Origin of the sequence: Paenibacillus woosongensis (genome assembly GCF_009725165.1) — a bacterium.
In the GTDB taxonomy this organism is placed as follows: Bacteria; Bacillota; Bacilli; order Paenibacillales; family Paenibacillaceae; genus Fontibacillus; species Fontibacillus woosongensis.
The window spans coordinates 113,959-344,644 of sequence record NZ_WNZW01000003.1; the positions used below are offsets into that span (position 1 = coordinate 113,959).

Genomic DNA, 230,686 nt, shown 5'->3' on the forward strand with positions numbered 1-230,686 from the left:
TGGTAAAGGTGCTTCGCAGCCGCCTCGCGAGAAAATTGACAACACACCGAAGAAAATTATTGTTCGCGGCAACATGACTGTTGGCGAAGCAGCCAAGCTTCTGCATAAGGACGCTTCCGAAGTGATCAAGAAGCTCATTATGCTCGGCGTCATGGCGACGATCAACCAAGAGCTGGACATTGATACGATTCTTCTGCTCGCCGGCGACTTCGGCGTAGAGGTTGAAGTGAAAATTCCAGTTGAGGAAGATCGTTTCGAGACCGTCGAAGAGAACGATGATGAAGCGGATTTGAGAGAACGTCCCCCGGTTGTAACGATTATGGGACACGTTGACCATGGTAAGACGACACTTCTCGACGCCATTCGTTCGACAAATGTCAGCAGCGGTGAGGCTGGAGGCATTACCCAGCATATTGGTGCATACCAGGTAGAGATTAATAATAAAAAAATAACGTTCCTGGATACTCCGGGCCACGAAGCGTTTACGGCGATGCGTGCCCGCGGCGCCCAATTAACGGATATTACCATTATTGTGGTCGCGGCAGACGACGGCGTTATGCCGCAAACGGTAGAAGCGGTCAACCACGCCAAAGCTGCTGGCCTGCCAATCATCGTGGCTGTCAACAAGATCGACAAGCCGACGGCCAATGCAGATAAGGTGAAGCAGGAGTTGACGGAGTATGGCCTTGTTCCAGAGGAATGGGGCGGAGATACGATCTTCGTCAACGTTTCCGCGAAGCAGAGAATGGGACTGGAAGATTTGCTGGAAATGATTCTGCTCGTAGCGGAAGTTAATGAATATAGAGCGAATCCAGAAAAACGCGCGCGCGGTGCGGTCATCGAGGCCGAGCTGGACAAGAGCCGCGGACCGGTTGCCCGCGTGCTCGTGCAGCACGGTACGCTGAAAGTCGGCGATGCGTTCGTAGCTGGAAACTGCTTCGGCCGTATCCGGGCTATGGTTAATGATAAAGGCCGCCGCATCAAAGAAGCCGGGCCGTCCACACCGGTTGAAATTACGGGCTTAACGGAAGTGCCGCTGGCTGGCGATCCGTTCATGGTATTCGAGGACGAGCGCAAAGCCCGTTCCATTGCCGAGAAGCGCGCCATTACCCATCGCCAATCCGAGCTGGGCGGCAATACGCGCGTTACGCTCGATGATTTGTTCCGCCATATCAAGGAAGGCGAGATCAAAGATCTTAACGTCATCATTAAGGCAGACGTGCAAGGCTCTGTAGAGGCGCTTAAAGGCTCCTTGGAGAAAATCGAAGTGGAAGGCGTACGCGTGAAAATCATTCACAGCGGTGCAGGCGCCATCACGGAATCTGACATCATCCTCGCGGCTGCTTCCAATGCGATCGTAATCGGCTTCAACGTTCGTCCGGATAACCAGACCAAGGCGACGGCCGAGCAGGAGAAGGTGGATATTCGTCTCCACCGCGTCATCTATAAAGCGATCGAGGAAATTGAGCAAGCGATGAAAGGGATGCTTGATCCCGAATATAAAGAAGTTGTCATTGGTCATGCCGAAATTCGCGATACGTTCAAGCTTAGCCGTGTAGGTACGATTGCGGGCTGTATGGTAACTTCCGGTAAAATTACGCGCAATGCCGAAACCCGCCTCATTCGCGACGGAATCGTCGTATATGAAGGCAAAATCGACTCGCTCAAACGCTTCAAGGACGATGCGAAGGAAGTCGCTCAAGGCTACGAGTGCGGTATTACCCTTGACAACTTTAATGACATTAAAGAGGGCGACGTTATCGAAGCATTTATTATGGAGGCCGTCGAACGGAAGTAAGGTGAGGTGACAACAATGGCTAAAAATCGTACTGGCCGCGTAGGCGAACAGATAAAGAAAGAGCTCAGCCTGCTCATTCAGAATGAGGTCAAGGATCCTCGGATCGGATTTGTCACGGTGACTGGTGTCGAGGTGACAAGCGATCTTTCGCAGGCGAAGGTATACATCAGTGTTTTCGGCGACGAGGAGAAGAAGTCGGAATCGCTGAAAGGGCTGGAGAAAGCAATCGGTTTTCTGCGGACCGAGCTTGGCAAACGGATGCGTTTGCGTCACACACCAGAATTGATCTTTAAAGTCGATGAGTCGATTGAGTATGGCAGCCGTATTGAAAAGCTGCTGGGCGAGATTACGCAAGACGAGGATAAATGAATTTAAAGGAGACGGCAATGCAGACCAATGAACAGGAGTTCCTACAGGTAGAGCACTTTCTGAAGGATCATGATGATTTCCTGGTAGTGTCGCATGTACAGCCGGACGGAGATGCAGTCAGTTCCACCCTTGTGGTGGGCTGGCTTCTCTCATGTCTGGGTAAGAATTACGTTATGGTCAACGAAGGGCCGATTCCTCAGCGTATGTCGTACCTGCTGCATTCGGATCGCATCATGGATCTGTCAGTGACCCCTTTAGGCAAAACTTATAAACATATTATCTGCGTCGATTGCGCTGATTTCCGCAGAGTCGGAAAAGCCAGCGAATATTTTGCGCCGGACGCAGAAATTTTGAACATTGATCATCATCCGACCAATGATGGCTTCGGTGGCATTAACCTTATCGTACCTGAAGCCGCAGCCACGGTTCAGGTGCTGTATGAGCTACTGAAACGGCTGAAATTCGGGCTCGATCGGGACGTGGCTACAGCGCTGTATACCGGTCTTTTAACTGATACAGGAGGGTTCCGTTATTCCAGCACTTCCCCCAAAGTGATGGCTATCGCATCTGATCTATTGACGTATGGGGTAGATGGCCCGGGATTGTCGCAACTGCTGCTGGAAGAAATGACTTTGGCGCAAATTCGGCTGCTGACTAGAGCCTTGAATGGACTTCAGATGACAGAGGACGGCAAGATCAGCTGGGTTACGATCGATGACGAGGACATGAAGTCGTGCGGCGCCATTCATGAGGATCTGGAGGGTATTGTGAATTATCCCCGCAATATTCAAGGCGTTGAGGTTGGCTTGCTGTTCAAGGTGATTGATGACAATGCCGTGAAGGTGAGTATGAGGTCGGCTGGCAAGGTTGACGTAGCTGCTGTTGCTCAAAGCTTTGGTGGAGGCGGTCATGTTCGTGCCGCAGGGGTACGGATGCAAGGGAGTCTAGACGAGATTGTCTCGCAGATTGTAGAGCAGGTGAAGACCCGATTATGAAGCAGAATTCTTATGAAGGAATACTTGCCGTCCATAAGCCGGCAGGATTCACCTCTCACGATGTTGTGGCCAAAACCCGCGGCATATTAAGAATGAAAAGGATCGGCCATACCGGAACGCTCGATCCGGCGGTTACCGGGGTGCTTCCGCTTTGCCTCGGACGGGCGACCCGAATGGTGGAGTACCTCCAGGAGCTGCCCAAGGAATACGAAGCTACGCTGTATCTCGGTATCGCAACCGATACGGAGGACATGTCAGGCTCAATTATTGAACGCAAGGAAGGGATCAGCCTTACGGAGGAAGAGGTTAGAGCGGCTTTAGGCCAGTTTGTCGGAACGATATCCCAAGTACCGCCGATGTATTCCGCCTTAAAACAGGACGGGAAACGTCTTTACGAATTAGCACGGGAAGGTAAGACGGTTGAGCGCAAAGCGAGGGAAGTTACGATTGAGGAGCTAGAGCTAATCTCTTATGAGCCAGGCGGTGAATATCCGTCCATTTCTTTTCGCGTGCTGTGCTCCAAAGGGACGTATATCCGTACGCTTTGCGTCGATATCGGCCGTACGCTAGGCGTACCAGCTGCAATGGCCGAACTGAAAAGGACGGTCTCGGCAGGGATTACGGAAGATCAGTGCTTGACGCTTGAAGAAATAACGGCTCTGGCGGCAGATGGGATACTGGAAGAACGGCTTATTCCTGTAGACAGGGCCGTGAGTCATCTTCCGGCACATCGCATCCCAGAAGAGAAGGTCAAGCAGGCTTTGCAGGGACAAAGACTATCTTCTCGGCTGCTTGATCCCCCTGTGCGCTGGGGAGAGAATATTCGATTGTACGGTGCAGAGGGACAGTTTTTAGGCATTTTTCGCGGGGAACCGTCTACCGGAGCGATTACGCCAGTCAAAGTTTTCCCGCCAGAGTGAAATAGCGTGCTAATCCGAGTGAAATTGCAGGTGAAATGACAGTGGAAATAATGAATCTGACTTATCCTCTTACCAAAGAGATTATAGACGATAACGCCAGACCCCAAGTGTTGGCCATCGGCCAGTTTGACGGCTTGCACCTTGGACATGCGAGCGTAATCGAATCAGCGGTGAGGATGGCGGCATCCTTAAACTTGCCGGCTGCGGTAATGACTTTTCATCCCCATCCAAAAGAAGTTATGAAAAAAGGCGATTATGACGGCTATTTGACACCCCCCCGGGAAAAGGAACGAATTCTAGAGAGCTTGGGCGTGGACTACGTATATATCGTGGAATTTAATGATGCTTTTTCGCGGGTGAGCCCGCAAAATTTCGTGGCGGGAGTGCTCGTTCCGCTCCAGATCCATACAGCAGTTGTCGGCTTTGATTTCCGTTACGGGTATCGCGGAGAAGGCGACGCCGGGATGCTGCGCGAGCTTAGCGACAACACCCTGGAGGTTCATACGGTTCCTCCGTTTCTCATAGAAGGAGAGAAGGTGAGCAGCTCCGGGATTCGCCGGGCGCTGGCGGAGGGAAAAGTTCAGCTTGCTGCGCGCTGGCTGGGCCGAAGATATTCGATTCATGGGACAGTGATGCACGGCGAGAAGCGCGGACGGCAAATCGGCTTCCCTACAGCGAATCTCAAGCCAGACGAACATTTCGTACTCCCCGCCAAGGGTGTATACGCTGTGCGGGTAAGCTATGAAGGACAGCGACTGGAGGGCGTCATGAACGTCGGGGTCAAGCCGACCTTCCATAACGATAAGTCAGCGCCTTCCTTGGAAATCCATCTCTTCGATTTTACCGGGGACTTATATGGCAAATCCCTGTCCGTAGAATTGGTTGAATTCATTCGCGAGGAGCGAAGATTCGGCTCGATCGACGAACTTGTAGCCCAGATCGGCAAAGATGCGGACACAGCTAAAAACATGCTCCTTGCCGCCGAGTAGAAGGGTCAACGAATTTATAACGAATTTATGGGCGAACGGGTGTTTAATAGCATTTACATTTGTCCATCATTTATGGTATACTGATCTACGTTGTTCGTGGTGAAGTTTGGTATTTTTCACATGACAACTATAACCTTAGCTTGGTTGACCGGACCTCACCGCCCGGCGACGAGGCTAACGGCGATTTAGATAAAGGAGGTGAACAGGATGGCATTGACTCAAGAACGCAAACAACAACTGATCGAAGAGCACAAAACTCATGAATCCGATACAGGATCCCCAGAGGTGCAAATTGCTATCCTTACGGAGAACATTGTTAATTTGACCGAACACTTGCGCTCGCACAAGAAAGATCATCATTCCCGTCGCGGTCTATTGAAAATGGTCGGCCAACGCCGTAAGTTGTTGGCATACCTGAAGAACAAAGACGTAAGACGTTACTCCGCTTTGATTGAGAAGCTTGGATTGCGTCGTTAATTTTTCGTGGTTAACTAAAGCAGCCTGGTTGCCGCCGGATGCGCTATTATAGCGAACGGTGGCGGCCGGGTTGCTTTTTAACAGTTACTAAATTGTATAGCTTCGCTTTTTACGCATCTATAGCTCCTTCAGGAGCTTTTGTTGTGAAAGGGGACGGACTTCAACTTCTTTTATGATTTGTGCAAAAGGAGGAAATAATGAAGTCTATAACGAATTTCTATCTGAACAAGGAGGGATTTCATGGAGAAACATGTGAAAATGCAGTTGGGAGGAAGACCTCTTATACTGGAAACCGGCCGTTTGGCAAAACAAGCAAATGCAGCCGTTATGGTCCGTTACGGCGATACAGCCGTATTGTGTACGGTAACAGCATCCTCCGAGCCGAAGGATCTCGATTTCTTTCCGCTCACTGTAAACTATGAGGAGAAGCTCTACGCCGTAGGTAAAATTCCGGGAGGCTTTATTAAACGCGAAGGCCGTCCCAGTGAGAAAGCGATTTTGGCGAGCCGTTTGACTGACCGTCCGATTCGTCCGCTGTTCCCAGAGGGATTCCGCAACGATGTGCAAATCGTAAACCTCGTTATGAGCGTTGATCAAGACTGCGAACCAGAAATTGCGGCGATGATCGGTACTTCGGCAGCGCTGAGTATTTCGGATGTTCCGTTTAATGGACCGATTGGCGGCGTAGCTGTCGGCCGCGTTGACGGACAGTTTATAATTAATCCGGATGTTGCCCAGCAGGAAGCAAGCGATATTTATGTCGTGGTGGCGGGTACGAAGGATGCCATTATGATGGTGGAAGCCGAAGCAAATGAAGTGCCGGAAGAAGTCATGCTTGAGGCGATCATGTTCGGCCATGAGGAAATTAAGAATATCGTGGCGGTTATTGAAGAACTCGTTGCCATTGCCGGCAAAGAGAAGATGGAAGTTAAGCTTCATTCCGTAGATGAAGAAGTCAATCGCGAGGTTCGTGAATTTGCGGCAGGCCGTCTAATCGAAGCGGTTAGAATTGCCGAGAAGCACGCTCGTCAGGATGCGATCGATGCTATCAACGAGGAGACTGTGGCTCATTTTGAGGAGAAGTACATAGAGTCTCCAGAGCTTCTTAAAGACGTAATGGAGGTACTTCACGATATCGTTAAGGAAGAAGTACGCCGTCTGATTACCCATGATAAAATCCGTCCGGATGGCCGGAAGCTGGAAGAAATCCGTCCGATCGAGTGCGACATCAACCTACTGCCGCGCACGCATGGATCAGGCCTGTTTACGCGTGGCCAAACGCAAGCACTCAGCGTATGTACGCTTGGTGCACTAGGCGACGTGCAAATTCTTGACGGAATCGATCTGGAAGAATCCAAGCGCTTTATGCATCACTACAACTTCCCGCCGTTTAGCGTGGGCGAAGCTCGTCCGCTGCGTGCGCCGGGACGCCGTGAAGTGGGGCACGGAGCTCTTGGCGAAAGAGCATTGTCCAAAGTCATTCCGCCAGAATCGGAGTTCCCGTACACCATTCGTCTTGTCTCCGAGGTATTGGAATCGAACGGTTCTACCTCACAAGCCAGCATTTGCGCAAGTACGCTTGCGATGATGGACGCTGGCGTACCGATTAAGGCGCCTGTAGCGGGTGTCGCGATGGGTCTGATCAAGGATGGCGATCAAGTATCGATTCTGAGTGATATTCAAGGCATGGAAGACCACTTGGGTGACATGGACTTTAAAGTAGCCGGAACTCCGGAAGGCGTAACTGCAATCCAGATGGATATTAAAATCGATGGCATCGACCGCCAAATTCTTACGGACGCGTTGACCCAGGCGAGAGAAGGCCGTATGCACATCCTCTCCAAAATGATGGAGCGCATCCAGAAGCCGAAGGAAAGCTTGTCTCCATATGCGCCTAAGATTCTCATCATGAACATCAACCCTGACAAAATTCGCGATGTGATCGGCGCAGGCGGCAAAATCATCAATAAGATTATTGAAGAAACCGGCGTGAAAATCGACATCGAGCAGGATGGCCGCGTATTCATTGCTTCTGCTAACGAAGAGATGAACAATAAGGCGCGTTCGATCATTGAAGGCATCGTAAAAGAAGTTGTCGTCGGTGAGATTTATGTGGGTATGGTAAAACGGATTGAGAAATTCGGTGCTTTCGTGGAGATTCTACCAGGCAAAGACGGTCTGGTTCATATTTCGCAGCTTTCTACAGAGCGTGTTGCTAAGGTGGAAGACGTTGTTGCTATCGGTGATACGATAACCGTCAAGGTTACGGAAATCGACCAGCAAGGTCGCGTGAATCTTTCCCGCAAAGCAGTGTTAACTGCAGAGGCAGCCAAATCAACAACCTAAGTTAACCCCATATTTCATTACAAAATGTGCGGGAAAAGAGACAGAATACAATATTCTGGCTCTTTTTTAATTTGTCCGTTTTTTCAGGGTTTCTCGCCCGGCCACCGGTTTGTTGCATATTACAGTACTTGTCTTCATATGATGAGGACAAAACCGGGGTGAAGGGATGAGCTATCATGTATCGGAATAAACTCATCGCGATATTGCTTGGCTTCGTCGTCGTGATTGTATTTTGGCAGTGGGGAGGAATAAGGGCATTCGTGGAAGAAAGCTCGGTTAGGCAAAGCGGTGATTTTGCATTCCGATTAATTGCAGAGGCGAGCGACGATGAACTGATGAAGATCATTCGGGAGGAAGCCGCGAAACGGCGTGAGGAGCCTGTAGATGCGGTTATAGACCGTGTATGGAAGGCGATCCCAGGCTATAACGGAATTGAAGTGGACATTGAGAAGACATTTCAAAAAGCCAAAGAGCTCCCGCGGGGGGCCGATATTCCCTACCAGTACCGTGAAGTGAAGCCGCATGTCAATTTGGAGGATTTGGCGCCGGAGCCGATTTACCGCGGAAATCCAAGCAAACCGATGGTGGCCTTAATGATTAATGTCGCCTGGGGGAACGAGTATATTGTCCCGATGCTGGATACGCTGGACGAAGCCAAAGTCAAAGCTACCTTTTTTCTGGATGGGAGCTGGCTGAAGAAAAACGTGGAAATCGCCAAGGAAATCCAGAAGAGGGGACATCAGCTGGAGAATCATGCCTATTCTCATCCGAACATGAGCCAGTTGGATGATTACCGGGCGAGATTGGAAATTTCCAAAACGAAGGATTTGCTCAAAAGCGAGCTGAACGTGGACAATCGCTGGTTTGCGCCGCCGTCCGGAGATTTTGATGCGCGTACCGTACGGCAGGCTGCCGATTATGGATTGAAAACAGTGCTGTGGACGCTGGATACCGTTGATTGGAAAAAACCGCTTCCGTCCAGCATCGTTCAGAAAATATCGGCAAAGGTAGCTCCCGGAACGCTTATTTTGATGCATCCGACCGAATCATCCAGCCGGGCGTTAAAGGATATGATTGCTGTAATTCGTGAGAAAGGATTAATACTTGGAACCGTAGAGGAGACGTTGTCAAGCGACCGCGTATTGAAACCGGGGAGTTGAGCAAACTTGCTTTTTTTGATAGGATAATGTTGGCTTTATGAAGTATGAGGGAATTAAAGTGTATGCTTACGAAGTAAGTTTTACTTCGTAAAACTAAGCTTATGCTTTCGAAGCGAGTTTTACTGCGTAGAATTTCATTGAAGCATAGCTTCGTAAAACTTTTAGGAGGGCCTTTCGTGCACAAAACACAACTTAAAAACGGCCTGCGGGTAGTTATGGAGAAAATTCCAACCTTCCGTTCAGTATCGTTTGGCATATGGGTGAAAACTGGATCACGGAACGAAAGTCCTGATTTAGGCGGTATTTCTCATTTTATAGAACACATGCTGTTCAAAGGGACCGAGCGGTATGATGCTAAAGAGATCGCCGAGCAGTTTGACGCAATTGGCGGCAACGTAAATGCTTTTACGTCAAAAGAATATACGTGTTATTATGCTAAAGTGCTGGATGAGCATTTGCCTATTGCGGTGGATGTGTTGTCCGATATGTTCTTTAGATCGTTGTTCGATGAGGAAGAACTGCGCAAAGAGAAAAACGTCATTTTGGAAGAAATCGCGATGTATGAAGATACGCCGGATGACATGGTCCATGACCTAATTTCCGAGGCGGCCTATGGAACTCATCCTCTTGCCCTGCCTATTCTGGGGACGGAGAAGCAGCTGCAGGCAATGGACTCCTCCCATTTGAAGGCGTTTATGAGGGAAAAATATACGGTCGACAATACGGTCATAAGCATTGCCGGGAACTATGACGATAACATTCTTGAGCTGCTAGAGAAGCACTTTGGCGATTTTGGCGCTAGGGGAGCGGAGAGCGCTTTGGCTGCGCCCGATTTTCTCGGGGGAATGAAGTTCCATCGTAAGAAGACAGAGCAAAACCATATTTGCTTATCTTTTCCAGGGTTGCAAATCGGCGATAAAAACCAGTATGCCATGGTGCTGTTGAACAATGCCCTGGGCGGCGGGATGAGCTCGAGGTTGTTCCAGGAAATCCGCGAGAAGCGGGGACTCGCCTATTCCGTATATTCTTACCACAGCTCACATGCGGATAGCGGTCTTTTTACCGTATATGCGGGGACAGCGCCTAAGCAAACCAAGGACGTTCTGGAGCTGACCAAGGAAATACTGCATGATGTCTCGCTCAAAGGGCTTACCGAGAGCGAACTAAGCAAAGGGAAAGAGCAGCTGAAAGGGAGCCTTATCCTAAGCTTGGAGAGTACGAGCAGCCGGATGAACCGGCTTGGCAAGAACGAGCTGATGCTCGGACGCCATTACACGCTGGATGAAATTATATCTCGAATCGAAGCAGTAACGATGGAGGATATCGGTGATGTGCTGCAAGGGATGTTTAAACAGCCCTATGCGCTGGCTATGGTCGGTTCCTCTGATCGCGTCTTATCAGGAATAAGGAGAGATGAACTTGTCGTATGAAGTAGAAATTAAACGTTTAGCAGGAACTGAAGATCTTGAGCTGCCGCAGAAGATGTCTTTGCAGGCTTCAGGATTCGATCTCTATGCCGCAATTACCGATGAAGTTGTGCTGCATCCAGGACAGCGCACCTTGATTCCGACCGGCTTTGCCCTCGCCATGCCGGCTGGCCTGGAAGCCCAAATCCGACCGCGCAGCGGACTAGCGTTCAAGCATGGCATTACCTGCCTCAATAGTCCTGGCACAATTGATGCCGACTACCGGGGAGAGGTACAAGTGCTGTTGATCAACCACGGGGACGAGCCCTTTACCTTCCGGAGGGGAGAGCGCATTGCGCAAATGGTATTCCAAATCGTTCCTGAGGTCAACCTCGTCCAGGTTGAGGAATTGTCTGAAACTGTGCGCGGCGCCGGAGGATTCGGTCATACCGGAAGAAATTGAAATTACGCTAAACTAGCGTACCCACAATGCTAGAACATGAAGGCTGCTGGCCTGTACTTATCGGTACAGGATCGGAGGCCTTTTTTGTTTGCGGCAAAAGCCTATGAACCGGGTATCACCACTTAATAGGCGTCGGCATAAGATGTTCTATAATGTGCTAGCTTGGAAGGAGGACGTCCACGATGCTTACCGGACTAACAATTGTATTTATTGGCGGAGATGCTCGGCAGATTCAAATTATTAACAAGTGTACGGAGCTTGACGCTACAGTGAAGGTAGTCGGCTTCGAACAATGGGAGCCTCCTCTATCCGGAGTATCGCATGAGAAGCTGTCTCCCGGCTTGTTGATGAGGGCCGACGCTATCGTGTTTCCAGTGATCGGCTGCAATGACCAAGGCGTTGTCGACTCGCCGTTTGCGAACGACGAGGTGGTGCTGACTAAAGATATGTTCGAGGAAATCCGGGAAGAGACAGTGGTTTATACAGGCATGGCCAAAAGTTTATTGAAACGCATGGCCGCCGAATTCAGTTTCAAGTTAATCGAGCTGCTTGAGCGGGATGATGTGGCGATATTCAACTCGATACCAACGGCTGAAGGAGCCATCATGATGGCGATTCAGCATACCGACATTACGATTCACGGTTCGACCTGTATCGTGCTGGGCATAGGAAGGACCGGGTTTACCTTGGCGCAAACCTTGCAGGGCCTAGGAGCAACCGTGAAGGTAGGGGTTCGCCGGGAAGATCAGGCAGCCAGAGCTGTCCAAATGGGATGGAAGCCTTTCGTAGCAACGGATTTGAAGGCTTATACGGGGGAAATCGACTTGATTTTTAACACGATTCCGACTATGATAGTCACAGCACAAATCATCTCGAAATTGCCCCGGAACGTCGTCATTATTGATCTTGCTTCGGCTCCAGGAGGAACTGATTTTCGCTTTGCGGAGAAGCGGGGAATCAAGGCGCTTCTGGCCCCTGGTTTGCCTGGAATTGTCGCTCCTAAGACAGCAGGGATCATAATGGCGAATACGATCTGTCAGTCGATATCGGAAGAGTTCCATTTACGGGGGGATGAAATGTGAATTGGCAGGGTAAAACGGTAGGCTATGCGATAACAGGTTCGCATTGTACGTTTGCTGAAGTAATGCCGCAAATCAAGCGCTTTGTCGACGACGGAGCCAAGGTGGTTCCAATAGTATCTCATACGGTATTAACGACGGATACCCGGTTTGGCAAGTCGGAAGATTGGCGCAGTCAGATGAAGGAGATAACGGGGAATGATATAATTTCCTCCATTGTCGACGCTGAGCCGCTTGGGCCTACAAAGCTGTTGGACGTTCTAGTTATTGCGCCCTGCACCGGTACGACGACAAGCAAGCTTGCTAACGCGGTGACCGACAGTCCGGTATTGATGGCGGCGAAGGCCCAATTGCGTAATGGGCGCCCTGTCGTGCTGGCTGTATCAACGAATGACGGTCTTGGCTTCAACCTGGCTAATATCGCAAAATTAATCGTTGCTAAGAATATTTATTTCGTTCCTTTCGGACAGGATAATCCGACGGGCAAACCGAACTCCCTCGTGGCCAGAATGGAGCTCGTCCCCGAAGCAGCCTATGCCGCGCTGGAAGGTAAGCAATACCAGCCGCTAATTATTGAACGATTCAGATAATGGATTCATGTAATTCACATATAGTTCTTCTGGGGAAAAGGAAGACGTGCCGGATGGCCAAACGAAATTCAATGTCGTTGTGGCAGGAGCAATAGGGGAAGGCTCGTGCATGATCCGGCGAGAGGTAGGTATTCGCGGACCGCTTGCGCCGTAATCCGGGTAATCAACGCGGTTTGAACATGGATCGTATCCTACAGCCTGATTTAAGGGAGTGTATGGAGCGCTGTTTAAAACGCGGAACGGGGCAGCACAAGCGTTACCGAGTTAAACAGCAGAGAGGCAATTTTAGAAAGACGGAATGAAGTACTGCTTTAATCCGCCATCATACTGGAGGAATATGCATGCACATTATGGTGCAGAAGTTCGGCGGCACATCCCTCTCCTCTGCAGAAGCGAGGGAGCATGTCATTTCACACATTCGCCGGGAACTGGATAACGGCTACCGGCTTGTTGTTGTAGTATCGGCTATGGGCCGGAAGGGAGATCCCTATGCAACGGATACGCTGCTTGATCTGATCGAGCAGGCGGGGGGATCTCTTTCCTCGCGAGAACAGGATTTACTGCTGTGCTGCGGTGAAATCATATCCGCCAGCTTGCTCAGCAGCCTGCTGCAGCGTGAAGGTATTCTATCCACCGTGCTGACAGGAGCTCAGGCAGGATTCAGAACGGACAGCCAATTCGGCAATGCCCGCATTCTTGATGTCGTTCCCACCCGCGTGCTTGAGGAGTTGAAGAACCGGAACGTCGTAATCGTGACGGGGTTCCAGGGACAGAACATGAACGGTGAATTTACGACGTTGGGACGGGGCGGCAGCGATACTTCGGCTACGGCGCTGGGTGCGGCGCTGCATGCAGAAATGGTTGATATTTATACAGATGTCAACGGCATACTGACAGCCGACCCGCGCATCGTCGAGGATGCCAGGGCTCTGACGCATGTCAGTTATACCGAAATCTGCAATATGGCCCATCAGGGAGCTAAGGTCATTCATCCCCGTGCAGTTGAGATCGCGATGCAGTCCGGCATACCCATTCGAGTCCGCTCTACGTTTTCGCAAAGCGAGGGGACACTGGTTGCCAATCCTGAAGGCTTTAGAGATGTACAGACAGGGGTTGTCGACAGATATGTTACCGGAATAGCGTACGTCGGAAATGTAACCCAAATTACGGTGCAATCTTCTGGACAATCTGAGGCGAATTTGCAGCTGCAGGTGTTCAAAGCAATGGCTGCAAACGCGATCAGCGTCGACTTTATTAATGTTACCCCTACGGGGGTCGTTTATACGGTGTTTGACAGCGATGCCGGGAAAGCGAAAGCGATCTTGGAATCGATGGGCTTCACTCCCCGCATATTAAACGGATGCGCTAAGGTATCTGTCATTGGCGGCGGAATTAACGGGGTGCCGGGAATTATGGCTCAGATCGTTGAAGCATTAACCGAGCAGGGCATTCAAATATTGCAGTCTGCGGACTCAAATACGACGATATGGGTGCTCGTGAACAAAGAGGACATGGTACAGGCACTAAGGGCGCTGCACACCAAGTTCGAGCTTGCCCATCAGTGAATTATTTTAGAGGGGGATACAACATGGATTTCGGAAGATTGATTACAGCCATGGTAACTCCTTTCGATGACCAAGGGGTTATCGACTGGGAGCAGACGGCTAGGCTAATTGACTATTTGATCGATGAGCAGAAATCAGATGCTCTGGTCATTTGCGGTACGACGGGGGAATCACCAACACTAAGCGAAGAAGAGAAACTTTCTCTTTTCGAATTTGCCTTAAAGCAAGCCAACGGACGCTGCAAAATCATTGCCGGCACCGGCAGCAACAATACAGCAGAGTCCATTCAATTGACGGTTAAGGCAGAGAAGTGCGGTGTCGATGGAGTGCTGCTCGTCGCTCCATATTACAATAAGCCCAACCAAGAAGGCTTGTACCGCCATTTTGAAGCGATTGCCCGGTCGACGGAGCTTCCGGTCATGCTGTACAATGTACCAAGCCGTACGGTGATCGGCCTCACGGCTGAAACAACACTGCGCCTGGCCCAACTTCCAAATGTGGTTGCGACTAAAGAATGCGCATCTTTAGAGCAGGTGACCCAAATCGTAGCCAAAGCTCCTGAAGGCTTCAAAGTGTATTCCGGGGACGATTCCGCTACCTTACCGGCCATGTCTGTCGGCGCCTATGGCATCGTCAGCGTAGCCAGCCATATTATTGGCCATCAAATGAAGGAAATGATCGGTGCATTCTTGGACGGCCGAGTGATCGAATCCGCCAAATTGCATCAGCGGCTGCTTCCGGTATTCAAAGGGCTGTTCGAATGTCCGCATCCGGTTCCAAACCCGGTTGCTGTTAAATATGCGTTAAACCTAACTGGTTTTGCCGTAGGCTCTGTACGTTTGCCGCTTGTACCGCCTACAGAAGCAGAGGCCGAGTTTATCCGCAATCTGCTCCCTTAAGTGAAAAAGTTAAAAATGTACTCATCTTCCAGAAACCGATGACCGCTTTGGGGCATCGGTTTTTTTGGTATTGCATAAGGTAACGTTAACTAGCTGTAAAGTGTTTGACTTGTTTTTTGCCATTTTAATCATGTATAATGATTTCAAGTGACTGGGTGCGGTGATTTAAAAAAATTTAATGTTATCAAAATATACAACGTCCAAATAACTAGGAGGGTTAGATTCACTTGTCCAAAAAAATGAATAATGATAAATTGACGATCTTTGCATTGGGCGGCGTAGCGGAAATCGGAAAGAACATGTACGTCGTTCAGTATGCCAATGACATCGTTGTAATTGATGCTGGCCTTAAATTTCCAGAAGAGGACATGCTTGGCATTGACATCGTCATTCCCGATATCACTTACTTGACGGAGAACCGTGACAAAGTAAGAGGCATCGTGCTTACGCACGGGCATGAAGACCATATCGGCGGCTTGCCTTATGTACTCAAAAACTTGAATGTTCCCGTTTACGGAACCAAATTAACGTTAGGTCTGGTCGAGAACAAGCTGAAGGAAGCCGGCTTGCTGGGCGATACAAAGCGCGTGCTTATTCATGCCGACTCGGAAGTGCAGCTGGGGTCGACGCTTAAAGCGACATTCTTCAAAACAAATCACAGTATTCCTGATTCGGTTGGGGTGTGCATTGAAACGCCGGAAGGCAACGTAGTTCACACGGGTGACTTCAAATTTGATCATACTCCAGTCAATGATCAATTTGCTGATTTGCACCGTATGGGGGAAATCGGCAAGAAAGGGGTACTAGCGCTTTTATCGGATAGTACGAATGCGGAGAAACCAGGTTTCACACCGTCGGAGAAAAATGTCGGCATCGTCCTGGATGATATCTTCCGCAAGGCTCAGCAGCGTGTCGTTGTTGCTACATTTGCTTCCAATGTCCACCGGATTCAACAGGTAATCGATGCGGCTTATTCGACGGACCGCAAGCTGACGATTATCGGACGCAGCATGGTCAACGTTGTGACGATTGCTTCCGAGCTCGGATATCTGAACGTTCCTGACGGCATTTTAATCGAGCCGGAAGAAGTAAACAAAATGGCTGCGGATCGCGTCGTCATTTTATGTACAGGCAGCCAAGGCGAGCCGATGTCGGCGTTAACACGCATGGCCCGTTCCACACATCGCAAGGTCGATATATTGCCTGGGGATACGGTGATTATCGCAGCGACTCCTGTACCGGGTAATGAAAAATACGTAGGACGGACGATCGATGAACTGTTCCGGTTAGGCGCCGAGGTGATATACAGCGGCTCGAATTCCGGTGTTCACGTATCCGGCCATGGCAGCCAAGAAGAATTGAAATTAATGCTGAATTTGATGCGACCTAAATATTTCATTCCCGTCCACGGGGAATATCGCATGCTGCGGAAGCATGCACTGCTCGGCGAATCCGTCGGCGTTGACCCGGATAATATTTTTCTTCTCGATATTGGCGAAATGGTGGAAATCCAGAACGGCGTTGCTCGCAAGGCCGGTAAAGTTCCAGCAGGCAACGTTCTAATTGATGGCCTCGGAGTTGGCGACGTAGGTAATATCGTGCTTCGCGATCGCAAGCTGCTGTCTCAGGACGGCATTCTGGTCGTCGTCGTTACGCTGAGCAAGCAGGATGGAACAATCGTATCCGGTCCAGATATCATTTCCAGAGGATTCGTATACGTAAGGGAGTCCGAAGGCTTGCTTGAAGAGGCGAACCGGATCGTTTCCAGCACCTTGGAGAAATTAATGAGCGAGAACGTTAACGAATGGGCTTCGCTCAAGACCAATGTCAAGGATGCGCTTGGACGTTTCCTCTATGAGCAAACCCGCCGCAGACCGATGATATTGCCGATCATTATGGAAGTGTAATGAACAACTGTAAAAATAAGAAAAATTCATATATCTGACCCTCCGGGTCGGGCACACAGTCGCCCCTTCTCCTGCCGGTAATATTGGACGGTTTCTTGTAGGAGAGGGGGCTTTCTTTTTTGTTGCCCCTTGCATGAAGGCTGCTGGCCTAGGCATACTAACGACACGATGGATAATTACTGGCCAGCGCCGAAAGGAAGTGTCGAGGATGAATGAGCAACATCATAAGCCAAGCTATACGGCGAACGACGCAGCGGAGCCTGCACCTGAAGTTCCAGGAGGGGAAAAGGCGGTAGCCGCGGTCACCGAAACGATCCAGCAGCTAGGTCAGACCGCAGTGCCTGCACCCGGGGAATCCAACGTGTATTGCATGACGATCATAGGACAAATCGAAGGGCATCTTGTGCTGCCTCCGCAGAATAAAACGACCAAATATGAGCATTTAATTCCTCAACTGGTAGCAGCCGAGCAGAACCCTCGCATTGAAGGGATATTAATTATTCTGAATACAGTAGGCGGTGATGTCGAAGCCGGGTTGGCGATCGCGGAAATGATATCTTCGCTATCCAAGCCGACAGTCACGGTGGTGATCGGCGGCGGACACAGCATCGGCGTGCCGATTGCCGTCGCTTCCGATTATTCGTTTATCGCCGAGAGTGCGACGATGACGATTCACCCCATCCGCATGACAGGGCTAGTGATCGGTGTGCCGCAAACGTTCGAGTATATCGAGAAAATGCAAGAGCGCGTCGTGCGATTTGTGACGGCCCATTCGCAAATTTCCGAGAATACGTTCAAGGAGCTCATGTTCAAGACCGGAGAGCTGAACCGTGATATCGGCACAGCTGTAGGAGGGAATGATGCGGTGAAGAACGGGCTGATTGATGGAATCGGCGGAATCGGCCAAGGACTAGCCAAGCTGAATGAACTGATCGAATCGCGGCGTGGGGGAGGAGGACTTACGCAATGACTCATTATACGATTTTGCCGCAAGATGTTTATTGGAACTGGGACGACCAGGAAACGAAAGACAGCTATACAGAAATTGAGCTCGGCGGCGTGTTGATGCAGGTCAGGATGGAGCAGGACAATCGGGCAACGATTATCCGGCTGCTGCGCTGCTCTCTGGACGATTATCTAAATCCGGCCTATGCGCCTGGGCAGCAGGTTACGTTTATCCCAATTTTGCGCAAATCATAAAGAGTCTATAGGTTGCCCCCAGTGATTATGGTATAATATTCATCTAGGGGGTGATCTTCGTTTGGCGCGAAAAAAGAAGAAAAAAAAGGCAGCACTGGGCAGTATGCTCAAGTATGAAATATATGGGATCATCCTGATTACGCTATCGATTATCGCCTTGTCCGGGGAGGCCGCAGTTGGCCGGACATTATCGAAGATGTCAGCACTTGTCCTCGGCAAGTTCTATTTCGTTATTCCATTGATCGGGATTTTCATTGGGCTCAGCGTGATGATAAGCCGCAAATGGCCGTCCCGCTGGAATACCCGCCGCAGCGGAGCGCTGCTCGCCGTGCTGTCGCTGGTTTTGATGAGCACGATTTTTTCCATGGAGAAGAAGCTTGCTCCTTCCGTGTCATTATCGGCGGGAAATATTATGTCGCAAATTCATCATGATCTTCAAACCGCATTGTTTGGTCCAACGTTTGAGGATACCGGTTTCAGCTTGCTTGGTCTCGATATCAGCGGGGGCTATGTCGGCGGGCTTGAATTTGCCCTGCTCTATTCTCTGTTCGGCATTGCAGGAGCGAAGCTGATCATGATCGTGATGATGGCGATCAGTTTCATGCTGATCACCGGTCTGTCTTATGTCGATTTATTCCGCTTGATTCGTAAAAATGTAAGCGGAGTGGGAGCCGATTTCGGCCGTAAGCTGAGAATGCTGCGTCCTGTTCCTGTCAAAAGAGAGAAGCGGCCATCTGCATCTGCGTCTCCGGATCGGGAAACCCAGTATGAGGATGAAACGGAGGAAGAGGAGGAGGAGCTTCCTGCGTCCCCTAAGCCGCAGAACAAGCCGGTATTTTTTCAGTTGTTTAACTTCAAGCCCCGTCCCAAGCAAACAGGCAGCCCCGGGGATTTCAGCGAGGAGTTGGAGGGGCAATTCACGGAGGACGAGCCGTTACATACTTCTGGAGTGAATTGGAATGAACTTGATTATGCAGGCGGCAATGCTTCCGTCCCCGAAGGAGCGAGATTCGATCCTTACACCGGGGAACCGATTCTGCAGCGGAACGACCAAGCAGATGTCGGTCCCATTATTCGCGATTTCTTCGACAATATACAGCATGAAGGACGCTCCGGGGAAAGTGAATATGCAGCGGAGGAGCAGCAGTCTGGCGAACCGGAAGTATGGCCGGATGCCTTGGATTCCACTGAAGATTACGGCCCGCCGGAGCTAAACACAGTTGAGGCGGACGCCGTTGAAATGAACCCAATCTCCCAAGAGATTTCTGAAGGGGAAAGTGCTGAAAGTTCTGGAGAGAGTATTCAAGAAGAAGGGGACAAGCCCGAAGAACCGGCACCTCCGCCGAAGCCGGCTCCCAAGCCGTATAAATTGCCGCCGTTCCGTCTGCTGTCCAAGCCGGCGGGCAGCGGCAAGTCCGGTGATCAGGCGGATTACAAGCAAACCGCTCGAAAACTGGAGGCCACACTGGAGAGCTTCGGGGTAAGGGCGCGCGTGCTGGAGGTTGTTCGCGGACCTGCCGTTACCCGGTATGAAATCCAGCCGGACATCGGGGTCAAGGTGAGCCGGATCGTCAATTTGACGGACGATATCGCCTTGGCGCTAGCAGCGAAGGATATCCGCATGGAGGCGCCGATTCCCGGCAAATCGGCGATCGGCATCGAGGTGCCGAACAACGAGGTATCTCTCGTAACGATGCGGGAAGTGATGGAAACCCCGGTTTTCCAAGATGCTGAATCCAAATTGTCCATCGCCTTTGGGCGGGATATCTCGGGACAGACGATTGTAGGGAATTTGGCTAAAATGCCACACTTGCTCGTTGCTGGGGCAACAGGTTCTGGGAAATCGGTATGTATCAACGGTATCATTACCAGTATTCTATATAAAGCAAAGCCGGATGAAGTAAAGTTCATGATGGTTGATCCCAAAATGGTTGAGCTAAATGTCTACAACGGGATTCCTCATTTGCTAGCTCCGGTCGTCACCGATCCGAAGCGGGCTTCACTGGCCCTGAAAAAGATCGTAGTGGAAATGGAAAAACGCTATGAGCTGTTCTCCAAATCGGGCGCCCGCAATGTAGAAGGCTACAATCTGATGATGAAGGACAATCCGGAGGCCATTCTCCCGTACATTGTCGTGATTGTCGATGAGCTTGCCGATTTGATGATGGTCGCGGCGAACGATGTAGAGGATGCAATTGCCCGCCTGGCGCAAATGGCCCGGGCTGCCGGCATCCACCTTATTATCGCGACGCAGCGTCCGTCGGTGGATGTAATCACAGGCGTAATCAAGGCCAATATTCCATCTAGAATCGCATTTGGCGTATCCTCCCAGGTAGATTCCCGTACCATTCTGGATATGGCAGGGGCGGAGAAACTGCTCGGCAGAGGCGATATGCTGTTTATGCCGATGGGAGCCTCGAAGCCGATTCGCGTGCAGGGCGCCTTCATGAGCGATCAGGAGGTCGAAGCGATCGTAGGTTACGTCCGCGATCAAGGGCAGGCTGAATATGACGAGAGCCTCGTTCCTGAGGTGGATGAAGAAATGCAGGAAATGGAGGAGGTCGTGGACGAACTGTTCGATCAGGCCGTACAGATCATCCTCGAAGCGAAGCAGGCCTCGGTTTCGCTGCTGCAAAGACGGATGCGCATCGGTTATACCCGTGCAGCGAGATTGATTGACTCGATGGAAGCGCGCGGCATCGTCGGTCCGTATGAAGGAAGCAAACCTAGGGAAGTACTGATCTCCCTGGAGCAGTTCAAGCTCGGGAAAGTATCTTCGTAATAGCTCCTACAGCTGATATATAGCGGCAGACCCTTGAGAAACAAGGGTCTGTCGTTTTAATTTTGCTCTGCGAGAAAGGATTCTTTTTTGGAGTGCATAGGAAAGGGCGGCAGTAGTCATAATAAGGTCATCCATCTATGTTAATCCACAAAAGAAAGGTAGAGCTAAACGTATGAAAAAATCGAGAATATGGTTTGCTACCGGTTTAGTGCTGCTTTTGTGCGGGGCATTGTTCGGAGCTTATCGGCTTTGGCATAGTACGCCCGCTATGGCGGAAAGAAGCGAGGAGCCGAAATCTTCCCTTCCCGTATTCAGCGAACAGGTGATCCAGTATGGCGCCTTTGGAACAGATGTTTACGAGCTTCAAGGCCGGCTGGGTTTTCTAGGATTTTATCATGGCAAGCTCGATAGTTATTTCGGTCCTAAGACACTGGAATCCCTCAAATGGTTCCAGTCGGAGTTTGGCATGCCGGTTGACGGTCTGGCCGGACCGAAAACGAAACTGAAGCTTTATAATGCCACGAAGGAATGGAAGCCGGGCATGGAGTATGCAACTGGCGAGACCGAAACAAATAAAGGGGCGGAGAGTGCACCCGAGCAGGCCGAAGGCAACACATCGGCAGATTTATCTTCCGGAAACGCGATGGGACTATCGGCCAATGACCTGAAAATCATGGCTAATGCCGTATACGGCGAAGCCCGCGGTGAGCCTTTTGAAGGACAAGTCGCCGTGGCAGCGGTAATTCTTAACCGCGTGAAGTCGCCGAGCTTCCCCAATACGGTATCGGGCGTCATTTTCGAGCCTCTCGCCTTTACTGCGGTCGCTGACGGCCAAATCTGGCTTGAACCGAACGAGAGTGCAAGGAAAGCGGTACAGCAGGCATTGAACGGCTGGGACCCGACCGGCGGCTGCCTGTATTACTTCAACCCGGAGACAGCAACGTCGAAATGGATCTGGACCCGTCCTCAGGTTAAAACGATTGGAAAGCATATTTTCTGTATGTAAATAACGTTTTGGCAGGAAGCAGCCGTTCATGGGAGCGGGTTGCTTCTTTACTTTGCCATAGTATAGAATGGAACTAAAATTATTGAGGTAAAATGTGACAAGACAGTCTCTTGTAAAGGAGTTTTCATTTTGAATAAAACTGTATTTGAGCGGGGTAAGGCCGGCAACATTAGAATTCATGTTCTGCCGACGACCAGATTCAAAACATTCGCGGTATCGCTCTATGCGGGAATTCCGCTGCATGAGGATACAGTAACGACTACAGCGCTGACTCCGTTCGTGCTGCGGCGGGGCACGGCATCGTACCCGGAAACCATTCAATTTCGCGAGCAGCTTGAGCATTTGTATGGCGCCGGATTTGGCTTCGATGTATACAAGCGGGGGAATTATCAAATCGTTCAGTTCCGCATGGATACTATCAATGATGAATTTGTATCCAGCGACGACTCCTTGCTGCGCAAAACCTTCTCTTTCCTGGGGGAGGCTGTAACGAAGCCTATTACGGAGAACGGCGCATTCCGGGAATCCTATGTGAGCTCGGAACGAGAGACGGTTCGCAAGAAGCTGGAGGCGATCATCAACGATAAAATACGATATGCCGCTGAGCGCTGTATGGAGGAAATGTTCCAGAACGATCCTTATCGTCTGCATCCGCTCGGTCAGCGTAAAGATTTGGACCAAATCACAGCAAAGTCGCTGTACGCGGCATTTCAGCAGTGGCTGCAGCAGGCGAACCTTGATCTTTACATTGTTGGCGATACGACCCTTGCCGAAGTGCAGGAGCTTGTAGAGCAGCATTTCAACTGGGGGCGCTTGGCCATTCCGGAATACGTTCCTGCACAGAGCTATTTGACCGGCGACGATGTTCGCGTCGTGGAAGAAGTGCTTGACGTGAATCAAGGCAAGCTCAATATGGGTCTGGGCATTCCTGTTACTTATGGCGACGACCGCTATGCGGCAGCTTTGGTGTATAACGGAATTTTAGGCAGCTATCCGCATTCCAAGCTGTTCATTAATGTCCGCGAGAAGGAAAGCTTGGCTTATTATGCAGCATCAAGATTCGATGGGCATAAAGGGATCGTTTCGATTCAATCTGGAATCGAAATCACGAATTACAATAAAGCGCTAGAAATTATTAAAGCACAGCTGGCAAGCCTGCGTGAAGGGCAGATCAGCGAGCTTGAAATGTCGCAGACGAAGGCGATGATTCGCAATAGCCTGCTGGAAATGCAGGATTCCGCATTTGATTTGATTGCATATGATTTTAACCGGGTGTTGTCCGGCAGGGAGCGACCGGCGGAGGAACTCCTCCGGCAGATCGAAGCGATTACGCCCGAGGATGTCGTTAGCGTAGCGAATTCGGTCAAGCTCGACACGATTTACTTTTTGACAGGGAAGAAGGAGGTGTAGCGGATGGAAGTCATCACGCATGAACGACTAAAAGAGACGGTGTACCGGGAGACGATGGACAATGGTTTGCAGGTGTATGTACTTCCGAAGCCGGGATTTCAGAAAACGTATGCCACCTTCTCTACCAAGTATGGCTCGATTGATAATCATTTCCGGGTGGAAGGAGAAGACGAGACGAAGGTGCCCGACGGAATCGCCCATTTCCTGGAGCATAAGATGTTCGAGGAACCGGAAGGCGATATATTTGCCAAATTCGCTTCTTTAGGCGCCTCCGCGAACGCCTTTACCAGCTTTGAACAGACCGTATATTTATTCTCCGCGACCGAGAACGTCATGGAGAATATTGAGACGCTTGTCAATTTTGTGCAAAATCCTTATTTCACGGATCAGAACGTGGAGAAGGAGAAGGGTATCATCGGCCAGGAAATCGGCATGTATCAGGACAATCCGGATTGGCGCGTGTATTTCGGCTTGATCGAGGCTATGTATGCCGTACATCCCGTGCATATCGATATCGCCGGGACGGTGGAATCCATCAGCACGATTACCAAAGAGACGCTTTATAAGTGCTATGACGCTTTTTATCATCCAAGCAATATGCTTCTGTTCGTGGTGGGCGGTGTCGATCCAGAGGAAGTGTTCTCGCTGGTACGGAGCAATCAGGCCAAGAAGAGCTATCCGCCGCAAGGAGAAATTCAGCGGTTGTTCGATACGGAACCGAACGAAGTTCACGAGAAGCGCAAGGTGATCAAACTTCCGGTTTCACTACCGAAATGTCTTTTTGGGTTTAAAGAGACGAATATTGGAATTTCGGGCGAGGCACTGCTTCGCCGGGATCTTGCGCTTAAGCTGGCCTTGGATCTGCTAATCGGCTCCAGCACGAAGCTGTACCAAAAGCTGTATGACATGGATCTGATTTCGGATAGCTTTGGCCACGAATTCAACAGCAACCCGAATTATGCTTTCTCCGCAATCGGCGGAGACACCAAGGACCCGGACCGTCTGCTGGAGATCTTTACGGAGGAAGCGAAGTTGATACTCGCTTCGGGATTCCAGAGCGACGATTTTGAGCGCGCACGCAAGAAAAAAATCGGCGGCTATTTGCGGATGTTGAACTCCCCAGAAAATATCGCCCACGAGTTTACACGTTACCGCTTCCGGGGCGGAGATCTATTCTCCGTATTGCCGATTTATGAATCCTTGACCTTGGAAGAGGTGAATAACCGGCTGCGCGAGCATATGGACTGGAACCAGCTGGCCGTATCGCTCGTCGTTAGCCCGTAAGACATGAACAGCTATCATGGGACAGATAAAAGCATTGGGGAAATGACGGTGCTGATAACGGGGGCGAGCCGTGGCATTGGTGCCCAGATCGCCCTTCGTTTTGCCGCGGTCGGAATGAATATCGTCATTCATTATAGGAAATCACATGAAGCCGCTAATGAAGTGGCCAGAAAATGCCTGGAAGCCGGTGCAAATGTATGTACGGTTTATGCGGATCTTGGAAGCCGCGAAGAGATTTACCGGATGAAGGAGAAGCTGGAGAGCCGGGGCATTAAGCCGGATATTCTGGTGAACAATGCAGGGATTTCTCACTATGCTCTGCTGTCCGATGTATCGGAAGAGCAGTGGGATGAAGTGATGAACATCAATTTGAAAAGCGTGTTCCTATGCAGTCAGGCATTTATGCCCTACATGATTAACCAACGGTTTGGGCGCATTATTAACGTTTCCTCTGTCTGGGGAATTTCCGGGGGAGCTTGCGAAGCCGTATATTCGGCGGCTAAGGGAGGCGTAAACGCCTTTACGAAGGCTCTTGCTAAAGAGCTGGCGCCTTCCGGCGTTACGGTCAATGCAGTAGCCCCAGGAGCCGTTAAAACGGACATGATGGAACGGTTTACTGCTGAGGAGATCCGTATGCTGGAAGAGGAGATTCCTGCAGGAAGACTGGCTTCGCCGGAGGAAATTGCTTCGCTGGTGTATTTTCTTGCGCTGCCTGAATCCGGCTATATTACGGGACAGATCATTAGCCCCAATGGCGGCTGGCTGACCTGATGCCGGGCTTCAAGCTAAATTCAACTATTAAGGCAAGGAATGGCGCAGCTGTTTCGCCTGATTACACGTATAAATAAGCCGAATAAATCGCATATTACGACTGTTGATTTTAAATCTCACGTTCAACCGAAGGAGGATTTAAACATGTCAACAGTACTCAAAAATTTCGATACCTGGAAACAATTTTTGGGTGAACGCGTCAAACATGCGGAAAGATCGGGCCTCAGCGAGGAAACGATCTCTCACCTTGCCTACGAGATCGGCAGCTTCCTGGATGAAAAGGTCGATCCGCAAAACGCTTCTAACCGGGCCCTGAAAGAGCTGTGGGATGTCGGAAATGAAGAAGAGCGCAAGACCATTGCCCGGCTGATGGTGAAATTGGCTAAGGAAAACGCATAGTTTGCGAAAGGCAAAGCTCCCTGTTATGGGGAGCTTTTCTACCATTTTATACAGGCGCTTGCCTTTCGAAAATATTTTATATATCATAAAACACGTATTGTTCTTGTTCGCTTTCATTCTGCAAACTTTTCACTTCTCTGTCAATGAACGCAGGAATAATGGCCTATATTGTCGAATTAGTGTTCAGTGAAGTGATTTTGACAATGAAGTACATATATTTGTAGGTCTTTTTGAGTACGACGATAAAAGATGGCGTTACTGGTCGTCTTTTTTTGGTGAAATAGTACTCATGAATAATGACCGGCCGTGAAGCGTAACAATTGTACCGGAAAATACGTTATTTAATCGGAAGGCTACTTTCATTTCAAATTGTATTTTTAAATTTAAAATATAATTCTATTTCAATTATTTGCAGGAGGTGATGGACGTGTCGAATTTGGGCCAGCAATTGAAGGAAGCCCGCCTTGCCAGAGGCTTGTCACTGGATGATGTGCAGGATATGACAAAAATTCGCAAAAGATACTTAGAAGCCATCGAGGCGGGAGATTATAAGGTGTTGCCGGGTAGTTTTTATGTGCGGGCCTTTATAAAGACATACGCTGAAACGGTTGGAGTAAATGCGGATGAACTTCTGAACGAGCATCGTCAGGACGTGCCTGCTCCTCAGGTTGAGCAGACGATGGAACCCGTGCTGCAGAAGCGCCGCAGCAGACAAACGTCCGAGCGCAATTCGAAATGGATGTCTACGGCGCTGATGTGGTCTTTTGCTATTCTGATTTTGATCGTCATTTATATGTATTTTGCAGTCTGGGGCAAGAATCCGGCTGCGGACAGGAACAATGAGACCGATCCGACAAAATTGACCCAATCGGAGAATCCCTCGAAGCAAGGCGACAAAGGCCAGAACGGAGCTTCTAACGGGGATTCGCAGGGAGCTAATGATGCTAACCAGCCGGATACGGATGGCGGCAATGCCCCTGCGGGTACGGATGGAAACCAGACGGATACTGGCTCGCCGGACGGTGCGGAGAACGGTAGCGGTTTGAATAGCGGCGCGGGTACAGATTCGAGTGGAGACATCGTGGTTCAGCCGGACGGCAAAAGCGGAAGCACGACGAATTTCAAAGTCATTAACCCTGGCGGGCAGCCGGTGCAGGTCGTGATCAATGCAACCGGCAAGAGCTGGGTCGAGGTGTACAAAGGCGGCAGAGATGGCGAGAAGCTGTATTTTGACAATACATCTGATGGGGATGTGCTCACTTATGAGTTAGGCCCTGAGGGAATGTATATCAAATCGGGAGCTTCCTCGTACACGGAAATAACCGTTGCAGGCCAGGTTGTGGAGGACGGCAAAAATACTTCCAAGATCCAGCTGAGCATGGACACGACCGGTAACGGAGCGGGGGCCGGCCTAGACAGTACCGATACAGACACGGAATAACCGCGTTATGCATCGGGCAGAATAGTCTTGCTGTGCCTGCTTTACCAGCGGGCACTTGCAAGCTATTTTCATGTGAGGTGCATTGGCATGGCTGGCTGGATCGTGCTGGGATTAGGCATTATCGTTTCGCTTATTGGCTATTATCTAATGCCGAGCGCATGGGGTTACGGTTTATTTGGCTTTGGAACCGCCCATATGCTGCTCGGCATTTTGGATATGTTCAGGGATCCTCATCGCCGATTGAAAACGAAGTGAATCGAGAGGACAAATATATTCACAAGCGTTCTTCGGGCTTTGATGTTCGAGGGGCGTTTTGGTGCGAAAACACATAAGTAAATGTGAGCAGCCAGCAGCTGGTGCAGCTATTCGCAAGGTTGGACTTTGCCCATGGGATTACATATAATTAATAGATATAAGCAAATTAGGAAAGGACGGAGAGTTATGGCTTCTGAAAGTTCATTTGATATCGTCTCCAAAATGGACATGCAGGAACTTACGAATGCGATCGATCAGACGGAGCGGGAAATTGCAAACCGTTTCGACTTCAAAGGGAGCAAGAGCGATCTTAAAGTCGAGAAGGATGAGCTGGTGATCGTGTCAGACGACGAGTACAAGCTTGGAGCTGTCATCGATATTTTGCAGTCAAAAATGATCAAGAGAGGATTGCCGATCAAGAACCTTGATTACGGCAAGGTGGAGCCGGCTTCGCTTGGAACCGTTCGTCAGCGCATAAAGCTGAAGCAGGGTATCGATTCGGAGAATGCGAAGAAAATCAATGTCATGATCCGCGACTCCAAACTGAAGGTGAAAAGCCAAATTCAAGGCGACCAAATCCGTGTTACCGGCAAAAGCAAAGATGATTTGCAGCAGGTGATGCAAATGCTTCGCAAGGGCGATCTTTCGGTGGATTTGCAATTTACCAACTTCAAATAGTAACGAAAAAGTCGGTCTTTTGCTGCGCGGGCTCGCGTGGTGAGAGACCTTTACACGTTTTTGACATGGTATGTTCGTAAAGCTTATACTTGTAGGGAAAAATGGGTATATCGGTTAATTTCAATGGGGGATACTGCATATGACTGAAAAAGTGAAAATCGTAACGCTCGGTTGTGAGAAAAATTTGGTTGATTCGGAAATTATGTCAGGCCTGATCGATCAACGGGGCTACCGACTCGTAGAGGACCGGGAAGAGGCCACGGTCATTATCGTAAATACCTGCGGGTTCATTGACGCTGCCAAGGAGGAATCCGTGAATACGATTCTCGATTTGGCGGATTTGAAGGAGACGGGGAAGCTGAAGGCGCTTATCGTGTCCGGGTGCTTGACGCAGCGCTATAAGCAGGCCTTAATGGAGGAAATGCCGGAGATCGATGGTATCGTCGGAACCGGGGATTTTTATAATATCAATCAGATTGTTGATGAAGCGCTCAAGGGCAAAAAACCGGTTCAAGTCGGGAATCCGGTGTTTAATTATGAAGAGGTACTTCCTCGCAAGGTATCGACGGCCAAGTATACTACATACGTAAAAATTGCCGAGGGCTGCGATAACAATTGCACGTTCTGCAGCATTCCAATCATGCGGGGGAACTTCCGCAGCCGTTCGATCGAATCGATCATCGCCGAGGTTGAGCTAATGGCTTCGCAAGGGGTGAAGGAGATCAGCTTGATCGCCCAGGATTCCACCAATTACGGAACCGACCTCTATGGGGAATATAAGCTGGCCGAGCTGATGAATAGGGTTACGGAGGTTGAAGGCATTGAGTGGGTACGGCTTCATTATGCATATCCAGGCTTCTTTACCGATGAGCTGATCGAAATGATTGCGACGAATCCTAAAATTTGCAAGTACATCGATATGCCGCTGCAGCATAGCGAGGATGCGGTGCTCAAGCGGATGCGCCGTCCGGGACGCAATCGCGACATTCGCGAGCTGGTCGCAAAAATTCGTTCCCGAATTCCGAATGTTTCGCTGCGCACTTCCCTGATCGTTGGGTTTCCGGGCGAAACGGAGGAGGATTTTGAAAGATTATGCGATTTTGTACGGGAAATCAAATTTGACCGGCTGGGCGTATTTACTTATTCCAAAGAGGAGGATACTCCTGCCTCAAGGCTCCCGGATCAGGTGGAGGAAGAGGTTAAAGAGTGGCGAGCCAACACGCTGATGGAGATTCAGCGCGAGGTTTCTAACCAAAATGCCGGCAAATTCGTTGGACAGGTTCTGGATGTGCTGGTTGAACGGTATGACGGCCGCAGTGACGTCTTTATCGGGCGTTCACAGTATGATGCGCCGGAAATCGACGGTGAAGTATACGTTACGAATTGTCCTGTTGGCATTGGAGAAATCGCCAAGGTACGAATTACGCATGCTTATGAATACGACATGTCCGGGGAGGGTGTCCTTTGAACTTACCCAATCGCATAACCATTGCCCGAATTTTTATGATCCCGGTCATGCTGGTCTTCTTGCTGGTTGACTTCGAGTGGTGGTCTTATGAACTGTCGCTTGGCGGTTATACGCTGCCGGTAAACCAGTTGATTGGGGCGATATTGTTTATCGTCGCTGCCAGTACGGACGGAATTGATGGATATATTGCCCGCAAGCATAATTTGGTGACTAACCTCGGCAAGCTGCTTGATCCACTGGCAGATAAGCTGCTGGTGGCCGCAGTGCTGGTAGCGCTGGTTGCGATGGGTGAAATCCAAGCCATCATTGCAATCGTCATTATCAGCCGCGAGTTTGCCGTAACAGGACTGCGGGAAATCGCATTGCTGGAAGGTTCGGTTATCGCCGCCAGCAAGTGGGGGAAAGCGAAGACCATCGCTCAGGTAATTGCGATATCTGTTCTTCTCCTGAATAATTTTCCGTTTGAGTGGATCCGCTTTCCCTTTGATGAAATTGCGATTTGGGTTGCTACGCTGATTACGATTTATTCGGGCATCGACTATTTTGTGAAGAACAAAAGTTTGCTTTCATTCTCTAAAAGCTGATTAATGGACGGATTGTATAAATGAAACAACATTCAGCTATTCAGCGATAACTATTATTATTGAAATGAAAGAGACTGGGAATGCCTTTATTTTGCTGGTGGGAGGAGACGTGGGAGAGATATGAGAGCAGAAATCATCGCTGTAGGTACCGAGCTTTTGCTTGGACAAATCGTGAACACAAATGCGCAATTTTTATCTCAGGAATTAGCGTCTCTTGGTATCGACGTGTATTTCCAAACGGTTGTCGGCGACAACATGGACCGTCTGCGTCAAGCGATTCAAACCGCCGAATCGAGGGCGGATGTGCTTATATTCTCAGGGGGCATCGGCCCTACACAGGACGATTTGACCAAGGAAGCATTAGCTTCTGTGCTAGGCAGAGGTCTGCATTACGATAGATTGGCGATGGATAATATCGACCGGTTCTTTCAGGGGCGCAATATTCCGATGACCGAGAATAATCGGCGCCAGGCGCATGCGATTGACGGCTCCACGCCGCTGCCCAATGAGACAGGACTGGCCGTAGGGAACGCCATTGCGCATAACGGGAAGTTTTATATCGTATTACCTGGTCCTCCGAAAGAATTAATGCCGATGTTCCGAAATCAGGCGGCCACGTGGATTTTACAGCATGTGCTGACCCATGAGCAGCCGATTTATTCAAAGATGCTGAAATTTGCCGGGATCGGCGAGTCGGCATTGGAGACCCGCGTTCTCGATCTAATCGAAGAGCAAAGCGATCCGACTGTAGCGCCTTACGCGAAGGAGAGCGAGGTTACGCTGCGTATTACTACAAAGGCGAATTCAGAAAGCGAAGCGATGGCCAAGCTGGAAGTGATGGAGAAGGAAATCAGCTCGCGGCTTGGCGACCATCTATATGCAACTGAAGATGTGCCGATTGAGAAGACGATCGTGGATATGCTTACAGAGCTGAATCTGACCGTGAGCTGCGCTGAGAGCTGCACTGGCGGATTGCTCATGGAGACCATCACCTCTATTCCAGGCAGCGCTGCTGTCTTCCACGGCGGCATCGTATGCTATTCTAATGAGATGAAGGAGAAGCTGCTCAACGTTCCGCATGATTTGCTGGAGGGAGAAAATGCTCCTGGCGCCGTGAGCGCCGAAACTGCAAAAGTGCTTGCCGAGCAGGTGCGCATGATTGTTGACACGGATTTCGGTCTGTCGATTACCGGTGTGGCCGGTCCGGGCTATTCGGAGCGCAAGCCGGTGGGACTCGTGTATATTGCCATCTCCCGCCGCGGACAAGATACTGCCGTTCTTGAGCTGAATCTTAAGGGGAATCGGGAGACGATCCGGATTCGCTCTGCCAAGACGGTACTCTATCATCTGTGGAAACAGCTTAAGGAAATTGCCGACCGCTGATCGTGCAAAGCTGTTCGCAATTACATTTGCAAAAGGAATAAGCTTCGGGGTATAATGGAATTACGGAAGAACCGTAGCCTAACTGATTTGTTTGCGCTGCGGTTCTTTTTTTCGTTAATTGCTATGGCTGTTTGATGTTTATACCAAGCTTCTTATATTTAATCATTGTTGTCTTTGCTGTCATCATGAGCGAATCCCGAAGGGAAAGCGGCTGCATGCAGAGGAGGAGAAGGTACCAGCGCAATCGAACCTCTCTATTTGGTTTGCACTCCTCTCAGGGGCACCCGCAAGAGAATGTTAAGCACCGCGCCAAGAGTAAGCGAATCCCGAAGGGAGAGCGCCTGCATGCAGGAAGTAGAAGGAAAACACACCACATCAACTCCTAGCACCATTAGCAGGAGCGCCAAGCCAGAAGCGGACCGAAGGGGAGCAAGCGGCTCATTCCAGCCAAAGCTACCCGGGTGCTCAACCGTACCTCCTTGAGCAGGGTGTTTCCAGGTAACTCAGGTGAACCAAAAGTAAGACGTACCCGAAGGGGGAAAAGCGATCCACGCGCCAAAAGTAGAGCGTATCCCCGAAGGGGACAGCGGGCAGGAGCTCCTCTGCAACTCCTACGTTACTCCAATTTGCGGGAGTCCCGAGGGCTGCAAGCCCTGCGGGGGCCCTCCCTTACGGTAAGGGAGGGTTTGGGAGGGTTGAGACTCGAATACCCGAATATATGTTCGAAAAAATGCTTGGCAAACGTTCCAAAACAAGGTACAATTATTAATGTAAAGTCCTACATTTAATCAATTTGATAAGGATGTGAGCTGATTGTCAGATCGTCGTGCAGCGCTGGATATGGCGCTTCGTCAAATAGAAAAGCAATTCGGTAAAGGTTCGATTATGAAGCTGGGAGAATCCACTCATATGCAGGTGGAAATTGTTCCCAGTGGTTCTATTGCATTAGATATAGCTCTTGGCACAGGCGGGCTGCCGCGTGGCCGGATTATCGAAGTATACGGTCCTGAGTCCTCAGGTAAGACGACAGTGGCGCTTCATGCCATTGCCGAAGTTCAAAAAATCGGTGGACAAGCCGCGTTCATCGATGCGGAGCATGCGCTGGATCCATCTTATGCCAGCAAGCTTGGCGTAAATATCGATGAGCTCCTTCTTTCCCAGCCGGATACCGGAGAGCAGGCGCTTGAAATTGCAGAGGCGCTCGTAAGAAGCGGCGCTGTCGATATTATCGTTATCGACTCCGTTGCGGCGCTTGTCCCGAAAGCGGAAATTGAAGGCGAAATGGGAGATTCTCATGTGGGCTTGCAGGCTCGATTGATGTCTCAAGCGCTCCGCAAGCTGTCAGGAGCGATCAGCAAGTCGAAGACGATTGCGATCTTTATCAACCAATTGCGCGAGAAGGTCGGCGTGATGTTCGGAAATCCGGAGACAACCCCTGGTGGACGGGCTCTCAAGTTCTACTCCACCATTCGTCTTGACGTGCGCCGCATAGAGACGATCAAGATGGGAAATGACATGGTTGGTAACCGTACCCGGGTCAAGGTCGTCAAGAACAAGGTGGCGCCTCCGTTTAAGCAGGCGGAGATCGACATTATGTATGGAGAGGGCATTTCAAGAGAGGGCAGCATTATCGACATCGGCGTAGAGCTTGATATTGTCGATAAGAGCGGAGCCTGGTATTCATATTCGGGCGAGCGCTTAGGCCAAGGCCGCGAAAACGCGAAGCAATTTTTGAAGGAGAATACCCAGATTGCTAATGCCATTGAATTGAAAATTCGCGAAGCCAGCCAGTTGTCGACGGTCGTGCCTTCGGCTTCCGCAAGCGAGCTCGAAGAAGAAGCGAAAGAAGAGCAGGCGCTTTTCGAAGAATAATAACTTAGCAATATTTAGGCGCTCTGTATTCTGGCGAAGCCAGAACAGAGCGCTTTTATTTTGGAAGTGACGACCGTGATATAATATGCAAGCAAGTATTAGCAGAATGCGGCAAGGGGGGCGGCTCGATGAATGGAAAATACGGTAATCGCGGGATACAGCCACCTTCAGGAAAGGGCGGAAGGCGGTTACAGGAACCGCAGGGAATAGTTGATATTTCTGAAGAGCGTTTTTGGGGGAATACTACAGAGGAATCCCTCGCCGTGGAGTCAAGCTTTGATGATTTCCCGGATGAGGGTGAACTGGAAATTACTATGGTGGAAGCCCTAAAGCGGCCGAAGTTCCGTTACCGGATCCATTTTGGCTCCTATTCGGTCGAAATTCATGAAGATGTGATGATTAAATATCGGATGATCAAAGGCGCGGCTTTTGCCAAGTCGGATTTGGAAGAGATTATCGCGGCGGACGAACGGCAGCGAAGTTACGGGGACGCGCTTGTATATTTGAGCCGCAAGCCGCGTACTGCCTACGAAATAGCGCTCCGCCTCGAAGAAAAGGGATGGAGCGAAGAGACGGTAAGCGACGTTCTTTACCGTCTTAAGCAGGAGCGGCTTATTGATGATGCCGCATACGCCCAGGAATGGGCCAAGCAGCGTGTTGGAAGCAGGGGCAAGGGAAAACTATGGGTTCGCCACGAACTTCGTCAGAAGGGCATTGCCAAGCCTTTGATTGAGGAGGCGCTTGGTGAAGTCAGCGAAGAGGATGAATATAATAGCGCTCTACAGCTGGGGGCGAAGAAATGGAGATCCACCACAGGCGAATTCATGGACAGAAAGCGAAAGACGGGCGCTTTTCTTATGCGCAGAGGCTATTCAGGAGGGCTTGTTTCCAAAGTTATCCGCGAGTTGGCCCAGCAGGAGGGCCAAGAAAATACGGAGGAATGGGAAGAGGAATAGGCCTGCGGCAGGAGCGGCTGTCATTTGCTTGACAATATCTTTCGTCAAATAATAAAATGTCTATATGCACAGAGTCCTTTTTTCCTTCCAAAATTATGACTCTGTACACATTCTATTCGCCAATCATGAAGGGTTACATTTTAGCTCATGAATTAAAGTGAGCAGCCTACCTGAATCGGCCTGTATTCGATTCTTAGAAATGATGATGAATTGAGGAAGTTAACTACAACTGCAAGTATCCCAAGGAATGCCTTGGAGGAATCAACGGGGAGGTGAACAGATGCACGATGGAGTCTGGGTCGCTCTCGTTGCAGCCGCTTTATTCTTTGGGTTCGTGATCGGATATTTTATTCGGAAATCTCTTGCAGAAGCTAAAATTTCCAGTGCGGAACACGCTGCAAGCCAAATCTTGGAAAATGCAAAGAAAGATGCAGAAGCACTGAAGAAAGAAACAGTCCTGGAAGCTAAGGACGAAGTCCATAAAATCCGGACTGAAGCTGATAAAGACATTCGTGAACGTCGGAACGAAATTCAACGGCAGGAAAGACGATTGTTGCAAAAAGAAGAGTCGCTGGATAAAAAATTAGAATCGCTTGAACGAAAAGAAGAGCAGGTGGCAGGCAAAGAGAAGCGAATTGAAGAAACTCAGCAGCAGATTGATCAGATTTATAAAACTCAGGTTCAGGAATTGGAACGTATCTCCAACTTGACGATGGAGGACGCCAGAATCATTATCCTAAACAATGTAGAGCAGGAAGTTCGCCATGAAACAGCGCAGCTGATCAAGGACATTGAACAGCAGGCGAAAGAGGAAGCCGATAAGAAATCGCGTGAAATCATTACGCTGGCTATTCAACGCTGCGCAGCCGATCATGTTGCGGAGACGACCGTATCTGTTGTAGCATTGCCGAACGAGGAGATGAAGGGACGGATCATTGGCCGCGAAGGACGCAACATCCGCGCGCTTGAGACGTTGACCGGGATCGATCTCATTATTGACGATACGCCGGAAGCCGTCATCTTGTCTGGCTTTGATCCGATTCGTCGGGAGATCGCTCGTACCGCATTAGAGAAACTTGTGGCGGACGGACGGATTCACCCGGCGCGAATCGAAGAAATGGTCGAGAAATCGCGTCGTGAAGTGGATGAACGGATTCGTGAATACGGTGAGCAAGCAACCTTCGAAGTGGGAGTTCATGCGCTTCATCCTGATCTGATCAAAATTTTGGGACGTCTTAAATTCCGGACAAGCTACGGCCAGAACGTGCTGAAGCACTCGATGGAGGTTGCTTACTTGGCCGGCCTGATGGCAGGCGAATTAGGCGAAGACATCGTTTTGGCCAAGCGGGCTGGACTGCTGCATGATATCGGTAAAGCGCTTGATCATGAAGTGGAAGGATCGCATGTCGAGATCGGCGTGGAATTGGCTAAGAAATACAAGGAGCACCCGGTGGTTATCAATAGTATCGCATCCCACCACGGTGACTGTGAGGCCACATCGGTGATCGCCATGCTGGTCGGTGCAGCTGATGCCTTGTCGGCAGCAAGGCCTGGCGCTCGCCGCGAAACGCTGGAAACATACATCCGGCGCCTCGAGAAGCTTGAAGAAATTTCGGAATCTTTCGAAGGCGTGGAGAAATCCTATGCCATCCAAGCTGGCCGTGAGGTTCGCGTTATGGTACAGCCCGACAAAATCGACGATGCAGAAGCATTCCGCCTGGCTAGGGACATCACGAAGACGATTGAGAATGAACTGGATTATCCAGGGCATATCAAGGTTACCGTCATACGCGAGACACGGGCGGTTGAATACGCAAAGTAAAGCCAATGCTGAGAAAGTGGCCCTTATGGGGCCGCTTTTTCTCATTGCTTATGAGAATACAACCATTGTTTGAGGAGGAACCTGCCATTAAGGTTTTATTTATCGGAGATATTGTTGGAAGCACGGGCCGGAAAGCGTTGAAGGAGACGCTCCCGCATTTGAAATCCAAATATAGCCCGCATGTCATTATTGCGAACGGAGAAAACGCAGCCGGAGGAAGAGGTATTACGGCGGCGATAGCCAAAGAGTTTTTCGAGCTAGGCATACACGGCCTTACGATGGGCAACCATACATGGGATAATAAAGAAATCTTTGAGTTTATCGACGATGAGCCGCGAATGATCCGTCCGGCCAACTTTCCCCCAGGAACGCCGGGACGGGGTTATACCGTCATTAAAGCTAATGGCAAAGAGCTCGCGATTGTCAATTTAATGGGCCGCACTTTTCTACCAGCTATTGATGATCCGTTTAGGGCAGCCGACGAAATTATCGGGAAACTGGCCAAAAAGCATAAATGCATTCTCGTCGATTTCCATGCCGAGGCCACTTCAGAGAAAATCGCGATGGGCTGGCATCTCGATGGGAGAGCCTCCCTTGTCGTAGGCACGCATACACACGTGCAAAGCAATGATGACATAATACTGCCTCAGGGAACAGCTTATTTGACGGATGCGGGCATGGTAGGCTCGCGGGAAGGCGTGTTAGGCATGGAGAGGGAAGCAGTGCTGCGTAAGTTTACAACACAGCTGCCGGTGCGCTTTCAAGTGTGCGAAGGGAAATGGCATTTTCATGCCTTAGTAGTGGACGTCGATGACTCTACGGGACGTGCGAAGAAAATTCAAAAAATTCGCTTGCTTGAAGACGAGTGGATTATGGAGTAAGAAAATGCAAAATTAGTGTAATGCCGGCTGCGGAATAGGGTATGGTAAAAAGCAGGAATTTTTTCACTTCTAACGAATATCTTCTAAGTAGTGGAATCAACCATTATTCCCAGGGAGGTACTTACCATGGAAGTATTAAAAGTTTCAGCAAAATCCAATCCCAACTCCGTTGCCGGTGCGCTTGCTGGAGTTCTTAGAGAACGTGGCGCTGCTGAACTTCAGGCTATAGGGGCCGGTGCTCTGAACCAAGCCATTAAAGCGGTAGCGATTGCCCGGGGATTCGTCGCACCTAGCGGTGTAGACTTGATTTGTATTCCGGCGTTTACGGACATTGTCATTGACGGCGAGGATCGCACAGCCATTAAACTGATCGTGGAGCCTAGATAAAATAATAGATAGCAACAATTAGATACCTGTTTACGAGCATGCGTAGACAGGTTTTTTGCATTTGAGGCAAACTATGACAAAGATCCAAAGTTTCATCTCTAGGCATAAACGTGTAATCAGCTAATGAAGGGCGGGGGGAGTTTGAAAATGAAAGTCGCCGATTTCCATTGCGATGCCTTAAGCAAAATGCGGCTTCATCCTGAAATGGACTTCACTGCAGACGACCGACTCGACGTATCCGCAAAGCGAATGGTCCAAGGCAACGTTAAACTGCAGTGCTTTGCCATATTCTTATCCAAGCAGCTGGGGACCCCGAATATGGGACATATTTTGGATCAGATTGATGTTTACAATACCCGTGTCATTCCAAACGGAATATTTCCCATTCGCTATGCCGAAGAGCTGGAGCAATGGGAGCAGGAGGGGAAGCAGGGAGGATTGCTGGCACTGGAAGGAGCTGACGGCCTGGAGGGAAACTTGCATTATCTGCAAGTTTGCTTTGATTTGGGGGTGCGCTTGCTGGGAATTACTTGGAATCATGCGAATTGGGCAGCTGATGGCATATTGGAACAACGTAACGGAGGGTTTACGTTTAAAGGCGTCCAGCTCGTCGATTTAAGCCATCAGTTAGAAATGATACTAGATGTATCCCATTTATCCCAGAAGGGCTTCTGGGAGCTTGTAGAGCTCTCTGAGGCAGCGCAGCGGCCATTCATAGCTTCCCATTCGAATGCCTACGCGGTCTGTGATCATGTCAGAAATTTGCATGATGAGCAAATTCAAGCTATCATACGAATGAACGGCAGAATCGGTGTGACATTTGTCCCTTGGTTCGTTCATAAAGGCGGCGTTCCGTCGAGCAAGCATTTGCTTCCTCACATTGAGCATATTTGCGCTTTGGGCGGTGAGGACCATATTATGTTTGGCTCTGACTTCGACGGAATCGAAGAGCATCTTAGTGATTTTGATCATTGCGGACGCTATTTGGATTGGGCAGAAATGCTGCTAAAGCATTATCCTGAACGGCTTGTACGGGGATGGTTGTACGATAATGCAGTCAGGTTTTTACGCATGTGGCTGCCAAAAAACAAGTAAGCGCTTTAATTAATCCAATCGTGAGATCGATATGATCGAAAACTACTATATGATAAAAGGCTCGAAAACGCTTGCTTTTTATTTGTTTGCGACATAAAATTGACATGACTCTGAAACAGAATGTTCACATTTATGGAAACGGTGAATACTGTTTCCAAGTCAACATTCTAGCTGCACTATAAATATACTGATAGTGCTATAGCGATACGATTAAAGGGGTGGGCGATCTTGATTAGTCAATTGTCTTGGAAGATCGGTGGACAGCAAGGTGAAGGCGTTGAAAGTACAGATCGAATTTTTTCGACGGCCTTGAACAGACTGGGATATTACTTGTACGGGTATCGGCATTTCTCCTCCCGTATTAAAGGCGGCCATACGAATAACAAAATTCGGATCAGTACAATGCCGATTCGTGCGATTTCCGACGATTTGGACATTTTAGTCGCTTTTGACCAAGAAAGTATCGATTTGAATGCACATGAGCTTCGCAGCGGGGGCGTCATCGTAGCCGATGCTAAATTCGATCCTACCGTTCCTGAAGGTGTTGACGCGACTCTCTTTGCGGTTCCGATTACGGCGATTGCGGAGGAGCTGGGTACTTCACTGATGAAGAATATGGTAGCGTCCGGAGCATCTTGGGCGTTGCTTGGTCTGCCGTTGGAAGTATTTAATAAAGCCGTAGAAGAAGAATTTGGACGTAAGGGTCCAGCGATTGTTGAGAAGAATATCGAAGCGGTGAAACGCGGTGCGGATTTCGTGCTTGAGCTTGCCGGAGGGCCGATTGACAGCTTCAAGCTGGGTCCTGCTGACGGTAAGCAGAAGCTGTTCATGATCGGCAACGATGCGATTGGCCTTGGCGCGGTTGCTGCCGGATGTCGGATCATGAGTGCCTATCCAATTACGCCGGCTTCTGAAATCATGGAATATTTAATCAAGAAATTGCCGAAATTCGGCGGAACGGTAATTCAAACCGAAGACGAAATCGCCGCTATTACGATGGCGATCGGCTCGAACTATGCCGGCGTCCGGACGATGACCGCATCGGCGGGTCCTGGCTTGGCCCTGATGATGGAAGCGATTGGCCTGGCAGGGATGACCGAGACTCCTGTCGTTATTGTGGATACACAGCGTGGTGGCCCAAGTACAGGGCTGCCGACGAAGCAGGAGCAAAGTGATATTAACGCGCTGATCTACGGTACTCATGGTGAAATTCCGAAAATCGTAATTGCGCCTAGTTCGATCGAAGAATGCTTCTACGATACAATTGAAGCCTTCAACCTTGCCGAGAAATATCAAGTTCCAGTCATTTTGGCGACGGATCTTCAGCTTTCGCTGGGCAAGCAGTCCTGTGAAATGCTGGATTATAACAAAATTGTCATCGACCGCGGATATGTGGTGAAGGATATTCCTGACCGTGAAGACGGCAGCATGTTCAATCGTTATGCATTCACCGAGAATGGCATCTCCCCACGGGTTCTGCCAGGCGAGAAGAACGGCATCCACCATGTTACCGGCGTAGAGCATGATGAGGCAGGACGTCCATCGGAAAGCCCGGTTAACCGGAAGAAAATGATGGATAAACGTCTGCGCAAGCTGAACAAACTGCAGATGACGAACCCGATCCATCTTCAGGCTCCGCATGCTGAGCCGGATATCCTTGTTATCGGCATGGGATCCACGGGCGGTACAATCGATCAGGCTCGCACGCGTCTGGACGGGGAAGGCATCAAAACGAATCACATGACCGTTCGTTTGCTGCATCCGTTCCCGGTCGAAGAAGTGCTTCCGGAAATTAAAAAAGCCAAGAAGGTACTTGTTCTCGAAAATAATGCGACAGGCCAGCTGGCCAACCTGATTAAGCAAAACATCGGTTATCACGACAAAATTGTCAATGTGTTGAAGTATGACGGCAATCCGTTCCTTCCTTCGGAAGTTTACAACGAATGCAAAAATGTAGCCGGAAATAAACCGCAGGAGGAGTTGGTCTAAATGGCAACTTTCAAAGAGTTTCGTAATAAAATCAAACCAAACTGGTGTCCAGGATGCGGAGATTTTTCCGTACAAGCTGCCATTCAACGCGCTGCGGCCAATGTAGGGCTGGAGCCAGAGGGGTTGGCAGTCATCTCCGGAATCGGTTGTTCCGGACGGATTTCAGGATATATTAACGCTTACGGTCTTCATGGAATTCATGGCCGTGCGCTGCCGATCGCTCAGGGCGTAAAGCTGGCAAACCGCGATTTGACCGTTATCGCTTCCGGCGGGGACGGCGACGGGTTTGCAATCGGTATGGGCCACACGGTTCATGCGATTCGTCGTAACATCAATATCACTTATATCGTTATGGATAACCAGATTTATGGATTGACGAAAGGCCAGACTTCTCCGCGGAGCGGCGAAGGCTTCAAAACGAAGAGTACGCCTGAAGGATCCATCGAATCTACGTTGTCGCCGCTAGAGGTAGCTCTTGCAGCAGGTGCTACTTTCGTAGCCCAATCCTTCTCCAGTGATTTGAAGCAGCTGACTTCGTTGATCGAACAAGGCATCCAGCACGAAGGCTTCTCGTTAATTAACGTATTCAGCCCGTGCGTAACATTCAACAAAGTGAATACGTACGACTGGTTTAAAGATAATATCATCAACTTGGATACAGTAGAAGGCTATGATCCTACGAACCGCCTTGCTGCAATGACGAAGCTGATGGAAACGGGCAGCATGATCACAGGTTTGATCTATCAAAACAAAGAGAAGAAAAGCTACGAGAACCTTGTTCACGGTTTCTCCCAGGAGCCGCTGGCGCATCAATCGCTGGCATTATCCCAGGCCGACTTTGACAATCTTGTTGCAGAATTCAGATAATACAGTGAAAGATGTCCTTTTTGAGAGGACATCTTTTTCTTTTTGTTTGAAATAGGTGTATAATGGGTAACGATGTAAAACGTCATCGACATAGAGAAAAAACTGAGGAGTGTTTGCAAATGAGCAAAACAGTGCCAGTCGGCGTATCAGCGCGTCATATCCATTTGACCCAGGAACATATCGAAGCTTTGTTTGGACAAGGCTACCAGCTTACGGAATTCAAGCCGTTGTCTCAGCCAGGACAATTTGCGGCTAACGAGACGGTAGCGGTCATCGGTCCGAAGGGTCAATTCGACAAAGTGCGTATACTAGGACCTGCACGTCCTGCTTCACAGCTTGAAATTTCCCGTACCGATTCGTTTGCGATCGGCGTAAAAGCGCCGGTAAGAGAATCTGGAAATATTGAAGGCACGCCGGGTATTACGATTAAAGGACCTGCTGGCGAGGTGGTGCTGCAAGAAGGAGTAATCGTAGCAGCCCGCCACATTCATTTTCATACTTCCGATGCCGAGAAATGGGGCATTAAAGATAAGCAAATGCTGAAGGTTCGTTTGGGCGGAGAGCGCGGTTTAGTGCTGGAGAACGTCATTGCTCGCGTTTCCGATTCCTTTGCACTGGATATGCATATCGACACGGATGAGGCAAATGCAGCAGGAGCGAGTAACGGCGATACCGCCGAAATTATTGACTAATTGGCAATGCAGATGAATAACGGGCTATCCTAGGGAGAAATGTCCCCTGGGATAGCCCGTTTACTCGTTATGCGAAGCTGGCGGTTTTACGTTGCTTGCGTATTTTCGATCGACACCGCATGGGCAATGCAAGGAATTGTCTCTCCCTGCTGAAAGGACAGAGGCGAAAGCAATGCGCCCGTAGCAACCACAAGAATCCGGTTTAGCTCGCCGCGCTCGAGCTGATTCAGCAGATGTCCATAGGTGACGACGGCCGAGCAGGCGCAGCCGCTGGCTCCCGCTTGAACCTGCTGTTTGCTGTAATCGTAAATCATCATGCCGCAATCTTTATAGATGGTTCCCTCCATCGGGATACGATGCTCTTTTAGTAAGGTCTTGGCGATATCATAGCCTACTCTCGATAAATCTCCGGTGACGATCAGATCGTAATACGAAGGGTCTATTCTCATATCTCTGAAATGGGCCTGAATCGTATCAACCGCGGCGGGAGCCATGGCTGCTCCCATGTTAAACGGGTCGCTAATCCCCATATCGATTACTCTGCCGATCGTCGCTGAAGTGACAGCAGGGCCTTCCCCTTCGAGTGATACGACGGCAGCGCCTGACCCGGTTACGGTGAATTGCGCTGTTGGCGGCTTCTGTGAGCCGTATTCCGTTGGATAGCGGAATTGCTTCTCCGCACTCGCATTATGGCTGCAGGTGCCAGCAAGAGCATACTTGGCACCGCCATGGTTAACGGTCAATGAAGCGAGCGCTAGACTCTCCATTGAAGTGGAGCATGCCCCGAAGAGACCGAGGAAGGGGATGTTTAGCGATCTGGCGGCAAAGCTGCTGCTGATGATCTGGTTCATCAAGTCCCCGCCGAAATAAAACTGGATTTGCTCTTTGGTCAGGCCTGCTTTTTTAACGGCTAGGTTGGCTGATTCTTCGATAAGCGTCTTCTCCGCCTTCTCCCAGCTCTCTTGTCCGAGATACAGGTCTGAATGTATGATATCAAAGTCTTTGGCCAGCGGCCCATCGCCTTCGAAGGGGCCCACGATCGTCGCCCTGCCGACGATCTTCGGTTTGTTCTCAAATATCCAGCTTTGGTGGCCTTTAAGCATGTCACGAACCTCCTCCTCCTGCATATCCAGGTACAAAAATGGCGTAAATAATCCCGATAATGAACGCGGCAACTGTTCCGAATACAACCACGGATCCAGCTAATTTAAACATTCCCGCTCCCACTCCCAATACTAATCCTTCGCTGCGATGCTCGATGGCGGAAGAGGCCATGGAATTCGCGAAGCCGGTGACGGGTACAGCGCTGCCTGCACCTGCCCACTGGGCGATTTTATCGTATACGCCTAGCGATGTAAGTATGACGGACAATAATATCAGCACGGCAACGGTTGGGTTGCCCGCTTCCTTATCCGTAAATCCGCCATATTTCATAAATGCCTGCCGAATAGCTTCCCCGATGAGGCATATGGTTCCTCCGATCAGAAAAGCACGAATGCAATTGCTCCATACGGGGCGTTTCGGTTCCTTGGACTGCGCTAGTTTTTGATATTTCTGTTGGACCGGCGTCATTTTTTTATTATTGTTTCCCATCAAATTACCTCCTATCTAGCCAAGAGCGGCTTGACGTCCTTAATGATTTGCTGCAGTTGCTCGGAGCAGTCAGTGTACATTTGTTTAGGCTCTGCTTCTTCTGTCGATAATGCATACATCTCCAGATCGGCCTCACATTTTTTCAAATTCGCCAGCAATGCTGCTCTTTCTTGAGGTTCGGGAACACTTATTTTATCGTCGTAGAGGTCGACATAAAGCTGACCGAAGCCGTCAACCTGTCCGACAAATACATTTTCGACGGTTACGCCGAGCTTCTCCAGTTCGGTGTGAAGCCAGGCCCTGTTCAAACCAATCGTAGAAAGCGGCTCGTCCATGATTTTCCCGTCGAGAATGACCGCCTGTGTCTCCGGTTGAGGAGAAACCTTAATGCCTAAATGAGCTGGTGTTATAGGCTGATATTCTCTTTTTAACAGCACATTGATCTCTCCGCTCGGCTCAATCAATGCAAATTCGACTTCGGCCGCCTTGAATATGTTTTTTTTCCTCAGCTGTTCCAGCAGCTCTTCGCTCGTGAGCTTTTCCTTTTTTAAATTGTCCTCAAGGATTTTGCCGTCCTTGATTAGGATTGTAGAGCTGTTGTCGGTAAAGTTTCTGGCTTTTTTGCTTTTGATTTGCAGGAGTTCTATTCCAAAAGAGACGAGAACCCAGGTGACTAATGCGGTAAAGCCGATATACCACCGCTCCTGATGATTCACCGAAATGTATGCAGCCAAATCCCCAATCGTGATCCCTGTAATGTACTCAAATAAGGAAAGCTGTGAGATTTGCCTTTTTCCAAGCAATTTGGTCAGAAGAAAGAGTACTGCAATTGAAACCAGGGTTCTTACGAAAACCTCTAACCAGATTTGCATTTTGACACTGACACTCCTTTCATTACGCCTAAAACACGGGTAACCCAATTATGCGCAGGAGCATTTTTTTTATTAACACAATATTTGGAAGAGCGAAGTCCAGTATGATTTGTGTAAAATGGGCCAAATTATGATGGCGCAAAGCACAGTTACAAGATTAAGGTGGTGAATCAGATGACAGTATCAGCACAAGTAAAAACAACGCTGGCGTCCTTAAAAAGCGCTCAAGCGAACCTGGAGCAATTCGCTTTGAATACGCAAAACAAGGATGCAAAAAACTTGTTTACTACTGCGGCTCAACAAACGCAGCAAATCGTTGACCAAGTGGAAACAAGAGTTTCGCAGCTGGAAAATGAAGAGCCGCAGTACAAAGGATTCTAGGACATTCCTTAATCGCAAAAAAAATAAAAGCAATAGCCGAGCCCGTTCAATTGGAACGGGCTTTTGTGCGTGCTGAAGAAGTCTTGTAGAATAATTGCCGCTGACCTCATCGCGTCTGGATATCAATTTAGAAGCATGTTATAATTTGGTGTAATGCATTTTTCAATAACTTAAGATGACGTGATAGTTTTAGCGATAGATTGACTAAAGGAGTGGGCCGACACCATGGCTAAGGAAACGAAGGATTACTCCAAGTATTTTGATTTCTCGGACGCCAAAGTCATTTCCGAGGACGAGAACGGCAAGAAAATCAGAATCCGCGGACGGGATATTCAAATTCTTTCGGAACCGAATCACCGCAAAGAGAAGCAGCGCGGGAAAGAGGATGTTCAAGTGCTGTACAACACTGCCGTGCCTGAAGAGCTAAAAGGCATCGGCAACGGCAAGAAATATATTATTTATACGTACGGCTGCCAGATGAACGAGCATGATACGGAGACAATGAAGGGTCTGCTTGAGGAAATGGGCTATACCCCTACGGAAGAGCGTAAGGATGCGAACATTATTCTGCTGAACACCTGTGCAATCCGTGAGAATGCCGAAGATAAAGTGTTCGGCGAGCTTGGGCACCTGAAGGGGCTTAAGACGGAAAATCCGAATCTTCTGCTTGGCGTATGCGGCTGCATGTCGCAGGAAGAAGGCGTTGTGAACCGGATTATGCAGAAGCATGGCTTCGTCGATATGATTTTTGGCACACATAATATTCACCGGCTGCCTCATTTGATCCGTGAAGCGTTGTTCAGCAAAGAAATGGTCGTCGAAGTATGGTCCAAAGAAGGGGACATCATCGAGAACCTGCCGAAGAAACGTGAAGGGATGCGAGCTTGGGTCAACATTATGTACGGCTGTGATAAATTTTGCACCTATTGTATCGTTCCATTTACGCGGGGCAAGGAGCGAAGCCGCCGTCCTGAGGATGTCATCGCCGAGGTGCGCGATTTGGCGCGTCAAGGCTTCAAGGAAATTACCTTGCTTGGACAGAATGTAAATGCTTATGGCAAGGATTTTACCGACATCGATTATACGTTTGCCAATTTGATGGACGACATCCGTCTAATTGATATTCCGCGCGTTCGCTTTACGACATCGCATCCCCGTGATTTTGATGACGATTTGATTGAAGTGCTGGCAAAGGGCGGCAATCTGGTTGAGCATATCCATCTGCCAGTTCAATCGGGCAATACCGAAGTGTTGAAGCGCATGAGCCGCAAATATTCGCGGGAGCATTATTTGGAGCTTGTCCGCAAAATCAAGAAAGCCATTCCAGACGTGGTGCTGACAACTGATATAATCGTTGGCTTCCCTGGGGAAACCGACGAGCAGTTCGAAGACACGCTATCCTTGGTTCGCGAGGTAGGATATGACTTTGCGTTTACGTTCATTTATTCCCCGCGTGAAGGAACGCCGGCCGCCGTTATGGAGGACAACGTTCCAATGGAAGTGAAGAAAGAGCGCCTGCAGCGGCTTAACGACGTGGTTAACGAGCATTGCCGCATTAGCAACGACCTGATGAAAGGTAAAATTGTCGAGGTGCTTGTCGAAGGGGAGAGCAAGAACAATGCCGAAGTGCTGTCCGGCCGGACACGCAGCAATAAGCTGGTCCATTTTGAGGGCGGCAAGGATTTGATCGGCAAGTTCGTACAAGTGGAAATTACCGATCCAATGACATGGTATATTAAAGGGAACATCGTATCAGAAGCGGTTACCTCCGCATAATTAATAGAATGAAATACATGGCATGAATTTTGTTGGGAGGAAAGAACATTGGGACAAGAGCATAACCACACGACTGATTGTGGGATTCCGAAATTCGATTCCCGCGATCTCGTCATTCGCGAAGATATTATGGCAAAAGCTAAAGAGCTCGCAGAGCTGATCGGGACAAGCGAGGAGGTTCAGCATTTCCAGAAGGCTGAGGAGCTGATCCGGAAGCATGAAAGAGTGCAAACGCTAATCAGTGCCATCAAGAAGAAGCAGAAGGAAATCGTTGCCTTCCAAAGCTTCCAGAATCAAGCGATGGTTGACAAAATAGAGCGGGAGATCGACGAGCTTCAGGACGAGCTGGATGAAATTCCACTCGTGACCGAATTCCAGCAAAGCCAGAGCGATATTAATTATTTGCTGCAGCTCGTCATTTCGGTAATCCGGGATACGGTATCCGAGAAGGTCAATGTTGAATCCGGAAGTGAATCTGCTCCGGCTTCAGGATATGGCGAGTAAGTCATCATGAAACCTGTGCGGAGGCTTACCCTTCGCACTTTTTTTGACGATACACCATCTATATTTTATTAATATCATGAAATGTCTGCGTAATGATTGTTTGAATAGAGGCATCTTAGGAATAATACATCAAGATAGGGTTGACCGCGTCAATCCATACAGAAGGAGGAACGATAATGGATTGGACGGATATCATGTCCCGCAGCGAGAAGTCGTTTTGGGGACTGCTTGGCCTCCGGCTGTTATCGGCAGACAGTCAGCGTGTGGAGATCGGCCTTACCGCTACCGAGTCGCATTTAAATTCCATGGGCATCGTCCATGGAGGCGTCCTGTCCGCGATGATGGACCAGGCGATGGGTACGCTTGTAACGGCTACAAAGGAAGGCCGGGAAGGTGTAACGACGCACTTGAACGTAAATTTTCTGAGTCCGATGCAAATGGGCGAATTGATCGTGACGGCTTATCCGCTGCATGAGACGTTCCGTACGATGACTTTGCGTGCTGAAGTCCGCAACAGTGAGGGCTTATTGGGAAGCATCGCAACAGCGACGTTCCGGCTGCCGAAGGATAAAGGGAACTCCGGCAAGGATCAAGGCTGATTCATAGTAATGCAAATTCAACGGAATGTTGCCCGGTGATTCGCTAGGTAACGTTATCATATGAGTAATGTGGTGATTCATGATGAGTATGGAACAAGAACAGGATCAGGGACAGCATCGCTACGATGCCAAGAAATACCGAACACCGGATGGAATTCCTGCGGACATAGTCATGTTTACACTAGCCAAGCAGGAGCGAAAGGCCGCTACCAAGTCGCTTCCTAGGTTCGATTTGAAGGTGATGCTGATCCGCCGCAGAAGCTGGCCGTTTGCTGGGGCCTGGGCGCTGCCGGGGGGATTTTCTCAAGAGGATGAGTCTTTGTATGAGACCGCGCGCAGAGAGTTGAAGGAGGAGACAGGGGTAGACGGTCACCACCTGGAGTATCTCGGGGTGTACAGCAAGCCCGGGCGCGACCCGCGCGGCTGGATTATTTCTCACGCTTTCTTCGCGCTAGTCGAGGAGTGGGTGCTGGAGAAGCGCCAATCCGCGGACGATGCCCAGGAAGTCGGATTGTTTACGGTAAAAGAGGCGCTGGAGGATTTACAGCTCGCGTTCGATCATCGTGAGATTTTAGAGGACGCTTATAAGAGAATTCAGCAGCAGATGCTTCATACGACGATCGCGAAGCAGTTTTTGCCGCCTCATTTTACGCTTGGCGAGCTTTATCAGGTTATTCAGACGGTTGTACCGGATTTCGCGGAGCTGAATTTCATTCGCAAAATCACGTCTACCCGCAGCAGACAAGGGATCTTGGAGGAAGTGCGCGATGAGAACGGGAATCCGATGCTGTCCAATCAATATTCGCAGCGCCCGGCGCAGTTATATCGTTTTACCGATTATACGCCAAGATTATCCATTTATACTTAAATGATAGCGATATCTTGATTATTTGCTCATGTAGTTAACTATTTGTCAGCTGCCGTTTCTTGTTCATTCCATGTTCATAATTTATTAAGAAGAAGGGCTGGGTGAAGCTGGATGAAAGCACTGCTTGTTGTTGATTATACGAAGGATTTCGTCGATGGAAAACTGCCCGTAGGCGAGCCGGCGATTTTGCTCGAATCGGCGATTTGCCAAATTACGGAGCAATATGTGCAGCAGGGCGATTTTGTCGTCATGGCGGTGGATCTGCACGAAGAGGGGGATACGCTCCATCCGGAATCCAAGCTATTCCCGCCGCATAATATCCGAGATACGGAAGGACGGGAGCTGTACGGCAAGTTAGCGGACGTGTACAAGCGGCACCAGGATCGGATCTACTGGATGGACAAAACGCGATACAGCGCTTTTTGCGGCACCGATCTCGAGCAGAAATTGCGGGAACGGGGAATTAACGAAGTGGCGATCATCGGCGTTTGCACGGATATTTGCGTATTGCATACCGCTGTAGATGCATATAATAAAGGTTATGGAATTACGATCTACGAGGATGGTGTAGCCAGCTTCAATCCGGAAGGCCATACATGGGCACTCGGGCATTTTCGTGCTACTTTGGGTGCAAATGTGACAAGCAGCAGATAAACTTACAGTAATAGCTGCGCATTTGTGCAGTTGCGACACCAGAGAGGATGAAAGACAGATGCAAAGCGCAAGTTTGGCGCTACATACGGATAAATATCAGATTAATATGATTTATGCCCACTGGGTAAACGGTACGCATGAACGCAAAGCGGTGTTCGAGGCGTATTTTCGCAAGCTGCCCTTCGGTAACGGATATGCCGTGTTTGCAGGTTTAGAGCGAATTGTGCAGTACATATCTCACCTGCAGTTTTCGGATAGCGATATCGAGTTTCTGGGCAGACAGGAAGAGAATTACGACCCTGCTTTTCTGGAGCTGCTCCGTAATTTCCGATTTAAGGGCAATCTTTACGCTGTTCCTGAAGGAGCTTTGGTATTTCCGAGCGAGCCGCTGATTCGCGTAGAGGGAACAATTATGGAGGCCCAGCTGATCGAAACCGCACTGCTTAATTTCATGAACTTTCAGACCTTGATTGCCACCAAAGCATCTCGGGTGAAGCGGGTGGCCGAAAATGATGTGCTGCTCGAATTCGGTTCAAGGCGGGCGCAGGAGGCCGACGCTGCCATTTGGGGAGCGCGAGCTGCCTATTTGTCGGGCTTCGACGCGACCTCGAATTTGCTTGCCGGAGAGATCTTTGGCATTCCAACCAAAGGAACGCATGCACACTCCTGGGTGCAGAGCTTCGACTCGGAGCTGGAGGCATTTGAACGATTTGCTGAGGCGCTTCCTGATCAGGTCTCGCTGCTCGTGGATACATTTGACACATTAAGCAGCGGCGTGCCGAACGCGATCAAGACTGCAAAGCTGCTGGAGAGCAAGGGTAAACGGTTAAGCAGCATTCGCCTGGATAGCGGAGATCTCGCTTACCTGTCGATGAAAGCCCGTAAAATGCTTGACGAAGCCGGTCTTCCATACGTTCAGATCGTTGCATCAAATGACCTGGACGAGAATACGATCTTTAACCTCAAGGCACAAGGGGCGAAAATCGATATATGGGGTGTTGGCACCCAGCTGATTACAGCTGCGGACCAGCCGGCTTTGGGCGGGGTGTATAAACTTGTTGAACGTGAACGGAACGGAGTAATGGAGCCGACGATCAAAATATCCGCCAATCCGGAAAAAGTAACGACCCCGGGCAGAAAGGATATTTTGCGTATTGTCGATGGGGAGAGCGGCAAGGCGATCGCCGATTACATCTGCTTCCCTCATGAGCAGCAGGCCAGATCCGGAGGTAAGCTTCGTTTGTTTGATCCGGTTCATCCCTATTTAAAAAAATCCGTTAAAAATTACAAGGCTATTTCGATGCAGCAGCAAATTTTCGTAGACGGGGAGCTTGTCTATGAACTGCCTACGCTTGATGCGATCCGAGCTTATCATAAAGAGCAGCTGCAAATGTTCTGGCCAGAATATTTGCGGAAGCTCAATCCAGAGAAGTATCGCGTCAACTTGAGCCAGGAGGCGTGGGAGCTTAAGCAGAAGCTGATCGAGGAATATATGGGCCAGCATGAAGATTGAAGCAATCCAAAATAGTTCAAGGCTGTTTTCTAAGCATATGCTTAGGAAGCAGCCTTTTTCATTTATTATTATTTCTCGGGAAAGCGCAAAAACCGCTATTTTCAGCGTCGTTGCTTGCTTCATTCGACACCCGCTTCAAAATTGTCTATATGACATTTGTTACATCCGTCACACTCCATATATGGTAAATTGAAAAATTAATCGAGGTATTTTAGACTCGAAGCATTTGCGAGGCTATTGAAGGGGCATTTTGTATAGTTTGGTTCTGTAATGATTTCCGTGTAGATGAATTCGCATAAGCGAGAAGGGAGTCCAGACGCATGATGCAATTACCAAAATTGAATGAGTTAGGTTTTTTTGAAATTCGGCTGGAATCGATAGGGGGCCTTGGCGCGAACCTAGCCGGCAAAATGCTGGCTGAAGCCGGGGTCGAGGGAGCCGGGCTGAATGGTGTCAGCTTCTCTTCGTACGGATCGGAGAAGAAAGGGTCGCCGGTTAAAGCACATATCCGTTTCTGCAATCTAGACACGCCGATCCGGGATACATCGCCCGTAGAGCGGCCGCATATCGTAGGTATTTTCCAGGAAGCGCTTGCGAAGACCGTCAATGTGATCAGCGGCATTTATGAGGACAGCACCGTTCTCGTGAACTCCCGGAAAACTCCGGCAGAGCTGAAAGAAGAATTGAAGCTGCTAGGAGGAACGATTGCCGTCGTTGATGCTACGGGCATCGCCTTGGAGGAGAAGAACCGGGTTAATATGGCCATGCTCGGCGCGATGTTTCGGTTATGTCCATTTTTGGACCCGCAAACGATGAAGGAGGTCATTCGAAAATCCCTGGAGAGCAAATATCCTCAAATGGTTGCTCCTGCCATAGCAACCTTTGAACGTGGATATCAGGAGGTGACGATTGAGACCTTCGCGCTGCCGGAGGGAATGAGCATGCCTGCCTTTACCCGGGCGGATACACCGGTCTTGGGATACGAAACCCAGCCGATTGGCGGGCTAGTAATCAATCCAGGCAACAGCATTTTGAAGGATCTCAGCATTTCGCGTTCGGGAATGATGCCGCATTTCAAGCTCGATGCCTGCATTCACTGCGCCCAGTGTGATAACGTCTGTCCAGATAATTGCTTTGTCTGGGAGGAGCTGCCGGATAAGAAGGGGCGTTTGCAGATGTTCCTGCAAGGCATTGATTATCAATACTGCAAAGGCTGCCTGAAATGCGTGCACGCCTGCCCGACGGATGCGTTATCCGGTGAACGGGAGGAAGACGGTGTCGCGGCGGCCAATCGCGTCCCGCACAGATTTGATTTTGCGATGCAGTAAGAGGGAAATGTCGGCTTACCAAGCTATCGTTGAAGTCCAATAAATAACAAGAAAGGCGGAAACGTCATGGCGATGGATATTGCAAAAGAGAAAGGCACAGCCAAGGTGGAGCAGCGGGTCGTTTATGAATCAGGTAATGAAATGGCGGCATACGCTGCCCATCAAATCAATTATCATATCATGGGATATTTTCCGATATCTCCATCCACGGAGATTGCCCAATTTCTCGATTTGATGAAGGCGAACGGACAGCATGACATCAAACTGATTCCTTCTGACGGGGAGCATAGCTCAGCGGGAATTTGCTATGGGGCTTCCACGGCGGGAGGCCGGGTCTTCAATGCCACGAGCGCGAACGGGTACATGTACATGCTGGAGCAGATGCCGGTTCAGTCCGGAACCCGCTTCCCGATGGTCATGAATCTGGTATGCCGGTCGGTGTCCGGACCGCTGGACATTCACGGCGACCATTCCGACTTGTATTTTGCGCTAAATACGGGTTGGCCGATCTTAATGTGCCGTGATCCACAGGCCGTATATGACATGAATATTATGGCGATCAAGCTGGCAGAGGATCCGGCAGTGAGGCTGCCTGTGCTTGTAGCTTCGGACGGATATTTTACCTCGCACCAGAAACGCCGGGTGCATACGTTCGCTAACAGTGAGGACGTGCAGCGGTTTATCGGCGAGCAGCCTGCCGGTTTCCCGCATACACTGGACCGCAACAACCCGATTACCGTCGGCCCATACATGAACGAGCCTGATTATATCAACAACTGTTATCAGCAGTCTCAGGCGATGTACCGTGCTGAAGAAGTGTTTGAACGTATTGCGGGAGAATATGAGCTGCTGACAGGCAGAAAATATGAGCTGCTTGATCTGTATCGGATGGAGGATGCCGAGGTAGCGGTATTTCTCATGAATTCGGCTTCGGAAATTATCAAGGACGTAGTTGACAGCTTGCGGAGCCAAGGCATCAAGGCGGGTTCGATTGCACCCAACATGATTCGACCGTTCCCGCAGCGGCAAATCGCTGAGGCGCTCAAAAACGTAAAGGCGGTTACGGTAGGCGACCGTGCTGATTCTTATGGAGCGCATGGCGGCAATATGACTAATGAAATCAAAGCGGCGCTATATACGTATGGCAATACGACAACCCAGGTGGTCAGCCGCGTATATGGTTTAGGAGGGAAGGAATTTTACGCGGAGGACGGCCATCATTTGTTCTCTTTGGCGATCGAGGCGGCGAAGAAGCAAAAGGTCGACATCCCGTTCGATTATTACGGACATACGCCGGGGGATCCTGATAAGGCGCCTAAACGGGTGTTGAACCCGCTTCGCTTCGAGGATTTGAAGACCGGCCTGATTCAGGTAACCAAAAATGAGGAGACCGGGAAGCTGGGCGTTCGCATACCGCCGCTGCGTGCTTTGACGAAGAAGCCGAAGCGCATTGCGCCAGGGCATGGGGCGTGTCCGGGCTGTGGCATTTTTTCCGGACTGGAGCTGTTTTTTAAAGGGATCGAGGGCGACATCGTCGCACTGTTCCATACCGGCTGTGCTATGGTTGTTACAACCGGGTATCCGTACTCCTCTCATAAGGCAACCTATATCCACAACCTGTTCCAAAACGGGGCCGCAACCTTATCCGGCGTAGTTGAGATGTTCTGGGAGCGCAAGCGCCGGGGAGAGCTAGATCATCTCGGCCTTCAGGATGACTTCACTTTCGTCATGGTAACCGGTGACGGCGGAATGGATATTGGCATGGGACCGGCCATCGGCGCTGCGCTTCGCAATCATCGGATGATTATTATCGAATACGATAATGAAGGATATATGAACACAGGGGCACAGCTGTCTTATTCAACGCCGCTAGGTCATCGGACTTCAACTTCGAATATCGGCTCAGTGCAAAAAGGGAAAGTGTTCCATCACAAAGATACGGCGCAGATTATGGCGGCAACGAACATCCCTTACGTATTCACCGGAAGCGAAGCCTACCCGCAGGATTTGGTCAAGAAAGCGGCCAAAGCTCAGTGGTATGCTCAGAACGAAGGGCTCGTATATGGTAAAATATTGATAGCGTGCCCGCTAAACTGGATCAGCCCTGATGATGAGGGCACGAACATCGTGGACGCCGCGGTGAATTCCTGCTTTTTCCCGCTCTATGAAGTGGAGCATGGAAGTACGACGATCACTTACAATCCGGAGGAAAAGGGCAAACGCGTTCCACTGGTGGATTGGCTCAAGACGATGGGCAAGACCCGCCATCTCACGAAGCCGGAGAACAGCGGAGCATTAGCCGAGTTCGAGCGTGAAGTGAACCGGAGATGGCAAGTTTTATTGGCTAAGCATGAGCATCCGTATTTGTAGTCGCAAAGAACAAGTATGAAGTATGATAGATGAAGCAAGAGTTATGAACCAGCGTAAAGAAAGGAGGCATCCCGTGGAAAAGAAAACTTCATTTCGCGCGTATCGGGTAAATCAGAATGAAGACGGCTTCTCCGCAGGCGTTGAGATGGTCCAGCTCTCCAATTTGCCAGAGAGCGACGTTGAGATTGAGGTGCACTACTCCAGCGTCAATTACAAGGATGGCCTGGCCAGCAGCCCAAAGGGCAAGGTGGTCAGCAGCTATCCGCGAATTCTTGGCATCGATTTGGCCGGCAAGGTGACCGCTTCGTCCAGCCCGGATTTTCAGCCGGGAGATGAGGTGTTGAGCACAGGCTACGGCCTAGGTGTATCTCATGACGGAGGATATGCCGAAATTGCCCGCGTTCCGGCGGATTGGCTCGTCAAGCTGCCCAAGGGACTAACCCTTAGGGAAAGCATGGCGCTGGGAACCGCAGGTTTTACCGCTGCCTTATCCGTGGACCGATTGCTCCATAACGGGCTTCAGCCAAACAGCGGGCCTGTTCTTGTTCGCGGGGCAACAGGCGGAGTTGGGAGTATTGCGGTGAACATTCTGGGTAAGCTCGGCTTTGAAGTCGTTGCGGCGACCGGAAAGCCTGAGACGGAAGCCTCCTTGCTTAACTGGGGTGCCTCGTCCGTTATTTCACGGGAGGCGGCTGCAGCGGAGGTTAAGGGCGCGCTCGGCAAGACCCGCTGGGCGGCTGTCGTTGATCCCGTTGGGGGAGAGGGCCTAGGCGAGATTATGAAAACTGTCAAATATGGCGGTTCGGTGGCGCTGTCTGGTTTGACGGGCGGTGGAACCTATGAAGCCTCGGTTTTTCCTTATATTCTGCGGGGCGTTAACTTGCTGGGCATCGATTCCGTGTACTGTCCGCAGGCGAAACGGCTGGAGTTATGGCAGAAGCTGGCGAGTGAATGGAAGCCAGAGCAACTGCTTCGGGAAGGTGTGACAACCTATAAACTGAACCAGGTGGAGGAAGCATTAGCAACCGTACTGAACGGCAGGGCGATAGGCCGTCAAATCGTAGCTTTGAAATCCGTCTAGCAATCGTGATTAGATTGATTCTCCGCGCGGAGAGTCAGGACGCAAGGGCAGCTGCTCAATTGAAGAGCAGCTGCCCTTTTTTTGATACAGCTGATTCAATGTGATGGTTCGTATGAAACCGTCTAGGATGAGACAACCTAATCGTAATTCTGAAGCTGTTAAAGCGTATGGAAAGAAGGGGTTACGATGAAAAGGCGGAAGACCGGCCTATATGTCGTTATGCTCATTCTGGGGACGGCGGTTGTATTGGCAGGATGCCGAAGCGGCTCGAACCGCATTGCCAAAGAAGAACTCGACCGCGTGCAGATGAGAACGTACCAGAAGGGGAACCAGAGGCAAGCCACACAGGGAAAAACGTTAAACAAAGCGCTGCTTCATCATTTAATCAGTGAGAGCGCCAAACACGGAATTAGGTTGACCAGAGAAACCTACGCCGAAACGCTGGACGGTACGATCACTTACAATTACTTAATTGATAGTGATCCTCGACATTTCGTGATTGTTTATGTTTATCCGTCCGAGGAGAAGCGAATCCGGGAAATGGCTGAAATCTATGGCACCGGAGAGATCCGAGCAAAAGCGGCCAATCAGCCCGCAGTCATTGCCACACGCGGCAAAACCGCATTCGTATACGCATCAAACGGGATGCCTGATCACAAATATACCGAAAATATGCGGGCCGTGTTCGACGACTTGCTGAACCGGATAGCCAATCCTTAATGCGGGTTTTACTTTTTATTGATTTCGCGCATGACATGTCCAAGCTCGGGCATAATGATTCGCTCCATGGCAAGCTTGACGGCAGCCTGTGAGCCGGGCATGGAAAAGACGGCCATATTGCTGATCGTGCCGGCAATCGCGCGGCTTAGTATAGCTGCCGAGCCGATATCCTCTGTAAAGCTTAAGTAACGGAAAATTTCACCGAACCCGGGCATTTCTTTATTTAGCAGGCTGCGTACCGCTTCATATGTGGTATCCCTGGGCGATATTCCCGTGCCTCCGCTAAGCAGGACCGCTTCGATGCTGCGGTCGGAAGCCGCTTCACGGAGAAGCTGGCGAATCTGGTCGTATTCGTCTTTGATAATGACGTACTTCACGACCTTGCAGCCGCCGGCTTCCAATAGCTGCCGTATCAAATTCCCGCTGGTGTCATTTTCAGGAGTCCGGGTATCGGACACGGTCACAATCATGCAGGAAACTTGCTGGGGCGCTTCCTGACGGTGTTGATCTACGGATTTCATGTTTATCGTTTCCTTTCGGGTCTTAAATGGTTGAAGGTTGATTCAATAACCTATTTTAACATATTTACCCGGAACTATTCGGTGAATCACAGGTTGCATCCGCAGATGGCTTGGTGTAAACTCGCTCTCATGGAATGTGAAATGCATATGGGGGTAAGGAGATGTCACAAACGAATTTGAATCAAGCCACGCCGGTTTACATATTGTCCGGGTTTCTCGGAAGCGGGAAAACGACGCTGCTGCAGCGGATGCTGTCATATTGGAAGGGGCAAGGCTTAAAACCGGCGATTATCATGAACGAAATTGGCGATATCAATTTGGACGGTTTGATTGTCGGAGATGAGGTGCCGATGGCGGAAATGCTTGGCGGATGCATCTGCTGTACCGTTCGGGGAGACCTCAGCGTGCAAATGTTCGAGCTCATTCGGGATGAGCAGCCGGATGTCATCGTGATCGAGGCTACAGGTGCAGCTAATCCGCTCGAAATATTGGATGCCGTAACGGAAGTTTCCTTAACTGCCAAAATTGATATCAAGCCGATGATTACAGTCGTGGATTCGGTTCATTTCCTGGAGCTGCATGCGGCGCAGAAAGGAAAGACCTACCGGCTGATGATGGAGCAGATTCGCTGCGGTTCTGTTCTGATCGTTAACAAAATCGACAGATTGCAGAGCGGGCAATTGCAGGAAATCGAGGATTTGCTGCGGCGGTTGAATCCATATGCGGAGCTTCTGCCCGCCGTTAAATGCGGCGTGAATATCGAACACCTTATGACATTGTATGATGATCTGCAAGGAATTCATGATCGCGAACATAAAGAGCATGCGTCATCCTGCAGTCACGGCGGCGATTGTCAGTGCGGAGAGCATGCTGACAGCAGCATTCATGGACACGGGGAAGCTTACGGGGGTGGGCATCTGCATCATACTCATGAACATGTCACCGTGTACAGCCATTATTTTCAAGGGCCTGTTAACAGCGAGCAATTCGAAAGCTTCATCGCCGAGCTTCCCCGGGAGGTCTACCGGGCCAAAGGCGTGTTGAGCTTCTCCGACACGTCCAGCCGTTTTTTGTTCCAATATGCTTACCGTGAACCGGATTATTTAAAAATATCGCCTCAAGGCAATGTGCCGGATGTCGTCGTATTCATTGGCGAGCATTTCGATAAAAACAAGCTGGCAGAGCGGCTTCGCGAGCTGGAGGCCTTGCCTCGATAAGTCCAGCCAATACTTAGCAGATCGTCCTTCTTCGTTTCATTTCACCGTCTTCCTGGTTAGTGTAATAAAGAGTTTGTTCGCGGATACTACATCTTACATCTTCAGGAGGGAATAGGACTATGATTCAGGAAAAATACAGGGAATGCATCGAAGCTTGCCTAGAGTGCATGAATGCATGCAATTACTGCTATGTCTCCAGCTTGAAGGAATACGATTTGGCGATGCTGCGGGAATGTATACGGCTTGACCGGGAATGCGCGGAGATCTGTTCTTTTGTTGCAGAAGCGCTATCGCGCAGCACACCTTTCGCAAAAGAGCTTTGTGAACTGTGCGCGAAAGCCTGCGACGCTTGCGCAGAGGAATGCGGGAAGCACGAACATCATCACTGCAAGCAATGCGAGCAGTCATGCCGAAGATGTGCGGAAATTTGCCGCAGTATGATTACGGCAGCCTAAAACTGGGGGATAAGGCGGGAATCCGTTCGGTTTATCGGTGAATTTTTCCTATAACGTTGAAACCTTCCGGATCCCCTTTGCGTCAGAGAGGGCAGAGGTGATGAATAATGATGAATCCAAAATTGAAGCTGGCAGCTGCGCTCCTGTTGTCCAGCTCGCTGCTCCTGGCTTCCTCGGCAGCTGCCTTCCAGGACGTGGAGGGAAGGGATGCGGCAATTACGAAGTCTCTGCATGAAAGGGGCATTATCCATGGCATGACCAAGGAGAAATTCGCGCCGAAAAGCCAGCTTACCGGGGCACAGGGCGTACGAATGATCGTACAGGCATTGGATTTGAAGGGCAAAAGCCAAGCCAGCCCTGGCGTAAAAGGCGGTGCGGCGTTCTGGTATTCCGAGTCGCTGCAGATTGCTAAAGACAACGGCATCCAATTGCCTGCGAATTTCAAGCCGAACGAGAAGCTGAGCCGCGAAGCTTTTGCCAATATGTTGATGCAGGGCGTAGCTGCGACCGGCGATTATCCGGTAATTATGATGTATGTGAATATCGCCGATTCGGATCAGGTAAACCCGGATTACATGAGCAACATCCAAACGCTGCTGCTGACGAAAATTGCGTCGCTGGATGATGACGGAAAGTTCCACCCCAAAACGCCGATTAGCCGAATTGAAGCAGCCCGCCTTGTATACCAAGCCGCTGAGTTTGTTCGGCAGCATAAGGACAACGTTATTCCGGGCAAAGACGACGACCAGCAGCTGAACCAGGTTTCTTACCAAACCGAGAAGGTGAATGACCAGGTGAATAAAGTCGTCCTAATCCGGGCGAATCAGCCTCATCCGGGTTATGGCATTGCCGTAGCCAAAATTGAGTTCAAGGCTAAGACCGCGGTTGTATATTACGAGCTGTTGTCGCCGGACCCTGGCAAGTTCTACCCGCAGGTCATTACGGATTCCAAGACGGAAACGTATGTATCCAGCCAATATGAAGTGGTGATCAAACCGCTGAAAAAATAAAAAAGGGGCAGCCCTAAGCCATTTCGATGGCTCGGGGCTGCCCTTATTTTTAGATTATTGATTTGGAGATAGCGCAACGTGTATAGATGTAACAGGGATGTAACATGGATCAAAACCTAGCGAACCTGAGGAAGCCTCGATTAACGTATCATCGGTGGCGTTAACGAATCTGAGAGGCGCTAACTGGCTTGAATCATAGAATCTGAAATTGTAACGAACCCTGGCAGCCCTATAGGCCTCATAACTACACAAAGTTAACGCATTTGAGCCAATAGCGGTATATAAATTCGTTACAACTGGTACTATGCCGAAAATGAGGGATTAGCGTGCTCAAGATTCGTTAGGCGAAGCCGCCGCACCTGCATGCTGTGGAAGCGGCTCTGATGCCGCTTCTTCCGCTGCGCCAAGCTGCAGGCGATACATTTGATAGTATCTGCCGCCTAGGGCGAGCAGTTCTTCATGGGTACCCCGTTCCACGATTTCGCCTCGATGCAGCACGAGAATTTGGTCGGCGCTGCGGATCGTCGAGAGGCGGTGGGCGATGATGAATGTCGTACGGCCGCGCTTAAGCACTTCTAACGCGGACTGAATCAGCGCCTCCGTCTCGGTATCGATATTGGCCGTCGCTTCATCCAGAATCAGGATTGCCGGATCGAAGGCCAGCGCTCTGGCAAAGGAAATCAGCTGCCGTTCTCCGGCGGATAGTGTGCTGCCTTTCTCCACCACGGGCTCATCGATGCCTTTAGGCAGATGCTGCAGAATATGCGCAGCGCCTACATCGGCCAAAGCCTTTTCAACGCTAGCCCGGCTGATCCGCTCGTCACCGAGGCTTACATTCGAAGCGATCGTACCCGTAAATAAGTACGGGTCCTGCAGGACGATTCCCATATGCTGGCGAATCCACTGCTTCGGCAGTTCGGTGACATTCTGGCCATCAATCGTAATCGTTCCCTTTTGAGGATCATAGAAGCGGAATAGCAGATTGATGATCGAGCTTTTGCCTGAGCCGGTATGCCCTACCAAGGCCACGGTCTGTCCTTGCTTTACCTCAAAGTTAATATTTTTGAGCACATAATCCTTCTTGTAGGCGAAGGAGACGTTTTTGAATTTGACGTCCCCCTTATAGCGCGGCATTCCGCCGTCAGTGACAGGCTCGCCGGGCTCATCCATCAGCTTGAATACGCGGCCGGCGGACACCATGGATGAGTCCAGCGCCGCAAGCTGATTGACCATGCCGGTAATCGGCTGAAACAATCGGCCGAGCACATCCACAAAGGCGTACAGCACGCCGAGGGAGATAATTCCTGCTCCAGTCAGCTGAGCCGAGCCGAAATACCATAGGACGATCGCAAATGACAAGCTGCGGATGACGTTGACGAGATTATGCGAGGTCAGGGCGTTCAGGTTGAGCATCTTGTTTTGGTGTTTCATGTAATCGTTGTTCAGGTCTTCGAATTCCTCTTTGGTTTGTTCTTCGCGCCGGAATATCCGAATGATCGACATGCCTTGAATCGATTCGTTGATTATTGCGTTGATCTCGCTCAGCCGGGAACGGATGATGGTATTGTATTTGGTCGCAAATTTTCGGTAGAGCACAACCCAAATCCAAATAACCGGCACGACGAAAAGGCAGATGAGTCCCAGCCTGACATCGAGCAGGAATAGGGCTACGTACACCCCCAGCATGTTTATCACGCCCGAGAAGAAATTGGAGAGAACGGCGATAAACAAATCTTTGACCGCCTCGGTATCGTTCGTTACCCGGGAAACGACCTTGCCAGCCGGGAGGTTATCAAAGTAGTGGACCGGCAGGCGCTGAATATGACTATACACATCAACGCGCAGCCTCTGAATGACCTTGTTTGCGGAAGATTGCAGCCAGTAGGTTTTGCCGAACTCCATGACGATGCCGACCGCCAGAAAGGCAAAATACCAGCCGACCAATGTGAGAATGCCGGGAATTTCCGGTTGATAGAACGCGAATAATTCCGTTTTTGTCAGCTTGACTGCCGGATACTCGGATTTGCTCCCGTTATAATCAATTGTCAGCATGCCATCCTGAAAACTGCGGTCCCCGCTTGGATTTGCCACCGGCTCGTCAATGAAGACGAAGATCTTGCCCGTCTGCAAAATGCGAACCTCCTGGCCTTTGGCTTCGTCAGCCGCAAAGCGGTCTCCGCGCTTGAAGTAACGTTCATCATAGGAAACAGTCTCCTTGCCGGGACCGGAAGTTTCGTAAAAAGGCCGCTCGATCGCCAGCATGTGATCATCTATCATGGAGCGGGCGATGAAGGGGCCGGCCAGATCGGCGGCAACGCCGATCGCCAGCATGACCAGGGCAAGGATAAATGTATTTTTTGCCGTCAAGGCGTATTTAAACAATGCTTTACCTGTATGCGTATGCATGAGGATTAGGACACCTCCCCGTCAAGGTTGGATTCAACCTGTTGACGCTCATATTGTTCGCGGTACCAGCCATTCGCCTGAAGCAGCTCCTGGTGCGTACCCTGCTCGATAATGCGTCCCTTCTCCAGCACGACGATCCAATCGGCATGCTCCACCGCGGATAGCCGGTGAGTGGAGATGAGCGTGGTTTTTCCGGAACGCTTGCTTCGGATATTGTCGACGATTCGGGCTTCCGTACGGGCGTCAACGGCCGAAAGCGCATCATCGAGAATTAGGATTTCCGGATTGGCGATAAATGCTCTTGCCAGGGATACCCGCTGCTTCTGTCCTCCAGAGAGGGCCACGCCTTTCTCGCCAACCAGCGTATCCAGCCCGTCGGACAAGGTTCCCAGATCCTGATCGAACGCAGCGGTACGTATTGCCTCCATAATTTTGTCATCCGAAGCGTCCTTGAGGCCAAATTGAATGTTCTGCCTAACGCTCCTTGAGAACAGAATCTGTTCCTGCGGCACGTAACCGACCCAGCCATGGAGCTGGGAAAGTGCGATATTTTGAAGCGGAATGCCGGAAATCGTCAGTTCGCCGGTTCCTAGCGGATATTCGTGCAGCAGCTGCTTCAGCAGTGTAGATTTGCCGCTGCCGGTACGCCCGACGACGCCAAGCGTCTCGCCGCGGCGAATCTTCAGATGAATGCTGTCGAGGTTAATCTGTGCCGAAGTCGGGTATTGGAAAGTAACATTTTTGAACTCAATGCTGTCGGGATGATCAACATGGACCGGATCGGCCGCGTCCTCGACGTCGGGCTTGACGTTCAGCGTCTCGTTCACCCGGTCGAGGGAAGCGCCGCCGCGCTGCATGATATTGATCAATTCGCCGATGGCGAACATTGGCCAGATCATCATCCCGAGATACATATTAAATGACACGAGGTCGCCTAAGGTCAGCTCGTTATGAAACACGAGGTATATGCCGTAGGTCAGTCCAATGGCGTAACTGAGCCCGACGCAGAGCCGTATCGTCGGCTCGAAATAGGCATCGACCCGTGCAACGGCCAGATTTTTACGGTACACGTCGTCGGTAACGTCCTGGAACCGCTTCTCGTCAAGCCGCTCCTGAACATAGGCGCGTATGACGCGCACGCCGGCGACCGATTCCAGCACCTGATCGTTCATATCGCCAAACGCATCCTGAGCCAGCGTATAGCGCTGATGGATGATGCGGCCGTAAATCATCATAGCCAGGGCAATGAAAGGGAGCGGAATAACCGCAGCCAGCGTCAGCTTCCAGCTGATGAGCGTGCCCATGGCGATAAAGATGACGGACAAATAAGCTGTAGAGTCGGTTAAGGTCAGCATGCCGAAGCCGGCCGTCTGGGCAACGGATCTCAAATCGTTCGTTGCCCTTGCCATGAGGTCCCCGGTACGGCTCCGTTCAAAGAACGGCGGCGTCATCCTCAGCAAATGGTTCATAAACCGCGTGCGGAGCAGCCTCTCAATCAGGTTGGATCCGCCAAACAGCTTATGCATCCATATGTAGGTCATGTAATATATGACGATGAGTACTCCGGCAATCATCAGAATATATTGCGCTAGCAAATTCCAGCTAATAGATCCATTAACGATGTCGTCGATCGCTGCGCCCAGCAGTCTCGGCGGAAGGAGTTCCATAATCCCGGTTATAATCAACAGGATCAATCCGATCGTGTATCGCCTTTTTTCCCGCCGGAAGAACCAGCCTAGCTTTTGAAGAACGGAAAACATGAAGATTTCCTCCTATCCCTTTTACAATGCAATATTTAAATTAATTCTTGAGGCAGCCCTACAGGCGACTCTATTGGAAACCGCAAAAAAGGCATATCGTCCGTAAACGATATGCCTTGAAGACCAATAACATATAACGCGTACGCTGCTATCACAAAGTGAAGCAACCGCAGCTGTATAGCATTGCCTATACCCGCTAGAAGACGACGGGGACAATTCGCGAATATAATCCAGTCCAGCCTGCAGGGATTGCTCCGGTATTCAGTTGTACCATGTGTCCGTTATGAAGTGCAGGAAAATGATTAACAATTAACACCGTGCTCACCCTTTCATAGTTTGGTAATTAATGCAAATGAGATCTCGTATGCTTGAGTTTAACACCGCTTTCTTGCCGCTGTCAATTTTTATTTTGGCAATTCCATCAGGATTGGTCTAAAATAAGGAGAAGATAGGAGGGGGATCGATATGATCAACGTTACAAAAGAAGCGGCCGGCTGGTTCAAAAACGAACTTGGCGTACAAGAGGGTCAGGCGATCCGCTTTTTTGCGAGATATAGTGCCGGAGGAACCATTCACCCGGGATTTGCGCTGGGCATCGGCATTGAAACCCCGGTCTCGCCGGGTGCTGTCTCTGAGGTGGAAGGGATTACGTTCTACATGGAAGACAAGGATTTGTGGTATTTGAAGGGATACAATTTGAACGTAACATATGACCAGAAGCATCATGATATCGAGTATGAGTACGAAACGGCCGAGGCATAAGATTAGCGGATTAGGATAGGCACGCAAATTGCCTTGGCGAGGAATCTAAAAGGATAAGAATAAGCCCTGAAGCGTGAGATAACGGCTTTTAGGGCACGAGCTGAAAGAGAATCAGCTGCTGGTTCCGACAAGAAAAGGCCCGTCTAACGGGCCTTCGCTTTGTATTACGGCTTATTATTCGTGAAAATGCTGTCTTCCATGGCGAATTCGAAATCCTGGATATCGAATACCTGAACGGGAACTTCCGCTTCGATGATGCGGCGAATCAGCTCCAGCTGATCCGTCAGGACTGGAGCGCCTTCACGCTGTGCAGTCAGCACGATTTCGGTCTCGATCGGATCGAGAAATTCCCCGTATTGCTCGTTATCGAGCGCGTTGACCACTGTCCATGAGACGTTCTCGCCAAGCAGGATGGAAGGGCTCTTGGCCCAGGGAATACTCAAGGCACGTTCAAGCTTTTTGCGGTTGAGCGGTTCTTCCAAATAAGCTATTAACTCATTGATTTTATTCTTAACATGCAAGTCATCGGCTGGATCATGCATGAGAGGTTCGGGACTACTCTGAAATTCGTACAGCTCCATGACGGTGGTGTAAGGTACAATATATTCTACTGGCGAGCCGGGCGCGAGTAACTCCCCATAAATGGCCACCATCACGGCTTCAATGACAAATCGACGTGACATGGTTATCCTCCTACAAACGGTTGCTGCTCTTGTCGACTGCCGCAAGCGATCGCCCATGGCAGGGACATATTACTAGGGAGTATATCACAACATGGATACAATTACAGCTTGATCGGCAAAAAATGAATGACGAATGGAGGAAGGTTATGCCTGAATCAGAGGAACTGCAGCGGAATGAAGGCTTATCTGAAAGCGCCCTTGCCTGGATTAGGGGGCAATGCGGAGGAAGCTGGAACATTCGTGCTATTCGCCCCCTGCTAGGGGGGATCTCGTCTGCCGTCTACGAGCTGGAATTGGAGAAGGACGGAGAGAGCGCTAAATGGGTGCTGCGCCAATATACGAACCGGGCCTGGCTTGAAGAAGAACCGGATCTCGTCGCGCATGAGTCGGCGGCGCTTCAAGCCGCATCAGAGTACGGGATTGCAGCGCCAAATGGGCTCGCCTCCGATTCTGATGGAAGGGGCTGCGGCATGCCTTCCGTCCTCATGTCGCACTTGCCGGGCGAGGTCGTACTTATGCCGGCAGACAGGGCAGGCTGGCTGCGCGGACTCGCCCAGGCGCTGGCCCATTTGCATCTTCAGGGAACGAGGACGTTTCCCTGGACTTATTTTTCATATATCGATCCGGCCCGCTTCAGCATTCCCGAATGGACGAGCAAACCTGACGTTTGGCGGGAAATCGCCCGAATCATTCAAGGACCGGAGCCAGCGTATACGCAACGGTTCATTCATCGCGATTATCATCCCGGCAACGTGCTGTGGGAGCATGGGCGGGTAACCGGCATCGTCGATTGGGTCAACGCCTGCTTGGGTCCGTCAGGAATCGACGTGGGGCATTGCCGGGTAAATTTGGCGCAGCTTCACGGGCCTGAGGCGGCAGACCAGTTCCTTGCAGCCTACCTAGAATACATGCGGGACGGGCAGGCAGCGGGATACGATCCATACTGGGATATGGTGACCTTGGCGTGTTACGTTTCAGATGGCCTGGAGGTTTACCGCGGTTGGATTGATCTTGGCATCACGCACCTGGACGAGGATTTGCTGGCCGAACGACTGGACGAATACGCGGAAGGTCTGCTGCAGAGACATTCGGCCAGCTTCACGGCTCGTGAATTAAGTAATATGGAATGACGGATCTCAAAATTCGTTTAGCATAACAGCAAAGAGGGATGTGCGCATCAGTTGAAACATTGGAAAGCTTATTTTACTTTTGTTAAACCGTATACGAAATGGATTCTGCTCACATTATTCATCGGCGTGCTGAAGTTCGGCATTCCGTCGATGCTGCCGCTGGTGCAGAAGTATGTCGTTGACGATATTTTGCTCAATAAATCGATGGAGCTTCAGGAGCAGGTCTCCCAGTTGATGGTCGTACTTGGAGCAACGCTGTTCCTCTTTGTCATCGTGCGCGGTCCGGTGGAGTATGCCCGGCAGTATTTCGCGCAAATGATCACGGCAAAAATTCTCTTCGATCTCCGCAATAGGCTGTACAGCCATTTGCAAAAACTCTCGCTCCGTTATTATCAGAACACGAAGGTGGGCGAGATCATCTCCCGGTTCATCAACGACGCGGAGCAAACCAAAAATATTGTTGAAGTCGGCATGATGAATGTGTGGCTGGACGCCTTCACGCTCGTCTTCGTCCTAGGGTTCATGTTCTATTTGGATCCGGTGCTGACCCTTGTATCTATCGCGATTTTTCCACTGTACGCGATCGCGGTCAAGGTGCTGTACAAGCAGCTGAAAAAATTGACCAAAGACCGCTCTGCAGCTCTCGCCGGCATCCAGGCGTATTTGCATGAGCGGATCCAAGGGATATCGGTCATTCGCAGTTTTGCTCTGGAACGGCATGATCAGGCCAAGCTGGAAGGCGTCAACGGGAATTATTTGAAAAAAGCGCTGGCCCACAGCCGCTGGAATGCCTGGACCTTCGCGATCATCAACACGATGACGGACATTGCTCCGCTGCTGGTCATCGGTTATGGAGGCTATCTGGTCATTCAGCAAAATTTGACGCTAGGTACATTTATCGCATTTTTCGGTTATCTTGATCGTCTTTATTCGCCATTGAAACGGCTGATTAACTCCTCGACTGTGCTGACCCAGGCTTCCGCATCCTGGGAACGGGTGCTGGAATTGCTCGAGGAGCCGTATGATATGGTTGATCAGCCGGATGCTCGTCCTCTCAAGGGAGGGAATCATGGCATAGCGTTCCGCAACGTCTGGTTCAAATATCATGAAAAGGACCCTTGGGTGCTTAGGGATATATCCCTCCGGATTCATCCGGGAGAGACGGTGGCGTTCGTTGGGATGAGCGGGGGAGGAAAATCGTCTCTTGTCGGTTTGATTCCAAGATTTTACGACATCCAAAAGGGAAGTTTGCTGGTAGGCGGCCGGGATGTGAAGGAGTGGACGATGGAGAGCCTGCGCAGCTCGATCGGCATGGTGCTGCAGGATAATTTTCTGTTTAGCGGCACCGTTCGCGAGAACATATTGTTTGGTAAGCCGGGCAGCAGTGAAGAGGAGGTTTACGAGGCGGCCAGGGCGGCGAATGCGCATGAATTTATTTTGGATTTGCCGAATGGCTACGACACGGAAGTCGGTGAGCGTGGCGTGAAGCTGTCCGGCGGGCAGAAGCAGCGTATTGCTATCGCGCGGGTGTTCTTGAAGGATCCGCCGATCTTAATTCTGGATGAAGCCACCTCGGCCCTGGATTTGGAATCAGAGCATCTCATCCAGCAGTCGCTTCAACAGCTCTCCAGAAGCCGGACGACCTTAATCGTTGCCCATCGCCTGTCCACGATCACTCATGCGGATCAAATTATCGTCATGAAGAACGGCAGTATCGCCGAACGGGGAACGCACGAAGAGCTGATGGACAAGGATGGGGTTTATACCCAGCTCTACAGTATTCAGAATTTGAATCCCTAGCGTGACTGGATAGGACTTATTCATTTTATTTATTTTGACTACAGAGTATTCGCAGTCAGTGTAAACATGCCAAAAGGCGTCCGTGAAGCAGAAGTAATGCTTCACGGGCGCCTTTTGCTACATGGGTTGGCTGAGCTGCTACAGCTTGCCGATAAAGAGCGATAAAATGCCAGCCGCGATCAGCGGGCCGACTGGAACCCCGCGAAAGAAGGCTACACCAAGCACCGTGCCGATGAGCAAGCCTGCAACGACTGTCGGCTGGCTGCCCATTAGCGCGGCTCCCCGTCCGCCTAGCCATGCGACAAGCATGCCTACGGCAATGGCCAGCAGGGACTTCCAATGGAAAAAGGAAGACCATATGACGGACAAGGGGATTTTGCCGCTCGCGACGGGGGTCATGACGCCGATTGTCAGAATGATGATGCCCACCGTCAAGCCGTATTTCTCCAGCCAGGGGAAGGTGGAATGCAGCTGCAGTACCCGGATCAGCAGCAGGAAAATCATCGCAACTGTAATCGGCAAGTTGCTGCTGAAAATACCTAGCGCGGCTAGAAATAGCAGAATAAGCGAGGTGACATCGACTTGGCTCATGGTCAAGCCTCTCCTGATCTGCCGGCTACGATGTGCTCGGCGATCAGCACGCCATGTTTGCGGCCGGTTTCGATGAATACCTCATTGGCGTTGCTTCCAGAGGCGATAACACCGGCAACATACAGTCCGGGCACGTTGCTCTCCATCGTTTCCGGGTCGAAGACCGGCTTATCCGCTTCGCCTGACATCTTAACGCCCGCCTGGAACAGCAGCTTTCGGTCCGGGTGAAAGCCGGTAAGGGCCAGCACGAAATCGTTCAAAATTTTCTCCCGGCCGAGCTCGGATTCGATAATGACATGATCTTGGGCAATATCGATAACCCGGGAAGATAGTCTTAGATCGATCTTTCCGCGGTTGACCATGCTTTCAAAAATCGGTCTTACCCATGGCTTGATCTGCTCTGAGATGCTATCCCGACGGTATACGATCGTTACCTGTGCTCCGACGCGAATCAATTCCAGCGCTGCATCGACTGCGGAATTGCTGCCACCGATGATCGCGACTTTCGTGCCCGTGTACGGATGCGCCTCCCGGAAATAGTGGGATACCTTATCCATTTCTTCGCCCGGGATGCCGAGCATGTTCGGATGATCAAAATAACCTGTGGATATAATGACGTTACGGGCTTGGTATTCCCACTTCTCGCCGCTCCGCGTGACTGAATGGACGGTAAAGCTGCCGTCCTCGTGACGGTGGATCGCCGTGGCTTCCTCGTAGGAAGCGATATGCAGATTATAGTGGCGGCTTACTCCGCGGTAATAGGCCAAAGCTTCATGGCGGAAGGGCTTATCGTTAGGCGTGCTGAAGGGAATATCCCCGATTTCCAGCAGTTCCGGCGTACTAAAAAATTGCATATGCGTCGGATAAGAATAAATGGAATGAACAAGAGAATGCTTCTCCAGTACGAGGACGTGAAGTCCCCGCCGCTGGCATTCTATGGCCGCCGAGAGTCCGCAAGGACCAGCACCGATGATAATTACGTCTTGCATGTGAGTCCTCCTAGTTCGTGAATGAAGTTTGCGTTGGCGCTAGCCGAAACAATACTATCCTACAGGAAATGCTCCTTAATATCCACCTGGAGTCAAGCCCTGTTTAGCGGCAGCCAGGCTAGAACATCCTGAATGCGCGCATCCCAGTAGGCCCAATCATGGTTTCCTGGACCTTCCTCGTAAGTTAAATCAAAGCCGGCATTCCTGCAAGCATCCCTGAAGCGAATGTTTTGCTCGTACAGGAAATCCTCGGTGCCACAGCATTGGTACAGCCGCGGGGCGGAAGCTGGGTCAACCGTTTTGAGCAGATATAATAAATCATTTTCTGTGCCTTTTGGGCCGGCAGGACCGAATACTTGCTCATAAAGCGACTGATTGTTATTCTCGATCGGGCGTCTCACTTCATCGATCCGGTTGACCGATACGTCCAAGGCGCCAGACAGGCTGGCGGCGGCTGAGAATGTGTCCGGCTTCCTCAAGGCTAGCTTGAAAGCGCCATAGCCGCCCATTGACAGACCGGCGACAAAGGTATCCTCGCGGCGCTGCGACAGGGGAAAAAAGGAACGGCATATATATGGAAGCTCTTCGCTGATGAAAGTCCAGTATCGTTTGCCGGCAGCCATATCTGTATAGAAGCTGACATCGACTTGAGGCATGATGACTGCAAGACCAAGCTCGGCAACATAACGTTCTATCGATGTCCGGCGCAGCCAGATCGAATCGTCATCCGATAGTCCATGCAGCAAATACAAAGCGGGAAAAGGACCGGATACTTCGCTGCCGCCCAATCCGATTTGCGCTTTGGCAGGCTGGGGTAAAATGACCGTCATGGAAGTGGAGAGGCCCAGTACCTCGGAGAAAAAACGGCATTGAATTAAAGCCATGGCATTAGCTCCTTTTACAATTGTTATCAGAGAAATTATAACATTACCCGGCAGAATTCAGGCAATCGAAATATGGGTAAAGTGGTACAATGGAGTTATTATGTTTACTGTACCAGGGAATTAGATATTTCAAGATGCAGAAGCAGAGGTGGTTACATGGAAGTCCCCTGGAGAAGAAATTTGGTTGTGCTTTGGCTCGGTGTGTTTTTTTGCAGTATGGCTTATTCCATGGTTATCCCCTTCATGTCCTTATTTATTGCCCATGATTTAGGCATTACCGATCACTTGACGATTTGGTCGGGCTTTACGTTTGGCATTACATTTCTGGCAAGCGCGTTAATCGCTCCCTTCTGGGGATCGCTATCTGACAAATATGGCCGGAAGCCGATGCTGCTGCGGGCGGGTTTTGCCCTCTGTCTAGTCTATGTACTGAATGCCTTCGTCAGAAATCCGTTCGAACTGGTCATCGTTCGTATTCTTACCGGTTTGCTCTCAGGTTATGTTCCGTCGGCGATCGCGCTGATTGCGACCAATACTCCGGAGAAGAAGGTAGGTTTTTGTCTTGGCATTATGTCAACAGCCGGCGCGGCGGGAGGGATTATCGGCCCGCTCGCGGGCGGAGCTCTAAGCAAATTCGTTGGCTATCGGGAATCCTTCCTTGCGGCTGGAGCCATCGTGCTTATTCCTACCTTGATCGCCTGGCTATTTGTCCGGGAATACAATTTTGACAAGAACAAAGCCCGCTCCCGTGTTATTGACGATTTGCGCTCTGCTGCCGAGAATCGTCCATTAATGCGGCATTTGACCGTCGTGCTCATCGTTACCGCCTCTGTAATGGTTCTTGAGCCGCTGCTATCGCTCTATGTGCTGCATTTGGGCTCTAGCGCTGCGGATGCTTCTTTCAGCTCGGGTATTATTTTCTCGGCGGTAGGGATCTCTACCGTAATCGCCGCTCCGGTATGGGCCAAAATCGGTGAACGGATCGGCTATCGGAATACGCTGATCATCGGCTTGGTTGGCGGAGGTCTCGGTAATGTTTTACAAGTGTTCTTTCACGATATTTTCGGGTTTGGAACGCTGCGTTTCATCTATGGATTGTTTTTCGCCGCCGTATTTCCCGCCCTCAATGCGCTGATCGTCCAAACGACGGAACCCGAATTCCGGGGCAGGGCGTTCAGTCTCAATCAATCCGCAGGGCAGCTCGGCAATATGATGGGGCCGATTGCTGGCGGAACGTTGGCGGGTTGGATAGCGATTCCCGCTGTGTTCGTGATGAATGGGATGCTGCTTGTCGCGACAGCAGTAGCGCTGAAGTTGAATATAGGGTCGAAGACTGGCCGCCCTGCAGGTACAAATTCATCCGTGGGCCATTATTAATTTGAGTTTAATCAGTTCTGATTGGGTTAAATAACCATTAAGGGCGGGTAAATATTTCCAAGATGCCGTATTGCCTGAATAAAGGGGAGGAGGATATGGCGATCGACCGGTTTATTCTGAAGAAACTGCAAAGCTGTACCTATCAGCCGATGAGGCAAAATTTGATTCGTTTGTTCCTGATACGCATAGAGAAAGCTTGGCATGAAGAAGAGGCCCAGAAGCCGGCGTGGTAACCGCCGCTGCTTCGGGCCTCTATTCTTCTATTCAACAAGAATCATAATTGGCTGTTGACGAAAATATTAATAGAGAGACAGCGCCAAGGAGTCATATTCGCTCTTGCTGTGCAATATGGCTTCCGAGCCTTCGATTTCAATACTGATCAGGGAATTCAGGCATTTCTTCAGCGCCCGTTTACCATGATTGAATTTGTTCTCCAGCGCGCTGGTCAGCAGCTTGAGAGTCCGCTGAATCGGCTGTTTGCTATCAACGTTGAAATATACTGGGATCTGATTATTCTGAAAGCTAATAAGTATTTTCATGTGAATCACCTCTTAATACAGTGGTTTCATAGTACATATTGTAAAGCAGAAAACTTAAAAACAGATTAAGAAAACATTATAATTCAATTAATCTTTGATGAGAAATATAGAAAAATGGAATGGCTGTTTTCTTTTTTTTCTATTTTAACTACGAAAAAGTGGCCGATAAAGTTTCAAAATAACGAAAAAGTTAAGCTGATTTTCCTATTTTTATGGGTATATTGCAATAGATTTCCAAATTATTCCGAGCATAAATGGTATAAATAGTGTTATGATAGGAATGAAGTTATTACAAAACTGTAAGGAGTGTTTCAAATTTTGGAAAAAAGGGTTAAATATATTGGCTAAAATTTTAGGTATGATCAAACCCTGAAAACATTCCTAGGTTAGTAGTACTGATTTCAATCGAGTTAGATAGAGAAAATAGGATTAACGAGTCATACCTGATATTGTTGAGGAGGTGGGCAGATGTTAATTGCGGATGCGTCCCAGAGTGAAATCGTAACACTGGAATCCAAAGAACTGATCTATTTAACCGATCTGCTCGGAGCAGACCGTCTGCTGGGGAAGGAAGGTCCATTTCGCGGCTTCTTGCTCAAGGAGATGGATGAGAATTGGGAGCATGTCCGGGAATCCTTAATTCAGAAAGGTTATCTAACGCCTCGGGGGAGCAAGGATATGCTGACCGTCCCGATGCATGTTATGTCAAGGCTGGTGGCGGCGTCCCTGGCTGATAAAGCTTGTTGGGTGAAATATCGCGCAGGAACCGAGACGTATGAACAATTTCTACATATTGCGGACGAATGCGTAGTCAAGGTGGAAAGATCAAAGGACAATCCGGCGCTGCATCAGCTGGATGAAATTAGCGAGGTCAGAAACGTATGCGGGAGCTTGGCCGGCAAAATGATGTGGAATGCGCATTGCCCGGGAGAGCTGCCTGCGCTTATGCTGTCCAGGCGGCAGTTTGCAGAAGTTATCCGGCAGCTCGATGATTTGGATATGGAGGATGTCATGGTAGAGCTGCTGAAGATCACAGATGATCAGGAGGGGGTCATTTCACTGGCCAATTGCCTGAAGACTCATGTGGCGCAAGGGGACATTCGTTTCTTTGCTTGGAATGGCGATCAGTGGGAATCGCAGCATGCGCAGTTTATCAACAATCATTCGATCAATTGGCTTTTCCGTTCCAGCACAAAGGCGGACGAAGACTGGCTTATTGCTACCCCGACGCAGAAGGACCAATTCCAGGAGATGCTGCTTCACTGGTTTAGGGAGCCCTGTGAGCAGGTTCAAGGAAGACAGTAGCCGACGTGAGGGAGGGAATTTGTGAGCAGGATCGATGATGAAATCATGGAACTCAGGGAGAGGGTCGCTCGTCTGGAGGAGCAGGTCAGGCAATATGAAGAAGCGCCTGCTCGAGGCAGTTATGTTCGGTGGTTTGTTACCGGCTTTCTCGTAGTGGTCGGACTGATGGCCGCAGGGCTCGTTTCCCTCGTCGTTATTCAATTTTTAGTTTGGTAAAAAATAAGTCGTTTTAAATCTATTTTGCTTGTCCAGTGGTTAAATCACCCCCTGTTTTGGGTAATCTTGAAACAGACGGCACGGCGGAACATACAGTGTAAGCCTGCCTCGACGAATGAATCCAAAATTCTGGTAGGAGTGTGACCTTTATGACGGAGAAGCAGGGTAATCGACTTCGTTTTCAAGGAAAAACCGCGATTGTTACGGGGGCCGGCTCCGGGATCGGCAAGGCAACCGCTATCAAGCTGGCGAAGGAAGGCGCAAAAGTCGCGCTGTTTGATTTAATAGATGACCGTACGCGCAGCACCGAGCACCAGATTAATGAAATCTATCGGGGGGTGTCGCGTTCGTTTGACGTCGACGTGTCGGATCCGGTGCGAATGGAGCAGGCCGTTAAGGAAGCGGCGGACCATTTCGGACGCATCGATATTGTATTTGCTAATGCCGGCATTAACGGCACACTGGCTCCCGTAGAAGAAATGACGTTCGAGGATTGGCAGCGTACGCTGGGAATCAATTTAAACGGGACGTTTCTAACCGTGAAGCATGCTGTTCCGTATTTAAAAAAGCAGGGCGGCGGCAGCATTATCATCACAAGCTCGATCAATGGGAACGACCGCTTCTCCGGATTCGGCATGTCGGCTTACAGCACGACGAAGGCTGGCCAGGTCGCCTTTGCCAAAATGCTTGCTTTAGAGCTTGCGAAGTTTAAAATCCGCGTCAATGTCATTTGTCCCGGCGCCATATCGACGAATATCGATTCTTCGTCAGAGGTCAGCGAAGAGCTGGAGGAGATTATTATTCCGGTGGAATACCCGGAAGGTTCGCAGCCGCTCGCGGACGGTCCGGGACAACCGGAGAACGTCGCGGACTTGGTGGCGTTTCTCGCCTCTGATGAATCCGTGCACATTACCGGCGCCCGCATCGTCATCGATGGGGCCGAATCCCTGCTGTAGTTTTAATTAATCCATATAGACATCGGCATTCACATGAACAAGGAAACCCCGTCCCGATTCGTACACCGACTCAGGCCGGGGTTTTGTGATGCTGTAGGACAAATGACGCCTGTATGGTAAAATGCTAACAGCACTTTGTACATGAAGGAGAAGAGAATGACAAGGCTTCCTATTGATGAGGTTATTCCGGAGCTTAAGGCCTGTTTGCAGTCCGCGGGGACGGCCATTCTGCTTGCGGAGCCGGGAGCAGGCAAGACGACCCGCACGCCGCTTGAACTGCTCCATGAGCCTTGGCTGGAGGATCAGGGCATCGTTATGCTGGAACCGCGGCGGCTTGCCGCCCGTTCGGCGGCGATTTATATGGCCGCGCAGCTTGGCGAGTCCGTTGGCCAGACGGTCGGTTACCGGACGAGAACTGACAGCAAAACATCGGGCCGGACAAGGATTACGGTTGTGACGGAAGGCATTCTGACGCGGATGCTGCAGCGCGACCCGGCCTTGATGGGGGTCGGGCTGATTATTTTTGATGAGTTCCATGAGCGGAATTTGCATGGCGACATCGGTCTCGCCTTAGCGCTGCAGAGCCGCGAACTGCTTCGGGACGATTTGCGGCTCTTGATTATGTCGGCAACGCTGGATCCCGGGCCGTTGGTCGGGCTGTTTGGCGGCGCGTCCGTCATCCGCAGCCAGGGGCGGGCGTACCCGGTGGAGACCAGGTACGCGGCAGGGCCATTAGGCCAAGCTCCCTTGGAGCAGACAGTGGCGCGAGCGGTGCGCAGCGCGCTTTGGCAGCACGATGGGAGCTTGCTCGTGTTTTTGCCCGGCGCACGGGAAATTCGCCGGGTGGAGCGGTCGCTGGCACCCGTCGTGCCAGGCGATGTGCTCTTGGCGCCGCTATACGGCGCGCTGCCTGCGGAGCAGCAGCAGCGGGCGATAGCGGCAGCGCCGCCGGGCAAGCGCAAGGTGGTGCTTGCCACATCGATCGCGGAGTCAAGCCTGACGATCGAGGGCGTGACGGTAGTCATTGACAGCGGCTTGCGGCGTACGGCGCTGTTCTCCCCGCGCACCGGCATGAGCCGGCTGGTCACCGTGCGCGCGGCCCGGGACTCCGCTGACCAGCGGCGGGGGCGGGCCGGGCGTATGGCGCCCGGCGTGTGCTACCGCCTCTGGAGCGAAGCGGAGGACCGGCTGCTGCCCGAGCGTACGGCGCCGGAGATGCTGGAGGCGGATCTGACGCCGCTCGCCTTGGAGCTGGCGGCCTGGGGGGCGGGCTCGCCGGAAGAGCTCGCCTGGCTTGATCCGCCGCCTGCGGCGCCTTACCGGCAGGCCGTGCGGCTGCTGCAGCAGCTCGGAGCGCTTGACGGCGAAGAGCGCATTACCGGGCATGGCCGCAGGATGGCCGAGCTTGGGCTGCATCCGCGTCTGGCTCATATGCTGCTGAAGGCGGCGGATTTGGGACTGGGCCGGCCGGCCTGCCGCCTGGCCGCGCTTCTGGAGGAGCGCGATTTGTTCAGAGGGGCGGCTGGAGCGGGTGAAGACAACGATATCCGCAGCCGACTGGCTCTGCTGATGGGGAAGGAAAGTTTGTCCCGGAGCACGGGGGTCCCGTTGCTTCAGGCGGAAGAACGCGATCTTCAGCGAGTGGCAGCCGTAAGCGTCCAATATGAGCGGAGGCTTGGGATCAAGGAATTAGCGCGAGCGGGAGAAGAACAATGGTTTGAGGCTTGCGGCCTGCTGGTGTCGTTTGCATATCCGGATCGGATCGCCAAACGCAGAGCTGACGGCAGATATTTGCTGCGCAGCGGCCGCGGCGCTGTCTTCGCCAGGAAGCAGCATCTTGGAGAATCTCCCTATCTAGCTGTTGCAGAAGTTGATGATGAAGGGACAGAGGGGCGGATTTTATTGGCTGCTCCCCTGGAACGGGATGACTTGACGCAGTATTACGGTGAGCATATCCAGGAAGAGAGACAGGCGGAATGGGATGAGGAAGCAGGGACCGTCCGCGTTCGTCTGCGGGAGACGCTAGGGGCGATTGTGCTTCGGGAACAGCCGGTTCAGCCTGTGGCCGAGGATTTTACGAAGGCGCTGCTGCATGCCGTATCAACGCATGGCGTGGAAATTCTGCCTTGGAACGACAAAGCTCGGCAGCTGCAGGCCCGCATCGGATTTCTTCGCAGGCTGAGCGAGCGCTGGCCGGATTTCTCCGACGAAGCTTTGGCGGAGTCTGCGGGAGTGTGGCTCGCGCCTTATATCGCCCATTTTCGCAAACGATCGGACTTGCAGTCCTTGTCCCTGGCGGCGATTTTTGATAATGAGCTGGGGTGGGAGCTGAAGCAGGAATTGAATGCACAGGCGCCAACGCATTTGACAGTACCCAGCGGCTCCCGAGTTCAGATCCATTATGACCAGGGAGAGCCATTTGCCGCAGTTCGTCTGCAGGAGCTATTCGGCATGATGGACACGCCTCGCATCGGCTACGGAAAGGTCGCGGTCATCATGCACCTGCTGTCACCAGCTAGGCGTCCCGTACAGGTTACGGCCGATTTGCGGAGTTTTTGGGACAACGCTTATTTCGAGGTGAAGAAGGATTTGAAGGGCCGCTACCCGAAGCATTATTGGCCGGATGACCCGCTTCAGGCGACGGCGACGAATCGAGTGCGCCCGAAATGAACCTCATGTATTTACGAAATATATGACTGGAAGCATGGAGCCTTGGGCAGCCATCCGCATGACGAACCGGATGCTCTCGGGCTCTATTTTTGTACCTTGTATTTTTGCCTCCTATTGGTTAATGGAATGTGCAGAATTTGGCTCATATCCACCCCCTCGACTCGGACCTGTTCGGAAATGGAATGAGGAACCCTGGTATTTGCCTTGCCGCAAAGCTTGCCAGGCTCAAGCCTATGGCGTATATTCGGTGAAGTACGCCAGCCAGCTTGAAAGCAAGCACAAGCAACATTATTTATGAAGGAGACTGGGCCATGAAGGTAAGAGTGTTAGTCGTTGACGATCACCCCCATGCCCGCGAGGCCATCGGTGAAATATTGTCGGACGACGACAGCTTTGAAATTATCGGGTATGCCGAGAATGGAGACGAAGCCCTGCTGCAGACAGAGCTGTGGATGCCCGATCTTATATTGATGGATATCCATATGCCGGGCAAAGACGGTTTGGAAACGACGAGGGAAATTAAGCTGAAATATCCTTACGTCAAAATTGTGCTGATCACCGTCTCCGATGATGCAGCTCACCTGTTTGAAGCGCTGAAGCAAGGAGCACAGGGCTATTTGCTGAAAAACCTGGAGCCGGGCACCTGGCTGCAATATTTGCGGGCGGTCGCCAGTGACGAAGCCCCGCTGTCCAGCGAGCTGGCTTTCCGGATTCTTCAGGAATTTCCGCTGTCGAAGAAAAATAACAGCGCCGATCATCCGCTTACGAGCCGGGAACGCGAGATTTTGGACTGGGTCGCCAAAGGGATGACCAACCGGGAAATCGCCAAGGAACTGCAAATTTCCGATCAGACTGTCAAAAACCATCTGAAAAACATTTTGCAAAAGCTGCATTTGGAAAATCGCGTGCAATTGACAAGATATGCTTTGGAGCAAGGATGGATCGAAAGTTAGCTCCTAATTATCAGATTTCACTATATGAAAAATTCACAATAGAAAATTCAAAAAAGCTATTTTGCTCCTATTTGCCAATCCTGCTTCTTTCTACGCTCTTAGTAACTAATCTATCGTAATAAAAGAGCTGTTAGACGGCTGTTGTGAATAATTCACAGCTGTTCTATACTTTGAAGAAAGAGCAGGAGGTGGAACGATGGCCTTTATGATTGCACAGCGGGCATATATCAAGCTCTATTTGATTTCGATGGTAGAGCAGCGAAGGGGCTACGGTTACCAGATGCTTGAAGAGTTGAAGGAAGAGTTCAAGCCGTTTGGCTATGTTCCTCAGCAGAGCGAAATATACCGGGCCCTTCATGAGCTCGTGCAGGAAGGGGTACTGTATCGCACGAAGCATCTGAAAGGGAATGATCCCAGCGTGGATTTCCAAGAAATCGTGCTCTATCATTTTACCGATGACGGACATGAGAAGGCCGAGCTGTACAAGAAGCAGGTTAAAGTCGATTTGGACCGCTGCATTGGTATGCTGAACAAGGCCGTTGCCGATAATTATTGAGTTATGTGCATAAATACTGCATATTTATTCTAGGACTAATCCGATTTGTATTGTATTATTTGTCAACATGAAGTAACATAAATTTTATATTCATAACCGAATATTGTGGGAACAGGTGCTTCAATCGCCGTCGATTGAAGCTTAAAAGGGAAGTCCGGTGCAATGCCGGCGCGGTCCCGCCACTGTAACAGAGGAGCTGGAAGCATGGATGCCACTGATGATGCGTCATTGGGAAGGCAGCTATCCAGTTATGATTCTGAAGCCAGGAGACCTGCCTGTTCTGTCAGCACTGCTGTACCTACGGGAGATAGGGAGGTGTTAAAGATTTGAGCCAGCGCGCAGTATGACGAGGGTCCTCTTTAGCCATTCCAGCTATAGGGGACCCTTTTTGTTATTGGAAGAACATACAATGGGGAGGAATTGTGAATGAGTCATACAGTAAAAAGCGGAAATTTAGGTTATCCGAGAATCGGCGGGCAACGGGAATGGAAAAAAGCGATTGAAGCCTATTGGGCTGGCAAACTGGACGAAAAGCAGCTGCACGGGCAATTGACGGAAATACGGCTTCATAATTTACGGCAGCAGCGGGATCAGGGGATCGAAATCATCCCTGTAGGCGATTTTACGTATTACGATCATGTCCTCGATATGGCTGCTATGTTCGGCCTTGTCCCGGAGCGGTTCTCCTATAGCGGCGGCGAAGTACCTCTGGACACGTATTATGCCATCGCCCGGGGAAATAAAGAAGCGCCGGCCAGTGAAATGACGAAATGGTTCAACACGAACTATCATTATATTGTCCCGGAGCTAGTCGGCAGAAAACCGCAGCTAACGATAAACCGTCCGCTGGTTGCCTACCGCGAAGCCAAGGAGAAACTGGGGATCGATGGAAGACCTGTGCTTATCGGGCTTTACTCCTTCCTCAAGCTATCGAAAGGGTTTAACGAAGCGACGGAGTGGGACCATTGGGTCGGGCAGCTGCTGCCGCTATACGTTCAAGTGCTTCAAGAGCTCTCCGCAGAAGGTGTAGCCTGGGTTCAAGTAGACGAGCCGTCTTTGGTGACCTCTGTGTCGGCCGAGGATATAACGCGGGTAAGAGCCATTTACGAAACAATTCAGCGCAAGGCCCCGCAAGTTTCCATTCTGCTGCAAACGTATTTCGAAGCAGTTGACCGTTATGAGGAGATCGTGTCTTTGCCTGTTGCCGGTATCGGACTTGACTTCATACACGGGTTAGACGGCAACCTGGCTGCGCTGCATAAATATGGATTCCCGGCGGGCAAGACGCTTGGAGCGGGCATTGTCGATGGACGCAATATTTGGCGCACGGACTTGTACCGCCAGAAGCAGCTGTTACTTGAAATCCTGGAAGCGGCTGCGGATTCCGAGATTATCGTGCAGCCGTCCTGCAGCCTTCTGCATGTGCCCGTGTCGGCTAAGCAGGAGCAGACGCTGGTACCAGTGCTTCGCGACGCTTTGTCCTTTGCCGAAGAGAAGCTGGATGAAGTCGCCGCATTGAGCGCTGCGGTGAGTACAGGCATTGACAGTGTGAAGGGGATATTCGAAAGCAATCGCATTGCTCTCGATAATCTGGCCAAGGACCCGGCCCGCAACCGGGCAAACGTAGCAGCCGCAGTAGAGAAAATCGCCTCTGAACCAGCTGCGAGGGGAAGCGAGTTCAACATTCGCCGCAAGAAACAGAAAGAGAAATGGCATTTGCCGCTGCTTCCCACGACGACGATCGGCAGCTTTCCGCAGACGGCAGAGGTTCGCTCAGCCCGTCAGAAATGGCGCAAAGGGGAATGGAGCCAGGAGCAATACGATTCCTTTATTAAGGAGCATATTCAACAGTGGATTTCCCTCCAGGAGGAAATTGGCATCGATGTGCTCGTACATGGTGAATTCGAACGTACGGATATGGTAGAATTCTTCGGCGAGAAGCTGCCGGGATTTGCCTTTACGAAGGGCGGCTGGGTTCAATCCTACGGAACGCGCTGCGTGAAGCCGCCGGTCATCTACGGGGATGTTGATTTCGACCAGCCGATGACCGTGAAGGAGACGGAATACGCGCAATCCCTGACGAACAAGCCGGTCAAGGGAATGCTGACCGGGCCGATTACGATTCTGAACTGGTCCTTCGTACGCAGTGATTTATCGCGTGAACAGGTCGCTTATCAAATCGCGCTGGCGTTGCGTAAAGAGGTAGAGGCATTGGAACGGGCAGGCATCGAGATGATTCAGGTCGACGAGCCTGCGCTGCGTGAAGGGCTGCCGTTGAAACGCGAAGACTGGGCGGAGTATTTGGACTGGTCCGTCAAGGCGTTCCGAGTCACGACGTCGACTGTGCGCGATACGACCCAAATCCATACCCATATGTGCTATTGCGAGTTCCACGACATTATCGATTCCATTCGTGCACTGGATGCGGATGTCATCTCTATTGAAACCTCGCGCAGCCATGGCGAGCTCGTTCATAGCTTCGAAGAGCATACGTACGATCTCGGCATCGGTTTAGGCGTATATGACATTCACAGTCCGCGAGTTCCGTCGGTTGAGGAGATGACCTCCATGATCGATCGCGCGCTGCAGGTGCTGGATCCCGAATTGTTCTGGATCAACCCGGACTGTGGCCTGAAGACGCGGGGAGTGGACGAGACCGTGAAATCATTGAAGAATATGGTGCTGGCCGCCAATCAATACCGCGCTAAGGAATCGCTGGTCGGCACCAAGTAATCCGCTGACTTTTATGTAAATATGGTAAATCATAAGACTGCCCTGAATAGGTTATAAAAGTAACCTGAGGGGTAGTCTTTTTGATTGCCTAAACATAGCAGTTACACTTATACTCTCTCTATACGCAGGAGGAGATTACGAATGTTACTCGAATGGGAAATTATTATGAAGCTGTTTATCGCGCTGCTGTTCGGTTTGTTTATCGGCATCGACCGCCAGCTGAAGCAGAAGCCGCTGGGCATTAAGACGAGCATGGTCATTTGTATCGCCAGCTGTCTGGTGACCATCGTCTCCATACAATCGTTTCACAAATTCGCCGGACCGGATCATCCGAATATGGATCCTATGCGCCTGGCAGCGCAAATTGTCAGCGGTATTGGTTTTCTTGGCGCCGGGGTTATTTTGCGAAGAAGCAATGAAGGCATTTCCGGACTTACGTCGGCAGCGATGATCTGGGCAGCGTCGGGCATCGGGATTGCAATTGGCGCCGGATTTTATTTAGAAGCGGCGCTGGCGGTTGTCCTGCTCATTTTGGCGGTGAATTTCATTCCTTATATGATCAAATGGCTTGGACCCTATAAACTGAATCAACGCGACGTCTCCGTCAAAATCGTGATGGAGGATCGAGGCAACGTTACGGATCTGATCCGGATCATTGAGCGGAAGGAAGAGAAGGGGCCAGCCGCGAAATGGAACCGTCATCGGATACGCCGTTTGAAAATTAAGGATTTGGAGGAGGGGCGTCAGCGTATTGATATGGTCATCTCAGCCTCGGAGCGGGAATACACGACGGAAATATACCATTTCGTGCGCCAAATCGATCATGTCATCAGTGTTGAAGTAGAAAATTTGTAGTGCTTGTAACTTTCCAATGGATCCGCCCGTTTGTAAGATAATCAGAAAGTTATTCATAATTAGGCGGTTCGGTCATGGTATGATAGAACTAACTTGGTTTATTCGAACAATCACCAAAGGATGGATTATTGGATGAGCAAACAAATTTTAATCGTAGACGATGATGAGAAGATTGCAAAGCTGATCGAGATATATTTGCTGAATGAAGGCTACTCCGTATTTAAGGCCGACAATGGACTGGATGCTCTTGACATTGTGGAGCGTGATCCGATAGATCTGGTTATCCTCGATATTATGATGCCGGGCATGGACGGAATTACCGTGTGCATGAAAATCAGGGAGACGCGAACCACGCCGATATTGATGCTGAGCGCCAAAGACGGGGACATGGACAAAATAACAGGCCTTATGACCGGGGCTGACGATTATATGGTTAAACCGTTCAATCCCCTAGAGCTCATAGCACGGGTCAAATCGCTGCTGCGCCGCTCCTCTTACAGCATGCAGCCTGCGCAGCCATCGCAAGATCATATAATCAATCTGGGCTCCCTGCAAATCGACAAGGAGACGCATACGGCGACGGTTGATGGCCGGGCAGTCAAGCTGACGCCAATTGAATTTAATATCCTGTTTCTGCTGGCCAGTCACCCGGGACGGGTGTTCGGCTCGGAGGAGATATTCGAGCTGATTTGGAAAGACAAGTACTTCGAGAGCAACAACTCGGTAACCGTTCATATCAGCCGGCTGCGGGATAAGCTGGAGAAAGAAATGGACGGCGAAAAGCTGATTCGCACCGTATGGGGGGTTGGCTACAAAATTGAAAGCTAGCCTCAGATTTCTAACGTGGCTGTTATGGACTGTAGTCACTTCCATCGTTGCCCTGCTTATTCTGGTATTGATAGCGAAGCTGTTCTACGCCTTATTCCCATGGGTTACGCTCGGTTATGTGCTTAGCTGGGTGAACCGGAATATCGGATATCCTGATGCCTATTATATTACGGGCGTCCCCATCCTGCTGCTGTTTGCGCTCTATTTCTACCGGCGCAGCATTCGCCGTCATGAGGAGAAGTATTTGGCGCTTCTGATCGAAGAAGTGCACCGGATCGAGGAGGGAACGACGCACAAAATTCCAATTGAGAATGTCGGGAAATTGGGCCAGCTGGCGACGGACATCAACCGCATGGTCGATCGCCTGCGCACCTCTATGGAAGAGGAGAGACGGGCGGAGCAAACGAAAAATGAGCTCATTACGAACGTTTCCCATGATCTGCGCACGCCGCTGACCTCAATTACCGGATATTTGGGATTGATAGAGCAGGACCGGTACAAGGACGAGGTGGAGCTTCGTTATTACGTCGGCATGGCCTATGAAGAATCTCTTCGCCTCAAGCAGCTGCTTCAGGATTTGTTTGAGTTTACAAGATTGCAGAACAAGGAAATGAAGTTATATAAGAGCCGGATCAATCTGGTTGAAATGCTTCATCAAATTACGGCGCACTTCGGCTGGCAGCTGCAGGAGAGCGATATGGAGTGCCGGCTCTGTTTCGCAGAGCAGCAGCTCTATGTCATTGCTGATGGGGACAAGCTGCGCAGAGTATACGAGAATTTGATCGTCAATGCTATCCGTTATGGCAGCGACGGAAAATATATCGATATTCGCGGCCGCGTGGAAGGAGATCAGGTCATAACCGAGGTAATCAACTACGGCGAGCCGATTCCGGAATCGGATCTTCCCCATTTGTTCGACCGGTTCTATCGCGTTGAGAAATCGCGCGCTACGAATACAGGAGGCTCCGGCATCGGTCTGGCAATTGCGAAGCATATTGTCGATCTTCACCAAGGTGAAATCTTTGCGGACAGCGACGAAGACCGGACCGCATTTACCGTCAAGTTATCAAGGAAATCGAAGCCTTAGCAATGTTGTTGAAGGAGCATAATTACGATGAAGGTAATCTTGGTAGATGATGAAAGGCTGGCCTTGGATTATTTGGAGCGTCAGCTGATGAAGCTTGATGAAGTAATGATTCTGGGGAAATATACCAATCCGTTCATGGGCAAAGAGCAAATATTGCAGCAGGATGTAGACGTTATTTTCCTCGATATCAGCCTGCCTGAAATTAACGGGATCGAGCTGGCGGAGCAAATTTTGGAGAAAAAGCCGGACATTCATATCGTATTCGTGACGGCCTATAACGAACATGCAGTAAAAGCATTCGAGCTGAATGCCTTGGATTATATTGTAAAACCCATTATTGCCGAACGTTTAGCCATTACGATGAAACGCGTCAGGTCCCGAAGGGTACTGGCCTCCAAACAGCAGGAGGTGCCGCGGAAAGAAGAGCATATTCGGCTGAATGTTCTAAAGCAGGTTACGATTGAGACCTCTCCTGGGCAATTTTCTCTTATGCAGTGGCGAACCTCCAAGGCGCAGGAGCTGTTTCTGTACCTGCTTCAGCATCGCGGGCAGCTGGTGCGAAAGTCGGCCTTGATCGATTTACTCTGGCCCGAATACGAGATGGATAAAGTGTACTCCCAGTTATACACAGCGGTTTATCATATTCGTAAAACACTGGAGCCGTTCGGGGAACGTTTTCAAATTGTCAATGCAACCGAAGGCTATATACTTAAAATTCAAAATGTCGTTCTTGATGTGGAACAGTGGGAGTCAGAGCTTGCATCGCTCTTTCCCCCGACCTTGGAACGTGTAGATCGCTGCTCTGAAGCTATAAGGCAGTACACAGGACATTATTTGCAGGAACATGATTACTGGTGGGCGGAGAGCGAGCGCCAGCGCCTCAAGGAACTTTGGCTTGAGGCTTCATATGCAGTCGCTGCTCTGTATGAGCGCGCGGGGCATCTTGATCAAGCGATAAACAGCTATAGCGCTATTTGCAGGCAGCATGCTCTAGAGGAAGAAGCTTATTTTGCCCTGATGAAAATCCATCATTCCATGAACCATCCCCATCTGGTCGAGCGGGAGTATGAAATGCTTACCTTGCTCTACCAGGAAGAGCTGAATGAGGAGCCAAGCCCTCACATAATCAAATGGTTTACGCAGAATATGATTGAGCAATAGCCAATTCTACAGTCGCCGGTGTGCGGCTTTTTTTGTATGTGCGGAATCTTTTGTTCAATTGTTTAGAAATTGTATAGGCCAGTTTTCTATGATGGAGACAAGAATACTTGACATACAAAAATTGGGGGAAGAGCTGCACATGAAATTGATTCGTAACTTTAGACATCGTTCAACTATTGTTTCCAAAGGCTTGGATCTCCTTGCTATGAAGGAAGTCGAAATTGCTAGGGATAAGCATGCCAACTACGGAAGAGGCTACTACATTAATTTTGAAGGGCAGATGCTTGGCATCGTCGCCACGCCGAAAGGGCCTTTGTTCTTCTGTAACGAGGACACTTACCTGCTAAAGGATAATTTTAAAATTCAATTGCTGCACCATGGCCAAGAGAATACATTCTTGTTCACCTGGAAAGGGGAAACCAAGCTGCGCATCGCATACTCCCGCAAGTTGTACCGAAAAGGAGACGAGTGGGTAGATGATATGGTGCAGGATTTCTTTACTTGGCTCGCCATGGCTGTCAAACGGAAGAAATTTTACAGTTTCTATACTTTAAAAGAAGATGAGCTTCAGGAAAATGATGTAATCTTGCTGAAAATGGCTCAATAAAGCTTTTGCGACCACGATCATCCTGTTTGTTGAGAATTTGTCTAGTCTGATTTTGTAATATAGGCTTGCCACTGAATAAACCGATGAAGGGGGGGATAATTCAGTAGATTCCTTGACAAGGAAGACAAGTTCTAAATAGGAGACGGGTTAAAGTATGAGAAAAAAAGGTTTTGTACTACTGGTCGCCGCCATGCTGTTTCTACACAGCATCATAGGTCCCGGACTTGCATCGGCGAACACGCCCCTGGGCAGCTCCAGTAACAGTAAGAGCATTCTGACCAAGGTCACGCTGAAGGATGGGGCAGGCAGCGTTATTGACGCCGTCTATAATCCGAATGCCGATCCGGTTGTCATGGGAGCGCCGGTGACCCTGGAATATGAATGGGAGCTTGAGAACGGTCATGATTACGTAGCCGGGAGCACGTTTGAGTTCGATATTCCACAGGAATTCGAGCTGTACAACAGCGTAAATGGCATTCTCGAAATTAGCGGTTTAGAAATCGGCAGGTTCGCTGCCTCCAAAAACGGCCATGTGATTGTTACCTTCGATGAAGATGTTAGCGGGTACTCTGACGTGGGCGGGACGATTATTTTCAACACCAATTTTAGCAAGACTTCAATAACGGGCAGTACCGAAGTGGCTATTCCGTTTCCGATCCGCGGGGGGCAGCAGGTAGCGATTGTTCATTTCAAGCCGGAAAAAGGGTCGCTGCTAGACAAGAGCGGTTCGGCTGCGGGGGACAAACAGATTCACTGGTCGATCGATGTCAACACTTTGCTTGAACGGATCGATCAGGCTGTAATCACGGATGAGACACCCCCGGGCCTATCCCTGGATGTCTCCTCGATCCAAGTTAATAAGTTGATTGTTAACGTGGACGGCAGCTCGCAGCTTGGGGCTCCCGTTCTATCAGGCTACACGCTCGACACACAGTCCTTGGACGGCTTCAGAATCGAATTTGACAGTACGCTCGATTCGGCATATCGGATAACGTATACGACAAATGTCGGCAACGGCGATGAAACGAGCTTCACCAATACGGCGAAGCTGACGGGAAGCAAGTCTGCTGATGCCTCAAAAACTGTGCCGATTCAGCGCCCCGAGGTATTGAGCAAGAGATTTGAGAGCTATGACGAGCAGACTCGAACAATGACCTGGGTGATCGAATATAACTTCAGAGGCAAGCATATTCCGCAGGGGATTTTAGAAGACCGCTTTAATGACACTCAGCATTTGGTCGCGGGAACGCTTGAAGTTGTCGATCGGGAAACGGGCACGCTTCTAAGCGAAGGAACGGGTAATGATTATACGCTCACCCTTGTTCCGGCAGCGAACGGCAAAACCGGCTTCGATCTGACATTTAATGCTCCTATTGATTCCGGTTATATCATTAAATATGATACTAAGGCCAACGGGAGAGTCCTGAAAGATGAATTGGTCGAAAATACGGTAACTACGGATGTCTACGGTTATAAAACAGCCTCTGGGATACATAAGAACCTGGTTATCCAGAAAGCCCATGTTGCGACGGATTACAGTGCTAAAGAGGCATCCTGGAGCATCGAGATCAATAAAGACAACTACACGATGAAGGATGTTGTGATCACCGATAAATTTGTGAATAGCGGCCAGCAATTCAAGCCGGGGTCGCTAATGGTTAAAGATCAACACGGCACGGTCTTGTCCGCTCCAGCGGATTACGAGTTTGCCGCTGCTTCGCCGGATATGAAGCAAGGGTTCACGATTGACTTTAAACAGCCGATCAGCGGCGCGCATACGGTAACGTATGTGACGTATTTCAATCCGGAATGGAAGGATAACGGTGATGTCACAAGGTTCCTTAACCGGGCGACGATTACAGGAGAAGAAGCGGGCGGTACGCTTGTAAACGTTACTGCGGAAGCTACGCTTTGGCCGGACGGTTTGACCCAGACCAACGGTTCCAAATCAGGAGAATACGATCCGAGAACTAAAGAGATTACTTGGACGATTCGCGCAAACTATAATAAGAAGTCCCTGACTGGCGCGGTCATCACAGATGTGCTGAAACAGGGGCAAAAGTATGTAGACGGTTCTTTGGAAGTGTATGAAATGACCTTGACCGGAGGCTGGAATGGAACGTCCAGGGGCAATCCAGTTGACCTGGCGAAGTACACCTTGACGCCACCGACCGAAGCCAACGGTAATGAGCTGCAAATTTCATTCAGCACGATGGACGATAAGACACCTTACTGGATCGAATTCAAAACGAGCCTTCAGGATAGTGTCATTATCGATAAAGGCGCAGTGGAGAATGAAGCAATGTTCCAAGAGGGAAATAGCACCCTGGCAACCTGGAAAGGCAGTGCATCCATACCGCAAGGCGGAGAGTTTGTATCCAAAGGCGGCGAGCAAAACGACGATAGAATTGATTGGACGATCTATATCAATCGCGGACAATCCTATGTCGAGGATGCCAAAATCATTGACGAGCCGACACCGAATCAGGTGCTGGTCGAGGATTCGTTCCGTTTGTATAAAGCAAAGGTTGACGCCAATGGAGTTAGCCCCGATATAACGGGCCTGACGCCGCTTCAGGAAGGTGTTGATTATACGCTGGTCATCGCTCCGGACGATTCAGGGAACTTTGAATTGTTGTTCAACGATCCGATATCCGAAGCGTACATTTTAAAATACCAATCGTTAATTGATGCAGGAAACGGCGATGCTATCGGCAATAAGGTTCATTTTGAGGGAACCGGTATCAAGACAGATAAGATGGTTTCCAACAAAGAGATTATCGTGATGACTTCAGGAGGGTCGGGTACAGGCTCTGGAATTCGAGGCAATCTGGAAATAACAAAGGTCGATCAGGACGATGCGGCCCAAGTGCTGGAAGGCGCTGTTTTCGTATTGCAGGATGCCAAGGGTAAAAGACCGGCGATCACGAAAACGACGGATGTTGATGGCAAAGCGTTATTTACCGATTTGCTGTATGGTGACTATGTACTGGAAGAGCTGCAGGCTCCTGCAGGCTACGAGCTGCTTGACGCTCCGATCAGTGTCACAATAGACTCCAGCATTAAGGCCAACGGCAATGTTAAGAGAGTGGCTGTTGCCAATGAAAAAGAGGCGGAACCTCCGGTAACACCACCTGTAACACCTCCGGTAGAGCCTCCGGTAGAACCACCAGTAGAGCCTCCGGTAGAACCACCAGTAGAACCTCCGGTAGAGCCGCCAGTAACACCACCGGTAGAGCCGCCGGTAACACCACCGGTAGAGCCGCCGGTAACACCACCGGTGAAACCACCGGTAAAACCGCCAGTGACTCTGCCGGTAACACCGCCAGTAGCGCCGCCGGTTACCACGCCAGAAGAGCCGGAAAACCCGGTAGAACCTCAGGAGCCCGTGGAGAACGGCGAGGATGGCGAATCCGCCGAAAATGCCTCGACTGGCGAGGGCAATCCGCCTCAATCCGGGGCAGGCGGTCAAAACCAGGAAGAACAGACGAATGCCAATGATGGTAAAAATGTGTCAGGAGCTGGCCAAGGAGCCCAGGATCATCCGAGTAAATCGGACAAGGGCGTGACCCAGCTGCCGAAAACGGGAGAAAGCTCTGATCTGCCTTACTATGCAGCAGGATTGGCGATCATAGCCGCCGGAATCTATTTGCGGCGAAAAACTACCAAACAAGCTTAGATGAAGGATCCTTTCTCGGCAATTGCCGGGAAAGGATTTTTTTTATTCATAAAAGTTGAGAAATTGTATAGAAACAGATTATATACTGGGCAAATCAAACAAGAAACAAGAATGGATAGACAGGAGTACAGGATATGCGTAAGTTAGCGTACGTTTTGATTGTTGCTGGAGTATGCATCGTTTTATATCCCAAATTGAGCGTATTGTACAGCGAGTATAAACAGGAAATGCTTCTGCAAGATATTGAAAACGCTGAGCAAAGCCGCAGGCAAGCAGACAACGTTGATCTAAACGACCTGCAATCAAGTTATGCGCAGGTATCCCAGTGGCTTGAAGAAATGAATACGGAGTCTGAGCCGGCGATTGCCCATACGAAGCTTAATAATTTTGAGGAGGAAGAGGGATTGGGGACGATCCTCATCGATGTTATTGATTTGAAGCTGCCGATATTGGAAGGCGCTACTAAGCAGAATTTGCAGCATGCGGCCGCGCATATGACGGAGACCGCTCCCCTTGGACAGGTAGGTAATGCAGCCATAGCTGCGCATCGTTCCCGGACAGCCGGAAGGTTGTTCAATCGGCTGGATGAGGTTAAAGTAGGAGATGAAATAACCGTTCGTTCCAAGGGAGAGCAGTTCGTATACACAGTGTACGAAATTTCAGTTGTCGAACCAACCGATGTTTCCGTGCTGGAGAATCGCGGCAGCGAGAGGACGCTCACCTTGATTACTTGCGATCCGCTGGTTAACCCTACCCATCGATTGATTGTCCATGCCAAGCAGGACGTTAGGGAAGGCGAACAAGCAGCGGGAAATGAGTAGACTACCCTTCTTAATTTTGTTGTGAGGCATGGTCTACAATCTTACCGTAAAGGAATTGTTGAGCCTTGTCCATTTCAAAAAAACAGATGACAACGAAAAAAGTATTCATTTATCTCGGTATATTTTTACTTGTGCTGGTCAGCCTGAGGATGCTCTGGTACTCTTTTCGCATCATGCCCGAGCATCCTCAGGCAGAACGCGGAGAACTGGACCTTAGACATTGGCAGTTCAGCGATCGGCAGGTTATTACACTGAATGGAGAGTGGGAATTTTACCCCGGGCAATTTATAAGTCCAGCAGCAAGCGGAGAGCAGCGGGATGAACTCGATAGACTCTACATGCAGGTGCCGGGAAAATGGAGCTCTTCCATAAATCAAAAATTCGGCTATGGAACGTACCGCCTTCGGGTTTTGATTCAGGATACGGACGGCGTATATTCGATTCAGCTTCCGAATGTCCAGTCAGCATCACGATTGTACATAAACGGTCAAATGTATGGTGAAATGGGACACCCTGCAGAGACAAAGGAACACAACAAAGCAAGAAACGTTCCATATTCCGTTAATTTTCACACTGCTAAAACTGAAGTTGAGGTTCTTCTCCATGTCTCGAATTTCCATATCTACGGCATGGGCGGTATAGTACAGTCCGTAAAATTTGGAACTGCTACGGCCATGATGAATGAGAGGCTGCTGTCCGAAATGCTGCAGATCGTCGTATGCGTCGTATTGCTGCTGCATGGCATATATGCCGGAATTTTGTTTGGGCTTGGTCACCGCGGCAAAGAATTGCTTTACTTTGCGCTTATGATTTTTTTTGCCGTCCTCTCCGTGTTGACGGACGACGACAAGCTGCTTCTGGTATGGATGCCTATCCCAATGGCATGGGTCTTTAAGCTGAAGATTATCATCTACATTTGCTTGGCTATTTTTCTAATGATGTGCACGAAATCTCTTCTAGGCCGACAGGAGAATCGAAGAACCGTTCGCGCGCTTCTCGTGTTTAGCGCTGCAGGCATGCTGCTTATGATCGGTTTGCCGGACCGCTATTTGAGAGTGGGTAATCATCTACTGCTTATCATTATGCTTGCTGTCATTATTCTTGTTCCATACTTCGCATTCCGCTCTATTCGGGAAGGGGAGAAGTCGGCCGTATTCATTCTTATGGCAGCTGCTGCCGTTTCCATAAATATATTTATTGGCGGAATCATCAAGAGTAGATTTTGGGCGGATATGCCTTACTACCCGCTGGATTTGATCATTGCATTTGTCAGTTTTGCGGCCTTCTGGTTCATCCGGTTTGCACAGACGACATTTCATGCGAAAAGGCTTGCTGAACGGCTGCAAGAGGAAGACAAGCGAAAAGACGAATTCCTCGCCAATACTTCACACGAGCTGCGTAATCCGCTGCACGGCATGATCAACATGGCGCAGGCAGTGCTTGATAACGGACAGAATCGTCTGATAGACAGGCATCGCAGCGACCTGAAGCTCTTGATCCAGATCGGTCAGCGCCTGTCGCTTCAGCTCAATGATTTGCTGGACGTTTCATTGCTCCGAGAGGGGCAAATCCGCCTGGATAAGCAGAGCGTGAGTGTGCAGGCGACGGCTTCCGGCGTAGTCGAGATGCTTCGTTATTTAAGCGATGCGAAAAAGCTGGAAATCGTGCTGGATGTGCCTGATGCGTTTCCGCGCGTGCTTGCCGACGAGAACAGGCTGGTGCAAATCCTGTTCAATTTGCTGCATAACGCAATTAAATATACGAACGAAGGCTTCATCGTACTGTCGGCGGAAGTGCATGAGAACCAGGCTCGTATTTACGTTAGAGATACTGGCATCGGCATGGACGAAGAGAATAAGCGCAGAGTATTTCTACCGTATCATCAGGGGACTTCTAATGCACCGGCCATACAAGGCGGACTGGGACTAGGGCTCAGCATTTGCAAGCAATTTGTCGAGCTGCATGGAAGCAGCTTGGAGCTGCAATCCGAGCCCGGTCAAGGCTCCGTATTCAGTTTTTCGCTGCCTCTGGCCGTGGCCGATCAAAATAAAGCGGCACCAGAACCAGGGGGATCCGGGAAGAACGATGCAGCCTATATATTTTTAACTTCTACTGACAGGTTAGCCGAGTTGGCCGTTGCGGAGGAATCCGCTCCAGAGCAGGAGACGGCCCAGTGGGACAGCCAGCCCAAAATAATCGCTGTGGATGACGATCCGGTAAATCTAAAAATACTGCAGCATATCCTTTCTCGAGAGCATTATCATATTTCGGCCGTAACCTCCGCCGAGGAAGCGTTGCAGCTCCTTGACTCGGGGGAATGGGACCTCGTCATTTCCGATGTCATGATGCCAAATATATCGGGGTACGAACTGACGCGGGAAATTCGCCGCAAATATACAATTTCCGAGCTGCCGATTCTGCTCCTGACGGCAAGAAGCAGGTCCCAGGATATTGAAGCTGGCTTCAAGGCCGGAGCGAATGATTACTTAAGCAAGCCAATGGATGCGTTAGAGCTAAAAACAAGGGTGCAGGCTTTGATTTCCTTAAAGCGGTCAATTATGGAGCGTCTGCACATGGAGGCTGCTTGGCTTCAGGCACAGATTCAGCCGCACTTTCTGTATAACACGCTAAACTCTGTGGCCTCGCTCAGTGTCATGGATACGTCAAGAATGGTAGTTCTTCTCGAGCGGTTTGGCAGTTATTTGCGGACCAGTTTTGATGTGCGCAATTTGCAGCGGCTTGTGCCGATTGAACATGAGCTTGAGATGCTGCATTCTTATTTGTACATTGAGAAGGAGCGCTTCGGTGAGCGTCTGCAGGTGGTCTGGGACTTGCAGGATTACAGCAGCGTTCAGATACCTCCCCTATCCATGCAGCCCATCGTGGAAAATTCGGTCAGACACGGCCTGCTGACACGGGTAAGCGGAGGTACGGTAACGATCCGCATCCATAATCACCCAGACTATACAGAGATCATCGTTGAGGATGACGGCGTAGGCATTGAGGAAGATAAGCTGCGATGCCTGCTTGAGACCGACTCCCATTCGCGCCGTGGGATCGGGCTTATCAATACAGACCGGCGCTTGAAGCAGCTCTATGGACAGGGTTTACATATAAGCAGCGTTCCTGGCGAAGGAACAAGGGTGGCTTTTCAGATACCTAAGCCCAAATCATTGCCTGACTGACCTTGATCCTTCGCTGTTTATAGTTCTTTTTATGAAATGGGATGTGATAAGAGTATGGCAGAACATGCAGGAACGATGTATATCATAATTATCGGTGTTTTAAGTGCAGTGCTTGTCGGTATGACCATTGTTCTCCGGTCGTTGCTCCGTGAGAGAGCAGACCTGATGAAGCTGGCTTATACCGATGCCGTCACTGGGCTTATGAATCGAAATGGTTTCGATCATTTCTGGACGCGTCATAAAGGGAAGGATCATCTGGCTGTATTGTCTCTAGATCTGGATCATTTCAAAGAGATTAATGACACGTACGGTCATATGGCGGGAGATCAGCTCCTGCATGATGTCAGTATCGGCCTGCGCCAAATCACGAATAAAAATCAGCTGGCTTTTCGCATCGGGGGCGATGAGTTCGTCTTTATCATGAAAAATTGCGATCCGAACAAGGTGGAGATATTGGCGGCGCTAATCTTGGATAAAATCAGCCGGCCGTTTGAAATTCAGGGGCGTAACATCAAGGTCACAGGGAGCATCGGGATCAGTATTAGTGAAGGGCGTAAGGTCGACCGGCTGCGAATGATGGCTGAAGCTGATCTAGCGATGTATCATGCCAAGAAGCTTGGCAGAAACCGGTATTCGCTTTACAGGGAGGAAAGGCATAAGTATTTAAAGGAATTGGAATACACGCTTAGGAAGAAACATAAGAGAAAAATGCTATATTAAATCCGTCTGTCAAAGACGCGTCATCCCTACAGGGGAGGCGCGTTTTTGCTATTTCATGCTGTTCGAGCTTACTGGACGGAAAATTTAAGAAATTTGCAGCAAAATCTTAAGATAATCTTAATAATTTCTTACGCGGAAAGAAAACTCTGACCCCGATAATGGAACTATCGAATTCAACTGACCTATGCTTGCGCAAGGAGGAAAGGGGTTACCAGTTCTTGCGAAAAAAAGGGCTTGTACTGTTTGCAGTCATCGGAATGCTGCTCCTGGCCAACTCTCCGCAGCTTGATCGTCTGCACCTGAGCGCGTCGGCGTTCATGAATAAAGCCAAAGCGCATTGGCGTGTGATAACAGCGCCCGGGCTAGGCGGACTAGAAGGAAAATCCATGCTCGTCATGGATCGTGAGACCGGAAAAATCTTATATGCCCATAATGATAAAAAGCGAATGTATCCTGCCAGCACAACCAAGATATTAACGGCGCTGATCGTGCTTGAAAGAGGCAATCCCGATGAGATTGTAACGGTTGGCAAGGAAGCGCGGCTTCGTACAGCCGACGAGAGCACGGCAGGCCTGCACGAAGGGGACCAGCTGCCGGTTCGGGATCTGATCGCTGCGATGATGCTCCCTTCAGGGAACGATGCGGCCAGAACTGCGGCGGTATATATTGCGGAGAAAGAAATGGGTCGAAAGCTGGAGCCGGAGGAAGCGATCGATTATTTTGCCGGGCTGATGAATCAGCGGGCTAAGGAGCTTGGTGCGAAGAACAGCCATTTCGTCAATTCGCACGGGCTGCATGATCCGGATCATTATACGACGGCACGGGATATCGCAGTCATCGCCCAAGCTGCGATGAGTCATGAAGCCTTTCAGGGCATCGTTGGCGAGGCGGTTCACTACAGAGAGAGTACAGGGGAAACCACGGCTTTTCGTAACCGCAACAGACTGATTCAAAGTGATAATGAGTGGTATTTTCAGGGAGCTAACGGCATCAAGACGGGATACACCGAGAAGGCAGGTTATTGCCTGGTCGCCTCGGCCGTCCGAGATGACAAAGAGTTGATTTCCGTTGTTCTTCATTCGACTGAGCAAGGAGTTTGGTCGGACTCGGTCAAATTGCTGGATTACGGATTCCAAAGTTAGAGAGAGAATAACGAAGGGGAGAATAGGAAATGAGCGTATTATCGATCGATAAAGCTTACCGTGATTATAAAAATGACGTATACCGGTATCTGTTTTACTTATGCCGCAACCACCATACCGCAGAGGATTTGACACAAGAGACGTTCTGCCGGGCATGGTCCCACCTGGAACAGCTGCCAGAGAAGAAAGTTAAGCCCTGGCTGTTCCGGGTTTCGCATAATGCTTACATAGATAAGCTGCGCAAGGAGAGCCGTTCCTCTTCTTATGAAAATGAATTTTTCTATCAGTTCGCAGGCGAGGAGACGCCGGAAACGTGGATGCTCCGGGAGGAGAGCCGTCAAGAGCTTTACAGCCAATTGTTGCTGCTGAATCTAAATCAGCGTCAGGCCGTGTTGCTCTACGACATCCATGGCTTCTCTTACCAGGAAGCGGCGAATCTCATGGAAATTTCGTTGTCCAAATTCAAAATTACTCTATATCGCGCGAGACAAAGACTTCGCAACGAATCGAAGGCTACGGCGACCGCTTAACCACAAAGGCTGGGGAGATATCCCCGGCCTTATTTATTTTTACCGTTGGTGTAAGCGCTTTTAAGGTCGATTTAAAGACGTTGTCTTATAATAACGGCGATTCTAGAATGAAATCGACAGGAGGTATTGATTTCCATCTGATCATATAACTAGTAGAGGTGAGAATGTTGAAAACGATAAGCGAACTGGAGAGCAAGTTAAGCGAGCCTTCTGACCGTTTAATAGAAGATTTGTCCAAGCTGGATGGAGATATTCTTATCCTTGGCGTGGGCGGAAAAATGGGGCCAAGTCTGGCCAAGCTGGTGAAGCGAGGGATCGAAGCGGCTGGCATTAAGGCGAAAGTAACCGGCGTATCCCGCTTCTCCTCCGGCGATTTACGCGGCGAGCTGGAGTCGGCAGGCATTGAGACGATTGCAGCTGATCTGCTGGATGAAGCGGCGCTTGCCAAGCTGCCATCCGCGCGCAATGTCATTTATATGGCCGGTAACAAGTTTGGGACAACGGGCCGCGAGTATTTTACTTGGGCGATGAATGCCTATTTGCCGGGGCGGGTAGCGGAGAAGTTCCCGCGGTCGCGAATCGTCGCTTTTTCCTCGGGCAATATTTATCCGCTTACCCATATCGGGTCAGGCGGCGCCTCCGAGGAGACGCCTCCAGCTCCTGTTGGCGAATATGCGCAATCCTGCCTTGGGCGGGAACGAGTGTTTGAATATTTCTCCCGGAAAAATGGCACGCCACTCGTCAATTTTCGCTTAAATTATGCGATTGATCTGCGCTATGGCATCTTGCTAGAAATCGCTAAGGCGGTTAAAGAAGGGACGCCGATCGATGTAAGCATGGGCCAAGTTAATGTTATCTGGCAAGGGGATGCCAATGAAATGGCGATCCGCTCATTGCTGCTGTGTGACTCGCCTCCCGTCACGCTCAATATTACCGGACCAGAGACGGTATCGGTCCGGTGGATGGCGGAGCGTTTCGGCGAGCTGCTTGGAACAGTTCCGCAATTTACCGGTACGGAGCAGTCTACGGCGCTCCTTAACAACGCCTCGCAATCCCATCGTCTGTTTGGCTATCCCCGCATTACGCTCAGGCAAATGATGGAATGGACGGCCGGCTGGATCGAAGCCGGTGGAGATACGTTGAACAAACCGACGCATTTCCAAGAACGGGCAGGTGCGTTCTAATGACAGCCCTGCAGTTGAAACCGGAGGTTGATGCGCTGCTGCAGCGAGGCACTGTAATTCCGGCCCATCCGCTGGCGCTTGATGCGACCCGGCGCTTGGATGAACGGAGGCAGCGGGCTTTGTCCAGATACTATATCGAATCCGGGGCGGGCGGCATTGCCGTTGGCGTGCATACGACCCAGTTCGAAATTCGCGATCCGGGCATCGGTTTGTATGAGCCGGTTCTGCGCATGGCAGCGGAAGAAGTCGAGGAAGCGGGGCTGGATCGTACGTTCATCAAGGTCGCGGGAATTTGCGGGCCGACGGACCAGGCGCTGCGGGAAGCCGAACTTGCCGTTAAACTCGGTTATGATCTGGGTCTAGTCAGTACAGGCGGGTTGGATTCGTGGAGCGAGTCCGAGCTTCTGGAGCGTACGGAAGCGATCGCGGACGTTATTCCCGTCTTCGGGTTTTATTTGCAGCCAGCCGTAGGCGGGAAACGGCTAAGCTATGGATTCTGGCGGGAAATGGCCGAAATTCCGGGCGTGAAGGCGATCAAGATGGCCCCTTTCAACCGCTATCAAACACTGGATGTTGTCAGGGCTGTCTGTGAATCGAGCCGCCGCGAATCCATCGCATTGTATACCGGTAATGATGACAATATCGTGGCCGATTTGCTGACGACCTACCGCTTTACGGTCGGCGGTATGAAGGTCGAGAAGCGTATCGTTGGCGGCCTGCTCGGACACTGGGCGGTCTGGACGCGCAAAGCGGTTGAACTGATGTCGCATATCATTGATTTGCGGGAAAGCGGGGAAAACATACCTCATGAGCTTCTCACGCGAAGCATGGAAATCAGCGACGCGAATGCTGCCTTTTTTGACCCCGGGCACGATTTTCATGGCTGCATTCCGGGCATCCATGAGGTGCTTCGCCGCCAAGGTTTGCTCGAGGGCCGGTGGTGCCTGAATCCTGCGGAACAGCTGTCTCCAGGACAGATGGAGGAAATCGACCGGGTATATCAAGCATATCCTCATCTGAACGATGATGATTTCGTGCATCGCCATTTGGCGAAATGGCTGGGATCGCCATGAAGTACCGCTCCGTCTTTGATATCATCGGCCCGGTCATGATCGGGCCGTCCAGCTCGCATACGGCAGGTGCGGCACGTATCGGACGGATGGCCAGACGGTTATTCGGCCGCGTTCCTCATAAGGCGCAAATCGAATTTTGCGGTTCATTCGCCATGACGTATCAGGGGCATGGTACGGATGTGGCAATCGTCGGCGGGCTGATGGGTTTCGATACCCATGATCCCCGTATCAAGGATGCACTTAAAATTTCGGAAGATATTGGTCTAGCCATTTCAATCACCACCGTAGACTTGCCCGAGGAGCATCCCAATACGGCCTGGATTCGCCTTGAGGATGAAACAGGGGCAATGAGGGTAAAGGGCATCTCTGTCGGGGGCGGTAAAATCGCCTTGCTGGAGGCGGATGAATTTCAAATGAATCTGTCGGGGGATGCCTGGACAGCCTTCGTATTCCATAAGGATCAATTCGGCTTGATCGCTTCCGTGGCCAGTGTGCTGGCCGATCGGCGGATTAATATCTCCAGAATGGAAATGTCCCGCAAGGCGAAGGGTCAGGAAGCGCTATTGATCATTGAAACGGATGAAGAGATATCCGCTTCCGCCGGATCGCAAATCGCAGGCATTGCTGATGTCGCTCATGTCCGGATTCTGCCGCCCTTGTGAGGAAGGGGCATGAAAGGGAGGTTCACGACCATGCAGTTCAGTACGATAGAAGAGCTGGTGCAGCTTGCCGAGTCGCAGGGCCAAGCCATAGCCGACATCATGATCGAGGAGGAAGCCCTGGCCACGGGCGTGCCGAAAGAGAAGATCATCAGCAGAATGTTTCAGCACCTGGACACGATGGAGAAGGCCGTGCAGCGCGGCTTAACGGAGGAGATTAGATCGCGGAGCGGCTTAACCGGCGGCGATGCGCGCAAGCTGGAGGGTTACTTGCGACAGGGCCGAACCTTGTCCGGCCAGCGGGTGCTTCAGGCGGTCAGCCGGGCGATTGCGACGAACGAGGTCAACGCGGCGATGGGTACGATTGTCGCTACGCCGACCGCGGGAGCGAGTGGTGTGATCCCGGGCTGCCTCTTTGGGCTGGCCGGGGAGCTTGGCGCGGATCGCGACGCAATGGCTCGCTTCCTGTTTACGTCTGGCGCTATTGGCTATGTGATCGCCAACCGTTCTTTCATTTCCGGCGCAGCCGGGGGATGCCAGGCTGAGGTCGGCTCCGCGTCGGCTATGGCGGCCGGGGCGATTGTCGAAATGGCCGGGGGCAAGCCAAGGCAGTCGGCCCATGCCGTTGCTATCGCCTTAAAGAATACGCTGGGCCTGGTATGCGATCCTGTCGCAGGACTCGTGGAGGTGCCCTGCGTCATGCGCAATGCGATGGGGGCGTCCAATGCAATCGTATCGGCTGATCTGGCGCTGGCGGGCATCGAAAGCATCATTCCGGCGGACGAAGTGATCGGAGCGATGTACCGCATCGGCCAGGCAATGCCTGGAACGCTCAAAGAGACGGCGCTCGGGGGGCTTGCGGCAACACCGACAGGCGAAAGGCACCGCCGCAGGCTGTTCGGATCAAGTAATGAACGATCAGAAGAGAAGGGGGACATACAGGATGAGTGAAGTCTCACTGCTGGTTCGGCGCTTTTATTGGACAGAGGAAGATCGCCGGTTTATCGTCGATGCCTGCCGGAAGCACTGGCCGGAGGAAGTGAAGGAAGTCGTGCACCGGGCTGATTTGGCGTGCAGGAACACCTTTATTTTCACGCATCGCTGGGATATGGAGCGCTGTGAGGAGGAGGTTGCTTTCCCGGAGCGCATCAATTGGTATTACCGGCATAAAGAAGATCTGGAATGGCTTGTCATGCTGAACCGGGCGCGATATATGGGTGAGCTCGGGCAGGCCTATTGGCTGACGGGAAAGGAGAAATATGCCGAGGGATATATCCGGCTATTGAAGGACTGGATGCAGCAAAATCCTTTGACAGAGGAAGAGGTGCGTTCTGCGGCAGACCGGGCATACAACGTCAAGGATACGTGGCGCAAGCTGGATAGCGGGATACGGATTACGCATTGGCTAAAGGGATATTATTGCGTTCGCCGCTGTTCCTTATGGGGGGAATCGGAGGAGAAGCTGTTTAAAGAAGCGGTCCGCAGGCATGGAATGTACTTGAATTTGGCATATGTCCCTCATGATCGCCAGAGCAATTGGGGATTCCTGGAGACGAACGGTTTGTTTCAGCTTGCCCTGTTGTTCCCCGAACTTGCGGAATCTGAGACATGGCTGCAGACTGGACTGCAGCGGCTGGAGGAAATGTGCAGGCTGCAAGTGTATTCGGACGGGATGCACAACGAGCAGTGCACAATGTATCATCATGAGGTGCTGCACTGCCTGTTCGAATCGGTGTGGCTAGGCAGGCTGAATGGCATTGAAATGCCGGAAGTGCTGGATGACACGCTGAATCGCATGTATACCGCTTCGCTAGCGTTTGTTCAGCCTGATGGCCGTCAGCCGATGCTCGGAGACAGCGACGGGACAGATATGCGTGATGTGCTCTGCCGCGGTGCCGTCCTGTTCGGGCGCGGCGATTTGAAGCGAATGGCTTATGAGCGGCTGGACTACGAAGGAATTTGGTTTTTTGGGGAACGGGGATACGATCGCTTTAATCAATTGGCAGTTCAGGAGCCAAGCTTCACGTCAATTCAGTTGAACGACAGCGGATATGCCTTTATGCGCAGCGGTTGGGGCAGTCACGCGCAGTATCTTGTTTTTGACGGCGGCCATATGGACGTGATCCGGGCGCATGGGCATGATGATTTGCTGCATGTGAGCCTGTTCGCGCACGGTCGCGAATTTCTTACCGATCCGGGCAGATTCACATATATGGAAACGGAAGATCGACAATATTTCATGGAGTCGCTGCAGCACAATACGCTGTCCGTTGACGGGGAGACGATTTCCACCTACGTCAGCTCCTGGCGATGGGCGGATGTGGCGAGGCCCTTCGACCGTTACTGGAACAGCGGCCCGGATTTCGATTATGTGCAGGCCGGGCATGACGGCTATTGGAGATTGGAGCAGCCGGTGCATGTTGCAAGACAGGTGCTGTTTGTGAAGCCGGATTACTGGGTTATCGTCGATACTTGCCGTTCCCATGGCGAGCATGAATATAAGATCCCTTTTCATTTTGCAGAGGGGCTTGATTTAACGGTCCGGGAGGATGGAATTGTTCATGCGGCTGCGTCCCAGGAAGGTCCCGCCTTGTGGATCATACCGTTGGTTCAGATGGACGTTAAGCAGGATGCAAGCTGGGTGTCTCGTCATTATAACGAGAAGACTCCTTCGGTCAAAGCCTCCTTCGTTCGTAAGGGCAAAGGTTTTGCCAAATTCATAACCTTGCTGTATCCGAGCGCCAGCCCGCAGGTGAAGCTGCCCATCCTGCAAGAGCTGGAGGTGCTGGACAGTTACGGTAATCAGGTTCCGTCCCATCTGGCTACGGCGTTTTCGGTGCAGAGGGAGCAGGGGAAGGAAGAATTCGTGTTCTCCCATCAAGGCCCGCGCAGCTACCGGTTCGGGGATCATCATCTCAGCGGTGAGGTGCTTCTGATGCGCAGCGGCGGGCTAACCGGGAATGATCCGCGGCCATACATCATAAAGGTATAAGTAAAGCATGAATAAAGGACTTTTTAAGGACGTTGACCCTAAAAGGAAGCATGCAGTAATTTTAAAGTAAGTTCACAGTTCATAAATCGGACACAATTATGAGAAAGCGCTTTAATAAAGTGAACAATCCAATCATTAGGGGGTTATAGCTTGAAAAGCCAGCACAAAAAATGGGGCGCGCTGCTGCTTGCAATAACATTGCTTTCCGCGCTGCTGATCTCCGGCTGTTCGACCAAGGGCAAGGGCGGCGGAGATGTAGAATTAAAGCTTGGATTTTATTCCTCAGCCCAATCGGATGAGAAGATGCAGGAGCTGATCGCCAAATTCCAGGAAAAGCATCCGAATATTAAAATAAAAACGGAATCCTCCCCGTATAATCAGTTCTTTCAGAAGCTGGATACGCAAATCGCGGCAGAAAGCGCACCGGATGTATGGCTCTCGGACGGAGTGCTCGTGCCGAAATATGCGGAGCGTGGCGTGCTTAAGGACTTGACCGAATGGATTCAGCGGGACTTGAAAGCAGACGATTACTACGGCTTGGAGTTTAATAAAGACGCTGCAGGCAAGTACTGGGGTGTGCCGCAGGGGATCCAAATCGCCGTGCTGTACTACAACAAGGATATGTTCGACGAAGCACAGATCGAGTATCCGACCGAGGCTTGGACCTGGGACGATCTGAAGGCTGCCGCAGAGAAATTAGCGAAGGATGCCAATGGCAAATACGCCGTAGACCCTTCGTTCGATAAAAATAAGATCAGTCAATACGGCCTCACCTTCTTCAGCATCACCGAGGGCTGGATGACGGTGCTGAAATCGTATGGCGGAGGGGTGCTCAACGAGACGCTGGATCAGTCGATCATCGACTCGCCGGAGAACAAAGCCGCCTTGGACTGGATTGTGGACGGCATGCAGCGAGAGCTGCTTCCAACTCCCTCCGATTTAAAAAGCTTCCAGAGCAATATGGCCCCCTTCCCGAGCAAGGCGGCTGCCATGAGAATCGGCATATACGCCCGGACGATCGATGCGAACGCAGCGGGCCTGAATTACGATGTGACGCTGCTGCCAAAAGGTCCTGAAGGCAAACGCTTCTCACCGGTAATTGCAAATTCCTGGGTGATCAACAAGAAGGCCGAAGGGGCGGTAGGGGAAGCTGCCTGGGAATGGGTGAAATTCTGGGCCACAGAGGATGAGGTTCAGAAGGAGTGGGCTTCGCTCGGCGAGGCGGTGCCTGTCAAGAAATCCGTGGCGAATTCCGAGCAGTTCCTGAGCGGATCGCCGGCCAATAAACAAGCTTTCCTAGACAGCTTTGAATTCGCTGGGACGCTGGATGTAAATGCGGTATGGAGCGAATGGGTCGGCAAATTCAACGACAGCATCAACCGCGCATTCGAAGGCGAGGTTTCCGTTGAACAGGCAATGAAGCAGGCGGATCAGGAAGTGCAGAAGGTGCTGGATGAATTCTATAAGAAATGATGGAGCAGCGCCTTGATTTAGCTTTGATGGATTGCGGGCTGGCATGCCAAGTGCCGGCCCTATAGAATAGCGACAGAAAGCGTGATGATCATGATGGAAAAAACGGAAAAAGTAAGGACGGGAGTCAAACCATTAATCCCGCGGACCCGAAGGCGGCGCCTTAACAGTGACAGCAAGTGGGGTCTGCTGATGGTAACCCCTTATATCATTCATTTTATTGTTTTTGTACTTGGTTCGCTGCTCGCTTCCTTGTATTTCAGTTTTTCTCATTATGATATTCTGAACGCCCCACAGTGGGCGGGCCTGGCGAATTATAAGAAGCTGTTCCAGGAGCCGGTTTTCTGGAAGGCGATGTGGAACACGGTGTATTTCACGATACTGTTCGTGCCGCTGCAGACCGTCTTGGCTTTGATTTTAGCGACGGCACTGAATCAGCGGCTGCGGGGGCTGAAATTTTTTCGATTGGCGCATTTTGTGCCCGTAATATCTTCCTGGACGGTCATTTTGTATGTTTCGGATGCAATTTTTAATCCCCGCTTCGGGATGGCCAATTCTTTTCTCCTAAAAATAGGGCTGGAACCGCAAAAATGGCTGCAGGATGAACGTCTCGTCATACCTTTGCTGGTGATGATCGCCGTTTGGAAAGGGATCGGCTACATTATGGTCATTTTTCTTGCCGGATTGCAGAACGTTCCTTCAGACGTGTACGAGGCGGCCGAAATTGACGGGGCTGGCGTATTCCGCAAATTTATGCATATTACGGTGCCGTTGATTTCGGGCACGACATTTCTCGTTCTCATTCTGAGCACAATCTCCACTTTCCAGGCTTTTGAGCAAATTTACGTGATGACGGGAGGGGCGCTGGATGCATCATCGGCTGGTGGGCCGAATAAATCCAGTCTTGTGCTGATGATTTATTTGTATCAGGAGGGTTTCACCTTTCTGCGTATGGGATATGCTTCAGCAATTGCCTGGGTGCTCTTCATCATCCTGTTCATTCTTACCGCCCTGCAGGTTACGCTTCAGAAAAAGTGGGTGCATTACGAATGAATAGCAGCACAGCATGTCGAAAGGAGGTCTGGTATGAAGCTGAATAGATTTCGCAAAGGCGTCGGTTATGCCGTAATTATTTTTAGTTCGCTTATTATGATTCTGCCGTTTCTGACAACGCTGTTCAATTCCTTGAAAACCTATGCCCAGTATACCGCCTTCCCGCCTAAATGGTTTCCAAGCCCAATCCAATGGAGCAATTACTCCGAGGTGTGGAAGCTGGGTGCATTCGAGCAATACACCATCAATAGCGTCGTCGTGACAGTGCTGTCCGTGTGCGGAGCCCTGATCTCCTGCTCCATGGTCGCTTTTGCGTTTGCGAGACTGCGATTTCCCTTCAAAAATACGCTGTTCATGATCGTGCTCGGCACAATGATGATTCCGCCGGTTGTGCTGATCATTCCGCAATTCGTTATTTTTAAATCGCTGTATATGCTCGATACGCTAACGCCGCTGTGGATTATCGAGTGGCTGGCCCAGCCGTTCGGCATATTTCTGATGCGGCAGGCGTTTCTCATGATTCCAAAGGATTACGAGGAGTCTGCCAAGCTCGACGGGTGCAACCCGTTTCAGATCTATTGGAAAATATTCTTGCCTATGTGCAAGCCGACCTTCGCCACCTTAGCTGTCTTTACGTTTATGACGAAGTGGAACGAGATACTGTCGCCGGCGATCTTCCTGACGTCGAAGGAGAACTTCACGCTGCCGATCGGTATCCTCTCCATGGCCGGGCAGTGGTCGGGCAATGAGCAGTATATGGTTGCCGCGGCGTTGATGAGCTTGATTCCGATATTGCTGGTGTTTTTGTTTGCGGAGAAATACTTTGTGCAAGGCACAAATTCTTCCGGCATAAAGTGACCGGAAGAATTTGCGCCAAGAACAAATTCTTCCGGCATAAAATGACCGGACGAATTTGCGCCAAGAACAAATTCGTCCGGTATTAAATAACCGGTAAAGTTTGCGCCAAAGGTAAACTCTTCTTGCAAACCTCAAGAAAGGAGGGAATCGCATGCCCTATCGGGTCGTTCTCATCGGAGCTGGCATCATCTCGCGCAACCACTTAAACGCGATCCGGCAAATGAATGAACTGAGCGCGGCAGCTGTCGCTGACATCGACGAGGAGCGAGGCAGAACGGTCAGCGGTGAATATGGCATTGCTTATTACAGCGATTATAAAGAGATGATTCGTAAAGAAAAGCCGGACATTGCCATTATTGCACTGCCTCATTTTTTGCATGAGGAATGTGCAATATGGTGCGCGGCCCAGGGCTGTCATCTGCTTCTGGAGAAGCCGATGGCCCTTAATGTGAAGCAATGCGATGCAATCCTGGGAGCGGCAAGGGCTTCGGGCGTCAAGCTCATGGTCGGTCATACGCAGCATTACTGGCCGGCCAACCTGCTGGCCAAGGCGTTTATTGAGAGCGGTGAGCTTGGCAAGCTTCTCGCAATTCAAGATACCCGCCATTTGTATTATTTCAGTGAGCACCGCCCAGCTTGGTTTCTGGATAAAGACAAAGCAGGCGGCGGGATTCTCATGAATCTGGGCGCTCATTCCATCGACAAGATCCAGTGGCTGACAGGAAGCCGGATTAAGACGGTGAAGGCGGCTTTGTCTTACGAAGGAGCGAGGGGCAATGTGGAGGGAAGCGGCTGTATTTTTCTAGAAACATCAAACGGAGTATCTGCCGTGATCGTACAATCCGGTTACGCTGGCGTAGCCAGAGATGAGACGGAGCTGATTTTCACACAAGGGATGATCAGGCTCGTTTCTGCCAAGGGGTTGTGGGTGAGCCGGGACGGTCGGTATGAGGAGGTTAAGCCTCCATGCAGCACTGACCCGTTCGTATTGCAATTCGAAGATTTGCTGCAGGCGATCAGGCAGGATGCAGAGCCGGGCAGCACGGGAGAATACGCCAGATCGGTCATCGCAGCCTTGGAAGCGGTGTACCGCTCGGATGAGACAGGAGTGGAACAAACCCTTGATACAGAGTGACGGCGATAAACAGAGCTCCATTCGGTTCAGCATCTGCACGACCGGATTAAAAACGATGACGATCGAACAGATCGCTGTCAAAGCCAGAGGCATAGGGCTGCAAGGCGTGGAAATCTGGCGCGGACATATCGAAGACTACCTGAATCGGGGCGGTACGCTAGGCCAGCTGCGGGTTTTGCTGGATTCAACCCAGCTGCAAGTCCCCTGTATCAGTGAATACAGCTATTTTACGAAGGGGAGGGAAGCATATCAAGCCGAGCTGGCAAGTCTTCAGTATTCGGCGGAATGGGCCAGAGCGCTCCACTGTCCACGGATTCGTGTATTTGCGGGACATGTATCCTCTGGAAAGGCGGCACACGATCACTGGCGCATGGCCGCACAAGGTTTGCAGGAGGCGCGTCAAATTTGCAGTGTGCAAGGTGTTTCCCTCGCGGTCGAAATTCACAATAATACACTGGCCGACACGACCGACGGCTTGAACAGGCTGCTGGAACCCCATGAATATGAAATTGAACTTATCTATGACGGTTTCAATCTCTGCGTGGACCGGCTTGATCCGCTCCCTGTGCTGGAGCATTTCTATCCGCTGGTCAGCCATGTGCATTTTAAAGATTATCACTGGAACCATGAGGATTGGAGCAAAAGCATAGCCGTACCTGTTCTGCAGGGGGATGCGAATCATGCGGCGATTCTGGGCAGGCTGATTGCCTTGGGGTATCAAGGCTTCATCTCTTTCGAGTATTTTGGCAGCCAGGCTTTGGAATTGACGAAGCAGTCGCTGGCGGAGTTAACCGAATATATGCATTAGCAGTCCTGAATTAAGGCGTATGATCCTATTTCGGGGGTGGCGAACATGTCGATGAACATGAAGGTTGCAGTCATCGGTCCGCATGACCTAGTCGATGCGGTGCTCCATATTGGATCTTTCTTTTCCGAGCTGTCCATGCTCCCCGCGCCTTACCGCCATGAACGGGAGACGCTTGAGATAATCGGGAAAATTCGGGATCAGGCGGATATATTGCTTTTTACGGGTCCGATCCCTTATCAGATTGCTTTGGCGGCATCGCCCGGTAAACCTATGGTTCACGTGTTTTATTCGGGAACGGCATTGTATAAGGTGCTGTTTGATTGCTACCGCCAGCATGTTCTGTCTTTCGATGAGCGGCTGCCAATCAGTGTGGATGTGCTGCAGCGAAATGAGGTGGAGGAGCCGCTCCGGGAAATTGGGCTGCCGATTCATGATATTTTTATCAAAACCTATGCATCGGGTATGGGCCATGAGGAATTCGTCGCTTTTCATTATGATTTGTGGAGAGCCGGGAAAGTTACGGTCACGGTAACCTGCGTAACCTCGGTTTATCATCGTCTGGTCGAGCTCGGCGTCCCTGCATTCCGGGTCGTACCGACGCAATCTGCGATTCGGGACGCCTTGAATTGCGCTCTGCTGGAGGGGAAGAGCCTTCGTTACAGCAGCACGCAAATCGCTGTTGGCATTATGAACATCGATAACTTTGAGCAGGTTGCCAAAGAGGCAGCCTCCGAATACGACATCCAGCGCAAAAAAATTATCCTGCAGCAAATTCTCATTGATTTCGGGGAAGAAACCCAGTCCCTGATCAAATGGAGCGATTCGGATGAAGTGTCGTTTATTACCACACGAGGAATTATCGAGCAGGTGACGCGTAAATTCCAGGACGCTCCGCTGCTGCTGGAAGTTATGGAGCGGCTGCAATGGAATGCCAGTATTGGCATTGGCATTGGCCGTACAGCCAACGAAGCGGAAGGCAAAGCACGCGAAGCGCTGCTCAAGGCCAAGACAGGCGGCGGAGGCAACTGTTTCCTGATTATGCAGGACGGAATGGTTTACGGCCCGATGGGCTCGGAGCTGAAGCTGGAATATTCCGCGCGGAGCGAGAATCCCGAGCTGATTTCGTTAGCGAAGAAGGTAGGGCTTAGCGTTGGTACGATCAATAAGCTCATTTCTCTATGCCGGAGGCTCGGTACGTCGAGGATTACCGCCGCCCAGCTCGCGGAGGGATTTGGTATTACGCTTCGCAGCGCGCGGCGGATCATGGCGGCCTTGGAGAAATATGAAATTGCGAGCATCGTAGGGGAAGAGCAGCCTGCCGGACGGGGCAGACCGCGGCAAATTTATTCTTTGAACCTAGAAGGAGTCGACTATGAGTAAAATGAACCTATTGCAAGTCGCCTTATCTCTGGAACAGGAAATTGTAGACGTTCGCCGCCATTTGCATCAATACCCCGAGCTGGGCTTCCAGGAGTTCATTACTTCGGCGTACGTGGCGGAGCATCTTGAGCGGCTTGGGCTTAAGGTGCAGCGCGGCGTTGCCGGTACCGGGGTCGTGGCGCTGCTTGAAACGGGCCGCCCCGGGCCATGCATCGCAGTACGGGCGGATATGGACGCCCTGCCCTTGCAGGAGCGGACAGGGCTGCCTTATGCATCGCGGCATGAGGGTGCGATGCACGCCTGCGGCCATGACGGTCACATGGCCATGGCGCTAGGCGCGGCCCGGATGCTGACCGGACTAAAGCGTGAGCTGATCGGGACGGTCAAGTTCATTTTTCAGCCGGCGGAGGAAATGCTGGGCGGAGCCCGGCACATGATCGATGCTGGGGTCCTGGACTCTCCGCGCGTGGACGGCATCATCGGCTTGCACTTGTGGCCGGACCTGCCGACAGGATGCTTCGGCTTAAAGGCGGGGACAATCATGGCCAGCATGGATCATGTCGATATTACGATCCATGGCCGTTCCGGGCATGGGGCGGCGCCGCATCAGGGCGTCGACGCAATCATCGCCGCAGCTCACGTGCTCACGGCGCTGCAGGTGCTGATTAGCCGCGAGAGCGATCCGGCGGACGCCGTTGTTCTGAGCATGGGTTCAATTCACGGAGGCAGCATCCCCAACATTATTGCGGATGAGGTGGAGATTCGCGGCACAGTTCGTGCGGTGAATTCGGCTGCCCGCGAAAGGATGCGAATCCGCGTAACGGAACTTGCTCAGGCGGTTGCGGCGGGGATGAATGCCCGGGCTGACGTTCGCTATGAGTTCGGATATCCGCCCACCGTAAATGATGGCCGTTGGATCAGCTTCGCCGAAGAGGCGCTTCGCGAACTGTACGGTCAGGAAGCAATACATCGTCTTGCGTATGCGCAAATGACCAGCGAAGACATGGCGTATTACATGGAGCACATCCCTGGCGCGTTCCTGCTGATCGGCACAGGCGGGGCAGGCAAAGGCAGGTTCCCGCTGCATCATCCGGAGCTTGCCGTCGATGAGCAGTCACTGATCTATGGCGCAGCATATCTAGCGCAGTTTGTATGCAACTATTTACGGGATAAGAACTAATACATCTTTGCTAGAAAGGGGGAGTATAATCATGTTGGAGCATGCGGAACGAGTCAAGCAATCCCTGCAGGGAGGGCTGATCCCTGCCGTCCCGGTTCCGCGTTATGCGGACGGGAGGATTCACGACGAGGCTCAGGCCGCATACGCTTCTTATTTAGCTCGCCAGAAAATCGCCGGCGTAGCGGTATGGGCGCATACCGGGCGGGGACTGCATTTGCAGCCAGGGCAGCGGCGTGATATTTTACGGTTGTGGCGGTCGGTCCTAGGCCCCTCTCGAATCGTCATTGCCGGGGCAGGAGCGCTGCCTGATCCTGCTTTAAGCATGGCAGACCGAATTGAGCGTTGGCGGATGGACAGTAAAAAGATGGCCGAGGAAGCGATCGCTGGTGGAGCGGATGCCCTGCTAGTATTTCCGCCCGTGCTTCTCCGCGAGCTGCCAGCTCATGAGCGGGAAGAGGCAGCGGGTGAATATCACCGCGATTTGGCTTGTCTCGGCATTCCGCTAGTCATCTTTTATTTGTATGAGGGAGCCGGTGGATGGTCGTATTCCCAGGATTTGCTGCGCAAGCTGCTGTCCCTGCCCCATGTGATCGGCATCAAAATCGCGACGCTGGACAGCATCATGACGATGCAGAACATCGCCCGGATCCTTGCCGAAGAGTTTCCAGGCCATATGCATATCACGGGAGAAGACAGGATGTTCGGTTATGCCCTGATGCGCGGAGCACGGAGCGCGCTCGTTGGCCTTGGAGCTGCTTATCCGAATATTCAGGCGGATCTGATTAAGGCATACCGCGTACAGGATTACGCCAGGTTCCTCGACTTATCGGAGCGTGTGGACGGATTCGCCGAGATGACCTTCACAGAGCCGATGGATAAGTACATTTTGAGAATGCTGCATTGCCTTGTCTTTGCCGGCGTTATTCCGCAGGAAGCGGCCCATGATGTGGCAGGATACGAAATGACAGAACAAGAGCTGGCTTCGATTCGCCATGGGATCGATAAGTACCGGTTGTATTAATCTGAGAATGAATTCAACAAGAAAAAGGCTCTCCATATGGCCATCTAACCGGCTGGAGAGCCTTTTTGCGTATCATATTCCGAACAGAGATTGTCCGTAAGCGAAGCGTCAGAAAACGACTTCAATTTCCTTCTCCTTCAACATGTCCATCCACGCCGGCTCGGGTTCCCGGTCGGTGATGAGCGTGTCGATTTCATCGAATTCCATGAGCTTGACAAACGCCGTCTTATTGAATTTCGAATGGTCCGCAAGCAGCAGCACTTTGCTGGCTTGGCGCAGCATGGCCTTCTTCAGCTCGCATTCCGGCTCGTTGGAGTCCATGACTCCCTTGCCGAGGAATAGCGCTTTGCAGCTCATGACCACTTTATCCACGTTGTATTTCTTTACGATCTCCTCTGCATTTGTGCCGACGAGGGACATCGACCTTGGACGCAATGTTCCCCCGGTGGAAATGATTTGAATCCCGCTGTTTAGAAATTCATGCAAAATATGAATCGAGCTTGTGATGACCGTTAAATTTTTGCGCTGATGCAGAAGCTTCATCAGTTCATACGAGGTAGAGCTGGGATCCATCATCAGGGTATCCCCGTCATGAATCAGGTCCAATGCTTTAGACGCGATTTGCTGCTTGATTTCTGAATTTGTGGCATTTCGGGTCGTAAAGGGCAGGTCTTCATTGGTATGGCTGTTTAATATTGCACCGCCATAGGTTCGAGTGACGATGCCTTCCTTCTCCAGCTTCTCCAGATCACGGCGGATCGTTTCCTCCGTGACGTTGAATTTGTCGCTGAGCTCCGAGACGAGAACGCGTTTGTCCGCATGCACCATGCTGATCATCATTTGGCGCCGTTCAGCTGCTAGCATAGAAACTCCTTTCTCCGTACCTTTATTAGCTCCTCATTATATGTTGAAAATACAGAAAAGTATAGATTTGTTACAAAAATGTTAACAAAAATAAATAAAAACAGATAAATCAACATTTAATTATGTTTGATTGTGTTGACTTAACAGATGACCACAGGTACGATGTAAGTAGAACAAAGAAATTTAGGATTTTCCTGGTGACGATGAAGTGAGGGGTCATGCTGGAGCCGGAATTCAAACCTATCCCATTCGGTGCAGTATATACGAACAGGAAATCCCTGCTTCAACGCTAAAGCACAACATTTAAGCCAAGAGAAAGGGAGAAACCGTGATGACAACTTTTAAGCAGCATCCATTATCCTGTACGCGTAAGCTGGAGATTCCATTTGTGAAGGAAATGGCGCAAATTACGCAGCATATGTGGAGGTTTGGCTGGGATGAGCGGAACGGCGGGAATATTAGCTGCATTCTGGACGAAGCCGAAGTGTCGCAGTATCTGGACATTAACCATGTGATCCGAACGATTAAGCCTGCTTTTCCCGTGCACGAACTGGCAGGCCGCTATTTTATCGTCACCGGCTCGGGCAAGTATTTCAAGAACGTCGTTGCCGACCCGGAAGCGAATCTAGGCATACTGCGCGTCTCGAAGAACGGAGAGCATTTGGAGCTGCTGTGGGGCTTGAAGGACGGCGCGGTACCGACGAGTGAACTGCCGTCCCATTTCATGAGTCATATCGAACGCTTGAAGGTTGACCCGAACCACCGCGTCGTCATTCACAACCATGCGACGAACGTCATTGCTATGACTTTTATTCATGATTTGGACGAAAATAAATTGACGAAGACGCTCTGGGAAATGTGCACGGAATGCATCGTCGTTTTCCCGGATGGCATTGCCGTAATCCCGTGGATGGTGCCGGGTTCCAGCGAGATCGGCAGAGCCACGGCGGAGAAAATGAAGGACCACCGCGCCGTGGTATGGCCCCACCATGGCATCTTCGGCACGGGCAGCTCCATTGACGAGGCCTTCGGGCTCATTGAAACGATTGAGAAGGCGGCGCAAATCTACATGCTCATTGTCAACCAGCCGATCAGGCAGCGGATCACCGACGGGGAGCTGGCCGAGCTGGCCCAGGCATTTGGCGTAACGCCGCGTGAAGGCATTCTGAACACCAAGTCACCGCTTTAGCGGACACTATCATAAACGCTTGCGATATATGTTCGTGCGGGCGTCATCCAGGAAGCGTTCACAGGACGCTTCTTTTGTTTCTGTATTCGATGGGGGTAACCCCGGTGAATTTCTTGAACATTTTCGAGAAGTAGCTTTGGTCGTGATAATTCAGCAATGCCGATATTTCCGAAATGGTCTGATCCGTAAGCAGCAATAAGGATTGGGCCTCTTCTATTTTGATCCGCTGAATATATTCCCGCAGGGAATAGCCGACCTCGCGCTTGAACAACGCGGATAAATAATTGGGATGAAGCGCCGCTTTCTGGGCTAAATCATTCAAGCTGATATGGTCGTACAGATGCTTGAAAATATAATCCAAGCAAGTATTGATCGGCTTGGAGTACTGGTTCCGTTTCGTTTGATGCACGCGTTCCGCATAATCGGACAGCACTTCCTCAATGAAATGGTCGACCGCCTTAACATCGTTTAATTCTTCGACATTTTGAATGTACAGGTCACTGATCGTCAGGGCGGTCTCATATTGCAGCCCGCCTTCCACGGCGGCCCGGGTTGCCAGGGTGATGACGGTGATCGCGAGATTTTTCCGGCTTCTGAGCTCGCTTGTTTTGGAGAGCAGTCCGACTTCGCCGTAATGGGGGAGCTGCCTCCAGTTGCGGATAACCTCATCTTTATTGCCTTGCTTAATCGCTTGCATCGATTTTTGCTCAAACAAGGCATCATGGTGCATGGCCGTATTCTGGCGGCGTTCGGAGATCGTGAGGACCGGATCCTCGATCTCTTTGGACAAGCTCGTTACCGAACGGTTCTGCGTATAGACATCGGCAGGGTCAAGCAATTCTTGATACAGCATATAGTGTAGATGCATGGCGGCATACACGCAGTCCGTGATCGAAAGCACGGGGAGGGAGCGATAGTAGGCAGCCAGTTCCCCGTACAGGTTGTGATCGGTGCCTGTCTTCTGCACGAAAGCTTGTATTTCCGTATCGGTCAGTTTCATTTCTGCTGCCGGTCCAAGCAGGATGGTTCCATTAAATTCACCGTCCGTTTGAACAGGAACGGAGATAAAGGTTTCCGAATCATCCGTTCTATAAAGAATGGGCATATGCCCGGCATGCGGTGCGCAAATCTGGGACAACCAGCTGTTTTTGGACGAGAAGTGCGGGTTCATTGCGAAATTAATGGGAAATTCGATTTCGATCTTTTTATGCTCATTTAAATAAAAGACCGGTATTTTAAAAGAGTGCCACATGAGCTTGCAAATATATGGCAAGGAATGATCGGATGGCAGGGTCATGACAAATCTCCTTTAGGTTCATAATTTGAACATAACATACTTCAGCGAATCGCACGATCTTTCCAGGAAAATAACCTTAAAAAAATACCAAAAAGCTTAAATCAACGCCATAAATAATCAAATTCTCTTCTTATAATGAATATAACATTATTGAAAGCGATTACTTTATGCTTGGAACTGGAGGAGCTTATGAAAAGAGACATGAAATCATTAATTGCCCAAATGACGTTGGAGGAGAAAGCAGGGTTATGTTCAGGGCTGGATTTTTGGCATTTGAAAGGAATCGAGCGTCTGGGCATTCCATCTATTATGGTGACGGACGGACCACACGGTCTGCGCAAGCAGGCGGCGGACGCCGATCATTTAGGGCTCAACGAAAGCGTGCCGGCCACCTGTTTCCCGTCGGCTGTCGGCTTGGCCAGTACATGGAACAGGGAGCTGATCAGGCAGGTTGGTGAAGCGCTAGGCCAGGAGTGCCAGGCCGAGAATGTAGCGGTGCTGCTCGGGCCGGGAGCCAATATCAAGCGTTCGCCGCTGTGCGGCAGAAATTTCGAATATTTCTCCGAAGATCCTTACCTCTCCTCACAAATGGCCGCAAGCCATATTCGCGGCGTGCAGAGCCAAGGCGTAGGCACATCGTTAAAGCATTTCGCCGCCAACAACCAGGAGCATCGCCGGATGTCGACCGATGCCGTCGTCGACGAAAGGACGCTGCGTGAAATCTATCTGGCCAGCTTCGAGCATGCGGTTCGGGATGCCCAGCCGTGGACGGTGATGTGCGCCTATAACAGAGTAAATGGTGAATTCGCCTCTGAGCACGAAGAGCTGCTTACCAGTGTTTTAAGGGACGAATGGGGCTTTGAAGGCTTTGTCGTTTCTGACTGGGGCGCGGTCAATGAGCGCGTAAAAGCGCTTGAAGCGGGATTGGAGCTGGAAATGCCTTCGAGCAGTGGTCTTGGGGAGCAAAAAATTATCGCGGCCGTCCAAAACGGAACGCTTGCAGAAGCGAAGCTGGATCAGGCTGTGGAAAGACTGCTGAACATTATTTTTAAGGCGGTCGATGAGAAGCGGGAGAATGCCGTTTATGATCAGGAGGTGCATCACCAGCTGGCCAAAGAAGTAGCCATGGAGAGCATGGTGCTGTTAAAAAATGAGGACCGGCTGCTGCCGCTTGCGAAGCAAGGGAAAATCGCTGTGATCGGTACATTGGCGGCAAAGCCTAGATACCAGGGCGGAGGCAGCTCGCATATATTGCCGACGAAGCTGGATAATGTGTTCGAGGAGATCGTTCAGGCGGCGGGCGGTGCGGAGGTGTTCTTTGCCGAGGGCTACCCACTGGAGCATGATGAAATCGACGCTGAGTCGATGGCCAAGGCGAAAGAAACAGCACAGAATGCAGATGTTGCTGTCTTGTTTATCGGCTTGCCTGACCGATATGAATCGGAAGGCTATGACCGTGAGCATCTGAGCATCCCGCAAAATCAAATTGCTTTGATCGAAGCGGTGGCTTCCGTTCAGCCGAACCTTGTCGCGGTGCTCAGCAACGGGGCGCCGATCGAAATGCCTTGGCTGCCTAAGGTAAAAGCGGTGCTGGAAGGTTATTTAGGCGGGCAGGCTCTCGGCGGTGCTATTGCTTCGCTGCTGTTCGGCGATGCAAATCCTTCCGGCAAGCTTGCCGAGACGTTTCCGATGAAGCTCAGTGATAATCCGTCGTATTTGAATTTTCCGGGTGACGGGGACAAGGTGGAGTATAAAGAAGGAATTTTCGTCGGCTACCGTTATTACGATACCAAGGAAGTCGAGCCGCTGTTTCCGTTTGGCCATGGATTGAGTTATACCGAATTCAGTTACCGGGATATGTCCATAAGCTCGAAGGAAATTGCGGATTCAGACACTGTGGAAATCAGCGTATTCGTCAAAAACACAGGAAGAACTGCCGGTAAAGAGATTGTCCAGCTCTATGTGAGAGATGTTCAGAGCAGTGTAACGAGACCGGAGAAGGAACTGAAAGGTTTTGAGAAGATCAGCCTGAAGCCAGGAGAGGAGAAGAGGGTTATTTTTACTCTCAATAAACGCTCCTTCGCTTATTATAATGTCGAGTTACAGGATTGGCATGTGGAAACAGGCGAATTCGAAATATTAATCGGAAAATCCTCTCGTGAAATCGTGCTGCGCGACACGCTGATCGTCCGTTCGGGGACAGCCGTTAAAATGAAGGTGAACCGGAATACGCTGGTCGGAGATTTGCTTGCTGATCCGCATCTCTATTCGACAGCGAAGAAGCTGCTCGATAAAGTAAACGAGACCCATCCATTTGCGCAGATGGGCGATGAGGGGAATATGGCCGAAATGCTGGCGGCGATGATGAAATATATGCCGCTGCGCGCGTTAGTTAACTTTGGCGGAGGTACGTTTACGGAAGAGATGATGGATGAAATGATCGGAACGCTGAATGCAGAAAGTTCCCCTTCTTCCCGGGCGTAACAAGACAATCCCCGCTGCTTGCAGGACTGCTCCGCTGCGGGGATTGTTATGTAGAATAGCTGCACTCGCTCTCCTAAAGCTGCTTGTTCTTCAGCAAATCGCGGATTTCAGTGAGCAGCAGTTCTTCTTTGCTGGGTTCTGCGGGTTTGTCCGGTTTGGGGTCATCCTTCCGCTTGAATTTGCTGAGCAACTTGGTGAATAGAAAAATCGAGAAAGCGATGATCAGGAAATCAATGACGGTTTGCATAAACGATCCGATTTTAATCGTTGCTTCATTAACCTGGATCACGATGTTCGAGAAATCGCGCCCGCCTAACAAGATACCCAAAAGCGGCATAATTAGATCCTCGACGACGGAGCTGACGATTTTTCCGAATGCCCCGCCGATGATGACGGCAATAGCCAAATCTAGCACATTGCCTTTAAATGCAAATGTTTTAAACTCTTTCCACATAAATGTCCCTCCTGACGGTGTTCAAACATAATATTAGATTAAATGAGCCTAAGTTGCTTGGCAACAAGAAAAAACTAAATAGAGGCTGCTATAAAAATAGTAACTATGGTGATAGCCAATATCCAGGAAGATGGTATAATGCTTAATTAGCGGCTTCTAATTAAGAAGTTCAACCGGATGAAGGAGTTTACAAAAATATGTGGCTGTTATTCGCTTCTCTCGCTGCAATCAGTTTTGGTCTGCGTGGTATTTTGTACCATTGGTCATCAAAGCAAGGAATGGATCGTAATTTGATGTTATTCGGCGTATTTTTTACTGGAGCCCTCGCTAGTTTAATAGGCAGCTTCCTGTTTGGGCAGAACTGGACGCTGAGCGCGCTTACGGGTGTATTTATGGGGGCGTTTTCATTCGTAGCAAATGCCTGCATGTTCCAAGGCTTCGCAGTTGGCAAACCTTCGATCATTGCGATTCTGACCGGACTTCCCCCTGTCGTTGTCGTTACGCTTGCCTACTTGTTGTGGGGGGAGACGCTTTCCCTGGGGCAGATGCTTGCGTTCTTTCTCATTGTTGCCGGGATTCTAACCGTCAGATATTCGAATGACCTGCGAATCGGGAATTTGCAGGGCGCACAATGGGGTTTGCTGGCCATGGTATTTTTCGGCTTAAATGATATGGCGGGCAAGATGTCGACACGTTTAGAAGCAGCGCTATTTCCCACATTGTTTTACATGTTCTCCGTCGGTTCGGCCTGTTTTGCTGCTTGGTGGCTGATCGATAAAAATCGCAAACGGAAATTAGCGGTTTCCGCTACATATGGATCCTCTGCGCAGCTGGGCAAGTGGAATGAAAAACAAACTTTCTTTAGCGGCATGGCGATCGGATTCACGAACTTTTTCGGAATGATTCTCATCATAACCGCCTTTAAATATGGTATTACAGGGCTCGTGTCGGCCGTTGTCGCCATGAATGTGCTATTAATTCTTCTTTATACTCGCGTCTTCGTCAAAGAGAAATTTAGAAAGCTTGAAGTAATTGGCATGTCCATATGCATTGTCGGCATGATTGCCTTGCGAGTTTTTTAACGGCAATTTGAAGCAAGAGTGGTATGTCTTTATGACATATCGCTCTTTTTTTTGCATTAACGCTAACAATAAATAACAATTTATATGTAAATTATAGTAATTAATAGATTGATATGTTATATTATGGCTAGGAATTGTTGTAATTAAATGGAAACTTTCTAACAACAATCCTAATTTAACGAAGGAAGGTGGTGCATGAGGCAGCCTGTCGGGAATTTTGTGGATATTATCGTATAGAAAGGAGGCAATGATGTGATGGGAAAATGGGTAAAACGAAGCGGGATATTTTCATTCGTTTTAGTGTTAGCGCTTACAGGAGGTGCGGCGCTAACAAATGTGCCAAGCGCTCAAGCCGCGGCCTCGGATTATAACTACGCCGAAGCGTTGCAGAAATCGATTTATTTCTACGAGACACAGCGTTCTGGCAAATTGCCGGACAATAATCGTGTCGAATGGCGCGGCGATTCCGGGCTGACGGACGGGGCTGACGTCGGTCATGATTTGACGGGCGGCTGGTACGACGCAGGCGATCATGTCAAATTCGGTTTTCCGATGGCTTACACCGCAACAATGCTTGCATGGTCCGTATACGAATACCGCGATGGATATGAGCAGTCCGGCCAGCTCGAATACATCCTGGATAATATCCGCTGGGCGACGGATTATTTTATGAAAGCTCATACGGCTCCCAATGAATTATGGGGACAAGTTGGGAACGGCACAGCGGACCATAACTGGTGGGGCCCGGCTGAAGTCATGCCTATGGCGCGGCCCGCCTATAAGATTGATGCAGCCCATCCGGGCTCGGATCTTGCCGGGGAGACAGCCGCAGCGCTGGCTGCCGCCTCGATCATTTTCAAGGATACGGACGCCGCCTATTCGGAAGAACTGCTTAAGCATGCGAAGCAATTGTATCAATTCGCGGATCAATACCGCGGAGCATATTCGGACAGCATTACTGACGCAACCCAGTACTACAAGTCCTGGAGCGGTTATGCCGATGAATTGAGCTGGGGAGGCGTGTGGCTCTATCTCGCTACGAACGACGAGACTTATCTTAACAAGGCTATAGCCGCAAGCAGCCAGTGGGGAACACTGCAGTCCGGTGGCTGGGATTATAAGTGGACACAAAACTGGGATAACAAGCAATATGGCGCCCAGCTTCTCCTGGCCCGAATTACCGGAGATCCACGGTTCGTACAATCTACGGAACGGAGCATGGAGTTCTGGACGACAGGCGTGTCCGGAACCGGTGAACGAGTCACTTACACACCAGGAGGACTTGCTCATCTGGATCAATGGGGAGCTCTTCGTTACGCCGCCAATCAGGCATTCCTTGCTTTCGTTTACTCCGATTGGGTGAGCGATCCTGTCAAGAAAGCGCGTGCGCGCACTTTTGCCGAGAGCCAAATTTTGTACATGCTGGGAGATAATCCACGAAACAGCAGTTATGTGGTCGGTTTCGGCAATAATGCGCCGGAGCATCCGCATCATCGAACCTCGCATGGCTCCTGGGCGGACAATCAGCAAACTCCTGCGAATCACAGGCATATTCTGTACGGTGCGCTCGTTGGCGGGCCAACCAAAAACGATAGCTATACTGATTCAATCGGAGATTATGTGTCAAACGAGGTAGCCACGGATTATAATGCCGCTTTTACGGGGGCGCTTGCGAAGATGGTGCTCCTTCATGGACAAGGGCAGCAGCCTCTTCCAAACTTCCCGTCACCGGAAGTGCGCGAGGATGAAATGTTCGTTGAAGCTTCTGTAAACGTAAGCGGCAGCAATTTTGTGGAGATTAGGGCATTGCTCAATAACCGTTCGGGCTGGCCGGCACGCTCGAGCGACAAACTGTCCTTCAATTACTATATCGATATCAGCGAAGCAATTGCGGCTGGTTACGGCCCCGAGGATATTACGGTTTCTGCCGGCGGGTACAACCAGGGAGCGACGGTATCGCCGCTGAAGCCGTTTGATGCAGCTCAACATATTTATTATACGACCATTGATTTTACAGGAACCGCAATTTATCCCGGGGGACAGTCGGCGCACCGCAAGGAGGTACAATTCCGGATCTCCGCTCCGCTGAACACAAATTTCTGGGATAACAGCAATGATTTTTCTTACCAGGGCATTGCGCTAAGTGCGGCTGCTCCTGTAAAGATGAACAATATTCCGGTCTATGATGCCGGTGTTCATGTGTTTGGACAACTGCCTTCCGGAGGAGGCAATCCGGGAACGCCGACGATTCCTGCTGCGCCTAAAGGCGTCAAGGCAACGGCAGGCGACGGCCAGGTTGATCTGTCCTGGAATCCATCGGGCGGTGCCAGCCAATATGTGGTAAAGCGTGCGCAAGCCGACGGAGGACCTTATACCGTGGTTGGCGAAACGACAGGGACGACCTATAGCGATCATGGAGTGATCAATGGGACGTCCTATTATTACGTGGTTGTTGCCAGGAATTCGGCCGGGGATAGTCCTAACTCGCTTCAAGTCAGCGCAAAGCCCCGGGAAGGGACAGCGCCGGTTGAAGGTGGATTGAAGCTGCAATATCGTACGAATGATACTAATCCGGGCGACAATCAGTTTCGTCCGCAGTTTCGCATCGTTAACACGGGAACGACGTCTGTTGCCCTCAGCGATATAAAGATTCGCTATTATTTCACGATTGACGGGGACAAGGCTCAAGAGTTCCATTGCGATTATGCGGCTGTGGGCAGCGGGAATGTAACCGGGAAATTCGTTAAGCTTGGCAACGCGGTTCCCGGGGCGGATTATTATTTGGAAATCTCGTTCGGGCCAGGGGCAGGCAGCTTGGCGCCTGGAGCGGATAGCGGTGAGATTCAGACCAGAGTGAATAAGACTGACTGGTCGAACTATAACGAATCTAATGATTATTCGTACAACGGAACACAAAGCGGTTTTGCTGATTGGGACAAAGTAACATTGCATCTAGGCAGTAATCTTGTATGGGGGATTGAGCCCTAAAACCAAGAATAGAGAGGATGTATATGATGAAATGGTCAGCTTTTAAGAAGCCGGTATCGCTCTTAATGAGTGCGGCACTTTCGCTTACGATCGTATCGGGTGTGTTTACCGTCCATTCCAGCCAGGCATTCGCGGCATCGTCCACCGAGGAAACCCGGTTCCTGCAAATGTATCAGCAACTTAAAAATCCGGCCAACGGATACTTTTCACCCGAAGGAATTCCTTATCACTCCATTGAGACCCTGATGAGCGAGGCGCCGGACTATGGGCATATGACGACGTCGGAGGCGTATAGTTACTGGTTGTGGCTCGAGGTGCTCTATGGCCATTACACCGGGGATTGGAGCAAGCTTGAGGCCGCGTGGGACAATATGGAGAAGTATATTATCCCGGTAAATGAGGGAGACGGCAAGGAAGAACAGCCAACGATGAGCTACTACAACCCCAATAGCCCGGCAACTTATGCCGCAGAATATTCGCAGCCGGATCAATATCCGAGCCAGCTTAGCGGTCAATATGCGGCAGGAAGAGACCCGCTGGATGCAGAGCTAAAAGCGACGTACGGAAATAACCAGACGTACTTGATGCACTGGCTGCTGGATGTGGATAATTGGTACGGATTCGGCAATTTGCTCAATCCAAGCCACACGGCAACTTATGTAAACACGTTCCAGCGGGGTGAGCAGGAGTCGGTATGGGAGGCCATACCACATCCATCGCAAGACAATAAAACGTTTGGTAAAGCAGGGGAAGGCTTCATGACTCTGTTTACGAAGGAGAGCAACGCCCCGGCCGAGCAATGGCGTTATACGAATGCGACCGATGCGGATGCGCGGGCCATTCAAGCCATGTACTGGGCTAAGGAACTGGGTTATAACAACTCCGTATATTTGAATAAGGCCAAAAAGATGGGCGACTACTTGCGCTACGGAATGTACGATAAATACTTCCAGAAGATTGGAAGCGCTTCAAATGGAACGCCGACAGCCGGTACCGGCAAGGATGCCAGCCATTATCTCATGGCTTGGTATACAGCCTGGGGCGGCGGTCTGGGACAAACAGGCAACTGGGCTTGGCGGATCGGATCGAGCCATGCTCATCAAGGTTATCAGAACGTCGTAGCGGCTTACGCGCTTTCCAATCCAAGCGGCGGCCTGGTGCCGAATTCCCCAACGGCAGGACAAGATTGGACGACATCGCTGAAACGCCAACTGGAGTTCTACACTTGGCTGCAATCTGCAGAAGGGGCGATTGCGGGCGGAGCGACTAACAGCTGGGACGGCTCCTACAAAGCTTATCCTGCCGGCAAGAGCACTTTCTACGGCTTGGCTTATGATGATGCGCCTGTGTATCATGACCCGCCATCCAATAATTGGTTTGGCATGCAGGCATGGCCGGTAGAACGGATCGCTGAGCTTTATTATATTCTGGCATCGAATGGAGATACCTCCTCGGAGAACTTCCAAATGGCCAAGCAGGTCGTACAGAAATGGATCGACTGGTCCATGGACTACGTCTTTGCTGACCAACGTCCGGTAACCGATTCTGAAGGCTATTATCTGGATAGCCAGGGCAATCGTGTGCTCGGCGGAGATAACCCGGCAATTGCCACGGTTTCTGCGCCTGGGGAATTCTGGGTTCCAAGCAACCTGGAATGGTCCGGCCAGCCGGCGACTTGGAACGGCTTCAGCAGTCATAACGGCAACCCTAACTTGCGTGTAGTAACAAAGAACCCGGGGCAGGATGCGGGAGTGCTCGGCAGCTATGTCAAAGCGCTGACCTTCTTTGCGGCCGGAACGAAAGCGGAAACCGGCAGCTACACTGCGCTGGGCAGCCAGGCTGAACAGTTGGCCAAGGCGCTGCTGGATGCTGCGTGGGGATACAATGACGGCATCGGCATCACGACAGTCGAGCCGCGCGAGGACTACTACCGCTTCTTCACAAAGGAAATTTATTTCCCTAATGGCTGGACAGGCTTGTTCGGACAAGGCAATACGCTCCCGGGATCATCTACGGTACCATCTGATCCAGCCAAGGGAGGCAATGGCGTATATGCCAGTTATACGGATGTAAGACCAGCCATTAAAAATGACCTTCAATGGCAATATTTAGAGAACAAATACAACACTTCCTGGGACCCGCAAACGAAGAAATGGACGAACGGGGCCCCTGAATTCACTTATCACCGCTTCTGGTCTCAAGTTGATATGGCCACGGCGTACGCCGAGTACGATCGTCTGATCAATAGCAATCAAGGCGGACCGGTAGAGCCAGTAGCACCAAAAGCTCCATCTAAGCCGAACGCGGTGGCTGGCGACGCAGTGGTCAATCTGTCCTGGAACGGCGTTAGCGGCGCTACCAGCTATACGGTGAAGCGGGCAACGACGAGCGGCGGTCCATACACGACGTTAGGCACTACGGCGCAAGCTGCCTATACCGATTCAAACGTTGTCAACGGCACGACGTATTACTATGTAGTCAGCGCATCCAACAACGTTGGGGAGAGCCCGGACTCGCCGGAGGCAAGCGCCAAGCCTGCCTCCACTCCAATTCCGGTACAGGGGAATCTGAAGCTTGAATACCGTACGAATGACACCAATCCAGGAGACAATCAATTCCGGCCGCAGTTCCGCATCGTAAATACTGGTGACACTGCCGTATCGCTAAGCAATGTGAAGATTCGCTATTATTTCACCGTCGACGGTGATAAACAGCAGCAATTCCATTGCGATTACGCTGCCATCGGCAGCAGCAATGTAAGCGGAAACTTCGTCAAGCTGCCATCTGCCAAGCCGGGGGCTGATTATTACTTGGAAATTTCGTTCGGTGCTGGTGCGGGCAGCTTGGCACCGGGTGCGAATTCCGGCGAAATCCAGGTGCGGGTTAACAAGACAGATTGGTCCAACTATAATGAATCGGATGACTATTCATATGATGCGACTAAGACCAATTTTGCCAGCTGGGAAAAGGCAACTTTGCATTTGAACGGAGATCTGGTATGGGGACTTGAGCCTTAACCGCATAGAGCATAACAGAGCGCCCAACTTGCCGCCATGGCAAGTTGGGCGCTTTCCTGCTGTTTTTAATTTTAACAGTTGGTCACTTCAAGGTATGAATTGTGATAAAATCCAATTGTAGAAACAGGAGGCTGATGTCCCGTTATGATGTTTATCCGCAAGCTGTTCGTGTTTGCTTGGCTCCAAGCGCTATCCTGCATATTTCCGCTGATAATCTTCGGAGCTCTCGCTCTGACGAAAGCGATCCAGCTGCCCGTTCTTCCGCGATATGACTGGATTTTGCTGATTTGCTTGCTCGCACAGATCGGGATGATGGTCAGTAAGCTGGAAACGCTGGATGAGCTGAAGGTCATTTGCATGTTCCACATCATTGGCCTTGCACTCGAAATATTCAAAGTTCATATGGGCTCGTGGTCTTACCCGGAACCTGCATGGAGCAAGGTGTTCGGCGTCCCGCTATACAGCGGATTCATGTACGCCAGCGTCGCCAGCTACATATGCCAGGCCTGGAGACGGCTTCAGCTGCAAATTACAGGCTGGCCAAAATCGGTTTACGCCGTTGCCGTCAGCACGGCAATCTATCTTAATTTTTTCACGCATCATTTTATCGGCGACTATCGTTGGATACTCATGCTGCTTCTAGTTGCCGTATTTTTTCGCTGCACGGTATATTTTACGCTGGAAGAGCGCACCTTTCGAATGCCGCTGCTGCTGTCATTTCTGCTGATCGGTTTCTTTATCTGGATTGCCGAGAATGTGACCACCTTCCTGGGAGCCTGGAAATATCCGAATCAGGAAGAGGCATGGCAGCTCGTTCATATCGGAAAAATCAGCTCATGGCTGCTGCTCGTTGTGATCAGCATCATCATCGTTGCGCAGCTGAAGCATGTTAAAAAGGGAAGGATCGACGCCCCGCAAGGCGTGTCCTCCGAAAAATGGGAGAGTCGGACATGAATAACTCGAAGGGGATTTTCTATTATATTGCATGGATGATCGGCGCCTGTCTGCTTGTTTACTATAGCGGCAGCTTCTTCGCCATGATGGATCAACAACGGACGATACTTTACAAAACCGACAATACGCTGCTGGCCAACATGATTTACGCCTTTGCATTTGGCCTGTATTTAAGTCTGCTTAATGGGTGGCCGGCCCGGCGAAAAATGATTAAACCGCTGTTTTTTGGTGTATTTTTGCCATGCTTTTTGATTTTGATTTATCCAATTGCCTCTTCATATATTAAAATTATCGCGATGGCCGAATATTTTCATTTGGTTCGGGAACGCGAATTTTTCTTCTTTGGTCTTATGAGCGGATTAACGCTGATGAAAAGCTTCTTTACGACCCGTTAATTTAAAGGAGGCTGTGGAAGTTATGTCATTTGCCAAACTCGTCGTATTAGTCACCGGTGCTGCGCAGGGAATCGGCCGTGGAGTTGCCGAAGCTTATGCTCGCTGCGGTGCTGTCGTAATCCTGGCCGATCTGCCCTCCTCGGCTGGGGAGCAGTCGGCCGAGGAAATGAAACAGAAGGGGGGACAAGTGGAATTTATCCCTTGTGATGTCCGCAGCGAACGGGACATATCCGGCATAATGAAGCAGATTGAACATACATATGGCAGAATTGATATCGTCATTAACAATGCTGGGGTGTCCCGGTTCAAATCGCCCTTTGAGCTGACGGTGGATGAATGGGATGATGTGCTGAATACAAATGTGCGCAGCTGTTTTCTCGTAACGCGGGAGGCGGCGAAATTGATGAAACAGCATGGCGGCGGATCGGTCGTCAATATTTCCTCGACCCGCTCATTAATGTCTGAACCGAACTCAGAGGCTTATGCCGCCTCGAAGGGGGCCATCGTATCGCTAAGCCACGCGATGGCAGTGTCGCTCGGCCCTGACGGGATACGAGTGAATTGCATCAGCCCCGGATGGATAGAAACGGGGAAATACGAGGAGCTGCGCGCGACCGATCATAGCCAGCATCCGGCGGGCCGGGTAGGCAAACCCGAGGATATCGCCCGGGCTTGTCTCTATTTAACAGATCCGGCTAATGATTTCGTGACCGGCATCCATCTCGTCGTCGACGGCGGAATGACCCGAAAAATGATTTATGAAGATTAGACGAACAATTGCGCAAGCATGCCTGCTGCCGCGCCAGCGATAACCGCACACCACGGCGGCAGCTTCCAGAACACCAGCATCGCGAACAAGCAAAGCACGATAACGAAGTCCGCCGTGCCGCGAACAGCGCCGGTCCAAATGGGATCGTACAGCGCAGCCAGCAATATTCCTACCACTGCTGCATGGATACCCTGCAGCGCCCTCTGCATAGTTATGTTCCGGCTCAACCGATCCCACAGGGGCAGAGCGCCTGCGACCAGCAGAAAGGCTGGCAGGAAGATGGCGATTGTCGCTAATGCCAGACCCGGCACTCCTCCATATATGGCGCCTAAATAGGAGGCGAAGGTAAAGAGCGGCCCAGGAACGGCCTGAGCGGCGCCATACCCGGCGATGAAATCGGACTGGCTGACCCAGCCGTGTGTGACGACTTCTTCTTGCAGCAGCGGAAGCACCACATGTCCTCCGCCAAAGACGAGGGAACCGGCCCGGTAGAAGCCGTCGACCAGGGAGAGCCATCCGCCATCTGACCATTGGCTGAACAAGGGGAGAAGCAGGAGCAATGCGAAATAGAATCCTAGATAGACGATGGACTGCCTGTAGCTATGAGCATTCCGCGAACTTGCCGCTGCAGCTGGCTTTACGGATTCCGCAGCCGTTTCATGGCGATACATGATGAGTCCCAGTATTGCCGCCGCGGCGATAACGCCTACTTGGCTGTACGTGCCTGGCCAGAGCAGCACAGCCACTGCTGCACCAACAGCAACGCCGGCCTGCTTTCGGGTTGCGGCTAGCTTGGTCCCCATGCTCCATACGGCCTGAGCGACGATGGCTACGGCGGTCAGCTTCAATCCGTGCAGCCAAGGCGCTTCGCCGACATTCATGCGCTGCACGACAATAGCGAACAGTCCTAGCAGGAGGATAGATGGCAGTGTAAATCCAACCCAGGCTGCTATGGCTCCCATCAACCCGGCGCAGCGCAGGCCGACTCCAATCCCGACTTGGCTGCTGGCCGGTCCGGGAAGGAACTGGCATAAGGCAACCAAATCAGCGTAGGATTTCTCTTCCATCCATTTGCGGCGGACGACATATTCCTGATGGAAGTACCCCAGGTGCGCAACAGGACCGCCAAAGGAGGTCAGCCCCAATTTGGCTGAAGCAAGGAAAATTTCAAGCGCGGTTATGCGTTGCAGAGACTGGGCGGCAGTCTCTTTTTTTGCTGCATTTTTTGTATTCATAGCATGTCATGTTCCTTTCATAGTGTGGGTGCCTAGAGAAACCGGCCCGTTTCAACCGTTCGTCTACATTATCATAGGTCTGTTAACCTGGCGTAAAATACGAGAAAACTCTGCGTAAGACGGTTAGTTTATTTACCGGGCAAAAGAAGCTATACTGGATAACATGATAATGTAAAAGGGGGACTACACCGCAATGCAGGAAATTGCTGTCTACAAATCCATCGCACTCGATATTGCTCAGAGAATCGTCAGCGGGGAGCTGGCTGTCCATAGCAAAATATCGGGGCGTTCCTTGTTGGCGGCTCAATATCATGTCTCTCCCGAAACGATACGCAAGGCGATCGGGCTGCTCAAGGATGAGGGAATTGTCTCGGTCTCGCAGGGCAAAGAGATCGTTGTCATCTCGGATCAGAAAGCCGGAGAATATTTGGCAAGCAGCAATTATCTGAAATCGGCTTACTCGTTAAAACGGGATTTGGAGCAGCTGATGGCAGAGAAAAAAGAAGTAGATCGCAGATTCGAAGTTCTGCTGAACAAAATTACGAAGGCTTCGGACCGGCTGCAGAATCTTACTCCCTATAACCCGATGGAAATACAGATCAAGGAAGGATCTCATGCGGTGGGCAAAACAATCGGCAATTTGTTGTTCTGGCAAAATACCGGAGCTACCGTAATCGCGCTGCGCAGAGGCACTAAAATCTCGATCTCCCCCGGACCCCATGTGATTTTGCGGGAGAACGATATGCTTGTATTTGTAGGAGACCCGAAAATTTATGACAAAACCGAGCGGTTTGTCAATCAAACCAGCGAATAATACATAGTTGAAAGAGGCTATTCCTAGGCAGATATGCCAGGAAAGCCTCTTTTTTGTTGCGGAAAGTCCATTTTTTAACATACAACTTATGGGTTTGTTATAGGTTGTCAGTATTCCTGGGGTTTGTTATAGTAATACCTATTGGTGCTTCAAGCATAGTAGTAAAAAACTATCAATGCTGCTGATTCAATAAATATAGGGGGGAGAAGAAACATAAATTTTCAAGCACAAAGGAGGCAGAAATGCTGAAATTTGAACAGGTAAGCAAGACATATCCAAACGGCTATAAGGCGGTAAAAAATATCAGCTTCGAGGTGGATTCGGGCGAAATTCTGGTGCTGATCGGCCCCAGCGGCTGCGGGAAAACGACATCCATGAAGATGATTAATCGCCTGATTCCGCACACATCAGGCAAAATATACGTCCAGGGCAAGGATATTACGCAGGAAAACCCCGTTACGCTGCGCAAGAACATCGGCTACGTCATTCAGCAAATCGGACTGTTCCCCCATTACACCATCGAGGACAATGTAGGCCTGATCCCCGAATTAAAAGGATGGTCCCCGGATAAAAAGAGAGCACGGGTCGGCGAGATGCTGCGATTGGTCGGACTCGATCCGGAAATTTATGCGAAGCGCTACCCCAAACAACTGTCCGGCGGCCAGCAGCAGCGGGTTGGCGTAGCGAGAGCTTTAGCGGCCGATCCAGACATTATCCTGATGGATGAGCCGTTCGGTGCTCTCGATCCCATTACCCGGGAGCAGCTGCAGGATGAACTCTTGCGTCTCCAGCAGGAGGTAAAGAAGACGATCGTATTCGTCACACATGACATGGAGGAAGCGCTGAAGCTTGGTGACAAGATCGCTATTTTACGAGATGGGGAATTGGTGCAGATCGATACGCCGGAACAAATTTTATGCCATCCGGCCGATGAGTTCGTAGAAGGTTTTGTCGGTAAAAACCGCCTCTATCAGAACCCCGAATTTATTCCGGTTACGGAGGTTATGCGGGACAATCCTTCAACAACACTTCCGGGGCGCAGTCCAAGCAGGGCCCTAACCTTCATGCGCCAGCGGAGGACGGACACGCTGCTCGTCAACGATGAAGCGGGCAAGCTGCTGGGCATAGTCTCAGCTTACGATGTGTCGGCCCAGATGGACAGCTCGGTAACCATCCGGGATATTATGCAATCCCCCCAAGCCCTGCTTCAGGATACTGCGACGGCGAAGGATGCGCTTACGCTCATCACAGAGGCGCCGTTTGGCATCATCCCGGTAGTAACGGAGAGTGGAACAATTGCAGGCATTGTAACCCGAAGCAGCCTGTTAACAGCGTTTGCCGCTCAGTGGGTAGGGGGTGAAGAGAAATCATGAGAGATAAATCATTGTGGGATCAGCTGATCCATCAGTTCGACATGCGAAAGGGAGAATTGGCGCAGTCCTTATTGGTTCATATTGAACTCGTATTTCTGTCGATGCTGCTGGCAATTGTTGTCGGCATTTCCCTAGGCATCATGATTACTAGAGTTAAATCTCTCAAGGGAGTTACCTTGGGAGCGGCCGGGGTTCTGCAAACGATTCCGAGCCTCGCCATGCTCGGTTTTATGGTTCCGCTATTCGGCATCGGCATGAAGACGGCTGTAGCCGCCTTGTTTCTGTATTCATTGCTGCCGATTATCCGAAATACGTACGCGGGTATTACCGATGTAGATAAGTCAATCGTGGAAGCAGCACGCGGGATGGGCATGAAGCCATGGCAAATTCTATTCCGCGTCCAGCTGCCGCTGGCCTTAAATGTCATTATGGCCGGTATACGAACGGCGGCGGTGATCAATGTGGGGACGGCAACGCTGGCCTCTTTTATCGGAGCCGGGGGACTTGGAGAGTATATCTTCCTAGGCATCCAGCGCAATATTGAGGCGCTAACCTTGCTCGGTGCGATTCCAGCGGCTATTCTCGCTCTGATTATGGACTACTTGCTTGGTCTGCTGGAGAGAGTGACGACACCAAAAGGCTTAAAAGTGTGAACGGATGAAGGCAATAGCAGGCCTGACTTGCAAAAAATGCAGGCTATAGAGTGCTTAGCATTAAAATATGGAGGTTCAAAGAAACAAATGAAAATGATAAAATTCAGCAAAAAAACGGCGGTTGGTTTGTTGGCAGTCGTACTGATGACGATGCTATTGAGTGCGTGCGGAGGCGGGGCCAACAAGGACTCTGGCGCAGGAAACGCAGGAGAAATTACAATAGGTTCGAAGAATTTTACCGAGAATATGCTGCTTGCTCTGATGATGGCGGAGCTGATCGAAGCGAAAACGGACATCAAAGTGAAGCGCCAGGTCAATCTGGGCGGCTCGAACGTCGCGTGGAGCGCGCTAAAGAATGGTGAAATTCAGTTGTACCCTGAATATACGGGGACGGTTGTTGCCAATTATTATCAGGAGGAAACGGGCAATTCGGCGGAATCGCTGGCTAAAACGAGAGAGCTGCTTGCTGATGATGAGCTATTCTTTCTGGAGCCGTTCGGCATTAATAACACATACACACTGGCGGTAACACGGGAGACTGCAGAGCGGCACAATCTTGAGACCTTCAGCGATTTGGCGAAGGTATCCGGGGACATGATTCTTGGCGTAGAATTCGAATTTCTTGATCGGGACGACGGCTTTCCGGGAATTCAGAAGCTGTACGGCATGAATTTCAAGCAGCAAAAGGGGATGGATCACGGCATTATGTATCAGTCGATCGCCAGTGGAGAGACGGATGTGACGAACGCATATGCCACCGATGCGCAAATCAAGGTGCATGATCTGGTTATTTTGCGGGATGACAAGGAGTTTTTCCCGCCATATGATGCCGGACCGGTCATTCGCAAAGCGACCTTGGAGCAATATCCTGAACTAGAAGAGGTGTTGAATCTAATGAGCGGTTTGATCAGCGACGAGGAGATGCAGAAGCTGAATGCGGACGTCGATGTGGAAGGGCTGAAGGAGGAAGAGGTCGCACGCCAATTTTTGATTGAAAAAGGGTTGATAGAAGGCTAGTATATATAGTATTAAATATTTGCACGGATAGGAGTATATGATGAGACCGATTTAACTATGAACTGTAAGCTGCAGCAATCAAGCTGATCATACTAAATTTAATGCTATAGAACACGGAGGCTTACGGTTCATGTTCAAGAAGTCTTTTTATTACTTGTGGGGCTCGCAGGCGCTGTCTAATACGGTAGATGTCTTCTACCTGGTCGCGCTGATGACATTCGTGCTGAGCACTACGAACTCGCTCATGTTTGCGACCCTGGTTCCTTTCATCCGGGTAACAGCCCAGTTAACGAGCGGATTTCTTGCCCCGCTGATGGTTGCGAATTATAAACTGCCCTTTCTGCTGATAATATCGCAGAGCGGGCAGTTTCTCTTGTTTAGTCTGCTGGCTTTCTATCTATCACCCTGGATTGGGGGAAACAGTTTCCTGTTGATCTACGGTATTATTGCCTGCATTTCTTTCTTGGACGGCTGGACAACTCCCGCGCGAAATGCGCTCGTTCCGCGTCTTGTGACAGACGAGGTACTGATGAAGGCCAATGGAATGGTGGCTACAACTGATCAGGTCGTTCAGTTTGCGGGTTGGGCGTTAAGCGGGTTGATGGTCGCGAAGCTGGGGGCTTTTCCGGTACTGGTTATCGTTGCCGCCGGTTATGGAATGGCCATGCTTGTGACCTTCTGGATCGAAGATCCGCTAGAACCGCAAAGGCGGGGAATATGGGATTGGCGGACTGCCTCAAAACAAGGCTATATGGCGATGAGGGAGGCGCAGACAGCGAGTGATCCGAGCAGCGAAATCAAGTCGCCTTCCCGCTGGGATACGCTGAAGGAAGGCTGGGTGCTAATCTGGAAATCGCCTAAGCTGCGGGCTTTAACGGTGATGGACGTGACGGATATGTTCGGAGGCTCTGTGTGGGCCGGAGCGTTCATGCTTGTCTTCGTCAAGGAAGTATTGCTGAAGGATGAGCAGTGGTGGGGTTATATCAATGCGAGTTATTTTGCCGGCGCTGTGATTGGCGGACTGCTTGTCGTGGCGTTCGTTGGGCGTTTGGAGAAGCGACTATTTGCGGCAATGCTCGCAGGGATGCTGGGCTATGCACTGCTGACGACTCTGTTTGCGGTCAATTCCTATGCTCCGCTTTCGCTGCTCCTCGTTCTGCTGACCGGCCCGATGACAGAGCTTGCTGCGGTATCCCGCCGAACATTGATACAGCGAAGCGCAAGCAAGGAACGGCTGCCCCAGATTTTTTCGGCGCAAGCGACGTTGCTGAATACCGTTTTCGGCATGTCGCTGCTCGCGATGAGCGGCGTCGCCGAATGGCTTGGAATCGTAAACATGTATTTGTTTGCCGCCGGTATTACATTACTTGCGATATGCACGGGCATAGTCAATCGAAGCTCCTTCCGAAAGGAAGTTCACACCGAAGGAGGCGCCTAATAGGCGCCTTTTTTAATTGGATGGAAGAAATTTCATATAAGCCACTAAAGATATAATTAATTGATTATATAACTGTTCGATTATATAATATAATCTATCAAAATATAATCTAAGGGAGGAGGGGCTGCCCGATGGAAGAGATCATTCGGGATTTGAAGCTGCTGGCTGACAGGACGCGCTTGACACTGCTGGCCATTTTGAGGGAAGGGGAGCGCTGCGTATGTGATCTGGTCGATGCACTGCAGACGACGCAGCCGAACGTCAGCCAGCATCTGCGCAAGCTGAAGGAGGCAGGTTTGGTCATTGAAGATAAACGCGGATCATGGGTCTATTATGATTTGACACTTGAGGGCAAGCCGCATGTCCAGGCTCTGATGGAGCATGTTCCTGTACCTGTGGAACAATTGGAATGGATGAAGAAATGCTCAACGAATAACTGCTGCTGATGGAAGAGGAGAACGGATGGTATACATTGCTTTTAGCATATTTGCGCTTACATTAACGATGGTTATATGGCAGCCCAGAGGGCTTGGCATCGGCTGGTCGGCGATGGGGGGCGCCATACTGGCATTGCTGTTTGGCGTGGTTGGCTTTCAAGACGTGCTTGATGTCACAGCCATCGTATGGAATGCCACACTCGCTTTTATTGCGATTATAATAATTTCTATATTGCTGGACGAAATCGGATTTTTTGAATGGGCTGCGCTGCACATGTCCAGGCTGGCAAACGGCAGCGGAAAATTGATGTTCGTCTATGTTATTCTGCTTGGCGCGCTGGTCGCCGCTTTATTCGCCAATGATGGAGCTGCCCTAATCCTTACACCGATCGTATTGGCAATGGTCAGGGCGCTCAAGTTCGAGGACCGCATGGTCCTGCCATTTATTATGGCGAGCGGTTTTATTGCGGATACGGCCTCGCTGCCGCTTATTGTGAGCAACCTGGTCAATATCGTGTCTGCGGATTACTTTGGAATCGGGTTCGGCGCCTATTTTATCAAAATGATCATACCCAATTTATTTTCAATTAGTGCTAGTGTGCTCGTGTTGTACCTGTTCTACCGCAAACAAATTCCGGGCCATTATGACGAGGCACAGCTCAAGGAGCCAAAGGAAGCGATCCGGGATCCCCGAATGTTCCGGTTATCCTGGCTTATCCTTGTTCTGCTGCTGGCGGCGTATTTATCCAGCGAGTTTATCGGCATTCCTGTATCGGCGGCGGCGGGGGTAGTGGCGGTCATATTTATCATTGCTGCCCGGAAGAGCCCGGCCATACGGACATCCAAAGTCATCAAAGAAGCGCCCTGGTCCATTGTCGTCTTTTCCATCGGAATGTATGTCGTCGTATACGGGCTTCGCAACGCCGGATTAACCGATCAGCTCGGAAGCTGGATCCAGGCCGTTGCAGGTCAAGGGCTATACGCAGCCACGTTAGGCATGGGTCTGCTGGCGGCGCTGCTGTCATCGATGATGAATAATTTGCCTACGGTGATGATTGGCGCATTAGCGATAGATAGCACAAGTACAGTGGGGGTCATGAGAGAAGCGCTTATATACGCGAACGTGATCGGCTCGGATCTCGGTCCGAAAATAACACCGATCGGTTCCCTGGCTACCTTGCTATGGCTGCATGTGCTGTCCAAAAAGGGCATCAAAATTACATGGGGCCAGTATTTCCGGACCGGCATTATTCTAACGATTCCAACGCTAGTCATTACATTAACCGGACTCTATTTATGGCTTTTATTTATAGGCTAGAAGGCGCCAATTACTTAACTTTTATTAACTTCGGAAAGAGGAGTGCTAGATGAACAATAAAAAAAGCGTATATTTCCTTTGTACGGGAAATTCATGCCGGAGTCAGATGGCAGACGGCTGGCTCCAGAAAATCGGCGGTGATCAGTTTGAAGTGTTCAGTGCGGGATTGGAGGCTCACGGATTGAATCCTCGTGCCGTTCAGGTCATGGAGGAGGCAGGTGTCGACATTAGCACTCACCGGTCAGAGGTGATTGATCCAGACATTCTAAAGCGTGCAGATTATATTATTACGTTGTGCAGTCATGCGGACGATCACTGCCCGGCTGTTCCTAACCGAATTGGTGTGAAATGGCACTGGGGATTTGACGACCCCGCGAAGGCGACAGGAACCGAGGAAGAAATTATGCTTCGTTTTCGGGAAGTCAGGGATCAAATTAAGGCCCGCATTGAACGATTTGTTGCGGAAGGCCAGTAATGCCGGAATATGAGCGTTAGAAAAAAGATCTAAAGGCACCTCCAAGGTGCCTTTTTTGGTGTAACTTTATAAGGTAAAATGCGTACTACATGATAAACGTTATTATCAATTAACCATTAAGGAGGGAGCCATATGCGCATAGGGATCATCGGTCTGGGGGATATTGCGCGCAAAGCGTATCTGCCGGTCATAACAGCTATCGAAAATATAGAACTTGTATTGTGCACCCGCAATTCAGAGGTTCTCCACCAAACAGCAAATCAATATCGCATTGGTGAAACGGCTAATCGTCCTGAGCAATTAATTGCTGCCGGGATAGATGCAGCGTTTATACATACAGCGACGGAATCGCATGCCGGGATCATTGAACTTCTGATCAGACATGGCATCCATGTATATGTAGACAAACCTATTTCTTATAATTACGGGGAATCCGCCAGATTGGTAGAGCTGGCCGAATCCATGGGAGTTCAGCTAATGGTCGGGTTCAACCGGAGATATGCCCCGATGGTTGCGGACATGAAGGAACAGAACGATCGGCGTCTTGTTATTATGCAGAAAAATCGCGTGAATTTTCCCGATTTTGCACGCCGCTTCGTTTTGGATGACTTTATTCATGTAGTCGATACAATTCGCTTCTTAGCGCCGGGGGAAATTAAGGACACCACAATTACAACTTATCAGCAAGATGGGAAGCTGTACCATGTTACTCTGCAACTGGAGGGTGACGGTTTTACAAGCACAGCTATTATGAATCGCGATAACGGGATATCCGAAGAGACGCTCGAAGTGATGAGTCCGGGGAATAAATGGCTTATTGACGGTTTAAATACAACAAGACATTTTCATGCGGGCAAAGAGCAGCTGCTCAAATTCAACGACTGGGATCCGGTGCTTTACCGTAGAGGTTTCCATCAAATCATCAGTCATTTCCTGGACACTATCCGCAGCAATTCGGAGCTGGGTTTATCCGCGCGTGATGCGCTGGAAACGCATCGAATCTGTGAATTAGTCGTCAAGCATGCCGAAGAGCATGGTGCAGATATTTGGCATGGTTAGGCGATCGCCAACCGGGCACTTTTTTAGTAGGAGGAGATGCGTTATGTATGAGGACATGAATGAGCGTTTAGCCGAGCTAAAAGAGAAAGGACGGAAAAAAGAGAAGTGGGAGAAGCGCCATCAACAATTGCAGAAAGAGCTCGCGGCGTTGGAGCGTGCAAGAGAAGAGGCTAGCCGGAGACTTGCTGCGGAAGAGAAGGACGTTAAGCAGTTGACCAGCTTGTCCTTATCCAATTTGCTGCATACGATTCTTGGCAAAAAGACAGAGAAACTGGATCAAGAGCAGCGCGAGGTGGTCGAAGCTAAACTCAAATACGATGAAGCGAATCAGGCGGTGCAGCATACCGAGCAGCAAATCGCTGCTGTCAAGAAGCAGCTGGCGGAAGTGAAATTCTGGAAGCTTGATTATGATCAAGTATTTGAGGCTAAGGAGCGTCAAGTGCTGCAGGAAAATGAGGAGCTGCGGACATTGGCGGAAGAACAGGCAGCCCTAAGTGTGCAGAACAAGGAGTTAGAAGAAGCGCTGCGGGCGGGACGCACGGTCGCTCACGATCTGGACAGCGCTGTTGACAAGCTGCTGTCAGCTAAAAATTGGGGTACCTATGATATGCTTGGCGGCGGCATGCTCTCGACGCATATGAAGCACGGCCGTCTGGATGAGGCGATGGATTGTTTATACCGTGCCCAGAATAGTTTGCGGCATTTCGAGAAGGAGCTGCGGGACGTGGGCGAGCAGATGCCGGTTCATATCGAAATCAGCGGATTTCTTAAATTCTCCGACTATTTCTTTGACGGCTTCATTATGGATTGGATCGTGCAGGGTAAGATCAATGATATGCTGCATCAGGTGGAAGGTAAGCGGTCAGAGGTAAACAGAATACTGTCAGATCTAGCTGCATTGCAGCGCAAAGTCGGGACAGCGCTGGATTCCTCGCGGCGCAGATATATCCAGACCATAGAGCAATATATATAGCACTATTCAAAAGGGACCGTGATCGCAGCAGCGATTCGCGGTCCCTTATTATTGGCTAACGCACCTAGCCTTTAAATCAATTTCAAATGTGGTAAGCATAGCTTGAATTATTTGCCTACAAGTCTTGGACGCACCAGGAACAAGTAGCTGCATATCGCGCCAAGCTCGGCGATCGCTATGACGATGCCCAGCGGCACCGCGGTATGTTCACCGCCCAAACCAACGAGCGGGGCGACGGTAGCTCCAAGGATGTATGGGATTAGTCCGAGCAGAGCAGAGGCGCTGCCGGCAGCTTTTCCCTGACTTTGCATCGCCAGCGAGAAGCTTGATGTAGAGATGATTCCTACGCAGGATACGACTAAAAATAAAGGAATCAGGACAGCGATCAGCTTGCCTCCTAGCAGTATCGCCGTTAATAGGCCTGTAGCGCCAATCAACGCCAGAGCCAGTCCGAACTGCAGCATCTTCGCTTCTTTGATTTTTCCTGCCAAACGGCCTGTAGTTTGGCTTGCAATGATAATGCCGACGCCGTTCATAGCAAAAATAAAGCTGTACATTTGTGGTGAAACCTCAAATACATTTTGCATAACGAAGGAGGAGCCGGATATGTATGCGAACATAGCAGCGGACACAAGGCCTTGTGTCAGGCAGAAGCCGATGAACAGACGGTCTCCGAGCAGCCGCTTAAAGGTTGTCCAAGTGGCAGCGAAGCCGCCGGACTGCCTGCGCTCCCTGGGAAGCGACTCGGGAAGTCCGAATAATACGGCGATCATCATAACAACGCCGATCAAGGCTAATACTACGAATACGCCTCGCCAAGATGTAAACTGCAGCAGCTGCCCCCCAAAGATTGGAGCGAGAATCGGCGCAGCACCATTAACGAGCATGAGGAGTGAGAAAAACTTCGTCAGCTCAGAACCGGAGTATAAATCGCGTACAACGGCGCGGGAAATTACGATTCCAGCCGAACCGGACAAGCCTTGGAGAAAACGCAGGGCAATAAGCGCCCAGGCCGAAGGCGCAAATACGCAAAGCAGCGAGCTTATCGCGTAAATGCAAAGGGAGATGATTAGCGGCGCGCGGCGACCGCGCACATCGCTCATCGGCCCTGCTGCCAATTGGCCCAGCGCGAGTCCAAGCAGGCAGGAAGTCAGGCTAAGCTGGGTAACGGAAGCTGTCGCATTTAGCTCTTCGGCGAGCTTGGGCAATGCGGGCAAATACATATCAAGCGAAAGCGGACCGAAGGCTGACAGACTGCCGAGAATAAAAGCCGTCTTCAAGCGGGCCGAACGGGATAAGGGATGCGAAGACGCCGAAGAATCGCTGGTTAATGAATTCATTGCTGTAGGAACACCCTTTCGAAACATAACGATAATTTGCATAGTCTGACGTATAGACGCAGATTATTTCATTATACTATATCAATGAAAATAAGCGGCAAAAAGAATGCAATTCCGCCGAAAGTTCTTTTTGTCTGTTATACCGGACGTTTCACTTGTTTATAGATATAACAAAGCACATATCAGATTTAGTTGCAATTAAGGAAGAATGAATTATCCGCTTGCCGGCCCGATTGGGCGTAGTCCGGATAAGGAGGCAGAATATATAATGAAACCGAAATGGTGGAAAGAAAGCGTAGTATATCAAATTTACCCGATTAGCTTTAAAGACAGCAATGGCGACGGAATCGGCGATCTTAAAGGGATCATCTCCAAGTTGGACTATTTACAGGAGCTGGGGGTCAACGTCATTTGGCTTAGCCCCATTTACAAATCCCCCGGCCATGACAATGGATATGACATCAGCGATTATTGCGATATTATGGAGCAGTTCGGCACGATGGAGGATTTTGACCGATTGCTTCAGGACATGCATTCCCGCGGGATGAAGCTCATGATGGATTTGGTACTGAACCATACCTCGCACAAACATCCATGGTTCATAGAATCCCGTCAGTCCAAAGATAATCCGAAAAGGGATTACTACATATGGCGGAAAGGGAAAAACGGTGGTCCGCCTAACAACTGGGAATCGTACTTCAGCGGCTCGGTCTGGGAGTATGATGAGCAGACGGACGAATACTATTTGCATTTATATTCCAAGTACCAGCCGGATTTAAATTGGAACAATCCCATAGTAATCGATGAACTCCACAACATGGTGGAATGGTGGCTTAAAAAGGGAGTGGACGGTTTTCGTTTCGATGCGATATCACACATCGTCAAAGCCGAAGGCCTTCCGGACGCTGACAATCCTCATCAGACGAAGACGGTACGGGCCTATGAAATGTTCTCCAATCTGGAGAATGTCCATACCTTACTGCAAAATCTGCATGACAAAGTACTTTACTATTACGACATCATGACTGTCGGGGAAACGTCGGGACTCGGTCCGGAGCAAGCGCTGGATTATGTAGGAGACGGCCGGCGCGAATTGAATATGACTTTCCAGTTCGAACATATGTTCATAGATGCCGCCTCTTCAGGGAGCGGTAAATGGAACGTCGTTCCCTGGAACCTGCTGGAGTTGAAAAAAATCATCAGCAACTGGCAAAACGTTCTCCACAACCGGGGCTGGAATGCGAATTACTGGTGTAATCATGACCAGCCGCGTTCTGTATCCCGTTTCGGGAACGATGTGCTGTACCGGGTGCCTTCGGCGAAAATGCTGGCCACCTTCATTCACACCCTGGAAGGCACGCCGTATATCTATCAGGGCGAAGAAATCGGAATGACAAACATTGCTTTCGAGTCTATCGACGATTACCGCGATGTGGAGACGCTGAATTATTACGAGGAACAGCGCGATAGTGGAGTACCTGAAGAAGAAATCATGCAGGCTCTTCGCAAAAGGAGCCGGGACAACGCGAGAACTCCAATGCAGTGGGATACGACTCCAAACGCTGGTTTTACTACGGGAACGCCCTGGATCAAAGTCAATTCCAACTATATGGAGATTAACGTAGCGGATGCGCTGAATGATCCCAATTCTATTTTTCATTATTACAAAAAGCTGATTCAGCTTCGCAAGCAGCACAAGGTTATCGTTTATGGCCGATATAAGCTGCTGCTGCCGCTTCATTCGGAAATATACGCTTACACTCGAACTCTGGATAACGATCAGTTGCTCGTAATCCTTAACTTTTTTGAACGGGAGCCGCTCTTTGAACTGCCGAAGGATGTATCACCCGAGGGAATGGAGTTACTCATTTCGAATTATCCCCCGGAAAAAAATGAGGATTTGTGTAAATTGAAGCTGCGGCCTTTTGAAGCAAGGGTATATTTGCAGCGTCTGCCCAAATCTGCGAATGAACAATAGCAACGACCGCGTTTCGCGGTCGTTGCGCATTGTCGCTCATTCCACTTTCATCTGCTTGTCCTGCTGAATTCCATTTCTGATAAGCCAGTCATGGTACACATACTCGAAGACAGTTACGGCGATCGTGGCGGTGAGCACCTCCATCAGCGTCATCGACCAGCCGTTGTTCGCTGCAAGCGCCCATATAAACAGGTAAGCTAGAACGGCATCAATCATCGTCGCCAAAGCATTGCTGGATCGGGGCAATACAAACAGATCAACCAATAAAAACGAGAAAATCGTCAGGCCAAAAGCTGTTAACAGCGCGGGGAAAAACGAGGCATTGCTCATCAGCATAAAGAGCCCTACAAGGATGATGCAGCTCCAGACGATTTTGACAACAATCCGTTTGGTCATCGTGTCCTCCTCATCAAGATGTATACTCATGATTCCCAGCATGTCCCGCAAGATATTCAGCAACTGCCGAAATCTAAATGAAGGAGTTTATGTTTATGCCGCAGGATTGCATTATTGTCGGAGGAGGAATCGCTGGGCTGCAGGCCGCGATCCAACTAGGCCGTTATTCCGCTTATGATGTTCTGGTCGTTGACGCTGGGGAGGGCAGATCTACGCTTTGCCGCGGTTATCACAATATTCTAGGCTGGCCAGAGGGAATATCGGGACAAGAATTACGTGCAAGAGGAAGGCATCAGGCTGAGAGCACTGGTGTTCGCTTTGCTCGGGACAGGATCGTAACAGCGGCTCGAACCGCAGCCGGAACGATACTTCTTGAAGGGGAAACGGGACAAACATACGAGACCTATACGACGCTGCTAGCGACAGGAGTGAGCGATCGCATTCCCGAAATTCCTGGGCTTGTTCCGCTGCTCGGAAGCAGCGTATATATTTGCCCGGATTGCGACGGATATGAAATTGAAGGCAAGCGTACCGTTTTAATGGGAGCCGGAGATGCCGGTGCCAATATGGCGCTTCTGTTGGCAGAACGCACAAACAGTCTGACTTATGTGAACCATGAATCTTCCCGTATATCTCCAGAGCTGCTGGAACAGATGGGTCATGCAAGTATTTCTTATATCGAGGCGGCGGTTGTGGAAATACACTCAGCTGCGGAAGGGCAAATTGAGCAGGTCATACTTCATGACGGTACTGTTCTGCCCGCCGAACGTGGATTTATTGCTTTTGGCGGAAACAAGGTTCATTCTGAGCTCGCCAGGCAGCTTGGGGCCGTTCTTAGTGATAACGGCCATGTGGAAAGTGATCCGCGAAGCAAGCAGACGAGTGTGGATAACGTATGGGCCGCCGGCGATATCGCCTTGCACGCGGAGCAGGCCACCGTGGCGATGGGCGAAGGTTCGATCGCCGCGATATGGATCAATAAAGCCTTGCGGGCGCAGAAAGGAAAATTCGATCAACGTAAATCATATAATGGTGGTATAATAAGGACAACATAACAAATAATGCTTCTTTCGAGCTGGTTAGGGGGGATAGAATGATCCTTGAAGTAGCCGAGCTGCATGTGAAGCCAGGAACGATTAATGACTTTGAGAGCAGCTTTCGGCAAGCGTCCAAAATCATTTCGGGCATGCCAGGGTATATCGACCATGAGCTGCATAAATGTGTTGAGGAAGAGAATAAGTACATTCTTCTCGTCAAATGGCGGTCGATTACCGATCATGAGGTCGGATTCAGGAAATCGGAGCAGTATCAGGAATGGAAGGCGCTGCTTCATCATTTCTACGACCCGTTTCCCGTAGTCCAGCACTATGTTCAGATCAAGCAGCTTATTGATTAATTTAAGGGGGCTAGTCCATGGGGGAGATTATTTTTAGTCAATTGGAATTTATTCGCGGTCAGACAGTAAAAATGGTTCAGGGTTTATCAGAGGAACAGGCTGATATTATACCTGCCAAGTTCCGCAACAATATTCGCTGGAATCTTGGGCATATCGCCTTTGTACAGGACGCATTTGCATTTCAGCTAAACGGACGCCCTTCGCTGATATCAGCCCAATATAGAAGTTTTTTTGCGAACGGGACATCTCCGGAAAACTGGACGGAAGACGTGCCAAAGCTAGCAGATATCGTTGAGGTCCTGGAGCAGCAGCCGAAGCAGATTGCTTCGATATTAGCGGGAAATCTGGACGAACGTGTTAGTAAGCCATATACGACCTCGTCGGGCTTTACGCTGGAAACGGTCGAAGCATTTTTGAATTTCACCCTTTATCATGAAGGGATGCACTTTAGCGCCATTAAGATGTATAAGAAATTGATCCAAAGCTAGCCTGCGAGGCTAGCTATTTTTAATTTTTTTTGATATCTTTGGTTGGATTGGGAACTGATACGGATAGGAGCAGCATTAATGTTGACATCATATGCCATTGAACATGCGACAATTGATGATTTACAGGAAATCGTAGCTATCTATAACGAGACGATCGACAGCAGAGCTGTTACGGCTGATCTGGAGCCGGTCACGGTGGAAAGCCGCTTGAAATGGTTTGCGGAGCATACGCCGGACCGTAGGCCGCTATGGGTAGTCAGAGCCGCAGAAAACAATGGGGCAGGTATGGCTATTGAGTATGGAAATCCGGTGATCGCCTGGCTTAGCTTCCAGTCTTTTTATGGGCGCCCTGCTTATGACGGCACAGCGGAAATAAGCATTTACATTTCCTCAAGGTATCGCGGCCAGGGCATCGGCAGCTTGCTGATCGGGAAGGCGATTGCGGCTTGTCCTGAAATTGGAGTGAAAACCATGCTTGGCTTCGTGTTCGCCCATAACGCCGGAAGCTTGGCGCTGCTGCGCAAGCATGGGTTCGAGCAGTGGGGACTGTTGCCGCGGGTCGCCAATTTGGACGGAGAAGAGAAGGACCTTGTGATCATGGGAAGGAGGGCAAACAGCGATTAAGCAGCTGATTCCATGGATAATAAATTGAGTTTGCGTTTGTATGCAGCAATTGACAAAGAAGCATTGGAACGTTTCGTCCTTCCAGAGGAACAGGTTGTTTTCAGCGCTTTGCCGAAGGACGTTCTGGATGAAGCGATTCAGGATAAGTGCATGTATCCGGTGGTTATTGCATCTGAGGACATTCTTGCCGGCTTTTTTATTCTACATGAAGGGCCGGATATCGGGGAGTTTACCGCAAATCCAAATGCGATGCTGCTCCGTTCCTTCTCCATCGATTACCGCTATCAAGGGCAAGGGATTGCCAAAATGGCGATGCTTGAGCTGCCCGAATTCATGAAATCCCGCTTTCCCGGGAGAAATGAAGTCGTGTTAGCCGTAAATAAGCGCAATAAAACAGCCCAGTCCGTGTATTTGGCGGCGGGCTTCCAAGATAAAGGCAGATTGATCGAAGGTCCAATCGGACCGCAGCATATTTACCATCTGGCGCTAGATTAGAGTGATGAGTATGTATAGCAAAAGAGCTGTTCCCAAGTGCAATTTACACTGTCAAGGGAACAGCTCTTGTTATGTTATTTCGATTGAAGTCAGCTGACTCTATATGAACGCTCCGAAAAAACCTTTGAGGAAACCATAAACAAAACCGACGGAAAAGCCGATGACTAGCATTACGATCGCATAGGATGGAAATTGGCGCAACCGGTATGCCCGGATAAACATATACACTGGAACGATCAAGAACCACCACACAGACGTCGTACGATGGCCGGAACGCTGGAGTTCGTTTTTATCCAGCGAGCAAAATAGAGCATATAGCCCGAACATGAGGATTGTTATTACGAAACCGAAACCGAAGAAAGCCCCAGCGTCCCGAGCGAGAAGATGTATAAGATTGCCAATGCCAGCAACCGCAACAAGCAGCCAAACGTATGTATTGTTTACTTTTTGCAAAGGATATTGGCCGGGAGCCACATGAGCCCCGGTATGCTGTCCCGGATAGATCCGCACTCCAGTGACATGGCCTCCAGGCGGATATCCTGCTGGTCCAGGAACCGTGCCGGGCTGCGAGCCGGGATAAGCTTGGCCTGCGGGCGTCTGATTTGAATATGCTCCGTTATATGGAGAACGGCCTTGTTCTGCCTGCGAGCCGCTGCCGGGCGCAAACATGATATGATTAATCAGTTCTGTCGAGGATAGCGGCACCCAATCAGCCATTCCATCGGTCCAAACCATTGTACCCGGATGCAGCTCGCGGTAGATGTAATAGTCTCTTTGCATCTGTCCGATGATAACCGGTCCTTTAATGATGTCGTTATGTACATAGTACCAGGGAACCGGACTGGTGTTATAATTGTTTCCCATGAATATCATCCTGCCTTTTGAAAAAAGATTTGCAAAATATAGCATAATATCCTCAATAGTACCATGGAATTACATAGAAGTAACGAGGCAGCTGAAGTTTTTGAGCGAAAAAAGTCAATATTTGCTATTATTAATCCATATTAAAAATAGAGAGAAACTAATCGAAACCGTAGGAGTGGTTGAAAATGAGCATATTGGAGACGATCCGCCAGCCGAAGCAGCGCAAGCTGCTGATGAGCGCAGGGCTGAGCTGGATGTTTGATGCGATGGATGTCGGCATGCTGTCATTCATTATCGCCGACTTAAGCCTGAAGTGGCAGCTGTCCCCTCAGCAAACCGGTCTATTTACGAGCATCAACTCGATCGGCATGGTCTTCGGGGCGGCCATCGCCGGTTATATGGCGGACAAATACGGACGAAAATCGGTGCTGCTATGGACGCTGCTGATCTTCTCGCTCGCGACAGGCTTGTCGGCCGCAGCCACCGGATTTGCAGTCCTGTGCATCCTCCGGTTTATTGCCGGTTTTGGCCTGGGAGGGGAGTTGCCCGTTGCCTCGACGCTGGTGTCGGAATCGGTTCAATCTAAGGATCGGGGGAGGGCGGTTGTGCTGCTGGAGAGCTTTTGGGCGGCAGGCTGGATTGCTGCGGCATTGATCGCCTATTTCGTGATTCCGAAATATGGCTGGCAAGCGGCCTTTATTATCGGCGGGCTGCCAGCGCTATATGCCCTATATTTGCGCAGGGCGATTGAGGATCCGCCGAGATATACGAAGCAAACGGCAGAGAAGGGAAACCGGGCAGCGTCTTTTCGCCAGAGGTTCAAATCGGTGTGGGCCAAGCCTCATCGCCGTGCGACGATTATGCTGTGGGTGCTCTGGTTTACCGTCGTATTTTCTTACTACGGTATGTTCCTGTGGCTTCCATCGGTTATGATGCTTAAAGGGTTCAGTCTCGTCAAGAGCTTTGAATACGTTTTGATCATGACGCTGGCCCAGCTTCCCGGTTACTTTACGGCGGCCTATTTCATAGAGAAATTTGGCCGTAAATTCGTTCTCGTTCTCTACCTTGTACTTACCGCTGTGAGTGCGGCATGGTTTGGCCTGGCAACTACGGAAGGCGCATTGATCGCTGCCGGGATTTGTTTGTCGTTTTTCAATCTTGGCGCTTGGGGCGGGATGTACGCTTATACGCCTGAGCTGTATCCGACCAGCGTACGGTCCACGGGAGTCGGTCTGGCGGCCTCGTTTGGACGAGTCGGCGGCATACTTGCGCCATATATGGTCGGGATGCTTGTTGCCAGGCATTATGAGATCGGGTACATTTTCGGCATCTTTTTTGTGACCATCCTCATTGGTGCGGCAGCTGTGCTGTGGCTCGGGACAGAGACGAAAGGCAAAGAGCTGGAGGATTAGCTAGCATAAAGTAAAGCCCCTGGCTGCCGGGGAACGGGAGCTAGGGGCTGTTTTCTATTATAAACTTAACTGATGGTGGTGCAGCTCTTCTCCGGGCTTCAGCGCATGTCCCGTTATGCCTAGCTTGCTGAGTTCGCTGACGAACAGATCGCCATCCTGCCGGATCAGACCGAAGGTATTATAATGAATAGGCACGACATGGCGGGCGCTGACCCATTCCGCTGCGGTCAAAGCATCTTCTGGCCCCATCGTAAAGAAATCGCCAATCGGGATAAAGGCCAAATCGACCCGGTGGCGCGTGCCAATCAGCTGCAAGTCGGTGAACAGAGCCGTGTCTCCAGCGTGATAGATGGTAAACCCATTCAGCTCCAGCAATATCCCTGCGGGATTTCCAAGATAGACATTCGTGCCATCTACCTCTACTGAGGAGCTGTGCAAGGCCGGAGTGAATTTCAACTTACCGAATGGAAACGCGAAGGAGCCGCCAAGATTCATGCCCGTCGTTTCCAGTCCTTTGGCTGCAAAATAGTTCGCTAATTCCACAATGGCAATGATCGGGCATTGATTGTTCCGAGCAATAGCCTCTGCGTCGCCGATATGGTCGGAATGGCCATGCGTCAGCAGTACGAAATCGGCCTCAATTTCTTCAGCGGAAACCGTGGCGACCGGGTTGCCCGTCAGGAACGGGTCGATGATCAGTTTATGTTCGCCAGTGTCGATGTGAACGGTAGAATGTCCTAAATAGGTCAGCTTCATTTTATCACCTCAATAAACGTAGTCGAATCCCTACTAAATTATAACTGACTTGGGCACTGGAGTCACATTTCAACTAATTTATGCCAAAATCATAAAGGATAGTATTGTATTCGGGACTCGAACATGCTACGTTTTGAAGACGAGAGGGGGAGCAGAATGAGCACTGCGTTTGAGCAACTGAAACAAGAGAGGATCATCGCCATTCTTCGCCATGTACCCGATGAACGGGCAGACGGATTGATTGCGGCTCTGGATCGTGCTGGAGTAGTGTTTGTGGAGGCTACGTTGAACAGCGATGGTGCTTTAGGCATGATTTCGCGCTGGCGCGAGCAGTATGGCGACCGGATGCGCATCGGAGCCGGCACGGTCCTGGATGTGAACATGGCCAAGGAAGCCGTGTCCGCAGGGGCAGAATATCTAATCGCACCGAATTTGGATGAAGCTGTCGTGAACTATGCGCGTGAACAATCGATTGACGTTTATCCAGGCGCAATGACGCCGAGCGAGATCGTCAGGGCTTGGAATGCGGGAGCAACTGCGGTAAAAATATTTCCCATGGCCTCCATGGGGCTCGCCTATTTACGCGAAATTCGGGCTCCGCTTAGCCATATTCCGATGATCGCGACCGGAGGCGTCCGGCTGGATAATATTCATCAGTTTATTCAGGCGGGAGCGACCGCGGTCGGACTTGGCGGAAGCATCGTCAACATGGATCTCGTAAAAGAAGGCCGCTTTGATGAAATCGAGCGGAATGCAGCATTGCTCGTACAGGCGGCCCGGCGGGGTTGACGATAAATGAAAAGAAGCTGCTTCAACTATAAAGCACACCAACCAAGCTCCCTTGACATTAGCCGAGGGAGCTTGGTTGTGTTCAGGATCCGCTTACGGAGCGGGCCAGCTTACGGTCACTGCAGTGGATCGCGGGTGGTCGTAAGCGCTGGCCCAGTAGTAGTTGCCCGATAGAACTCGCTGCGGCCAGAAGCCGACTTCTCCTGCGGCGTCAGGCAATGCTTCCGAATGGGCGTACAGCATACCGCTTGCATCAGGCGCTAGTTCGACGTATTTGCCTCCATTGAAGGTGAAGCGCCCGTAAACTCTGGCGGCGATTTGTTCACCCGTTTCGTAATCGCACACTTTTAGCGTCACTTTTGAACGCGTACCCTCGCGGACGATATTCATTCCGCTAATGATCATCGGACGGAGGCTTGTGCTGGAGGTCGTGGCCGAAGCAATTTCGGAAGCGGGACCGACGTTGCCGCTAATGTCTTTGGCCGCAATCTTGTAGTAGTATGTCGTATCAGGCAGCAGGCCGCGGTCTTTATAAGTCAGGTTGCGGGACTGGCCAGCGATGTTGACGGAATCAGGTTCGAAATCGGGATCAGTGCTGCGGTAAATGACGTATTCCTCAATATCCGAATCGTCGAATGCCCTGCCGTATTGGAGGATAATGCTCTGGTAGTCGAAGGTTTCGGCGAATGGCTGTTCGTTCACGGCGGTCGGCGGAGTCACATCTTCAGGCGTTACCGCCCACTTTACTCCGCCTGGTCCCCAAGCTGAAGGCAGCCAGCGAATTGAATCATAATGATGCATGGCGATACCCCCGAAGGCGGGATTCCCGCTGAACCAGGCATAGACCTTATCTAGCTCGCTCTCCATATATGTCCGGCCCTCCTCCCGAAAGGTAATGGTTTCCGGGTCTCCGCTGTTGGCAATATCAAGCGTTTCTACACCAATCACGACCGAATTCGGCTTGCCGATCAAATTGGCATAATCGACTTCGCCTTGAGCATGGGCGATGATACCGGCGCTGCCTTCCGCGCTATCGCGATAGTCCATGATTGTAATATAATCGCTCATGTCCTGAATATGCTCGGACAGCCATTTCGATTGTCCGTTCCATGTAATATCTTTGGCCGGGTCGTTACTGTCAAACCACCTAGGGATGGCCGGACCGAACGGCAAGGCGATTCCAGCAGTATCTCTACGAGCTATTAGCTGTTCCATAATATCGAGATACTGAAGCTGAACGGAGGGCTTTTGCAGTCTGAAGTCCGGCAGGATATACGGTTCGATGTCTACGTTTACGCCGTCGAATTGCTCGTTAGGAGCTGACGACAGGTTGTAATTTATCACCTTTTCCATTTCACGGATCGCCAGCTCGTGATAGGGGGTTAATGCTCCGAAATAGGGAGGGACCGTACCGCCGGCGATGCAGGCATGGACTTTAAAGCCGTTATCGTGAGCCCAAGCTAAGAAATCCCTGACTTTGCCGGGTTCATCCTCCAGGATGTCGATGCCTTCATATGGGAATACGCCCAGATAGAAGGTCGTTACCGAATCGGAGCCGAAGGTAGCCGTATCGTCTGCAAAAGCCTTAAGAGCGCTGCGCGATCCTGGGTTGAGAAATAAGTTATAGGCGGCTTTTTCCCAAATCCATATGGCCCGGTCCTGCCGCTCCAACACAATCTCTTCCGGGATCACTTCTCCGTTCTTTACGTAAACCGTCAAGCTGCGGCCGATATTCCCGAATTGGTCGATAGCTCTGGCCTCGATACTTGAGGTGCGGTTTGGAGCTGAATCGGCATCCCACATATACTCGTAGATCTCCCCGGAACCGCTCGCGGCATTCCATGAACCGCCGTTCAACCTGACTTCTACCGTTTGCACAGGATTTAAAGCGTAGACGGATAAGGCTACGGATATTTGTCCTTCGACGAGGGAGCCGTCAAGCGGCTGATCAATGCGTACTAGGGGAGGGGAGGAGATTGGATTATCCACCTCGATCCGTTTGACCGGGGTTGTTACTCCGTATCTGGTAACGCTGTCCAGTCCACGTGCCACGAGGTTGATTTCGCCGTGGTACCGGCTGGTGTCCAGCTCGGCATACCATGTGCCTGTCTCGGTTCCGCTCAAATTGCTCATGTGCGTATCGAGCTGTTCCCGTCCGTTCACGATCAGCTTGATATCGTAGACGTCCGTATAATGCCCGGAAATGATGACCTGGCCTGCTTCTACTTGCGTCCCATCGCTATGGGAATCGATCGTGATTTGCGAAAGGCCCCGGGCTGCCGGAAGCTGATGAATGGGGAACAACGGCATAATACCGACGACGAGCATCATGACCAGCCATTTGAAGAGCAAAGGGAGGACGCGTGACTTCCTGCCTGTCGCATGACATGACATCGTGAATCCCTCTCTTTCCGCGGGATCAACACCGCTCCAATATTTGTAAACGTTTACAGCATCCATTGTAGCGGTTAAAAATTTAGAAGAGCAACGGCCTTAAATCGACCATATTACAGCTCAGGATATCCAAAAAAGCTCTTTCCGCTTTTGGATGAATATGGATCATTCCAAAATTGGAGAGAGCTTCAAGGTGAGGCAGGCTTTAATGTTTAGGATGAACAGCAGACTACGGCTTGCTGCGTTGAGCCATTTCCATCATTCCGACGAGGTCATGAACGGCGATGCCCGCATACGAGCTGTAAGCTCTGCCGAGCTGATCCAGATAGAGCAGCTGTGTATTCATATAGTCGTATCCTTCCTCGTAGAAGGATACCTGATTGCCTTCCGAAGAATACTTGGTCTCTACGCCGGTATATATGCGCTTGTTCAATTTCTCCGCCTCCTGGAGCTCCTCTTTGGCCAGTTTAATGACGGCATCGGCGCTATCGCGGTAAGACATCAGGGTCACAGAATCAAATTGGGAGATCATCCAGGAGCTTAATGACATTTCTGAATCGCTTGCCGCATATTTATCTAACCAGAAAGGCAAATCGGCAGCGATCGGCAGCTTCAGGTTTGCGGCCTCCTGAGTAAGATATTTTACATTGGACTGCCACTGCTTAATGACGTTATTGATGTCGTTCTTCCACTCGGGCAAAAGATAAGGTTCAATATCCACATGAACGCCCGTAAATTGTTCTTCTTCAACAGCCGACGCTTGATAGCTGCGAATCCAGTTCATGAAGCTTGTCAGTTGAGAGCGGTTAGACTCCAGCGCCCAGTTCGGTGCTCCGTTCAAGGCATGAACCTGGATGCCGAGCGCATTTGCTTTGTAGATGAATTGCTTGTAATGAGGGATGTCTACACGTGTGCTGATTTGCAAATAAATCATGCGGATGCCTTCTGAAGCGGAAAATGCCAGAAGCTCTTCGGTCTGCGTTTCGATCAGTTTAGTATTCCACAGCCATGTGGCTTTGGGAAGCTTGCCGGTTGCAGCGGCCTTGGTTGCAGAGGGAGCAGTTATAGTACCGAATATGATCATGCTTGCGATGAGCAAGAAGAAGAGACGCCGGAGAGAAGGATTTGCAGGTAAACTCATGTTGTCCAGCTCCTTAATAATAAATTATTCACAAAATAGGACTATGGTGGCGGGAAGATGAAATGATTTCATGATATGTGTTACTTCCAGGCCCTACCTCCTATTTTTTCTTTACCGTATGAAAAATACATGAAAGAATTGGTTATAAATGCACTATATCATATAAAATGATAATTTTGTCGAAATTTGTCTAGTTCTTTAGTATGATTTTTAGGAATTATCGTTTCATCTGCCTACTTTTTGGGTATTTATTCAGGTTTGAAAGAAGTAATTTTTCAACGAAAATAGGATGACATACATATAGCCAGTGCACGGTAAAGAGGCTGTACGCCTATAGGGAACTTGTTCCTGTAATGTTTACGATAATTTTTTGTAAGCGATTACAATTGGAAGGGAGTACTTAGAAGTCGATTTAGGCATGCAAATCACTGTTTCAAAACCGATATATTGGCTAAACTATTATTAAAAATTTAAATATATAGGTATAAAAGACCTCGGAAAAAGGAGCTATCCTGGCATGAAAATTATCATCACGCAGAGCGAGGCGATGGAGAAAGGAATCTGGCCGAAAGTGAGGAGCGCATTCGGTTTGGATAAGGATGATGAGGTATGGGACAAGGAACAGTTCATTTTAACGGAGGAACAGGCCCGAGAATTAGGGTTGATTCGCTGATCCTAAAATCGTTACCCATTAAAAAACGCCGACCCGTCAGGGATCAGCGTTGTTTGCACTAATTAAGCAAAACTATTGATTGATTAATTATTATTTATGTGTTAAAATGACGGATAGTCAAATAGAAGTAACGATTTTTTAGATCGCTTTTATAATAGCATAAAAGCTGGCAATTGTCAAACCAAATATAGATCGAGATAAGTTGTATGTCAATTCATGGGTGGGGGTCTGAATCGTGACAGAGGATTTGAAGCTTCATACTGAATCAGAATATACGGATGACCTGACGCTGCCGCCAGGTATAAAGATTGATGATCCTGTCCGCATGTATTTGAAGGAAATCGGCAGAGTCCCGCTCTTGTCGGCGGAAGAAGAAATCGAACTGGCGAAGCGAATAGAGCAAGGGGACGAAGAAGCCAAACGCAGACTGGCCGAAGCCAATCTGCGTCTCGTCGTTAGTATTGCCCGCCGATATGTCGGCAGGGGAATGGTGTTCCTCGATTTGATTCAGGAAGGGAACATGGGGCTTATTAAAGCCGTCGAAAAATTCGATTTCAAAAAAGGTTTCAAATTCAGTACCTATGCTACATGGTGGATTCGCCAGGCCATTACGAGAGCCATCGCCGATCAGGCCAGAACGATTCGGATTCCAGTTCATATGGTAGAGACCATAAATAAGCTGATCCGCGTTTCCCGCCAGCTTCTTCAAGAGATCGGGCGTGAGCCGACTCCCGAGGAAATCGCCAAGGAAATGGATCTTACCCCGGAGAAGGTTCGGGAAATCATGAAGATCGCCCAGGAGCCTGTTTCATTAGAGACGCCGATTGGAGAAGAAAATGATTCCAATCTGGGTGATTTTATTGAAGATCAGGATGCACTTGCGCCGGCGGATGCTGCAGCGTACGAATTGCTGAAAGAGCAGCTGGAGGAAGTGCTGGATACGCTGACTGAACGTGAGGAGAATGTGCTTCGTCTGCGTTTCGGGATGGATGATGGACGGACGCGTACGCTTGAAGAGGTAGGCAAGGAGTTCGGCGTGACCCGGGAACGGATCAGACAAATCGAGGCCAAAGCGCTTCGTAAGCTGAGACATCCAAGCCGCAGCAAGCGTTTGAAGGATTTCATGGAATAATAGCTTATCGTTTGACCATATGAGATGAAGGGAGCTTTCGCTTGAGTTCAAATCAAGGAAGCTCCCTTTTGTTTTAACGGCTACGGCGGCACTTAGGAGGACAGTGCTCGGCGGTAATAGGCCTGATTGCGCGCAGCAGCATAGGCGGCAAAGGCTGCGTAAAGGCATAGTTTCGCAGCCGTCTCCGGCCTGGACGGTGCAGGACATGACATTTCCGCCGGTGATGGCCTGACGGGGTGGCTACCCTTGTACCGAACACCTGCATGAACCATTCAATCGGATACGAAATCGAAAGAAATCCATCGGCAGAGCCGGCATAATTGACCGCGGCTGCCAAGTTTCCGCGGCGGGTTAGCCATACGGAGCCGGAGTCTCCACTTAAGGAGACGGGCCGATTTCCGCGAATAACGCTCTGGTTCTTGAAAGTAATTGTCCCTAGATTGCCGTATGAACCGTAGCCGACGCGAATATCAGTATGGATCGATTCTACGCGTCCGGTTCTTATTCCCGTCGTACGGCCGACCTTCTTGAACCTGTCTCCTACACGATAGGAGCGCAGATGGCCCGGAACGGTTCCGAACACGGCGTAACGGGGGCTGAGCAGCGCGGGGCGAAGCGGTTTGGCCATCGCTGCGTCTAGGTAGTTGTTCTTTTTCTTGCTTAATCTTACGAAACGATGCAGTTCTCCGATGCGATCCGTGCGTACCGTTCCACCGTCGGCGCCTCCTGGCTGGAGTGTTTTGGAGCAGCGGTTGCTGTTCTCGTTCACGAGTACATGATTATTGCTGAGCAAGAAGCGTTTCTGGCCGCATTTTCTCTTGGTCACGATCAGTCCGGCTGTACCGGAAGCCCCAGGGGTTCCGACACTGTAACCCGCGATGACCGGCCGGATTCTTCTTCTGAACCGAATGCTTTCTGAGCTGCTGTGTTTATGAAAGCCAGCCGAACGAACAATGCGGACTGGCACGCCCAATTTGGTCTGCAGCTTGGCGCAATTTATGGGTTTTCGTTTGGACGAGGCCTTTTGATTGGATTTAGCGGTTGCCGCCAGAGCGTTGGCATAGAGAATAATTGCTGCGCCCTTGCCCGGACGGCGGGGATCGGATAGTCCAACGCCAATGCCATGAACACCGTGCCGCTTCAGTATATTTGCGGATAATCGCTGCTTTATTTGATACGCTTTGCGGAAGCTTGCCAATGGAAATCACCTTTTCTCTTTGGTTTCTTGTATCTTATGCCGGGAATTAGGGTTTGGTTTGGGGGACGATTGACTACGGGGAGCAAATTGATATACAATGATTCCAACTAAAAAGCGAAGGCGATGGAGTTCGCCATAACCGCCAATGAGGCTAATGACTCCTATCAGTGCGTATTTTGCCTGCGCACCGGTAGGAGTCTTTGTTCATTAACCAGTTTAATCTGCTAGGAGGATTAAGTTTATGTCGGGTGAAGAATCATCGCCTCGAAATAATGAGCGAACAAAGGGCGGCCATCTCATCGGGGAAATAAAGAATTTAGCAGCTTTTCCTGGCTCATTCATAAAATGGATACTGCTTGGGAGTGTTGTCGGACTGCTTACCGGTACGGCTTCCGCCTTTTTTCTGATCAGCCTTGATGCTGTTACGGATTGGCGGTATATGCACCCCTGGCTGCTATGGCTGCTTCCGCTTGGGGGGGCGTTAGTAAGCTATGCGTATATGAAATGGGGCAAAAACAGCGCCAAAGGCAATAATCTCATTCTGGAGCAAATCCAGAACGGAAACGAACGCATCCCCCTCCGAATGGCCCCGCTTGTACTGTTTGGAACTTTGGTCACCCATTTGCTAGGCGGTTCAGCTGGCCGGGAAGGAACAGCCGTACAAATGGGGGGAAGCCTGGCCGATTCGTTGAGCAGGCTCGTTAGGCTGGATCCGCTGGACCGCCGAATCCTGTTAATGTGCGGGATAAGCGGAGGCTTCGGCTCTGTATTTGGCACGCCGCTGGCGGGAACGATGTTCGGACTAGAGGTGGCTGTGCTCGGGCTGATCAGCTATCGGGCGCTTGTTCCTTGTTTTGCCGCGAGTTTCGTTGGCCATTTGACGACGGTTAATTTGTGGGGAGTTCAGCACCATACGTATCAAATCGGGCAAATTCCGGCTTTATCCGGCATGGTGCTGTTGAAGGTCATAGCCGCATCCATCCTGTTTGGGCTGACAAGCCTGCTATTCAGTAAATTGACCCACTATTTAAAAACTGCCTTCAGCCGTGCAGTCCCGAATCCAGTGTTGAAGACTGCGCTAGGAGGAGGTCTTATCATCGTTATGGTCTATGCGGCAGGAACCCGGGATTATTTAGGGCTTGGCCTGCCCCTAATTGCCGATTCCTTTGGCGAGGGAGTTTCGCCGTTTGCTTTTCTGGGCAAGCTGCTGTTCACCTCGGTCACACTGGGCTCGGGCTTTCAGGGAGGAGAGGTGACGCCGCTTTTCGCGATTGGATCCAGCTTGGGGCACAGTCTGTCTGGTTGGCTTCATCTCCATGGCCCGTTTCTGGCGGCTCTTGGTTTCATCGCGGTCTTCTGCGGGGCTGCCAATACACCTGTGGCCTGCTTCATAATGGGGATTGAGTTATTTGGATCGGAGGGGGCGTTATACATGTTCATTGCCTGCCTGGTCAGTTATGTATTCTCGGGTCATAGCGGCATCTACAGCTCCCAGCAAATCGGCGCCTCCAAAAGTTCGCTGCTGAGCATTCCGCCCGATACGAGACTGGATAGCGATAGGGCAAGGCGGTAAGGGGAATACAGCGAGGCATATTTTATTAGGCGTTTCATTCCATTTGAGATAAAATAGAGCTAGCGATTTTGTAATTATAATCATATTTTCTTGAAATGAATGGAGGACTTAGAACGATGAGACAAGCGTTTGCTACGCTGCTGGCGTCTACGCTTCTATTACTTTCGTTAACCGCCTGCGGCGGTGGGAGCAAGGGCACAGCCGGCGGAACTGATACGAATCAAATGCAGCATGGTGAGTTACATATTACCGCTAGCGGAGACTTCCAGGAACGGACGGCTAGCCGGGAGATCCTGCCTTCTTTTTTGGAGGGTCAGCATGAAAATGTCGTTCTCGTGTACAAAGCTGTCAGTGAGCATCCTGAGCTGCTGGACGGAATGCCCTGTTATTGCGGCTGCGGGGATTCGGCAGGTCATCGCAGCAATCGGGACTGCTTCATTCACGAGCTGAAGGAGGACGGCTCAATCGTCTGGGATGACCACGGGACAAAATGCAACGTATGTCTGGAAATTGCCGTAGAATCGATTCAGCTGCAGCAGACTGGCAAATCGGCCGCGGATATTCGTACATGGATCGACGACAAGTATCGGGAGGGCTACGCAAAGCCGACGGATACGCCGTTTCCGTCATAAGTCGCAAATAATATGAGACAAGTAGGAATAAAACAAGATGAAAAAATTCAAAAAGTTCTATATTGAAACGACCAGCATCTGCAATTTGGCTTGCAGCTTCTGTCCGCCTACGGAACGGAAATCCCAGTTCATCAAGGTTGAGGATTTCGCAAAAGTACTGGACGAAGTAAAACCGCACACCGACTATATTTATTTGCATGTCAAAGGTGAGCCCCTGCTGCATCCGAAGATCGACCAGCTGCTTGATTTAAGCCATGAGAAGGGCCTTAAGGTGAATATTACGACGAACGGAACGTTGATTCGCAAAGCCTGGCCCAAAATCATCAACAAGCCTGCTTTGAGACAAATGAACTTCTCGCTGCACAGCTTTGATGGTCATGAGGGTTCGACGGACCGCGAAGGGTATATCGAAAATATATTGTCCTTCGTGCGGGAGGCGGTCAGTACCTCTGACTTGATTGTTTCGTTCCGTCTGTGGAATTTGGATAAGAACAACGAGACCAATTTACAGCGGAGCCGCAACCGGGCAACATTGGAAATGATCGAGAAAGAGTTCGGGCTTGACTATCAAATCGAGGAGAGAGTCGTGCCTGGAGGTGGTTTCAAGCTTGCCGACCGGGTGTACTTGAACCAGGATCACGAGTTTGACTGGCCGGATTTACGGGCGGAGGAGGACGATGGTCAGGGCTTCTGCCATGCGCTGCGGAATCAAGCGGGCATTCTCGTGGATGGCACGGTCATTCCATGCTGTTTGGATGGGGAAGGCGTAATTAATTTAGGCAACGTCTATCAGACGCCGTTCTCCGACATCATCGAAGGAGAGCGGGCAACCCGGCTTTATGAAGGTTTCTCACGCAGAACCGCCGTGGAGGAGTTATGCCGCAAATGCGGCTACCGGAAGCGGTTTGGCGGCAGACCGTAGCAATCCTATAACAATAGCCGATCAGCGTCAGGCATTAGTTCCTGTTACTGATCGGCTATTTGTATTGTTTCTAACGGAGCAGGCTGGGGGCTATCTCGGGTACGAGCCCTTCGCGTGCTGCACGGCTAAGGAGCGCAGTAACAGCTGCATATCCATCCTCTCCTAGCGATTCCGTATAACGGTTTACGTACAGGTTGATATGCGCGTCGGTCACTTCTGGCGACATTTCCTGCGCATGGCTCATGACATATTCCCGCGACGCTTCCGGGTGAGCCCAGGCATATTGCACCGATTGCCGCGTCCAGTTCGCAATGGCCGCCAGGTCAAGAGAGCGGCGGGCGATAATGGCTCCTAAAGGGATCGGCAGGCCGGTATCGTCTTCCCACCAGCTGCCGAGATCTCGCATTAGCGTTAACCCATACGCAGGATAAGTAAAGCGGGCTTCGTGGATGACGAGTCCGGCGTCGACCTGGCCGTCGCGGACTGCAGGCATAATCTGGTTGAAGGGCATGACTACGATTTCGCCTACGCCGCCAGGAACCGCTTGTGCGGCCCATAACCGGAAAAGCAGGTAAGCCGTGGAACGCTCACTCGGAACGGCGACGCGCCGCCCAGACAGCATGGAAGGGTCGGCTGCCGCCGTATCATACCCCGAGCCAGCGGCAGATTTGTCTCCAGCGGTCAGCACTAGCGGTCCGCAGCCGCGGCCAAGTGCGCCTCCGCAGGGAATAAGCGCATATTCATCAAGCACCCAGGGGAGGGCGGCATAAGAAATCTTCAATACATCGGGGCCCTTGCCGCTGGCGGCAAGACCGTTGGTTACATCGATATCCGCATAGGTAATGTCCAGCTCGGGCGCTCCGGTAATGCAGCCATGCGCCCAGGCATGAAACACGAAAGTATCGTTCGGACAGGGAGAAAAAGCTATTTTCATAATTCCAGTACCTCCGGCAATAAGGAACAAGCTCGTTCCAAGGCTAATAGGGCATCGCCGATTTTCCACAGCTCGCGCTGGCGAGGGCCGACCGGATTGGAGATGGCCCTGATTTCCAGCACGGGCAGATTTCGATGATGTGCTGCTAAGGCTACGCCGTAACCTTCCATTCCCTCCGCAGCGGCTCCCGGAATGCGATGGCTGAGATGCTCTGCTGTCGCTGCCGATCCTGTAACGGTGGACAAGGTCAGAACAGGCGCTGTGCAGGCGGCAAGCCCAGATTTCAGAACGGCCTGCGCCCATTGGCTCGACAAGTGCTCATCGGCTTTGAGGCGCGAGGAGCCGAAGCCGAGCTCGTCCAGGCTCAAGAAGCCCTCCGGCGATTCAGCGCCCAAGTCGGCAGCGATAATATCGGTTGCGATGACGATGGAGCCGATGTCTGCTATGCCGGTAAATCCGCCGCCGATGCCAGCGCTGATCACCAAATTATAGGGCATCGCCCCGTCTTCTGAAGCAAGCGTTGCCGCTGTATTGGCCGCAGCCGCGATTGGGCCGACGCCTGCCAGCCGCACTTCAATTCCGGGCGCGCCGTTTAATCCGCGAAGCACCGCATCCCGTTCCGCTTCGACCGCAGTCATGATGAGTACGCGGCGAGGACGAGGGAAATTGTTTTTCTTGGAGTTATTGTCATGATCCATGCTGCTAGTCACTCCTTCTCTTATGCGCGATGATACGGCTGAGGACGCTCGATTTCAGCACCCAGCTCCTTCGCTGCGTTCAGCGGCCAATACGGATTGCGCAGCAGTTCCCGGCCGATGAAAATAAGATCAGCCCGGCCGTTGCCGAGGATTTCTTCGGCCTGCAGGCCGCTGGAAATAAGGCCGACTGCTCCGGTTGCGATGCCGGCTTCGTTTCTAATCCGATCGGCCAAATTGACCTGATAGCCGGGATATACGTCGATGGAAGCTGGTACGATCCCGCCAGAGCTGCAATCGATCAGATCCACTCCCTGTTCTTTCATGTGCGCAGCGAATTGAATATATTGCTCTAGGGAGTTGCCTTCCTCATGATACTCATTCGCGGAAACGCGTACGAAGATTGGGCCGCTCCATTCCGTTTTTACCGCTTCGATAATTTCGCGCAGCAGGCGATAACGATTATCTGCGCTGCCGCCGTATTCATCGCTGCGCTTGTTCGCAAGCGGAGAGAGGAACTCGCTGATCAAATAGCCATGCGCGCCATGAATTTCGATGATATCGAACCCGGCTGCCTTGGCACGGCGCGCCCCATCTTTAAAAGATGCAACGACATGAGCAATATCGTCTATGGAAGCTTCCTTTGGCGTTTTCATGCCTGAGAAGGGAATGGCGGAAGGGGCGATAATTGTTTCCTCCAGCTCGGCTTTTCTTCCAGCATGAGCCAGCTGAATTGCTGCTTTGGCCTCGTGATGATGGATGAGGCGGACAATTTCCTGCAGCCCTTCGATATGCTCGTCGCTCCAAATGCCCAGATCCTGATAGGAAATCCGCCCTTCAGGCGCCACGGCTGTTGCTTCAAGCATAATTAAGCCAACCTGTCCGGCGGCGCGGCTTGGATAATGCACCCGATGCCAGTCGGTGACTTTGCCGTCGCGGTTATAGGAGGAGTACATGCACATCGGCGACATGACGATCCGGTTTTTTAGAGATACATTTTTAATGGTGTAAGGCGAGAACAATTTGGTTTGGGTCATGGTTACTCTCCTTTTCTATATATGGTTCTCTAATGGAAAGAAGGTGCAATTTTCCTTCTGAAAACTATGTTAGACTATACGGGAAGTGTTGACAAGTTTGCGGGAACAAGGGCAGGGAACGACATTCCCGTTGACCATGAGCTCATTATCTTGTAAAATATATGTCACAATTGTTCTCTAGGGTTCCGCGGCAGCTTCAGCAGCCGGCCTGGTCCAAGAGAGGACGCGCAGGAAATATCCTGTGGACACGGAGGGACAAAAGCCCGGGAGGATATCATTCGCCGATATCTTTCCGGGCTTTTGTCTGCCTGAGAGATATGAGAGCACAGGGGAGGAAGAGTTCCATGGATACAAGCTGTTTTTTTGTTTTTGTATGGGAAAGAATACAATCGGAGGTGCTGTTCAATGAATAACAACTGGATAAAAGTGGTTATTGCTGCTTTTTTTGAAGTTTTTTGGGTTATTGGATTAAAACATGCACATGACTTTTGGACTTGGACGGGTACAGTTATTTCTATTATCGTTAGTTTTTATTTAATGATTATGGCTGGCAGAAAACTGCCTGTTGGAACTGTATATGCAGTTTTTGTTGGGCTAGGTACAGCTGGAACTGTCTTTTCCGATATCGTGTTCTTTGGTGAACCATTTAAATTAGCAAAATTAATTTTAATTGTGGTTTTATTATCAGGGGTAATGGGCTTGAAATTAGTTACTAATGACAAAGGTCAAGAAGGGATTGAATCTTAATGGCGTGGGCTTCCTTGGTCGCAGCAGGTTTGTTTGAAATGTTTGGGGTTTCCATGATAAATAAATTGCATAAAGATCGTAACTGGCAGTCAGTAGCGCTGTTAATTCTTGGATTTGGAGCAAGTTTTCTATTTCTTGCTTATGCAATGAAAACCTTACCTATGGGGACCGCGTATGCAATTTGGACAGGAATTGGCGCATCTGGCGGAGCGATATTAGGAATGTTCCTATATGGCGAGTCAAAGGACTGGAAAAGAATTTTTTTTATAGCGATGGTATTAGGGGCTGCCATTGGTTTAAAGCTAGTCTCGTAAAGCATTCAACCCTCCTCATTTAGCGTAAAAAAAGCGGCCGGACTCCCCACTAGGGAGCTTCGGTCGCTTTATTTGCGTATTGAACCGGGTCAGACCCGTTTGGTTGCTTCGCTGAACCGGTCTTTGATCCGTTTGCTATTGCGTTTCATTGCGGTTCGCTGTTCGCGCAATATTTGCGAGGAGCTCTTCTTGGAAGGAGCGAACAACAGCGCTTCCTTAGGCTGGGTGCCTATAGCTTCGGTAACTTTTCCGTTCTTCGAGACGAATACTCCGGTGCTCACGACTGCATCCCTCCTAGAATCAGCTTGATAAATTCGATCATCAAAGGATTTTTACTAATTATAGCATCGTTTGCGGCTTCTTTGTAGTGGATGAATTTCTTATAATCCCAATCCGGGTCGGCCGGAAAATGAAGGGTCAGTACTAAGTTACCCGTTCGAATGCAATAATAAAACATGTTCTTTGACGCTTTGAAAAATACCTGCTCCTCTTGATCACCCATATGATACGTAAGCACGTTGTAGGAGCTATGATCGTCGAGCTTGTAGCAAGCTGCCCCTGCCGCGCTGCCTACCTTGGCAACTAACCGGAGATAATCATCCTCCTGCCGATATAAGGTAGCCGCGCAGCAATCTCCGTAAAACCCAACGGTCTCTGCAACATAGGAGCCGTAGCTGTGCTCAATGCGGCCGCCGGCCATCCGCGACTTGATGATCTCCAGAAATTCCTCGCTTTGCTGCAGGCCCGTAATTTCGAGCTGCGGGATAAGCTGGTACAGCAAATCGACCGCCTCGTCGAACTGCTCAAGCCTGATGCTAGTCTGCTCAATGGATTGTTCCAGGGGCAGGAGCAGCGAACCGCGGCGGAGCAAATCACTGAAATAAGCCTTCCAGTCGATCGGTACGCCCAGCGACAAATCGTCGATGTATATTTTGCGGAGGGTCATGTCGTATAGAAAGTACCATACATAAGGCTCAACGTTGGAAGGGATGGTATGATTTGCGCTAAGGAAATCCATAATATGTAATGGGGAAGGGAAACGTTCCTCGTCATTAATGTATTGGTCGATAAACTGGTCGATCAGCGGTTTGATTATGGTGAAAAAAACGGATTTGATCTCCGTATCCGCAAATACGAGAATAAGCTTGCCCTGCTCATGCGCCTTGATAAATTCCATATGCGTTACCGTTATTCCGGACGGAGCATTGTAAGTTCCCGACTTGCTCCCCAGGAACAGCAAATAAATATCGCATGCCTCAACCGCTTCAAGGCATTTCTTAATTGAATCGATATGGGCTGGCCAAGGCCCCAGATTTTCCTCCCACATCAGAGGATCATGACCGAGGGATACCAGCTCGCGAAAAGCAGCTCGGCGAAGCGGTTTCAGGCCATCCTCATTTACGGAGCTAATGAACACTGTAGTTCTCGCCACGCCAGTGAGTCACCCCTTCAAGTTGGGTTTTATTCCCATTATATATGAGTTGGATGGGAATAGATAGCGTCGTTTTAGGATAAATGGGTTAAGTAATTGTTCCTATTGCATTTGTTTTTTTCATCATGTAATATATAAAACAGTGTTACTAAATAAAAGTAAGTAAATATTCAAAAGATAAGGAGAATTCCAGCATGAGTCAATTTTTGGACGAAATCAAAGTAAGACGCAGTGTGTACGCTATTAGCAAGGAAGAGGTTATTTCGGATCAACGTGTAGAAGAAATCGTTGCCGAGGCAGTACTGCACACGCCGTCATCCTTCAACTCGCAAAGCGCGCGCGTAGTCGTTCTGTTCGGTGAGCAGCACGACAAGCTGTGGGATATTACGAAAGAAACGCTGAGAGCAATCGTACCGGCAGACAGCTTCGGACCGACCGAAGAGAAGATGGCTGCATTCCGCAGCGGGCGCGGCACGGTACTCTTCTTTGAGGATCAAGAAGTCATTCAAGGGCTTCAAGAGCAATTCGCGCTGTACAAAGACAATTTCCCCGTGTGGTCTGAGCAATCTTCGGGCATGCTGCAATTCGTAATATGGACAGCCCTGGCTAACGAAGGCGTTGGCGCTTCGCTGCAGCACTATAATCCGCTGATCGACGAGAAGGTTCAGCAGGAATGGAACATTCCGGCTTCCTGGAAGCTGATCGCGCAAATGCCGTTTGGCAAACCAGTAGCCGAGCCGGGAGAGAAGCCATTCAATCCGATTGAAAGCCGTTTGAAAGTATTTAAGTAATCGCACTGTAAACATAAAAAGGGAAGGCATCCTGAAGATGCTTTCCCTTTTTCTTGCACTCCGTTATTCGTCGCAATCACATATTGGCGAGGTCAGCCAGATATCCTTGAAGTCCATCCAGCCCAGGCGGTTAATGCCGATTCCGCGGATGGAGGGGTGGACATAAGTATTGATTTTGCGGTGAACGAGAAACAAAAATTGAGCCTCGTCCTGCAGCCGGAACTCGATTTGCTGAAAAAGAGCACTGCGCGCCTCGATCGAGGCCGTCGCCAAAATTTCCTCGGCAATCCCAAATATCCATCTGCGCAAATTGTGCTCCATGTGGTTATAAATAAAACTCTGGCTTTGAAGGTAAGTTTCCAACTGGCATACCTCGTCATCCGCGAAGGCAAGGCAGGTCAATATGCAGTCGGCTTCCGCGCCAATGCCTTCGTCACTACACTCACTGACCGTAACATAATTTATACGGACATTTATACCGACTGAAGCGCATTGCTCCGCAAACCAGCTGGCATCCTCGCTCTGATGAAGGGTCGTAATCAGGTCAAGCGGGGTTCCGTCATAGCCGGATTCCTGAAGCAGCTGCAGGGCGGCGTCCCGGTCATACCGGAATGCGCTGCTGGCGAGGCGTTCCTCGCGGGGCAAGAAACCTCGGGCAGGAGCTCCTCGCTCCACATCTTGAATCAGCTGCCTTCGGTCGATAATCAGATTCACGGCCTGGCGGAACGACAAGGACTGCTGCGGGCCTGGTTTGTTGCGGTTCCAGCTAATCAGGCTGCAGTTCTTCCCCAGGCTTTCGATTTGGTTCCAATCCTTCTCCGGCTTGCTTGGAAACCGTGCCTCGTTGTCGATAAGCTTCTCCCATCTCAGCCTGGAAGAACCGGGGATCTCTTCGGGAAGGATGACGATGTTCACCGCATCCAGGTAGGCCCTTCCTAGGAAATACTCGGTGTTCACGGAAAGGTTGATGAGGTTCGAACTCCAATGGGTCAGCCGAAAAGCTCCTGTGCCGATAGGCATCCTCCAGAATTTCTCTTCATCCTCGCTGACCAAATCTGCGGGCAAAATCGCCGCGCATGCGGAGCAGAGCATACGCGGGAGCAGCCAATTGGGCTGCTTCAGAACGATTTTGACCGTAATCGGGTTCAGCGCCTCGACGCGGTCCATTGTAAAAAGCAGCCATTCGTTCATTGAGCGATTCCGAAGCCGATTAAAGGTAAATACGACGTCATGAGCAGTCAACTCGCGTTTATGGTGGAAACGCACGCCTTTTCGGAGGTGAAAAACCCACTGTGTTCCATCATCATTGCTCTCCCAATGATGGGCGAGCATCGGTACGACCTTCGAATTTTCATCGGATTCGTATTGCACGAGCCGATCGAATATTTGTCGTGCGAGATGGGCGTCAAAGCTATGGAACAGATTGGCGGGATCAAGCGTCAGCGGGGCGCGGTATACCGGCAAGCGGAACAAATCGATGCAGCCTGCTGAATTGGAATTTTCCTCTTCGCTGTAGCCAAACTGGCCATTGAGCCACTTCATGAACTGATCGAGAACCACCTGGTCCTCCTCATACTGATTCAGCACCTCAAACGCGGTCCGGTATTCGCTTTTGTCGGCCAGGCGCTGTGCATACTGAAGAAGAAACTCGTCTCGCGGAACGCGGAACTCGATCCGCGAGCGGTTGCCGCGTCCTCGTCCAGGGTGCCATACAATGAGCTCTTCCTCTTCGAGCTTGCGGACGATCAGCTTGACATTCCTCTCTGTGCAATGAAACAGCTTGGTCAATTCGTTTAAAGTGACTTCCTTGTCCATGACAGAGCCAGCCGGGACATCCCTCGCGATATATTCATTCAATAATGCCAAATAGCGTTCTTCTGTTAGCATAAAAATACCACCTCATTGCGGTATAAATTGGGCTTGTTCCTCTAAAAGGGGAATTACTTGTTCAATAGTGTACTCTTTTTCTTCCTGATTTTGAAGCAGATAATGGAAATATATATAAAGGGTCCAAAAGTAAGGGGTGGGAGAGAATGTACACAGAGGAGTTATATCGCTTAGAAAGAGATCTGAAGTTGTTTCATCATCATCCACAGCAATACAGAGTGAATGAGGAAGGCAGAATCGTTGGATTGAAGAGGCGGCCAATGAAGAGGAGGGCAGCACTTCGCTTGCTGCGTTCTTTCGCCAGCTTGGTGAAATTCTAAGGCGACGACGGGGAAACCCCGTCGTCGCCTCGTCTTTGTTTGATATAGAAATCGGTAAAAGATGAAGATGATAACCTCAAGCGAGCGCCTTGCGGAATTCTTCCGTTAAAAGGGGAACTACCTCGAATAAGTCACCGACGATCCCGTAATCCGCTATTCTGAAGATCGGGGCTTCCGGGTCTTTATTGATGGCGATAATGATCCGGGAGTGGCTCATGCCCGCTAAATGCTGGATGGCACCGCTTATTCCGCACGCGATGTAAATTTGCGGCGTGACGACTTTGCCGGTTTGGCCGATTTGCAGCGCGTAATCGCAGTATCCGGCATCACATGCTCCGCGGGAAGCGCCGACTGCTCCGCCCAGCACCTCGGCAAGCTGTTCGAGCGGCTTAAAGCCTTCCGCGCTCTTCACGCCGCGGCCGCCGGAGACGACGATTTGCGCTTCGGCCAAATCGACGCGCCCCGACGCTTTGGTAATGACATCTTTAATTATAGTTCTAAGATTGACGGGAGCTGTGTAAGCATGCTGAATAATTTCCCCAGGGGAGCCTGCTTCCGCGGCGGGGGGGATGTTGTTGGGCCGTACAGTGATAATATGCGGACCGTTGATGAATCGCTTCTGCTCGAAGGCTTTACCCGCATAAACAGGCCGTGTAAAAAGAAGCTCGGAGCCGTTTCTGTGTATGGCTGTCACATCGGAGATTTGCCCGGCCTGAAAATGGGCGGCCAGCATGGGGGCGAGATCCCGTCCCATCGCAGTATGGCCAAGGACAATGGCGCAGGGCTCCAAGGACTCCAGCACGGGAATGATGGCGGAGCAAAATGTTTCGGCTAAATAATGCTCCAAATCAGGATGATCCAAGACATGCACTTGACCGGATACGTATCGGGACAGCTGGCTGGCTGGCTCGGACAAATTATGCCCAAGAAGCAAGGCGGAGATCGTATCGCCTTCTTCGGCGGTGAGCCGTGCCGCTTCGATCGCCTCCAGGCAGACCTGGCGGAGCTGCCCGCTGCGCACCTCCGCGATGACCACATAATGTTTGCTCATCGATATTCCTCCCTTGGGTTATTAAATCGCTTTGGCATCGGAACGCAGCAGGGATACCAGCTGTGCGGCCTGTTCCTTCAGCTCGCCCTGCAGAATTTGTCCGGCCTGTCTCTGTGGAGGCAGAGAGAGGGAGATTCGCTCCGTGCGGGGGGCGATTTCCGCATCCGACAAGCCTAGCTCACTTAGTCCAAGCTGGTGAAAAGGCTTCTTCTTCGCTTTCATAATTCCGGGCAGGGAAGGGTAGCGGGGCTCGTTCAATCCTTGCTGCGCCGTAAACAGGGCAGGCAGGGCAACCTCGATCGTCTCGGTGTCTCCTTCCGCATCCCGGAGCACCATTGCCTTGCCGTCAGCGATATCCAGCTTTGTGACCGAGGAGACATGGGGAAGATTGAGCAGCCGAGCCAAACGGACGGCGACTTGCCCCGACCCCTGATCCACGGAAAAATTGCCGCCGAGCACAACATCGGCGGTTACTTTGTACAAATACGCGGCGAGCACGACTGATAGGCTATATTCGTCTGAAGGAATTCGCTCATCCGAGATCAGCACCGCCTCATCTGCGCCCATGGCCAGGGCGGTTCGCAGCGCCTCGGCAGACCTTTGCGGGCCAACGGAAACAACCGTGACCTGGCCGCCGTGCAGCTCCTTCAGGCGAAGCGCCTCTTCTACCGCATACTCATCGTAAGGATTAATGATGAACTTGACGCCATCCTCGGAGATTTCCCCGTCTTGAATCACGATTTTCTCTTCGGTATCGAAGGTTTGCTTCAAAAGCACGAAAATGTTCATACCGTATCTCCTCCTTCACATGAATGACCGCGTTATTGATATACGTACTTTCCGCCTTTGTCGCCAGATATCCCAAGCCGAAGCCAGTCTACGCTACGAACTCAGGGCCTTGAGGAAGAAATCGACCGTCTTGTCAACCTGGGCGGAGAGGGAATATTTCCTTCCGGAAATAAGCCACGAGGTCACGACCTCGTCCATTGCGCCGAAGATCAGGTGGCGCGTAAGCTTGGGATCAAGCTCGGGACGGAACGATTTCTCATGAATCCCCTTCTGTACAATATGCTCGATCAGCTGAATATAGGGCTTCACGGATAAGCCAATCGCCTTGCGCAGCTCAATGGAGCTCTGCCGGAGCTCGATTTGGGTAACGTAGGCGAGATCGACGTTGTTCTCCAGTTCGGTGAAGTGGATCTCGCATACTTTGCGCAGCGCCTGCTCCGCCGTATCGGTCTCCTGAATGCTGCTGTTGAATCTGTCGACCAGCTTGCCCAGACGATCCTCAAACAAAGAGATAAGGATATCTTCCTTCTTCTTGAAATATAAATAAATCGTACCGTCCGCTACTCCGGCCTCCTTCGCGATTTTGGACACCTGAGAACCGTGAAACCCATTCTCGGCAATGACTTTCTGCGCCGCATCCAAAATCATTTCAAATTTTTCCTGTTTTCTACTTGTCATCAGGTCACCTCAATGCTAATATTTAAACCAACTGAATGAATGCTCATTCATTTTTGATTTTATCTTAGGGGAAATGATGGGAAAAGTCAATGTTTGTTCGTTCATCGTCGAGAAGTCCAGTCGGTTGTAAACGCTATCTAAAGCTTGTCGTCTTAGTTTGACCACTACGGTAGAAAGGACGGAAAGCATATGACGTGGCAGCTCATTAACTTGGTTTTGTTTCTGATTGCAACGGGGCTTGGCCTATATTTGTTCGCGGTCGTTGTCCATCGCCGTTACAGCTACCTGAAGCTCGGAAAAAGCGTTGAGCCGCGACAACGCGGCATGGGTAGGACGGCTGAATATTTGTCCGAGGTATTCGGCCAAAAGAAGCTGCTGAAGGACCTGCCAAGCGGCCTGATGCATATCGTCATTTTTTACGGATTCATTATTTTGCAGTTCGGCGCCTTGGATCTGATTGTCAAAGGTTTGGCCAAAGGCAGGCATTTGCCCCTTCCTGCCTACGAGTCCTTCGGCCTGCTGCAGGAGATTACGGTTCTGCTCATTTTGCTGGCTATGGGTTATGCCTCTTATCGCCGTTACGGCGAGAAGCTGGCCCGGCTGAAAAGGGGCTGGAAGCCCAGTATCGTCGTTATGTTCATCTATTCGCTCATGCTGACCGTTCTGTTATCGCTCGCCTTCGAACGGCTTTGGCTCGGGCTGGAGCCATCCGGCTACGCCCCCATTTCCTCACTAATCGCAGCAGCGTTTGCCGGGATACCGCAATCTTCCGCAGCTATTTTCTTTTACCTGTTCTGGTGGCTGCATTTACTCATACTGCTGTCCTTCTTAGTTTACGTTCCCCAATCGAAGCATTTTCACATCATTACAGCACCGATTAACCTGTGGCTGCGCCGCAGCGAACCCGCAGGGCGCTTGAAGAAGCTGGATCTCGAAGATGAAGAGGCCGAGAGCTTCGGCGCCGGCAGGATCGAGGATTTCACCCAAAAGCAGATGCTCGACTTCTACGCCTGCGTGGAGTGTGGCCGCTGCACGAACGCCTGCCCGGCATCGAATACCGGCAAGCCATTGTCGCCAATGCATCTAATCACGAAGCTGCGCGATCATTTACAGGAGAAAGGAACTGTGGTTACCGGGAAATCACCCCATGTGCCGGCCTTAGCTAACTCCATGCACGGCGCTCACGCCCTTGAGCTTGCGCCCGCAGCTGAATCTCTTAAGCCAGCTTGGTGCGACAAGGCCGGCATAACCAATATCGCGCCTACGATGGATTGGCATAAAGCCACCTGGAGGCTTCAGGATGAATCATCTCCCGAGGATGTCACTATGATCGGCGGGGTGATGACGGAAGAGGAAATTTGGTCCTGCACGACCTGCCGGAACTGTGAGGATCAGTGTCCTGTCGGCAATGAGCACGTTGATAAGATCATCGATTTGCGCCGCCATCTCGTTCTCATGGAAGGCCGTCTCCCCCAGGAAGGACAGCGTGCAATGACCAACATCGAACGACAGGGAAATCCCTGGGGGCTTAGCCGTACCGACCGGGCGAACTGGACCGGAGAGGTGGAGGGAATTTCCGTCCCTACAGTCCGGGAGAATCCCGAGTTCGAATATTTGTTTTTCGTCGGGTCGATGGGCTCTTATGATCAGCGCAGCCGCAAAATATCGAAGGCTTTCGTCCGTCTCCTGCACGAAGCCGGTGTGAGCTTTGCAATACTCGGCAATGAGGAGAGGAATTCAGGCGATACGCCGCGGCGGCTAGGCAATGAGCTTCTGTATCAACAGCTGTGCCAGGAGAATATCGATACCTTCCGCAAGTATGGCGTCCGCAAAATCGTGACGGCCTGTCCGCACACGTTCAATACGCTGAAGAACGAATATCCTGATTTCGGGCTGGAGGAGGTGGATGTGCTGCATCATACACAGCTGCTGAGCCAGCTGATGACAGAGGGGCGGCTCGTCCCGAGACGTGAAGTGAACGAGCGAATCACTTACCACGACTCCTGCTATCTTGGCCGATACAACAATGTATATGAGGAGCCCAGGGCTGTGCTTCGTGCCATTCCCGGCGTGCAGCTTGTTGAAATGGATCGCACCCGGGAAAACGGTATGTGCTGCGGGGCCGGAGGCGGGCTCATGTGGATGGAGGAGAACAGCGGGAAACGGGTCAACGAGGCCAGAACTGAACAGGCGCTGGAGGTAAATCCAAGCTTGATCAGCAGTGCATGCCCTTACTGCCTTACGATGCTGGAGGATGGCACGAAACTGAAGGAGGCCGATGATACGGTCAAAACAAAGGATATCGCAGAAATATTGGCGCTGTCCGTGTTTGGCAGTGATGCGGCAGTTACGGGACAGCCGGAAATGATGATTATTCCTGAGAGAAGCATATAGCTGCCGTTCGAGCAAAAACACCTAAACAGCAAATGGCATGGGAGGGGAAGGAATATGTTCAAACCGATTACAACTGCGGCCGTCATCGGCTCCGGAGTTATGGGCTCGGGGATTGCAGCGCAATTGGCGAATGTGGGGATATCGTGCCTTCTGCTAGATATCGTTCCGACACAGCTCACCGAGTCCGAAGCCGCAAAGGGACTTACCCTGGAGGAACCGGCTGTGCGAAGCCGGCTTGCCTCGTCGGCCATTAAGCAGCTGGCAAAGACCAAACCGGCGCCGCTCTATGACGAGCGCTTCGCCAAACGGATTACCCCCGGAAATTTGGAAGATGATCTTCACCGCATTTCCGGCGTGGATTGGGTGATCGAGGCCGTTGTCGAGAATCTGGAGGTAAAGCGGAAGCTGCTAGGCGCTATCGAGCGGTATTGGCGGCCCGGCGTTGTCGTCAGCTCGAACACATCCGGGATCTCGATCAACGAGATGACGGAGGGGCGGTCGGAGGACTTCCGGCGTCATTTCCTCGGAACGCATTTCTTTAATCCCCCGAGGTATATGAAGCTGCTAGAAATTATCCCCGGAGACAACACAGATCCCGGCGTAGTGGCCAGGATGACCGAATTTGCGGAAAGGAAGCTCGGCAAGACGGTCGTCCAGGCCAAGGATACGCCGAATTTCATCGCCAACCGGATTGGAACATACGGGCTGCTCGTTACGCTGCGGGAAATGATTGCGAAGGGGTTGTCGGTGGAAGAGGTCGATGCCGTGACCGGTCCGGCGATGGGGCGGCCGAAGAGCGCGACATTTCGCACGCTCGATCTGGTCGGTCTGGATACGTTCGTGCATGTGGCGAACAATGTGTTCGAGCATGCAGCGAATGAGCAGGAACGAGCGGTGTTTGCCATTCCCGGTGTATTGAAAGAACTGGTCGATCAAGGCAGGCTGGGAGAGAAAACGGGGCAAGGCTTCTATAAAAAAGTGAAGGGTTCCGAGGGCAGCCAGATCCTTGCGCTTGATCTGGATTCGATGGAGTATAGGCCGGTTAAGAAACCGGCTTCCGGATCGCTGGAAGCGGCGAAGCTAGCGAAAGGCGCCAAGGCTAAGACAAAGGCGCTGCTGTCAGGCGGGGACCGTTATGCGGATTTTGCCTGGGACGTATGGAAACAGGTACTCCTGTATTCCGCGGAGAAGGTCGGCGAAATCGCGGACAGTATCCGCGAGATCGATGAAGCGATGAAATGGGGCTTCAATTGGGAGCTAGGTCCCTTTGAGACATGGGATGCCATTGGTTTGACCCGTTCTGTCGCACGGATGGAAGCCGAAGGGTTGAGTATTCCGGCCTGGGTGAAGGATTGGCTCGCGCAAGGAAATGAGACGTTCTACAAGAAGGAAAGCGGCGTCTTATTCCAGGCTTCGGGGCTGAAATATAAGCAGGTAGACATTCCGCCGGAGAGAATTTCCCTGCATGAGCTTAAAGAGCAGAACAAGATCGTTAAAGCAAACAGCGGAGCGAGCCTGATCGACCTGGGTGACGGCGTGGCCTGCCTCGAGTTCCATTCGCCGAACAATGCTATTGGAGGCGACATCCTGGCGATGATCTCGCAGAGCGTAGAGGAGGTGCGGCGAAATTTCGACGGTCTGGTCATTGCCAACCAGGGGCGTAATTTCTGTGTCGGCGCAAACCTGATGCTGCTGCTGATGGAGGCCCAGGATGAAGAGTGGGATGAGATCGACGACATCATCCGCCTGTTTCAGAGCACGATGTACAATTTGAAGCGATTCGAGAAGCCTGTCGTGGCAGCTCCGCACCGAATGACGCTCGGCGGCGGCGTGGAAGCGTGCATGCCTGCGGATCAGGTGATCGCCGCGGCAGAGACATACTACGGGCTGGTCGAGGCCGGCGTCGGGCTGATTCCCGCCGGCGGAGGGTGCAAGGAGCTGGCGCTGCGGGCCAGCAGGCATGCGGGGGCGGACGGGGATTTGCAGCCTCTGCTCAACCGGGCCTTTGAGACGATTGGGATGGCCAAGGTGTCGAGCAGCGGATATGATGCCAAGACGCTCGGTTATCTCATGGAGCACGATCGGGTCGTTGTCAACCCGGATTACTTGATTCATGAGGCGAAGCAGGCGGTGCTTCGGATGTCGGCCGCCGGGTATGAACCGCCACAGGAGGAATTGATCCGCGTGGCCGGCTCTGAAGGCAAGGCGGTGCTGCAATTGGGCGCGATCGGTATGAGGGAGAGCCGCTATATCAGCGACCACGATCTGCTCATTGCGAAGAAGCTGGCTCATGTGCTGGCCGGCGGGGACGTTCCGCCGGGCAGCTATGTGAGCGAGCAATATATGCTCGACTTGGAGCGCGAGGCATTCCTCAGCCTCTGCGGCGAACCGAAGACCCGGCAGCGGATGCAGCATATGCTGGCTACCGGTAGGCCGCTGCGCAATTAAGTTTTGAATCTCATGCCGGAGTTCAGATGAACAGGGGGGAGCAAGGATGAGGGAAGCGGTAATTGTAGCGATGGCGAGAACTGCTGTCGGTAAAGCGAAGAAGGGCAGCCTGGCCCATGTCCGTGCGGACGATCTCGGCCGCACCGTGCTGGAGGCGGTTATGGAACGGGCTCCTGGCCTGGATAAAGGTGAGGTCGAGGATATTCTCATCGGCTGCGCCATGCCGGAGGGGGAGCAGGGACTTAATTTTGCCCGCATTATGGCGTTATATGCCGGATTTCCGGTAACTGTTCCGGCAATGACTGTCAATCGCTTCTGCTCCTCGGGGCTGCAGACGATCGCCCTGGCGGCGGAACGCATCATGCTGGGCCATGCTGACGTGATTATCGCAGGCGGCGTGGAGAGTATGAGCCATGTGCCCATGACCGGCTTCAAGGTGTCCCCGAATCCGCAGATCGTGGAGAAGCAGCCGGAAATTTACATGGCGATGGGTCATACCGCTGAGCGTGTTGCGGAGCGGTTCGGCGTTGCGAGAGAAGATCAGGATCGTTTTGCTCTAAGCTCGCACCGTAAAGCGGCGAAGGCGATCGCAGCCGGGAAATTTCGAGACGAGATTGTTCCGGTGCAGGTGGAGGAGAAAACCTTGGATGAGAGCGGGCATATCCGCAGCAGGACATTCGTTTTTGACGAGGACGAAGGGGTGAGGCAGGATACGACGCTTGAGGCGCTGTCCAGACTGAAGCCGGGCTTCAAGCTCGGCGGAACGGTAACGGCTGGCAACACGTCGCAAATGAGCGATGGAGCGGCAGCGGTCGTTGTGATGAGCAAGGAGAGCGCTGCGGCGAAGGGGTTGACGCCGCTGGCGACCTTCCGCTCCTTTGCGCTGAGCGGCGTGGAGCCGGAGATGATGGGCGTTGGTCCAGTCAAAGCCATTCCGAAGGCGCTGGCACAGGCGGGCATTTCGCAGAAAGACGTTGCGATCTATGAGATCAACGAGGCTTTCGCCTCGCAATGTCTGCATATTGTCCGCGAGCTAGGGATCGAGGAGGAGAAGGTCAATGTAAACGGGGGAGCGATCGCCCTTGGCCATCCGCTTGGCTGTACGGGGACGAAGCTGTCCGTCAGTCTGATTTCCGAATTGCGGCGGCGGGGCGGCGGGTACGGTGTCGTCTCGATGTGCATCGGGGGCGGTATGGGCGCAGCTAGCGTCTTTGAAGTGCATGGCAGGTAACAGGCAGTGCCCGAGTGAGTATTCAGAGTTTTGCATTTGCCGTCAAGTAGAAATCGGAAAGAAAAAGGAGCTGATAAAGGATGAATAACGATACGGTCAAAGCGGCGGACACAACACGGGAATCCGCACGTAAAGTGTTAGGCGGAGCCTTCGTGATTGAGGATCTGGACTGCCGCACAGTAACGACGCCGGAGGACTTCACGGAGGAGCACCGCATGATCGCCGGGACGACGGAGGATTTCGTGGCCACGGAAATTTTGCCGCGCGACGAAGAGATCGAGAAGCTGGACTATGAACTTACGGTGAAGCTGCTTAGAAAAGCAGGCGAGCTCGGACTGCTGGGCGCTGAAGTACCGGAGAGCTACGGCGGGATGGGGCTGGATAAAGTAAGCGCAACGCTGATCAATGAACGGTTAACGAAGGCATCTTCCTTCGCCCTCTCTGTCGGTGCGCATGTAGGCATAGGCACTCTTCCCATCGTGTATTTCGGGACGGAAGCGCAGAAGCAGAAATATTTGCCGCTGCTCGCGACCGGGGAGAAAATTGCCGCCTACTGCCTGACGGAGCCGTCCTCGGGCTCGGATGCGCTTGGCGCAAAGACGACGGCTGTGCTGTCTGAAGACGGCTCGCATTACGTACTGAACGGAACAAAGCAATTCATCACAAATGCAGGCTTTGCCGACGTGTTCATCGTATATGCCAAAGTTGACGGTAAAGACTTCAGTACATTCATCGTCGAACGCGAAATGGAGGGCGTCAGCATTGGGCCCGAGGAGAAGAAGATGGGCATTAAGGGCTCCTCGACCTGCCCGCTCATTCTGGAGGACGTGAAGGTGCCTGCCGATAACCTGCTCTGGGAGGTTGGCAAAGGCCATCTGATTGCCTTTAACATCCTGAACATCGGCCGGTTCAAACTGGCTGCCGGCTGCGTCGGCGCAGCGAAGGATGCGATCCAGCATTCAGCTCAATATGCCAATGAACGCTCGCAGTTCGGCCGTCCGATCAGCTCTTTTCCGCTTATTGGCCAGAAGCTGGCGGAGATGAACGTCCGCACCTTCGTCCTGGAAAGCATGGTGTATCGAACGGCTGGATTATTCGACGTCGGCCTCGCCGGGGTAGATCATCAAAGTGCGGATGTCGGCTACCAGTCGGCCAAAGCGATCGCCGAATATCAGCTGGAGTGCTCGATCAATAAGGTGTTCGGCTCCGAGGTGCTGGACTTCGTCGCCGACGAGGGAGTTCAGATCCACGGCGGCTATGGATATATTCAGGAGTATCCTATCGAACGGATATACCGCGACTCGCGGATTAACCGCATATTCGAAGGGACAAACGAAATTAATCGATTGCTCATTCCGGGAACGCTTGTGAAGCGGGCGCTGAAGGGCGAGCTCCCTCTAATGCAGAAGGCGATGGCGCTGCAGTCGGAGCTGCTCGGCATGACGCCGCCTGCTTCCTTTGAAGGGACATTGGAGCAGGAAGCCCATATGCTGGCTATGGCCAAGAAGATATTCCTGATGACAGGTGCGGGCGCGGTGCAGAAGTACCAAATGAAGCTGGAGCAGGAGCAGGAAATCCTGAGTCTGCTTGCCGATATGATGATTTCGATTTATGCGATGGAAAGCGCGCTGCTGAGAACCCTCAAAATTATGGAAACATCCCATGAGGCAAAGACGGAGCTTCCGGTCAAGATGACAACGTTGTTTATTCATGAGCAGTTCGGGCAGCTGGAAGGATGGGCGAAGGAGCTGCTGGCGGCGATGGAATCGGGGGATACGCTGCGGACGCAGTTGTCCGTGCTCAAGAAGCTGACGCGCAGAACGCTGGTCGACCTTATAGGCTTGAAGCGGCAAATTGCCGGAAAAGTTATCGCTGCCGAGAAATACGTTGTGTAACGAACATCCGAAGATAGGGGTGGACGGCAATGTCAAACAAACCTTGGTTGAGACATTATCCCGCTGAAGTACCACCGACCTTTGAATATCCTGCACATAATCTGGCAAAGTTTCTGGTAGATTCCGCAGCAGGTCATCCGGAGAAAATCGCTCTTGAATTTATGGGCGCCAAAATAAGCTACGGCACACTGCTTGATCACTGCTTTCGTTTTGCCAATGCACTGTTGAAGCTGGGTATTGGAAAAGGGGAGAGGGTAGCGGTCATGCTGCCCAATTGCCCACAGTCCGTAATCGCTTATTACGGGACTCTGCTGATGGGCGGGATCGTCGTCATGACGAACCCGCTCTATATGCCCCGGGAGTTGGAGCATCAGCTTAAGGATGCCGACGTCCGCTTGATCGTTACATTGGATGCGCTTGTCGCTCGCGTTAAGAATGCAATTGGCGTGGGCGGAGGCGGCTTAGACTATATTCTCGTCACCTCGGTGAAGGATTATTTGCCTTTTCCCAAAAACATGCTGTATCCCATCAAGGCCAAAAAGGACGGCATGTACGTGAAGATAGACTACGACCGCAGGGTGCTTTCTTTAAAAAAACTAATCAAGGGAGCTTCACCAGAGCCCTGCGAGGCTTCAGTGGACGGTGAAAAGGATTTGGCGCTAATACAATATACGGGTGGGACGACAGGCTTCGCGAAAGGCGTGATGCTGACGCACGCTAACTTAGTGGCAAATACGCTGCAGACACATCTGTGGTTCTACCGCGGCCGAGAGGCAGAGGAGAAATATTTGGCGGCGCTCCCGTTTTTTCATGTGTTCGGCATGACAGTGCTTCTGAATAAAGCGGTGTATATGGCCGGAACGCTAATTTTGATGCCGAGGTTCGAGGTAGATCAGATTTTGAAGGCGATTGATCGGCAGAGGCCGACCGTATTCCCCGGGGCGCCAACGATGTATGTGGCGATCATTAACCATCCGGATGTCCGGAAATACGATTTATCCTCCATCAATGTATGCATCAGCGGCGCCGCGCCGCTGCCGCTTGAGGTTCAGACCCGGTTCGAGGCATTGACAGGGGGCAAGCTGATCGAAGGTTACGGCTTGACAGAGGCGTCTCCCGTCACGCATGCCAACAACATTTGGGAGAAGCGGAAGAGCGGTTCAATCGGCATCCCCTTTCCTGATACGGAAGCCCGCATCGTAGTTCCGGATACGCTGGAGGATGTAAAGCCTGGCGAAATCGGCGAGTTGGCCGTGCGCGGCCCCCAGGTCATGAAAGGTTACTGGAACAGGCCGGAGGATACGTATAAAACGCTAAAAGAAGGCTGGCTGCTGACCGGGGATTTGGGGCGCATGGACGAGGACGGATTTTTCTACATTCTCGATCGGCGTAAGGACTTGATTATTGCGGGCGGTTACAATATATATCCCCGTGAGGTCGAGGAAGTGCTCTTCGAGCATCCCGACGTTGCCGAGGCTATTGTCGCCGGCGTATTCGACCCTTATCGCGGAGAAACGGTGAAAGCATACGTAGTCCTGCGCAGCGGAGCGGTGCCCGACGAAGCGTCACTGAAGCAATGGTGCAAAGAGAAGCTTGCTGCCTATAAAGTGCCCAAAATTTACGAGTTCCGCGACAGTCTGCCAAAGACGCTTGCCGGCAAGGTGCTGCGCCGCAAACTCGTTGAGGAAGAGAACGAGAAGCCGCAACTATGATCCCGGAAGAAGGGAGAAGCAGGTTATGAATGCAGATACAGAAGACAAGGACGCTTTGCAGCGTAATATTGAGAAATGGAATGCCATGGCCCAGAATACGTTTTGGGATTACCTGGGCTGCGAAATTGCGGAAATTCAGGAGGGAAAAGTCATCGTGACGCTGGACATTCAGCCTCATCATCTGAACCTCATCGGCATCGTCCACGGCGGAGTGTATGCCACGCTTGTCGATTCGGCGATGGGACTGACCGCCATGCTTGCGCGTCCTCATGACAGCGTCGTGACAACCAATCTCAGCATGAACTATGTTGCGAAGGCCGAACAGGGACGCATCTCCGTTACTGCTGAAATCGTACACAGTTCCCGCAAATCCATTTCGACCCAGGCTTATGCCCGGCTGGAAAATGGGGAGCTTTGCGCCTTTGGCAGCGGGACATTTCGCGTCATTAACGGAACGGGATAAATGCTCGCGATAAATAAACCGACCTTTGGAGCAAGGTCGGTTTATTGTTATTTGCTCCGCTTCTCCAGCCGATCGCGTAAATAGATGAGCTTGAATACCAGAAATATAATGATCAGGAAAAATCCGGCTGTCAGCACATCGATCAAAACCGCTTCAAAATAAATCGAAGGAATGGGCAACCATAGTTTGGCTGTTAGCAGGCCGGCAAAATATGCCGTCAAAATGACCAGGGTATCGACAAGGGGAATATACCACTTCTGCCCCCGTCTCCAGTAAGTTCTCGAAACGACAATGCTTAATACGGTTAAAATGCAAACCATCGGCGAAGGCGAGCTGTCAGGAAACATTTCTTCCTCAATCGGCCAATAAGGAACCCACAGCATGGCAATGAGAAATAGGGAGAGAAGGACCCCTGCGAACAACGGGCGGAAAATCCGCCGGTCATTTGCAGCATGCCGCTGCGCCTTGTGCTGCTTCATATCGGTACTTTGCCAAATTGGAATATTTCTGCGTTGTCTTGTTTCAATGTCGGACAAGGCGTCCATGGAGCTTAACAGCGTTTTATCGAGCTCATGGTACCCCGCAGCATAGTCCTGCGCTGAAGCTTCGCTGACATTTTGGAGCGTATGGTATACGGGGACGTGATGCTCCCAGAATTTATGCACCCACTTCGCCAGATCGCTGCGGCTTCCTAAACCAAACAGAGCATAATCGACATTTCCGTGCTCGTCCTGCCATTTCATAATAATTTGTGCACAGACGACATAATAGCCGGGTGTGTTAGATCTTCCGGAAGAGACATACTGCGTCTTGCGGGCGATAAGAACCTCCTGCATGCGCTGGAACGGGATCAAATGCTCGTGTTCATGGCCGCTTTTTATATTTTTGAAGTAGGTATAATAGCCATCGTTTCGCAGCTCGCTGATTATTGTAAAATCGGTATGCAGTTTGCTCCCCAGGATCATCATGCGCGTTGCCCATACAATGACGACTCCTACGAAAATGCAAAGCACCGCTCCAAGCCCTTCTTTTTCAAATATAAAATAGCCCCCGAGCACAAACGCTCCCGCTCCGATCAGCGCGATAACGGTAATAATGATAGTATGGGCATATTTAGCCCACTTCGGAATTTCATTGGAGTATTTCAAGTTTTCCTTATTGCGCATTTCAATCAAATCGATGCACTCCCTGGCAATGTGATAAATGTTATATAAATGATGTTATACGAGTATGCACTGGACTGGTTTCGCAAGTATTGAAAGATAGGACTATAGTCTTTTTTAAACTGTTGTGAAAATTTCGAAGCAGACGAAATGGGCACGGCTTGACACGAAATAGCAAAAGGCCTATTCTTTTTGTATACCCCGAGGGGTATTGCGGAAAGATTCTTGGATAGAGCGGAGGGAATACAATCGGAACAATAACGCTTGGGCCGCTAATGTTAAGAGCGGATTTGCTCATTTTTTTGCTGTCGGCCGTCATCGGTTACAGCGTTCTAAGCATCCGGCTGCGTCATCGGGAAGAGGGCCGCTGGATCAAGGATTCTTACGTCACTGCTCTGGGAATCGGATTTTTCTTATGGAAATTCAGTATGCTGATTTTTGATCCGCTAGAAGCGCTTGCGAATCCCCTGTCGCTGCTGTACTTCTCGGGAGGTCAAAGGGGCCTATGGCTTGGCGCGCTCGGGGGGATGGCCTACCTTGCTTACAAAGGCTATAGAAATCGGCCGTTGGTTCAACTTCTTGTTAAATCATCAGTTTTGGCATTTGCCGCAGTACAGGCTGCCAGGTTCACGATGTTCTTTTTGTGGGAAGGCTCGTTAGGCTGGAAGCTGCCGCTTTGCGCGCTTCTATCTCTAGTCCTGTCGATTGCAGCCTGGTTGAAATTCGATTTCCCGTTAAGCTCCTTCGCGCCGCTCGTTTTGTGGTATAGCATTGGCTCTGCCGTTTTTCCCTTTCTGGACGGGAACCGCCATATCGTGTTGGCCGGTTTTTCACTGGAGCAGCTGTTATTCATTCTCTTGGCGGTAGCGATGCTCGTCTTGGATTCAATAGGGAGTCGCCGGAATCGCTCACGCTAAATCCAAACGATTATGACCGAAGTCAAAGGAGGCAGTGAAATCAAATGAGAAAAAACTGGATCGCAATCATCGTGCTTCTGGGCTTGATCGGTTGGGGTGTGTATGATTACATGAATAGAGCAAATGTCAACCCGATAACGGCTGGGGAGTCAGCCATGGAGGATGATTCCATTCCAATCGGCTTGAAGGTCGGCAACCGTGCACCGGATTTCACCTTGTACAATCTGGATGGAAACGAGGTGAAGCTAAGCGATTATCGCGGCAAGACGGTGCTGCTTAATTTCTGGGCTAGCTGGTGTCCGCCATGCCGGCTGGAGATGCCTCATATGGAGAAGTTTTACGCGAAATATGCGGATAAGGATGCGGTTGTGCTGGCGGTCAATATGACTCACTTGGAAGAAGGCAAGGAACATGTGAAGTCTTTCCTCAAGGATTTCGGCTTGACGTTTCCACACGCGCTTGATGAGACGGGGCGCATCGCCGACCAGTATCAGGTCATTGCCTATCCAACGACCTATGTGCTCAATGACAAAGGCGTAATCACCCAGAGATTTCAGGGAGCGATCGATTATAATATCATGAAGGAAGCATATTCGAAGGCGGTGAAGTAGCCGCTGAAGGAAGAGTTAGGAGGGAAATAATGCGTAATCACGATAATGACGCTGCGGTTCTGTCTCCTCACTTATATTCGCTGCTAAACGGGACAGATTTGCCGGATAAACAGCATGTGGCCTTTATGCTGCTTACCGTTACAGAGCAAAATTGGCCGCATACGGCAATGATCAGCGCAGGCGAAATCGTCGCTTTAAATCCGTCCACACTTAGGCTCGGTTTATGGGAAAATACGGTCACGACGCGCAATATGACCCGCACAGGACAAGCGATGCTGGTCGTGATTTCGGGCGAGGCCGCATGTTATATCCGGTTATCGCTAAGGAGACTGCCTGATCTTGCCAATGCCAAGCATCCGCGAACCCGCTTTGAAGCTAAAGTCGCGGAATGCCGGGAGGACATTGCGCAATATGCCGACATTATTTCCGGCGTGCAAATTCGGCTGAAGGAGCCGGAGACAGTACTGCAGCGTTGGGAGGAGACGATTGAGGAGCTGAAATCTTAAAAAATTGGTACATTTATAATTGTTTGACAGTGCTAAGGGGCCACTTCGGGAAGAAGTGGTTTTTTTCGTGATCTGAGTACTTCGATTCATTCTCTTAAACTATCAAAAGTTGGTAAAATACAATTAAACTTCCAGAATAATAGCTCTCTGGTCGTGGTAAGCCCATACCCTGTTTCTTGGAGGTGGTCAAGGAGCGTAATGAGGCATGATCCTGCTTTAAATCGCTAAAAGAGTACCGGCCATCATGAATTTCTCGAATGTCTTGTTCATCAAGTACAGTCATACATTCTTAAATCCTGGAGGAGAGAATGATGAAAAGAACAAATGTACTGTGGAACCAAAGGATATTCACCTTGATCTTAACTATGACGATCGTATGGACTTTGCCGGCAGCACAAGCTGCGGCTGCTGAAGCGACGGGGACTCTGGAATGGGAACGCGCTTTGGGAGCAAATCTGAAATTGCTGGATGTGTCCGAATATGGGAATGGGTATTCGGTGGTCGGCTTGAACAAGAGTACTAATTTCGTGTATATGGCGAAGCTTCATGCTGACGGAACGGTTTATTGGGAAGAGGAGCTGCCGCTGATTGCCGCAAACGGCAAGCGTGCTGTACCCGAGGCGGCAGGTACAACGAAGGACGGAGGCTATATTGTAGGGGCCACCGTAAGTGGTATTCATTATCGGTATAGCGATTATTATGCGGCCAAGCTTAACGCTGAAGGCAGGATAGAATGGACTAATGAATACTTATCCGGGTCTCATGCTTCCTTTAATTACATTCATCAGGCTGAAGATGGAGGTTATTTATATCTGAATAATACGGAGGTGTATCTGGCCGATTATTCCAAGACTTCCGCAGGGAAAATGGATGCTGATGGCAAGGTACAAATAGAGAAGACCCTTGCAAGCGGAAGATTCACTTCACCATATGCCCGGCAGATCCTTGAATTAAAGGATGGCAGTTACCTGGTTGTCGGAGGCAAGGATCAAATTTTATATACATGGAGATTGGCTGAAGATTTTAGCATTGTTGATGAACAGGAATATACGGAGCTCTCTACGGGAAAAGCCGCAGCTACTGCTGATGGAGGCTACACGCTGGCCGGAGTAACGCAGCAGGGCTATGTCAGGTTGTACGAAAACAGCGGCCATCAAGAGAGCAATGTCGTCCAACTTAATTTGACGGGGCAAGTCCGCTCCCTCTATGAGACGGTGGGCGGAGGTTATATATTGGGAACTTCTCAAGGCGTATATCAGACAGATTCAGATGGGAATATATTGCAGGCTTATGAGGTCAGCGGCCTGGATAAGGCCATTCCGACTTCAGACGGCAACGCCGTCGTTCTCGTGGAGGGAAGAATCATCAAGCTCGGCAGCGTCCAGTCATTACAGCTGGACTCCAGCGAGTATAGCGTGAACATCGGGCAGCCGATCGATGTAATCGTGACTTATTTCGAAGGAGCTGCGCCGCTTAATGTTACCAAGGAGAGTTCGTTCCGCACCAGCGATCCATCGATTGCATATGTGGATGAGGAAGGAAACCTTATTGGGGTGAAGCGGGGGCGGACAATGTTAACGGTGACCTACAATGGACTTGAAGCCAAGGCGACTGTTGATGTGTATTAATAGTGCCAGAGCCAGGGATGTGTTAAAGAATGGAGGAATAAGATGACATTTGCACTCCGGTTGAGAAAAGTGTACGGCTTGCTCATATTGGCTGCAATCCTTGTGGCAAGCTTCGCGTCTGAAACGGCAATGGCTGCAAGCGGGCACGAGCCAGTCCAGGAATGGGAGCTTGATTTTAGCGGCACCGGCATAAAGATATTCGAGATCTACGAGACGGATCAGGGTTATACGATCATTGGAACGAAAAATAAACAGCAAGCCTTTTTGGCGAGGTTGAACGCAGAAGGCAGCGTCATGTGGGAGAAAACGCTGGATCTCCGAACCAGCGATGGGAACCAAGTCGTTGTCACAGCTGCGGATTATACGCGCGACGGGGAATACCTGCTTGGCGGCACGGTCCCTGGATATGATTCCTATTATTATATAGCCCGGACGGATGCGGATGGGATTATCCTCTGGGAGAAGGAAGAGTTCAGCCGCGATTATGTCGAATTTAACGAGATTCGGGAGACATTCGATCAGGGAATTATTTATTCTTATAATTCGGGCCAGTCCACCGCCTATATGGTGAAGCTTGACGCCACAGGAGATGACCAGTGGAAAAATGAGCTTACCATGACGAAATACGACCCTAACGTGTCCATAGAATCCGTTCGTCCGGCGGCAGATGGCGGCTATATTTCCGGGGCTTTCCGCAGCGGCAGTTATATGCTGTGGAAGCTGAGCGCCTCGGGTCAATCTGAATGGATCAACTATTATGGCGACGGGATCGGGTGGGCCGTACCTGCGCCAAATAACGGCTATGCCATCGTTAATTATGATCGCTGGCTCAATCAATCCGTTCTGATTATAGGCCAATTTAATGGGCAGCAGTTGACCAAGGAGCTCGGCATGAACGGCACAGCAAGGTCAATTGAGTCGGCGCTGGCCGGCGGTTATCTGATCGGCCTCTCCAATGCGGTTATTGCCTGCGATGCACAGGGGAACGTAACATGGAGCAAGCCGACAAGCCTGTTGACAAAAGCGCTGCCGACGCATGACGGTGGAGCCGTATATATCGCCTCGTATGAGAAGGTGGTGAAGCTTACGGGCAGTTCCGGACTCTAACCGAATTTCGAACAACGATCAGACACGATACCTAGCAACAGCGAACAGTCACTATTATTCTTATATCCCCGGAGGAGAGAATTATGAAGTACGCTTCAATGACTGATGTAAGCCGAAGAGTGGTTCTATGCCTGCTTGCTGCTGCGCTGATTTCTCTACGGCCGTCCGCTTTGCATGCAGCGACATCTTCTGATGAACCGCCAATCGTGGAATGGAGCCATAAGTATAGCGGTTATACCAAGATTTTTCATCTGAATGAAACGGCAAGCGGATATGATTTGGCAGGGGTGGCTTTAAGGGACGCGGTGAATTTATCGAAGGTGGATCAATCCGGGCTGCTTCAGGGCAGCAGAACGTTTTACTTAACTGGAGATAACGGTAAACGCGTTACGATTACGTCGGCGGCCCCTACCCGGGACGGCGGGTTTATTCTAAGCGGAACCTATCCCGAATTTTATTATTTCGACTGGATTCCTTATGTAGCCAAGGTTAATCCTTCCGGAGAAGTGGAATGGAGCAAGGATTTGGCCAGAGATGTGGGTTACGCCGAGCTGTATGATATTCGGGAGAATCCCGATGGCAGCTTCATTTACGCTGCAGTGAATTCAGGTGAACCGATGACCCTCATTGCCGGCAAATGGAACGAGCACGGTCAGCCCGTTTGGGAAACGACGCTAAAGACCGGCAGCTTCGTTGAATTATGGAATATGGATACGTTATCGATCGAGCAGTCGCCGCAAGGCTATTATTCAGTGATAGGCTGTAATCGCGGAAAGCTGGACATTTGGAATTTAAACGGGGCGGGGGATGTGATTTGGACGAAAAGTTATGGCGGCGTCAAGCCTTCTGTTGGCATTCCTCTCAAGAATGGCGGATATGCTATCGCCTCTTCCGATTATTTTACGGATATGACATTAACCGTTACGGACGCGCTGGGTGAGACGCTGTGGACTCAAAACTACGGGGTTCAGGGCAAGGTTCTATCCGTGGAGCAGTTCGATGATGGCGGATACTTGATCGGAACGGTAAAAGGAGCGGTAAAGACGGATGAGGGAGGCAGACTCGAGTGGGCAAAAACGGATGTGGACCGGGTACTCCGGGTTGCGGCTACCCGTGAAGGTACCGTAATATTGCTTACAGAATACGGCAACATGATTAAGCTGTCTGCACCACCGCGATCCGAAAAAGTCAAATCCTTAGCCTTTGATTCGGACAGCTATAGCCTGAGCATCGGCCAAACGCTGGATACAGTGGTCACCGCTGTATACGGTCAGGGGGAGGTTCACAATGTCAGCGGGCAAGTCCGGTATTCTTCCGCAGAGCCCGATATCGTTGCCATAGACTCCGATGGCAACATTACAGGGCTGCGGCATGGCGTTACAACGATTAGCGCCGAGTTGTCCTGAAGACGAGTGCAGAAGTATATGTTTACGGCTCTGCACCGATAGACCGGCTGCAGCTGGATTCCGGAGAATACAGTCTGATCGTGGGCCAGACGCTGGATTTGGCCGTAATCTACAATCGAGGCGGGCAGCACCGTATGACCGTTACCGGGGATAGCGTTATCACGGTATCTGATTCAATGATTGTTGCTATAGATCCCGAGGGGAATATGACCGGCATAAGAGAGGGACGGACGAGCGTTACCGCTGCTTATGAGGGATTGGAAGCCATGGCGGACGTTGTGGTATACAAGTGAATTAAGCCCATCGTTTGTTCGCGTTGGACAAACGATGGGCTTATTTTTTGCTGGGCGCAGATTTACTGCTTCATGGTGCAAATGCTGGAGCGTATTTTATTTCCCGCTGGTTTTGTCGTCGTCGACGAACGCCACGGGCTTGCCTACCCATTCATCGGCTTGCGGCTCAATGTCAACGCCGCTTTCGATTTTTTTCTTCTCGGCCAAGGAATCGCCTTTCTCGTCAAGCTTGTTGCGGATTTGATCCTCAGATTGGTGATCCATTATGGTAGCCTCCTTCTTTTCGGCATAATTGATGCTGTCCCTATTTATAGTTACCCTTAACCGGGCATTACAAACATGATCCGTAAGAAGAGCGCAGCGAATCGATAAGGAGCTCCATGAACTGTTTAGCCCCGACGGATAAAGACACATCTCGCCGTGTCGCTACGGAAATAGAGCGCAAGGGGATCGGCTCGGCGATTTGCAGCTCGAACAGCGTCTCGTCGCGCAGCTCCTCGGCAGCAAAGGCGCGGGCGACGAAGGCGGCTCCATAACCGCGCTTGGCGAACTCGATCAGCATATCCAGGCTCCCAAGCTCGATGTCGACCTGAGCTTCGATCCCGTAATCATGCAGCCATTTCTCCACGAAATGCCGCGTGCTGCTGTCTTTGGAGAACAAGAGCAGGGGAATTTGGTTTAGCCCGCTGGCGGTCATCTTCTGTCCGGCGAAATGGCGGTAGGCAGGTCCGACGACGAAAACATGCTGTTGTGAAATAAGATGGCTGGAGACCAGCCTATCATCGCTGAGCGGCAAGTGAACTAGTCCGATATCGATGTGACCATCAAGAAGCTGGCTTTGAATGTCGCTGCTCTTTCCTTGGGATAAACGAATTCGGACATCCGGATACCGGCTGTGATACTCATCCAATGCCGGCAGGAGAAGATGTTTGATCATCGGTCCGCTGGCGCCGACGCGAAGCTCGCCGCTGGATAAATTTTTAAGGTTGGCAATTTTCTCTTCCCCTGCTTTGAGTAGCGCGAAGGATTGCTCGACATACTCAAGCAAGGCGCTGCCTTCCGGTGTCAGCTGTACGCCTTTGGAGAGCCGGTCAAACAATTTGACTTCGAGGCGTGATTCCAGCTGCTTGATGGCGTAACTGACCGAAGGCTGCGTAATATGCAGCTGCTGGGCAGCTTTGGTCAAGTTGCCGAGGCGTGCGGTATGCAGGAAAATGCGATACAGCTCAATGTTGACTTGATTCATGGAAGCCATTGGATCCATTTGCGCTTCACCTTCTAGATCTATTTTGTTCATACCGTTCAAATTGTTGAGACATAGATAGAGTCTATGTCAAAGGATTAGTTTTTGAATTTCATTTATATCAATGAACAAATTATAATGAGAGATATAAGAAGATGTCAACATTGAGCGAATGAGGGAGAGATCGACATGGCAGGCAATACATTTGGAGAAGTATTCAAGATTACGACGTTTGGCGAATCGCACGGGGCGGCCGTTGGGGTTATCGTGGATGGGGTCACACCGGGAGTGGAGCTGACCGAAGCTTATATCCAGGCGCAGATGGATCGCCGTAAACCGGGCCAATCCTCGGTGACTACGCCGCGCAAAGAGTATGACATCATAAGCATTAAATCCGGCATGTTTGAAGGGAAGACGACGGGTACGCCGCTTTTTATCATGCTCGAAAATAAAGATATGCGGCCAGAGGCTTACAGCGACATCCAGAACGCTTTCCGCCCCGGGCATGCTGACTTCACATATTTGCAAAAATACGGCATTCGCGATCACCGCGGCAGCGGCCGGGCTTCCGGCAGAGAGACGGCGGGCCGGGTAGCCGCCGGAGCGGTAGCGCGCAAGCTGCTGGAGCATCGCGGCGTGCAAGTGGTGGCTTATACGAAGGAGCTTGGCGGAATCCGCTGTGAGACCTACAACGAGGAGATCATTGAGCAAAATGCAGTACGGGCCTGCGATCCCGACGCGGCCGTGCGGATGATTGAACGGGTGGAGCAGTTGGCAGCCGCGGGAGACAGCTGCGGCGGCATCGTGGAATGCCGGATTCGCGGCGTGAAGGCTGGGCTGGGCGAGCCGGTCTTCGATAAGCTGGATGCCGAATTGGCCAAGGCAATGCTCTCGATTGGCGCCGTTAAAGGCATCGAGTTCGGCGCGGGCTTTGCTGCAGCGGACATGCTGGGCAGCGAGCATAACGATGAGATGAATGCTTCCGGATTTTTGAGCAATAATGCCGGCGGGATTCTCGGCGGAATCAGCACGGGCAACGAAATCGTGTTTCGTATCGTCGTTAAGCCGACCTCATCGATTTCTGTTCCGCAGCAAACGATGAATGTTCGGGGCGAAGAGCAGCAAATTATTACGGAGGGCAGACATGACCCAAGCATCTGCCCGCGGATTATTCCGGTAGTTGAAGCGATGGCTTGCCTAGTCCTGGAGGATCATTACAAACGGCAGGCTGCGATGCTTGGATAAGCAGAAACGGCAGCCCTTTAAGGTTTATGTAGCTTGCGTTGATGATGCGTGCAAAGCAAGCTCCAGGAAAGCCTGGGCTTGCGAAGGCAGAGGGTCGCCCGCGCGCACGCAGCATGAAATAACGTTGCCGGCCTTGAGCTCGCCCGCCTCGATGCGTACTAACGCTCCGCTGTTGACGTATGAGCGGGCCTCGATGGCCGAAATGAAGGTAATACCAAGACCGGCCAGCGCAGCGCGCAGCGCCTCTTGGGGCCCATTTACCCGAACCGCGGGCAGCGGTTCGGGTATTTCTGCTGCCCGGCAGAGCGACATCAGCGCCTGAAGCGTATAGCTCCCCGGTTCCCTTAATATAAAAGGGGAGGCGAACAACGCGGCCGGAGAAATGCTTCGTCCGGCAAGGGGATGATCGCGATGCGCTACGAACCATAATTCGTCTTCATGAACCGGGATGAAGTCGATGTCCGCCGGAAGCTGCTGATGCGAGCCGCCAATCCAGGCCATATCGGTCTCATAACGAAGCAGCTTGTCTAGTGCAAACTGCAAATTTCCAGACACCATGCTGATTTGAACCGCGGCGTGCGATCGCTGATACTGCGCGAGCCAATCAGGCAGCAAATAATTTGCCGGCAAATAAGTAGCTGATATTTTCAAGCTGCCAATGCTTCCTCGCTGATAGGCAATGCACTGCCTATCGATTTCGGCTTCGAGGGCAAACAGCCGGTCCGCCTGAGCCGCCAGCCATTTCCCCGCATCGGTCAATACTATATTTCTTCCTTCCAGACGCGTTAAACGCATTTGCAATTCCTTCTCCAGCTTGCGAAGCTGCATCGTCACTGCCGGCTGGCTTATATTAAGCTCTTCGGCCGCTTTGCTGACCCCTCCGGCTCGTGCAATCTCATAAAAAATGCGTAAAGCATGGATATTCATAGGACATGTCCTCTCTTATATATAAATAATACTTATTCATTCCTAAATTATATATATTATATTTATTTCTTGCCGTCCATTATTGTAGTCTTATTAACACAAATCCATGGGAAGCGAGGAGAGGTTTGAATGGGGAACGGGAATGGCCGGGAATACACGCTGCGATGCTTGGAGTGCGGGGGAGAGTTCGGTGGACAATGGCGGATCCGCTGTTATTGCGGTGGAATTTTGGAAATATGGCGGGATTTAAGCGGCTTGGACGGCGAACGGTTAAGGCGGCTTTTTGAACAGAGGCTGCTTATAGAGCGGGGTACAATCTATGCCAGCGGGGTGTGGAGATATAAAGAGCTGATTGCCCCGGAATTGCCGGAGAAGGTGTTGACGTCAAGGGGAGGGGAACACGGGACTGTATTTCTCACAGGTCTGTACAGCTTATGCCGGCTTTAGAGAGTTGAAGCTGAAGGCGCAGAGCGAGAATCCGAGCGGCTCTTTCAAGGACAACGGCATGGCTGCAGCCGTTTCGCATGGTTTATCTCTAGGGTGTAGTGTTTTTGCCTGTTCATCGACTGGAAACACCTCGGCATCCCTGGCCATGTATGCAGCCTGGACTGGGAGCTTCTCCCTAGTCTTTGCGCCAGCCAGCAATATCTCTCCGGCAAAAATCAGTCAGTCCACCGCCTACGGGGCTCAGATTATTAGGTTTGATGGCACTTACGACGACGGGGTAGCCTTCTTGGAAACATGGGGCGACAATCTTGGATTGTATGTGTGCAACTCGCTGAATCCCTATCGGATCGAAGGACAGAAGAGCATCGTCTACGAGCTGGCGCAGCAGCTGCAATGGAAAATGCCCGAATGGATTGCAGTTCCGGGAGGCGCTCTCAGCAATGTGTCCGCGCTAGGCAAAGGTTTGGACGATTTATGGAGCCTTGGCATGATTGATAAGCTGCCTCGTATCGCGCTTGTACAGGCAGAGGGAGCTAGTCCCTTTCATCGGATGGTAGAGCATAAAGGGATGACGCTTGTGCCCGAGCCTAATCCTGTCACCCGAGCCAGTGCCATGAATATCGGCAATCCGCCCAGTTGGCGGAAAGCCTTGGCTGCACTGGAACTAACGCAAGGGGTGACGGTAGCAGTCAGCGATGAAGAAATCATGCTGGCCAAGCGGGTCATTGACCGCAGCGGAATCGGCTGCGAGCCAGCCTCTGCCGCCACGCTGGCCGGGTTGAAGAAGCTTAGAGCGAATGGAACTATTGATAAAGAAGAGACAGCCGTGGCGATACTAACCGGTCACATGCTAAAGGATGTCGCAGCGCTGGAAGAACTATATAGTGAGGAAATCACGCATATGCCCGGAGGAGAGCTTTTATCGCCAGAAGCTGTCAGAATCGCTCTCAATGTATTTAAATCGGTTTAAGGTTGCTCTAAAATTATATATTTATGGGAAAATATAGAGAAACTTCCAGCGTGGTTCGTAGTCTAATTATATATGTTGAACCAGGAGGTGGTAAAATACGAGCTTGTCCATTTTAAATATTAAACAGGATAGGAGGAGAGGAGTAATTTAGAAGCATGAACTAAGATAGTTCAGCACGTTAAGAATACTAGCCAATACGGGGCTCATTTGTACTGCAGCTTCTGCGAGCATCAATCATTTAAAAAGACAGCAGGCGTTCTACTTAATTCAAATATTCTATTCTACTGGAGGAATGAAATATGAATAAACGCCTTAATCGCAAATGGATTGTATGGCTGCTGACTGTTATGCTTCTTGCTGTTGTTCTGCCGGCAGGGGGGGCTGCCGCTGCAAGCAATGAAGCCGAATTGGAGTGGGAACGGACTTTAAGTAAGGACATTCGATTCATCGATGTGAAGCAGACGGAGGACGGATACTCCCTAATTGGTTCTTATAAACAAAGCTTTGACTTGTATTTAGCTAAGACCGACACAGAAGGTTATTTATACTGGGAGAAATTTCATGAGGCAAACTCCGAACCCGGCCGAAGATATCTTCCAGGAGCTGGCACCACTACACCGGACGGAGGATATTTAATTGGCGGCACTGTCGGAATTGGAAGGGAACGGAACAGCCCGTTTTTTATCGAAAAATACGATACCGAAGGTAACAGTGTAGCATATATACATCTCACTGGCGGTACCTCTCCGGGTTTTTCAGATATTCGGCTCGCAAAGGATGGAGGGATACTATATGCCAATAATTTGGGGGGCTGGTTTAATATTCATGACAGAGCTTTCGCCGGCAAAGTTACGGATCAAGGAGAGACGGTATGGTCGACCAAGCTTGGCGATACATTTGCGAGTTTCGGATATCATTCCGACAGATTGATTGAATTGACGGACGGAAGCTACCTGGTGGAAGGATATAACGGTTACTATAGAAATCAATACGTATGGCGGCTCGATGCAGAGGGTCAGATCCTGGAAACACAGGAATATCAGGGGCTTATTAGCGGAGCGGCGCTTGCAACGGATGATGGAGGATACATCATTTTTGCCACGGATGCCGAGACAAATGAAGTTGTATTCCTTAAAAATACAGCCTCACACGAGACGGAGCTGTATCTCCCGCTTTCTTTTAAAGGAGAAGTGAAATCCCTTGAGGAAGCAGCGGATGGCGGTTATCTGGTAGGTACGACAGAAGGCATTTATAAGACGGATGAAAACGGAAATGTGCAATGGCAGCGAGCGTTGAGCGAATTAAGCAAGCTGGCTCCTACAACGGACGGAGGAGCTGTTGTAATTGCGGGTCAAAAGCTGCTGAAATTCAAAGGGGCGACTGAGGAAGCTCCTTTGGAAGATGGCCTGAGCTTTGACTCTAACGCTTACTCGCTGGTCGAGGGGCAGAGACTCGATACGGTAGTGACAGCTGTGTATGGCGGAGCGAAGAGCGATGTCACCGGACAAGCTGCGTATACCTCGGAAGATGAATCTATTGTTTCTATTGATGAGGATGGCAATCTGACGGGGCATCGTCTCGGTCAAACGAAGATTAGGGCGGTATTTGACAACATGTCGGCAGAAGCAACCGTCTTTGTCGTGAGGACGTACAAGGCTGTTCTGTTGGACTCTGCGGAATATAGTGTTAATATCGGCCAACCGCTGGATATAATCGCCTACTATCAGGAGGGCAACAAGCTTACAGACATTACGGCCGAGAGTTCATTTGAAGTCAGTGATCCGTCCGTCGCTCGAATAGAGGATGGTCACATTATCGGGTTAAAAATAGGGCGAACCGCTTTGAAGGTGACTTACAGAGGCTATGAGGACACAGCGATTCTTGATGTATATTGATCATCCTTGATGCCATAATGAGAAAGAACCGGGGGGAGACCCGGTTCTTCTTTTATTTCAGCTTGAATACGTACTTTTTACTATGGTTATCATATAGGCTGCGGTTCTCGAATTGCAGACTGCCATCCCCGGTCTCACCCAAAAAGACAAGATTATCGCCATGATAAGGGACATCGTTCATTTCGGCATATTCAAGTTCTTCGCCGCTCAGCAACTGCTGATACAATAAGGTTGCCGAGTTATCCTTCAAGTTGATCAATGTCAGATGCCCGCTTAGATTCGGGCGGATTAGCAAATAGGATGAGCTTACAGCTAGAACGGAGTGGTTCTCGTCTTTGCCGGTAAGCTTAGGCAGATCATATTCCCGGATGATCTGGCCATCGGCGTCAATGATTGATAGCAGCTTGCCATCGGTGAGAACCGCATTCCCATCTTGATCCACTACGGCATTTTTCTCATAACGCTGGAAATAATAAGCTTTACTCTGGCTGATGACCTGATTGTCTTTGATAAAGGCCGTGTACACATTCGTATGGACATGTGGTTCTCCATAATTGTCTTCAACCGTAATGATATAGCTCTGCTGGGCGCTTGGCAAGCTATAGGCGCTGATCGTCGTGAATTCTTGAATATCGACATTCAATTGACCCACGTGTTCCGGTTTTGCTTCAAACGGGTAAGCAAAATATAAATCGCCTGTGTTCTTATTCAGCCATATGCTTGTATTCACGCCAGCTCCCTGAACATAGGGCGATTTTTGGGATAACGAAACTGTTTTCTTGGCGGCACTCCACTCTACGCCAGCTCCTATCGCTTCCGAGAAGAAGCGGATGGGCACGAAGGTACGGCCGCTGCGTACGATAACCGGAGAATTCAGCTTCACCGTTGTACCGTTAACGGTTGCAATGGAAGCATTTAGTTTCATGGACACAACACGATTGGGATAGGTCATCGTCACGCTCTGATCCTGTGCGTTCCAGAATACGACGCTGCCCAGCAGCTCGCCGATATCCCTAAGCGGCAAATAGACCGAGTCTTTGTAAAATAGTGGCGCAGACGAAGGTGAATATTCCTGGCCGTTAAATAACAGTTTGATACTCGATTTCGAATTGTTGCTGCTTGCCGCTGCGGCAGTTGCTGAGGCCGAGGAAAAGGCGATCGGGGCGATGGACAACATGGCCGCCAGTCCGATCATTACAAGTTTGGATGAAGCTTTTTTTGTGATATTCATGGGGTTCTCCTTCCATCGGAATTTGGAATGATTGCGTCGAATATTTGGACGATTTGTTTGGAAAAAAGTTGCACGCATGCATGCAAACCTTCGCTGCCCAGCCTCAACCGTATTTACGCTGAAGGTGGTTATTGACAAAAAGTTTAATTGTAACTATACTGATTACAGCATTTGTAACTGATGTGATTACAAGTTTTTTTGCGTGATATATATTTAGACGGAAGGGGCCCTACATATGGCACAAATTATTCACCCGCAGGCGGAGATTGGCCTGGTTCGTTTGAAGGTGCAAAACTTAGAGCGCTCAATCGCATTCTATAAAGAGGTAATTGGGCTGAAGTTATTGAAGCAAGAGGGCAATGTGGCCGAGCTTGGTACTGACGGGCGCCATGCGCTCGTAGTTCTGGAAGCAAACGACAGCTATCGCATATCGGCTAGCCGCTCTTCCGGTCTTTATCATTTTGCAATATTACTGCCCGACAGAGTGTCGCTTGGCTTGGCGCTGCGCAACTTGGCCAAGCACAATGTTTCAGTCGGTCAGGGCGATCACCTTGTAAGCGAAGCTCTATATCTGAATGATCCGGACAATAACGGGATAGAAATTTATGCGGATCGGCCGCGGGAAACCTGGCAGCGCAGCGCTAACGGGGAGTATGTGATGACGACAGATCCTGTGGATATTGAGGGACTGCTGCATATATCCGAACAGGCGCGGTGGCAGGGGCTCCCTGCTGAAACGGTAATTGGCCATGTCCATTTTCACGTTGGCGATCTCCGGCAAGCTAAGCATTTCTACTGCGATGTGCTCGGCTTCGAGGTTACGGCTCATTACGGCTCGGCTGCATTGTTCATTTCCGCAGGCGGCTACCATCACCATATTGGGCTTAACACCTGGGCAGGAGCGGGTGCGCCGCCTGCGGCTGCTGATGCAACCGGCTTGGCGTATTACACCGTAACACTGCCTCATCAGCAGGCGCTGGCCGAGGTGGAAGCCCGGATTATAGAAGCAGGCTTAGCATTCGCACGCGTAGAAAATGCCATTACAGTAAATGATCCTTTCGGAATCCAAACACAATTAATTGTAAAAGGTTAATAACTCACCGACGAAAAACACTGAGGCACCAGGAAGCTGTACGTTCCTGAGCTTCGGTGTTTTATTAATGAGGAGCTGTAGCCTTGGACTTCATCCGGCCCATTATTCGATATGGAAAGTTATGACTTTAGCCAATGTTGAGACCATTGTTCTATTTCATTAAAAATGGGCTCAAATGCTAAACCTTTATCCGTTAATGAATATTCAATCCGCACAGGAGTTTCCGGATAAATTTCTCTTTTGACTATTCCCTCGTTCTCTAAATCCTTTAATCTCTCTGAAAGCACTTTGCCGCTTATTCCGATTGCCGTTTCAATATTACAAAAGCGCTGCGGGCCAGATAATAACTGATAAATTATCAATCCAGTCCATCTTTGGCTTAATAAACTCATAGCTTGTTCAAATCCCGGACAAATTGATTTATCCAATCGAATCTCCTCCTTATATCCTTAGTATATCACTTTCTACAAGTTTCAACATTACTTTTACATAATTACACACTTGACGTATGCAAGTTATATAAATATAATAACTTACATAAAGTAACCAACTGATAAATTGAATATTCGTCTTCCGGTTTGTTCGGTTGGCATCATGATGAAGGAGTGTTTAGTTAATGGTAAGAAAAGATGAGTTGGGTTTGACATTGTTAAGGTTGATTTTAGGCATCACATTCTTGATACACGGGCTTGACAAATTCCAAGGCGGGATTGCCAATACTGCGGCCTTTTTCGAAAGCTTGGGGATGCCTGGTTTTGCTGCCTATGTTGTAGCGTTAGTTGAATTGTTAGGCGGAATTGCAATGATATTAGGGCTTGGAACAAGAGTTGTCGCCGGTCTATTCGCGATCATCATGGCGGTTGCAATCCTTAAAGTAAAACTTGCCATAGGCTTCCTTGGCAATGGACAAATGGCTGGATATGAGCTGGATTTGATTTTACTTGTAGTTTCCGTTTATCTCGCTTTGAAAAGTAAATCCTTCTTAGCATTAGACAATATTCTTTTCCGGACGAAAAAAGATTAAAAGGGGGATGTATGATGAGCTTTCACTGCGAACCCAATATTTATGTCGGGCAAGTAAATCTTAAGGTTCAGCATCTAGAACGTGCGCTGAAGTTTTATAAGGAAATCATCGGCTTTAAGGTCCTGGACCAAACAGAAAAAACGGCGAACTTGACCGCAGATGGAAAGACGGTTTTGCTGTCCATTGAACAACCTGATAACGTCGTGCCGATGCAAGGAAAGACCACGGGCTTGTACCATTTTGCTTTGCTCCTGCCTAACCGCTCTGATTTGGCGAGCATCGTTCAGCATTTCGCTCATCTTGGGCTAAGAATCGGTTCTTCCGATCATCTTGTCAGTGAAGCTCTCTACTTATCGGATCCGGATGGAAACGGGATTGAAATTTACAGAGACCGTGCTCCTTCGGAATGGGTATGGAATAAAGGTGAAGTGGAAATGGCTGTGGATCCATTGAATTTTAGTGACCTTCTATCGGGAGCAGATCAGAACAAAGCATGGGAAGGGTTGCCGGCTGAAACGGTAATGGGGCATATCCATTTGCACGTATCTGAATTGCATCGGACGGAAGAATTTTATGTTAAGGGACTTGGATTCGAGATTGTTAGCCGATATGGCGTGCAAGCGATGTTCATTTCTACGGGTAAATACCATCACCATATTGGCTTAAATACATGGAATGGTGTGGGTGCGCCCCGTCCAGCTGAGAACAGTGCCGGTCTCAAATCATTTACATTAATGTATCCCAATGCTGCAGCGCGAGAGCAAGTCATCGCGAATTTAAAAAATATAGGTGCCTCCGTTACGGAGGAGAGTGGGGCATTCGCTACAGCCGATCCATCGGGGAATAGTATTCTAATGCTGGTCTGATCCTAAACAGCTTTATAGGAGGAGTGTCATGAAAGAGGGAGAACGGTCTTTAAATTCAGGTATCGAAGTGGGACTTTATACGCTTGCAGATATAGGTCCCGATCCTCTTACCGGAACAAGGGTTAGTGCACAGCAAAGGATTAAGGATATCATCGCAGCGGCAAAGCTTGCGGATGAGGCCGGATTTGACGTTTTTGGAGTGGGTGAGCATCATCGGCTGGACTATGCTGTATCCGCTCCTCCGGTAATTTTGGCTGCCATCGCTCAAGTCACTAAACGAATCAAAGTGACAAGCGCAACCACAGTGCTTAGCACGGCAGATCCCGTTCGTCTGTTTGAGGACTTTGCTACGTTGGATCTAGTTTCGGGCGGCCGGGCCGAGGTCATTGCTGGTCGAGGGGCATTTGTGGAGTCTTTCCCTCTATTTGGTTATGACACAAGCGATTATGACGAACTGTTTTCAGAACATCTGGAATTATTTTTAGAACTTAACAAGCATGAAAATATAACTTGGAGCGGTCGATTTCGTCCCCCTCTAAGGAGTGCCGAAATTTCCCCTCGGCCTGTACAGAAGCAGCTGCCCATCTGGGTTGGTGTCGGGGGGACGCTGGATAGCGCAGCTCGCGCAGGCCGGTTAGGCGTTCCAATGGCTATAGCAATGCTTGGCGGTGATCCGGAACGATTTATGCCGCTGGTCGCAGCATACCATAGCGCGGGGATAGAGGCTGGGCATAATTTTGAAGCCCTTAAGTTAGGCGTGACGGGTCACGGGTACGTCTCGAAGACTACCCAGCAAGCCAAGGATGAATTCTATCCTTATTACTCAAATTATTGGTCGTATGTGAACCGCCAGCGAGGAATGGCGTTTAGAATGACGCGGGCTGATTATGAACAGATGACAGGTCCGAATACGGCCCTGTTTGTGGGTAGTCCACAGCAAATTGCAGAGAAAATCCTGCGTCAATACGAGCTTTTTGGACATCAACGTTTCATTGCCCAGATTGACATCGGCGGCTTACCGTTCCATAAAGTTGCTTCAGGCATTGAGCTCATCGCTGCAGAAATAATTCCCGTTGTCCGCAAAGCAACGAGTAAATAATCGGTTTACGGTAGTAACCGAGGAACATGAATAAGATTGAAGAATTATGCAATTTGGCTCTGCCTCTTTGTTAGCCTCTACATTGGCTGACAAGGGGCTTTTTTGTATAACAAGGTATTTTAAACAACACATGCTCATATTTGACTATTTATGATTATACATACTCATATTTGTGCCAGTAATTTAGTTGAAAACGCTTTACAAAATATAAATGATCACATATAATCATAAACAGCAGCAAACGATCATGTATGAGCGCGATTTTCTAAGTTTATGATATATATTATAAAGATAGAAACCGTACTAGAAATGAGGTTAGAACAATGACAACCCTTTTTGAAGAAGAACGCAAACGGGAAATTGCGCAATATGTGCAAAGCCGTGGCCGGGCATTGGTTCCGGAACTGGCTGTACAGTTCAACGTATCCGAATCGACCGTACGCCGGGATTTAAGGGACTTGGAAGAAGCGAGACAGCTGCGCAGAACGCATGGTGGCGCGGTAGCCATTGAGCAGGATAGCGTGGAACCAACCTTCATCGAGAAAGAAGACCGCTACCGGTCACAAAAGGAAGAGATCGCCCGCAGCGCATTAGCCTTCATCGAGGAGGGGGATACGATCTTTCTCGATTCGGGTACGACAACGTATTATTTGGCTCAATATCTGAAAGACTTTCAGGAGCTGACCGTGGTTACGAACTCGAATATGGTCGCAGAGGTGCTAAAGCAGGCGAAGCATATTCAGATCCTGCTTACCGGAGGTACGCTGCGTCATGAAACCCAAGCGATGGTCGGACCGCTAGCGAATCGTTCCATTGGAGCCATTCGCGTAAATAAATTGTTTCTGGCGATTAATGGCGTAGATACGGACGCCGGCCTGACTACGCCGAATTTGACGGAAGCGGAAACGAAGCGCTGCATGATTCAGGCTGCCAAGCAAATTATTTTAGTGGCTGACCATAGCAAATTCGGTCAAATTTCATTTGCGAAGGTTGCAGATTTGTCGGAAGTTCATCACTGTATCGTCGATGAAGCAATATCAGATCAGGCAATCGGCGAGATGGAAGCGGAAGGGATCAAAGTCACTATAGCGGGGAGAACATCAAGATGAAGACAATTCATACGGTAACTTTAAATCCGGCAGTAGACAAGACTGTAACAGTGGAACACTTCGCGCCGGGCGAATTGAACCGGATCAAGACGATGCGCACGGATGCCGGGGGCAAGGGCATCAATGTCGCCAAAGTTTTACATAGCTTCTCGGTTCCTGTCATCGCATGGGGGATCCAGGGAGGGCATCAAGGAAAAATCATCTTAGATAAGCTGAGTGAACAGGGAATACCGTCTCGGTTCATCGAGGCTGAGGGAGAAACTCGTACGAATCTGAAGGTCGTCGATGAACATACAAAGCAAACGACCGAACTTAACGAAGCAGGCAGCATACCTAGCCGAGAGCTTTTGGAACAGTTCCTTGCCTGTTATGAAGCCGGACTGGACGAAGCGGCTATCGTCGTCCTCGGAGGAAGCTTGCCTCCGGGAACGCCTGCAGATTACTATCGTCGTCTGATCGAAATTGCAAATCGCAAGGGGGTGCGAACGATTTTGGATGCTGACGGAGAGGCTCTGGCCCGCGGAATCGAAGCCGTGCCTTTTGCCCTGAAGCCCAACATTCATGAGTTAGAGACGCTATTTGGAACGAAATTCACAAGCGAGGAACAAATTGTATCAGCAGCAAGAGGTTTGGTTAGCAAAGGCATGTCTTATGTCTTGGTATCCATGGGAGGCGGGGGCTCGATTCTGGTTACGAAAGAGGAAGCGTATCGCGCAAGGCCATTCCCGATTACACCGCTTAGCACGGTTGGGGCGGGGGATTCGATGGTCGCTGCGATGGCATACTGTCTGCTTGACAGCAAGACAACCGCGGAGATGGCACGTTGGACCTCAGCTGCGGGTACGGTCACCGCATCAAAATCAGGAACCGATGTCTGTACGATGGATCAAGTGGAGGAATCGCTTGACCGGATCGAGATCGAACCAATGATGTAACCGGGCGGGAAGTTCATCATGATGAGGAGGAGAATGAACAATGAGTAAAATCATAGCTGTAACGGCATGTCCCACGGGAGTAGCTCATACGTATATGGCCGCGGAGTCGCTCATCAAGGCGGCGAAAGCGAAAAACATCGAGCTTAAGGTGGAGACGCGCGGTGCAATTGGAGTCGAGAACGAACTGACGGAGCAGGATATTGCCGAGGCTCATGCGGTGATTCTCGCTGCGGATACCGATGTCCTTGAATCCCGGTTTGCGGGTAAGCCTGTGGTGAAGGTGGGCGTGGCCCAAGCGTTGAAAGACCCTGCCGGATTGCTCGATCAGGCCCTGGCGATGAAGGCGGCACCTGCCGATGATTACTTGAAACAGATCAATCAAGCAAAAACAGAGCGCGGTGCTTCGCGCAAAGGGCCATACAAACATCTGATGACAGGGGTATCGGCGATGCTTCCGCTCGTCGTTGCTGGCGGATTATTGATAGCGATTTCATTTATCTTTGGTATTGAAGCATTTAATGAGAAGGGGACACTCGCCGCAGCGCTTATGGACATTGGCGGAGGAGCAGCCTTCGCTCTGATGGTGCCCATCCTTGCCGGATTTATCGCATTCTCGATCGCCGAGAAGCCGGGCCTGGCCCCAGGCCTTGTCGGTGGGATGCTGGCCTCGCAAATCGGCGCGGGATTCATCGGCGGGATTGCTGCCGGTTTTCTGGCAGGTTACTTGGCCAAATGGCTAAAAGATTGGATCAAGCTGCCGCGCAACCTGGAAGGCCTTAAGCCGATCCTGATTATTCCGCTTCTGGCAACAGGCATTACCGGATTGCTCATGATCTACGTCATCGGAGAGCCGGTCAAGTTCACGATGGACGGATTGACGAACTGGCTAAATACGATCGGCTCTACCAATGCGGTGCTGCTCGGGCTGCTGCTCGGCGCTATGATGGCTTTCGATATGGGCGGTCCGGTGAATAAAGCTGCTTATACTTTTGCGGTTGGCCTTTTGGCCAGCAGCGTCTATGGTCCGATGGCCGCGGTGATGGCCGCGGGAATGACCCCGCCGCTCGGATTGTGGCTGGCTACCATCATCGCGCCGAAGAAATTTACGCTTGATGAGAGAAATGCGGGCAAGTCAGCCGCCGTACTGGGCATTTCATTCATTACCGAGGGTGCGATTCCGTTTGCAGCTGGCGATCCATTCCGCGTAATTCCTTCCATTATGGCTGGTTCGGCGGTAACCGGAGCCTTGTCCATGCTGTTTGGAGCTACGCTGCAAGCGCCCCATGGCGGAATTTTCGTCTTGGCGATTCCAAATGCCGTAACGCAAGTAGGTCTGTATGCACTGGCGATTGCGATCGGAACCGTCGTAACAGCCTTAATACTATCCGTTTTGAAGAAACCTGTAATTAACAACTAGGTGGGTGAACAACTTGAAAATTATTGAACTCCTGAACGAGCATGCTATTTTGATGCCATTAAATGCAGCAAGCAGGGAGGATTGCATTCACGCGATGATCGATGCCCTAGAACAATCCGGAGCGGTTGCCGATAAATCTGCTTATTTAGAAGCGGTAATGAACCGAGAGGAAATGAGCTCTACGGGAATCGGTTTTAAGGTAGCCATTCCCCATGGCAAGTCGTCCGGCGTGAAAGAACCGGCTCTAGCCTTCGCTAAGCTCGCGAATCCGCTGGATTGGAGCTCAATCGACGGTCAGCCCGTCTCGATTGTCTTCATGATTGCCGTACCGGAGGAAGCGAAGGGGAACGAGCATTTGCAAATTCTTGTCGCGCTTTCCCGGAAACTGATGGACGATGATTTCAGAAGCCAGCTTTTGTCCGTTTCCGACCGTGGGCAGTTGCTCAAGCTTTTAGAAACGATTTAAGGATCAACCATTTCTTAAACGGCCGCTTGAACCGCTATACAGTAATGGTAAACTATCGCTTTTATGCAGGCGCATACTTAAATAAAAGGCTTTTTTCTAAAATATTGTTGCTATTTGAACTAAATGATCTGAAATACATTATAAAGACTGCCGGCAGTCCATGTAATATGTTAACTGATTTGAAGTAGACGTATTTCCCGCAATTTGATTATCTGGTCGATGTCCAATCATTATTCTTGTACAATTTGAAACACTCATAAACTGAATCAAGGCTTCCATGGCTGCTTTTCCATAACCTTTGCCTTGATGCTTGTCGTCATTTAATCCAACAGTTATCATCCATGTCTGGATTCTTACAAAATACGAGAAATCCGACTAGAATCTCTTCTAAAAAAAAGTGTACCCAAAAAAGGACGATTCCGGCTCAAAAGAGCAGAGGGAATCGTCCTTTTTTTTAGAGCCCTTTATGACGGACTGTTGCTGGCTGCGAACTGCTCTTCAGGAGCTTTCGTCCGCTTCGTGAATAGCGATAGAACTAAAGCGATAATCGCGAATACCAAGCCGATTACAAAAGCTCTATGAATTCCAGACAGCAAACCCTCCGCGATTTGCGCAGGTGTTGGCTCCGCCGTCAACGACATGAAATAAGATTGCTGTCCTGACGTCATGATACTGATGAACAACGCCACGCCGATGGCTCCGGCAATTTGCTGCAAGGTATTCAAAACTGCTGTCCCGTGCGGATACATCCGCTGCGGCAGCTGGTTTAGCCCATTGGTTTGCATCGGCATCATAATCATCGCGATGGCGACCATCAGCAGAACATGCAGCAGGATCAGAATCGTCGTAGTTGTCTGCAAATCGATTCGCGTAAACAGCCACATGATGATGACCAGCAGCGTGCTGCCCGGAATAACGAGCGCACGCGGGCCGAACTTATCGAACAGCTTGCCGGTAACCGGTGAAATCAGTCCGTTGAGCAATCCTCCGGGAAGAAGGACCAGCCCGGCTGCGAAGGTCGTCATCAGGAACACCCCTTGCATCAGGAAGGGGAGCAGCAGCATCGTCGAGAACATCGTCATCATTGCGATGATGAGCATAATCGTCGTGAGCGTAAACATCGAGAATTTAAAAACGCGGAAATCGAGCATAGGTTCCTTCGACCTTAGCTGCCGGATGACGAATAGAAGCAATGAGACGCCGCCAATGATTAATGGGACGAACACTTCTGTGCTGGCCCAGGTCGAATCGGCTTTGCCCGCACTGCTGAAGCCGAATACGATACCGCCAAACCCGAGCGTCGACAGCAGAATCGACAGTACGTCGACTTTTGGTTTGGTGACGGTGGTGACATTTTTCAAGAAAATGAACGAGACTACGATCGAGCCGATTGCAAAAGGAAGCACCAGGAAGAACAGCCAGCGCCAATCGGCAAACTGCAGAATCAAGCCCGAAAGAGTGGGGCCGATCGCTGGAGCAAACATGATCACGAGTCCGATCGTGCCCATAGCTGCACCGCGCGTCTCCGGCGGATACAGCACGAGAATTGTGTTCATCATGACGGGCAGCATCAAGCCTGCTCCGCTTGCTTGAAGTATACGACCGATCAACAGTATTTCAAAATTCGGGGCGATTCCGCAGAGAAACGTCCCTACCGTAAACAGCACCATAGCGCCCAGGAACATCTGCCGCGTTGTAAACCATTGAACAAGCAGCGCTGATACAGGAATGAGCACGCCGACGACCAGCATATAGCCCGTAGCGAGCCATTGCAGCGTAGAAGCAGAAACCTCCAGCGCCACTTCAAGCTTTGGCAGAGCAATATTGAGCAGTGTTTCATTCAGAATGGAGAAGAAGGCCCCGATGATGAGCGAGATCAATATCGGCAGCTTCTTGATGTTTTGTAAATCTTGTTGCTGAGTAGTAGAAGTAGAATTCAAGTCTCATCCCTATCCTTATTTTTTTATTTTGATCCGTGTTTATTGTAACAGATTAATGTAAAATTTTATCGATTTAAATTGTAATTTTTAATTATAATCAATTTTTCATGAACGGGAGCATTTGCACAGGCTGGTCAGCTATATGTATAAAAGTGAATTCAGATAAGATGCAGTAGAATATAACAATTACAAATTTAACATATGATTCTAATTACTGTATAATAAACTGGCTTTAAATTGTTCATTGATACTCAATTCTAGTCATATGAAAGGAATGTGAATGCTAGATGAACGAAATGCTCCATATGATTGAGCTGAAAGGCCTTACCCGATTTTATGATAAGCATCTTGCTGTAGACAATCTATCGATCTCCGTTCCCCAGGGAGAAATCTTTGCATTCCTTGGAAGTAATGGAGCCGGGAAAACAACAACAATGAAAATGATGACAGGCCAGCTAAAGCCATCCTCAGGCAGTATTTTGATTAAAGGGATTGACATGTGGAAGGATAAAAGCATTCGGAAAATTACAGGGTATGTACCTGATGTCCCCCTACTGCATGAAGGCTTGACAGGCCGGGAGATGCTGCGATTTGTCGGTGGCTTGTACGGACTTGGCAGGGAAGAGATCCATCATAGGACGGAGGAGTTGCTAATTCAGTTCGGCTTGCTGGAGAGTGCGGATAAGTTAATCAAGGCTTATTCCTTAGGGATGAAAAGGAAAACCGCTATTGCGTGCGGACTCATTCACAACCCAGAGGTTCTATTCCTGGATGAAGTAACCAATGGTCTAGATCCTTTGGCCGCTCGGGAGGTCAAGGATCGAATCTATCGTTCAGCAAAGAAGAATGGCGTTACCGTGTTTCTTACGACGCATATTCTTGATGTTGTGGAGGAGATGGCTGACACGATTGCTATTCTGGACGCCGGGAAGATCCAGGCCATGGGGACGATGGAGGAGCTGCGTCAGAGCCGGGGCTTGGAAGCGGGGAGCAAGCTGGAGGAGATCTTTCTATCTATAATAGAGAGGGGTGAAAAACCTGTTACCCTCAACAATTAAATCGATGATCTATTATTATAATCGCCCGTTCCTGAATCAGTATTTATACCACAGCCGGGCTAAATTGCTAATCTGGATTCTATTGCTAGGAATAGCGATTCCCATTTACTTTTCAGAGAAATTTGGGAATATCTTCATGGAAGCCGATTTATCTAAAAAAATTCTCTTTATTGCCGCTGAAACTCTGCTTGTCGGCTTGCTCCGTGCTATGAATGATCTGCCTTCGCAAATGTACATGCAAAAAAATTTGATGCTGTTTCATTCGTCGGGTATCTCTAACCTTCAGCTCATAATAGGACAATGGCTATCCCGGGTGCCTTTATATTTATGGGCAGCTTTAATCCTGACAATTCCGTTGACAAGCGGCCTGGGCATGGCCGATAAATTGACGACAGGGTTATTGTTGTTTGTCATTGGATTTGCAGCCGAGATGACCGTCGATCTGGTCTGCCGCTATCTGATGATTATTACCATGTATTATATTCCGGCCGTCGTAAAGGGATTTGTCGGCATAGCGACGATTGGTTATTTGGCGTTGTTCGGCTTTATCGTATGGGTGCTAGTTTCGCTAGAGTCGGTATCCTTTGTTTTTTGGAGCCAATTTGAACAGATCATGTATCCGGTTGCTGCGGTCTGCGGTGCAGGTATAATTGTATTGCTTTTTCTCACAGGGAGAATGGGGGAGCTGTATTATGAAGGCTGGCTTCGGCTTGTAGAGAATGATAAACGGATCCAGAACAAAGATAGCGGGATTTCCCATCTGATCTCAACTCCGCAAAATGCAGTTATGATCAAGGATTGGATTTTAATTATTAAAAATAAAATTACATTAGTGAGAGTAGGTTTATGGCTGATTGGAATGATTGTGGCTGTTGTTCTCACAAAAATCGGACTGTTTGATTCTTTCCTTACCGGGCAGAACGCCCCTGCTTATGTATTTGGATTTGTCGTTCTCTATACCATGCTGGCGTTTGGTGAGATTGTGTCTGCGCTATATCAGCAAGAAAAGCAAAGCTATCTTATTTATTTTATGAGCGGAACCAAGGGCAGGCATATTTTCACGGCAAAATTTATAACTTCGATTTTGCTGGTTGTAGTTCCCGTATTGATCGGGTACCCTGTGGTAGCTCTGTTTTTGCAGATCGATGGATTAGTGATATTACAAACGCTGGTATGGTGCGTATCCATCACGATGGGCGCTATTTTACTGCAATTGGGGATTGCTTCCTTTGATCGAAAGGGAGGGCAGGCAGTCAGGATGATCATCAAAGAGGAAGATTCCAACGGGATGCTGGAGCAGGTGCCGCAAAGTCCGATCCCTGTATTGTCCAGCTTTGCTGGCCTAATTTATACGCTTATCGCTGTTGCACTATATTGGTTCCATCTGCATTTTCTCTTTGCTGTGTTGCTTTTCTTGCCATGTCTCGCCATGTTTGGTTTAGGAGTGCGTGCCAGTGAATATCGATAGCTTGCCGAAAAAAGAAGCCGATAGACTGTAGGCTATACAACAGCCACTGCAGTTCAAACGGCTTCTTTTCAGATAAAGTGATATTATTCAAAATTTTCAATAATCGGCGTTGCTAATCAAGATCGATGTTCTTTAAGCTTCGCATATTCATCGGCAATTTGGGCATGCAGCGCGTGTTCCTGCGGCAGCTCCGTGTATTTCTCAATGGCCGCATGAACCCCGTGCTCGCGCACATAGGCCTGCAGCTCGGCGGATTCCGGATCGCTGCTCTCGTCGAATAGCAGAGCCGCGGCAACCGCTTTTGTCAGATGGGGGACAGGGATCCCCAGTTCGTGAGCGAGCCGTGCCGGTCTGACGAGCCGATCGTTCGGAGAAATTTTCCGAATCGGGGAACGGCCTACGCGCGCAATCTCATCGGTTAAATAAGGATTGATGAAGCGTTCGAGAATTTGCTCGATATACTGCTTGTGAGAGGCCTCGTCGAACGAATACGTCCTTACAAGCATCGCACCCGATTCCTGCAAGGCTCCTCTAACCTCGCCGACGACTGCGGGATCTTTCATCGCTTCCTGAATGGTCTCGTAACCGTTCAGATAACCATGATAGGCAGCGATACAGTGCCCGGTATTCACGGTGAAAAGCTTGCGCTCGATATAAGGCAGCAATCGGTCTACATAATGAACCCCGGCGATCTCCTGGAATTCCCCTCGCATGGCCGACCGGTCCACCGTCCATTCGTAGAAAGGCTCAACCGTGACGAGCAGCGGGTCCTCATGCTGCTGCAGCGGTACGATCCGATCCACGGCGGCATCGGGGAAATCGATCGACCGATCGGCCTGCTCTTTTGCGGGTGCGGACAGATGGTCGTAGACATGGTTTTTAAGCTGCGTACTGCCCCCGATGGCATTTTCGCAGGCAATGACATGAAGAGGGCGGGTGCTGCGCGACAATCTCAGTTCAATTCCCTGAGCAATTGCGGCAGCGATATGCTTCAATACGGAGACGCCCACGGCAGTCGTTACGATATCTGCTTCCGCGACCGCTTCGGCGACAAGGGCTTGATTGTTGCCGTTAATCGCGGTTACGTTCTCGACGACGATCGAATCGGCTTGCTCATTGGCCAAGGTGACCGTATATTGCCGTTTGCTCTGCAGCAGGTTGACCAGCGTATCGTTTACATCAACAAACGTCACCTCATATCCCGACTTCGAGAGCAATAAGCCGATAAAGCCCCGACCGATGTTGCCTGCGCCAAAATGTACGGCCTTCATTCGCTCAGCCCCTCTTCGAAAATCGAAATCAGCTCTTCTTCCGAAGTCGCGTTCACGATCCGTTCCATTTCATCATCGTCCGAGACGAGGACGGCAACGTTCGTCAGAATTCCCATATGATCATCGCGGATCGCTGCAAGGCCGATAACTAGCCGTGCAGGCTCATCGCCGCCGAAATCAATACCGTCCGGGGCGGTAAGTATAGCCATCCCCGTGGATTTGATCATGGACTTGGCTTCATTCGTGCCATGCGGCATGGCGAGTCCGCCGCCAAGATAGGTTGACAGGGAGTCCTCGCGTTCGATCATTTTCTCGATATATTCCTGCGGGGCATGGCCAGCGTCCACCAGCATTTGTCCCACCATGCGGATAGCTTCGTATTTGTCTTGAACCTTCACGTTGAGTTTCACTTTGTCTGTAGATAGAATAGCCATGGTTTAATCTCTCCAATCCAATTTTCTTATCATATATTTCTCCAGTTGCCCGGAGATGAAACCTGTGATCTCTTCCTTGCTTCCTTCCTCGAGCAGTGCAACCATGTCGGTGAGGAGCAGCATTCCGCTGATTTCGCTCAGTACTTCGAGACTCGCCTTGTCCAGCTTCATGGGACCCAGCATCAACAGGACCTGCTTAACATCACCGGCTTCATGGTTGAGCTTAATCGGCATATCGTAGCGAAACAGGGAGATGAGCGGCTGCTGCACCCATTCGCTTCGCGTGTGGATTAAGGCGATCTCCGTGTCGGGCATGACCAGGCTGCCTTGCTCCTCCCGATGCAGCAGCTGCTCTACGATCTTCTCTTTGTTCAGCAATACGCTGGGCTGTTCAATCGTGGAGATCATATGCAGCAGCTGGCTTTGCAGGTCAGGCCCTCCGGAACTTCGGTTCATCCTGTGAACTCTGAAGTTCTCCAGCAGCTGCAGCACAATATCCGAGTAGATATGCAGCTGTCTCAGCCGATCGAGCGGGCCATGATCCGGGTCGGCAGCGGGAGAGGGCTCTTTGTTTTTTAAAGTAATGTCATGGATAAAAGCTCTTAGCTTTGTGGCCTCATCCTCCGTGAGCAGCGGGCTGATTTTAATATACCTGTCGGATGCCAGCGGCAAATTCACGGTCGAAATAATCAAATCATAATCATCCGCCGGCAGCCGTACAGCTTCATACCAGGACAGATGGCCGATCAGCTCGATTTGCGGCAGCTCCTTGTGAATACGAACCGCCAATAGCTTCGACGAGCCGATGCCGCTCGTGCAGACGAGCACGGCCCGCACTTTCCATGGAAATTGCTTGGAACGCTCGATGGCCGCTCCGAAATGCATCACGATATAACCGATTTCCTCGTCCGGGACGTGGAGGGTTTGCACGAACTGATCGACGCCCTGCCTGACGAGGGTGAACAGTTCGTCATAATCTTTTTTGATTTGTGTCAGAATCGGGTTGCGAATGGCAATGCCGCTGGCAATCCTTTGAAAGGCAGGGTGCATATGCTGGATCAAGCCCTCGACGAGCGAGCGGTCATTGATAAAAGAAATCTGCGTCTTGATCTCGATATACCGGATCAACTCGGTTACCGTTTCGATGAGCGACATGTCGTTGTGGTTGACGAGCAATCCCAGCTCATGCTGTGCTTCGCCCCTGAGCAAGCTGCCTAGATATGCTTCCTCGGCCTGAGGAAGCTCCAACTCAAGCAGTTGGAGGAGGCGGGCGAGCTGGCCGTTGTCCTTGACGGATGAAGTGCCCGGTTGGGCAGCAAGCTCCTGATCCTGACGAATAAGACAGCCGTGCTCGATTCGGGTCAGAGCCACGGATAGCCGGATCAGCAAACGGGTATAAGCCGCCTCTGACAAACGAATCGGGGATTGCTTGTTGATTTGCCAGAGTGCCCGCTCTAGCTTGAAAAACTGCGCTTTGCCGACCATGCTCAGAAGCTGGTTGGTCAGCGGATGTACGACGGCATGATCGCTAGAATCATCTTGGTGTCCGAACAAATCGGAATCATCTAAGTATTTGATAGCGAGCAAGCTGATCATTTGCCGCTTCGCTTGTTCCTTGCCCGTTAATTCAACCCCGTAGCCGCGTTTGCGGACGAGTGTCAGCTGCTGTTCGTTGATCTGATCCTCCAGCTGGTCCAAATCACTGCTAATCGTAGGCATTGTCACATTTAGTTCATGAGCGAGGGTGAACAGCTTCATCGGCTCATCATACTGCAGGAGCTTGCACAGGATCAGGATTTTCCGTTCCTCGGGAGAATATTCGGCAGGCACGGACAGATTCAGCTCTTGTTTGAACAATTCGATCTGCTCGCTGTCTGCTTCGATTTTGATGCCGATTCCCGACTTCTTGTGAAGTGTAATGCCATGAGCCGCAAGGGCAGGTTCAATATCAATTAGCTCCCTGTGAATGGTTCGCGTACTGGTTCCAATCTCGGCAGCGATATCTGCAGCTGTAATTTCATTCTGTTGATTGAACAGCAGCTCTACAATCCGACGTTGTCTAGTTGACATTATGATATGGCATCATCCTTCACGAGAGAAATGAGCTTAACGCCGACAGAAAATCTGTCAGCGCCAAGCTTGGGATTACTTGCTCAATCTTTCGACGAGCGCGTCATATTTAGGACTCTTCAAGAAGTTTTCGATGGATATATGCTCTGCGTTAGGATTTTTCAGACGTGCCCGGTCTGTCAGTGTCTTATGAGTAAAGATAATATCCGCGTCAGCCGGAATGTCGTTAATCGCTGTATTGGTAACCGTAATCGGCAAGCCGGCGGCGTCGACCTTCTTCCGCAGGATTGAAGCGCCCATCGCACTGGATCCCATACCGGCATCACAGGAGAAGACGATTTTCTTCACATCCTTTTTGGATTTAACCTCATTGTTGGCTTCAGAAGCGTTAGGCGTGCTGGTGCCTTTAGCGTCAGCTTTCATTTGCTTCATCTTAGCTTGTGCTTCTTCCAGGTCAACGCCTTCTTCTCCGCTGTCTTTCGCAGTCTTCAGCAGCAGGGAAGCGATCAGGAACGATACGACGGTTGCGACCAGAACACCTGCGAACATGGCTAGGTATCCGCCTTTTGGCGTCATCGCCATGTAGGCGATAATACTTCCTGGCGAAGGTGCAGCTACGAGACCAGCGCCCAGAATCGAGAAGGTAAACGTACCAGCCATACCACCGCCGATCGCCGCAAGGATCAATCGTGGATTCATCAGGATGTACGGGAAGTAGATTTCATGAATACCGCCCAAGAAGTGAATGATAACCGCACCAGGGGCAGAGTTCTTTACCATTCCTCTGCCGAATACCCAGTAAGCTAGCAAAATACCAAGACCAGGCCCCGGGTTAGATTCCAGCATAAAGATAATGGATTGTCCTGCTTTGGACACCTGTTCCAATGCCAGCGGGCCAAGAATTCCGTGGTTGATGGCATTGTTCAGGAACAATACTTTTGCAGGCTCGATCAGCAGGTTAGCCAGCGGGAGCAGGCCCGTATTAATCAGAAACTCAACACCCGCAGCCAGAACGTTGCTGAACGCTTGAACGACTGGGCCAACGCCTTTAAATGCTCCTAGGGCGAGCGCACCGCCGATGATACCGGAGGAGAAGTTGTTGACCAGCATTTCGAAACCGGCAGGGATTTTACCTTCAACCGATTTGTCGAACATTTTCAAGACCCAAGCTCCTAATGGACCCATGATCATGGCTCCGAGGAACATCGGGATATCCGCACCTACAACTACCCCCATCGTTACGACGGCACCGATAACGCCACCGCGTACGCCGTGAATCATGTGTCCGCCCGTGTAACCGATAAGGAGCGGGAGCAGATAAGTGATCATTGGTCCGACAAGCGAAGCCAGACCTTCATTCGGGATCCAGCCTGTCGGAATGAACAGGGCTGTAATCAGACCCCAGGCAATGAATGCACCGATGTTCGGCATAACCATTCCGCTTAGGAATCGGCCGAACCGCTGCACTAGAACTTTAAAGCCAGATGATTGTGCAGTATCCATATTTTTTGACCTCCACAAAATAATTTGTTGAATCTGAAGTTGATGTGTAGTTCATATATCCTATAACTATCGTAGCTGTTAGCGGTTTCAGTAGCAATGAAATCAAAAGCAGGTTGCTTCATGATGGCTGTTGACATGATTTTATTGTCTGAAGAAAGCATGCGCCTTATACCTTAGTAAGAACCTATATAAATGCTTTGCCTGCTTTCAACCGTGGTATAATGGAATATTAGCATGAACAACAAATTCAAAGGAGTACGTTATAATGATCGATCTTAATCAAATGAGGCAGAAGATCTTGACAGCGGATCGGGACCAGATGCTTACATTTGCGGAGGCGTTCAGACCGATTGATTTGGCAGAAAGTTTGGAGACATTAAAGGCGGAGGAGCAGCTTAGGCTGATGGAGCTTCTTCCCCCGGTCGTGGCGGCAGAAATTTTGGAGTTCCTGGAACCGCTTGTGCAATATAAGATTTTGCATAATCTGAATGTGAATCTGACTTCGCAAATACTCAATGAGCTGCCCAGTGATGTCGTAGCGGACATGATGCTGGCGATTCATCGCTATCAGGCGGACAAGCTGCTGGATTTACTGCCGGACGATTACCGCAAGCGCCTGCAGACTTTGATGACGTTTCCGGAGGAAACGGCAGGGAGCCTGGCAACAATTGATTATATCGCCGCACCTGGCCAATGGACGATGGATACTACGCTGGAGCACATACGCAAGGTCGGGCGCGAGGCAGAAATTACGGCTTATATTTATGTAACCGGAACGAAAGGGGAGTTGCTAGGGGTCGTTTCGCTGAAAAAAATAATTTTGGCTGATCCCGCTACCCTGCTTCAGGAAATCGCGGATGAACCTATCTCCGTCCCGGCTACAATGGGCCAAGAGGAAGCAGCTGAACTGCTGTCGCGTTACGATTGGGTTGCGCTGCCGGTTGTGGACGCCCAGCAGCGTCTGATCGGCGTCGTTACCGTCGATGACTTGATCGACGTCATGCAGGAGGAGGCGACGGAGGATATTCAGATGCTCGGCGGAAGCCAGCCGCTACAGGGTACTTACTTCAAGAGCTCTGTATTTCATCTTTATCGAAAAAGGATCATCTGGCTTCTGATTTTATTTGTCGCCGAGGCGTATACCGGGACGGTGCTAAGGCATTATGAAGATACGTTGACCGAAGTTATATCGCTTGCATTCTTTATACCGCTCCTCATCGGTACAGGAGGAAATACCGGGACGCAAACCGTGTCCACGCTTGTCCGGGCGCTTGCCGTGGGTGAAGTGCACTTTAGAGATCTGTTCCGCGTAATCCGGAAGGAACTGGTCACCGGAATCATGACCGGCTCAACGATTTTTATTATCGCCTACCTTCGTGCCTGGATGCTCGGCGTTGAGATGAACGTAGGCTTAGTCGTGGGTTTAACGGCAATGATCATCGTGCTGTGGGCTTCCTTCGTGGCCGCCATCCTACCTCTCGTTCTGCATAAGCTGAAGGCGGATCCGGCCGTGATCTCCGGGCCATTTATTACGACGCTCGTGGACGGCACCGGCTTAATCATCTATTTCACAGTAGCCAGAATTTTACTCAATCTATAGTCCTAAAGGAGGGGCTGTCCTTAGCAGATGCAGGTTTTTTTCTTGATGCCCAGCTTGCCGCGCTGTGCTACCTTGCGAATGTAATCAGCAGCTAACGGAACCTTGCAAGCGGTTTGGCCGACATCGACGTGAACCTTGCCGATGCTTTCCGCGATGGCAATGGCTTCATCATATAGAGCAGTCACATAACTTCCTGCAATGATGACAAACATATTCATCGTATACCGAACCCGGTTCTGCTCCTCATGAATCGTGGATTCGATCAGCCGCAGCAAGGCGCGGATTTCCTCCAGGTCAAGCTGGTCATCGGGAGTAATGGACACGTAATTGGCATACGTGCTCCAGCCGCAGGTCGCGATCATTTCGTCACCGGAACGCATCCATTCCCTTGCCAGCTTCAGTGCGTAAGGGCTCTCTGCCGCTGCGCCTGCGACCGTATATTCGGCCAGCATGTACCAGTTAGCCTGTTTGGCCCAGTGCTCCAGCTGGGGTAATGTCATCATTTGCGGGTTAATGGACAGTCCGGCCAGATACATGGCGTCAGAATTGCCTGTGTCATAAAGAGCCAGAGCCAATTCCTGATCCTTGGACACCTGCTTCACCAGCTCCTTCAGATCTCCAACCTTGACGCCGAAGAGGGGCTCCTTAGCTCCGTGGCGCATAAAGGTTTTCTTCGTTTGCTCAGTGCCCAGTTCCTCGAGCTTCTTCATCACTTCTGCTTTGTCATTAGGCTTACTCTCCTTAGAATGAATTGATCATATGGTAACACAATAATCTGTAGAAGGGGATGAAGACGGGAAAGGAAATTCAATATTCTTATTACGGGAAGAAATTTTCAACAATTATATTTCGGAGAAAATAATTTACAAAATCGAAAATTCATGATAAGTTGAATATAGAAGGAGCCAAAATTAAATACTAACAACCCAAAGTTGTGTAAGGGCTTCCAGATTCATGTCGCATTAGTATCATCGAACGGGGGAGGTCATCGGATCTAACACGAACACCTTGTCATGATTTTTGGTGGAAATATTTTTCTAAAAATAGATATAAGCGAAAATAATTTACGAAACCAGAATACATGACCATTCGAGGATAAAGGCAATGCAGACAACCAAGGAGGAAAGAAAAATGGCTTCATTAGAAAAGTTTCATGGCATCCTACCGGCCTTCTATGCATGCTATGACGAAGAAGGCAACATTTCGGAAGCGCGGACGAAGGATCTGTGCGATTACCTGTTAGACAAAGGAGTGCAAGGCGTCTACGTTGGCGGAAGCTCCGGGGAGTGCATCTATCACAATCTCGATGAACGCAAAGCCGTGCTAACGTATGTTGCGAACCAGCTGAAAGGCAAAATGACCTTGATTGCCCATGTGGGCGCTCCGTCGACGAGAGACAGCATCGAATTAGCGAAGCATGCGGCGGAACTGGGTTATGATGCGCTATCGGCTATCCCGCCAATTTACTTCAAGCTTCCTGACCGTGCAGTTTACAAATATTGGAGCGACATTATTGAGGCAACGGATCTTCCTTTCATTATTTATAACATTCCGCAAACGACGGGATATACGCTTAGTCCGGCGCTGTTTGCCAAAATGCTGGAAAATAAAAAAGTCATCGGCGTTAAAAATTCTTCGATGCCGACCATGGACATTGAGCGATTCAAAAGAGTCGGCGGTGATGACGTGATCGTATTCAACGGCCCTGATGAGCAGTTCGTATCTGGAAGAATTATGGGGGCCGATGCTGGAATCGGCGGAACGTACGCCTCCATGCCAGAATTGTTCCTGCAGGCGAACGATTTCGTTGAAGCCGGCAAATTTGCCGAAGCGACAGCGATTCAGAGCGACATTAACGACATTATTATCGCGCTATGCTCTCAGGATGGCTCCATGTATGCCGTTATCAAGGAAGTGCTGAGAAGAAGAGGCGTGGATATCGGTGGAGTAAGAGCCCCAATGCATAACATCAGCGAAGAAGATGCGGCCCGAATTGATGGAATCGTTCAGATGATCGATCAGGCGATTGAACGCCACTGCAAGTAATCCAAAAACTATACACGAAGATTTATTTACTTAAGGAGGCTTACACATGTTTAAAAAGCGTCTGTTAATGACTACGGTGGCACTTATGGTTATTGTTTCAATGATTGCGGGATGCTCTGGAAACAATAAAGCCGGCAGTGATGCGGCATCATCCAACGCAGGCAAGGGCGGCAAGGAAAAAGTCGAAATTACGGCATGGCTGACGCCGCAATGGAAGGGCGTTATGGATGCCTCGGAGCAAGGCGCCGACTATGACAGCTTCTTGAAGTATGCGGCTAAGAAATTCTCAGAGCAATACGATAAATACGATGCCAGCGTTAAAGTGGAAGTGATTGCGGGAGATCAGCGTGACCAGCTTCTCAATGTTAACCTCAGCAGCAACACGCCTCCGGATGTATTTTTTGAAAGCGTCTTCCCGATGGGAGACTATGTACACCGCGGCGCGCTTGTACCGCTAACGGACATCGTTGATGAAGAGGCTAAAAAGGACATTGACCAAAGCTTCTGGGATGCGGTCACGTTCGGAGACGAGGTATATTTCTATCCGTTCCAGCATAATCCTGGCACGCTTGTCTACAATGCCGACATGTTCAGAGCAGCCGGCTTAGAGCAATTTGTCGGCGATGAGAGCGAGATCAAAACCTGGACCATGGACGAGTACCAGCAAATCCTGGACGGACTGAAGAATAACCTGCCTAAAGACAAATATGCGAATGCTTATCCAATGGCACTGTATGCCGTGAATAACCAGGGCGATACTTGGAATCTGGCTTACCTGAGAATGTTCGGCAACCAGTTCTTCAGCAGCGAAGGCAACATTGTGCTGGATGATGCAAACGGCGCTAAGGCAGCAGCATGGCTCAAAAAGCTGTATGATGGCGGCTACACCAATCCAGGTGCCGAGTCCGTATCCTCCAATGATGCAAACGCCATGTTCCAGAATCAGCAACTCGGCATTAGCTTTACCAATCCGGTCCTCTTCAGCAACATGAAGACGAATATGGAGAATGGCACTTCGCCGAAATTTGACGTACGCTTGGCCAATATTCCGTCTGAAAGCGGAGATCCGCTATCCTTTACGTACGTTGTTGGTGCCAGCGTGTTCCAATCTGGCAATGCGAAAAAAGTAGAGGTGGCCAAGGATTTCGTTAAATTCTTCTCTACGGATCCCGAACTGGTGAAATCCTCGAAGAATGGCATCCCTGTAAGAAGCTCGGTTTCGGAGGAATTGAAAGGCGAAAATCCGCTCTTCGCGGCTTACGATGCCAACTCTAAATATTTGTTCAACTTTACGGGCAACGTTCCAGGCTACAGCCAATTGAGAGAAGTACTGTACCCAGAGCTTCAAGCGCTTTACTTGGGACAAAAAACGCCTGAGCAAATGGTGAAAGACTATCAAACGAGTGGCAACAAGGTGATTGAGCAGAATAAAGCCGGCTCTGTCATCTACAATAAATAGTCTGCCGGCTGATCAACATTACACGATTAACAGCCTTGAGCATTGGAAGTTTGCTAGGCTCAAGGCTGCTAATTAGAAAGGTAAAATGGATATGAAACTACGAAGAAATATTTATGCCAAAGAGAATATGACCGGTTATTTGTTTATTTTGCCTCAGATGCTGGTTTTCTTGCTCTTCCTTGTATATCCGATCATTGAAGGCATCAGGCTGAGCATGTACCGGATCAACTATCAGAGCGAGACATTTGTCGGCTTCGATAATTACCTGACCCTGTTTAGTGATCCGGTCTTCTTCAAGGCCTTATTTAACACCGTCATATTTGTCGTATTTATCGTCATTCTTACGGTTGGTTTTGCTTTATTCGTAGCTTCGGCAATCTTTGATAAGAACGCCAGATATGTCTCCTTTATCCGGGGAAGCTACTATATTCCTGTCATGGTTTCTATGGTTGTCATGAGTATGGTTTGGAGCTTTTTGCTTAATCCGGCAAACGGATTGATTTCGTATTTTGCCCGCGATATGGGGCTGGGCACAGTGAACCTTCTCGGTAATCCCAAGACGGTTATGCCCGTCATTATTTTCGTCACCTTTGCGACCAACGTCGGTCAAGCAATTATCCTGTATATCGCAGCGATGATCGGCGTACCTAAAGATCTATTCGAAGCGGCAGAAGTGGATGGAGCCAGCAGATGGCAGGTCATCCTTAAAATATTGATTCCATCCGTCAAACCGACGACCGTGTACATTACGATCATAAACATCATTGCTGTTCTGAAAATATTCGTCGTCATTCAGTTGTTGACCGGCGGCGGTCCAAATAATGCCTCCGTGACTCTGATGTATTACCTGTACAACAACGCATTTAAATATAATCAGCTCGGAGTTGCTTCTGCGGTTGGGGTGATTATGTTCATCATCACACTGCTGCTCTCAGTACCTCAATTGAAAAGCATGCTTCAGGAGAAGTGAGGGGGATAAGCTCAATGTCACAAATCAAGAACAAGAAAAAAATGGAGAAGTTCGATATCGTTTCAAACGCGATCATTACCCTCTTCGCTGTTTTAAACCTGTTTCCGCTATATTGGTTATTTACAAGCTCTTTGAAAAACAGCTCGGACGTCGTCAAGATGCCGCCAGACTGGTGGCCAAAGACGATTACTTTCTCCAATTATGTCGATATATTTCAAAACCAGCCCGCTTTGCGGTGGACGTTCAACAGTATTTACGTGTCCGGCGTTACAACCATTCTGGTCATTGTCATCGGTTCGATGGCAGCGTACGCTTTCTCGAAAATTAATTTTAAATTCAGCAATCTAATTTATATTATTTTCATATCCAGCTTGATGATTCCAAAGGAAATTATGATTGTACCGCTCTTCCGCATCGTCCAGAATTTCCACATGGTAAATGCCTACGGCGGAATGATCTGGCCAAACGTGGCGGGGGCATTCGGGGTATTTCTATTAAAAGGGTTCTTTGATACGACGCCAAATGCGCTCAGGGAAGCGGCGAGAATCGACGGTGCCAGCGAGTGGCGAACATTTACGAGAATCATGCTGCCGATCGTTAAACCGGGCATTGGAGCATTGTTCATCCTTAATTTCGTCCAGGTCTGGAACGACTATTTGTGGCAATTGGTCGTTGGCCAGGAGAAATTGATGAAAACACTAATGGTCGGTACCGCGACCCTGATGCAGGATCTCAACCCTAACTTTGCTTACAAAATGGCCGGAGCGACCGTTGCGGCCATTCCGATGCTGATCATTTTCGTATTGTTCCAACGCTACTTTACATCAGGCATTACGGCTGGGGCAGTGAAAGAGTAATAATTATATAAAAACGTGGAGTGGTTTACAGATGAAGACAGATCATAAAGTGCTAAAAGAGATCCATCATAGATTAGTCGTATCCTGCCAAGCGCTGCCTGAGGAGCCTCTTCATAGCCCCTTTATTATGGGAAGAATGGCATATGCCGCCTATTTGGGCGGAGCAGCAGGCATTCGTGCGAATAGCGTGGAAGATATTAGAGAGATCAAGAAAACAGTTCAATTGCCGATCATCGGCATCATCAAACAGGTATACGAAGGTTCGGATGTGTTTATTACACCGACATTAAAGGAAGTTGAGGCTCTGTACAATGAAGGCGTAGATATTATCGCAATGGACGCAACTGACCGCATCCGTCCCGACGGGACGACGATTTCCGAGTTGTTCCCGCGTATTAGAGAGATGTACAAGGATCAGTTATTTATGGCTGACTGTTCAACGTTCGAGGAAGGCGTCATGGCCGAGGAGCTGGGATTTGATCTCGTAGGCACCACTTTGAGCGGGTACACAGAAGCAACGAAAGGCATAGCTTTGCCTGATTTTGATTTAGTGGAGCGGCTTGTAAGCCGTCTATCGGTTCCTGTTATTTCGGAAGGCGGGATCTCGACGCCGGAGCAGTTGAAGAAAATGTACGACCTTGGCGTATATTCGGCGGTGGTTGGCTCTGCCATCACCCGGCCGATGGAAATTACGCAGCGGTTCGTGAAGGCTGTGAGAGAATGAGAATATTAGCCGCGGATATTGGCGGAACGAATACAAAGCTCTGCATCTGTGATGAACAGGGAAGGATGGAGCAATTCCAGGAATACGCCACGGAGAGCCGCCAAGGCGGCCCTCATGTGATGGCCCGATTGATGGACAAGCTTGCGGAATATGACGATTTTGATGCGATTGCCATCAGTACGGCCGGGCAAGTTGATTCGGAAGCAGGAATTATCGTCTTCGCTAACGAAAATATACCAGATTATACTGGCATGAGAATAAAGGACATGCTTGAGGAGAAGTTTCATAAACCTGTAAAAATCGAAAATGATGTGAACGCGGCCGCGCTCGGAGAAGCATTTTTCGGCGCTGCCCGGCACTTGGATGATTTTTTATGCTTGACTTATGGCACGGGGATCGGCGGGGCCATCGTGATCAATCGCCGGGTTTATAAGGGGGCTAACGGCGTGGCTGCTGAATTTGGCCATATCGTAACACATGCCGTAGCCGATCGCGGCAACGGGGGCAACCCTCTTTTTTACGAAAAATATGCCTCTACGACGGCCTTGGTGGAAATGGCCAGGGAGGTTGACCCTGACTGCAGAAATGGCAGAATGCTGTTCGAGAAGATCAAGCACGGGAACAGTCAACTGGAGCGAATTCTGCACGCCTGGGTGGATGAAGTCGTCTACGGTTTAACCTCAATCATTCATATCTTTAATCCCTCTGCCGTTATAGTCGGGGGTGGCGTAATGGAGCAGGATGAGCTGGTTCGGCTTGTAGAAGCCAGAACGAAGGAAATGGTTATGGAAAGCTATCGTGATGTGAAAATTCTGAAAGCCTCCCTAGGGAATAAAGCGGGCGTTCTTGGAGCGGCATCACTATTTTGTCGATAGGGGGAGAGAATTTGCGGCCATTAAGTATTTTTACTTCGATTCATTCCAAGTACAACAATTTAACGAATACAGAGAAGAAGGTAGCCGACTATGTGCTGGAGAATGCTGCGAGCGTGGTTTACATGTCCATTACGGATTTGGCCGATGCCTGTAATGTTGGGGAATCCAGCATATTCCGCTTTTGTAAATCACTTAGCTATAAAGGCTATCAGGAATTTAAAATCGCCCTGGCTCACAGTATTACCGTGGACAATGAGATTCCGCAGCTGACCGACCAGGTGCTCATGGATGATTCAATTGACCAGGTCGCGTCCAAGGTGCTGTCTTCAAATATCAGCGCATTGAATGAGACTTTTAATCTGCTAAACATTGAGAAAATCGACCAGGCCATCGATTATTTGATCGGTGCCGACCGGATATTGTTCTTTGGTGTGGGCTCGTCACTGATCACGGCCATGGAGGCCAAAGTCAAGTTCATGCGGATTACAAATAAGGCGGAGTGCACCTTTGACTCACATTTGCAGATGATGTCGGCGGCTCTCATGTCCGAGCGGGATGTAGCTGTAATCATTTCGTATTCAGGTTCAACCAAGGACAATATTGAAGTGGCGAAGAAGGCAAAGGAGCGCGGCGCTACGGTAATATCGATTACGCGGTTCGTTAAGTCACCGCTAACTTCGTATTCGGACCTTACGCTGCTGTGCGGAGCCAATGAAGGCCCGCTGCAGGGAGGTTCCTTATCAGCGAAAATATCCCAGCTCTATTTGCTGGACGTGCTATATACCGAATATTTCAAAAGATCGAAGGAGCAATCGGTCGCCAACAAGGAGAATACCGCTGCAGCGGTCAGCGAGAAGCTGCTATAGGTAAGTAAATTTATTATTTGTTACGGGGAGATGCATATGATTTTAGGCTCACTGGCAACCTGGAAAGACGATCATAAATTTGAGCATAAGGCCATTATTGAGGCGATTGAAGCGATCCAAGGCATCGTTAGTGATCCGCCGTCCCCTGGGCGCGTCGAGATTCGGGGCGATGAGATGTATGCGTCAGTGATGGAACTGGAAGCAAAGCCGTTTGCAGAGCAGGTAGCAGAGAAGCATGAAGCCTATATCGATGTGCATTATCTGATCGAAGGCGAGGAGATTATCGGATGGTCGCCTGCAGAAGGGGGAGAACAACCTGTGCAGTCGTATGATGAGGAAGGGGACTATGCGCTGTATCAGCCTTCAGATAAAGAAGTGAAATTAGCGATGAAGCCCGGAATGTTCGCCGTATTTTTTCCGCATGATATTCATAGACCAGGCATGGCTGAGCAGCCGGCAGCCATCCGCAAGCTTGTGGTTAAGATTCATGTCAATATGTTCAAATCGTGAATCATGTAAGCAAAAGTTCTGTATTAAGAGCTTTTGCTTTTTATTTTGTCTGATACTTGTTGAATGTGGGCGGATAGTTCTTCATGTAGAACATAAATATGAACAGGCATATAGGAATGACATGTTTCCGAGTCTTAAAGCCTATTAAAATAGGCTTGTTAACCTATATTAGCACGAACAACTATTGTTAAATAAGTACTTATGAACTATAATCGAGAAGTAGTATTTAGTCGAATAAAGTTGAAATTTGTATTAAATTGTCGAACGATGTATTGTTCAAAGCTTTGAAGTGACATCTGAATAGAAGGGCAAACTTGCCGAAAGGCAAGGACGCAAAGCTACAGGGGCTACTTTGTCACCGAATCAATGACATTATGCCAGCCAGTTGCCGAAATCGAGAGAATCCTCCGTTATTTCGGGAGGATTTTTGTCTTAGGAAGGGGGGATGAAATGAGCCAGACGAGTGAACAATACGTTGTTTTTGCCATCAACGGCAATGATTACGGGATTCCTGTCCTAGAAGTATCAGAAATTATCCGGATGCAGACGGTGAATTGGATTCCGAATTCGCGCCGGGAGTTTCTAGGCATGATCCAGCTGAGAGAAAAACTGATCCCCATAATAAGTCTCCATACCATATTTTCAGAGGCAGAAAAGGAGTTGGATTCAAAAACCCGCATCATTATTATACATACAGAGGAAGCAAACCAGAATATCGGCATTGTCGTTGATGAAGTAAATAAGGTCATGTTCCTCCCTAAAGAAGGAATCAGCTTCCCGCCGCATATGGCGCAGCAGGCTTGGCTAAAAGGGATGTTTCAGCAACAGGATTCCCTAATTGTACTGCTTGACATACAAGCTCTGCTTGCGGATGTTAACGGCGGTTATTCGTATATTTAAATACTCATTATCACAGGAAATTAACTGTAAAATATCGAATGAGGTGGCCCCAATGAAGTGGTTTTATAATCTAAAGACGTCAGTCAAGCTGATCAGTTCTTTTATTGTTTTAGCGATCATCGTTACCTTTGTAGGCTTCTATGGCTTAAACAACATGGATAAGCTGAACAATAGTATAAATGAGATGTATGACAATCGCTTGCTGCCGATTACGAACGTCATGAATGCCCAAATCACTTACCAGCAAATGAGAGCGGATTTGCTGAACTTGCATATGAGCGAGTCGCAGAAAGATAGAAATGAGTATTTGGTCAAAATGGATGGATTTAAAAAAGATATTGATGACCGGATTGTGGAATATGGAACAAGAAGCTTTAACACAATAGAGCATGAAGAGCTGTACAAAAACGTTCAGCTCTCGTGGCAAAACTTTCAGCGCGCTTACGATGAAGCGGTTCAATTAACGATGGAAGGTAAGAATGAGCAATTTCTTGACTACCTTCATGGAGATTACGAGGATATCCGTGAGGACTTCAACAATTATTTAACAAGTTTGACGACGTTAAACGTAAATAGAGCAGAGCAATCTAGCATTGAAACGGATGTGCTTTATGCTTCGTCAAGGACGATCACGCTTGTCATTATTATTGTCGCCATGCTGCTTAGCATAGCTTTCGGATATTTGATATCCCAAGTGATCGCCCGTCCGTTAAATCGTGTTGTCGGGCTGGTGGAAAAAGTCGCTCATGGCGACCTAACAGAGACGGAAAATATCGATACGAAGGATGAGGTTGGGCAAGTGGCCGCATCGATCAATGATATGGTGCTTAGCCTTCGCGAAACCGTAAGCAGCATTCTAGGCTTGGCGGAGAATGTCTCCGCCGCCGCAGAACAAATTTCCGCAAGTACGGAGGAAATTGCCAGCAGCAGTACGAGTCAAGCGAACGATGCTCAGGTGATGAATGAGCTTTTCCGTGAGTTGTCCCTCGCGATTACTTCCGTAGCCCACAGTGCAGAGGAGGCATCGGAGTTGTCGAATCAAACGCTGACGATTGCCCAAAACGGTGGTGAGGTGGTTCGTTCGTCTATCTCGGGAATGAACCAGGTCAATGAGCAGATGGCTTTACTCGAGGAGGATTCTAACCGAATCGGGGAAATTATTGAGGTGATCGACGACATTGCCGATCAAACGAATTTGCTCGCGCTGAATGCGGCAATTGAAGCGGCTCGTGCGGGAGACCAAGGACGAGGATTTGCGGTCGTTGCGGACGAAGTCCGGAAGCTGGCCGAGCGAAGCAGCGAAGCAACCAAACAGATTACTGCGATTATTAAAGGTATGCAACAAAATACGAAACATAGCGTCCGCGCGGTCGAAGAGGGTGTGAGATCCACACAGCAGACAGGCGAAGCTTTTGAGCATATTATGGCCATGGTCAATGATTCGGCACAGAAAGTCGCCGAGATTGCAGCCGCCAGTGAGGAGCAGGCTGCACAATCCTCGGATGTGCTCTCCTCGATTGAGAGTATTTCCGCCGCAACGGAAGAATCGGCCGCGAGCAGTGAAGAAACAGCTTCTACGGCACAATCCCTAGCCGAACTGGCAGAGGAACTGAATCAGTCAGTAGCTATTTTCAAGGTCAGGTAAACAACAAGCAGGAACCTCTAGCCAATGCAGGGGTTCCTGCTTGTTGTCTATGTAGTCACACCAGAATATTTCTTGATAACATGTACTGGACGGCGGCTTCAACATTCTAGGACTGGACTTTCCGACGGTGCTGTCGTATATCATACTATGGATGGTCACTTATAACCCCCTCATCGCAGGTGGGGAAATCGTTTTTGGCGAACCGATTCACGAATGCTCCATTATTAGTAACGTTAAAAGATTTTGCGTTCTTTAGCGGGCTGATCATTTCGTTTGTGCTATACACTTTTCTCTACAAGAAACAAACGAGAATATGCAGGCAGCTAAGTGGCTTGGGAGGATTGAAGTGGGAAAACTGATAGTCGTAGCGATTGGCGGAAACGCACTTGTCAAAGGAAACGATTATGACACAATTCAGGATCAGTACGAGGCTGTTTGCGATATTGCCGTCAACATTGCAGATATGGTAGAAGCGGGCTGTGAAGTCATTGTGACTCATGGCAACGGCCCGCAGGTAGGCTATACACTTCGCAGGGGGGAAATCGCCGAGAAAGTAGCCGGCATGCCTAGCGTCCCGCTTGTCAACTGTGTAGCGGATACCCAAGGCGGCATCGGCTATCAAATTCAGCAGGCGCTGACGAATGAATTCATTCGCCGCGGTATGAAGCAAAAGGTAGCAACCGTCATTACACAGGTCGAAGTGAGCAGCAATGATCCGAATTTTAAAAAACCGAGCAAGCCTGTAGGCTCCTTCTTTACGCTGGAACAAGCTCAGGAGCTGAAAAGGGAGCACCCGGACTGGGTCTTCGTGGAAGATTCGGGCCGGGGTTACAGACGCGTCGTGCCTTCGCCACAGCCGATCGACATCGTGGAGAAAGATGCCATCAAATCGTTAATTGAGAGCGGCTACGTGGTCATCGCCGTCGGCGGGGGCGGGATTCCCGTTGTCAAGAGAACGGATCAGACTTATGAAGGCATTGATGCCGTAATCGACAAGGATCTGGCAACGAGCTTGCTGGCGGATCAAATCCAAGCCGAGATCCTGATTATTACGACTGGTGTTCCCAAAGTGTTCATTCATTTCGGCAAGCCGAACCAGAAAGCGCTGGATAAAATTACGGTGTCCGAAACGAAGCAATATGTGCTCGAAGAGCATTTCCCTAAAGGCAGTATGCTGCCAAAAATCGAGGCCAGCCTGAGCTTTCTAGAGAAAAGCGGCTCCCGAGTCATCATTACCAATCCGGAAAGCTTGAAGGCCGCAATCAACAACGCGGCAGGCACGCATATCGTAAAATCATATGGGGAGGATGTATGAACATGGATTACATGAAACTAGCAGCAGACAAAACCATCGAGGGCATGGACAACAACATGGGAGGACCTTTCGGAGCTACTATTGTACGCGGCGATGAAATTATTGCCGTATGCAGTAACCGTATGATGGCCGATACCGACCCTTCGCAGCATGCGGAAATGGTCGCGATTAGAGAAGCGTGCAAAACGCTGGGTACGATGGACCTCTCCGACTGCGTCATTTATGCGACCTGCGAGCCTTGTCCGATGTGTGTATCCGCTATTATTTGGTCAGGCATCAAACAGGTGTACTATTGCAACACGGCCGAGGATGCGGATAAACACGGCTTCAGCGACATGCATCTGCGCAATTATTTGACAGGCAAAGATACAAGCGTGCTGAATATGTTGAAGGTGCCGGCTCGCGAAGATTGCGACAAATTATTTGAGCACTTTCAGAAGCTGCAAGAGAACCAATAATGTAAAATATCATGCAGCAGCGACCTATCTAAAATCATTGTTTTAAACCACTCGTAAATATGATAGAATTCAACGGATTAGCCTACATCAGTTGAAATAGGAGACTCATGAATGAAACGAATGAAGCTGTCGCTGCGGTATTTAATTGTATGTGTTGCTCTATTATCTTTCATCTTAACGCTGATTAGCAGTTTGCTGAGCGGTTACGAAACCAACAAACACACGTTAATTGCCAACACGCTGGAGACGAATCGAATGTATGCGGAGAAGCTAGCACAGACGACGGACGGCTTCCTATATTCGACCTTGCAGACTCTGAGCGTTAGCGCTGCGGAAATCGCGAAGATCATCGATGACGAGGCGGCACTGCTGAGAGAAGCGGATCGCTTGAAATTGCAAACGAATACTTTCAATTCCGTGGCGATTACCGATCCGAGCGGGAAAGTATTGGCTACATCTCCGCAATCGCTTGATCTTAAAGGCAAAATACTGACTTCGGATTCCGCTAAGGAAGCGCTTAAAGAAAGAAGGCCGCTTATTTCGAAGCCTTATACGGGGATCACAGGACGTCTGATTATTTTTATCTCTTATCCGATTTTCGATGAGCAGCATAGTTATTTGGGTCTGGTTGGCGGGACGCTTTATTTGAAAGAAATGAACATTCTCAACGAAATTCTGGGGGAGCATTTCTACAAAGACGGCTCTTATGTTTTCGTAGTAGATGAGGACGGACGCATCATATATCACCAGGATCAAACCCGCGTCAATGAAGTCGTGGACGAGAACCCGGTCGTACGGAAGCTGATGAATGGGGAGCGGGGAGCCCAGCGCGTCATTAACACGAAGAAGAAGGACATGCTAACGGGATATAGTTATATTCCTACGGCCGATTGGGGCGTGGTCTCGCAGCGGGAGACAGAAATAACGCTGGCCCCTGCAAAAGAAATGCTGAAGAAGATGATCGTTACCTCCTTTCCGTTCTTGTTCGTATCGCTCATATTCATCATCTGGCTGTCCAATAAAATAGCGCAGCCGCTGCATAAGCTGGCCTATTATACCGAGAATAGTACGGAGAAGAATCAGGAGAAGCATATAGCGAAAATACCAGCTTGGTACTACGAGGTCATTCAGCTAAAGAAGGCGCTCGTTCACAGCCTCGCGTATTTACATAATCGCATTAATTATTCCAACCATGAGTCGAAGACTGATTCACTCACGAAGCTGACAAATCGCCGGGGGATGGAAGAGCATATGAAAAAGTGGCTGGAGAAACAGTCGCAATTCTCGCTAATAATGCTGGATATCGACCATTTCAAACGGGTCAATGATACCTACGGCCATGCGGCAGGCGATCATGTATTGCAATTTCTGGCCATACAGATGTTGGAATCTGTAGAACCTGATCATATTTGCTGCCGGTATGGCGGAGAAGAATTCATCATCCTGCTGCCAGATACGTCCCAGCAGGATGCAGTCAAGGTCGCGGAGAGACTAAGATCGAAGATGGAAAGAACGGTGAGTCCATGCGGAGACATCGTAACGGTCTCCGCGGGGGTGGCTGCATATCCCGAGCATGCTTCCGGTCTCGATGGGCTTGTGGCCAAGGCGGATGCTTCCCTGTATGAAGCGAAGAGGCGCGGACGAAATCAGATCGTCGCTTTCGAACCACACGATGTCATACAGGCTTAGCATCTATACATTGAACCATTTTTGATCTATGGTATCAGCCGCTTAAATATTACGCCGACAGCCGACCAGGATGACTGGTCGGTTTATTGCAAAGATGCAATATTCGTCACAGTAAAGGAGGCTTGAAGGATGACCCTTCAGCAGTTGAAATACGTGATAGAGGTCGCTACCCGCGGGTCGATGAACGAAGCCGCGAAACGCTTGTTCATTTCACAGCCCAGCCTGTCTAATACGATCAAGGATTTGGAGGAGGAGCTGCAGATTACGATTTTTGAACGGACGAATAAGGGGATTGTACTCACGAAGGACGGTGCGGAATTCCTAAGCTATGCCCGTCAGGTCGTCGAGCAAGCAGCGTTGCTAGAGAGCCGCTATTTGAATGTGAAGCCGGCCCCCCAGCATTTCTCCGTATCAGCTCAGCATTATGCTTTTGCGGTCAGTGCTTTTGTGGAGCTCGTGAACCAATATGGACATGACGAGTACGAGTTGGCGTTGCGAGAGACGAAGACCTACGAAGTGATAGAGGATGTCAAGCATATGTACAGCGAAATCGGCATCCTGTATCTGAATGAATTCAATGCTAAGGTCATAAACAGGCTGTTGGACGATGCCGGGCTGCAATTTACCAGCTTGTTTGTGGCACGGCCGCATATTTTTATTAGCGCCAGGAACCCTCTTGCGAAACAGCCCGTTGTCACCATTGATCAGCTCGACGATTATCCGTTCCTCTGCTTCGACCAGGGCGAATTCAACTCGTTTCATTTCTCCGAGGAAATTCTAAGCACGCTGTCCCATAAGAAGCTGATCCGGGTCAATGACAGAGCGACGTTGTTTAATTTGCTGATAGGCCTTAACGGTTATACGATATCCACGGGGGTGCTGAGCGCCGATTTGAACGGACGCGATATCATTCCGATGCCCTTGGACTGTGACGAGTCGATCAATGTGGGCTGGATTTCGCATCGGAACATGCCGTTGTCGAAGCTGGGTACAGCCTATGTGGAGGCGCTCAAGGAATCTGTAGCCAAGGATTACGGTTGATTATAGTCTTAGGCTATAGCTAGTCATAGTTATTGGAGTTACGTTATAACAGTTGTTACATGGTACCTTATCGATAGAACGGTTTGTTGTGGTCGTTCTCATCTGGAGAATTTTGATTGTATCTTCTACCAATCCAGGTTATAATATTTTCGTTGAAAATAATTATCATTATCAGTCATACAGTGAGGAGATTCAGGAATGAAGAGAAACAGAAAACCTAAATATGCTGCGGCAGCAGGAATATTAAGCTTGGTTCTGCTGTTGAGCGCCTGTTCCGGCGGATCTGCCCCGGTTAGCACGAACGGTAACGCAAGCCCGGCTTCAGGAGGAAATCAAGTCGAAGAATCCCAGCCGGCAGAGCGCGTGCTTACGGATTCACTAGGCCATGAAATGAAGGTGCCGGCGAATCCCGAACGGATCATCGCTTCTTATTTGGAGGACCATCTCGTAGCCCTAGGCGTCAAACCAGTCGCGCAATGGTCTGTAGCAGACGGCAAGACGGTACAGAATTATTTGCAAGATGAATTGAAGGACGTACCTACGATCCCGTCCGAGCTTCCATATGAAGCGGTAATGAGCTTCCAGCCGGACTTGATCCTTATAGACAGTGCCGACATGGCAGCTGGAGATAAATATGAACAATATTCAAAAATAGCTCCTACATATTCCGTAGGCACAGAGCAGAATAATGACTGGCGGGAAGAGCTGCTTACCGTCGGAGACGTTCTAAACAAAGCCGAAGAAGCCAAGAAGACTCTCGCGGATTACGACGCGAAGGCGACTGAGGCCAAGGAGAAGCTGCAAGCCGCCATCGGCGAGAAATCTGCTGCAGTCCTGTGGCCTCTAGGCAAGAGCACTTACATCGTTCATGAGAAGCTCTCTAGCGGAGATGTTCTCTATCGGGATCTCGGGATGAAGGTGCCGTCCGTCGTGCAGGAAATATCCGCTTCAGCCACGGCGAACTGGAATCAGATCTCGGCGGAGAAGCTGGCTGAGCTGGATGCAGACTACATTTTCATAGTCAGCTCCGCTGTGCCGTTGGAAGAACTGCTCGCCGATCCGATCTGGGCCGGACTACCGGCGGTGAAGCACGGCCAGATATACGAATTTGATAATGAATCGAGCTGGCTGTATACGGGTGTGATTGCTAACGGAAAAATCATCGATGATGTATTAAATAGCATTTTGAAATAGAAAAAGAGAGGTACACGAATGGCTGCTGTCCCAAAGTAGATTTTTCAAAGCGGGAACAGATGAAACACAATTACGAAATAAAGTGCCAGTTCTCGGGCTATCTTAGCCCCCGAACTGGCGCTTTTTGCTTCATGATGGCTCATCTTAAGCATACTCACCGCTTTGGACCATTCCATTTAGATGGATTTATAGTTGTTAGTTTCTGCGGTCAAGAAGGAAATGTGAATATAAATGGATTTCATGTCGTTAGAAGGGGGAAAATTGCCAATCATGGAATGGACTCTGATTATAGCTGCATAAAATCCATTTAATCCTCTTAAGCATTCGTTTTTGAGGATATTAGATACATGAAATCCATTTACTTTATGGCCTATACGATCTTTATGAAGAGTGTACGACCTCTGTACGACCACCTGTACTACGACAGGTTATTATATCCAACAGCTTAAATAAGCAGAGCTAAAGAATAGGAGCTGGCAGCCATCTAAATCACTATTGGTACAG

Annotated in this window: 210 protein-coding genes and 4 riboswitches (1 of these 214 cut by a window edge); of the genes, 166 read left to right on the forward strand and 44 right to left on the reverse strand. The window is 50.3% G+C overall.

The window, feature by feature from the left end:
• The 38 genes from infB to pduL all read left to right on the forward strand — a co-directional run.
• On the forward strand, positions 1–1,798 hold the 3' portion of the coding sequence (gene infB / locus GNP95_RS11510) for a translation initiation factor IF-2 (protein ID WP_155611009.1). Its footprint begins 752 nt before the window's first position; 1,798 of the gene's 2,550 nt are visible here — the last part of the coding sequence; the start codon falls outside the window, past its left edge; it ends in the stop codon at positions 1,796–1,798.
• Between the two features lie 15 nt (positions 1,799–1,813).
• Complete coding sequence (gene rbfA / locus GNP95_RS11515; protein ID WP_155611010.1) at positions 1,814–2,167, forward strand: 30S ribosome-binding factor RbfA; 354 nt, start codon at positions 1,814–1,816, stop codon at positions 2,165–2,167.
• A 17-nt stretch (positions 2,168–2,184) separates the two neighbouring features.
• Positions 2,185–3,162 carry a DHH family phosphoesterase gene (locus GNP95_RS11520; RefSeq protein ID WP_155611304.1) on the forward strand — a complete coding sequence of 326 codons (978 nt, stop codon included), beginning with the start codon at positions 2,185–2,187 and terminating at the stop codon, positions 3,160–3,162.
• Positions 3,159–4,082 (forward strand): tRNA pseudouridine(55) synthase TruB, encoded by a 924-nt coding sequence (gene truB, locus GNP95_RS11525; RefSeq protein WP_155611011.1) that lies wholly within the window; start codon positions 3,159–3,161, stop codon positions 4,080–4,082. The genes GNP95_RS11520 and truB overlap by 4 nt, the downstream gene beginning before the upstream one ends.
• Positions 4,083–4,117: 35 nt before the next feature.
• Positions 4,118–5,071: a bifunctional riboflavin kinase/FAD synthetase gene (locus GNP95_RS11530; protein WP_155611012.1), complete on the forward strand. Its 954-nt coding sequence runs from the start codon at positions 4,118–4,120 to the stop codon at positions 5,069–5,071.
• Positions 5,072–5,278: 207 nt separating this feature from the next.
• Positions 5,279–5,548, forward strand: coding sequence for a 30S ribosomal protein S15 (gene rpsO / locus GNP95_RS11535; protein ID WP_110933072.1), 270 nt, complete (start codon positions 5,279–5,281; stop codon positions 5,546–5,548).
• A 240-nt stretch (positions 5,549–5,788) separates the two neighbouring features.
• A complete protein-coding gene (pnp, locus tag GNP95_RS11540; protein WP_155611013.1) occupies positions 5,789–7,894 on the forward strand; it encodes a polyribonucleotide nucleotidyltransferase in 2,106 nt (701 codons plus the stop codon).
• 176 nt (positions 7,895–8,070) lie between these two features.
• Positions 8,071–9,054, forward strand: coding sequence for a polysaccharide deacetylase family protein (locus GNP95_RS11545; protein WP_155611014.1), 984 nt, complete (start codon positions 8,071–8,073; stop codon positions 9,052–9,054).
• A gap of 176 nt (positions 9,055–9,230) precedes the next feature.
• Positions 9,231–10,484 carry a M16 family metallopeptidase gene (locus GNP95_RS11550; protein WP_330163366.1) on the forward strand — a complete coding sequence of 418 codons (1,254 nt, stop codon included), beginning with the start codon at positions 9,231–9,233 and terminating at the stop codon, positions 10,482–10,484.
• A complete protein-coding gene (dut, locus tag GNP95_RS11555; protein WP_155611015.1) occupies positions 10,468–10,923 on the forward strand; it encodes a dUTP diphosphatase in 456 nt (151 codons plus the stop codon). The genes GNP95_RS11550 and dut overlap by 17 nt, the downstream gene beginning before the upstream one ends.
• Before the next feature lie 182 nt (positions 10,924–11,105).
• Positions 11,106–12,005, forward strand: a complete 900-nt coding sequence (dpsA, locus tag GNP95_RS11560; protein ID WP_155611016.1) for a dipicolinate synthase subunit DpsA — start codon at positions 11,106–11,108, stop codon at positions 12,003–12,005.
• Positions 12,002–12,592: a dipicolinate synthase subunit B gene (locus tag GNP95_RS11565; RefSeq protein ID WP_330163367.1), complete on the forward strand. Its 591-nt coding sequence runs from the start codon at positions 12,002–12,004 to the stop codon at positions 12,590–12,592. Before dpsA ends, GNP95_RS11565 begins: the two co-directional genes overlap by 4 nt.
• A gap of 341 nt (positions 12,593–12,933) precedes the next feature.
• Positions 12,934–14,157 (forward strand): aspartate kinase, encoded by a 1,224-nt coding sequence (gene dapG / locus GNP95_RS11570; RefSeq protein WP_155611017.1) that lies wholly within the window; start codon positions 12,934–12,936, stop codon positions 14,155–14,157.
• Between the two features lie 23 nt (positions 14,158–14,180).
• Positions 14,181–15,056, forward strand: a complete 876-nt coding sequence (dapA, locus tag GNP95_RS11575) for a 4-hydroxy-tetrahydrodipicolinate synthase (RefSeq protein ID WP_155611018.1) — start codon at positions 14,181–14,183, stop codon at positions 15,054–15,056.
• Positions 15,057–15,283: 227 nt separating this feature from the next.
• Positions 15,284–16,963 (forward strand): ribonuclease J, encoded by a 1,680-nt coding sequence (locus tag GNP95_RS11580; protein ID WP_155611019.1) that lies wholly within the window; start codon positions 15,284–15,286, stop codon positions 16,961–16,963.
• Between the two features lie 208 nt (positions 16,964–17,171).
• On the forward strand, positions 17,172–17,933 hold the full coding sequence (locus GNP95_RS11585) for a ClpP family protease (protein ID WP_155611020.1): 762 nt from the start codon (positions 17,172–17,174) through the stop codon (positions 17,931–17,933).
• Complete coding sequence (locus GNP95_RS11590; RefSeq protein WP_155611021.1) at positions 17,930–18,163, forward strand: YlzJ-like family protein; 234 nt, start codon at positions 17,930–17,932, stop codon at positions 18,161–18,163. Before GNP95_RS11585 ends, GNP95_RS11590 begins: the two co-directional genes overlap by 4 nt.
• Before the next feature lie 61 nt (positions 18,164–18,224).
• The gene (locus GNP95_RS11595; RefSeq protein ID WP_155611022.1) at positions 18,225–20,945 is read left to right on the forward strand and encodes a DNA translocase FtsK; all 2,721 of its coding nucleotides are present in this window, start codon (positions 18,225–18,227) and stop codon (positions 20,943–20,945) included.
• A 172-nt stretch (positions 20,946–21,117) separates the two neighbouring features.
• Positions 21,118–21,951 carry a spore cortex-lytic enzyme gene (gene sleB / locus GNP95_RS11600; RefSeq protein ID WP_155611023.1) on the forward strand — a complete coding sequence of 278 codons (834 nt, stop codon included), beginning with the start codon at positions 21,118–21,120 and terminating at the stop codon, positions 21,949–21,951.
• 129 nt (positions 21,952–22,080) lie between these two features.
• Positions 22,081–23,361: an EF-P 5-aminopentanol modification-associated protein YfmF gene (gene yfmF / locus GNP95_RS11605; RefSeq protein ID WP_155611024.1), complete on the forward strand. Its 1,281-nt coding sequence runs from the start codon at positions 22,081–22,083 to the stop codon at positions 23,359–23,361.
• Between the two features lie 3 nt (positions 23,362–23,364).
• On the forward strand, positions 23,365–24,645 hold the full coding sequence (yfmH, locus tag GNP95_RS11610) for an EF-P 5-aminopentanol modification-associated protein YfmH (protein WP_155611025.1): 1,281 nt from the start codon (positions 23,365–23,367) through the stop codon (positions 24,643–24,645).
• A gap of 3 nt (positions 24,646–24,648) precedes the next feature.
• Positions 24,649–25,416, forward strand: a complete 768-nt coding sequence (gene ymfI, locus GNP95_RS11615; protein ID WP_155611026.1) for an elongation factor P 5-aminopentanone reductase — start codon at positions 24,649–24,651, stop codon at positions 25,414–25,416.
• 144 nt (positions 25,417–25,560) lie between these two features.
• Complete coding sequence (locus tag GNP95_RS11620; RefSeq protein WP_155611027.1) at positions 25,561–25,815, forward strand: DUF3243 domain-containing protein; 255 nt, start codon at positions 25,561–25,563, stop codon at positions 25,813–25,815.
• 427 nt (positions 25,816–26,242) lie between these two features.
• The gene (locus GNP95_RS11625; RefSeq protein WP_330163368.1) at positions 26,243–27,256 is read left to right on the forward strand and encodes a RodZ family helix-turn-helix domain-containing protein; all 1,014 of its coding nucleotides are present in this window, start codon (positions 26,243–26,245) and stop codon (positions 27,254–27,256) included.
• A gap of 87 nt (positions 27,257–27,343) precedes the next feature.
• Positions 27,344–27,511, forward strand: a complete 168-nt coding sequence (locus GNP95_RS25755) for a hypothetical protein (RefSeq protein WP_196427149.1) — start codon at positions 27,344–27,346, stop codon at positions 27,509–27,511.
• 186 nt (positions 27,512–27,697) lie between these two features.
• Positions 27,698–28,189 (forward strand): YajQ family cyclic di-GMP-binding protein, encoded by a 492-nt coding sequence (locus tag GNP95_RS11630; protein ID WP_155611029.1) that lies wholly within the window; start codon positions 27,698–27,700, stop codon positions 28,187–28,189.
• 139 nt (positions 28,190–28,328) lie between these two features.
• Entirely contained in the window at positions 28,329–29,657 is a 1,329-nt protein-coding gene (rimO, locus tag GNP95_RS11635) for a 30S ribosomal protein S12 methylthiotransferase RimO (protein ID WP_155611030.1), read from the forward strand.
• Positions 29,654–30,241 carry a CDP-diacylglycerol--glycerol-3-phosphate 3-phosphatidyltransferase gene (gene pgsA, locus GNP95_RS11640; protein WP_155611031.1) on the forward strand — a complete coding sequence of 196 codons (588 nt, stop codon included), beginning with the start codon at positions 29,654–29,656 and terminating at the stop codon, positions 30,239–30,241. The genes rimO and pgsA overlap by 4 nt, the downstream gene beginning before the upstream one ends.
• Before the next feature lie 120 nt (positions 30,242–30,361).
• A complete protein-coding gene (locus GNP95_RS11645) occupies positions 30,362–31,624 on the forward strand; it encodes a competence/damage-inducible protein A (RefSeq protein WP_155611032.1) in 1,263 nt (420 codons plus the stop codon).
• Positions 31,625–32,437: 813 nt separating this feature from the next.
• Entirely contained in the window at positions 32,438–33,496 is a 1,059-nt protein-coding gene (gene recA, locus GNP95_RS11650; RefSeq protein ID WP_155611033.1) for a recombinase RecA, read from the forward strand.
• Between the two features lie 128 nt (positions 33,497–33,624).
• The gene (locus tag GNP95_RS11655) at positions 33,625–34,452 is read left to right on the forward strand and encodes a regulatory protein RecX (protein ID WP_155611034.1); all 828 of its coding nucleotides are present in this window, start codon (positions 33,625–33,627) and stop codon (positions 34,450–34,452) included.
• Between the two features lie 280 nt (positions 34,453–34,732).
• On the forward strand, positions 34,733–36,274 hold the full coding sequence (rny, locus tag GNP95_RS11660; protein WP_155611035.1) for a ribonuclease Y: 1,542 nt from the start codon (positions 34,733–34,735) through the stop codon (positions 36,272–36,274).
• An 86-nt stretch (positions 36,275–36,360) separates the two neighbouring features.
• Positions 36,361–37,155, forward strand: coding sequence for a TIGR00282 family metallophosphoesterase (locus GNP95_RS11665; RefSeq protein WP_330163400.1), 795 nt, complete (start codon positions 36,361–36,363; stop codon positions 37,153–37,155).
• Between the two features lie 126 nt (positions 37,156–37,281).
• Positions 37,282–37,542, forward strand: a complete 261-nt coding sequence (locus GNP95_RS11670; protein WP_006286829.1) for a stage V sporulation protein S — start codon at positions 37,282–37,284, stop codon at positions 37,540–37,542.
• A 147-nt stretch (positions 37,543–37,689) separates the two neighbouring features.
• Complete coding sequence (locus GNP95_RS11675) at positions 37,690–38,637, forward strand: dipeptidase (protein ID WP_196427150.1); 948 nt, start codon at positions 37,690–37,692, stop codon at positions 38,635–38,637.
• A 228-nt stretch (positions 38,638–38,865) separates the two neighbouring features.
• Positions 38,866–40,626 (forward strand): 2-oxoacid:acceptor oxidoreductase subunit alpha, encoded by a 1,761-nt coding sequence (locus tag GNP95_RS11680; RefSeq protein WP_155611038.1) that lies wholly within the window; start codon positions 38,866–38,868, stop codon positions 40,624–40,626.
• The gene (locus GNP95_RS11685) at positions 40,627–41,493 is read left to right on the forward strand and encodes a 2-oxoacid:ferredoxin oxidoreductase subunit beta (RefSeq protein ID WP_155611039.1); all 867 of its coding nucleotides are present in this window, start codon (positions 40,627–40,629) and stop codon (positions 41,491–41,493) included.
• 119 nt (positions 41,494–41,612) lie between these two features.
• The gene (gene pduL, locus GNP95_RS11690) at positions 41,613–42,185 is read left to right on the forward strand and encodes a phosphate propanoyltransferase (protein WP_155611040.1); all 573 of its coding nucleotides are present in this window, start codon (positions 41,613–41,615) and stop codon (positions 42,183–42,185) included.
• Positions 42,186–42,271: 86 nt separating this feature from the next.
• Here the strand turns inward: pduL and spoVAD are convergent, their stop codons facing one another.
• The 3 genes from spoVAD to GNP95_RS11705 are packed head-to-tail and all read right to left on the reverse strand — an operon-like array spanning position 42,272 to position 44,650.
• Complete coding sequence (gene spoVAD, locus GNP95_RS11695) at positions 42,272–43,288, reverse strand: stage V sporulation protein AD (RefSeq protein ID WP_155611041.1); 1,017 nt, start codon at positions 43,286–43,288, stop codon at positions 42,272–42,274.
• A 1-nt stretch (position 43,289) separates the two neighbouring features.
• Positions 43,290–43,778 (reverse strand): stage V sporulation protein AC, encoded by a 489-nt coding sequence (gene spoVAC / locus GNP95_RS11700; protein WP_155611042.1) that lies wholly within the window; start codon positions 43,776–43,778, stop codon positions 43,290–43,292.
• An 11-nt stretch (positions 43,779–43,789) separates the two neighbouring features.
• Positions 43,790–44,650 carry a DUF421 domain-containing protein gene (locus tag GNP95_RS11705; protein WP_155611043.1) on the reverse strand — a complete coding sequence of 287 codons (861 nt, stop codon included), beginning with the start codon at positions 44,648–44,650 and terminating at the stop codon, positions 43,790–43,792.
• A gap of 174 nt (positions 44,651–44,824) precedes the next feature.
• On the opposite strand from GNP95_RS11705, the gene GNP95_RS11710 reads away from it, so the two are divergent.
• From GNP95_RS11710 to GNP95_RS11760, 11 genes are all read left to right on the forward strand, one after another.
• Positions 44,825–45,031 (forward strand): DUF1657 domain-containing protein, encoded by a 207-nt coding sequence (locus tag GNP95_RS11710; protein ID WP_155611044.1) that lies wholly within the window; start codon positions 44,825–44,827, stop codon positions 45,029–45,031.
• Between the two features lie 225 nt (positions 45,032–45,256).
• A complete protein-coding gene (miaB, locus tag GNP95_RS11715; RefSeq protein ID WP_155611045.1) occupies positions 45,257–46,807 on the forward strand; it encodes a tRNA (N6-isopentenyl adenosine(37)-C2)-methylthiotransferase MiaB in 1,551 nt (516 codons plus the stop codon).
• A 48-nt stretch (positions 46,808–46,855) separates the two neighbouring features.
• The gene (locus GNP95_RS11720) at positions 46,856–47,311 is read left to right on the forward strand and encodes a YlbF/YmcA family competence regulator (RefSeq protein ID WP_155611046.1); all 456 of its coding nucleotides are present in this window, start codon (positions 46,856–46,858) and stop codon (positions 47,309–47,311) included.
• A gap of 176 nt (positions 47,312–47,487) precedes the next feature.
• Positions 47,488–47,910 (forward strand): PaaI family thioesterase, encoded by a 423-nt coding sequence (locus GNP95_RS11725; protein ID WP_155611047.1) that lies wholly within the window; start codon positions 47,488–47,490, stop codon positions 47,908–47,910.
• 82 nt (positions 47,911–47,992) lie between these two features.
• The gene (locus GNP95_RS11730) at positions 47,993–48,778 is read left to right on the forward strand and encodes an NUDIX domain-containing protein (RefSeq protein WP_155611048.1); all 786 of its coding nucleotides are present in this window, start codon (positions 47,993–47,995) and stop codon (positions 48,776–48,778) included.
• 111 nt (positions 48,779–48,889) lie between these two features.
• Positions 48,890–49,432: a cysteine hydrolase family protein gene (locus tag GNP95_RS11735; protein WP_155611049.1), complete on the forward strand. Its 543-nt coding sequence runs from the start codon at positions 48,890–48,892 to the stop codon at positions 49,430–49,432.
• 58 nt (positions 49,433–49,490) lie between these two features.
• Complete coding sequence (locus GNP95_RS11740) at positions 49,491–50,945, forward strand: nicotinate phosphoribosyltransferase (protein WP_155611050.1); 1,455 nt, start codon at positions 49,491–49,493, stop codon at positions 50,943–50,945.
• A gap of 320 nt (positions 50,946–51,265) precedes the next feature.
• A complete protein-coding gene (locus GNP95_RS11745; protein ID WP_155611051.1) occupies positions 51,266–52,273 on the forward strand; it encodes a 2-oxoacid:acceptor oxidoreductase family protein in 1,008 nt (335 codons plus the stop codon).
• Between the two features lie 66 nt (positions 52,274–52,339).
• The gene (locus tag GNP95_RS11750) at positions 52,340–54,643 is read left to right on the forward strand and encodes a thiamine pyrophosphate-dependent enzyme (RefSeq protein WP_155611052.1); all 2,304 of its coding nucleotides are present in this window, start codon (positions 52,340–52,342) and stop codon (positions 54,641–54,643) included.
• 73 nt (positions 54,644–54,716) lie between these two features.
• Positions 54,717–55,724 (forward strand): acrylyl-CoA reductase family protein, encoded by a 1,008-nt coding sequence (locus GNP95_RS11755; protein ID WP_330163370.1) that lies wholly within the window; start codon positions 54,717–54,719, stop codon positions 55,722–55,724.
• A gap of 186 nt (positions 55,725–55,910) precedes the next feature.
• The gene (locus GNP95_RS11760; RefSeq protein ID WP_155611054.1) at positions 55,911–56,444 is read left to right on the forward strand and encodes a hypothetical protein; all 534 of its coding nucleotides are present in this window, start codon (positions 55,911–55,913) and stop codon (positions 56,442–56,444) included.
• An 8-nt stretch (positions 56,445–56,452) separates the two neighbouring features.
• Here the strand turns inward: GNP95_RS11760 and GNP95_RS11765 are convergent, their stop codons facing one another.
• Positions 56,453–56,971, reverse strand: coding sequence for a MogA/MoaB family molybdenum cofactor biosynthesis protein (locus GNP95_RS11765; protein ID WP_330163401.1), 519 nt, complete (start codon positions 56,969–56,971; stop codon positions 56,453–56,455).
• A gap of 155 nt (positions 56,972–57,126) precedes the next feature.
• Between GNP95_RS11765 and GNP95_RS11770 the strand changes: the two genes are divergently transcribed.
• The 3 genes from GNP95_RS11770 to GNP95_RS11780 all read left to right on the forward strand — a co-directional run bounded on the left by GNP95_RS11770 (position 57,127) and on the right by GNP95_RS11780 (position 59,647).
• On the forward strand, positions 57,127–58,182 hold the full coding sequence (locus GNP95_RS11770) for a CobW family GTP-binding protein (RefSeq protein ID WP_155611056.1): 1,056 nt from the start codon (positions 57,127–57,129) through the stop codon (positions 58,180–58,182).
• A 119-nt stretch (positions 58,183–58,301) separates the two neighbouring features.
• Entirely contained in the window at positions 58,302–58,637 is a 336-nt protein-coding gene (locus GNP95_RS11775) for a four-helix bundle copper-binding protein (protein WP_155611057.1), read from the forward strand.
• Positions 58,638–58,744: 107 nt separating this feature from the next.
• The gene (locus tag GNP95_RS11780; protein WP_230873779.1) at positions 58,745–59,647 is read left to right on the forward strand and encodes a protease complex subunit PrcB family protein; all 903 of its coding nucleotides are present in this window, start codon (positions 58,745–58,747) and stop codon (positions 59,645–59,647) included.
• A 330-nt stretch (positions 59,648–59,977) separates the two neighbouring features.
• Here GNP95_RS11780 and GNP95_RS11785 read toward each other — a convergent pair whose 3' ends face one another.
• Both GNP95_RS11785 and GNP95_RS11790 read right to left on the reverse strand, forming a co-directional pair.
• On the reverse strand, positions 59,978–62,053 hold the full coding sequence (locus GNP95_RS11785; protein ID WP_155611059.1) for an ABC transporter ATP-binding protein: 2,076 nt from the start codon (positions 62,051–62,053) through the stop codon (positions 59,978–59,980).
• 5 nt (positions 62,054–62,058) lie between these two features.
• Complete coding sequence (locus GNP95_RS11790; RefSeq protein WP_155611060.1) at positions 62,059–63,813, reverse strand: ABC transporter ATP-binding protein; 1,755 nt, start codon at positions 63,811–63,813, stop codon at positions 62,059–62,061.
• Between the two features lie 465 nt (positions 63,814–64,278).
• Between GNP95_RS11790 and GNP95_RS11795 the strand changes: the two genes are divergently transcribed.
• Positions 64,279–64,575: a HesB/YadR/YfhF family protein gene (locus GNP95_RS11795; protein ID WP_155611061.1), complete on the forward strand. Its 297-nt coding sequence runs from the start codon at positions 64,279–64,281 to the stop codon at positions 64,573–64,575.
• A gap of 164 nt (positions 64,576–64,739) precedes the next feature.
• Here the strand turns inward: GNP95_RS11795 and GNP95_RS11800 are convergent, their stop codons facing one another.
• A complete protein-coding gene (locus GNP95_RS11800; protein ID WP_155611062.1) occupies positions 64,740–65,258 on the reverse strand; it encodes an ADP-heptose synthase in 519 nt (172 codons plus the stop codon).
• Positions 65,259–65,404: 146 nt separating this feature from the next.
• Here GNP95_RS11800 and GNP95_RS11805 point away from each other — a divergent pair, with 146 nt between their 5' ends.
• Together GNP95_RS11805 and GNP95_RS11810 are read left to right on the forward strand one after the other, a co-directional pair.
• Positions 65,405–66,388, forward strand: coding sequence for a phosphotransferase family protein (locus tag GNP95_RS11805; RefSeq protein WP_196427151.1), 984 nt, complete (start codon positions 65,405–65,407; stop codon positions 66,386–66,388).
• A gap of 51 nt (positions 66,389–66,439) precedes the next feature.
• A complete protein-coding gene (locus GNP95_RS11810) occupies positions 66,440–68,188 on the forward strand; it encodes an ABC transporter ATP-binding protein (RefSeq protein ID WP_155611064.1) in 1,749 nt (582 codons plus the stop codon).
• Positions 68,189–68,326: 138 nt separating this feature from the next.
• On the opposite strand, the gene GNP95_RS11815 is transcribed toward GNP95_RS11810, so the two are convergent.
• From GNP95_RS11815 to GNP95_RS11825, 3 genes are all read right to left on the reverse strand, one after another.
• Complete coding sequence (locus GNP95_RS11815; RefSeq protein ID WP_155611065.1) at positions 68,327–68,779, reverse strand: DUF441 domain-containing protein; 453 nt, start codon at positions 68,777–68,779, stop codon at positions 68,327–68,329.
• Between the two features lie 2 nt (positions 68,780–68,781).
• Entirely contained in the window at positions 68,782–69,768 is a 987-nt protein-coding gene (locus GNP95_RS11820; protein ID WP_155611066.1) for a YpdA family putative bacillithiol disulfide reductase, read from the reverse strand.
• Positions 69,769–69,860: 92 nt separating this feature from the next.
• Positions 69,861–70,652 carry an alpha/beta hydrolase gene (locus GNP95_RS11825; RefSeq protein WP_155611067.1) on the reverse strand — a complete coding sequence of 264 codons (792 nt, stop codon included), beginning with the start codon at positions 70,650–70,652 and terminating at the stop codon, positions 69,861–69,863.
• Between the two features lie 156 nt (positions 70,653–70,808).
• Here GNP95_RS11825 and GNP95_RS11830 point away from each other — a divergent pair, with 156 nt between their 5' ends.
• Both GNP95_RS11830 and GNP95_RS25760 read left to right on the forward strand, forming a co-directional pair.
• A complete protein-coding gene (locus GNP95_RS11830; RefSeq protein ID WP_155611068.1) occupies positions 70,809–72,029 on the forward strand; it encodes an MFS transporter in 1,221 nt (406 codons plus the stop codon).
• A 62-nt stretch (positions 72,030–72,091) separates the two neighbouring features.
• The gene (locus GNP95_RS25760; protein ID WP_196427169.1) at positions 72,092–72,262 is read left to right on the forward strand and encodes a hypothetical protein; all 171 of its coding nucleotides are present in this window, start codon (positions 72,092–72,094) and stop codon (positions 72,260–72,262) included.
• 66 nt (positions 72,263–72,328) lie between these two features.
• Here the strand turns inward: GNP95_RS25760 and GNP95_RS11835 are convergent, their stop codons facing one another.
• Positions 72,329–72,568: a hypothetical protein gene (locus GNP95_RS11835; RefSeq protein ID WP_155611069.1), complete on the reverse strand. Its 240-nt coding sequence runs from the start codon at positions 72,566–72,568 to the stop codon at positions 72,329–72,331.
• 468 nt (positions 72,569–73,036) lie between these two features.
• Here GNP95_RS11835 and GNP95_RS11840 point away from each other — a divergent pair, with 468 nt between their 5' ends.
• The 31 genes from GNP95_RS11840 to GNP95_RS11990 all read left to right on the forward strand — a co-directional run bounded on the left by GNP95_RS11840 (position 73,037) and on the right by GNP95_RS11990 (position 111,385).
• On the forward strand, positions 73,037–73,873 hold the full coding sequence (locus GNP95_RS11840) for a hypothetical protein (protein ID WP_155611070.1): 837 nt from the start codon (positions 73,037–73,039) through the stop codon (positions 73,871–73,873).
• Positions 73,874–73,894: 21 nt separating this feature from the next.
• On the forward strand, positions 73,895–74,089 hold the full coding sequence (locus GNP95_RS11845) for a hypothetical protein (RefSeq protein WP_155611071.1): 195 nt from the start codon (positions 73,895–73,897) through the stop codon (positions 74,087–74,089).
• A 149-nt stretch (positions 74,090–74,238) separates the two neighbouring features.
• Positions 74,239–75,045 (forward strand): SDR family oxidoreductase, encoded by an 807-nt coding sequence (locus GNP95_RS11850; RefSeq protein WP_155611072.1) that lies wholly within the window; start codon positions 74,239–74,241, stop codon positions 75,043–75,045.
• A 156-nt stretch (positions 75,046–75,201) separates the two neighbouring features.
• Positions 75,202–77,715, forward strand: a complete 2,514-nt coding sequence (gene hrpB / locus GNP95_RS11855) for an ATP-dependent helicase HrpB (RefSeq protein WP_155611073.1) — start codon at positions 75,202–75,204, stop codon at positions 77,713–77,715.
• Positions 77,716–78,026: 311 nt separating this feature from the next.
• Positions 78,027–78,668: a response regulator gene (locus GNP95_RS11860; RefSeq protein WP_155611074.1), complete on the forward strand. Its 642-nt coding sequence runs from the start codon at positions 78,027–78,029 to the stop codon at positions 78,666–78,668.
• A gap of 196 nt (positions 78,669–78,864) precedes the next feature.
• Positions 78,865–79,224: a helix-turn-helix transcriptional regulator gene (locus GNP95_RS11865; protein ID WP_155611075.1), complete on the forward strand. Its 360-nt coding sequence runs from the start codon at positions 78,865–78,867 to the stop codon at positions 79,222–79,224.
• 96 nt (positions 79,225–79,320) lie between these two features.
• Positions 79,321–79,517, forward strand: a riboswitch (cobalamin riboswitch).
• Between the two features lie 133 nt (positions 79,518–79,650).
• Positions 79,651–81,957, forward strand: coding sequence for a 5-methyltetrahydropteroyltriglutamate--homocysteine S-methyltransferase (gene metE, locus GNP95_RS11870; protein WP_155611076.1), 2,307 nt, complete (start codon positions 79,651–79,653; stop codon positions 81,955–81,957).
• 141 nt (positions 81,958–82,098) lie between these two features.
• Positions 82,099–82,812 carry an MgtC/SapB family protein gene (locus tag GNP95_RS11875; RefSeq protein ID WP_155611077.1) on the forward strand — a complete coding sequence of 238 codons (714 nt, stop codon included), beginning with the start codon at positions 82,099–82,101 and terminating at the stop codon, positions 82,810–82,812.
• 132 nt (positions 82,813–82,944) lie between these two features.
• Positions 82,945–83,640, forward strand: coding sequence for a response regulator transcription factor (locus GNP95_RS11880; RefSeq protein WP_155611078.1), 696 nt, complete (start codon positions 82,945–82,947; stop codon positions 83,638–83,640).
• Positions 83,630–84,727, forward strand: coding sequence for a sensor histidine kinase (locus tag GNP95_RS11885; RefSeq protein WP_155611306.1), 1,098 nt, complete (start codon positions 83,630–83,632; stop codon positions 84,725–84,727). Before GNP95_RS11880 ends, GNP95_RS11885 begins: the two co-directional genes overlap by 11 nt.
• A 27-nt stretch (positions 84,728–84,754) precedes the next feature.
• Entirely contained in the window at positions 84,755–85,888 is a 1,134-nt protein-coding gene (locus GNP95_RS11890; RefSeq protein WP_155611079.1) for a response regulator, read from the forward strand.
• A 139-nt stretch (positions 85,889–86,027) separates the two neighbouring features.
• Positions 86,028–86,495 carry a hypothetical protein gene (locus GNP95_RS11895; RefSeq protein WP_155611080.1) on the forward strand — a complete coding sequence of 156 codons (468 nt, stop codon included), beginning with the start codon at positions 86,028–86,030 and terminating at the stop codon, positions 86,493–86,495.
• A 154-nt stretch (positions 86,496–86,649) separates the two neighbouring features.
• Complete coding sequence (locus GNP95_RS11900) at positions 86,650–90,174, forward strand: collagen binding domain-containing protein (RefSeq protein WP_155611081.1); 3,525 nt, start codon at positions 86,650–86,652, stop codon at positions 90,172–90,174.
• Between the two features lie 134 nt (positions 90,175–90,308).
• Positions 90,309–90,995, forward strand: a complete 687-nt coding sequence (locus GNP95_RS11905) for a class D sortase (RefSeq protein WP_155611082.1) — start codon at positions 90,309–90,311, stop codon at positions 90,993–90,995.
• An 86-nt stretch (positions 90,996–91,081) separates the two neighbouring features.
• A complete protein-coding gene (locus GNP95_RS11910) occupies positions 91,082–94,180 on the forward strand; it encodes a hybrid sensor histidine kinase/response regulator (RefSeq protein WP_230873780.1) in 3,099 nt (1,032 codons plus the stop codon).
• 54 nt (positions 94,181–94,234) lie between these two features.
• Complete coding sequence (locus tag GNP95_RS11915) at positions 94,235–94,900, forward strand: GGDEF domain-containing protein (protein WP_155611083.1); 666 nt, start codon at positions 94,235–94,237, stop codon at positions 94,898–94,900.
• A 218-nt stretch (positions 94,901–95,118) separates the two neighbouring features.
• Positions 95,119–96,042 carry a D-alanyl-D-alanine carboxypeptidase family protein gene (locus tag GNP95_RS11920; RefSeq protein WP_196427152.1) on the forward strand — a complete coding sequence of 308 codons (924 nt, stop codon included), beginning with the start codon at positions 95,119–95,121 and terminating at the stop codon, positions 96,040–96,042.
• A 29-nt stretch (positions 96,043–96,071) separates the two neighbouring features.
• A complete protein-coding gene (locus tag GNP95_RS11925) occupies positions 96,072–96,572 on the forward strand; it encodes a sigma-70 family RNA polymerase sigma factor (RefSeq protein WP_155611085.1) in 501 nt (166 codons plus the stop codon).
• Positions 96,573–96,739: 167 nt separating this feature from the next.
• Positions 96,740–97,756 carry an NAD-dependent epimerase/dehydratase family protein gene (locus GNP95_RS11930; RefSeq protein WP_155611308.1) on the forward strand — a complete coding sequence of 339 codons (1,017 nt, stop codon included), beginning with the start codon at positions 96,740–96,742 and terminating at the stop codon, positions 97,754–97,756.
• A complete protein-coding gene (locus GNP95_RS11935) occupies positions 97,756–98,829 on the forward strand; it encodes a dihydrodipicolinate synthase family protein (protein WP_155611086.1) in 1,074 nt (357 codons plus the stop codon). Before GNP95_RS11930 ends, GNP95_RS11935 begins: the two co-directional genes overlap by 1 nt.
• Positions 98,826–99,491: an L-serine ammonia-lyase, iron-sulfur-dependent subunit beta gene (gene sdaAB / locus GNP95_RS11940; RefSeq protein ID WP_155611309.1), complete on the forward strand. Its 666-nt coding sequence runs from the start codon at positions 98,826–98,828 to the stop codon at positions 99,489–99,491. Before GNP95_RS11935 ends, sdaAB begins: the two co-directional genes overlap by 4 nt.
• A gap of 30 nt (positions 99,492–99,521) precedes the next feature.
• Entirely contained in the window at positions 99,522–100,439 is a 918-nt protein-coding gene (gene sdaAA / locus GNP95_RS11945) for an L-serine ammonia-lyase, iron-sulfur-dependent, subunit alpha (protein ID WP_155611087.1), read from the forward strand.
• On the forward strand, positions 100,432–102,480 hold the full coding sequence (locus GNP95_RS11950; protein ID WP_155611088.1) for an alginate lyase family protein: 2,049 nt from the start codon (positions 100,432–100,434) through the stop codon (positions 102,478–102,480). Before sdaAA ends, GNP95_RS11950 begins: the two co-directional genes overlap by 8 nt.
• 150 nt (positions 102,481–102,630) lie before the next feature.
• Positions 102,631–103,953, forward strand: a complete 1,323-nt coding sequence (locus tag GNP95_RS11955) for an ABC transporter substrate-binding protein (RefSeq protein ID WP_155611089.1) — start codon at positions 102,631–102,633, stop codon at positions 103,951–103,953.
• Positions 103,954–104,043: 90 nt separating this feature from the next.
• Positions 104,044–105,003, forward strand: a complete 960-nt coding sequence (locus GNP95_RS11960; protein ID WP_230873782.1) for a carbohydrate ABC transporter permease — start codon at positions 104,044–104,046, stop codon at positions 105,001–105,003.
• A 33-nt stretch (positions 105,004–105,036) separates the two neighbouring features.
• Positions 105,037–105,861, forward strand: a complete 825-nt coding sequence (locus GNP95_RS11965; protein WP_155611090.1) for a carbohydrate ABC transporter permease — start codon at positions 105,037–105,039, stop codon at positions 105,859–105,861.
• Positions 105,862–106,012: 151 nt separating this feature from the next.
• Complete coding sequence (locus GNP95_RS11970; protein ID WP_155611091.1) at positions 106,013–106,996, forward strand: Gfo/Idh/MocA family protein; 984 nt, start codon at positions 106,013–106,015, stop codon at positions 106,994–106,996.
• A complete protein-coding gene (locus GNP95_RS11975; RefSeq protein WP_196427153.1) occupies positions 106,983–107,804 on the forward strand; it encodes a sugar phosphate isomerase/epimerase family protein in 822 nt (273 codons plus the stop codon). Before GNP95_RS11970 ends, GNP95_RS11975 begins: the two co-directional genes overlap by 14 nt.
• A 45-nt stretch (positions 107,805–107,849) precedes the next feature.
• On the forward strand, positions 107,850–109,184 hold the full coding sequence (locus GNP95_RS11980) for a helix-turn-helix domain-containing protein (RefSeq protein WP_155611093.1): 1,335 nt from the start codon (positions 107,850–107,852) through the stop codon (positions 109,182–109,184).
• A complete protein-coding gene (locus tag GNP95_RS11985) occupies positions 109,177–110,364 on the forward strand; it encodes a M20 metallopeptidase family protein (protein ID WP_155611094.1) in 1,188 nt (395 codons plus the stop codon). Before GNP95_RS11980 ends, GNP95_RS11985 begins: the two co-directional genes overlap by 8 nt.
• A 31-nt stretch (positions 110,365–110,395) precedes the next feature.
• Entirely contained in the window at positions 110,396–111,385 is a 990-nt protein-coding gene (locus GNP95_RS11990; RefSeq protein ID WP_155611095.1) for a dihydrodipicolinate synthase family protein, read from the forward strand.
• Between the two features lie 108 nt (positions 111,386–111,493).
• Here GNP95_RS11990 and GNP95_RS11995 read toward each other — a convergent pair whose 3' ends face one another.
• Complete coding sequence (locus tag GNP95_RS11995) at positions 111,494–112,249, reverse strand: DeoR/GlpR family DNA-binding transcription regulator (RefSeq protein WP_155611096.1); 756 nt, start codon at positions 112,247–112,249, stop codon at positions 111,494–111,496.
• A gap of 331 nt (positions 112,250–112,580) precedes the next feature.
• Here GNP95_RS11995 and rhaD point away from each other — a divergent pair, with 331 nt between their 5' ends.
• Positions 112,581–113,438, forward strand: coding sequence for a rhamnulose-1-phosphate aldolase (rhaD, locus tag GNP95_RS12000; RefSeq protein ID WP_155611097.1), 858 nt, complete (start codon positions 112,581–112,583; stop codon positions 113,436–113,438).
• A gap of 58 nt (positions 113,439–113,496) precedes the next feature.
• Here rhaD and GNP95_RS12005 read toward each other — a convergent pair whose 3' ends face one another.
• The gene (locus tag GNP95_RS12005) at positions 113,497–114,735 is read right to left on the reverse strand and encodes a helix-turn-helix domain-containing protein (RefSeq protein ID WP_155611098.1); all 1,239 of its coding nucleotides are present in this window, start codon (positions 114,733–114,735) and stop codon (positions 113,497–113,499) included.
• 189 nt (positions 114,736–114,924) lie between these two features.
• Between GNP95_RS12005 and GNP95_RS12010 the strand changes: the two genes are divergently transcribed.
• The gene (locus GNP95_RS12010) at positions 114,925–117,219 is read left to right on the forward strand and encodes a glycoside hydrolase family 3 C-terminal domain-containing protein (RefSeq protein ID WP_155611099.1); all 2,295 of its coding nucleotides are present in this window, start codon (positions 114,925–114,927) and stop codon (positions 117,217–117,219) included.
• Positions 117,220–117,292: 73 nt separating this feature from the next.
• Here the strand turns inward: GNP95_RS12010 and mscL are convergent, their stop codons facing one another.
• Positions 117,293–117,673: a large-conductance mechanosensitive channel protein MscL gene (gene mscL / locus GNP95_RS12015; RefSeq protein ID WP_155611100.1), complete on the reverse strand. Its 381-nt coding sequence runs from the start codon at positions 117,671–117,673 to the stop codon at positions 117,293–117,295.
• 197 nt (positions 117,674–117,870) lie between these two features.
• Between mscL and GNP95_RS12020 the strand changes: the two genes are divergently transcribed.
• The 6 genes from GNP95_RS12020 (at position 117,871) to GNP95_RS12045 (ending at position 126,878) form a co-directional block, all read left to right on the forward strand.
• Complete coding sequence (locus GNP95_RS12020) at positions 117,871–118,755, forward strand: EamA family transporter (RefSeq protein ID WP_155611101.1); 885 nt, start codon at positions 117,871–117,873, stop codon at positions 118,753–118,755.
• A 255-nt stretch (positions 118,756–119,010) separates the two neighbouring features.
• Positions 119,011–121,743 carry a glycoside hydrolase family 9 protein gene (locus GNP95_RS12025; protein ID WP_155611102.1) on the forward strand — a complete coding sequence of 911 codons (2,733 nt, stop codon included), beginning with the start codon at positions 119,011–119,013 and terminating at the stop codon, positions 121,741–121,743.
• A 26-nt stretch (positions 121,744–121,769) separates the two neighbouring features.
• Complete coding sequence (locus tag GNP95_RS12030; protein ID WP_155611311.1) at positions 121,770–124,760, forward strand: glycoside hydrolase family 48 protein; 2,991 nt, start codon at positions 121,770–121,772, stop codon at positions 124,758–124,760.
• A gap of 144 nt (positions 124,761–124,904) precedes the next feature.
• Positions 124,905–125,714 carry a DUF817 domain-containing protein gene (locus GNP95_RS12035; protein ID WP_155611103.1) on the forward strand — a complete coding sequence of 270 codons (810 nt, stop codon included), beginning with the start codon at positions 124,905–124,907 and terminating at the stop codon, positions 125,712–125,714.
• Positions 125,711–126,109 carry a hypothetical protein gene (locus GNP95_RS12040; protein ID WP_155611104.1) on the forward strand — a complete coding sequence of 133 codons (399 nt, stop codon included), beginning with the start codon at positions 125,711–125,713 and terminating at the stop codon, positions 126,107–126,109. The genes GNP95_RS12035 and GNP95_RS12040 overlap by 4 nt, the downstream gene beginning before the upstream one ends.
• A 22-nt stretch (positions 126,110–126,131) precedes the next feature.
• The gene (locus GNP95_RS12045; RefSeq protein WP_155611105.1) at positions 126,132–126,878 is read left to right on the forward strand and encodes an SDR family NAD(P)-dependent oxidoreductase; all 747 of its coding nucleotides are present in this window, start codon (positions 126,132–126,134) and stop codon (positions 126,876–126,878) included.
• Here the strand turns inward: GNP95_RS12045 and chrA are convergent.
• On the reverse strand, positions 126,875–128,113 hold the full coding sequence (gene chrA / locus GNP95_RS12050) for a chromate efflux transporter (protein WP_155611106.1): 1,239 nt from the start codon (positions 128,111–128,113) through the stop codon (positions 126,875–126,877). The two genes, GNP95_RS12045 and chrA, sit on opposite strands and share 4 nt — an antisense overlap.
• Before the next feature lie 193 nt (positions 128,114–128,306).
• Between chrA and GNP95_RS12055 the strand changes: the two genes are divergently transcribed.
• The 10 genes from GNP95_RS12055 to GNP95_RS12100 all read left to right on the forward strand — a co-directional run bounded on the left by GNP95_RS12055 (position 128,307) and on the right by GNP95_RS12100 (position 137,670).
• A complete protein-coding gene (locus GNP95_RS12055) occupies positions 128,307–128,927 on the forward strand; it encodes a TrkA C-terminal domain-containing protein (protein ID WP_155611107.1) in 621 nt (206 codons plus the stop codon).
• Positions 128,928–129,169: 242 nt separating this feature from the next.
• Positions 129,170–130,300, forward strand: coding sequence for an ABC transporter ATP-binding protein (locus GNP95_RS12060; RefSeq protein WP_155611108.1), 1,131 nt, complete (start codon positions 129,170–129,172; stop codon positions 130,298–130,300).
• On the forward strand, positions 130,297–130,953 hold the full coding sequence (locus tag GNP95_RS12065) for an ABC transporter permease (protein ID WP_155611109.1): 657 nt from the start codon (positions 130,297–130,299) through the stop codon (positions 130,951–130,953). The genes GNP95_RS12060 and GNP95_RS12065 overlap by 4 nt, the downstream gene beginning before the upstream one ends.
• Positions 130,954–131,040: 87 nt before the next feature.
• The gene (locus GNP95_RS12070) at positions 131,041–131,970 is read left to right on the forward strand and encodes a glycine betaine ABC transporter substrate-binding protein (protein WP_230873783.1); all 930 of its coding nucleotides are present in this window, start codon (positions 131,041–131,043) and stop codon (positions 131,968–131,970) included.
• 130 nt (positions 131,971–132,100) lie between these two features.
• On the forward strand, positions 132,101–133,408 hold the full coding sequence (locus GNP95_RS12075) for an MFS transporter (protein ID WP_155611110.1): 1,308 nt from the start codon (positions 132,101–132,103) through the stop codon (positions 133,406–133,408).
• A gap of 131 nt (positions 133,409–133,539) precedes the next feature.
• Entirely contained in the window at positions 133,540–133,854 is a 315-nt protein-coding gene (locus GNP95_RS12080) for an ArsR/SmtB family transcription factor (RefSeq protein ID WP_155611111.1), read from the forward strand.
• A gap of 16 nt (positions 133,855–133,870) precedes the next feature.
• On the forward strand, positions 133,871–135,163 hold the full coding sequence (locus GNP95_RS12085) for an arsenic transporter (protein ID WP_155611112.1): 1,293 nt from the start codon (positions 133,871–133,873) through the stop codon (positions 135,161–135,163).
• A gap of 49 nt (positions 135,164–135,212) precedes the next feature.
• Entirely contained in the window at positions 135,213–135,638 is a 426-nt protein-coding gene (arsC, locus tag GNP95_RS12090; protein WP_155611113.1) for an arsenate reductase (thioredoxin), read from the forward strand.
• A gap of 132 nt (positions 135,639–135,770) precedes the next feature.
• On the forward strand, positions 135,771–136,697 hold the full coding sequence (locus tag GNP95_RS12095) for a Gfo/Idh/MocA family protein (RefSeq protein WP_155611114.1): 927 nt from the start codon (positions 135,771–135,773) through the stop codon (positions 136,695–136,697).
• Between the two features lie 43 nt (positions 136,698–136,740).
• Positions 136,741–137,670 carry a hypothetical protein gene (locus GNP95_RS12100; RefSeq protein ID WP_155611115.1) on the forward strand — a complete coding sequence of 310 codons (930 nt, stop codon included), beginning with the start codon at positions 136,741–136,743 and terminating at the stop codon, positions 137,668–137,670.
• A 107-nt stretch (positions 137,671–137,777) separates the two neighbouring features.
• Here the strand turns inward: GNP95_RS12100 and GNP95_RS12105 are convergent, their stop codons facing one another.
• Positions 137,778–139,010 carry a multidrug effflux MFS transporter gene (locus GNP95_RS12105; RefSeq protein ID WP_155611116.1) on the reverse strand — a complete coding sequence of 411 codons (1,233 nt, stop codon included), beginning with the start codon at positions 139,008–139,010 and terminating at the stop codon, positions 137,778–137,780.
• Positions 139,011–139,278: 268 nt separating this feature from the next.
• Between GNP95_RS12105 and GNP95_RS12110 the strand changes: the two genes are divergently transcribed.
• The gene (locus GNP95_RS12110; protein WP_155611117.1) at positions 139,279–140,988 is read left to right on the forward strand and encodes a glycoside hydrolase family 13 protein; all 1,710 of its coding nucleotides are present in this window, start codon (positions 139,279–139,281) and stop codon (positions 140,986–140,988) included.
• A 36-nt stretch (positions 140,989–141,024) separates the two neighbouring features.
• Here GNP95_RS12110 and GNP95_RS12115 read toward each other — a convergent pair whose 3' ends face one another.
• Complete coding sequence (locus GNP95_RS12115; protein ID WP_196427154.1) at positions 141,025–141,384, reverse strand: DUF2512 family protein; 360 nt, start codon at positions 141,382–141,384, stop codon at positions 141,025–141,027.
• 95 nt (positions 141,385–141,479) lie between these two features.
• Here GNP95_RS12115 and GNP95_RS12120 point away from each other — a divergent pair, with 95 nt between their 5' ends.
• From GNP95_RS12120 to GNP95_RS12140, 5 genes are all read left to right on the forward strand, one after another.
• Entirely contained in the window at positions 141,480–142,439 is a 960-nt protein-coding gene (locus GNP95_RS12120; RefSeq protein WP_155611313.1) for an NAD(P)/FAD-dependent oxidoreductase, read from the forward strand.
• Positions 142,440–142,477: 38 nt separating this feature from the next.
• The gene (locus GNP95_RS12125) at positions 142,478–142,780 is read left to right on the forward strand and encodes an antibiotic biosynthesis monooxygenase family protein (RefSeq protein ID WP_155611119.1); all 303 of its coding nucleotides are present in this window, start codon (positions 142,478–142,480) and stop codon (positions 142,778–142,780) included.
• A gap of 17 nt (positions 142,781–142,797) precedes the next feature.
• Positions 142,798–143,268: a DinB family protein gene (locus GNP95_RS12130; protein WP_155611120.1), complete on the forward strand. Its 471-nt coding sequence runs from the start codon at positions 142,798–142,800 to the stop codon at positions 143,266–143,268.
• A gap of 78 nt (positions 143,269–143,346) precedes the next feature.
• Positions 143,347–143,892: a GNAT family N-acetyltransferase gene (locus tag GNP95_RS12135; protein ID WP_155611121.1), complete on the forward strand. Its 546-nt coding sequence runs from the start codon at positions 143,347–143,349 to the stop codon at positions 143,890–143,892.
• Positions 143,893–143,904: 12 nt separating this feature from the next.
• Positions 143,905–144,387 carry a GNAT family N-acetyltransferase gene (locus tag GNP95_RS12140; RefSeq protein WP_155611122.1) on the forward strand — a complete coding sequence of 161 codons (483 nt, stop codon included), beginning with the start codon at positions 143,905–143,907 and terminating at the stop codon, positions 144,385–144,387.
• A gap of 99 nt (positions 144,388–144,486) precedes the next feature.
• Here the strand turns inward: GNP95_RS12140 and GNP95_RS12145 are convergent, their stop codons facing one another.
• The gene (locus GNP95_RS12145; RefSeq protein WP_196427155.1) at positions 144,487–145,251 is read right to left on the reverse strand and encodes a DUF4339 domain-containing protein; all 765 of its coding nucleotides are present in this window, start codon (positions 145,249–145,251) and stop codon (positions 144,487–144,489) included.
• Here GNP95_RS12145 and GNP95_RS25765 point away from each other — a divergent pair.
• On the forward strand, positions 145,250–145,513 hold the full coding sequence (locus GNP95_RS25765) for a hypothetical protein (protein WP_196427156.1): 264 nt from the start codon (positions 145,250–145,252) through the stop codon (positions 145,511–145,513). The two genes, GNP95_RS12145 and GNP95_RS25765, sit on opposite strands and share 2 nt — an antisense overlap.
• On the forward strand, positions 145,437–146,663 hold the full coding sequence (locus GNP95_RS12150; protein WP_155611124.1) for an MFS transporter: 1,227 nt from the start codon (positions 145,437–145,439) through the stop codon (positions 146,661–146,663). The genes GNP95_RS25765 and GNP95_RS12150 overlap by 77 nt, the downstream gene beginning before the upstream one ends.
• 57 nt (positions 146,664–146,720) lie before the next feature.
• Here GNP95_RS12150 and GNP95_RS12155 read toward each other — a convergent pair whose 3' ends face one another.
• Positions 146,721–147,419, reverse strand: a complete 699-nt coding sequence (locus GNP95_RS12155) for a metal-dependent hydrolase (RefSeq protein WP_155611125.1) — start codon at positions 147,417–147,419, stop codon at positions 146,721–146,723.
• 156 nt (positions 147,420–147,575) lie between these two features.
• Between GNP95_RS12155 and GNP95_RS12160 the strand changes: the two genes are divergently transcribed.
• Positions 147,576–148,208, forward strand: a complete 633-nt coding sequence (locus GNP95_RS12160; protein WP_155611126.1) for a bifunctional 4-hydroxy-2-oxoglutarate aldolase/2-dehydro-3-deoxy-phosphogluconate aldolase — start codon at positions 147,576–147,578, stop codon at positions 148,206–148,208.
• A gap of 93 nt (positions 148,209–148,301) precedes the next feature.
• On the opposite strand, the gene GNP95_RS12165 is transcribed toward GNP95_RS12160, so the two are convergent.
• Together GNP95_RS12165 and GNP95_RS12170 are read right to left on the reverse strand one after the other, a co-directional pair.
• Positions 148,302–150,602, reverse strand: coding sequence for an Ig-like domain-containing protein (locus tag GNP95_RS12165; protein WP_155611127.1), 2,301 nt, complete (start codon positions 150,600–150,602; stop codon positions 148,302–148,304).
• A gap of 229 nt (positions 150,603–150,831) precedes the next feature.
• Positions 150,832–151,743: a hypothetical protein gene (locus GNP95_RS12170; protein WP_155611128.1), complete on the reverse strand. Its 912-nt coding sequence runs from the start codon at positions 151,741–151,743 to the stop codon at positions 150,832–150,834.
• A gap of 517 nt (positions 151,744–152,260) precedes the next feature.
• Here GNP95_RS12170 and GNP95_RS25770 point away from each other — a divergent pair.
• Positions 152,261–152,416, forward strand: a complete 156-nt coding sequence (locus GNP95_RS25770; RefSeq protein WP_196427157.1) for a hypothetical protein — start codon at positions 152,261–152,263, stop codon at positions 152,414–152,416.
• Between the two features lie 235 nt (positions 152,417–152,651).
• Entirely contained in the window at positions 152,652–153,548 is an 897-nt protein-coding gene (gene rpoD / locus GNP95_RS12175) for an RNA polymerase sigma factor RpoD (protein WP_213588476.1), read from the forward strand.
• A 73-nt stretch (positions 153,549–153,621) separates the two neighbouring features.
• Here the strand turns inward: rpoD and GNP95_RS12180 are convergent, their stop codons facing one another.
• Positions 153,622–154,746 carry a chymotrypsin family serine protease gene (locus GNP95_RS12180; RefSeq protein ID WP_155611129.1) on the reverse strand — a complete coding sequence of 375 codons (1,125 nt, stop codon included), beginning with the start codon at positions 154,744–154,746 and terminating at the stop codon, positions 153,622–153,624.
• 110 nt (positions 154,747–154,856) lie between these two features.
• Positions 154,857–154,917: riboswitch (Fluoride riboswitch) on the forward strand.
• Between the two features lie 70 nt (positions 154,918–154,987).
• Here GNP95_RS12180 and GNP95_RS12185 point away from each other — a divergent pair.
• The 3 genes from GNP95_RS12185 to GNP95_RS12195 all read left to right on the forward strand — a co-directional run bounded on the left by GNP95_RS12185 (position 154,988) and on the right by GNP95_RS12195 (position 157,873).
• Positions 154,988–156,319, forward strand: a complete 1,332-nt coding sequence (locus GNP95_RS12185) for a voltage-gated chloride channel family protein (RefSeq protein WP_155611130.1) — start codon at positions 154,988–154,990, stop codon at positions 156,317–156,319.
• 116 nt (positions 156,320–156,435) lie between these two features.
• Positions 156,436–156,951 (forward strand): PCYCGC motif-containing (lipo)protein, encoded by a 516-nt coding sequence (locus tag GNP95_RS12190; protein WP_155611131.1) that lies wholly within the window; start codon positions 156,436–156,438, stop codon positions 156,949–156,951.
• Between the two features lie 37 nt (positions 156,952–156,988).
• Positions 156,989–157,873: a radical SAM/SPASM domain-containing protein gene (locus tag GNP95_RS12195; protein ID WP_155611132.1), complete on the forward strand. Its 885-nt coding sequence runs from the start codon at positions 156,989–156,991 to the stop codon at positions 157,871–157,873.
• Positions 157,874–157,943: 70 nt separating this feature from the next.
• On the opposite strand, the gene GNP95_RS12200 is transcribed toward GNP95_RS12195, so the two are convergent.
• Genes GNP95_RS12200 through namA form a run of 3 tightly spaced genes read right to left on the reverse strand, consistent with a single transcriptional unit; the run spans position 157,944 to position 160,539 of the window.
• Positions 157,944–158,807 carry a 1,4-dihydroxy-6-naphthoate synthase gene (locus GNP95_RS12200; protein WP_155611133.1) on the reverse strand — a complete coding sequence of 288 codons (864 nt, stop codon included), beginning with the start codon at positions 158,805–158,807 and terminating at the stop codon, positions 157,944–157,946.
• Positions 158,804–159,505, reverse strand: a complete 702-nt coding sequence (locus tag GNP95_RS12205) for a futalosine hydrolase (protein WP_155611134.1) — start codon at positions 159,503–159,505, stop codon at positions 158,804–158,806. Before GNP95_RS12205 ends, GNP95_RS12200 begins: the two co-directional genes overlap by 4 nt.
• Positions 159,506–159,525: 20 nt before the next feature.
• On the reverse strand, positions 159,526–160,539 hold the full coding sequence (gene namA / locus GNP95_RS12210) for an NADPH dehydrogenase NamA (RefSeq protein WP_155611135.1): 1,014 nt from the start codon (positions 160,537–160,539) through the stop codon (positions 159,526–159,528).
• Positions 160,540–160,705: 166 nt separating this feature from the next.
• Positions 160,706–160,811: riboswitch (guanidine-I (ykkC/yxkD leader) on the forward strand.
• 133 nt (positions 160,812–160,944) lie between these two features.
• On the opposite strand from namA, the gene GNP95_RS12215 reads away from it, so the two are divergent.
• Entirely contained in the window at positions 160,945–161,286 is a 342-nt protein-coding gene (locus GNP95_RS12215) for a DMT family transporter (protein WP_155611136.1), read from the forward strand.
• A complete protein-coding gene (locus tag GNP95_RS12220) occupies positions 161,286–161,600 on the forward strand; it encodes a DMT family transporter (protein ID WP_155611137.1) in 315 nt (104 codons plus the stop codon). Before GNP95_RS12215 ends, GNP95_RS12220 begins: the two co-directional genes overlap by 1 nt.
• Positions 161,601–161,689: 89 nt before the next feature.
• On the opposite strand, the gene GNP95_RS12225 is transcribed toward GNP95_RS12220, so the two are convergent.
• Both GNP95_RS12225 and GNP95_RS12230 read right to left on the reverse strand, forming a co-directional pair.
• A complete protein-coding gene (locus GNP95_RS12225; RefSeq protein WP_155611138.1) occupies positions 161,690–161,881 on the reverse strand; it encodes a hypothetical protein in 192 nt (63 codons plus the stop codon).
• The gene (locus tag GNP95_RS12230) at positions 161,878–163,032 is read right to left on the reverse strand and encodes a DUF4062 domain-containing protein (RefSeq protein ID WP_155611139.1); all 1,155 of its coding nucleotides are present in this window, start codon (positions 163,030–163,032) and stop codon (positions 161,878–161,880) included. The genes GNP95_RS12225 and GNP95_RS12230 overlap by 4 nt, the downstream gene beginning before the upstream one ends.
• A gap of 194 nt (positions 163,033–163,226) precedes the next feature.
• Between GNP95_RS12230 and GNP95_RS12235 the strand changes: the two genes are divergently transcribed.
• Positions 163,227–163,823, forward strand: coding sequence for a nitroreductase family protein (locus GNP95_RS12235; RefSeq protein WP_155611140.1), 597 nt, complete (start codon positions 163,227–163,229; stop codon positions 163,821–163,823).
• Positions 163,824–163,886: 63 nt separating this feature from the next.
• Here the strand turns inward: GNP95_RS12235 and GNP95_RS12240 are convergent, their stop codons facing one another.
• The 4 genes from GNP95_RS12240 to GNP95_RS12255 all read right to left on the reverse strand — a co-directional run bounded on the left by GNP95_RS12240 (position 163,887) and on the right by GNP95_RS12255 (position 168,548).
• Entirely contained in the window at positions 163,887–165,710 is a 1,824-nt protein-coding gene (locus tag GNP95_RS12240; protein ID WP_155611141.1) for an ABC transporter substrate-binding protein, read from the reverse strand.
• 396 nt (positions 165,711–166,106) lie between these two features.
• The gene (locus GNP95_RS12245; protein ID WP_155611142.1) at positions 166,107–167,081 is read right to left on the reverse strand and encodes an electron transfer flavoprotein subunit alpha/FixB family protein; all 975 of its coding nucleotides are present in this window, start codon (positions 167,079–167,081) and stop codon (positions 166,107–166,109) included.
• 21 nt (positions 167,082–167,102) lie between these two features.
• Positions 167,103–167,870 (reverse strand): electron transfer flavoprotein subunit beta/FixA family protein, encoded by a 768-nt coding sequence (locus tag GNP95_RS12250; protein WP_155611143.1) that lies wholly within the window; start codon positions 167,868–167,870, stop codon positions 167,103–167,105.
• Positions 167,871–167,963: 93 nt separating this feature from the next.
• Positions 167,964–168,548, reverse strand: a complete 585-nt coding sequence (locus GNP95_RS12255; protein ID WP_155611144.1) for a TetR/AcrR family transcriptional regulator — start codon at positions 168,546–168,548, stop codon at positions 167,964–167,966.
• 189 nt (positions 168,549–168,737) lie between these two features.
• Between GNP95_RS12255 and GNP95_RS12260 the strand changes: the two genes are divergently transcribed.
• From GNP95_RS12260 to GNP95_RS12285, 6 genes are all read left to right on the forward strand, one after another.
• Entirely contained in the window at positions 168,738–170,942 is a 2,205-nt protein-coding gene (locus tag GNP95_RS12260; RefSeq protein WP_155611145.1) for a (Fe-S)-binding protein, read from the forward strand.
• A 54-nt stretch (positions 170,943–170,996) separates the two neighbouring features.
• On the forward strand, positions 170,997–173,390 hold the full coding sequence (locus GNP95_RS12265) for a 3-hydroxyacyl-CoA dehydrogenase/enoyl-CoA hydratase family protein (protein ID WP_155611146.1): 2,394 nt from the start codon (positions 170,997–170,999) through the stop codon (positions 173,388–173,390).
• 46 nt (positions 173,391–173,436) lie between these two features.
• On the forward strand, positions 173,437–174,621 hold the full coding sequence (locus GNP95_RS12270) for an acetyl-CoA C-acyltransferase (protein ID WP_155611147.1): 1,185 nt from the start codon (positions 173,437–173,439) through the stop codon (positions 174,619–174,621).
• A gap of 80 nt (positions 174,622–174,701) precedes the next feature.
• Positions 174,702–176,516 (forward strand): acyl-CoA dehydrogenase family protein, encoded by a 1,815-nt coding sequence (locus GNP95_RS12275; RefSeq protein ID WP_155611148.1) that lies wholly within the window; start codon positions 174,702–174,704, stop codon positions 176,514–176,516.
• A gap of 29 nt (positions 176,517–176,545) precedes the next feature.
• Positions 176,546–178,228 (forward strand): long-chain-fatty-acid--CoA ligase, encoded by a 1,683-nt coding sequence (locus GNP95_RS12280; RefSeq protein WP_155611149.1) that lies wholly within the window; start codon positions 176,546–176,548, stop codon positions 178,226–178,228.
• 25 nt (positions 178,229–178,253) lie between these two features.
• Positions 178,254–178,691, forward strand: a complete 438-nt coding sequence (locus tag GNP95_RS12285; protein WP_155611315.1) for a PaaI family thioesterase — start codon at positions 178,254–178,256, stop codon at positions 178,689–178,691.
• A 47-nt stretch (positions 178,692–178,738) separates the two neighbouring features.
• On the opposite strand, the gene GNP95_RS12290 is transcribed toward GNP95_RS12285, so the two are convergent.
• Entirely contained in the window at positions 178,739–179,857 is a 1,119-nt protein-coding gene (locus GNP95_RS12290; protein ID WP_155611150.1) for a hypothetical protein, read from the reverse strand.
• Between the two features lie 272 nt (positions 179,858–180,129).
• Here GNP95_RS12290 and GNP95_RS12295 point away from each other — a divergent pair, with 272 nt between their 5' ends.
• The 7 genes from GNP95_RS12295 to GNP95_RS12325 all read left to right on the forward strand — a co-directional run bounded on the left by GNP95_RS12295 (position 180,130) and on the right by GNP95_RS12325 (position 186,322).
• Positions 180,130–180,771 (forward strand): hypothetical protein, encoded by a 642-nt coding sequence (locus GNP95_RS12295; protein WP_155611151.1) that lies wholly within the window; start codon positions 180,130–180,132, stop codon positions 180,769–180,771.
• A 44-nt stretch (positions 180,772–180,815) separates the two neighbouring features.
• Entirely contained in the window at positions 180,816–181,382 is a 567-nt protein-coding gene (locus GNP95_RS12300; RefSeq protein WP_155611152.1) for a peroxiredoxin family protein, read from the forward strand.
• A 29-nt stretch (positions 181,383–181,411) separates the two neighbouring features.
• Complete coding sequence (locus GNP95_RS12305; protein ID WP_155611153.1) at positions 181,412–181,888, forward strand: pyridoxamine 5'-phosphate oxidase family protein; 477 nt, start codon at positions 181,412–181,414, stop codon at positions 181,886–181,888.
• 308 nt (positions 181,889–182,196) lie between these two features.
• A complete protein-coding gene (locus GNP95_RS12310) occupies positions 182,197–183,516 on the forward strand; it encodes a hypothetical protein (protein ID WP_230873784.1) in 1,320 nt (439 codons plus the stop codon).
• 42 nt (positions 183,517–183,558) lie between these two features.
• A complete protein-coding gene (locus GNP95_RS12315) occupies positions 183,559–184,623 on the forward strand; it encodes a hypothetical protein (protein ID WP_155611155.1) in 1,065 nt (354 codons plus the stop codon).
• Positions 184,624–184,721: 98 nt separating this feature from the next.
• Positions 184,722–186,029, forward strand: coding sequence for an Ig-like domain-containing protein (locus GNP95_RS12320; RefSeq protein ID WP_196427159.1), 1,308 nt, complete (start codon positions 184,722–184,724; stop codon positions 186,027–186,029).
• 80 nt (positions 186,030–186,109) lie between these two features.
• Positions 186,110–186,322: a hypothetical protein gene (locus GNP95_RS12325; protein WP_155611157.1), complete on the forward strand. Its 213-nt coding sequence runs from the start codon at positions 186,110–186,112 to the stop codon at positions 186,320–186,322.
• Positions 186,323–186,418: 96 nt separating this feature from the next.
• Here GNP95_RS12325 and GNP95_RS25775 read toward each other — a convergent pair whose 3' ends face one another.
• Positions 186,419–186,586 (reverse strand): hypothetical protein, encoded by a 168-nt coding sequence (locus GNP95_RS25775; RefSeq protein ID WP_196427160.1) that lies wholly within the window; start codon positions 186,584–186,586, stop codon positions 186,419–186,421.
• 67 nt (positions 186,587–186,653) lie between these two features.
• Positions 186,654–187,586 (reverse strand): LysR family transcriptional regulator, encoded by a 933-nt coding sequence (locus GNP95_RS12330; RefSeq protein ID WP_230873785.1) that lies wholly within the window; start codon positions 187,584–187,586, stop codon positions 186,654–186,656.
• A 168-nt stretch (positions 187,587–187,754) separates the two neighbouring features.
• On the opposite strand from GNP95_RS12330, the gene aroC reads away from it, so the two are divergent.
• Positions 187,755–188,810: a chorismate synthase gene (aroC, locus tag GNP95_RS12335; RefSeq protein WP_155611158.1), complete on the forward strand. Its 1,056-nt coding sequence runs from the start codon at positions 187,755–187,757 to the stop codon at positions 188,808–188,810.
• Between the two features lie 24 nt (positions 188,811–188,834).
• On the opposite strand, the gene GNP95_RS12340 is transcribed toward aroC, so the two are convergent.
• Positions 188,835–189,737, reverse strand: a complete 903-nt coding sequence (locus GNP95_RS12340; protein WP_155611159.1) for a LysR family transcriptional regulator — start codon at positions 189,735–189,737, stop codon at positions 188,835–188,837.
• 129 nt (positions 189,738–189,866) lie between these two features.
• Here GNP95_RS12340 and GNP95_RS26730 point away from each other — a divergent pair, with 129 nt between their 5' ends.
• The 3 genes from GNP95_RS26730 (at position 189,867) to GNP95_RS12350 (ending at position 193,049) form a co-directional block, all read left to right on the forward strand.
• Entirely contained in the window at positions 189,867–190,184 is a 318-nt protein-coding gene (locus tag GNP95_RS26730) for a hypothetical protein (RefSeq protein WP_413773742.1), read from the forward strand.
• Positions 190,144–191,154 (forward strand): threonine synthase, encoded by a 1,011-nt coding sequence (gene thrC / locus GNP95_RS12345; RefSeq protein ID WP_413773746.1) that lies wholly within the window; start codon positions 190,144–190,146, stop codon positions 191,152–191,154. The genes GNP95_RS26730 and thrC overlap by 41 nt, the downstream gene beginning before the upstream one ends.
• A gap of 299 nt (positions 191,155–191,453) precedes the next feature.
• Positions 191,454–193,049, forward strand: a complete 1,596-nt coding sequence (locus GNP95_RS12350) for an Ig-like domain-containing protein (RefSeq protein WP_155611160.1) — start codon at positions 191,454–191,456, stop codon at positions 193,047–193,049.
• 52 nt (positions 193,050–193,101) lie between these two features.
• Here GNP95_RS12350 and GNP95_RS12355 read toward each other — a convergent pair whose 3' ends face one another.
• Positions 193,102–194,280 (reverse strand): copper amine oxidase N-terminal domain-containing protein, encoded by a 1,179-nt coding sequence (locus GNP95_RS12355; protein ID WP_196427161.1) that lies wholly within the window; start codon positions 194,278–194,280, stop codon positions 193,102–193,104.
• 235 nt (positions 194,281–194,515) lie between these two features.
• On the opposite strand from GNP95_RS12355, the gene GNP95_RS12360 reads away from it, so the two are divergent.
• Positions 194,516–195,373 (forward strand): VOC family protein, encoded by an 858-nt coding sequence (locus GNP95_RS12360; RefSeq protein ID WP_155611162.1) that lies wholly within the window; start codon positions 194,516–194,518, stop codon positions 195,371–195,373.
• 119 nt (positions 195,374–195,492) lie between these two features.
• Here GNP95_RS12360 and GNP95_RS12365 read toward each other — a convergent pair whose 3' ends face one another.
• Positions 195,493–195,801, reverse strand: coding sequence for a winged helix-turn-helix transcriptional regulator (locus tag GNP95_RS12365; protein ID WP_155611163.1), 309 nt, complete (start codon positions 195,799–195,801; stop codon positions 195,493–195,495).
• A gap of 188 nt (positions 195,802–195,989) precedes the next feature.
• Here GNP95_RS12365 and GNP95_RS12370 point away from each other — a divergent pair, with 188 nt between their 5' ends.
• The 7 genes from GNP95_RS12370 to GNP95_RS12400 all read left to right on the forward strand — a co-directional run bounded on the left by GNP95_RS12370 (position 195,990) and on the right by GNP95_RS12400 (position 202,289).
• Positions 195,990–196,397, forward strand: a complete 408-nt coding sequence (locus GNP95_RS12370) for a DoxX family protein (protein WP_155611164.1) — start codon at positions 195,990–195,992, stop codon at positions 196,395–196,397.
• A 14-nt stretch (positions 196,398–196,411) separates the two neighbouring features.
• Positions 196,412–197,263, forward strand: coding sequence for a VOC family protein (locus tag GNP95_RS12375; RefSeq protein WP_155611165.1), 852 nt, complete (start codon positions 196,412–196,414; stop codon positions 197,261–197,263).
• Positions 197,264–197,291: 28 nt separating this feature from the next.
• Positions 197,292–198,362: an LLM class flavin-dependent oxidoreductase gene (locus GNP95_RS12380; protein ID WP_155611166.1), complete on the forward strand. Its 1,071-nt coding sequence runs from the start codon at positions 197,292–197,294 to the stop codon at positions 198,360–198,362.
• Between the two features lie 323 nt (positions 198,363–198,685).
• Entirely contained in the window at positions 198,686–199,471 is a 786-nt protein-coding gene (locus tag GNP95_RS12385) for a DeoR/GlpR family DNA-binding transcription regulator (RefSeq protein ID WP_155611167.1), read from the forward strand.
• Positions 199,468–200,406, forward strand: a complete 939-nt coding sequence (pfkB, locus tag GNP95_RS12390; RefSeq protein WP_155611168.1) for a 1-phosphofructokinase — start codon at positions 199,468–199,470, stop codon at positions 200,404–200,406. Before GNP95_RS12385 ends, pfkB begins: the two co-directional genes overlap by 4 nt.
• A 40-nt stretch (positions 200,407–200,446) precedes the next feature.
• Positions 200,447–201,823 (forward strand): fructose-specific PTS transporter subunit EIIC, encoded by a 1,377-nt coding sequence (locus tag GNP95_RS12395; RefSeq protein ID WP_155611169.1) that lies wholly within the window; start codon positions 200,447–200,449, stop codon positions 201,821–201,823.
• A 4-nt stretch (positions 201,824–201,827) separates the two neighbouring features.
• Entirely contained in the window at positions 201,828–202,289 is a 462-nt protein-coding gene (locus GNP95_RS12400; protein ID WP_330163379.1) for a PTS sugar transporter subunit IIA, read from the forward strand.
• Between the two features lie 138 nt (positions 202,290–202,427).
• Here the strand turns inward: GNP95_RS12400 and GNP95_RS26735 are convergent, their stop codons facing one another.
• Together GNP95_RS26735 and GNP95_RS12410 are read right to left on the reverse strand one after the other, a co-directional pair.
• A complete protein-coding gene (locus GNP95_RS26735; RefSeq protein ID WP_413773743.1) occupies positions 202,428–202,628 on the reverse strand; it encodes a GNAT family N-acetyltransferase in 201 nt (66 codons plus the stop codon).
• Positions 202,629–202,753: 125 nt separating this feature from the next.
• Complete coding sequence (locus GNP95_RS12410; protein ID WP_155611171.1) at positions 202,754–204,229, reverse strand: MDR family MFS transporter; 1,476 nt, start codon at positions 204,227–204,229, stop codon at positions 202,754–202,756.
• A 287-nt stretch (positions 204,230–204,516) separates the two neighbouring features.
• Between GNP95_RS12410 and GNP95_RS12415 the strand changes: the two genes are divergently transcribed.
• Both GNP95_RS12415 and GNP95_RS12420 read left to right on the forward strand, forming a co-directional pair.
• A complete protein-coding gene (locus GNP95_RS12415) occupies positions 204,517–205,287 on the forward strand; it encodes an ABC transporter ATP-binding protein (protein ID WP_230873786.1) in 771 nt (256 codons plus the stop codon).
• Positions 205,288–205,291: 4 nt separating this feature from the next.
• Positions 205,292–206,755 (forward strand): hypothetical protein, encoded by a 1,464-nt coding sequence (locus tag GNP95_RS12420; RefSeq protein WP_155611172.1) that lies wholly within the window; start codon positions 205,292–205,294, stop codon positions 206,753–206,755.
• A 116-nt stretch (positions 206,756–206,871) separates the two neighbouring features.
• On the opposite strand, the gene GNP95_RS12425 is transcribed toward GNP95_RS12420, so the two are convergent.
• From GNP95_RS12425 to GNP95_RS12440, 4 genes are all read right to left on the reverse strand, one after another.
• Positions 206,872–208,026: a mannitol-1-phosphate 5-dehydrogenase gene (locus tag GNP95_RS12425; RefSeq protein WP_155611173.1), complete on the reverse strand. Its 1,155-nt coding sequence runs from the start codon at positions 208,024–208,026 to the stop codon at positions 206,872–206,874.
• Positions 208,023–208,460 carry a PTS sugar transporter subunit IIA gene (locus tag GNP95_RS12430; protein WP_155611174.1) on the reverse strand — a complete coding sequence of 146 codons (438 nt, stop codon included), beginning with the start codon at positions 208,458–208,460 and terminating at the stop codon, positions 208,023–208,025. The genes GNP95_RS12425 and GNP95_RS12430 overlap by 4 nt, the downstream gene beginning before the upstream one ends.
• Positions 208,461–208,463: 3 nt before the next feature.
• On the reverse strand, positions 208,464–210,530 hold the full coding sequence (locus GNP95_RS12435; RefSeq protein ID WP_155611175.1) for a BglG family transcription antiterminator: 2,067 nt from the start codon (positions 210,528–210,530) through the stop codon (positions 208,464–208,466).
• A 75-nt stretch (positions 210,531–210,605) separates the two neighbouring features.
• Entirely contained in the window at positions 210,606–212,033 is a 1,428-nt protein-coding gene (locus GNP95_RS12440; RefSeq protein ID WP_155611176.1) for a PTS mannitol transporter subunit IICB, read from the reverse strand.
• 265 nt (positions 212,034–212,298) lie between these two features.
• On the opposite strand from GNP95_RS12440, the gene mgtE reads away from it, so the two are divergent.
• A complete protein-coding gene (gene mgtE, locus GNP95_RS12445) occupies positions 212,299–213,633 on the forward strand; it encodes a magnesium transporter (RefSeq protein WP_155611177.1) in 1,335 nt (444 codons plus the stop codon).
• A 20-nt stretch (positions 213,634–213,653) separates the two neighbouring features.
• On the opposite strand, the gene GNP95_RS12450 is transcribed toward mgtE, so the two are convergent.
• Complete coding sequence (locus GNP95_RS12450; RefSeq protein ID WP_155611178.1) at positions 213,654–214,343, reverse strand: DNA alkylation repair protein; 690 nt, start codon at positions 214,341–214,343, stop codon at positions 213,654–213,656.
• A gap of 421 nt (positions 214,344–214,764) precedes the next feature.
• Between GNP95_RS12450 and GNP95_RS12455 the strand changes: the two genes are divergently transcribed.
• The 15 genes from GNP95_RS12455 (at position 214,765) to GNP95_RS12525 (ending at position 230,182) form a co-directional block, all read left to right on the forward strand.
• Positions 214,765–215,679, forward strand: coding sequence for a dihydrodipicolinate synthase family protein (locus GNP95_RS12455; protein WP_155611179.1), 915 nt, complete (start codon positions 214,765–214,767; stop codon positions 215,677–215,679).
• Between the two features lie 46 nt (positions 215,680–215,725).
• On the forward strand, positions 215,726–217,138 hold the full coding sequence (locus GNP95_RS12460; protein ID WP_155611180.1) for an ABC transporter substrate-binding protein: 1,413 nt from the start codon (positions 215,726–215,728) through the stop codon (positions 217,136–217,138).
• 91 nt (positions 217,139–217,229) lie between these two features.
• Positions 217,230–218,108 carry a carbohydrate ABC transporter permease gene (locus GNP95_RS12465; RefSeq protein WP_155611181.1) on the forward strand — a complete coding sequence of 293 codons (879 nt, stop codon included), beginning with the start codon at positions 217,230–217,232 and terminating at the stop codon, positions 218,106–218,108.
• Positions 218,109–218,122: 14 nt separating this feature from the next.
• Complete coding sequence (locus GNP95_RS12470; protein ID WP_155611182.1) at positions 218,123–218,965, forward strand: carbohydrate ABC transporter permease; 843 nt, start codon at positions 218,123–218,125, stop codon at positions 218,963–218,965.
• A gap of 31 nt (positions 218,966–218,996) precedes the next feature.
• Positions 218,997–219,689: an N-acetylmannosamine-6-phosphate 2-epimerase gene (locus tag GNP95_RS12475; protein WP_155611183.1), complete on the forward strand. Its 693-nt coding sequence runs from the start codon at positions 218,997–218,999 to the stop codon at positions 219,687–219,689.
• Positions 219,686–220,564: an ROK family protein gene (locus tag GNP95_RS12480; RefSeq protein ID WP_155611184.1), complete on the forward strand. Its 879-nt coding sequence runs from the start codon at positions 219,686–219,688 to the stop codon at positions 220,562–220,564. The genes GNP95_RS12475 and GNP95_RS12480 overlap by 4 nt, the downstream gene beginning before the upstream one ends.
• An 11-nt stretch (positions 220,565–220,575) precedes the next feature.
• Positions 220,576–221,430 (forward strand): MurR/RpiR family transcriptional regulator, encoded by an 855-nt coding sequence (locus GNP95_RS12485; protein WP_155611185.1) that lies wholly within the window; start codon positions 220,576–220,578, stop codon positions 221,428–221,430.
• A 36-nt stretch (positions 221,431–221,466) separates the two neighbouring features.
• Positions 221,467–221,940, forward strand: a complete 474-nt coding sequence (locus GNP95_RS12490) for a NanQ anomerase/TabA/YiaL family protein (RefSeq protein WP_155611186.1) — start codon at positions 221,467–221,469, stop codon at positions 221,938–221,940.
• A 297-nt stretch (positions 221,941–222,237) separates the two neighbouring features.
• A riboswitch (cyclic di-GMP riboswitch) is annotated at positions 222,238–222,333 on the forward strand.
• 57 nt (positions 222,334–222,390) lie between these two features.
• Positions 222,391–222,840, forward strand: coding sequence for a chemotaxis protein CheW (locus GNP95_RS12495; protein ID WP_155611187.1), 450 nt, complete (start codon positions 222,391–222,393; stop codon positions 222,838–222,840).
• A gap of 52 nt (positions 222,841–222,892) precedes the next feature.
• Positions 222,893–224,485: a methyl-accepting chemotaxis protein gene (locus GNP95_RS12500; RefSeq protein WP_155611188.1), complete on the forward strand. Its 1,593-nt coding sequence runs from the start codon at positions 222,893–222,895 to the stop codon at positions 224,483–224,485.
• A gap of 346 nt (positions 224,486–224,831) precedes the next feature.
• Positions 224,832–225,800, forward strand: coding sequence for a carbamate kinase family protein (locus GNP95_RS12505; protein ID WP_330163381.1), 969 nt, complete (start codon positions 224,832–224,834; stop codon positions 225,798–225,800).
• A gap of 2 nt (positions 225,801–225,802) precedes the next feature.
• On the forward strand, positions 225,803–226,258 hold the full coding sequence (locus GNP95_RS12510) for a nucleoside deaminase (protein ID WP_155611190.1): 456 nt from the start codon (positions 225,803–225,805) through the stop codon (positions 226,256–226,258).
• A 111-nt stretch (positions 226,259–226,369) separates the two neighbouring features.
• Positions 226,370–227,947, forward strand: a complete 1,578-nt coding sequence (locus tag GNP95_RS12515) for a sensor domain-containing diguanylate cyclase (protein WP_155611191.1) — start codon at positions 226,370–226,372, stop codon at positions 227,945–227,947.
• A 129-nt stretch (positions 227,948–228,076) separates the two neighbouring features.
• A complete protein-coding gene (locus GNP95_RS12520; protein ID WP_155611192.1) occupies positions 228,077–228,988 on the forward strand; it encodes a LysR family transcriptional regulator in 912 nt (303 codons plus the stop codon).
• 198 nt (positions 228,989–229,186) lie between these two features.
• Positions 229,187–230,182 carry an iron-hydroxamate ABC transporter substrate-binding protein gene (locus GNP95_RS12525; protein ID WP_155611193.1) on the forward strand — a complete coding sequence of 332 codons (996 nt, stop codon included), beginning with the start codon at positions 229,187–229,189 and terminating at the stop codon, positions 230,180–230,182.
• Positions 230,183–230,686: the final 504 nt, after the last annotated feature.

What these genes read in the sequence shown, in the direction of transcription:
- rbfA (WP_155611010.1), top strand. Translation starts at nt 1,814, where the DNA reads ATGGCTAAAAATCGTACTGGCCGCGTAGGCGAACAGATAAAGAAAGAG.
- GNP95_RS11520 (WP_155611304.1), top strand. Translation starts at nt 2,185, where the DNA reads ATGCAGACCAATGAACAGGAGTTCCTACAGGTAGAGCACTTTCTGAAG.
- truB (WP_155611011.1), top strand. Translation starts at nt 3,159, where the DNA reads ATGAAGCAGAATTCTTATGAAGGAATACTTGCCGTCCATAAGCCGGCA.
- GNP95_RS11530 (WP_155611012.1), top strand. Translation starts at nt 4,118, where the DNA reads ATGACAGTGGAAATAATGAATCTGACTTATCCTCTTACCAAAGAGATT.
- rpsO (WP_110933072.1), top strand. Translation starts at nt 5,279, where the DNA reads ATGGCATTGACTCAAGAACGCAAACAACAACTGATCGAAGAGCACAAA.
- pnp (WP_155611013.1), top strand. Translation starts at nt 5,789, where the DNA reads ATGGAGAAACATGTGAAAATGCAGTTGGGAGGAAGACCTCTTATACTG.
- GNP95_RS11545 (WP_155611014.1), top strand. Translation starts at nt 8,071, where the DNA reads ATGTATCGGAATAAACTCATCGCGATATTGCTTGGCTTCGTCGTCGTG.
- dut (WP_155611015.1), top strand. Translation starts at nt 10,468, where the DNA reads ATGAACTTGTCGTATGAAGTAGAAATTAAACGTTTAGCAGGAACTGAA.
- dpsA (WP_155611016.1), top strand. Translation starts at nt 11,106, where the DNA reads ATGCTTACCGGACTAACAATTGTATTTATTGGCGGAGATGCTCGGCAG.
- dapG (WP_155611017.1), top strand. Translation starts at nt 12,934, where the DNA reads ATGCACATTATGGTGCAGAAGTTCGGCGGCACATCCCTCTCCTCTGCA.
- dapA (WP_155611018.1), top strand. Translation starts at nt 14,181, where the DNA reads ATGGATTTCGGAAGATTGATTACAGCCATGGTAACTCCTTTCGATGAC.
- GNP95_RS11585 (WP_155611020.1), top strand. Translation starts at nt 17,172, where the DNA reads ATGAATGAGCAACATCATAAGCCAAGCTATACGGCGAACGACGCAGCG.
- GNP95_RS11590 (WP_155611021.1), top strand. Translation starts at nt 17,930, where the DNA reads ATGACTCATTATACGATTTTGCCGCAAGATGTTTATTGGAACTGGGAC.
- sleB (WP_155611023.1), top strand. Translation starts at nt 21,118, where the DNA reads ATGAAAAAATCGAGAATATGGTTTGCTACCGGTTTAGTGCTGCTTTTG.
- yfmH (WP_155611025.1), top strand. Translation starts at nt 23,365, where the DNA reads ATGGAAGTCATCACGCATGAACGACTAAAAGAGACGGTGTACCGGGAG.
- ymfI (WP_155611026.1), top strand. Translation starts at nt 24,649, where the DNA reads ATGAACAGCTATCATGGGACAGATAAAAGCATTGGGGAAATGACGGTG.
- GNP95_RS11620 (WP_155611027.1), top strand. Translation starts at nt 25,561, where the DNA reads ATGTCAACAGTACTCAAAAATTTCGATACCTGGAAACAATTTTTGGGT.
- GNP95_RS25755 (WP_196427149.1), top strand. Translation starts at nt 27,344, where the DNA reads ATGGCTGGCTGGATCGTGCTGGGATTAGGCATTATCGTTTCGCTTATT.
- GNP95_RS11630 (WP_155611029.1), top strand. Translation starts at nt 27,698, where the DNA reads ATGGCTTCTGAAAGTTCATTTGATATCGTCTCCAAAATGGACATGCAG.
- rimO (WP_155611030.1), top strand. Translation starts at nt 28,329, where the DNA reads ATGACTGAAAAAGTGAAAATCGTAACGCTCGGTTGTGAGAAAAATTTG.
- GNP95_RS11645 (WP_155611032.1), top strand. Translation starts at nt 30,362, where the DNA reads ATGAGAGCAGAAATCATCGCTGTAGGTACCGAGCTTTTGCTTGGACAA.
- GNP95_RS11655 (WP_155611034.1), top strand. Translation starts at nt 33,625, where the DNA reads ATGAATGGAAAATACGGTAATCGCGGGATACAGCCACCTTCAGGAAAG.
- rny (WP_155611035.1), top strand. Translation starts at nt 34,733, where the DNA reads ATGCACGATGGAGTCTGGGTCGCTCTCGTTGCAGCCGCTTTATTCTTT.
- GNP95_RS11670 (WP_006286829.1), top strand. Translation starts at nt 37,282, where the DNA reads ATGGAAGTATTAAAAGTTTCAGCAAAATCCAATCCCAACTCCGTTGCC.
- GNP95_RS11675 (WP_196427150.1), top strand. Translation starts at nt 37,690, where the DNA reads ATGAAAGTCGCCGATTTCCATTGCGATGCCTTAAGCAAAATGCGGCTT.
- GNP95_RS11685 (WP_155611039.1), top strand. Translation starts at nt 40,627, where the DNA reads ATGGCAACTTTCAAAGAGTTTCGTAATAAAATCAAACCAAACTGGTGT.
- pduL (WP_155611040.1), top strand. Translation starts at nt 41,613, where the DNA reads ATGAGCAAAACAGTGCCAGTCGGCGTATCAGCGCGTCATATCCATTTG.
- spoVAD (WP_155611041.1), bottom strand. Translation starts at nt 43,288, where the DNA reads ATGCTTAAAGGCCACCAAAGCTGGATATTTGAGAACAAACCGAAGATC.
- spoVAC (WP_155611042.1), bottom strand. Translation starts at nt 43,778, where the DNA reads ATGGGAAACAATAATAAAAAAATGACGCCGGTCCAACAGAAATATCAA.
- GNP95_RS11705 (WP_155611043.1), bottom strand. Translation starts at nt 44,650, where the DNA reads ATGCAAATCTGGTTAGAGGTTTTCGTAAGAACCCTGGTTTCAATTGCA.
- GNP95_RS11710 (WP_155611044.1), top strand. Translation starts at nt 44,825, where the DNA reads ATGACAGTATCAGCACAAGTAAAAACAACGCTGGCGTCCTTAAAAAGC.
- miaB (WP_155611045.1), top strand. Translation starts at nt 45,257, where the DNA reads ATGGCTAAGGAAACGAAGGATTACTCCAAGTATTTTGATTTCTCGGAC.
- GNP95_RS11725 (WP_155611047.1), top strand. Translation starts at nt 47,488, where the DNA reads ATGGATTGGACGGATATCATGTCCCGCAGCGAGAAGTCGTTTTGGGGA.
- GNP95_RS11730 (WP_155611048.1), top strand. Translation starts at nt 47,993, where the DNA reads ATGAGTATGGAACAAGAACAGGATCAGGGACAGCATCGCTACGATGCC.
- GNP95_RS11735 (WP_155611049.1), top strand. Translation starts at nt 48,890, where the DNA reads ATGAAAGCACTGCTTGTTGTTGATTATACGAAGGATTTCGTCGATGGA.
- GNP95_RS11740 (WP_155611050.1), top strand. Translation starts at nt 49,491, where the DNA reads ATGCAAAGCGCAAGTTTGGCGCTACATACGGATAAATATCAGATTAAT.
- GNP95_RS11745 (WP_155611051.1), top strand. Translation starts at nt 51,266, where the DNA reads ATGATGCAATTACCAAAATTGAATGAGTTAGGTTTTTTTGAAATTCGG.
- GNP95_RS11750 (WP_155611052.1), top strand. Translation starts at nt 52,340, where the DNA reads ATGGCGATGGATATTGCAAAAGAGAAAGGCACAGCCAAGGTGGAGCAG.
- GNP95_RS11760 (WP_155611054.1), top strand. Translation starts at nt 55,911, where the DNA reads ATGAAAAGGCGGAAGACCGGCCTATATGTCGTTATGCTCATTCTGGGG.
- GNP95_RS11770 (WP_155611056.1), top strand. Translation starts at nt 57,127, where the DNA reads ATGTCACAAACGAATTTGAATCAAGCCACGCCGGTTTACATATTGTCC.
- GNP95_RS11775 (WP_155611057.1), top strand. Translation starts at nt 58,302, where the DNA reads ATGATTCAGGAAAAATACAGGGAATGCATCGAAGCTTGCCTAGAGTGC.
- GNP95_RS11780 (WP_230873779.1), top strand. Translation starts at nt 58,745, where the DNA reads ATGATGAATCCAAAATTGAAGCTGGCAGCTGCGCTCCTGTTGTCCAGC.
- GNP95_RS11785 (WP_155611059.1), bottom strand. Translation starts at nt 62,053, where the DNA reads ATGCATACGCATACAGGTAAAGCATTGTTTAAATACGCCTTGACGGCA.
- GNP95_RS11790 (WP_155611060.1), bottom strand. Translation starts at nt 63,813, where the DNA reads ATGTTTTCCGTTCTTCAAAAGCTAGGCTGGTTCTTCCGGCGGGAAAAA.
- GNP95_RS11795 (WP_155611061.1), top strand. Translation starts at nt 64,279, where the DNA reads ATGATCAACGTTACAAAAGAAGCGGCCGGCTGGTTCAAAAACGAACTT.
- GNP95_RS11800 (WP_155611062.1), bottom strand. Translation starts at nt 65,258, where the DNA reads ATGTCACGTCGATTTGTCATTGAAGCCGTGATGGTGGCCATTTATGGG.
- GNP95_RS11805 (WP_196427151.1), top strand. Translation starts at nt 65,405, where the DNA reads ATGCCTGAATCAGAGGAACTGCAGCGGAATGAAGGCTTATCTGAAAGC.
- GNP95_RS11815 (WP_155611065.1), bottom strand. Translation starts at nt 68,779, where the DNA reads ATGAGCCAAGTCGATGTCACCTCGCTTATTCTGCTATTTCTAGCCGCG.
- GNP95_RS11820 (WP_155611066.1), bottom strand. Translation starts at nt 69,768, where the DNA reads ATGCAAGACGTAATTATCATCGGTGCTGGTCCTTGCGGACTCTCGGCG.
- GNP95_RS11825 (WP_155611067.1), bottom strand. Translation starts at nt 70,652, where the DNA reads ATGGCTTTAATTCAATGCCGTTTTTTCTCCGAGGTACTGGGCCTCTCC.
- GNP95_RS11830 (WP_155611068.1), top strand. Translation starts at nt 70,809, where the DNA reads ATGGAAGTCCCCTGGAGAAGAAATTTGGTTGTGCTTTGGCTCGGTGTG.
- GNP95_RS25760 (WP_196427169.1), top strand. Translation starts at nt 72,092, where the DNA reads ATGCCGTATTGCCTGAATAAAGGGGAGGAGGATATGGCGATCGACCGG.
- GNP95_RS11835 (WP_155611069.1), bottom strand. Translation starts at nt 72,568, where the DNA reads ATGAAAATACTTATTAGCTTTCAGAATAATCAGATCCCAGTATATTTC.
- GNP95_RS11840 (WP_155611070.1), top strand. Translation starts at nt 73,037, where the DNA reads ATGTTAATTGCGGATGCGTCCCAGAGTGAAATCGTAACACTGGAATCC.
- GNP95_RS11850 (WP_155611072.1), top strand. Translation starts at nt 74,239, where the DNA reads ATGACGGAGAAGCAGGGTAATCGACTTCGTTTTCAAGGAAAAACCGCG.
- hrpB (WP_155611073.1), top strand. Translation starts at nt 75,202, where the DNA reads ATGACAAGGCTTCCTATTGATGAGGTTATTCCGGAGCTTAAGGCCTGT.
- GNP95_RS11860 (WP_155611074.1), top strand. Translation starts at nt 78,027, where the DNA reads ATGAAGGTAAGAGTGTTAGTCGTTGACGATCACCCCCATGCCCGCGAG.
- GNP95_RS11865 (WP_155611075.1), top strand. Translation starts at nt 78,865, where the DNA reads ATGGCCTTTATGATTGCACAGCGGGCATATATCAAGCTCTATTTGATT.
- metE (WP_155611076.1), top strand. Translation starts at nt 79,651, where the DNA reads ATGAGTCATACAGTAAAAAGCGGAAATTTAGGTTATCCGAGAATCGGC.
- GNP95_RS11875 (WP_155611077.1), top strand. Translation starts at nt 82,099, where the DNA reads ATGTTACTCGAATGGGAAATTATTATGAAGCTGTTTATCGCGCTGCTG.
- GNP95_RS11880 (WP_155611078.1), top strand. Translation starts at nt 82,945, where the DNA reads ATGAGCAAACAAATTTTAATCGTAGACGATGATGAGAAGATTGCAAAG.
- GNP95_RS11890 (WP_155611079.1), top strand. Translation starts at nt 84,755, where the DNA reads ATGAAGGTAATCTTGGTAGATGATGAAAGGCTGGCCTTGGATTATTTG.
- GNP95_RS11895 (WP_155611080.1), top strand. Translation starts at nt 86,028, where the DNA reads ATGAAATTGATTCGTAACTTTAGACATCGTTCAACTATTGTTTCCAAA.
- GNP95_RS11900 (WP_155611081.1), top strand. Translation starts at nt 86,650, where the DNA reads ATGAGAAAAAAAGGTTTTGTACTACTGGTCGCCGCCATGCTGTTTCTA.
- GNP95_RS11905 (WP_155611082.1), top strand. Translation starts at nt 90,309, where the DNA reads ATGCGTAAGTTAGCGTACGTTTTGATTGTTGCTGGAGTATGCATCGTT.
- GNP95_RS11910 (WP_230873780.1), top strand. Translation starts at nt 91,082, where the DNA reads ATGACAACGAAAAAAGTATTCATTTATCTCGGTATATTTTTACTTGTG.
- GNP95_RS11915 (WP_155611083.1), top strand. Translation starts at nt 94,235, where the DNA reads ATGGCAGAACATGCAGGAACGATGTATATCATAATTATCGGTGTTTTA.
- GNP95_RS11925 (WP_155611085.1), top strand. Translation starts at nt 96,072, where the DNA reads ATGAGCGTATTATCGATCGATAAAGCTTACCGTGATTATAAAAATGAC.
- GNP95_RS11935 (WP_155611086.1), top strand. Translation starts at nt 97,756, where the DNA reads ATGACAGCCCTGCAGTTGAAACCGGAGGTTGATGCGCTGCTGCAGCGA.
- sdaAB (WP_155611309.1), top strand. Translation starts at nt 98,826, where the DNA reads ATGAAGTACCGCTCCGTCTTTGATATCATCGGCCCGGTCATGATCGGG.
- sdaAA (WP_155611087.1), top strand. Translation starts at nt 99,522, where the DNA reads ATGCAGTTCAGTACGATAGAAGAGCTGGTGCAGCTTGCCGAGTCGCAG.
- GNP95_RS11950 (WP_155611088.1), top strand. Translation starts at nt 100,432, where the DNA reads ATGAGTGAAGTCTCACTGCTGGTTCGGCGCTTTTATTGGACAGAGGAA.
- GNP95_RS11960 (WP_230873782.1), top strand. Translation starts at nt 104,044, where the DNA reads ATGATGGAAAAAACGGAAAAAGTAAGGACGGGAGTCAAACCATTAATC.
- GNP95_RS11965 (WP_155611090.1), top strand. Translation starts at nt 105,037, where the DNA reads ATGAAGCTGAATAGATTTCGCAAAGGCGTCGGTTATGCCGTAATTATT.
- GNP95_RS11970 (WP_155611091.1), top strand. Translation starts at nt 106,013, where the DNA reads ATGCCCTATCGGGTCGTTCTCATCGGAGCTGGCATCATCTCGCGCAAC.
- GNP95_RS11980 (WP_155611093.1), top strand. Translation starts at nt 107,850, where the DNA reads ATGTCGATGAACATGAAGGTTGCAGTCATCGGTCCGCATGACCTAGTC.
- GNP95_RS11985 (WP_155611094.1), top strand. Translation starts at nt 109,177, where the DNA reads ATGAGTAAAATGAACCTATTGCAAGTCGCCTTATCTCTGGAACAGGAA.
- GNP95_RS11990 (WP_155611095.1), top strand. Translation starts at nt 110,396, where the DNA reads ATGTTGGAGCATGCGGAACGAGTCAAGCAATCCCTGCAGGGAGGGCTG.
- GNP95_RS11995 (WP_155611096.1), bottom strand. Translation starts at nt 112,249, where the DNA reads ATGCTAGCAGCTGAACGGCGCCAAATGATGATCAGCATGGTGCATGCG.
- rhaD (WP_155611097.1), top strand. Translation starts at nt 112,581, where the DNA reads ATGACAACTTTTAAGCAGCATCCATTATCCTGTACGCGTAAGCTGGAG.
- GNP95_RS12005 (WP_155611098.1), bottom strand. Translation starts at nt 114,735, where the DNA reads ATGACCCTGCCATCCGATCATTCCTTGCCATATATTTGCAAGCTCATG.
- GNP95_RS12010 (WP_155611099.1), top strand. Translation starts at nt 114,925, where the DNA reads ATGAAAAGAGACATGAAATCATTAATTGCCCAAATGACGTTGGAGGAG.
- mscL (WP_155611100.1), bottom strand. Translation starts at nt 117,673, where the DNA reads ATGTGGAAAGAGTTTAAAACATTTGCATTTAAAGGCAATGTGCTAGAT.
- GNP95_RS12020 (WP_155611101.1), top strand. Translation starts at nt 117,871, where the DNA reads ATGTGGCTGTTATTCGCTTCTCTCGCTGCAATCAGTTTTGGTCTGCGT.
- GNP95_RS12025 (WP_155611102.1), top strand. Translation starts at nt 119,011, where the DNA reads ATGGGAAAATGGGTAAAACGAAGCGGGATATTTTCATTCGTTTTAGTG.
- GNP95_RS12030 (WP_155611311.1), top strand. Translation starts at nt 121,770, where the DNA reads ATGAAATGGTCAGCTTTTAAGAAGCCGGTATCGCTCTTAATGAGTGCG.
- GNP95_RS12035 (WP_155611103.1), top strand. Translation starts at nt 124,905, where the DNA reads ATGATGTTTATCCGCAAGCTGTTCGTGTTTGCTTGGCTCCAAGCGCTA.
- GNP95_RS12040 (WP_155611104.1), top strand. Translation starts at nt 125,711, where the DNA reads ATGAATAACTCGAAGGGGATTTTCTATTATATTGCATGGATGATCGGC.
- GNP95_RS12045 (WP_155611105.1), top strand. Translation starts at nt 126,132, where the DNA reads ATGTCATTTGCCAAACTCGTCGTATTAGTCACCGGTGCTGCGCAGGGA.
- chrA (WP_155611106.1), bottom strand. Translation starts at nt 128,113, where the DNA reads ATGAATACAAAAAATGCAGCAAAAAAAGAGACTGCCGCCCAGTCTCTG.
- GNP95_RS12055 (WP_155611107.1), top strand. Translation starts at nt 128,307, where the DNA reads ATGCAGGAAATTGCTGTCTACAAATCCATCGCACTCGATATTGCTCAG.
- GNP95_RS12060 (WP_155611108.1), top strand. Translation starts at nt 129,170, where the DNA reads ATGCTGAAATTTGAACAGGTAAGCAAGACATATCCAAACGGCTATAAG.
- GNP95_RS12065 (WP_155611109.1), top strand. Translation starts at nt 130,297, where the DNA reads ATGAGAGATAAATCATTGTGGGATCAGCTGATCCATCAGTTCGACATG.
- GNP95_RS12070 (WP_230873783.1), top strand. Translation starts at nt 131,041, where the DNA reads ATGAAAATGATAAAATTCAGCAAAAAAACGGCGGTTGGTTTGTTGGCA.
- GNP95_RS12075 (WP_155611110.1), top strand. Translation starts at nt 132,101, where the DNA reads ATGTTCAAGAAGTCTTTTTATTACTTGTGGGGCTCGCAGGCGCTGTCT.
- GNP95_RS12080 (WP_155611111.1), top strand. Translation starts at nt 133,540, where the DNA reads ATGGAAGAGATCATTCGGGATTTGAAGCTGCTGGCTGACAGGACGCGC.
- GNP95_RS12085 (WP_155611112.1), top strand. Translation starts at nt 133,871, where the DNA reads ATGGTATACATTGCTTTTAGCATATTTGCGCTTACATTAACGATGGTT.
- arsC (WP_155611113.1), top strand. Translation starts at nt 135,213, where the DNA reads ATGAACAATAAAAAAAGCGTATATTTCCTTTGTACGGGAAATTCATGC.
- GNP95_RS12095 (WP_155611114.1), top strand. Translation starts at nt 135,771, where the DNA reads ATGCGCATAGGGATCATCGGTCTGGGGGATATTGCGCGCAAAGCGTAT.
- GNP95_RS12100 (WP_155611115.1), top strand. Translation starts at nt 136,741, where the DNA reads ATGTATGAGGACATGAATGAGCGTTTAGCCGAGCTAAAAGAGAAAGGA.
- GNP95_RS12105 (WP_155611116.1), bottom strand. Translation starts at nt 139,010, where the DNA reads ATGAATTCATTAACCAGCGATTCTTCGGCGTCTTCGCATCCCTTATCC.
- GNP95_RS12110 (WP_155611117.1), top strand. Translation starts at nt 139,279, where the DNA reads ATGAAACCGAAATGGTGGAAAGAAAGCGTAGTATATCAAATTTACCCG.
- GNP95_RS12115 (WP_196427154.1), bottom strand. Translation starts at nt 141,384, where the DNA reads ATGACCAAACGGATTGTTGTCAAAATCGTCTGGAGCTGCATCATCCTT.
- GNP95_RS12120 (WP_155611313.1), top strand. Translation starts at nt 141,480, where the DNA reads ATGCCGCAGGATTGCATTATTGTCGGAGGAGGAATCGCTGGGCTGCAG.
- GNP95_RS12125 (WP_155611119.1), top strand. Translation starts at nt 142,478, where the DNA reads ATGATCCTTGAAGTAGCCGAGCTGCATGTGAAGCCAGGAACGATTAAT.
- GNP95_RS12130 (WP_155611120.1), top strand. Translation starts at nt 142,798, where the DNA reads ATGGGGGAGATTATTTTTAGTCAATTGGAATTTATTCGCGGTCAGACA.
- GNP95_RS12135 (WP_155611121.1), top strand. Translation starts at nt 143,347, where the DNA reads ATGTTGACATCATATGCCATTGAACATGCGACAATTGATGATTTACAG.
- GNP95_RS12140 (WP_155611122.1), top strand. Translation starts at nt 143,905, where the DNA reads ATGGATAATAAATTGAGTTTGCGTTTGTATGCAGCAATTGACAAAGAA.
- GNP95_RS25765 (WP_196427156.1), top strand. Translation starts at nt 145,250, where the DNA reads ATGAATATCATCCTGCCTTTTGAAAAAAGATTTGCAAAATATAGCATA.
- GNP95_RS12145 (WP_196427155.1), bottom strand. Translation starts at nt 145,251, where the DNA reads ATGGGAAACAATTATAACACCAGTCCGGTTCCCTGGTACTATGTACAT.
- GNP95_RS12150 (WP_155611124.1), top strand. Translation starts at nt 145,437, where the DNA reads ATGAGCATATTGGAGACGATCCGCCAGCCGAAGCAGCGCAAGCTGCTG.
- GNP95_RS12155 (WP_155611125.1), bottom strand. Translation starts at nt 147,419, where the DNA reads ATGAAGCTGACCTATTTAGGACATTCTACCGTTCACATCGACACTGGC.
- GNP95_RS12160 (WP_155611126.1), top strand. Translation starts at nt 147,576, where the DNA reads ATGAGCACTGCGTTTGAGCAACTGAAACAAGAGAGGATCATCGCCATT.
- GNP95_RS12165 (WP_155611127.1), bottom strand. Translation starts at nt 150,602, where the DNA reads ATGTCATGTCATGCGACAGGCAGGAAGTCACGCGTCCTCCCTTTGCTC.
- GNP95_RS12170 (WP_155611128.1), bottom strand. Translation starts at nt 151,743, where the DNA reads ATGAGTTTACCTGCAAATCCTTCTCTCCGGCGTCTCTTCTTCTTGCTC.
- GNP95_RS25770 (WP_196427157.1), top strand. Translation starts at nt 152,261, where the DNA reads ATGAAAATTATCATCACGCAGAGCGAGGCGATGGAGAAAGGAATCTGG.
- GNP95_RS12185 (WP_155611130.1), top strand. Translation starts at nt 154,988, where the DNA reads ATGTCGGGTGAAGAATCATCGCCTCGAAATAATGAGCGAACAAAGGGC.
- GNP95_RS12190 (WP_155611131.1), top strand. Translation starts at nt 156,436, where the DNA reads ATGAGACAAGCGTTTGCTACGCTGCTGGCGTCTACGCTTCTATTACTT.
- GNP95_RS12195 (WP_155611132.1), top strand. Translation starts at nt 156,989, where the DNA reads ATGAAAAAATTCAAAAAGTTCTATATTGAAACGACCAGCATCTGCAAT.
- GNP95_RS12200 (WP_155611133.1), bottom strand. Translation starts at nt 158,807, where the DNA reads ATGAAAATAGCTTTTTCTCCCTGTCCGAACGATACTTTCGTGTTTCAT.
- GNP95_RS12205 (WP_155611134.1), bottom strand. Translation starts at nt 159,505, where the DNA reads ATGGATCATGACAATAACTCCAAGAAAAACAATTTCCCTCGTCCTCGC.
- namA (WP_155611135.1), bottom strand. Translation starts at nt 160,539, where the DNA reads ATGACCCAAACCAAATTGTTCTCGCCTTACACCATTAAAAATGTATCT.
- GNP95_RS12215 (WP_155611136.1), top strand. Translation starts at nt 160,945, where the DNA reads ATGAATAACAACTGGATAAAAGTGGTTATTGCTGCTTTTTTTGAAGTT.
- GNP95_RS12220 (WP_155611137.1), top strand. Translation starts at nt 161,286, where the DNA reads ATGGCGTGGGCTTCCTTGGTCGCAGCAGGTTTGTTTGAAATGTTTGGG.
- GNP95_RS12235 (WP_155611140.1), top strand. Translation starts at nt 163,227, where the DNA reads ATGAGTCAATTTTTGGACGAAATCAAAGTAAGACGCAGTGTGTACGCT.
- GNP95_RS12240 (WP_155611141.1), bottom strand. Translation starts at nt 165,710, where the DNA reads ATGCTAACAGAAGAACGCTATTTGGCATTATTGAATGAATATATCGCG.
- GNP95_RS12245 (WP_155611142.1), bottom strand. Translation starts at nt 167,081, where the DNA reads ATGAGCAAACATTATGTGGTCATCGCGGAGGTGCGCAGCGGGCAGCTC.
- GNP95_RS12250 (WP_155611143.1), bottom strand. Translation starts at nt 167,870, where the DNA reads ATGAACATTTTCGTGCTTTTGAAGCAAACCTTCGATACCGAAGAGAAA.
- GNP95_RS12255 (WP_155611144.1), bottom strand. Translation starts at nt 168,548, where the DNA reads ATGACAAGTAGAAAACAGGAAAAATTTGAAATGATTTTGGATGCGGCG.
- GNP95_RS12260 (WP_155611145.1), top strand. Translation starts at nt 168,738, where the DNA reads ATGACGTGGCAGCTCATTAACTTGGTTTTGTTTCTGATTGCAACGGGG.
- GNP95_RS12265 (WP_155611146.1), top strand. Translation starts at nt 170,997, where the DNA reads ATGTTCAAACCGATTACAACTGCGGCCGTCATCGGCTCCGGAGTTATG.
- GNP95_RS12270 (WP_155611147.1), top strand. Translation starts at nt 173,437, where the DNA reads ATGAGGGAAGCGGTAATTGTAGCGATGGCGAGAACTGCTGTCGGTAAA.
- GNP95_RS12275 (WP_155611148.1), top strand. Translation starts at nt 174,702, where the DNA reads ATGAATAACGATACGGTCAAAGCGGCGGACACAACACGGGAATCCGCA.
- GNP95_RS12280 (WP_155611149.1), top strand. Translation starts at nt 176,546, where the DNA reads ATGTCAAACAAACCTTGGTTGAGACATTATCCCGCTGAAGTACCACCG.
- GNP95_RS12285 (WP_155611315.1), top strand. Translation starts at nt 178,254, where the DNA reads ATGAATGCAGATACAGAAGACAAGGACGCTTTGCAGCGTAATATTGAG.
- GNP95_RS12290 (WP_155611150.1), bottom strand. Translation starts at nt 179,857, where the DNA reads ATGCGCAATAAGGAAAACTTGAAATACTCCAATGAAATTCCGAAGTGG.
- GNP95_RS12295 (WP_155611151.1), top strand. Translation starts at nt 180,130, where the DNA reads ATGTTAAGAGCGGATTTGCTCATTTTTTTGCTGTCGGCCGTCATCGGT.
- GNP95_RS12300 (WP_155611152.1), top strand. Translation starts at nt 180,816, where the DNA reads ATGAGAAAAAACTGGATCGCAATCATCGTGCTTCTGGGCTTGATCGGT.
- GNP95_RS12305 (WP_155611153.1), top strand. Translation starts at nt 181,412, where the DNA reads ATGCGTAATCACGATAATGACGCTGCGGTTCTGTCTCCTCACTTATAT.
- GNP95_RS12310 (WP_230873784.1), top strand. Translation starts at nt 182,197, where the DNA reads ATGATGAAAAGAACAAATGTACTGTGGAACCAAAGGATATTCACCTTG.
- GNP95_RS12315 (WP_155611155.1), top strand. Translation starts at nt 183,559, where the DNA reads ATGACATTTGCACTCCGGTTGAGAAAAGTGTACGGCTTGCTCATATTG.
- GNP95_RS12320 (WP_196427159.1), top strand. Translation starts at nt 184,722, where the DNA reads ATGACTGATGTAAGCCGAAGAGTGGTTCTATGCCTGCTTGCTGCTGCG.
- GNP95_RS25775 (WP_196427160.1), bottom strand. Translation starts at nt 186,586, where the DNA reads ATGGATCACCAATCTGAGGATCAAATCCGCAACAAGCTTGACGAGAAA.
- GNP95_RS12330 (WP_230873785.1), bottom strand. Translation starts at nt 187,586, where the DNA reads ATGGATCCAATGGCTTCCATGAATCAAGTCAACATTGAGCTGTATCGC.
- aroC (WP_155611158.1), top strand. Translation starts at nt 187,755, where the DNA reads ATGGCAGGCAATACATTTGGAGAAGTATTCAAGATTACGACGTTTGGC.
- GNP95_RS12340 (WP_155611159.1), bottom strand. Translation starts at nt 189,737, where the DNA reads ATGAATATCCATGCTTTACGCATTTTTTATGAGATTGCACGAGCCGGA.
- GNP95_RS26730 (WP_413773742.1), top strand. Translation starts at nt 189,867, where the DNA reads ATGGGGAACGGGAATGGCCGGGAATACACGCTGCGATGCTTGGAGTGC.
- GNP95_RS12350 (WP_155611160.1), top strand. Translation starts at nt 191,454, where the DNA reads ATGAATAAACGCCTTAATCGCAAATGGATTGTATGGCTGCTGACTGTT.
- GNP95_RS12355 (WP_196427161.1), bottom strand. Translation starts at nt 194,280, where the DNA reads ATGAATATCACAAAAAAAGCTTCATCCAAACTTGTAATGATCGGACTG.
- GNP95_RS12360 (WP_155611162.1), top strand. Translation starts at nt 194,516, where the DNA reads ATGGCACAAATTATTCACCCGCAGGCGGAGATTGGCCTGGTTCGTTTG.
- GNP95_RS12370 (WP_155611164.1), top strand. Translation starts at nt 195,990, where the DNA reads ATGGTAAGAAAAGATGAGTTGGGTTTGACATTGTTAAGGTTGATTTTA.
- GNP95_RS12375 (WP_155611165.1), top strand. Translation starts at nt 196,412, where the DNA reads ATGAGCTTTCACTGCGAACCCAATATTTATGTCGGGCAAGTAAATCTT.
- GNP95_RS12380 (WP_155611166.1), top strand. Translation starts at nt 197,292, where the DNA reads ATGAAAGAGGGAGAACGGTCTTTAAATTCAGGTATCGAAGTGGGACTT.
- GNP95_RS12385 (WP_155611167.1), top strand. Translation starts at nt 198,686, where the DNA reads ATGACAACCCTTTTTGAAGAAGAACGCAAACGGGAAATTGCGCAATAT.
- pfkB (WP_155611168.1), top strand. Translation starts at nt 199,468, where the DNA reads ATGAAGACAATTCATACGGTAACTTTAAATCCGGCAGTAGACAAGACT.
- GNP95_RS12395 (WP_155611169.1), top strand. Translation starts at nt 200,447, where the DNA reads ATGAGTAAAATCATAGCTGTAACGGCATGTCCCACGGGAGTAGCTCAT.
- GNP95_RS26735 (WP_413773743.1), bottom strand. Translation starts at nt 202,628, where the DNA reads ATGATAACTGTTGGATTAAATGACGACAAGCATCAAGGCAAAGGTTAT.
- GNP95_RS12415 (WP_230873786.1), top strand. Translation starts at nt 204,517, where the DNA reads ATGAACGAAATGCTCCATATGATTGAGCTGAAAGGCCTTACCCGATTT.
- GNP95_RS12420 (WP_155611172.1), top strand. Translation starts at nt 205,292, where the DNA reads ATGATCTATTATTATAATCGCCCGTTCCTGAATCAGTATTTATACCAC.
- GNP95_RS12425 (WP_155611173.1), bottom strand. Translation starts at nt 208,026, where the DNA reads ATGAAGGCCGTACATTTTGGCGCAGGCAACATCGGTCGGGGCTTTATC.
- GNP95_RS12430 (WP_155611174.1), bottom strand. Translation starts at nt 208,460, where the DNA reads ATGGCTATTCTATCTACAGACAAAGTGAAACTCAACGTGAAGGTTCAA.
- GNP95_RS12435 (WP_155611175.1), bottom strand. Translation starts at nt 210,530, where the DNA reads ATGTCAACTAGACAACGTCGGATTGTAGAGCTGCTGTTCAATCAACAG.
- GNP95_RS12440 (WP_155611176.1), bottom strand. Translation starts at nt 212,033, where the DNA reads ATGGATACTGCACAATCATCTGGCTTTAAAGTTCTAGTGCAGCGGTTC.
- mgtE (WP_155611177.1), top strand. Translation starts at nt 212,299, where the DNA reads ATGATCGATCTTAATCAAATGAGGCAGAAGATCTTGACAGCGGATCGG.
- GNP95_RS12450 (WP_155611178.1), bottom strand. Translation starts at nt 214,343, where the DNA reads ATGAAGAAGCTCGAGGAACTGGGCACTGAGCAAACGAAGAAAACCTTT.
- GNP95_RS12455 (WP_155611179.1), top strand. Translation starts at nt 214,765, where the DNA reads ATGGCTTCATTAGAAAAGTTTCATGGCATCCTACCGGCCTTCTATGCA.
- GNP95_RS12460 (WP_155611180.1), top strand. Translation starts at nt 215,726, where the DNA reads ATGTTTAAAAAGCGTCTGTTAATGACTACGGTGGCACTTATGGTTATT.
- GNP95_RS12465 (WP_155611181.1), top strand. Translation starts at nt 217,230, where the DNA reads ATGAAACTACGAAGAAATATTTATGCCAAAGAGAATATGACCGGTTAT.
- GNP95_RS12470 (WP_155611182.1), top strand. Translation starts at nt 218,123, where the DNA reads ATGTCACAAATCAAGAACAAGAAAAAAATGGAGAAGTTCGATATCGTT.
- GNP95_RS12475 (WP_155611183.1), top strand. Translation starts at nt 218,997, where the DNA reads ATGAAGACAGATCATAAAGTGCTAAAAGAGATCCATCATAGATTAGTC.
- GNP95_RS12480 (WP_155611184.1), top strand. Translation starts at nt 219,686, where the DNA reads ATGAGAATATTAGCCGCGGATATTGGCGGAACGAATACAAAGCTCTGC.
- GNP95_RS12490 (WP_155611186.1), top strand. Translation starts at nt 221,467, where the DNA reads ATGATTTTAGGCTCACTGGCAACCTGGAAAGACGATCATAAATTTGAG.
- GNP95_RS12495 (WP_155611187.1), top strand. Translation starts at nt 222,391, where the DNA reads ATGAGCCAGACGAGTGAACAATACGTTGTTTTTGCCATCAACGGCAAT.
- GNP95_RS12500 (WP_155611188.1), top strand. Translation starts at nt 222,893, where the DNA reads ATGAAGTGGTTTTATAATCTAAAGACGTCAGTCAAGCTGATCAGTTCT.
- GNP95_RS12510 (WP_155611190.1), top strand. Translation starts at nt 225,803, where the DNA reads ATGGATTACATGAAACTAGCAGCAGACAAAACCATCGAGGGCATGGAC.
- GNP95_RS12515 (WP_155611191.1), top strand. Translation starts at nt 226,370, where the DNA reads ATGAAACGAATGAAGCTGTCGCTGCGGTATTTAATTGTATGTGTTGCT.
- GNP95_RS12520 (WP_155611192.1), top strand. Translation starts at nt 228,077, where the DNA reads ATGACCCTTCAGCAGTTGAAATACGTGATAGAGGTCGCTACCCGCGGG.
- GNP95_RS12525 (WP_155611193.1), top strand. Translation starts at nt 229,187, where the DNA reads ATGAAGAGAAACAGAAAACCTAAATATGCTGCGGCAGCAGGAATATTA.